212 protein-coding genes, 1 tRNA gene and 1 other RNA gene (1 of these 214 running past the window's edge) are annotated in these 230,686 nt (G+C 56.8%); 94 read left to right on the top strand and 120 right to left on the bottom strand.

Annotated elements, in window-relative coordinates:
- Positions 1-325, bottom strand: the 5' portion of a protein-coding gene (locus SHM7688_RS15350) for a glutathione S-transferase family protein (RefSeq protein ID WP_058240802.1). The gene continues 290 nt to the left of window position 1, outside the view; 325 of the gene's 615 nt are visible here — the first part of the coding sequence; its start codon is at positions 323-325; its stop codon lies off the left edge, out of view.
- 336 nt (positions 326-661) lie between these two features.
- Between SHM7688_RS15350 and rpsB the strand changes: the two genes are divergently transcribed.
- A complete protein-coding gene (rpsB, locus tag SHM7688_RS15345; protein ID WP_058240801.1) occupies positions 662-1,432 on the top strand; it encodes a 30S ribosomal protein S2 in 771 nt (256 codons plus the stop codon).
- Positions 1,433-1,507: 75 nt separating this feature from the next.
- Positions 1,508-2,383, top strand: a complete 876-nt coding sequence (gene tsf / locus SHM7688_RS15340; RefSeq protein ID WP_058240800.1) for a translation elongation factor Ts — start codon at positions 1,508-1,510, stop codon at positions 2,381-2,383.
- 960 nt (positions 2,384-3,343) lie between these two features.
- Here the strand turns inward: tsf and SHM7688_RS15335 are convergent.
- The 11 genes from SHM7688_RS15335 to SHM7688_RS15285 all read right to left on the bottom strand — a co-directional run bounded on the left by SHM7688_RS15335 (position 3,344) and on the right by SHM7688_RS15285 (position 14,147).
- The gene (locus SHM7688_RS15335) at positions 3,344-4,108 is read right to left on the bottom strand and encodes a LuxR family transcriptional regulator (RefSeq protein WP_058240799.1); all 765 of its coding nucleotides are present in this window, start codon (positions 4,106-4,108) and stop codon (positions 3,344-3,346) included.
- Between the two features lie 470 nt (positions 4,109-4,578).
- On the bottom strand, positions 4,579-5,268 hold the full coding sequence (gene phoB / locus SHM7688_RS15330; protein ID WP_058240798.1) for a phosphate regulon transcriptional regulator PhoB: 690 nt from the start codon (positions 5,266-5,268) through the stop codon (positions 4,579-4,581).
- 21 nt (positions 5,269-5,289) lie between these two features.
- Positions 5,290-5,985, bottom strand: a complete 696-nt coding sequence (phoU, locus tag SHM7688_RS15325; RefSeq protein WP_058240797.1) for a phosphate signaling complex protein PhoU — start codon at positions 5,983-5,985, stop codon at positions 5,290-5,292.
- A gap of 14 nt (positions 5,986-5,999) precedes the next feature.
- Positions 6,000-6,797 (bottom strand): phosphate ABC transporter ATP-binding protein PstB, encoded by a 798-nt coding sequence (gene pstB / locus SHM7688_RS15320; RefSeq protein WP_058240796.1) that lies wholly within the window; start codon positions 6,795-6,797, stop codon positions 6,000-6,002.
- Positions 6,798-6,814: 17 nt separating this feature from the next.
- On the bottom strand, positions 6,815-8,164 hold the full coding sequence (pstA, locus tag SHM7688_RS15315) for a phosphate ABC transporter permease PstA (RefSeq protein ID WP_058240795.1): 1,350 nt from the start codon (positions 8,162-8,164) through the stop codon (positions 6,815-6,817).
- On the bottom strand, positions 8,161-9,630 hold the full coding sequence (pstC, locus tag SHM7688_RS15310) for a phosphate ABC transporter permease subunit PstC (protein ID WP_058240794.1): 1,470 nt from the start codon (positions 9,628-9,630) through the stop codon (positions 8,161-8,163). Before pstC ends, pstA begins: the two co-directional genes overlap by 4 nt.
- A gap of 67 nt (positions 9,631-9,697) precedes the next feature.
- Positions 9,698-10,750: a substrate-binding domain-containing protein gene (locus tag SHM7688_RS15305; protein ID WP_058240793.1), complete on the bottom strand. Its 1,053-nt coding sequence runs from the start codon at positions 10,748-10,750 to the stop codon at positions 9,698-9,700.
- Between the two features lie 152 nt (positions 10,751-10,902).
- The gene (locus SHM7688_RS15300) at positions 10,903-11,988 is read right to left on the bottom strand and encodes a sensor histidine kinase (RefSeq protein WP_058240792.1); all 1,086 of its coding nucleotides are present in this window, start codon (positions 11,986-11,988) and stop codon (positions 10,903-10,905) included.
- Between the two features lie 107 nt (positions 11,989-12,095).
- Positions 12,096-12,623, bottom strand: coding sequence for a gamma carbonic anhydrase family protein (locus tag SHM7688_RS15295; protein ID WP_058240791.1), 528 nt, complete (start codon positions 12,621-12,623; stop codon positions 12,096-12,098).
- On the bottom strand, positions 12,623-13,264 hold the full coding sequence (gene gmk / locus SHM7688_RS15290) for a guanylate kinase (RefSeq protein WP_058240790.1): 642 nt from the start codon (positions 13,262-13,264) through the stop codon (positions 12,623-12,625). The genes SHM7688_RS15295 and gmk overlap by 1 nt, the downstream gene beginning before the upstream one ends.
- Positions 13,265-13,268: 4 nt before the next feature.
- Positions 13,269-14,147, bottom strand: coding sequence for a YicC/YloC family endoribonuclease (locus tag SHM7688_RS15285; protein WP_058240789.1), 879 nt, complete (start codon positions 14,145-14,147; stop codon positions 13,269-13,271).
- 276 nt (positions 14,148-14,423) lie between these two features.
- Between SHM7688_RS15285 and SHM7688_RS15280 the strand changes: the two genes are divergently transcribed.
- A complete protein-coding gene (locus SHM7688_RS15280) occupies positions 14,424-15,125 on the top strand; it encodes a PAS domain-containing protein (RefSeq protein WP_058240788.1) in 702 nt (233 codons plus the stop codon).
- A gap of 104 nt (positions 15,126-15,229) precedes the next feature.
- Here the strand turns inward: SHM7688_RS15280 and SHM7688_RS15275 are convergent, their stop codons facing one another.
- The 15 genes from SHM7688_RS15275 to SHM7688_RS15205 form a co-directional block, all read right to left on the bottom strand.
- The gene (locus tag SHM7688_RS15275) at positions 15,230-15,946 is read right to left on the bottom strand and encodes an alanyl-tRNA editing protein (RefSeq protein WP_058240787.1); all 717 of its coding nucleotides are present in this window, start codon (positions 15,944-15,946) and stop codon (positions 15,230-15,232) included.
- On the bottom strand, positions 15,943-18,384 hold the full coding sequence (locus SHM7688_RS15270) for a DUF3772 domain-containing protein (RefSeq protein WP_058240786.1): 2,442 nt from the start codon (positions 18,382-18,384) through the stop codon (positions 15,943-15,945). Before SHM7688_RS15270 ends, SHM7688_RS15275 begins: the two co-directional genes overlap by 4 nt.
- Positions 18,385-18,397: 13 nt before the next feature.
- Positions 18,398-19,435, bottom strand: a complete 1,038-nt coding sequence (locus SHM7688_RS15265) for a cysteine synthase A (protein WP_058240785.1) — start codon at positions 19,433-19,435, stop codon at positions 18,398-18,400.
- A gap of 56 nt (positions 19,436-19,491) precedes the next feature.
- Complete coding sequence (locus SHM7688_RS15260) at positions 19,492-20,613, bottom strand: NUDIX domain-containing protein (protein WP_058240784.1); 1,122 nt, start codon at positions 20,611-20,613, stop codon at positions 19,492-19,494.
- 2 nt (positions 20,614-20,615) lie between these two features.
- Positions 20,616-21,050, bottom strand: a complete 435-nt coding sequence (locus SHM7688_RS15255; RefSeq protein WP_058240783.1) for a TrgA family protein — start codon at positions 21,048-21,050, stop codon at positions 20,616-20,618.
- Entirely contained in the window at positions 21,047-22,258 is a 1,212-nt protein-coding gene (locus tag SHM7688_RS15250; protein ID WP_058240782.1) for an SAM-dependent methyltransferase, read from the bottom strand. The genes SHM7688_RS15255 and SHM7688_RS15250 overlap by 4 nt, the downstream gene beginning before the upstream one ends.
- A 65-nt stretch (positions 22,259-22,323) precedes the next feature.
- Positions 22,324-23,748, bottom strand: coding sequence for a cryptochrome/photolyase family protein (locus SHM7688_RS15245; protein WP_058240781.1), 1,425 nt, complete (start codon positions 23,746-23,748; stop codon positions 22,324-22,326).
- Between the two features lie 70 nt (positions 23,749-23,818).
- Positions 23,819-25,039 carry an aminotransferase class V-fold PLP-dependent enzyme gene (locus SHM7688_RS15240; protein ID WP_058240780.1) on the bottom strand — a complete coding sequence of 407 codons (1,221 nt, stop codon included), beginning with the start codon at positions 25,037-25,039 and terminating at the stop codon, positions 23,819-23,821.
- 80 nt (positions 25,040-25,119) lie between these two features.
- Positions 25,120-25,536: an HIT family protein gene (locus SHM7688_RS15235; RefSeq protein ID WP_058240779.1), complete on the bottom strand. Its 417-nt coding sequence runs from the start codon at positions 25,534-25,536 to the stop codon at positions 25,120-25,122.
- 113 nt (positions 25,537-25,649) lie between these two features.
- The gene (locus SHM7688_RS15230; RefSeq protein ID WP_223229183.1) at positions 25,650-26,090 is read right to left on the bottom strand and encodes a hypothetical protein; all 441 of its coding nucleotides are present in this window, start codon (positions 26,088-26,090) and stop codon (positions 25,650-25,652) included.
- A 203-nt stretch (positions 26,091-26,293) separates the two neighbouring features.
- Positions 26,294-27,286, bottom strand: a complete 993-nt coding sequence (gene acuI, locus SHM7688_RS15225) for an acryloyl-CoA reductase (protein WP_058240778.1) — start codon at positions 27,284-27,286, stop codon at positions 26,294-26,296.
- Positions 27,287-27,373: 87 nt separating this feature from the next.
- Positions 27,374-28,477 (bottom strand): dimethylsulfoniopropionate demethylase, encoded by a 1,104-nt coding sequence (locus SHM7688_RS15220; RefSeq protein WP_058240777.1) that lies wholly within the window; start codon positions 28,475-28,477, stop codon positions 27,374-27,376.
- Positions 28,468-28,983: a DinB family protein gene (locus tag SHM7688_RS15215; RefSeq protein WP_058240776.1), complete on the bottom strand. Its 516-nt coding sequence runs from the start codon at positions 28,981-28,983 to the stop codon at positions 28,468-28,470. Before SHM7688_RS15215 ends, SHM7688_RS15220 begins: the two co-directional genes overlap by 10 nt.
- Before the next feature lie 11 nt (positions 28,984-28,994).
- Positions 28,995-29,624 carry a DUF1326 domain-containing protein gene (locus tag SHM7688_RS15210; RefSeq protein ID WP_058240775.1) on the bottom strand — a complete coding sequence of 210 codons (630 nt, stop codon included), beginning with the start codon at positions 29,622-29,624 and terminating at the stop codon, positions 28,995-28,997.
- A gap of 25 nt (positions 29,625-29,649) precedes the next feature.
- On the bottom strand, positions 29,650-30,411 hold the full coding sequence (locus tag SHM7688_RS15205; RefSeq protein ID WP_223229184.1) for a DUF2182 domain-containing protein: 762 nt from the start codon (positions 30,409-30,411) through the stop codon (positions 29,650-29,652).
- 88 nt (positions 30,412-30,499) lie between these two features.
- Between SHM7688_RS15205 and SHM7688_RS15200 the strand changes: the two genes are divergently transcribed.
- The 3 genes from SHM7688_RS15200 to SHM7688_RS15190 all read left to right on the top strand — a co-directional run bounded on the left by SHM7688_RS15200 (position 30,500) and on the right by SHM7688_RS15190 (position 32,278).
- Positions 30,500-31,228 carry a FadR/GntR family transcriptional regulator gene (locus SHM7688_RS15200; RefSeq protein ID WP_058240774.1) on the top strand — a complete coding sequence of 243 codons (729 nt, stop codon included), beginning with the start codon at positions 30,500-30,502 and terminating at the stop codon, positions 31,226-31,228.
- A 94-nt stretch (positions 31,229-31,322) separates the two neighbouring features.
- Positions 31,323-31,970 (top strand): TenA family protein, encoded by a 648-nt coding sequence (locus SHM7688_RS15195; RefSeq protein ID WP_058240961.1) that lies wholly within the window; start codon positions 31,323-31,325, stop codon positions 31,968-31,970.
- A 47-nt stretch (positions 31,971-32,017) separates the two neighbouring features.
- Positions 32,018-32,278 carry a hypothetical protein gene (locus SHM7688_RS15190; protein WP_058240773.1) on the top strand — a complete coding sequence of 87 codons (261 nt, stop codon included), beginning with the start codon at positions 32,018-32,020 and terminating at the stop codon, positions 32,276-32,278.
- Positions 32,279-32,386: 108 nt separating this feature from the next.
- On the opposite strand, the gene SHM7688_RS15185 is transcribed toward SHM7688_RS15190, so the two are convergent.
- Positions 32,387-33,490: a tRNA-dihydrouridine synthase gene (locus SHM7688_RS15185; protein ID WP_058240772.1), complete on the bottom strand. Its 1,104-nt coding sequence runs from the start codon at positions 33,488-33,490 to the stop codon at positions 32,387-32,389.
- A 288-nt stretch (positions 33,491-33,778) separates the two neighbouring features.
- On the opposite strand from SHM7688_RS15185, the gene SHM7688_RS15180 reads away from it, so the two are divergent.
- The 8 genes from SHM7688_RS15180 (at position 33,779) to SHM7688_RS15150 (ending at position 39,535) form a co-directional block, all read left to right on the top strand.
- Positions 33,779-34,474, top strand: a complete 696-nt coding sequence (locus SHM7688_RS15180; protein ID WP_199556625.1) for a DUF1287 domain-containing protein — start codon at positions 33,779-33,781, stop codon at positions 34,472-34,474.
- Positions 34,475-34,593: 119 nt separating this feature from the next.
- Positions 34,594-34,943: a transfer-messenger RNA gene (gene ssrA, locus SHM7688_RS19460) on the top strand.
- Between the two features lie 227 nt (positions 34,944-35,170).
- Positions 35,171-35,602: an ester cyclase gene (locus tag SHM7688_RS15175; RefSeq protein ID WP_058240771.1), complete on the top strand. Its 432-nt coding sequence runs from the start codon at positions 35,171-35,173 to the stop codon at positions 35,600-35,602.
- A 49-nt stretch (positions 35,603-35,651) separates the two neighbouring features.
- Positions 35,652-36,908 (top strand): chromate efflux transporter, encoded by a 1,257-nt coding sequence (gene chrA, locus SHM7688_RS15170; RefSeq protein ID WP_058240770.1) that lies wholly within the window; start codon positions 35,652-35,654, stop codon positions 36,906-36,908.
- A gap of 78 nt (positions 36,909-36,986) precedes the next feature.
- Positions 36,987-37,457: an SspB family protein gene (locus SHM7688_RS15165; protein ID WP_058240769.1), complete on the top strand. Its 471-nt coding sequence runs from the start codon at positions 36,987-36,989 to the stop codon at positions 37,455-37,457.
- A 184-nt stretch (positions 37,458-37,641) separates the two neighbouring features.
- Positions 37,642-39,036 (top strand): class II fumarate hydratase, encoded by a 1,395-nt coding sequence (fumC, locus tag SHM7688_RS15160; protein ID WP_058240768.1) that lies wholly within the window; start codon positions 37,642-37,644, stop codon positions 39,034-39,036.
- A gap of 83 nt (positions 39,037-39,119) precedes the next feature.
- Entirely contained in the window at positions 39,120-39,305 is a 186-nt protein-coding gene (locus SHM7688_RS15155) for a DUF4169 family protein (RefSeq protein WP_058240767.1), read from the top strand.
- Entirely contained in the window at positions 39,302-39,535 is a 234-nt protein-coding gene (locus tag SHM7688_RS15150) for a ribbon-helix-helix domain-containing protein (protein ID WP_058240766.1), read from the top strand. The genes SHM7688_RS15155 and SHM7688_RS15150 overlap by 4 nt, the downstream gene beginning before the upstream one ends.
- 59 nt (positions 39,536-39,594) lie before the next feature.
- Here SHM7688_RS15150 and SHM7688_RS15145 read toward each other — a convergent pair whose 3' ends face one another.
- Complete coding sequence (locus SHM7688_RS15145; protein WP_058240765.1) at positions 39,595-40,005, bottom strand: SufE family protein; 411 nt, start codon at positions 40,003-40,005, stop codon at positions 39,595-39,597.
- Positions 40,006-40,144: 139 nt separating this feature from the next.
- Here SHM7688_RS15145 and SHM7688_RS15140 point away from each other — a divergent pair, with 139 nt between their 5' ends.
- Positions 40,145-40,651 (top strand): hypothetical protein, encoded by a 507-nt coding sequence (locus SHM7688_RS15140; RefSeq protein WP_144432600.1) that lies wholly within the window; start codon positions 40,145-40,147, stop codon positions 40,649-40,651.
- Between the two features lie 50 nt (positions 40,652-40,701).
- Here SHM7688_RS15140 and SHM7688_RS15135 read toward each other — a convergent pair.
- Positions 40,702-40,778, bottom strand: a tRNA-Ile gene (locus SHM7688_RS15135).
- Positions 40,779-40,813: 35 nt separating this feature from the next.
- Positions 40,814-41,746 (bottom strand): LysR family transcriptional regulator, encoded by a 933-nt coding sequence (locus tag SHM7688_RS15130; RefSeq protein ID WP_058240763.1) that lies wholly within the window; start codon positions 41,744-41,746, stop codon positions 40,814-40,816.
- Positions 41,747-42,052: 306 nt separating this feature from the next.
- Between SHM7688_RS15130 and SHM7688_RS15125 the strand changes: the two genes are divergently transcribed.
- The 4 genes from SHM7688_RS15125 (at position 42,053) to rnd (ending at position 45,827) form a co-directional block, all read left to right on the top strand.
- Positions 42,053-42,835: an MBL fold metallo-hydrolase gene (locus SHM7688_RS15125; protein WP_233486619.1), complete on the top strand. Its 783-nt coding sequence runs from the start codon at positions 42,053-42,055 to the stop codon at positions 42,833-42,835.
- A 109-nt stretch (positions 42,836-42,944) separates the two neighbouring features.
- Positions 42,945-43,994: a phosphoribosylformylglycinamidine cyclo-ligase gene (gene purM / locus SHM7688_RS15120; RefSeq protein WP_058240761.1), complete on the top strand. Its 1,050-nt coding sequence runs from the start codon at positions 42,945-42,947 to the stop codon at positions 43,992-43,994.
- Positions 43,991-44,584, top strand: a complete 594-nt coding sequence (gene purN, locus SHM7688_RS15115; RefSeq protein WP_083499069.1) for a phosphoribosylglycinamide formyltransferase — start codon at positions 43,991-43,993, stop codon at positions 44,582-44,584. The genes purM and purN overlap by 4 nt, the downstream gene beginning before the upstream one ends.
- Before the next feature lie 85 nt (positions 44,585-44,669).
- Entirely contained in the window at positions 44,670-45,827 is a 1,158-nt protein-coding gene (rnd, locus tag SHM7688_RS15110) for a ribonuclease D (RefSeq protein ID WP_058240760.1), read from the top strand.
- Positions 45,828-45,869: 42 nt separating this feature from the next.
- Here rnd and cls read toward each other — a convergent pair whose 3' ends face one another.
- A complete protein-coding gene (gene cls / locus SHM7688_RS15105) occupies positions 45,870-47,279 on the bottom strand; it encodes a cardiolipin synthase (RefSeq protein ID WP_058240759.1) in 1,410 nt (469 codons plus the stop codon).
- Positions 47,280-47,712: 433 nt separating this feature from the next.
- Between cls and SHM7688_RS15100 the strand changes: the two genes are divergently transcribed.
- Entirely contained in the window at positions 47,713-48,057 is a 345-nt protein-coding gene (locus SHM7688_RS15100; protein ID WP_058240758.1) for a TfoX/Sxy family protein, read from the top strand.
- A 151-nt stretch (positions 48,058-48,208) separates the two neighbouring features.
- Here the strand turns inward: SHM7688_RS15100 and ndk are convergent, their stop codons facing one another.
- A complete protein-coding gene (gene ndk, locus SHM7688_RS15095; RefSeq protein ID WP_058240757.1) occupies positions 48,209-48,631 on the bottom strand; it encodes a nucleoside-diphosphate kinase in 423 nt (140 codons plus the stop codon).
- Between the two features lie 133 nt (positions 48,632-48,764).
- Here ndk and SHM7688_RS15090 point away from each other — a divergent pair, with 133 nt between their 5' ends.
- Genes SHM7688_RS15090 through SHM7688_RS15080 form a run of 3 tightly spaced genes read left to right on the top strand, consistent with a single transcriptional unit; the run spans position 48,765 to position 51,885 of the window.
- Positions 48,765-50,615: an ABC-F family ATP-binding cassette domain-containing protein gene (locus tag SHM7688_RS15090; protein ID WP_058240958.1), complete on the top strand. Its 1,851-nt coding sequence runs from the start codon at positions 48,765-48,767 to the stop codon at positions 50,613-50,615.
- Between the two features lie 42 nt (positions 50,616-50,657).
- A complete protein-coding gene (locus tag SHM7688_RS15085) occupies positions 50,658-51,284 on the top strand; it encodes a MarC family protein (RefSeq protein WP_058240756.1) in 627 nt (208 codons plus the stop codon).
- Between the two features lie 19 nt (positions 51,285-51,303).
- On the top strand, positions 51,304-51,885 hold the full coding sequence (locus tag SHM7688_RS15080) for a retropepsin-like aspartic protease family protein (RefSeq protein WP_058240755.1): 582 nt from the start codon (positions 51,304-51,306) through the stop codon (positions 51,883-51,885).
- A 14-nt stretch (positions 51,886-51,899) separates the two neighbouring features.
- Here SHM7688_RS15080 and SHM7688_RS15075 read toward each other — a convergent pair whose 3' ends face one another.
- Together SHM7688_RS15075 and SHM7688_RS15070 are read right to left on the bottom strand one after the other, a co-directional pair.
- On the bottom strand, positions 51,900-52,367 hold the full coding sequence (locus SHM7688_RS15075; RefSeq protein WP_058240957.1) for a DNA polymerase III subunit chi: 468 nt from the start codon (positions 52,365-52,367) through the stop codon (positions 51,900-51,902).
- A gap of 5 nt (positions 52,368-52,372) precedes the next feature.
- Complete coding sequence (locus tag SHM7688_RS15070) at positions 52,373-53,839, bottom strand: leucyl aminopeptidase (RefSeq protein ID WP_058240956.1); 1,467 nt, start codon at positions 53,837-53,839, stop codon at positions 52,373-52,375.
- Positions 53,840-53,997: 158 nt separating this feature from the next.
- Between SHM7688_RS15070 and lptF the strand changes: the two genes are divergently transcribed.
- The 6 genes from lptF to rsmA all read left to right on the top strand — a co-directional run bounded on the left by lptF (position 53,998) and on the right by rsmA (position 61,516).
- Positions 53,998-55,116, top strand: a complete 1,119-nt coding sequence (lptF, locus tag SHM7688_RS15065; protein WP_058240955.1) for an LPS export ABC transporter permease LptF — start codon at positions 53,998-54,000, stop codon at positions 55,114-55,116.
- Positions 55,113-56,210, top strand: coding sequence for an LPS export ABC transporter permease LptG (lptG, locus tag SHM7688_RS15060; protein WP_058240754.1), 1,098 nt, complete (start codon positions 55,113-55,115; stop codon positions 56,208-56,210). The genes lptF and lptG overlap by 4 nt, the downstream gene beginning before the upstream one ends.
- On the top strand, positions 56,207-58,366 hold the full coding sequence (locus tag SHM7688_RS15055) for an LPS-assembly protein LptD (RefSeq protein ID WP_058240753.1): 2,160 nt from the start codon (positions 56,207-56,209) through the stop codon (positions 58,364-58,366). Before lptG ends, SHM7688_RS15055 begins: the two co-directional genes overlap by 4 nt.
- Before the next feature lie 22 nt (positions 58,367-58,388).
- Complete coding sequence (locus SHM7688_RS15050) at positions 58,389-59,633, top strand: peptidylprolyl isomerase (RefSeq protein ID WP_083499087.1); 1,245 nt, start codon at positions 58,389-58,391, stop codon at positions 59,631-59,633.
- Positions 59,630-60,598: a 4-hydroxythreonine-4-phosphate dehydrogenase PdxA gene (gene pdxA / locus SHM7688_RS15045; RefSeq protein WP_058240752.1), complete on the top strand. Its 969-nt coding sequence runs from the start codon at positions 59,630-59,632 to the stop codon at positions 60,596-60,598. Before SHM7688_RS15050 ends, pdxA begins: the two co-directional genes overlap by 4 nt.
- A gap of 75 nt (positions 60,599-60,673) precedes the next feature.
- A complete protein-coding gene (rsmA, locus tag SHM7688_RS15040) occupies positions 60,674-61,516 on the top strand; it encodes a 16S rRNA (adenine(1518)-N(6)/adenine(1519)-N(6))-dimethyltransferase RsmA (RefSeq protein ID WP_058240751.1) in 843 nt (280 codons plus the stop codon).
- Here the strand turns inward: rsmA and SHM7688_RS15035 are convergent, their stop codons facing one another.
- Both SHM7688_RS15035 and SHM7688_RS15030 read right to left on the bottom strand, forming a co-directional pair.
- Positions 61,517-64,240 (bottom strand): molybdopterin-dependent oxidoreductase, encoded by a 2,724-nt coding sequence (locus tag SHM7688_RS15035; RefSeq protein WP_058240750.1) that lies wholly within the window; start codon positions 64,238-64,240, stop codon positions 61,517-61,519.
- Complete coding sequence (locus SHM7688_RS15030; RefSeq protein WP_058240749.1) at positions 64,237-65,088, bottom strand: FAD binding domain-containing protein; 852 nt, start codon at positions 65,086-65,088, stop codon at positions 64,237-64,239. The genes SHM7688_RS15035 and SHM7688_RS15030 overlap by 4 nt, the downstream gene beginning before the upstream one ends.
- A 131-nt stretch (positions 65,089-65,219) precedes the next feature.
- Here SHM7688_RS15030 and SHM7688_RS15025 point away from each other — a divergent pair, with 131 nt between their 5' ends.
- Complete coding sequence (locus SHM7688_RS15025) at positions 65,220-65,678, top strand: MarR family winged helix-turn-helix transcriptional regulator (protein ID WP_058240748.1); 459 nt, start codon at positions 65,220-65,222, stop codon at positions 65,676-65,678.
- A gap of 21 nt (positions 65,679-65,699) precedes the next feature.
- Here the strand turns inward: SHM7688_RS15025 and SHM7688_RS15020 are convergent, their stop codons facing one another.
- The 6 genes from SHM7688_RS15020 to SHM7688_RS14995 all read right to left on the bottom strand — a co-directional run bounded on the left by SHM7688_RS15020 (position 65,700) and on the right by SHM7688_RS14995 (position 71,872).
- A complete protein-coding gene (locus tag SHM7688_RS15020; RefSeq protein ID WP_058240747.1) occupies positions 65,700-66,395 on the bottom strand; it encodes an ABC transporter ATP-binding protein in 696 nt (231 codons plus the stop codon).
- Positions 66,382-67,104 (bottom strand): ABC transporter ATP-binding protein, encoded by a 723-nt coding sequence (locus SHM7688_RS15015; protein WP_058240746.1) that lies wholly within the window; start codon positions 67,102-67,104, stop codon positions 66,382-66,384. The genes SHM7688_RS15020 and SHM7688_RS15015 overlap by 14 nt, the downstream gene beginning before the upstream one ends.
- Complete coding sequence (locus SHM7688_RS15010; RefSeq protein WP_058240745.1) at positions 67,101-68,048, bottom strand: branched-chain amino acid ABC transporter permease; 948 nt, start codon at positions 68,046-68,048, stop codon at positions 67,101-67,103. The genes SHM7688_RS15015 and SHM7688_RS15010 overlap by 4 nt, the downstream gene beginning before the upstream one ends.
- A complete protein-coding gene (locus SHM7688_RS15005) occupies positions 68,045-68,971 on the bottom strand; it encodes a branched-chain amino acid ABC transporter permease (RefSeq protein WP_058240744.1) in 927 nt (308 codons plus the stop codon). The genes SHM7688_RS15010 and SHM7688_RS15005 overlap by 4 nt, the downstream gene beginning before the upstream one ends.
- A gap of 73 nt (positions 68,972-69,044) precedes the next feature.
- On the bottom strand, positions 69,045-70,334 hold the full coding sequence (locus tag SHM7688_RS15000; protein ID WP_058240743.1) for an ABC transporter substrate-binding protein: 1,290 nt from the start codon (positions 70,332-70,334) through the stop codon (positions 69,045-69,047).
- Between the two features lie 107 nt (positions 70,335-70,441).
- Positions 70,442-71,872, bottom strand: a complete 1,431-nt coding sequence (locus SHM7688_RS14995; protein ID WP_223229185.1) for a hypothetical protein — start codon at positions 71,870-71,872, stop codon at positions 70,442-70,444.
- Between the two features lie 40 nt (positions 71,873-71,912).
- Between SHM7688_RS14995 and SHM7688_RS14990 the strand changes: the two genes are divergently transcribed.
- Positions 71,913-72,698 (top strand): copper chaperone PCu(A)C domain-containing protein, encoded by a 786-nt coding sequence (locus SHM7688_RS14990; RefSeq protein WP_083499068.1) that lies wholly within the window; start codon positions 71,913-71,915, stop codon positions 72,696-72,698.
- A 140-nt stretch (positions 72,699-72,838) separates the two neighbouring features.
- On the opposite strand, the gene SHM7688_RS14985 is transcribed toward SHM7688_RS14990, so the two are convergent.
- The gene (locus SHM7688_RS14985; RefSeq protein ID WP_058240741.1) at positions 72,839-74,053 is read right to left on the bottom strand and encodes an acyl-CoA dehydrogenase; all 1,215 of its coding nucleotides are present in this window, start codon (positions 74,051-74,053) and stop codon (positions 72,839-72,841) included.
- A 239-nt stretch (positions 74,054-74,292) separates the two neighbouring features.
- On the opposite strand from SHM7688_RS14985, the gene SHM7688_RS14980 reads away from it, so the two are divergent.
- Both SHM7688_RS14980 and SHM7688_RS14975 read left to right on the top strand, forming a co-directional pair.
- Positions 74,293-74,862 carry a cupin domain-containing protein gene (locus tag SHM7688_RS14980; RefSeq protein WP_058240740.1) on the top strand — a complete coding sequence of 190 codons (570 nt, stop codon included), beginning with the start codon at positions 74,293-74,295 and terminating at the stop codon, positions 74,860-74,862.
- Positions 74,863-74,871: 9 nt separating this feature from the next.
- Positions 74,872-75,984 (top strand): CaiB/BaiF CoA transferase family protein, encoded by a 1,113-nt coding sequence (locus SHM7688_RS14975; RefSeq protein ID WP_058240739.1) that lies wholly within the window; start codon positions 74,872-74,874, stop codon positions 75,982-75,984.
- Here SHM7688_RS14975 and SHM7688_RS14970 read toward each other — a convergent pair.
- From SHM7688_RS14970 to purC, 12 genes are all read right to left on the bottom strand, one after another.
- Positions 75,981-76,670, bottom strand: a complete 690-nt coding sequence (locus SHM7688_RS14970; protein WP_058240738.1) for an ABC transporter ATP-binding protein — start codon at positions 76,668-76,670, stop codon at positions 75,981-75,983. The genes SHM7688_RS14975 and SHM7688_RS14970 overlap by 4 nt on opposite strands.
- Entirely contained in the window at positions 76,667-77,422 is a 756-nt protein-coding gene (locus SHM7688_RS14965) for an ABC transporter ATP-binding protein (protein WP_058240737.1), read from the bottom strand. The genes SHM7688_RS14970 and SHM7688_RS14965 overlap by 4 nt, the downstream gene beginning before the upstream one ends.
- Positions 77,415-78,398 carry a branched-chain amino acid ABC transporter permease gene (locus SHM7688_RS14960; RefSeq protein WP_058240736.1) on the bottom strand — a complete coding sequence of 328 codons (984 nt, stop codon included), beginning with the start codon at positions 78,396-78,398 and terminating at the stop codon, positions 77,415-77,417. Before SHM7688_RS14960 ends, SHM7688_RS14965 begins: the two co-directional genes overlap by 8 nt.
- 1 nt (position 78,399) lies before the next feature.
- Complete coding sequence (locus SHM7688_RS14955; RefSeq protein WP_058240735.1) at positions 78,400-79,317, bottom strand: branched-chain amino acid ABC transporter permease; 918 nt, start codon at positions 79,315-79,317, stop codon at positions 78,400-78,402.
- Positions 79,318-79,454: 137 nt separating this feature from the next.
- On the bottom strand, positions 79,455-80,588 hold the full coding sequence (locus SHM7688_RS14950) for an ABC transporter substrate-binding protein (protein WP_058240734.1): 1,134 nt from the start codon (positions 80,586-80,588) through the stop codon (positions 79,455-79,457).
- 196 nt (positions 80,589-80,784) lie between these two features.
- Positions 80,785-84,180 carry an Rne/Rng family ribonuclease gene (locus tag SHM7688_RS14945; protein WP_223229186.1) on the bottom strand — a complete coding sequence of 1,132 codons (3,396 nt, stop codon included), beginning with the start codon at positions 84,178-84,180 and terminating at the stop codon, positions 80,785-80,787.
- Positions 84,181-84,774: 594 nt separating this feature from the next.
- Positions 84,775-85,467: an HAD family hydrolase gene (locus tag SHM7688_RS14940; protein WP_058240732.1), complete on the bottom strand. Its 693-nt coding sequence runs from the start codon at positions 85,465-85,467 to the stop codon at positions 84,775-84,777.
- A 116-nt stretch (positions 85,468-85,583) separates the two neighbouring features.
- On the bottom strand, positions 85,584-86,918 hold the full coding sequence (locus SHM7688_RS14935; protein WP_058240731.1) for a sigma-54-dependent transcriptional regulator: 1,335 nt from the start codon (positions 86,916-86,918) through the stop codon (positions 85,584-85,586).
- A gap of 4 nt (positions 86,919-86,922) precedes the next feature.
- Positions 86,923-88,686, bottom strand: a complete 1,764-nt coding sequence (locus SHM7688_RS14930; RefSeq protein WP_058240730.1) for a sensor histidine kinase — start codon at positions 88,684-88,686, stop codon at positions 86,923-86,925.
- A gap of 36 nt (positions 88,687-88,722) precedes the next feature.
- On the bottom strand, positions 88,723-89,391 hold the full coding sequence (gene purQ, locus SHM7688_RS14925) for a phosphoribosylformylglycinamidine synthase subunit PurQ (RefSeq protein ID WP_058240729.1): 669 nt from the start codon (positions 89,389-89,391) through the stop codon (positions 88,723-88,725).
- Positions 89,391-89,621: a phosphoribosylformylglycinamidine synthase subunit PurS gene (gene purS / locus SHM7688_RS14920; protein WP_058240728.1), complete on the bottom strand. Its 231-nt coding sequence runs from the start codon at positions 89,619-89,621 to the stop codon at positions 89,391-89,393. Before purS ends, purQ begins: the two co-directional genes overlap by 1 nt.
- 106 nt (positions 89,622-89,727) lie before the next feature.
- A complete protein-coding gene (gene purC / locus SHM7688_RS14915; RefSeq protein WP_058240727.1) occupies positions 89,728-90,483 on the bottom strand; it encodes a phosphoribosylaminoimidazolesuccinocarboxamide synthase in 756 nt (251 codons plus the stop codon).
- 155 nt (positions 90,484-90,638) lie between these two features.
- Between purC and SHM7688_RS14910 the strand changes: the two genes are divergently transcribed.
- The 3 genes from SHM7688_RS14910 (at position 90,639) to bmt (ending at position 94,108) form a co-directional block, all read left to right on the top strand.
- Positions 90,639-90,947: a DUF1476 domain-containing protein gene (locus SHM7688_RS14910; protein ID WP_058240726.1), complete on the top strand. Its 309-nt coding sequence runs from the start codon at positions 90,639-90,641 to the stop codon at positions 90,945-90,947.
- A 247-nt stretch (positions 90,948-91,194) separates the two neighbouring features.
- On the top strand, positions 91,195-93,000 hold the full coding sequence (locus SHM7688_RS14905; RefSeq protein ID WP_158500704.1) for a phosphatidylglycerol lysyltransferase domain-containing protein: 1,806 nt from the start codon (positions 91,195-91,197) through the stop codon (positions 92,998-93,000).
- 94 nt (positions 93,001-93,094) lie between these two features.
- On the top strand, positions 93,095-94,108 hold the full coding sequence (gene bmt / locus SHM7688_RS14900; protein WP_058240724.1) for a betaine--homocysteine S-methyltransferase: 1,014 nt from the start codon (positions 93,095-93,097) through the stop codon (positions 94,106-94,108).
- Between the two features lie 64 nt (positions 94,109-94,172).
- On the opposite strand, the gene SHM7688_RS14895 is transcribed toward bmt, so the two are convergent.
- The gene (locus tag SHM7688_RS14895; protein ID WP_058240723.1) at positions 94,173-94,559 is read right to left on the bottom strand and encodes a thermonuclease family protein; all 387 of its coding nucleotides are present in this window, start codon (positions 94,557-94,559) and stop codon (positions 94,173-94,175) included.
- A gap of 149 nt (positions 94,560-94,708) precedes the next feature.
- On the opposite strand from SHM7688_RS14895, the gene SHM7688_RS14890 reads away from it, so the two are divergent.
- Positions 94,709-95,470, top strand: coding sequence for a VOC family protein (locus SHM7688_RS14890; protein ID WP_058240722.1), 762 nt, complete (start codon positions 94,709-94,711; stop codon positions 95,468-95,470).
- On the opposite strand, the gene SHM7688_RS14885 is transcribed toward SHM7688_RS14890, so the two are convergent.
- Positions 95,467-96,570, bottom strand: coding sequence for a PA0069 family radical SAM protein (locus SHM7688_RS14885; RefSeq protein WP_223229187.1), 1,104 nt, complete (start codon positions 96,568-96,570; stop codon positions 95,467-95,469). The genes SHM7688_RS14890 and SHM7688_RS14885 overlap by 4 nt on opposite strands.
- A gap of 221 nt (positions 96,571-96,791) precedes the next feature.
- On the opposite strand from SHM7688_RS14885, the gene SHM7688_RS14880 reads away from it, so the two are divergent.
- Both SHM7688_RS14880 and SHM7688_RS14875 read left to right on the top strand, forming a co-directional pair.
- Entirely contained in the window at positions 96,792-97,490 is a 699-nt protein-coding gene (locus tag SHM7688_RS14880; protein ID WP_058240720.1) for a cobalamin B12-binding domain-containing protein, read from the top strand.
- A 112-nt stretch (positions 97,491-97,602) separates the two neighbouring features.
- On the top strand, positions 97,603-98,253 hold the full coding sequence (locus SHM7688_RS14875; RefSeq protein WP_058240952.1) for a DUF1638 domain-containing protein: 651 nt from the start codon (positions 97,603-97,605) through the stop codon (positions 98,251-98,253).
- A gap of 104 nt (positions 98,254-98,357) precedes the next feature.
- Here SHM7688_RS14875 and SHM7688_RS14870 read toward each other — a convergent pair whose 3' ends face one another.
- On the bottom strand, positions 98,358-98,981 hold the full coding sequence (locus SHM7688_RS14870; protein WP_058240719.1) for a helix-turn-helix domain-containing protein: 624 nt from the start codon (positions 98,979-98,981) through the stop codon (positions 98,358-98,360).
- A gap of 86 nt (positions 98,982-99,067) precedes the next feature.
- Between SHM7688_RS14870 and SHM7688_RS14865 the strand changes: the two genes are divergently transcribed.
- From SHM7688_RS14865 to SHM7688_RS14855, 3 genes are all read left to right on the top strand, one after another.
- On the top strand, positions 99,068-100,588 hold the full coding sequence (locus SHM7688_RS14865; RefSeq protein WP_058240718.1) for a class I adenylate-forming enzyme family protein: 1,521 nt from the start codon (positions 99,068-99,070) through the stop codon (positions 100,586-100,588).
- Positions 100,585-101,238, top strand: a complete 654-nt coding sequence (locus tag SHM7688_RS14860; protein ID WP_058240717.1) for a DsbA family oxidoreductase — start codon at positions 100,585-100,587, stop codon at positions 101,236-101,238. The genes SHM7688_RS14865 and SHM7688_RS14860 overlap by 4 nt, the downstream gene beginning before the upstream one ends.
- A gap of 212 nt (positions 101,239-101,450) precedes the next feature.
- On the top strand, positions 101,451-102,662 hold the full coding sequence (locus SHM7688_RS14855; RefSeq protein WP_058240716.1) for a multidrug effflux MFS transporter: 1,212 nt from the start codon (positions 101,451-101,453) through the stop codon (positions 102,660-102,662).
- Positions 102,663-102,749: 87 nt separating this feature from the next.
- On the opposite strand, the gene mfd is transcribed toward SHM7688_RS14855, so the two are convergent.
- Both mfd and SHM7688_RS14845 read right to left on the bottom strand, forming a co-directional pair.
- A complete protein-coding gene (gene mfd, locus SHM7688_RS14850) occupies positions 102,750-106,217 on the bottom strand; it encodes a transcription-repair coupling factor (protein WP_058240715.1) in 3,468 nt (1,155 codons plus the stop codon).
- 39 nt (positions 106,218-106,256) lie between these two features.
- On the bottom strand, positions 106,257-106,781 hold the full coding sequence (locus tag SHM7688_RS14845; protein ID WP_058240714.1) for a hypothetical protein: 525 nt from the start codon (positions 106,779-106,781) through the stop codon (positions 106,257-106,259).
- Between the two features lie 118 nt (positions 106,782-106,899).
- Between SHM7688_RS14845 and hemB the strand changes: the two genes are divergently transcribed.
- Both hemB and SHM7688_RS14835 read left to right on the top strand, forming a co-directional pair.
- A complete protein-coding gene (hemB, locus tag SHM7688_RS14840; protein ID WP_058240713.1) occupies positions 106,900-107,895 on the top strand; it encodes a porphobilinogen synthase in 996 nt (331 codons plus the stop codon).
- Positions 107,896-107,993: 98 nt separating this feature from the next.
- Positions 107,994-108,554, top strand: coding sequence for a lipid-binding SYLF domain-containing protein (locus SHM7688_RS14835; RefSeq protein WP_058240951.1), 561 nt, complete (start codon positions 107,994-107,996; stop codon positions 108,552-108,554).
- Positions 108,555-108,635: 81 nt separating this feature from the next.
- Here SHM7688_RS14835 and SHM7688_RS14830 read toward each other — a convergent pair whose 3' ends face one another.
- Positions 108,636-109,508: an NAD(P)-dependent oxidoreductase gene (locus tag SHM7688_RS14830; protein ID WP_058240712.1), complete on the bottom strand. Its 873-nt coding sequence runs from the start codon at positions 109,506-109,508 to the stop codon at positions 108,636-108,638.
- An 81-nt stretch (positions 109,509-109,589) separates the two neighbouring features.
- Between SHM7688_RS14830 and SHM7688_RS14825 the strand changes: the two genes are divergently transcribed.
- Positions 109,590-112,055 carry a penicillin acylase family protein gene (locus SHM7688_RS14825; RefSeq protein ID WP_058240711.1) on the top strand — a complete coding sequence of 822 codons (2,466 nt, stop codon included), beginning with the start codon at positions 109,590-109,592 and terminating at the stop codon, positions 112,053-112,055.
- Between the two features lie 29 nt (positions 112,056-112,084).
- Here SHM7688_RS14825 and hflX read toward each other — a convergent pair whose 3' ends face one another.
- The 4 genes from hflX to trkA all read right to left on the bottom strand — a co-directional run bounded on the left by hflX (position 112,085) and on the right by trkA (position 116,622).
- A complete protein-coding gene (gene hflX / locus SHM7688_RS14820; RefSeq protein WP_058240710.1) occupies positions 112,085-113,359 on the bottom strand; it encodes a GTPase HflX in 1,275 nt (424 codons plus the stop codon).
- The gene (gene hfq, locus SHM7688_RS14815) at positions 113,359-113,598 is read right to left on the bottom strand and encodes an RNA chaperone Hfq (protein WP_008204623.1); all 240 of its coding nucleotides are present in this window, start codon (positions 113,596-113,598) and stop codon (positions 113,359-113,361) included. Before hfq ends, hflX begins: the two co-directional genes overlap by 1 nt.
- A gap of 122 nt (positions 113,599-113,720) precedes the next feature.
- On the bottom strand, positions 113,721-115,241 hold the full coding sequence (locus SHM7688_RS14810) for a TrkH family potassium uptake protein (RefSeq protein WP_058240709.1): 1,521 nt from the start codon (positions 115,239-115,241) through the stop codon (positions 113,721-113,723).
- A gap of 4 nt (positions 115,242-115,245) precedes the next feature.
- Positions 115,246-116,622, bottom strand: coding sequence for a Trk system potassium transporter TrkA (gene trkA / locus SHM7688_RS14805; RefSeq protein ID WP_058240708.1), 1,377 nt, complete (start codon positions 116,620-116,622; stop codon positions 115,246-115,248).
- A 130-nt stretch (positions 116,623-116,752) separates the two neighbouring features.
- Here trkA and SHM7688_RS14800 point away from each other — a divergent pair, with 130 nt between their 5' ends.
- Positions 116,753-117,238, top strand: a complete 486-nt coding sequence (locus SHM7688_RS14800) for a hypothetical protein (protein ID WP_058240707.1) — start codon at positions 116,753-116,755, stop codon at positions 117,236-117,238.
- Between the two features lie 17 nt (positions 117,239-117,255).
- Complete coding sequence (locus SHM7688_RS14795) at positions 117,256-117,690, top strand: hypothetical protein (RefSeq protein WP_058240706.1); 435 nt, start codon at positions 117,256-117,258, stop codon at positions 117,688-117,690.
- A 47-nt stretch (positions 117,691-117,737) separates the two neighbouring features.
- Here the strand turns inward: SHM7688_RS14795 and ntrX are convergent, their stop codons facing one another.
- The 5 genes from ntrX to dusB all read right to left on the bottom strand — a co-directional run bounded on the left by ntrX (position 117,738) and on the right by dusB (position 125,011).
- Positions 117,738-119,162 carry a nitrogen assimilation response regulator NtrX gene (gene ntrX, locus SHM7688_RS14790; protein ID WP_058240705.1) on the bottom strand — a complete coding sequence of 475 codons (1,425 nt, stop codon included), beginning with the start codon at positions 119,160-119,162 and terminating at the stop codon, positions 117,738-117,740.
- Positions 119,163-119,178: 16 nt separating this feature from the next.
- Positions 119,179-121,419 carry a sensor histidine kinase NtrY-like gene (locus tag SHM7688_RS14785; protein ID WP_058240704.1) on the bottom strand — a complete coding sequence of 747 codons (2,241 nt, stop codon included), beginning with the start codon at positions 121,417-121,419 and terminating at the stop codon, positions 119,179-119,181.
- Positions 121,420-121,539: 120 nt separating this feature from the next.
- Positions 121,540-122,904, bottom strand: a complete 1,365-nt coding sequence (locus SHM7688_RS14780; RefSeq protein WP_058240703.1) for a response regulator — start codon at positions 122,902-122,904, stop codon at positions 121,540-121,542.
- Positions 122,904-123,989 carry a two-component system sensor histidine kinase NtrB gene (locus SHM7688_RS14775; RefSeq protein WP_058240702.1) on the bottom strand — a complete coding sequence of 362 codons (1,086 nt, stop codon included), beginning with the start codon at positions 123,987-123,989 and terminating at the stop codon, positions 122,904-122,906. Before SHM7688_RS14775 ends, SHM7688_RS14780 begins: the two co-directional genes overlap by 1 nt.
- The gene (gene dusB / locus SHM7688_RS14770; RefSeq protein ID WP_058240701.1) at positions 123,986-125,011 is read right to left on the bottom strand and encodes a tRNA dihydrouridine synthase DusB; all 1,026 of its coding nucleotides are present in this window, start codon (positions 125,009-125,011) and stop codon (positions 123,986-123,988) included. The genes SHM7688_RS14775 and dusB overlap by 4 nt, the downstream gene beginning before the upstream one ends.
- A 520-nt stretch (positions 125,012-125,531) precedes the next feature.
- Here dusB and SHM7688_RS14765 point away from each other — a divergent pair.
- From SHM7688_RS14765 to SHM7688_RS14755, 3 genes are all read left to right on the top strand, one after another.
- Positions 125,532-126,014: a phosphatidylglycerophosphatase A family protein gene (locus tag SHM7688_RS14765; protein WP_058240700.1), complete on the top strand. Its 483-nt coding sequence runs from the start codon at positions 125,532-125,534 to the stop codon at positions 126,012-126,014.
- Positions 126,014-126,487, top strand: coding sequence for a CinA family protein (locus tag SHM7688_RS14760; protein ID WP_058240699.1), 474 nt, complete (start codon positions 126,014-126,016; stop codon positions 126,485-126,487). The genes SHM7688_RS14765 and SHM7688_RS14760 overlap by 1 nt, the downstream gene beginning before the upstream one ends.
- Positions 126,488-126,647: 160 nt before the next feature.
- Positions 126,648-127,835 (top strand): ammonium transporter, encoded by a 1,188-nt coding sequence (locus SHM7688_RS14755; RefSeq protein ID WP_058240698.1) that lies wholly within the window; start codon positions 126,648-126,650, stop codon positions 127,833-127,835.
- 78 nt (positions 127,836-127,913) lie between these two features.
- Here the strand turns inward: SHM7688_RS14755 and SHM7688_RS14750 are convergent, their stop codons facing one another.
- Positions 127,914-128,552: a class I SAM-dependent methyltransferase gene (locus SHM7688_RS14750; protein WP_058240697.1), complete on the bottom strand. Its 639-nt coding sequence runs from the start codon at positions 128,550-128,552 to the stop codon at positions 127,914-127,916.
- Positions 128,553-128,617: 65 nt separating this feature from the next.
- On the opposite strand from SHM7688_RS14750, the gene SHM7688_RS14745 reads away from it, so the two are divergent.
- The gene (locus tag SHM7688_RS14745) at positions 128,618-129,037 is read left to right on the top strand and encodes a helix-turn-helix domain-containing protein (protein WP_199556624.1); all 420 of its coding nucleotides are present in this window, start codon (positions 128,618-128,620) and stop codon (positions 129,035-129,037) included.
- Here SHM7688_RS14745 and SHM7688_RS14740 read toward each other — a convergent pair.
- Complete coding sequence (locus SHM7688_RS14740; protein WP_058240696.1) at positions 129,028-129,483, bottom strand: type II toxin-antitoxin system RatA family toxin; 456 nt, start codon at positions 129,481-129,483, stop codon at positions 129,028-129,030. The genes SHM7688_RS14745 and SHM7688_RS14740 overlap by 10 nt on opposite strands.
- A gap of 113 nt (positions 129,484-129,596) precedes the next feature.
- On the opposite strand from SHM7688_RS14740, the gene hpt reads away from it, so the two are divergent.
- A complete protein-coding gene (gene hpt / locus SHM7688_RS14735; RefSeq protein WP_058240695.1) occupies positions 129,597-130,142 on the top strand; it encodes a hypoxanthine phosphoribosyltransferase in 546 nt (181 codons plus the stop codon).
- A gap of 70 nt (positions 130,143-130,212) precedes the next feature.
- Positions 130,213-130,395, top strand: a complete 183-nt coding sequence (locus SHM7688_RS14730; protein WP_058240694.1) for a hypothetical protein — start codon at positions 130,213-130,215, stop codon at positions 130,393-130,395.
- Positions 130,396-130,465: 70 nt separating this feature from the next.
- Here the strand turns inward: SHM7688_RS14730 and SHM7688_RS14725 are convergent, their stop codons facing one another.
- A complete protein-coding gene (locus SHM7688_RS14725) occupies positions 130,466-131,935 on the bottom strand; it encodes a divergent polysaccharide deacetylase family protein (protein WP_158500703.1) in 1,470 nt (489 codons plus the stop codon).
- A gap of 164 nt (positions 131,936-132,099) precedes the next feature.
- Here SHM7688_RS14725 and SHM7688_RS14720 point away from each other — a divergent pair, with 164 nt between their 5' ends.
- The 7 genes from SHM7688_RS14720 to lexA all read left to right on the top strand — a co-directional run bounded on the left by SHM7688_RS14720 (position 132,100) and on the right by lexA (position 137,690).
- A complete protein-coding gene (locus SHM7688_RS14720; protein ID WP_058240692.1) occupies positions 132,100-132,693 on the top strand; it encodes an anthranilate synthase component II in 594 nt (197 codons plus the stop codon).
- Positions 132,690-133,712, top strand: coding sequence for an anthranilate phosphoribosyltransferase (gene trpD / locus SHM7688_RS14715; protein ID WP_058240691.1), 1,023 nt, complete (start codon positions 132,690-132,692; stop codon positions 133,710-133,712). Before SHM7688_RS14720 ends, trpD begins: the two co-directional genes overlap by 4 nt.
- A 5-nt stretch (positions 133,713-133,717) precedes the next feature.
- On the top strand, positions 133,718-134,377 hold the full coding sequence (locus SHM7688_RS14710) for a uracil-DNA glycosylase (protein WP_058240690.1): 660 nt from the start codon (positions 133,718-133,720) through the stop codon (positions 134,375-134,377).
- Positions 134,374-135,189 (top strand): indole-3-glycerol phosphate synthase TrpC, encoded by an 816-nt coding sequence (trpC, locus tag SHM7688_RS14705; protein WP_058240689.1) that lies wholly within the window; start codon positions 134,374-134,376, stop codon positions 135,187-135,189. The genes SHM7688_RS14710 and trpC overlap by 4 nt, the downstream gene beginning before the upstream one ends.
- Positions 135,189-135,677: a cyclic pyranopterin monophosphate synthase MoaC gene (gene moaC, locus SHM7688_RS14700; protein WP_058240688.1), complete on the top strand. Its 489-nt coding sequence runs from the start codon at positions 135,189-135,191 to the stop codon at positions 135,675-135,677. Before trpC ends, moaC begins: the two co-directional genes overlap by 1 nt.
- Positions 135,674-136,849, top strand: coding sequence for a molybdopterin molybdotransferase MoeA (locus SHM7688_RS14695; RefSeq protein ID WP_058240687.1), 1,176 nt, complete (start codon positions 135,674-135,676; stop codon positions 136,847-136,849). Before moaC ends, SHM7688_RS14695 begins: the two co-directional genes overlap by 4 nt.
- 124 nt (positions 136,850-136,973) lie before the next feature.
- Positions 136,974-137,690 (top strand): transcriptional repressor LexA, encoded by a 717-nt coding sequence (lexA, locus tag SHM7688_RS14690; protein WP_058240686.1) that lies wholly within the window; start codon positions 136,974-136,976, stop codon positions 137,688-137,690.
- On the opposite strand, the gene SHM7688_RS14685 is transcribed toward lexA, so the two are convergent.
- Positions 137,684-139,723, bottom strand: coding sequence for a ComEC/Rec2 family competence protein (locus tag SHM7688_RS14685; RefSeq protein ID WP_058240685.1), 2,040 nt, complete (start codon positions 139,721-139,723; stop codon positions 137,684-137,686). The two genes, lexA and SHM7688_RS14685, sit on opposite strands and share 7 nt — an antisense overlap.
- 79 nt (positions 139,724-139,802) lie before the next feature.
- On the opposite strand from SHM7688_RS14685, the gene gltX reads away from it, so the two are divergent.
- From gltX to SHM7688_RS14665, 4 genes are all read left to right on the top strand, one after another.
- Positions 139,803-141,218 carry a glutamate--tRNA ligase gene (gene gltX / locus SHM7688_RS14680; protein ID WP_058240684.1) on the top strand — a complete coding sequence of 472 codons (1,416 nt, stop codon included), beginning with the start codon at positions 139,803-139,805 and terminating at the stop codon, positions 141,216-141,218.
- A gap of 85 nt (positions 141,219-141,303) precedes the next feature.
- A complete protein-coding gene (gene gltA, locus SHM7688_RS14675) occupies positions 141,304-142,599 on the top strand; it encodes a citrate synthase (RefSeq protein ID WP_058240683.1) in 1,296 nt (431 codons plus the stop codon).
- A gap of 325 nt (positions 142,600-142,924) precedes the next feature.
- Entirely contained in the window at positions 142,925-143,779 is an 855-nt protein-coding gene (locus SHM7688_RS14670; protein ID WP_058240682.1) for a calcium-binding protein, read from the top strand.
- A 233-nt stretch (positions 143,780-144,012) separates the two neighbouring features.
- Complete coding sequence (locus SHM7688_RS14665) at positions 144,013-144,522, top strand: DUF2087 domain-containing protein (RefSeq protein ID WP_058240681.1); 510 nt, start codon at positions 144,013-144,015, stop codon at positions 144,520-144,522.
- Between the two features lie 2 nt (positions 144,523-144,524).
- On the opposite strand, the gene SHM7688_RS14660 is transcribed toward SHM7688_RS14665, so the two are convergent.
- From SHM7688_RS14660 to SHM7688_RS14615, 10 genes are all read right to left on the bottom strand, one after another.
- Positions 144,525-145,301 (bottom strand): enoyl-CoA hydratase-related protein, encoded by a 777-nt coding sequence (locus SHM7688_RS14660; RefSeq protein WP_058240680.1) that lies wholly within the window; start codon positions 145,299-145,301, stop codon positions 144,525-144,527.
- Positions 145,302-145,366: 65 nt separating this feature from the next.
- Entirely contained in the window at positions 145,367-145,837 is a 471-nt protein-coding gene (locus tag SHM7688_RS14655; RefSeq protein ID WP_223229188.1) for a cytochrome c-type biogenesis protein, read from the bottom strand.
- An 8-nt stretch (positions 145,838-145,845) separates the two neighbouring features.
- Positions 145,846-147,819, bottom strand: a complete 1,974-nt coding sequence (locus tag SHM7688_RS14650) for a heme lyase CcmF/NrfE family subunit (protein ID WP_058240678.1) — start codon at positions 147,817-147,819, stop codon at positions 145,846-145,848.
- Positions 147,820-147,906: 87 nt separating this feature from the next.
- Positions 147,907-148,431, bottom strand: coding sequence for a holin family protein (locus SHM7688_RS14645; protein WP_058240677.1), 525 nt, complete (start codon positions 148,429-148,431; stop codon positions 147,907-147,909).
- Positions 148,422-149,033, bottom strand: a complete 612-nt coding sequence (locus SHM7688_RS14640; protein WP_058240676.1) for a holin-associated N-acetylmuramidase — start codon at positions 149,031-149,033, stop codon at positions 148,422-148,424. Before SHM7688_RS14640 ends, SHM7688_RS14645 begins: the two co-directional genes overlap by 10 nt.
- 142 nt (positions 149,034-149,175) lie before the next feature.
- Positions 149,176-149,628 (bottom strand): cytochrome c maturation protein CcmE, encoded by a 453-nt coding sequence (gene ccmE / locus SHM7688_RS14635; protein ID WP_058240675.1) that lies wholly within the window; start codon positions 149,626-149,628, stop codon positions 149,176-149,178.
- Between the two features lie 27 nt (positions 149,629-149,655).
- Positions 149,656-150,684 carry an N-acetyl-gamma-glutamyl-phosphate reductase gene (gene argC, locus SHM7688_RS14630; RefSeq protein WP_058240674.1) on the bottom strand — a complete coding sequence of 343 codons (1,029 nt, stop codon included), beginning with the start codon at positions 150,682-150,684 and terminating at the stop codon, positions 149,656-149,658.
- Positions 150,685-150,822: 138 nt separating this feature from the next.
- The gene (locus SHM7688_RS14625; RefSeq protein WP_058240673.1) at positions 150,823-151,635 is read right to left on the bottom strand and encodes a glutamate racemase; all 813 of its coding nucleotides are present in this window, start codon (positions 151,633-151,635) and stop codon (positions 150,823-150,825) included.
- Positions 151,636-151,673: 38 nt separating this feature from the next.
- Positions 151,674-152,552: a lysophospholipid acyltransferase family protein gene (locus tag SHM7688_RS14620; protein WP_058240672.1), complete on the bottom strand. Its 879-nt coding sequence runs from the start codon at positions 152,550-152,552 to the stop codon at positions 151,674-151,676.
- Between the two features lie 178 nt (positions 152,553-152,730).
- A complete protein-coding gene (locus SHM7688_RS14615; RefSeq protein ID WP_058240671.1) occupies positions 152,731-156,147 on the bottom strand; it encodes an indolepyruvate ferredoxin oxidoreductase family protein in 3,417 nt (1,138 codons plus the stop codon).
- A 500-nt stretch (positions 156,148-156,647) separates the two neighbouring features.
- On the opposite strand from SHM7688_RS14615, the gene SHM7688_RS14610 reads away from it, so the two are divergent.
- The 8 genes from SHM7688_RS14610 to grxD all read left to right on the top strand — a co-directional run bounded on the left by SHM7688_RS14610 (position 156,648) and on the right by grxD (position 165,204).
- On the top strand, positions 156,648-157,553 hold the full coding sequence (locus SHM7688_RS14610; RefSeq protein ID WP_058240670.1) for a LysR family transcriptional regulator: 906 nt from the start codon (positions 156,648-156,650) through the stop codon (positions 157,551-157,553).
- Between the two features lie 308 nt (positions 157,554-157,861).
- Positions 157,862-160,147: a mechanosensitive ion channel family protein gene (locus tag SHM7688_RS14605; protein ID WP_144432598.1), complete on the top strand. Its 2,286-nt coding sequence runs from the start codon at positions 157,862-157,864 to the stop codon at positions 160,145-160,147.
- A 19-nt stretch (positions 160,148-160,166) separates the two neighbouring features.
- On the top strand, positions 160,167-161,315 hold the full coding sequence (locus SHM7688_RS14600) for a BamA/TamA family outer membrane protein (RefSeq protein ID WP_058240668.1): 1,149 nt from the start codon (positions 160,167-160,169) through the stop codon (positions 161,313-161,315).
- Positions 161,316-161,488: 173 nt separating this feature from the next.
- Entirely contained in the window at positions 161,489-163,648 is a 2,160-nt protein-coding gene (gene purL, locus SHM7688_RS14595; protein WP_058240667.1) for a phosphoribosylformylglycinamidine synthase subunit PurL, read from the top strand.
- A 4-nt stretch (positions 163,649-163,652) separates the two neighbouring features.
- Positions 163,653-164,177, top strand: coding sequence for a hypothetical protein (locus SHM7688_RS14590; protein ID WP_223229189.1), 525 nt, complete (start codon positions 163,653-163,655; stop codon positions 164,175-164,177).
- Between the two features lie 76 nt (positions 164,178-164,253).
- Complete coding sequence (locus tag SHM7688_RS14585; RefSeq protein ID WP_058240666.1) at positions 164,254-164,490, top strand: BolA/IbaG family iron-sulfur metabolism protein; 237 nt, start codon at positions 164,254-164,256, stop codon at positions 164,488-164,490.
- A gap of 9 nt (positions 164,491-164,499) precedes the next feature.
- Positions 164,500-164,730, top strand: a complete 231-nt coding sequence (locus tag SHM7688_RS14580) for a hypothetical protein (protein ID WP_058240665.1) — start codon at positions 164,500-164,502, stop codon at positions 164,728-164,730.
- Positions 164,731-164,841: 111 nt separating this feature from the next.
- Positions 164,842-165,204, top strand: coding sequence for a Grx4 family monothiol glutaredoxin (gene grxD / locus SHM7688_RS14575; protein WP_058240664.1), 363 nt, complete (start codon positions 164,842-164,844; stop codon positions 165,202-165,204).
- 68 nt (positions 165,205-165,272) lie between these two features.
- On the opposite strand, the gene SHM7688_RS14570 is transcribed toward grxD, so the two are convergent.
- From SHM7688_RS14570 to SHM7688_RS14555, 4 genes are all read right to left on the bottom strand, one after another.
- Positions 165,273-165,806, bottom strand: coding sequence for a cytochrome b (locus SHM7688_RS14570; RefSeq protein WP_144432597.1), 534 nt, complete (start codon positions 165,804-165,806; stop codon positions 165,273-165,275).
- Between the two features lie 114 nt (positions 165,807-165,920).
- A complete protein-coding gene (locus SHM7688_RS14565; protein WP_058240662.1) occupies positions 165,921-166,532 on the bottom strand; it encodes a YiiX/YebB-like N1pC/P60 family cysteine hydrolase in 612 nt (203 codons plus the stop codon).
- Complete coding sequence (locus SHM7688_RS14560) at positions 166,529-166,924, bottom strand: cell division protein ZapA (protein WP_058240661.1); 396 nt, start codon at positions 166,922-166,924, stop codon at positions 166,529-166,531. Before SHM7688_RS14560 ends, SHM7688_RS14565 begins: the two co-directional genes overlap by 4 nt.
- Positions 166,924-167,721, bottom strand: coding sequence for a hypothetical protein (locus SHM7688_RS14555; RefSeq protein ID WP_058240660.1), 798 nt, complete (start codon positions 167,719-167,721; stop codon positions 166,924-166,926). The genes SHM7688_RS14560 and SHM7688_RS14555 overlap by 1 nt, the downstream gene beginning before the upstream one ends.
- A 279-nt stretch (positions 167,722-168,000) precedes the next feature.
- Here SHM7688_RS14555 and tkt point away from each other — a divergent pair, with 279 nt between their 5' ends.
- Positions 168,001-170,022, top strand: a complete 2,022-nt coding sequence (tkt, locus tag SHM7688_RS14550) for a transketolase (protein WP_058240659.1) — start codon at positions 168,001-168,003, stop codon at positions 170,020-170,022.
- A gap of 137 nt (positions 170,023-170,159) precedes the next feature.
- Positions 170,160-170,570 (top strand): hypothetical protein, encoded by a 411-nt coding sequence (locus SHM7688_RS14545; RefSeq protein WP_058240658.1) that lies wholly within the window; start codon positions 170,160-170,162, stop codon positions 170,568-170,570.
- Here the strand turns inward: SHM7688_RS14545 and SHM7688_RS14540 are convergent.
- Positions 170,559-172,130 (bottom strand): right-handed parallel beta-helix repeat-containing protein, encoded by a 1,572-nt coding sequence (locus SHM7688_RS14540; protein ID WP_058240657.1) that lies wholly within the window; start codon positions 172,128-172,130, stop codon positions 170,559-170,561. The two genes, SHM7688_RS14545 and SHM7688_RS14540, sit on opposite strands and share 12 nt — an antisense overlap.
- A gap of 177 nt (positions 172,131-172,307) precedes the next feature.
- Between SHM7688_RS14540 and SHM7688_RS14535 the strand changes: the two genes are divergently transcribed.
- A complete protein-coding gene (locus tag SHM7688_RS14535) occupies positions 172,308-173,051 on the top strand; it encodes a lysophospholipid acyltransferase family protein (protein ID WP_058240656.1) in 744 nt (247 codons plus the stop codon).
- A gap of 54 nt (positions 173,052-173,105) precedes the next feature.
- Here the strand turns inward: SHM7688_RS14535 and SHM7688_RS14530 are convergent, their stop codons facing one another.
- From SHM7688_RS14530 to SHM7688_RS14505, 6 genes are all read right to left on the bottom strand, one after another.
- Entirely contained in the window at positions 173,106-175,403 is a 2,298-nt protein-coding gene (locus SHM7688_RS14530) for an inverse autotransporter beta domain-containing protein (protein WP_058240655.1), read from the bottom strand.
- A 221-nt stretch (positions 175,404-175,624) separates the two neighbouring features.
- Positions 175,625-175,927 carry a hypothetical protein gene (locus SHM7688_RS14525; RefSeq protein WP_058240654.1) on the bottom strand — a complete coding sequence of 101 codons (303 nt, stop codon included), beginning with the start codon at positions 175,925-175,927 and terminating at the stop codon, positions 175,625-175,627.
- Positions 175,928-176,045: 118 nt separating this feature from the next.
- Positions 176,046-177,032 (bottom strand): DUF808 domain-containing protein, encoded by a 987-nt coding sequence (locus SHM7688_RS14520; RefSeq protein ID WP_058240653.1) that lies wholly within the window; start codon positions 177,030-177,032, stop codon positions 176,046-176,048.
- A gap of 236 nt (positions 177,033-177,268) precedes the next feature.
- Positions 177,269-177,766 (bottom strand): pantetheine-phosphate adenylyltransferase, encoded by a 498-nt coding sequence (gene coaD, locus SHM7688_RS14515; RefSeq protein WP_058240652.1) that lies wholly within the window; start codon positions 177,764-177,766, stop codon positions 177,269-177,271.
- A 117-nt stretch (positions 177,767-177,883) separates the two neighbouring features.
- Positions 177,884-178,318: a CBS domain-containing protein gene (locus SHM7688_RS14510; RefSeq protein WP_058240651.1), complete on the bottom strand. Its 435-nt coding sequence runs from the start codon at positions 178,316-178,318 to the stop codon at positions 177,884-177,886.
- Positions 178,319-178,388: 70 nt separating this feature from the next.
- On the bottom strand, positions 178,389-179,282 hold the full coding sequence (locus tag SHM7688_RS14505) for a LysR family transcriptional regulator (protein ID WP_058240650.1): 894 nt from the start codon (positions 179,280-179,282) through the stop codon (positions 178,389-178,391).
- A 102-nt stretch (positions 179,283-179,384) separates the two neighbouring features.
- Here SHM7688_RS14505 and SHM7688_RS14500 point away from each other — a divergent pair, with 102 nt between their 5' ends.
- The 7 genes from SHM7688_RS14500 (at position 179,385) to SHM7688_RS14470 (ending at position 188,557) form a co-directional block, all read left to right on the top strand.
- Positions 179,385-180,884: a CoA-acylating methylmalonate-semialdehyde dehydrogenase gene (locus tag SHM7688_RS14500; protein WP_058240948.1), complete on the top strand. Its 1,500-nt coding sequence runs from the start codon at positions 179,385-179,387 to the stop codon at positions 180,882-180,884.
- An 81-nt stretch (positions 180,885-180,965) separates the two neighbouring features.
- Complete coding sequence (locus tag SHM7688_RS14495) at positions 180,966-181,388, top strand: hypothetical protein (protein WP_058240649.1); 423 nt, start codon at positions 180,966-180,968, stop codon at positions 181,386-181,388.
- A 504-nt stretch (positions 181,389-181,892) separates the two neighbouring features.
- A complete protein-coding gene (locus tag SHM7688_RS14490) occupies positions 181,893-183,386 on the top strand; it encodes a sensor domain-containing diguanylate cyclase (protein WP_188128097.1) in 1,494 nt (497 codons plus the stop codon).
- 250 nt (positions 183,387-183,636) lie between these two features.
- Entirely contained in the window at positions 183,637-184,776 is a 1,140-nt protein-coding gene (locus tag SHM7688_RS14485; protein WP_058240647.1) for an acyl-CoA dehydrogenase family protein, read from the top strand.
- An 86-nt stretch (positions 184,777-184,862) separates the two neighbouring features.
- Entirely contained in the window at positions 184,863-185,903 is a 1,041-nt protein-coding gene (locus tag SHM7688_RS14480) for an enoyl-CoA hydratase/isomerase family protein (protein ID WP_058240646.1), read from the top strand.
- A 4-nt stretch (positions 185,904-185,907) separates the two neighbouring features.
- On the top strand, positions 185,908-186,780 hold the full coding sequence (mmsB, locus tag SHM7688_RS14475; protein WP_058240645.1) for a 3-hydroxyisobutyrate dehydrogenase: 873 nt from the start codon (positions 185,908-185,910) through the stop codon (positions 186,778-186,780).
- Positions 186,781-186,979: 199 nt separating this feature from the next.
- Positions 186,980-188,557, top strand: a complete 1,578-nt coding sequence (locus SHM7688_RS14470) for a Hint domain-containing protein (RefSeq protein WP_058240644.1) — start codon at positions 186,980-186,982, stop codon at positions 188,555-188,557.
- A gap of 115 nt (positions 188,558-188,672) precedes the next feature.
- Here SHM7688_RS14470 and uvrA read toward each other — a convergent pair whose 3' ends face one another.
- A complete protein-coding gene (gene uvrA, locus SHM7688_RS14465) occupies positions 188,673-191,534 on the bottom strand; it encodes an excinuclease ABC subunit UvrA (RefSeq protein ID WP_058240643.1) in 2,862 nt (953 codons plus the stop codon).
- A gap of 234 nt (positions 191,535-191,768) precedes the next feature.
- Positions 191,769-193,163 (bottom strand): dihydrolipoyl dehydrogenase, encoded by a 1,395-nt coding sequence (gene lpdA / locus SHM7688_RS14460; RefSeq protein WP_058240642.1) that lies wholly within the window; start codon positions 193,161-193,163, stop codon positions 191,769-191,771.
- 160 nt (positions 193,164-193,323) lie between these two features.
- On the opposite strand from lpdA, the gene SHM7688_RS14455 reads away from it, so the two are divergent.
- Complete coding sequence (locus SHM7688_RS14455; protein ID WP_058240641.1) at positions 193,324-193,782, top strand: hypothetical protein; 459 nt, start codon at positions 193,324-193,326, stop codon at positions 193,780-193,782.
- Between the two features lie 11 nt (positions 193,783-193,793).
- On the opposite strand, the gene SHM7688_RS14450 is transcribed toward SHM7688_RS14455, so the two are convergent.
- The 4 genes from SHM7688_RS14450 to SHM7688_RS14435 form a co-directional block, all read right to left on the bottom strand.
- Positions 193,794-194,381, bottom strand: coding sequence for a DUF924 family protein (locus tag SHM7688_RS14450; RefSeq protein WP_058240640.1), 588 nt, complete (start codon positions 194,379-194,381; stop codon positions 193,794-193,796).
- Between the two features lie 223 nt (positions 194,382-194,604).
- Complete coding sequence (locus SHM7688_RS14445; protein WP_058240639.1) at positions 194,605-195,876, bottom strand: MFS transporter; 1,272 nt, start codon at positions 195,874-195,876, stop codon at positions 194,605-194,607.
- Between the two features lie 135 nt (positions 195,877-196,011).
- Positions 196,012-197,067 carry a tRNA preQ1(34) S-adenosylmethionine ribosyltransferase-isomerase QueA gene (queA, locus tag SHM7688_RS14440; protein ID WP_058240638.1) on the bottom strand — a complete coding sequence of 352 codons (1,056 nt, stop codon included), beginning with the start codon at positions 197,065-197,067 and terminating at the stop codon, positions 196,012-196,014.
- Between the two features lie 14 nt (positions 197,068-197,081).
- Positions 197,082-200,324, bottom strand: a complete 3,243-nt coding sequence (locus SHM7688_RS14435; protein WP_149687239.1) for a YhdP family protein — start codon at positions 200,322-200,324, stop codon at positions 197,082-197,084.
- A 297-nt stretch (positions 200,325-200,621) separates the two neighbouring features.
- Between SHM7688_RS14435 and SHM7688_RS14430 the strand changes: the two genes are divergently transcribed.
- The 4 genes from SHM7688_RS14430 to SHM7688_RS14415 all read left to right on the top strand — a co-directional run bounded on the left by SHM7688_RS14430 (position 200,622) and on the right by SHM7688_RS14415 (position 203,945).
- The gene (locus tag SHM7688_RS14430; RefSeq protein ID WP_058240636.1) at positions 200,622-201,083 is read left to right on the top strand and encodes a peroxiredoxin; all 462 of its coding nucleotides are present in this window, start codon (positions 200,622-200,624) and stop codon (positions 201,081-201,083) included.
- A 13-nt stretch (positions 201,084-201,096) separates the two neighbouring features.
- Positions 201,097-201,927 carry a ferritin-like domain-containing protein gene (locus tag SHM7688_RS14425; protein ID WP_058240635.1) on the top strand — a complete coding sequence of 277 codons (831 nt, stop codon included), beginning with the start codon at positions 201,097-201,099 and terminating at the stop codon, positions 201,925-201,927.
- A 205-nt stretch (positions 201,928-202,132) separates the two neighbouring features.
- Positions 202,133-203,446 carry a M23 family metallopeptidase gene (locus SHM7688_RS14420; RefSeq protein ID WP_058240634.1) on the top strand — a complete coding sequence of 438 codons (1,314 nt, stop codon included), beginning with the start codon at positions 202,133-202,135 and terminating at the stop codon, positions 203,444-203,446.
- Complete coding sequence (locus SHM7688_RS14415) at positions 203,436-203,945, top strand: bactofilin family protein (protein WP_058240633.1); 510 nt, start codon at positions 203,436-203,438, stop codon at positions 203,943-203,945. Before SHM7688_RS14420 ends, SHM7688_RS14415 begins: the two co-directional genes overlap by 11 nt.
- A 130-nt stretch (positions 203,946-204,075) precedes the next feature.
- Here the strand turns inward: SHM7688_RS14415 and SHM7688_RS14410 are convergent, their stop codons facing one another.
- On the bottom strand, positions 204,076-206,397 hold the full coding sequence (locus SHM7688_RS14410; RefSeq protein WP_058240632.1) for a methyl-accepting chemotaxis protein: 2,322 nt from the start codon (positions 206,395-206,397) through the stop codon (positions 204,076-204,078).
- Between the two features lie 612 nt (positions 206,398-207,009).
- Between SHM7688_RS14410 and SHM7688_RS14405 the strand changes: the two genes are divergently transcribed.
- Complete coding sequence (locus SHM7688_RS14405) at positions 207,010-208,116, top strand: class I SAM-dependent methyltransferase (RefSeq protein ID WP_058240631.1); 1,107 nt, start codon at positions 207,010-207,012, stop codon at positions 208,114-208,116.
- A 65-nt stretch (positions 208,117-208,181) separates the two neighbouring features.
- Here the strand turns inward: SHM7688_RS14405 and SHM7688_RS14400 are convergent, their stop codons facing one another.
- The 3 genes from SHM7688_RS14400 to SHM7688_RS14390 form a co-directional block, all read right to left on the bottom strand.
- Positions 208,182-210,530 carry a PAS domain S-box protein gene (locus SHM7688_RS14400; protein ID WP_058240630.1) on the bottom strand — a complete coding sequence of 783 codons (2,349 nt, stop codon included), beginning with the start codon at positions 210,528-210,530 and terminating at the stop codon, positions 208,182-208,184.
- A 308-nt stretch (positions 210,531-210,838) separates the two neighbouring features.
- Positions 210,839-211,393 (bottom strand): peptidylprolyl isomerase, encoded by a 555-nt coding sequence (locus tag SHM7688_RS14395; RefSeq protein ID WP_058240629.1) that lies wholly within the window; start codon positions 211,391-211,393, stop codon positions 210,839-210,841.
- Positions 211,380-211,892: a peptidylprolyl isomerase gene (locus tag SHM7688_RS14390; protein WP_058240628.1), complete on the bottom strand. Its 513-nt coding sequence runs from the start codon at positions 211,890-211,892 to the stop codon at positions 211,380-211,382. The genes SHM7688_RS14395 and SHM7688_RS14390 overlap by 14 nt, the downstream gene beginning before the upstream one ends.
- A 128-nt stretch (positions 211,893-212,020) precedes the next feature.
- On the opposite strand from SHM7688_RS14390, the gene SHM7688_RS14385 reads away from it, so the two are divergent.
- Both SHM7688_RS14385 and SHM7688_RS14380 read left to right on the top strand, forming a co-directional pair.
- Positions 212,021-213,211: a phosphoglycerate kinase gene (locus tag SHM7688_RS14385; protein WP_058240627.1), complete on the top strand. Its 1,191-nt coding sequence runs from the start codon at positions 212,021-212,023 to the stop codon at positions 213,209-213,211.
- A gap of 157 nt (positions 213,212-213,368) precedes the next feature.
- Positions 213,369-214,262: a fructose bisphosphate aldolase gene (locus tag SHM7688_RS14380; RefSeq protein ID WP_058240626.1), complete on the top strand. Its 894-nt coding sequence runs from the start codon at positions 213,369-213,371 to the stop codon at positions 214,260-214,262.
- 91 nt (positions 214,263-214,353) lie between these two features.
- On the opposite strand, the gene SHM7688_RS14375 is transcribed toward SHM7688_RS14380, so the two are convergent.
- Both SHM7688_RS14375 and SHM7688_RS14370 read right to left on the bottom strand, forming a co-directional pair.
- Positions 214,354-215,256 (bottom strand): hypothetical protein, encoded by a 903-nt coding sequence (locus tag SHM7688_RS14375; protein WP_058240625.1) that lies wholly within the window; start codon positions 215,254-215,256, stop codon positions 214,354-214,356.
- A 47-nt stretch (positions 215,257-215,303) separates the two neighbouring features.
- Positions 215,304-216,188 (bottom strand): hypothetical protein, encoded by an 885-nt coding sequence (locus SHM7688_RS14370; protein WP_058240624.1) that lies wholly within the window; start codon positions 216,186-216,188, stop codon positions 215,304-215,306.
- 390 nt (positions 216,189-216,578) lie between these two features.
- Between SHM7688_RS14370 and SHM7688_RS14365 the strand changes: the two genes are divergently transcribed.
- The 4 genes from SHM7688_RS14365 to SHM7688_RS14350 all read left to right on the top strand — a co-directional run bounded on the left by SHM7688_RS14365 (position 216,579) and on the right by SHM7688_RS14350 (position 220,701).
- On the top strand, positions 216,579-216,881 hold the full coding sequence (locus SHM7688_RS14365) for an FtsB family cell division protein (RefSeq protein ID WP_058240623.1): 303 nt from the start codon (positions 216,579-216,581) through the stop codon (positions 216,879-216,881).
- A gap of 118 nt (positions 216,882-216,999) precedes the next feature.
- Positions 217,000-217,989 carry a pyruvate dehydrogenase (acetyl-transferring) E1 component subunit alpha gene (gene pdhA, locus SHM7688_RS14360; RefSeq protein WP_058240622.1) on the top strand — a complete coding sequence of 330 codons (990 nt, stop codon included), beginning with the start codon at positions 217,000-217,002 and terminating at the stop codon, positions 217,987-217,989.
- 24 nt (positions 217,990-218,013) lie between these two features.
- A complete protein-coding gene (locus SHM7688_RS14355; RefSeq protein ID WP_058240621.1) occupies positions 218,014-219,393 on the top strand; it encodes a pyruvate dehydrogenase complex E1 component subunit beta in 1,380 nt (459 codons plus the stop codon).
- 12 nt (positions 219,394-219,405) lie between these two features.
- Positions 219,406-220,701: a pyruvate dehydrogenase complex dihydrolipoamide acetyltransferase gene (locus SHM7688_RS14350; RefSeq protein ID WP_058240620.1), complete on the top strand. Its 1,296-nt coding sequence runs from the start codon at positions 219,406-219,408 to the stop codon at positions 220,699-220,701.
- Positions 220,702-220,780: 79 nt separating this feature from the next.
- Here the strand turns inward: SHM7688_RS14350 and cysE are convergent, their stop codons facing one another.
- From cysE to SHM7688_RS19775, 12 genes are all read right to left on the bottom strand, one after another.
- Positions 220,781-221,596, bottom strand: a complete 816-nt coding sequence (gene cysE, locus SHM7688_RS14345) for a serine O-acetyltransferase (protein ID WP_058240619.1) — start codon at positions 221,594-221,596, stop codon at positions 220,781-220,783.
- Positions 221,597-221,721: 125 nt separating this feature from the next.
- On the bottom strand, positions 221,722-225,648 hold the full coding sequence (locus SHM7688_RS14340) for a baseplate multidomain protein megatron (RefSeq protein ID WP_058240618.1): 3,927 nt from the start codon (positions 225,646-225,648) through the stop codon (positions 221,722-221,724).
- Entirely contained in the window at positions 225,636-226,115 is a 480-nt protein-coding gene (locus tag SHM7688_RS14335) for an NlpC/P60 family protein (protein WP_058240617.1), read from the bottom strand. Before SHM7688_RS14335 ends, SHM7688_RS14340 begins: the two co-directional genes overlap by 13 nt.
- Positions 226,112-227,008 carry a phage/gene transfer agent baseplate hub protein gene (locus SHM7688_RS14330; protein WP_058240616.1) on the bottom strand — a complete coding sequence of 299 codons (897 nt, stop codon included), beginning with the start codon at positions 227,006-227,008 and terminating at the stop codon, positions 226,112-226,114. Before SHM7688_RS14330 ends, SHM7688_RS14335 begins: the two co-directional genes overlap by 4 nt.
- Positions 227,008-227,640 (bottom strand): DUF2460 domain-containing protein, encoded by a 633-nt coding sequence (locus SHM7688_RS14325; RefSeq protein ID WP_058240615.1) that lies wholly within the window; start codon positions 227,638-227,640, stop codon positions 227,008-227,010. The genes SHM7688_RS14330 and SHM7688_RS14325 overlap by 1 nt, the downstream gene beginning before the upstream one ends.
- A gap of 28 nt (positions 227,641-227,668) precedes the next feature.
- A complete protein-coding gene (locus SHM7688_RS14320) occupies positions 227,669-228,328 on the bottom strand; it encodes an RcGTA-type gene transfer agent tail tape measure protein (protein ID WP_058240614.1) in 660 nt (219 codons plus the stop codon).
- Entirely contained in the window at positions 228,318-228,545 is a 228-nt protein-coding gene (locus SHM7688_RS14315) for a rcc01693 family protein (protein ID WP_058240613.1), read from the bottom strand. Before SHM7688_RS14315 ends, SHM7688_RS14320 begins: the two co-directional genes overlap by 11 nt.
- Positions 228,532-228,867 carry a gene transfer agent family protein gene (locus SHM7688_RS14310; RefSeq protein WP_058240612.1) on the bottom strand — a complete coding sequence of 112 codons (336 nt, stop codon included), beginning with the start codon at positions 228,865-228,867 and terminating at the stop codon, positions 228,532-228,534. The genes SHM7688_RS14315 and SHM7688_RS14310 overlap by 14 nt, the downstream gene beginning before the upstream one ends.
- 3 nt (positions 228,868-228,870) lie before the next feature.
- Positions 228,871-229,284, bottom strand: a complete 414-nt coding sequence (locus SHM7688_RS14305) for a phage major tail protein, TP901-1 family (RefSeq protein WP_058240611.1) — start codon at positions 229,282-229,284, stop codon at positions 228,871-228,873.
- Positions 229,285-229,299: 15 nt separating this feature from the next.
- On the bottom strand, positions 229,300-229,716 hold the full coding sequence (locus tag SHM7688_RS14300) for a DUF3168 domain-containing protein (RefSeq protein ID WP_058240610.1): 417 nt from the start codon (positions 229,714-229,716) through the stop codon (positions 229,300-229,302).
- Entirely contained in the window at positions 229,713-230,054 is a 342-nt protein-coding gene (locus tag SHM7688_RS14295; RefSeq protein WP_058240609.1) for a head-tail adaptor protein, read from the bottom strand. Before SHM7688_RS14295 ends, SHM7688_RS14300 begins: the two co-directional genes overlap by 4 nt.
- Positions 230,051-230,650 carry a head-tail connector protein gene (locus SHM7688_RS19775; RefSeq protein WP_058240608.1) on the bottom strand — a complete coding sequence of 200 codons (600 nt, stop codon included), beginning with the start codon at positions 230,648-230,650 and terminating at the stop codon, positions 230,051-230,053. Before SHM7688_RS19775 ends, SHM7688_RS14295 begins: the two co-directional genes overlap by 4 nt.
- Positions 230,651-230,686 lie beyond the last annotated feature (36 nt).

Genomic DNA, 230,686 nt, shown 5'->3' with positions numbered 1-230,686 from the left:
GCGGCGTCATGGCGGAGCCTTCGGCAAAATGCATCAGTTGAAGATGCGCCAGACTGGCTGCTTCATCACTGGCATCGGGCAGCATATGGGGCGCGAATCTCTGACAAAGCACTTCCACAATGGCGGCAGATTCCGTGATCAGATGGCCGTCAATCTCCAGCATGGGCGCTTTCCCAAGCGGATGGATATCTTTCAGTGCATCAGGTGCCAGAAATGTCTCCCTGTTCCGATGATAGGCGCAGAGCTCATAGGGCTGTCCAATTTCTTCCAGAAGCCACATAATCCGGAGCGAGCGCGATTTGTTGAGGTGGTAGAGTTTAATCATGAAAACAGATCCTTAGTCCGTGCTTGCTGCGCATGGCATGCGTTGGTATCACGCCCCCGCAGCCGATATGGCGCCGTTGAAATGGCCATGCCTCTGCCTCAACCTGATCCCTTGTAGGCTGAGGTCAACCCCGGTCCCGACGGAAATGCGTCGGATTGCCCCAAAACGCCGTCACTCAGGGCTTGCAAGCTTGGGGAAGCTGCTGTAAACGCGCGGCATTCAAACCCGCAGGCGGGGTTTGGGCTTGGACAGGGGAGACATCCCTGTCGGTCCGCCGGTTGGAGCATCTGCTCTCACTTCTCCCCGCCAAGGCGTAAACCGGAAAAGGAAAATAGCATGGCTCTTCCCGAGTTCTCCATGCGTCAGCTGCTCGAAGCTGGCGTTCACTTTGGTCACCAAACACAGCGCTGGAACCCACGCATGGGCCCGTTCATCTACGGCTCTCGCAACGGCATCCACATCATGGACCTGACCCAGACCGTTCCTATGCTGGACCAGGCTCTGACAGCCGTACGTGACACTGTTGCCAAAGGCGGCCGCGTCCTCTTCGTTGGCACCAAGCGTCAGGCCGCAGCGCCGATCGCAGATGCAGCAGAGAAATCCGCTCAGTACTTCATGAACCACCGCTGGCTCGGCGGCACGCTGACCAACTGGAAAACCGTTTCCCAGTCCATCAACCGTCTGAAAGAGATCGACGAGAAACTGGCATCCGGCGCAGAAGGCCTGACCAAGAAAGAGCGTCTGGGCATCGAGCGCGACCAGGAGAAGCTGCAAGCCTCTCTCGGCGGTATCCGCGACATGGGCGGCGTTCCTGACCTGCTGTTCGTCATCGACGTGAAAAAAGAAGCACTGGCCATCGCCGAAGCCAACAAACTGGGCATCCCAGTTGTGGCCGTGGTTGACACCAACTGCTCCCCAGACGGCGTTGACTACATCATCCCAGGCAACGACGACGCATCCCGCGCGATCTCCCTGTACTGTGACCTCGCAGCCCGCGCAGCGCTGGACGGCATGACCGCACAGCTGGGCGCCGCAGGCGTGGATCTGGGCGAATTCGAAGCTCCGGTTGAAGAAGCCGTGGCCGAAGAAGCCGCAGCAGACGCGTAAGCGACGTTACAAATCTGACATGGGGGCAGGGTAGACCCGCCCCCACATTCCCAATTCTGACGAGGAGAGCCTAAGATGGCGATCACAGCAGCAATGGTTAAAGAACTGCGCGAGATGACCGGCGCAGGCATGATGGACGCGAAAAAAGCGTTGACCGAAACTGACGGCGACCAGGAAGCAGCAATCGATTGGCTGCGCACCAAAGGTCTGGCGAAAGCGGCCAAGAAATCCGGCCGTACCGCTGCCGAAGGTCTGGTGGCAGTCACTGTTGAAGGTGGCAAAGGTGTTGCCGTTGAGGTGAACTCCGAAACCGACTTCGTTGGCAAAAACGCGGACTTCCAGTCCATGGTTGCCAAAATCGCTGGCGCCGCCGTAAACGTTTCTGACGTTGACGCGCTGAAAGCAGCGGATCTGGGCGGCAAAACCGTTGAAGAAACCGTGACTGACGCGGTTGCCACCATCGGTGAGAACATGTCCGTGCGCCGCATGGCCTCCGTTGAAGGCGACGTTGTGACCTCCTACGTGCACAACCCAGCCACCGACGGCATGGGCAAAATCGGTGTTCTCGTGGCGCTGAAAGGCGGCGATGAGGCATTTGGTAAGCAGGTTGCCATGCACATCGCAGCGGCCAACCCGCAGGCTCTGGGCGAAGCAGACCTCGACCCAGCCATCGTTGAAAAAGAGAAAAACGTTCAGATCGAGATCGCACGTGAATCCGGCAAGCCGGAGCAGGTGATCGAGAAGATGATCGTGGGCCGCATGAAGAAATTCATGTCCGAAGTGACCCTGCTGGGTCAGGACTTCGTGATCAACCCAGATCTGACCGTTGAAGCAGCGGCCAAAGAAGCTGGTGCGGAAATCGTTGGCTACGTCCGCATGGAAGTGGGCGAAGGCATCGAGAAAAAAGAAGAAGATTTCGCAGCAGAAGTGGCCAAAGCCGCTCAGGGCTAAGTCCCGCTCAAATCACACGATCTTCAAACGCCGTTCAACATGTGTTGGGCGGCGTTTTGCTTGCGTGTGGTTCTTCGGTGTTCAAGGTAGAACAAGAAGGTCGCGCCGGTTAAGCGTTGTCAGCGCAAAGAACAGCTACCAGAAGACCGGACGCCGCCCGTCAGGGCGACCTTCAAAGATGGAAGCCTGCTATGAACAGCGGCGGTCAGAATGGGCAGCTCAAGCCAGACAGGGTTGAACGACCCAAACCGCGACACCAATCGGTAGCAAGATGGTCAAAGCGTGTAGGACATTGATCGCAAGCGTTCTGTCGAACTCTTCATACCTACCGCCGCCAAGAGCGCGTCTTTTAGGCCGAAACTATTGTGACGGGCGATGACGACCGTCAGCACGACCAGCATAGGCCAAAATGCTAGATGCACCAAAATCAGACTATCACCACAAGGCAAATTCGCTTTCCTCGCTCAAATTCATCGCCATAGAGTTTATGATTGAGCTGGCCCCAGAAAGGCCTTTCAACCCTTCGATATATCATGTCTACCGGCTTAAAAACCTTGCTTGCGTTGCATCCAGGGTGACACTTCTGCTTTGCAAACCCAGTGACATTTCTACCGGGTATGCAACATACCAACGTCGTTCTGATCTTTGCTTGTGCTCAGTGCAAAAGCCATTTCACAAATAAAAACGGCGCCACCTGAAAAAGGTGACGCCGCTCTTTCCAAAGGGCCTCCAAAACATGGGGATGGGGAGGCCACCGAAAAATGTCAGCATGGGTATGAAAATACATCCCATGCCAACGTCCGGGTTGATTACCGGTCGACCAAGAGAGCTTCGAAATTGCGAAGTTCGTAGCCGATTTGTTCCAAAGGCCAAAGCCACCACTCACGGAACAATCCAATTTTGCCACTCTAACACAAGATCCACAAGTCAGGGTAACCTTACTATTGACGCTATTATGCGTCAGTTTCGCCCCTCTAGCAAGTAAATTTGGTGCATGAAGGACGCCTTCAAAAGTGCCTGCGCTGTGGTCTCTACGTTCATAGCGTCACGCGCCAAACGCAAGTGTTTCTCGACAGTTGCAGGCGTACGTTCAATCAAAAGCGCGATGTCCTGAATGGTTTTTCCGTCGCCAACCCACTCCAGAACCTCGCGCTGTCGCTTGGTCAATTCGCGCTCTGGGTTATTGTAGGGCAGGGACTGGATTTTCAGATGTGTCACATTATTGATCAGCGTTATTTCGCGGCCAGATTTCTCCCACATGGCATCGATGGCCTCTTGGCTGTAATTCTCATGAGCGCCGAGAGAAATGGCACCTTTGGTGCGCGACGAAACGGTTGGGAAGCTCACAGTGTAGCCGGCATGCAGGCCATATTCCTGGTTCACCTGAAACACCCGCAGCTGTTTTGGCGTGAGTTTTCCGGCCTTGTAGGCTTGTTTCACGATGCTCCAGCTTTGCGCACCGGAGTTTTCAAGCGACCATTTCATCATCGGCCCGTCAAAGTACAGACCATCGCCGATGAAGCGATCCAGATAATCACGTTGGTGATTGGAGAGGACAAAGAAATCATCCGCATCACCGAGCGAGGCGCCGTTGCGGTAATTGGTGTAGCCGTACATGATCTTGTCAAAGCCAAACGATGCCATCTTTTCGCAATGCATCTCCCAAAGCGCCTCAAGGCTGATCTGGTTCAACACTTCTTCGATGTAATCCATTGTGGAATCCATAACTTGTCTCAATCACTCAAGCGCAGATTATATCCGCGCAGCCCGTGGGGCACGTTGTCTTACAGGGTGAATTCACTGCTAAATTGTTGTCATTCATCCCCATGAACTGCGTAAAAAGGTATAGTAAGCCTTACCTGACTGTCCAGATGGTCAGGAAGGGATTCACGATTGGCTCACGATGGTAGTGTAATTACCATAATACCAATTATGCGAATTATGTAGTCAGCGATTTAGCGTGACGTAGCCCACCTAAAAGCGGTGACGATAATGAAATTGCGGGATCCCTATCGGAGATCTCACAACCTCGTCCTGACCTGAGTGACCTTTTTCTAACAAAGACTTAATGGGTGATCTTCACTTATGGCGTTTCGGGCTTAGCTTGGGACATAAATACCCTGTAGTGCCAACGGCATTCTCGGGACACTCGTGTCACTAGATGTTTCAGTCAAAACCCGAAACGCTTCAGGAACTCATCCGAGCGCGTAGCCCGCGCCACGCACTGTGCGCAGAGGATCATCGCCGCCATGCACGCAGAGCGCCTTACGCAGGCGTCCGATGTGGACGTCAACGGTCCGGCTGTCGACATAGATGTCCCTGCCCCAGACACGGTCCAGCAACTGTTCTCTGCTCCAGACGCGACCAGGCTTTTCCATAAATGTTGCCAATAAGCGGAACTCCGTTGGCCCAAGCCGCAGCGCCGCATCGGCGCGGGTCACGCGATGGGTTTCGGCATCAAGAACAATGTCTTCATAACTCAAGGTCTGCCCAACCGAGGATGGTCGTACACGGCGCAGCTGATTGCGCACCCGCGCCATGAGTTCCATTACCGAATATGGTTTCACCACATAGTCGTCGGCACCGGTTTCCAACCCGCGCACGCGGTCCACTTCCTCAGAACGCGCAGAGAGCATGATCACTGGAATATTCTTGGTTTCTGACCGGGTTTTCAGGCGGCGGCAGATTTCAATGCCAGAGGTTCCTGGCAGCATCCAGTCCAGCACGATGATGTCCGGCATGACTTCCTGTACCATCATAAGCGCCGTGTCGCCATCGGCGGCGGCCTCTACGTCGAAACCCTCCGCCTGAAGGTTGTAGCTCAGAACTTCGCGCTGTGCGGGTTCATCCTCGACCACAAGCACGGTGGGGTGATCTTTTGCCATCTTTTTGGTCTCTCAAAATTCTTATGCGTCCAGGCGTGTGGCCTTCGGACGCGCTTCTTCCGGCATGGAGCCGGTCACCAGATAGATCACCTGCTCGGCAATCGCGGTCACGTGGTCGCCCATGCGCTCGGTGTTTTTCGCCATGAAATGCAAATGCATACAGGGGGTGATGTAGCGTGGATCTTCCATCATGAAGGTCAGGAATTCCCGGAACAAGGCATTGTACATCTGATCAACATTATGATCGCGTTCCAGCACGTCCTTGGCGCGCTCCACATCACGCTGAATAAAGGCATCCAGCACATCCGTCAGCATGTGTTGCACTTCCTGCGCCATACGGCGCAGCGAACTGTGTGCGCCCTCGACGCGTTCCATATGCACCAGCACCGACGTGCGTTTCGCCATGTTTTTGGCATAGTCGCCAATACGCTCCAGGTTGCCCGCAATCTTCATCACAGAGAGCACCACGCGCAGATCCACCGCCGCAGGCGCACGCAGCGCAATCAGGTTGGCGCATTGTTCGTTGATCATATCTTCAAGACCGTCCACGGCCTTGTCGCCTTTGATCACATGCGCCGCCAGTTCCTCGTCGCGGTTCTGCATCGACATGGCCGCCTCACCGATGGCCTCCTCAACCAGTCCGCCCATTTTCATGACGTTGGCCTGAATGCCCTCCAGATCGCGGTCAAAGGCAGAGAGAATGTGTTGATCGTTCATGGTCCAGGGTCTCCTTAGCCGATCCGGCCGGTGATGTAGCTTTCGGTGCGTTCGTCTTGCGGGTTGGTGAAAATCTGCGAGGTGTCACCATATTCCACCAGATTGCCGAGGTGGAAGAACGCGGTCTTCTGGCTCACGCGGGCGGCCTGCTGCATGGAGTGCGTCACGATCACCACAGAAAACTGATTGCGCAATTCATCAATCAGCTCTTCCACCTGCGCGGTTGCGATTGGGTCAAGCGCGGAACACGGCTCGTCCATCAAAAGCACTTCTGGCTCTGTCGCAATGGCCCGTGCAATGCACAGACGCTGTTGCTGACCGCCGGACAGGCCGGTGCCCGGCGCATGCAGACGGTCTTTCACCTCATTCCAGATCGCACCACGGCGCAGGGATTTTTCGACGATTTCATCCAGATCCGCCTTGTTCTTGGCAAGGCCATGGATGCGTGGCCCATAGGCGATGTTGTCATAGATCGACTTGGGAAACGGGTTGGGCTTCTGAAACACCATACCCACTTTGGCGCGCAGCTGAACAGGGTCAACGCGTTTGTCATAGATGTCCTCACCATCAATCAGAATGTCGCCGTCCACGCGGCACACATCAATGGTGTCATTCATCCGGTTGATGCAGCGCAGGAAGGTAGATTTGCCACAACCGGAGGGGCCGATGAAGGCCGTCACAGAGCGTGCGCCAATCTCGACGTTCACGTCTTTGATGGCATGTGTGTCACCGTAGTACACCTGTACATTTCGGGCCGAAATTTTGGTCGTATTCTGGTCCACGTCGGTCCCCATTTTTGCGATATCATACATGGATTTCTGTCCTTGGCTTACCAGCGGCGTTCGAACCGGCGGCGCAGGATGACTGCGAGAGTGTTCATAGAGATCAGGAAGATCAAGAGAATGATGATTCCCCCCCAGGCACGTTCGTAAAACGCTGGATCCGCCCGCTTGGCCCATTCGTAAATCTGCGCTGGCATGGCAGAGTTCGGTGACAACAGCCCCTCGCCGATGGTTTCGGGCATGTTGGAGGCGATAAAGCCGATCATCCCAATCAGCAGCAATGGCGCCGTTTCCCCCAGGGCCTGTGCCAGACCGATGATGGTGCCCGTCAGGATGCCCGGCGCCGCCAGTGGCAGCACGTGATGGAACACTGCCTGCATTTTGGAGGCCCCTACCCCCAGCGCTGCGTCGCGGATACTGGGCGGAACGGCCTTCAGGGCGGCGCGTGTCGAGATGATGATTGTCGGCAAGGTCATCAGCGTCAGAACCAACCCGCCAACCAATGGCGCGGACTGCGGCAGATGCATATAGTTGATGAAGACTGCCAGACCCAAAATGCCAAAGACGATCGAAGGAACCGCGGCGAGGTTTGAAATATTCACCTCAATGATGTCGGTGATCCAGTTCTTGGGGGCAAATTCTTCGAGATAGATCGAAGCCGCAACCCCGATTGGCAGCGCCAGTGCAAGCACCACAAGCATCATGAACAGACTGCCCACCATGGCCACGCCAATGCCCGCAGCCTCAGGGCGCTGATCAGAGGCATCTGCACCGATGATGAAGTCGATGTTGAAGGTTTTCTCAAGCACACCCGCTGCGATCAGTTGATCGACAAAATCAAGCTGCGCTGCGGTGATATTCTTGTCATTGGCAATGCTCTCACGGCTCACGCGGCCTTTCAGGTAGCCATCCACGCGGCTGTTGGCAAGAAACCGGAACTCGATGGTTTCGCCGATCTTATCCGGATTTGCGATCACATAGCCGCGCAGCTGGCTTGCTGCGGACTTTGACAGGATTTTGGCCATGTCCTTGGTTTTCAGATCTGTATCAATCCCATGTTCCAGAACGGATTTTTCAAACGCCCCTTTGATCAAAGGCGCATAGCCAAAGGTTGTCACCTTTTTGATCTTCTCCAGATCACGGGTGCCGGATTTGTCCAGCTTGCTCTCCAAAAGTTCCACCTGCATGGTCACAAAGGTTTGTGAAAACGCTCCGGTGCCCTTGGACAGAATGGTATACAACAAAGTCACCAGCATCAGCAGGCCAATCAGAATGGCCACAATGCCATAGAACTTGAACCGGCTCTCTGCGGCGTTGCGGCGCTTGGTGCGAGCATCCAGCCTGTGCAGCGAGCTCTGGGGCGTTCCAGCGGAGTTGGGCTGAGAAACGTCGGTCATTCGTATTGCTCCCGATATTTGCGCACGATGTAAAGCGCCAGCACATTAAGGCCGAGGGTCAGAACAAAGAGGGTCAGCCCAAGGGCAAAAGCCACAAGCGTTTCCGGGCTGGAAAAATCGCCATCACCGGTCAATTGGCTGACAATCCGGGTGGTGATTGTGGTCATGCTCTCAAAGGGGTTGAGGCTGAACTTGGCAATCGCCCCTGCCCCCATCACCACAATCATGGTCTCGCCAATCGCGCGGCTTGCCGCCAGAAGAATGGCACCAACGATACCGGGCAAGGCGGCGGGGATCACAACCTGGCGAATGGTCTCGCTTTGCGTCGCCCCCAAGCCCAGAGATCCGTCGCGCATGGCCTGTGGCACCGCGTTGATAATGTCATCAGACAGTGAGCTTACAAATGGGATCAGCATGATGCCCATCACCACACCTGCCGTCAGAACCGACGTGGCGCCGCTCATCCAATTCACGCCCAGAGCGCCCGTCTGACCAAACAGGTTGATCAACATTGGACCTACTGTCAGCAGCGCAAACAAACCATAAACAATGGTTGGAATGCCTGCGAGGATTTCCAGCAGTGGTTTTGCGAAAGCGCGGGTCTTGGGGCCAGCATATTCAGACAGGTAGATCGCTGCAAACAGTCCAATGGGTACAGCCACCAACAGCGCGATAAAGGAAATATAGAGCGTTCCCCACAACAGCGGCAGGATTGACAGTTCGCTGTCACCACGGAAATTCGGTGCCCAGATGGTGCCAAAGAAAAAGTCTTTCCAACTGTGCAGACCAAAGAAATTGATGGTCTCAAACAACATCGACAAAACAATGCCCACGGTGGTCAGGATTGCCAGAGAGGCCGCCGCCATCAAAAGCGCAAGAACCGCTCGTTCAACCACATTCCGGGCACGGTAATCCGGCTTGGTACGGATCATGGACAAGACAAGCCCCGTCAAGGACAGCGCCAGGACCACCACCATACGGGCCGTGTTTCCGGTGCCAGAGGCAACAAGATAGGATTTGGCCGCCGCCAAGACTTCTGGGCGCACATCCTGTCCAAGGGCCACACCCAGTTCACCAAGCGTGGCACGCACATCCGCACTGGCCTGCAGCGCGTCGACTTGCGCCATATTCATCGCGCCGGTTTCAACAGCCGTATACAGACCATCCGCCACCCGGCGCACATCCGCCATAACCAGATTGAGGTTGGAGCCCTCCGGAATCATCTCCGGGGCAATCATCGCGGACACCGTATTTTCAATCAGGCTTGGCTGGATCAACAGCCACAGAAGCAAAACGCCCAACGCAGGCACAGCTGCGCTCAGAGCAACATTCGCGCCATAGTAGACAGGCAGACTGTGCAGCGCGCGCACATCGCCCCCTGCGAGTTTCAATACACGGATCCGTCCAACAAAATACCCCGCCGCAGCGAGGGCGAGGACAATCAGGACAAGCCAGGAAAGTGGCATCTCAGGGCGCCTTTGTTTAGTGGAAAACCGGGCGGCACACATCTGCGCATCGCCCGATCAGAAGGGTTTACATGTTGGAGCCGAGCACGGCTTCGTCTGCAACAGCGTTCTGCGTGTCTGCCAGCTCAGGATCCGCAACCAGACCATATTCCGCCAGCGGGCCATCTGGGCCAGCAATTTCATCAGCGACGAAGAACTCAGCGTATTCTTTCAGGCCAGGGATCACGCCGATGTGCGCTTTCTTCACGTAGAAGTACAGCGGGCGGGACACTGGATACTCGCCGGTTGCGATGCTTTCGGTGGACGGCACGATGCCGGACATGGTCGCAACCTGAAGCTTGTCTGTGTTGTTTTCATAAAACGCCAGACCAAACACGCCGATGCCGTCTTTGTTGCTCTCGATACGTGCGAGGGTCTCAGTGTAATCGCCATCGATGTCCACGGACACGCCATCTGTGCGCAGTGAGATACACGCCTTCTCAGCGGCTTTGTGCTTGGCTTTGTCGGTGTCACCTTCGGCCGAGGCCAGCAGCACGTCAAAGGCGCCTGTCGCTTCACAGCCTGCCAGGATCACCTTGTCTTCAAACACTTCACGTGTGCCGTGTTTGGTGCCGGGGATGAATGCCTGCAGCGCCTGCGCCGGGAAATTGGCATTCACGTCAGCCCAAGTCTTATTCGGGTTGGCCACCATCTGACCATCCACGAGGATTTCGTTGGACAGCGCAAGGAACCAGTCGGATGGGGTGTATTCAAAGCCGTTGCCGTTGATGTCAGAGGCAAAAACGATGCCATCATAGCCAATGCGCACTTCGATGATGTCGGTCACACCGGCTTCTGCACAGGCTTTGATTTCTTTGTCTTTGATTTTGCGGGACGCGTTTGCCACGTCGATGGTGTTTTCGCCAACACCTTCACAAAAGCGCTTCAAACCTGCGGAGGATCCACCAGATTCAACAACCGGGGTTGGGAAGTCAAAGTTTTCGCCAAAAGCTTCGGCCACGATGGAAGCATAAGGCAGAACGGTGGAAGAACCGGCGACCTGAACCTGGTCACGTGCGGCAGCGGATGTGGCAGCAACGGCCGCGATGGCCAGAGCAGAGGCAGACAGTTTGACGGACATAAGTGTAACTCCATTTGATCCAGACTGTTCGTTGGCAGTCTCCTGCCGGGGTCTAAACAGCCTGTTCGAAGCTTTTGTGACACGTATGTAACAGCTATATGACAGTCACCCCAAAACTGTGTCAGACTGACAAAAAATGTCTGAACAACAGGTTAATCAGCGGGTATCAAGACTCTGAAAACACTCCCTTTTCCAAAAACACTGTCGATCTGCATCCGGCCGCGGTGACGGTTTACAATATGTTTCACAATTGCCAGCCCAAGCCCGGTTCCGCCCATTTCACGCGACCTGTGGGAATCGATGCGATAGAATCGCTCGGTCAGTCGTGCGATATGCGAATTGTCGATGCCCGGCCCATCATCACTCACCGCCAGCGCGTAGCCACGCTTGCGCACACCTACCCCTTCATCAGTATCCTCAAGCGTCACGGTCACAGTTGTGCCAGCGCCCCCATATTTGACCGCATTCTCCACGAGGTTGGTTATCACCTGCAAAAGCTGGTCCGCATCGCCCGGCACTGTCGCCTCTGCCCGCGCGCGTTCGTAAACCAATGCACAGCCCGCTTCTGATGCCACGGTTGAGAGGTTCTGAAGAACGGAGCGGATGACCTGATCCAAATCCACCGGATCCATAGGCCGCATACGGGAGACTTCCTCAACTCGGCTCAAGGACAAAAGGTCGCCAACCAGACGGTTCATGCGGCTGGCTTCCGTGGCCATGATCGACAGAAATCGGTCACTGGCGGCTGGATCCCCCCGCGCAGGGCCCTGAAGGGTTTCCACAAAGCCCAGAATCGCGGTCAAAGGGGTACGCAGCTCATGGCTGACATTGGCCACAAAATCACGCCGCATCTGATCCAGCTGCTGCACCTCTGTGACATCCTGAAAACAGATCAGCACCCCGGTCACGCTCACTCCGCCGCCTGAGAGGCGCAGGCCGCGATCATTGGCCTGTGCAGGCAGGCTCACCGGGGCACAGTTCACATCATAACGGTGCTCCTGCGGCCCATCGCTGTGCATATAAATCGCCCGATGCGCCTTGCCGTCGCGCAGGCAGGCAGCCACAGCGTCATTGAGGCTTGGCTGGCGAAACACCAAGACCAGCGGGCGATCCTGGTCGGCATGCGGATTGAGAGAGACCGCCTGCGCATTACCGGCCACAATGCGCGCCCGGCTGTCCACCAGCATCGCAGGCAGCGGAATGCCTTCCAGATAGTTTTTGTAGAAATCGCGCTGCATGTGATGTTCTCCAAATGCCCTTTTCGCACCGTCAAACCGGCACCCATCCATGCCTCAAACCGCTTAAACGTAACGGTTTTATGACGCTCAACTGGGCGCGCGCGACATTATTCGTCGATCTGTCGCAGTCCAGCGCGGAAACGGCGGGCATTGGCCTGATAATGCTTTGCAGATTGCGTCAGCCCCGTGATCGCCGCGTCATCAAGCTGACGCACAATTTTACCCGGCGCCCCCATCACAAGACTGCCATCCGGGATCTCTTTGCCCTCGGTGATCAGAGCCCCTGCCCCAATCAGACAGTTCTTGCCAATCTTTGCACCATTGAGCACGGTCGCCCCCATGCCGATCAGGCTGTTGTCGCCAATGGTGCAGCCATGCAGCATCGCCTTATGGCCGATGGTGCAATTCTGCCCAATGGTGAGCCCAAATCCCGGATCAGTGTGCATGACACAGTTTTCCTGCACGTTAGACCCTGCCCCAATGCGGATCTCTTCATTGTCACCGCGCAGCGTACAGCCGAACCAGACAGAACTCTCCGCCTCAAGCACCACATTGCCAATCACATTGGCATCGGGCGCAACCCAGCTGCTGTCGTCACATCGTGGTGCAATATCCTCTAACGCATAGAGCGGCATTAAGACATCTCCTCAAACTGCGCCTGCAGATCACGCACATGATTTTGCAACATCGGCTGCTGAATGCGGCGCATGCGCTCCGCTTCCACAATGGTTTTCAGCTTGGCCTCGGTCTCGTCCAGATCATCATTGACCAGCACATAATCATAATAGCCCCAGTGGCTGATCTCATCCCAGCTCTTGAGCATACGTTTGGCAATCACATCCGCACTGTCCTGTGCGCGGGTTTCCAGACGGCGACGCAGCTCCACAATGGAGGGCGGCAGAATGAAGATCGACAGCGCATGTTTGCCCAGATCGGAATTGCGGATCTGAATTTCGCCCTGCCAGTCCACATCAAACAACACGTCCTGACCGCTCTCAATGGTCTCGCGCACAGGGCCCGCTGGCGAGCCGTAAAAGTTGCCAAAGACGTGGGCATGCTCCAGCATTTCGCCCTCGGTCACCTGCCCTTTGAAGTCTTCTTCGGACATGAAGTAATACTCCCGCCCATGCTCTTCGCCGGGGCGCGGATCGCGGGTCGTGGCGGAGACCGAAAACGCCAGCCCGGGATCCCAGGCCATCAGCCGCTTTGCCAGAGTGGATTTGCCTGCGCCCGAAGGGCTGGACAGGATGATGAGAAGGCCGCGTCTGTCAGTCATTGTCTTATTCCACGTTTTGAACTTGTTCGCGCATCTGGTCGATCACGGCTTTAAGGTCCAGGCCGACCCGCGTCAAATCCACAGATTGCGCTTTGGAGCAGAGCGTATTGGCCTCCCGGTTGAATTCCTGCATCAGAAAATCAAGCTTGCGCCCGATGGGGCTGCCATTGGCAATCAAACTGCGCGCGGCGGCGACATGGGCCTTCAGACGGTCAATCTCTTCCATGACGTCCGCTTTGACCGCCAGCAGGGCAAGTTCTTGGGCCAGGCGCGCTTCATCAACAGCGTCGGCATTTTCCAGCACCCGTTCCATATTGCTGCGCAGCGCAGCTGCACTTTCGGCCCGGCGCGCCTCTGCAACTTCCGCCGCCTGCGCCGTCAAAGCCTCAATCTGCGCCAATTGATCCAAAAGCACAGTCTCCAGCGCCTGCCCCTCAGCCTGTCGCATATCCTTAAAGCTCTGAAGCAAGGCGGGCAGTTGCACCGTGATCTGCGCCATCAACGCCTTGCTGTCGGTGTCTTCCACCGCCGTTTCCAACACGCCGCGCAACGCCAGAAGGTCACTGCCGCGTGTGGGCGCCAGTGCCACCTCCGCCTCTGCGGCGGCGTCCTCTGCGGCCTTCAGCGCATTGAGAACGGCGGCAAGTTGCACCTTGTTGAGCGCCAGCGCGCCCTGCTCTTCGTCCTTTTGAACACGCAGCGACAGGTTCACACTGCCCCGCACAAGCGCTTTGGACAGCGCCGCACGCACCGCAGGCTCCAGCCCTTCAATCCAATCCGGCACCCGCAGCCGCAAATCCAGCCCCTTGGCGTTCACACTGCGCATGTCCCATGTCCAGCTGTGCCCAAGGGCGTCTCCCTTCAGCGTGGCGTATCCAGTCATTGACTCCAGCAAAGGCACCTCCTGCCATTTTATGTCTGCGCAGCTAAATCTATTCTGGCGCGAAGAGCAATGTTAACGGATCAAGCGGTTAACCATTCAAATCATTTTTTATCGCAAATCCTCTAAAATATGACATAACTGTTTTACGAGTTGTAAACGACTTTCTGAACCGACACGCCAGCGGGCCAGCACATAAGGCGCCTGACTGACACACACCGGTCGAAGGTCACCGCGCAAAACAGCGCACCAAGAGATATTTTTCCGGGGGGAAAAGTTGTGAGAATTTTTGGAGACGGTAAATCCAGCGCAGCCAAGGTGCACAGCATCGCGGTCATGCAAGATGTCAAAAGCTACTGGGAAGGTCTGCGTAACGGGCATCCCATCCCATACCGTAGCGAAGTGGATCCACGCAGCATTCAAAAGGTTCTCAAGCACGCTTTCATTCTGGAGCGCATCGCACCCGGCATGGCCCGTCTTCGGGTCTCCTGCAACACGCTGACCGATGTGATGGGCATGGACATGCGCGGCATGCCTATGTCCTCTCTGATCAACGGCGAGTCCCGTGAGAATTTCTCCGAAGCTCTGGAAAAAGTCTTTGCGGCTCCGGCCATTGGCCGCCTGGAACTCTCCACCTCTCGCCCCTTTGGGCGCAGCGGTCTGCAGGCAGAAATGATGCTTCTGCCTCTGCGCAGCGACAATGGCGAAGTCAACCGCATTCTGGGGGCCATCACCTGTGAAGGGGACCGTGGTCGTACGCCGCAGCGTTTTGATCTGGAAGGCAGCTTCCTGCGTCGCATTGACGTTCCCGGCAGTGCCAAACGCCTCATCAGCAGCGATGCGGTGCAACACAACAAAATCACTTTGCCAGCGCCAAGCTTGAAGGCACCGCTGCGCAAGACAGCTGCGGCAGCTGATGACATGCCACGCCTCATTCCGACAAAGCACCCACACCTGCGTGTGGTGGCAACCGACGCCTAGGAGAACCTGGGACAACCGAAAAAAGGCGGGGTCATTTGGTCATGGCACCCCGCCTTTTTTTGTGTCTGGTCTTATGTCTGGCGCATCTAATTAGAGTTCACAGCCTACTCGAGGTGCAAATAAACCCGCCGGTTTTGGCGACCTTTCTTTTCGATTTTCCCAATGCGCACAGGTCCAATTTCCCCAATGCTGGCCACATGGGTGCCACCGCAGGGTTGCAGATCCACCTGATGGTCCCCTGAGCCGATCCGCACCAGTCGCACTTTCCCGGCACCTTTTGGCGGCGCGACGGACATGGTTTTCACCAATCCAGGGTTGGCTTCAAGCTCGGCATCGGTAATCCACTGCTCACTCACAGCATGATCTTCTGCGATCAACGCGTTAAGCGCCTCTGTCAGGGCTGCCTTGTCCTCTGGCGCCTCGGGCATGTCGAAATCCAAACGGCCTTTTTCGGTGCCAATGGAGCCGCCCGTGACAGGCAGAGGGATCACCACAGACAGCAGATGCAGTGCCGTATGCACCCGCATGTGCCGATGGCGGCGCGCCCAATTGAGAACCTGCATCACCTCCGTGCCCACCGCTGGCAGCTCTGCTGGCTCTGAGGGAACCAATGCGATGCCCCCTTCAGCGGTTTTCACAGTTGTCGCGATTTCAAGCTGCTGTCCGTTCCAGCTCAGATGTCCGCTGTCGCCCGGCTGTCCGCCACTGGTGGCATAAAACAGTGTTGCGTCCAGCAAAATACCGCCCTCAGGCGTGTGCCCCACCACTGTTGCAATGGCTTCTTTCATGTAGGCATCTTTCAAAAACAGCAGTTCCGTCATCGTCCGTCCCCCTCTCCAGCACCGTCTCCATCCGCGTCCGCGGCATCCAAATCTTCCAAATCCGGTGGCGTGTGCACCACAGACGCCGTGCTGGCCTTTGCCACAGGCTGGTTTTGCTCTGGGGCGGCCCCTCCCTTCAAAACCTCCGGGTTGCGCAGCCAGATGTCACGCTGGGCAAAGGGTATCTCAATGCCCTCTTCCACAAACCGGCGTGCGATTTCATGGTTCAGATCGCTCTTGGCGGTCAGCACCCAGTTCACATCCCGCAGGATCGCGCGAATTTCAAACTCCAGCGCATCCGCGCCAAAGCCCTGAAACACCACCGATGGCCCCGGATTGGCCAGAACCATGGGATGGGCATTGGCAATTTCCATCAAAATCCGCTCGACCACACGCGTGTCCGTTCCATAGGCCACCCCAACGGGCACAATCACCCGGCCCACCGTATTTCCATGGGTGTAATTGGTCACCGTGCCAGACACGAGGTCGGAGTTTGGCACCACAACATCGGTACGATCGAAGGTCTCAATCCGGGTGGAGCGCACCGAAATATCGCGCACATAGCCCATCTGACCACCCACTTCGATCCAATCGCCCTCACTCACGGGCCGCTCAATCAAGAGAATGATGCCGCTGACGAAGTTGGAGACAATGTTCTGCAGACCAAAACCAATCCCAACCGACAGCGCGCCTGCAAACAGCGCAATGTTGCTCATGTTGATGCCCGCCACCGTCAGCGCCACAAGCGCAGCCAGGAAAATCCCCACATAGCCGGCACCTGACACAACCGCTGTCTGCCCGCCGGGATCCAATTTGGTTTTTGGCAGAATGTTATCGCGCAGAAAGCTCTGCGACAGCCGCGTCACCCCATGCCCCACTGCATACACAGCAATCAGCAGGAAAATGGTCTGAGGCGACAACACAAGATCGCCGATTTTCAGCCCCTCAAGCAGTTTCTGCCAGGCAAGCTTCAAGCTGCTGATCTGCGCGCCCCAACACAGGGCAAAAATCGGAAGCGACATGACAAAGAGCATAAGCCCAGCCAACACCGCTCCGAGCGTGCCTTCATCATCATCACGGCGATTGAGGGCGGAGAAAATCTTCTGAATGAGCCGCTGAAGCACCAGAAGAAAGGCCACAAGGAACACCGTGCGCGTACTGGATAAGACCAGATAGCTCGCCCCGCGCGTCAACCCAAGCACAGCAAGCACCGCCACAACCACCGTTACGATCATCGTGTAGCGGCCCAGCATGGAAATAAGCTGTCCAATGGCGGACAAAGGCCCATCCGGCTCCACACGCATGGTTTTGGCGTGGCGGATCACCAATTGGCCAAGGCGGCGCAGGAAATAGGCCGCAGCGACACTCAGAACGAAGAAGATCACCGCTTCGGTGCCTTCGCTCCAGTTTTCATAGCGGACAAGCTCAACAAACAGCGTACTCAGCGCCAGCACCGCGCCCAGCGAGACGCTTGCCCGACGCCCTTTGCGCTTCTCGACTTCTGACAGGTTCACCTGAAGCAAGGGTTGGCTGCGACGCGAGAAAATCCGTTCGCCCAGCCATCTCGCAGTGAGCAGCTCAAAGGTCATGATCGGCAGAATGGCGAGGATCACATCCCCCCGAAACCCTGGTAGATCAGAGGCATAGACCGCCTTTGAAAAGGCAAATACGCCGAGCATCGGCAACACAACCTGCCCATAGGACAGCGCGAAAACAACCACCCAACGCACGGCTGAAAGCCGTTCACGCCGCCACACCATAGAGGTCAGTAGATTGTCGATCCAACGGGTGCCCCGCGTCAGCAACATGATACTGATCGCCAGATAGAACAGCATGATGGGCAAAGTATCGCGCAGCTCGTTGCGCTGTTTTTCATGTACCCAACCGGTTTGAAACTCCAGCGCAACCAGCTTGAAGGTCTCAAGCACCTGATCCAGCGCCGGCCACCAAAGCGCGGGCGACAATGGGAACGGCCCCGGCGTCAGCAACCTTTCCGCCTGCCGATCCCGCAAAAGCGAGTCAATGGAGCGGATCAGTTCCTCCGCCTCCGTCTGCGCCAGTTCCGCCCGCCTTACAGGGGCCAGCGCCTCGGACAGTTGCAGTTGCAGTTGCCGACGTTCTTCGGCCACATCCTCCGCTTCGCCGCCCTCCGGCACCGGGCCCAGCCGATCCAGCTGGGCCTCCAACGTGCTGACAGAGATCCGGGTGCGCGAACTGTCTCCGGAAAACGCATTGCGCCAGTCAATCAACTGATTGCGCAAAGAATCCATCGCCGCCTCAGAGGCACGATTGTTGTCGATGGCTTCCGTGGCGCGCACTGCCGTGCGCCGCCAATCGCCATAATCAGGGTCCTCAGAGGACTGCGCCCCGACAGAAGTGAAGGAAACGGCCAGTAAGATGGCCGTCATCGCGAAAAGTCGGGTCAGGGCGCGCCACATGTCGCAGATGTCCTCAGACGTCTTCGAAGACACCCGGGATGCTGGACGGGCCCGTGTTGCCCAACCACTCCGGGCTTGGCAGACCTTTTTCTTTCAGGAACGCCGGGTTGAACAGTTTGGACTGATAGCGCGTGCCATAGTCGCAAAGAATGGTCACAATTGTGTGCCCCGGCCCCATTTCTTTGGCCATGCGCACAGCCCCGGCGATATTCACACCAGAAGACCCACCAAGGCACAGCCCCTCTTCAGCAAGCAGATCAAACACATAGGGCAGCGCTTCGTCATCGGGGATCTGATAGCTCATATCCGGCTTGAAGCCTTCAAGGTTGGCGGTGATCCGCCCCTGCCCAATCCCCTCAGTGATGGAGCCACCCTCAGATTTCAGTTCGCCATCGGTGTAGTAACTATGCAGCGCTGCACCCATCGGATCGGCCAGACCGATTTTCACGCCTTTGCCCTGAATGGCCTCTGCTACACCAGCCAACGTCCCACCGGAGCCAACAGCACAGATGAAACCATCCACTTTGCCCTCGGTTTGCTCCCAGATTTCCGGACCAGTGGTTTCCACATGCGCCTGACGGTTGGCCACATTGTCAAACTGGTTGGCCCAGATCGCGCCGTTGGGTTCGGTCTTGGCCAGCTCCGCAGCCAAACGGCCAGAATAGCGCACATAGTTGTTGGGGTTGCGATACGGCGCCGCAGGCACCTGCACCAGCTCCGCTCCGGCAAGGCGCAACATGTCTTTCTTTTCCTGAGACTGGGTCTCGGGGATCACGATCACGGTTTTAAAGCCCATGGAGGCCCCGACCAGCGCAAGACCGATGCCGGTGTTGCCTGCGGTGCCTTCCACAATGGTGCCCCCGGGCTTCAGATCCCCACGCGCCAGCGCATCTTTGATGATATACAATGCGGCACGGTCCTTGACCGACTGGCCGGGATTCATGAACTCCGCCTTGCCGTAAATGTCACAGCCGGTCGCCTCACTCACCTTGTTGAGACGGATCAAAGGGGTGTTGCCGATGGCTTGGGCCAGATCACGGGCAATATGCATGTTGCGCGGTCCTTTTTGAATGTTTGAAACCTGTGTAGGCAAGCCGTGAGCGGAACTCAAGCACTCGCGCGCAACCTGTCGCGGTGTCGTGCCAGCCAGAGCGACGCAAGAACCAGTGGCGCATTCACCAGTTTCATCTCATCGGTCATCTGCATCAGATCCTCAAAGGAATAGAGGAACGAGCGAATGTCTTCCGCTTCCTGCTCAAGCCCTGACACGCCAACCACCTCATCCGGCAGATCTGCAATCGCGATGTAAATATGGTAAAACTCGGTGCTGCATCCCGGCGAAGCATAGCTTTTGGAGACCTCATGCAGCGCCCCAAGCGCAAGGCCTGCCTCTTCCTGCGCCTCGCGGCGCGCTGTCTCCTGCGGCGCTTCGTTGGCATCAATCCGCCCTGCAATCGGCTCCAACTGCCACGGCAGGTCGTCGCCCCGCGCAAAGGGACCGGGGCGGAATTGCTCAATCAACAAAACGCGATCACGCACAGGATCATAAGGCAACACGATCACCGCATCCGTTGCCACAAAAACCGCGCGCTGCACCGCAACGCTCTGTGTGCCGTCATAGCGCCGGAAGCTCATTTCATAATCATCCAGCGTGAAATACTTCGCATAGGCACGCGTCACAGAAACGTCGCGCACATCCGCGCGTATCATCCCTCCGGGGCTCTCGCCGAGACTGCCCTGCGCTGCCAATTGCTGCGCGATCGCGCGCGCCTTGATCATTGGCAACATCCCATCCACCTCACCACGTGGCTTGACGCCAAAGTAGCTCATCTCTTCCGTGGCGCTGCAAACGGTCAACGCACCATAGATCTGCGCCCAGTTTTCAAGAGACCATGGGCCATCGGGCTGCCATCCTGCGTCGCTCTTAAACACTTGCGCCGGACGGTTTGCACCCTCAACACTGACCTCCACTGGCGCCAGATCATAGTCAAACCCACCTTCATAGAATTCCAGCCGCGCCACATCGGTCGCACTCAGATTGCCCAGCCATAACCCCTGCGCGGCACCCTCACGCTCTTTGATGATCGGGAAATCCTGATCTTTCACGGCAAAAACGCTGTGGCCCTCCAATGTGGCAGGTGCCATTTCGATCTCAGCTGCGGCTTTCCCCAGCACAGCCTCAAGCAAAGGCACGTGGCGCAACGTGCCATAAACAAATAGATTTTTCATGATCATCCCCAGCGTCGATGCGCAAAATTGGTCACGGTCCCACTCACGACAACACCTGCCAAAAGTGTGATCAAAATCGGCGTCGCGCTCAGATACAGGCTGTACTCCAAGGCAATGCGCACAAGGTTTTCCAAGGCTTCCACCGGTTCATCAAACCGACGGCGCAAGGCAAGGCGCAGCATTTCGATGGTTCCAAAGGTTGCCAGCCCCCAGAACACAAGCCAGAAAACTCCAATCAACCCAAGCTCAATGGGCCCGCTGCGTCCCGCCCGCGGCCCCATCACGCGCCAGCCCACAACCAAGCCAACGGCGGCAGAAATCAATGTCATCTGTCCGGGATCAGAGCCCTCAGGCATCTGCGGTTTTACAAATTCCGCCACCAGCCCGCCAATAAAGGCGAGACAGATGGCGGCAATCAGCTTGTTGGATGTGGTCATGTGCTCGGTTTTGAAATCGTGATCTGTGTCACGTCACAGCTTCCACTGTGAAAGGCCGCTGCACAAGAGGTCAGATAGAAATTCCACATCCGACGGAACCGTTCATCAAACCCCATGGGCTGAATGCTCTCCCAACGGGCATTAAACGTATCATACCACCGCCGCAGCGTCTGGCTGTAGCTCTCGCCAAATTCAATAGACCCGTTCACTTTCAAACCGGCCTGTTGCACCTGCTGGCGCAGTACAGTCGGACTGGGAAGCATCCCACCGGGGAAGATATATTTTTGAATGAAATCAACACCCTTGCGATATTGATCAAAGCGTTTCTCGGTGATTGTAATGATCTGAAGCGTGGCGCGCGCACCGGGTTTCAGACGCTCACGCACCGTTTCAAAATAAACCGGCCAGTATTTCTCACCCACCGCCTCAAACATCTCGATGCTGGCAATGCCATCATAGGTCGCCGTCTCGTCGCGATAATCTTGCAACTTGAAATCCACCAGATGGGAAAGTCCTGCCTTTTCAATGCGATCCTGCGCAAACTTCAGTTGCTCTTCAGAGATTGTTAACCCTGTAACCCGCAGGCCGCGCTCCTTGGCGGCATATTCCGCAAACCCGCCCCAGCCACAGCCGATTTCCAACACATGATCCCCTGCTTTGACGCCCATCTGATCCACCATGGAGGCATATTTCGCAGTTTGCGCCGCTTCCATGCTCTCCTGTCCGGTCTCAAACAGCGCGGAGGAATAGGTCATCGTGTCATCCAGCCAGAGCCCGTAAAACTCATTGCCCAGATCATAGTGGTAGCTGATGTTCTTCTTGGCCTGCGCTTTGGAGTTGTTGTTCATCCAATGACGCAGCCGCTCAAACGCGCGCACGAAGAACATACCCGGAAAACCATCATAAAGGTCGTCATTGTCGGCGCGCAGGAAATCACAGAAGGCCTGCAAATCCGGCGTGCTCCACCATCCTTCCAGATAGGCCTCACAGAATCCAAGCTCCCCTTCGCGCATCAATCGGCCAAAGGTATCGCCATTATGCACATGCATCTCACAGACCGGTCCGGGCTTGGGCCCCTCCGCGCGAAATTTGCGCCCATCTTCCAGCACAAAATCAATCCGCCCGTGGTTGATCTTTTTAGCGGTGTCAAACACAGCCGGAAAATACCGTGGCAAGTTGTTCTCGCCTTTTGTCGAAGTCAGGAACATCTTACTCTCCCTCCCCATGTTGTTGTAAATGCTAGGCGCAGAGCACGCCCTCCGGCAAGGATTTATTAGGCTTTAAAGGCCTCATAGGCCGCCAGCGCCCGTTGTCTGCCCGTCGCAAGAGACACAATGGCCTCCCGCTGCGGCTGTTCAAATTGCGCCTGCCACGACAGGGGCATGGCCGCAAAGAACAAGGCGGCGGTGTCACTGCCCATCTCAGGGGCATGGCTCAGCCACTGCTTGCGATAGCGCCCGTCTGCGTCAAATTTCTCGGCCTGTGTGTCAGGATTGAAAATGCGAAAATACGGTGCCGCATCCGGGCCAGATCCCGCAACCCATTGCCATCCCATGGCATTGGATGCCGGATCCCAATCCACCAGACAGTCTTCAAACCACTTAAGCCCCAGCTTCCAATGGATGTTCAGATGTTTGGTCAGATAGCTCGCGGTCAGCATGCGCGCCCGGTTGTGCATCTTACCGGTCACATAAAGCTCCCGCATAGCCGCATCCACCAGCGCCACGCCCGTGCGCCCCTGACACCAGGCTTGGAAATGCGGATGATCTGCGTCTTCAATCCACTCAAACGCGTCCCAGGCCTCCCGCCAGTTGCCTTCCGCAATGGTCGGGAAAAACCACATCAAATGCCAGGCAAACTCACGCCAGACCACCTCTTTGAGGAAATGCTCTGCCCCGGCGGCCCCCTCCTGCATTGCGCGCTGCCCGGCATGCCACATCTGCGCCGGGCTGATTTCGCCATAACTCAACGCATCTGACAGCTCAGAGGTGGCCGCACGATCAAGAAAATCCCGCTCCGCTTTATAGCCCTCAATGCGTTCCTCCAGAAAAACCGCCAGCCGCCGCTGTGCCGCCTGCTCTCCTGCCGCCACAAAGCGGGACACCACGGCGGCGCCGCGGCGCATTTCACGGTCCAGATGCCACGTCTCAAGACTGTCGCTTGCAGGCCACTGTGTGGGGCCATGCAGCTCCGGAACATCGAGGCAAGGCGCAACCGAACGTGTCCGCACGGCCCGCCAGAAGGGCGAGTAGACCCGAAACGGCGCGCCTTGCTGTGTCTCTACGGTCCAGGGTTCAAACAATAGCGTCCCGGTGAAACTCTGCGCCGCCAGCCCGCGATCTTTCAGCGCAGTCTTGATTTCACTGTCTCGCGCCACAACGTCTGGCGCATAGCCACGACTCCAGTAAACGGCATTTGCGCCGGTAGCAGCCACCAGCTCTTCCAGCGCGCCCCGCGCCGGCCCGCGACGCAGGATCAAACGCAAGCCGCGCGCCTCCAGATCCTGCGCCAGCGCCTGCAAAGAAAGCATCATGCGCAGTTTCGGGGCCGCGCCCATCTGCTCAAACAGCTCATCAAGCACAAACACAGGCACAACCGCGCCCCGTTCTGCCGCCGCTACAAGCGCCCTGTTGTCACTCAGGCGCAGATCACGCCGCAGCCAGACCAATGTGAGGTTTTCGGAAGTCTCTTGCGCCAAGTTATTGTTTTCCCATCCTGTATTGAACCTACAATACGGGAGAAATCCGGCCATGGATCATAAAATCAGATCACAAAACCGCATCCAGCGCGGTCAGCAGCTTGTCGATCTCTTCCTGCGTTGTGTAGTGCACAAAGCTGAGCCGCAAAACACCTTTGTCAGGATCCACATTCATCCCCTTCAAGGCGCGGATTGCATAAAAATCCCCGCCCCCGGCCATAATCCCATGGCTGGAGAGTTTTTCGGCCAAAGCCGCACCGGGCACATTTGTCGCCAAGGCCACCGTTGGCGCACGTTCAGAGGCGTCTGAGGGCCCCAGCAAGCGCACAGAATTACGTGTGCGCGCAAAATCCAGCACCGGTTGCAGCAGCTCCGTTTCATGCGCGCGCATCAGATCATGCACCGCCGTGCCCATGCCCACTGGATCATTTGACGCAAGACCATGGCGCCGGGCCAAGTCCTCAATATAGTCGGCCATCCCCGCACAGGCGGCCACCTGCGCATGATCTGGCCCTGCGGGTGTAAACCGTTTGAATGGCGTACCGGCATTAAAATAATGCCCCTGATTGGGCAAAAGCTCTGCCAGATTGCGCCGCATCACCATGATGCCCTGATGGGGGCCATAGGTTTTATAGGCAGAAAACAAATAAATATCCGCGCCAAGCGCCCCCACATCTGGAAAGCCATGTGGCGCATAGCTGACCCCGTCAACACAGACAAACGCCCCGGCGGCATGCGCCGCAGCCGTGATCTTCGCCACCGGATTGATTTCACCTACCACGTTGGAGCAATGCGGAAAACAGACCAGCCGCACGCGATCATCCAGCAGCGTGTTGAGCGCCTCGACGTCCAGATGTCCGGTCTCCGGATCAATCTGCCACTCGCGCACTTCAATGCCGTCCTCGGCCAGACGTCGCCACGGGCCGCTGTTGGCCTCATGGTCCTGATTGGTCACGATAATGGCATCGCCCGGATCCATCCACTGGCGAAACGCCTGCGCAAGCACATAGGTGTTTTGCGTGGTGGAGGGCCCGAAGGAGACATCCTGAGGGGCCACGCCCATCAGGGCCGCCAGCCGCGCACGCGCCTCATCCATTTCCGCACCGGCCAGCTGGGAAGCGGCATAAGGCGCATAGGGCTGTACCTTGCGCTCTTTGTAGTAGCGCGTCAGGCGGTCAATCACCGGCGCGCAAGTATAGCTGCCGCCGGCATTCTCAAAAAAGGCCTGCCCCTCAAGTGATGGTTCGGAAAACGCCGGGAACATCCCCCGCACAAAATCCATATCCAGCATGTTGCGTCTCCCTCTCAACTAAGCCGAGAAAACCGCTGATTGCTGAGAGGGTCAAGACGGTAAATATCACCTGTTAAGGATCAGGCCAGAGCAGCGCGGATTTTCTCCGCCTGCGCCTTGAGCACATCAAAATCCGCCATCTGCCCGGGGGCGCGCAGTCCAACACCTTCATGGCGTGGCAGCACGTGATAGTGCAGATGGAACACCTCTTGGCCGCCTGCAGCTTCGTTGAACTGCTGTACGGTAACCCCTTTGGCATCAAAGGCTTTCATCACCGCGTGGCCCATCTTCTGAACCGTCCTCAAACAAGCGGAAAGCTGCTCAGGCGTGGCGTCCAGCATATTGCGGCAGGGTGTTTTGGGGATGATCAGACAATGTCCATCGGCTCGTGGCATGATGTCCATGAACACATAGGTGTCCGCATCTTCATAAAGTTTCTCGCTGGGGATTTCTCCGCGCAGGATCTTTGCGAAAATATTGTCGTTGTCATAGGCCATAGCTCAGGCTGCTCCGCTCTCAGATAGATCGATTTGGCGTCACGTTGCCCAAGCCAGCGCCCATGTGCAAGCCGTTTCCCAACGCCTTGCACTGTCTCACTCTTCCAAAGGCTTCAGAAGCTCATAGAGGCGTCAGCCGCCATCATGGCTTTGGCCATTTCCCCCGGCTTGGCGACACCGACCCCGTCCAACAAGACATCCGGCCCCTGCCCCAGCGCTGGCAGATAGATCGCGCAGACCTCCACCTTGGCGCCAGGCAGCGTCATGATTTTCTGCATCAAACCCTGTGGGCTCATATCCTTGGGCGGCTGGCCTGCCGTCGCGCTTTCCGGAGCGTCTTTCAAAGCCAGATCGCCCGCCGCGCCACACAGCAAAATATGGGGGGCTGCCCCCTGTTGTGCCGCCTGCATGGTCAGCACCATCGCCATCAATTGGGTCTGTGGCTGATCTTCGGTCAGAATGGTGACAAGCGATGGGGCCTCTTCGGCCTGCGCGACGAGACCTGTACAGGTCAAAGTGGCCGCAGCAGCAAGGGTGGTCAGAACGCGTTTCACAGCGATGTCCTTTCTCAATAAAAAACAATCAGATGCGCCAAAACCTGAGTTTTTGATGCACCTAATATCCACATCCAATCACGCCGCGTTATTGGGGCCTTTGATCCAAATCAAACACATTCATATTTTTGAATTCAATGGTCTTCTCGTAAAAAAGGCGCCCCCGCAGGAGCGCCTTCCGTGTTGTCGCATATGTGAAATGATCAGGCGTTCACATCCACAACAACGCGGCCCTGCACCTGTCCTTTCAGGATGTCTGCACCCAGCTGCGGCAGATCAGAAAGCGTGGCTGGTTTCACCATCGCTTCCAGCTTGTCCATAGGCAGATCTTTTGCAATCCGCTCCCAAGCGCGCAGGCGGTCTTCATAGGGGCGCATGACGGAATCGATGCCCAGCAGATTCACCCCCCGCAGCAGGAACGGGATCACCGTGGCGGGCAGCCCGGCCCCACCGGCCAGACCAACAGCGGCAACAGAGCCACCATATTTCATCTGTCCCAGCACACGTGCCAGCATCTCGCCGCCCACCGCATCAATACAGCCTGCCCAGGTCTCGCTTTCCAGCGGGCGTTTGACGGTCTCATTGAGATCTTCACGGGGCACAATCTGGCTCACACCAAGGGATTTCAGGTACCCCTCCGTTTCCGGACGCCCGGTCACACCGGCCACCTCATAGCCAAGATTGGCCAGAATGCCGACTGCCACCGACCCAACGCCCCCAGCGGCACCGGTCACCAGAACCGGGCCTTTGTCCGGGCTGACGCCATGATCTTCCAGCGCCATCACCGACAGCATGGAGGTAAAGCCCGCCGTCCCCACGGCCATCGCCTGCTTTGTGCTCAGACCCTCAGGCAACGGCACCAGCCAATCGGCTTTCACGCGGGCCTTCTGGCCATAGCCGCCCCAATGCACCTCACCAACACGCCAGCCGGTCAGCACGACCTTGTCGCCGGGCTTGTAGCGCGCGTCCTCAGAGCTCTCCACCGTCCCGGCAAAGTCGATCCCCGGCACATGCGGATAGTTGCGCACCAATCCGCCACCTTTGGGTGACAGGCACAACCCGTCTTTGTAGTTCACCGTGGAGTACTCCACCGCGACGGTCACGTCGCCCTGCGGCAGATCCGCCTCTGACAGCTCTTTGATTGCGCTGCTTGCGAGGCCGTCTTCGCCCTGCTCCATCACCAGTGCTTTGAACATGTTTACTCCTAACTCTCGTTGTCTTTATCAAGTTGTCTCCGCACAGCCTCTGCGCGGGGCATTTCCAAAGGCGTCGCTTCGGGCGCGTTACTGCCAAAACGCCTCATAAACCGTGGCCGGGCGCACCCCGTCGGGTGTCAGCACATCCACCTCGCTGCCGGAGGTCCAATGCGTCATGCGCACCATGCCGATGGCCACATTTGTATTGAAGTCCGGCGACCATGCGGCGCTGCTGATATTGCCGACATGCGCTTCCCCATCCATGATCGGCCAGAGCTGATCACAGGGCGGCACCCCAGCACCGTGAATTTCAATCGGGCGGATCTGGCGCACCGGCCCTTCCTGCGCCACCCGCAACAGCGCATCGCGCCCGACACAGCCAATCGCCGTGTTGGTGTTGCAGAACCGGCCCAGCCCACATTCATGTGGCGTGTTGTCATCGGTCATGTCGTTGCCATAGCTCAGCAAGCCGCCTTCGATGCGTTCAATCAGGTTGGGGCATCCCGCATGCACATCCAGATCCTTGCCAGCCTCCATCAGCGCATTCCAGAGCGGCATGCCAATGTCACCGCCTTCGACGTAGATCTCAAAGCCGCCCTGCTTGGAGTAGCCAGAGCGCGCAATCACAAGGTTGCGCCCCTGAAACTCAAACCAGCCAAACCGGAAGAAGCGCAGATCCCGGATCTTGTCGCCAAACACCCGCGCCATCAGATCATCCGATTTCGGCCCCTGCACCGCCAGCGGGCTCACATCCGGCTCATCCACCAGCACATCCAGCCGATAGCCATAGGCAATGCCCTTCACCCACAGCAGCAGATCACTGTCGGCAATGGAAATCCACCAGCGGTCTTCGGCCAGTTTCACCGCCACCGGATCATTCAGCATGCCGCCGGTCTCATCCACGATGGGCACATAGTAACATTGCCCCGGCAGCATCCCGCGCAGATCGCGCGGCGTGAGCATCTGCATCAGACGCCCCGCATCAGGTCCGCGGATTTCCACCTGCCGCTCGACCGCCACATCCCAGATCTGCACAGCCGTTTTCAGATGGCGGTAATCCTCTTCCACTGAGCGAAATACCGTGGGCAAGAGCATCCGGTTGTAAACCGTATAAGCTTTCACACCTGCGGCCTCGACCCCTTCTGAAAACGGGGTGCGCCGCAAACGACGAGAGGGAGAAATCAGAGCCATTGTGCCTCCTCTGGCATCAAAACAAGATCGGTGTCTTCCGGGGTCTTGCCGAACCCGGTCAAAAGCGCGTGCACCTGCCCGCGATGATGTGTCTGGTGGTTGAACATATGCACCACACAAAGCCCCATGGGCTTGCGCATATCCGCATTGAGCATCTGCGCATGCCAGTGCAGATCCCCCTGCAATTGCGGCTCCGTCACCGTGTTGGCCCAGTGCAGAATGCGCTGATCCATCACGCGGCGCTCTGTGGCCCATTGCGCAAAGCTGTCGCAGAGGTCTTTGTGATCTTTTGCCGCGACTTTTGGGCCTGCGCCGCCATCCAACCGGCTCATCCAAAGGCTGTCACCCCAAAGGATGTGATTGATCGTGGCCATGACCGAGCCAAAGAACGCGCCGCGATCGGCGCGGCGGTCTTCGTCGGTCAGGGTTTCACACGCCGCACGCATGTTATGGTTCTGCCACGCGTTGTAGCGCGCCATCATCTGACAATATTGCGGCGTGATCATCGTGCTGTTCCTTACCGGGGGCCGTGCCAGTCAATCTGGCAGATTTCAGCAGAGCGCCCATCAAAATCCCAGACCCGGCCAAAGGCGCGCACACGCCCTTTGGTGGCGGTGCCCACGGTGATGTCAGGCCCCATCCAGTATTCGGTGTTGGTGACAACCATGTCCTTGCCGTCTTTACCGGCCACCGGCACAACCGCGCCTTGGATTTTCTTGCCCACCATCAGGCGACGTTCATTGCCTTCGGTTTCGAAGATCACCTGCTCGCGCGAGGCGCCAAGGAATTCACCCACCAACATGCCAAACAGACCCGTTGTGCCCCGCGCGGCGCCACTGAAAATATTGACCAAACCGTTGTAGGCTTCTTCAGAGGCGCGATCATCAATGAACACCGCCGCTTTCCAGTTGCCGCGCCCCATGTTGCCGGGGATCTCAAGGAACAGGCCGATGTTCAGACCAGACAGGTCTTCCTCACCATATTGGCCTTCGTCAATACGCACCCCGGCCCAGGCCTGACAATGCCCTTCCGTGGGCGGGTGTTTGCCAAGGCTCACCACACAGGGGCAAAACACTGTGCAGTTACAGTTCAGGATCAACTCCCCTTTGATGGTCCAGGGCACCGTGCCCACTTCATCCAACGCCATCTTTATGTCCTCCACTACAAAACGGTCAAATTGCGCCAAACCCGATCCAGAGGGATGCCAGAAGCAACACCACCCCAAGAGGTTTGGTCACCCAGCGCCCGATCTCAGGCAGTTTCTCAAAAATCATGATCACGGTTGCGAGCCCCATGAAGGCGATGTTCATCACTCCGCCCACAAAGGCCAAAAGCATCAGCGCCCAGCAACATCCCAAGCAGGTCAATCCAAGCCGCAGCCCATTTCTCCAAGGCCCTTCCTCAAAATGCTGAAGAAAAAAGGACATCGGCATCCGGCATTTGCTCAAGCAGGCTTCTTTAAGAGCAGAGAACTGATACATGCCCGCAATCCAAAGCAATCCAGCCGACAAAAGCGCGGAACGGCTCTCGCCAAGCGCCCCGATCAACCCCGCCTGAAACAGCCCCATCTGCACCGCAGCGGCCATCACGGAAAACCCAATCCAGATCACCAGATACCCGCTCACCAAAACGCCAAACCGCGCCGTCTCAAATTGCTGAGACAAATCCTCATAAGTGGCAAAGGCGGGCAATGCGGTGGGCGCCATCATTGCCGCTGACATCACAACCCACATCAGCAAGACCCGCAGAAACCCGGCGGCATCGGGCGTTATGGTGCAAAGACTCTCCCAGAAATCCGCGCCGTAAACCGCGCTCATTGCGCGCATCTCGGCGGGCACCGCCATCAGAAACAGAACAATCCAAGCTGCGAAAATGCCGCCAAACAGTGTCAGCCAGTGCCAACCGGTCATGGAACGGATGCGATCTGCGACCATCTCGGCATTCCTCCTCTTGCCGCGACTCGTTTCTTGGATTTAAAATGTCAGACAATTAAACACACAGCAAACACTAAATGTCAGACAATTGAAAATCGATCCTCAAAACCCCGCCGACCTCTCCGCTCAGATCGCCAAAGCCATCCGCGATGCCATCATCTCCGGCGACATGATCGTGGATGAACGCCTGCCCTCTGAAGCGGAGCTGGCCGATCAGTTTGATGTCTCCCGCCCCACCGTGCGCGAAGCGCTTAAACGGCTGGCGGCGCAAAACCTTATCCGCACCCGCCGCGGGGCCTCCGGCGGGGCCTTTGTGCGGCGTCTGTCTTATGATGAGGCCTATGCGCAGCATATCACCACCAGCACGCTTTTGCTTTCCATGAACGCAGTGGATTTTGAGACCGCCTGTGAGGCCCGCTTCGCGCTGGAGCGCGCCTGTGCCCCGCTCTCCGCCGCGCGCTGCACCCCTGATCACCTCGCCACCATGCGCGCAGAAATTCACCGTCAGGCACAGCCGGGTCTTTCCGATGAACGCTTCTGTGACAGCGATGTCGCCTTTCACCGCGCCTTGGTGGATGGTGCGGGCAACCCGGTGTTGTCCTACCAACTCGCCGGTGCGGTGGAGGCCATGCAGCCCTTGATGAATATGATCACCTTCACCCAGCGCAATCGCGATGTGATCATCGGGCTGCACACCCGCATCGCCGACGCGCTGGAGCACAACAACGGAGCCGCCGCCGACACAGCTCTGGCCGAGCTCACCGCCTATACGCTCACGCTTGGCGAAGAGGCCATGGCCGCCCGCGCAAAACGCTGAAGCAAAGCGCACTATCGCCTTGCACCCGCGCGAAAATCTGCGTTTTCTGCCCATGAAAGCGGCCCGCACCGCCGAGCAACAGGAGACAGACTTCATGCGCCCTACCGATCACCTGCGCAGCCTTGCTGGCGATGACTGGATCGCCGCCACAACCCACCCGTTCTGCACTGAGCTTGCCGACGGCACGCTGCCACTTGATAAGATGCGCTGGTATCTGGCGCAGGATTACCAGTTTGTCGGAAATTTCGTGCGCCTACTGGCCAGTGCCATCGCCCATGCGCCCACCTTAGCGGACAGCGTGCCTGCCGCACAGTTCCTCGCACTGGTCACTGGCCCGGAAAACACCTACTTCCTGCGCTCCTTTGAGGCGCTTGGCATGGATGAGGCCGCGCAAAATGCGCCGCCCGCCCCGCCAACCGAAGGCTTCAATGCGCTGATGGCCGAAGCCGCCGCCTCTGGACGGTATGAATTGATGCTGGCGGTGCTGGTCGTGGCCGAATGGGTCTATCTGAGCTGGGCCACCCCCGTGAACCCTCCCAAAGAAGAGCTGCCATTCTATTTCGCTGAATGGATCACTCTGCATGCCGGAGAGGGCTTTGAAGGCGTGGTGGAATACCTGCGCGGCCAGTTGGACATCACATGGGACAGCCTCAGCGACACCGCCCGATCCGAGGTCGAAACCATGTTCCTGCGCGCTGCCAAACTGGAACGCGCCTTCTGGGATGCCTCTTACGCCGCCTGATTGGGCCTTGATAAAACCTCACAAACATAACGGCAGAGCACATTAGAATGTTGGAAAAACTACGCTTCACTTTGCCAACCATCATCGCAAGTTCCCTTCTGTTTGGTTTCTTTTTCTCTGTGGGCCGCAAAATGGCGCAGGGAGAAACCATGAAGGGAAAACGCGGGATCATGAATTACATCGCCGAAGCTCTGAACTATGCGTCAGACAGTTTTGGCGCGGCGCAGGCCGGATATGCGATCATGGCACTGTCCCTTTTTGCCGGGGTGTTTGCCGCTGTCTGGATCTGGCGCAATCCAATGCTGTAGACTTGGCCTCACAAACACAAATCGGGCGCTTGCAATATCGCAAAGCGCCCGATTTCTTTGAGATCCAGCGCGATCACCACAGCCCCGCCATACGGATCGCGGCGAACTTTACTCCGCCGCTGTTGGTTCCAAATAGCCACCATTGTAGTCGTCGCTTTTGCGACGCACCTGTGAGTGCTCTACGATCCTCTCGCGCGCAATCCCACGAAACGCTTCGATGGAGTCATGGCCATGGCGCTCAAGATACTCCACCAGATCGGTCTTCAATTCCTCAATCAGCTTGACACCCACGCCGCCACTGCCTTTCTCTTCCATCGCCGCCGTGCAGATCTGCAGATTGCCCGCCCCATGCACGATGAAGTTAAACGCCTCACGAAAGCCGCGAATGCCGCCGATGCCAGAGATTTCCTTGTCAGGAAAGGCCTTTGAAATATCAGAAACACGCAACAAAGCCTGATGCAGGATCGCCAGCCCACCCTGCCCGCCAGAGGTCACAAGCCCATCCACTTCCGCTTCAAACTTCAGGGTTTCCGGATCCATCAGTGGCAATGATGGAAAGGTGTTGCACAGCGAAATACAGGAGCCCCCCGCCTCGTAGGCCGCGCGCGCCGCATCCACCAAAGTCGATGTCGCCGGGGTCAGCTTGACCCAGATCGGCACATCCACCACTTCCGTCACAGCTTTCAGAATGGAGCGAATGATCTCTTGATCATTGGCCACATGCGCGCCCATGTCTTTACGATCCATATGCGGACAAGACAGGTTCAGTTCCAGCGCGTCACAGCCCACCTCCACGCAAGAGGTCGCCAGCTTGCGCCAGTTGTCCATCTCCTCTTCACTGCCCGCCCCCGCCATGATGGAGGCAATCACCATTCTGTCGGGATAGGCCTCTTTGATGTCCTTCAGGTCGGGCAGCCATTGCTCCAGCGGCTGATCCGAAATCAATTCCCAGTTCCACGAAGAATGTGACACCGTATCAGGCCGCTTCATGCGTGAGACATAGGGCTTCTCCTCACTGGTGCGCTGATAGATGGTTTTGGGGCCAGCGACATTTTCAACAGGATGCAGCCCAATCGTCTTGGTCACGACCCCCCCCCAGCCAGCATCAAAGGCTTTCAGGATTTTGCGCTTGCTTTCCGTGGGCGGCGCAGAGGCCAGAATAAAAGGATTGACGAATTCAAGGCCCGTAAACTTTGTGGCGAGTGAGGTCATTGCTGCATCCCTGTTTTTTACCTTATGGTAAAATTTGACAAGAGGATGGCGTGCAAAGTCAACAATTTTTCGAAGAGATACCCAAATTCGAGCGAAATAGTCGATTTGAGCGCCCAAAACGCCCAAATAATCCTCGTGTCTATAAAAGCACAGGTCACGCAAAGCATCTCTTGATGCAAAGGCACGTGTCGCAGAAAGCGGATCTTTGCTCAATTAAGCCCAATGATTTCATTGGAATTGTTGCCCATCTACAGATCCCCCAGAGTGGCGAAAAACTGAGGTTGCATTGTGAGTTGGAAAGTTCTCACCGCTATGGTCGTCAGCGCCTTACTGGCATCCACCGCCATCATCTGGAGCCAGCCGAAATGGCGCTACCTCCTGCAAAGTCAGGCTGTGTTCACCGTTGAGCGTCTGACAGGTCTGCCCCTACATCCCGCCCCTAGCCTATCCAGCACACCTTGGGCCACAGATATCATCAACAGCGCCGCATCGCAAATCGGCGTCACCGTGAATTATGATCCTGCCTATGTTGCGCTCTCCTATCCCAACGGGGACATCCCGCGTCGTGATGGCGTCTGCACAGATGTGGTGATCCGCGCCCTGCGCGACGCACATCAGATAGATCTGCAAGAACAGGTTCATCAAGACATGCGCAATCGGTTCGCCAGCTATCCCAATCACTGGGGTCTCACACGCCCCGATAGCAATATTGACCATCGCCGAGTCCCAAACCTGCGCCGCTACTTCGAACATATCGGAGCCGCCCTGCCTGCGCCGACGCTGCAATCTGATTTCCAACCCGGCGATATCATCACCTGGAAAATCGCCCCCGGCAGGCCGCACATTGGCATTGTGTCGGATCGCACCTCGCGCGATGGCAGCCGCCCGTTGATCTTACACAATGCAGGTTTGGGCACACGCCTCGATGATTTTTTGCCGCTTTACCCAATGACCGGCCATTATCGTCTCGAAGGCCATCTCTAAAAGCACCGGTAAAACACGCAACGTGCGCTGCGTTTAGGTTTCGAATTGGTCGAATTTGGCGCCGCCGCGATACGGTTGGGATACCGACGCGATACTGACGCGCCAAAATCAGGTTAACGGCGCTTGCACCCCGCGCGCAACACCACTATCTAGAACATGTTCCCTCGGGAACTATGGACATAAACGCGCTTGTAATAAACGGATCGGACCCGGGGGCGGTACCCGGCGTCTCCACCAAACATCCTTCATTTGGGGATCATGGGGACGAAACAGGATCGACGGACGTCTAAAGAAGTTAGCTTTGTCTCGGCTGTCTGCCACCGTTATCGGCGAAAACTGTACAATTGCAAATGACAATCGTGCTCCGGTAGCAGTCGCTGCGTAAGCAGTGCCTAACACCGAAATCTAAGTCCTGACGCTAGCTGCCTCAGGCGGGGTCCGCAGGAACCTGGCAACAGAATCCTGCACCTCACGCCAGAGAATCATCGACCAAATCACATCTTCATCACGATCAAAAAACGTGTGTTTTAAGGCGCTTTTGCTGTTGACTTTTTCGTAACAGCAATTGCGAAATGCCTAATTTTCAACTTTCTTCACAAAACCATAATTTTGCCTGCATTGAACCGTATTTCTTAACTATTCGCTTACTTTTGGGGTTTTAGCGTCGTTGTGGGGATAACACAGGAAGGCACTATTATGACTGTGGACAAGCAGCAAATCATAGAGGACTGGTTCCGCCGCGTCTGGATCGAACAGGATATGGACGCAATTGACGAAATGTTCCGCCCGGACAGCACCGCCGAGGGCGTGCTGCCAGGTTTTGGCGTAGGTCCAGAAGACTTCCGCGAGATGGCAACCATGTATCTTGCATTGGTCGAAGATCCGATCGTCTGCGTAGAAAAAGTCATGGTTGATGGGGATTGGGCCGCAGCGCTCTGGACCATGAGCATCATGAATCCGGTATCAGGTGAAAGGATCACCGGGTTTGGTCAACTCTTCGTCCGTTTTGAAGGCGCGATTATGGTAGAAGCCTATAACAACTTCGATCTCGTCGCGTTTTTTGAAAAACTCGGCTTCTTGCCGGAGCAAACCATGGCAATGTGTCTGACCGGCCAAAAGGTCGCCTGACACAAATAAAGCGCTTGCAACATTCACTCGTGTCGCTAGCGATAGGCGCATGTCACATGCGCCTCATATCACGCAGATTCTTAGGGTATTTGCCCGGATCGGGTTCCTCTCTTTCGGAGGGCCCGCCGCTCAAATCGGGCTGATGCATCAGGAATTGGTTGAAAGGACCGGCTGGCTCAAAGAGAAAGAATTTCTCGGCGCACTGTCGTTCTGCATGCTCCTGCCAGGGCCCGAGGCCATGCAGCTTGCAACCTTTTGCGGTTGGAAACTGCGTGGGACCTTAGGAGGTTTGATCGCAGGTGCACTGTTCGTGTTGCCTGGCGCCGTATTGATTTTTGGGCTCGCGATTAGCTACGCCCTGTATGGTGCAATGCCATTGGTCGCGGCGGCCTTCGTTGGTGTGAAGGCTGCCGTGGTGGCAATTGTGTTGCAAGCGCTATTAAATTTGTCGCGCAAAGTACTGACAAAAAAGATTAATGTGGCAGTTGCGCTTCTAAGCTTCGTAAGCCTCTATGCCGGATTAATGCCATTTCCTGCCGTGATTTTTCTTGCCGCAGCGATTGGATTTTTATGGCCCTCTGATGACCCCATACAAGTCCCAGCAAGCCCTGCTCAATCTGGCGCCTCGGCGATGCAAGAAAGCCTTAAGGCCATCTTGGTGTGGGGAAGCCTTTGGGCCATCCCCGTCTTTCTGCTATTTTTGCAAGGCGGATTTTTAAAAGAGGTTGCCCTGTTTTTCTCGCAGCTGGCAATTGTCAGTTTTGGGGGCGCGTACGCTTTACTTGCCTATATGGTGCAAACCGTTGTGCAAGACTATGGCTGGCTCACCACCGATCAAATGATGGACGCCTTGGGTCTCGCCGAAACAACCCCTGGCCCCCTGATCCTTGTAACACAGTTTGTCGCCACACTTTCTGGGCATGGACAAGGTGGCGTTGCTTTGGCTTTGGCAGCAGGTGCAGTGGCGCTTTGGTGCACCTTTATACCCTGTTTCCTTTGGATATTCGCCGGTGCCCCGCATGTTGCACGGATCCTCTCCGAGCCACGCCTCAGTCACGCACTCGCGCTCATCTCCGCAGCTGTTTTGGGTGTCATTGCAAACCTAAGCCTCTGGTTCACAATAAATCTTTTGTTTGCACAGCTTAAGCCAAGCATAGCCGGCCCCCTCCCCATTCTCAGCAGCTTCGATGTCACCGCAGGTGCCCTTTCCGCGCTCGCACTGCTGGTGCTTCTCATCTTGAGGTTGCCTCTTCTGGTAACACTCAGCCTTTGCACCGCTGCTTCAACATTTTTGGCACTGCTCTGAGTGTTTTTTCGACTGGATCACCTTTCGTTTCCCGTACAATAAGTTATTGTCGAAACAGGAGACCAACGGAGCCCTTTCATGTCCGAAAACATCGACTATGGAAACCTCATGCACCGCGCCATGCGCAGCCTGATTCAGACTGTCCTCGAAGACGTGCAAACGAAGGGTCTCCCCGGGGAACACCATTTCTTCATCACTTTTGACACTCAACATCCTGATGTCGAAATTGCCGAATGGCTGGCGGATCGCTATCCCGGCGAAATGACCGTTGTGATGCAGCATTGGTACGATAATCTGACCGTCACGGACGAAGGCTTCGCTGTCACACTGAATTTTGGCGATTCACCAGAACCGCTTTACATCCCCTACAATGCAATCAAGACGTTTGTAGATCCCTCCGTTGAGTTTGGCCTGCGTTTTGAGACGCAAGATGATGAAGCAGAGGAAGAATTGCTCGATGAGTTGCCCGAAGAGATCAATCTAGAAGAGATCGTAGAAGAACCACGTAAAGACGCTGAAGTTGTGTCGCTGGATAGCTTCCGAAAGTAAGTCGCCACGTTAAAGGCCGCGGCCTGCTTCTGGATGGATCTGATAAGCAACCTTACGGTTCATTTCTGTATTGAGCAGCTGCTATCAGCGAAGATGGGCTGTTAGCGGTATCCCACGGTATACAGTGTTGCACTTTGCCCCCATTGCGCTATGACACTCCTGACATATTTTACCGGAGGTCATGATGGCAGATACCCGCACCGAAACCGACAGCTTTGGCCCGCTTGAGGTTCCTTCCGAAAAGTATTGGGGCGCACAGACCCAGCGTTCGATCATGAACTTCCCAATCGGTTGGGAAAAGCAACCAGTCGCTATCGTGCGCGCACTTGGTGTGATCAAACAGGCCTGCGCCATGCAGAACAAAGCTACTGGCAAGATGGACGCAAAAATTGCAGACGCTGTCATTCAGGCAGCGTCTGAAGTGGTTGCAGGCAAGTTTGACGACAACTTCCCTCTGGTTGTCTGGCAGACCGGTTCCGGCACCCAGTCCAACATGAACTCCAACGAGGTGATTGCAAATCGCGCAATCGAAATTCTTGGCGGCGTGATTGGCTCTAAAGACCCAGTGCACCCCAACGATCACTGCAACATGGGTCAGTCTTCCAACGACACTTTCCCAACCGCGATGCACATCGCGGCTGCAATGACTGTGCGTGACGTGCTGCTGCCCGGCCTGACCAAACTCGCCGAAGGTCTTGAAGCAAAATCCGAAGCATTCAAAGATATCATCAAGATCGGTCGCACCCATACTCAAGATGCGACACCGCTAACGCTTGGGCAGGAATTTGGCGGCTACGCCCACCAAATCCGTCAGGGCATTGCCCGCGTTGAAGCGGCCCTTCCCGGCATCTACGAGTTGGCGCAGGGCGGCACCGCCGTTGGCACTGGACTGAACACCCAGAAAGGATGGGGCGAGGCTGTAGCAGCCAATATGGCTGAAATCACCGGCTTGCCGTTTGTGACTGCGCCAAACAAATTTGAAGCACTAGCGGCCCATGACGCGATGGTCTTCATGTCCGGCGCTCTCGCAACTGTTGCTGGCGCAATGTACAAAATCGCCAACGACATCCGTTTCCTCGGCTCCGGCCCACGTTCCGGTCTCGGAGAGCTGATCCTGCCAGAAAACGAGCCAGGCTCTTCCATCATGCCGGGCAAAGTGAACCCAACACAAGCCGAAGCGATGACACAGGTTGCCGCGCACGTGATGGGCAACAACGCCGCCATGACTTTTGCCGGCTCTCAGGGCCACTTTGAGCTCAACGTCTACAACCCGATGATGAGCTACAACCTGCTGCAATCCATGCAACTTCTGGGTGACGTGGCCGATAGCTTCACCGAGCGTATGCTCAACGGCATCAAGGCCAACGAACCACGCATCGACAAGCTGATGAAAGAAAGCCTCATGTTGGTGACAGCCCTTGCGCCAACCATCGGCTATGACAACGCCACCACCGTTGCCAAGACCGCGCACAAGAACGGCACCACCCTCAAAGAAGAAGCCATCGCGCTTGGATTCGTGAATGAGGCAACCTTTGATGCAGTTGTGCGTCCAGAGCAGATGATTGGCCCCAAAGACTGATCCTCGGTAAAATAGCTATAAATCAGAGGCGGCCCCCAAGCCGCCTCTTTTCTTTTGTGCCACATCGTTCCAATATTAAGGACATGGCTGATATCATCAATCTCAACACGTTTCGCAAATCCAAAGCCCGCGCGACCCAAAAAGCGCAGGCCGATGAAAACGCGGTGAAATTCGGGCGCACCAAGGCGCAAAAGCAAAAAGAAGCGAAAGAGGCTGCAAAGGCCAAACACATATTGGATGGCAAAGAGCGGGACACGCCTCCTACATGAGCCGTCCCATTAAGCGCTCGTTGACCTTGCGCGGCCATCGCACAAGTGTGTCTCTCGAAGATGATTTCTGGCGGGCCTTTCGTGATATCGCAGCGGAAACAGACACGCCAATCAACGAACTCGCCGCGCAAATTGATGCCAACCGCAACCTAGATACCGGCCTCGCAACCGCGATACGTCTCTTCGTGCTCAACCACTATCGCGACCGCGCCAGCAAAGCCTCACCTTAAGTTTTTTGAGTTTCACACATCCCTGTCGAGACAATGCCCGCAAGGGCATGAAAACAGTGCTAAACCGCTTCGCTCGCCACCAGACGGATGCGCTCGATCATTGCCCGTAGCCCATTGGAACGCTGAGAGGACAGATGTTCGTTCAACCCCAGGCGCTCCATTTCTGCACGCGCGTCCACGCTCAAAACATCGGCCACAGGCAACCCGTTATAGAGTTTGCGCAAAACTGCAATCAATCCGCTCACAATCATCGCGTCACTGGCGCCCTCAAAGGAAAACACACCGGCCTCAATCTTGGGGTGCAACCAAACCTGACTGGCACATCCATCCACTTTGGTGGCAGGCACGCGCAGCGCTTCTTCCAACACGGGCATGTCTTTGCCCTGTTCAATCACATAGCGATAGCGATCTTCCCAGTCCTCAATGAACTCGAAGTCCTCCACAATGTCTTCAAAAGCTTGCGTCGCCATGTCAGCCGGTCTCCAGATTGGTTTCTTTCACCTAATATTCCAAACCCCAAAGGTCTACCTCAAAACTGATACACCTCTAAGGCGCTTTTCAAAGGCCGATGAATAGGCTAACCCATGGGGCAAAGAATGAGGCTGATCAATGCGCGCACCTGTCCTGTTTTTGCTGACTGCAACTCTTACACTCTCTGCATGTCAGTCCCGGTGGAACCCGGCAAATTGGTGGGGTGCTGACAGGGAAAGCACAGTTCAAACAGATGTGAATCCCTTGATTCCTGAGCAAACCTCCGATGGGCAGTCATTTTCCGTCAGTCAAGAACAGGCGCAATACATCGGCGTCCCAGTACAGCGCATCAGCCGTGTCGAAACACACCGTGTCCCAGAAGGTCAACTTATCTTGGTGGTTGGTGTCGCCTCAACGCACGGCATGCATGATGTGCGACTTATCGCACGGGATGGCGGCTCCGTTGAAAGCGGTGTGCTGACACTTGACCTTATGGCATTACCGCCAAGTAAACCGATCATTGGTGGCTCCGATATCACACGCCAACTTACCTCCGCAACGGTCCTGACAGATCAACAGCTTGCTGGCGCGCGCAGCATTCGCATCAAAGGTGTTGAGAACAGCATCGACCAGCGAATTCGTTAAGCGCTATATCCCGCATACGAAGCCAGTGTTGCTCAGAGTTTGACGGTTTTTGGTAGGCCCGGCAGGACTTGAACCCGCAACCAAAGCGTTATGAGCGCTCTGCTCTAACCAATTGAGCTACAGGCCCGTCATGTGAGTGGTTATGAGATGGTGCGAAGGGCGTCAAGCCGTCATTTTTGCATTTGCTTCAATCTCTTCAAGCCCTGCGCTCAACGTGGCAAGCTTGTCGACAAATGCGTTGATCACCAGATCAACCTTGGATCCAGGAACAGTCTTTGTTGGCGAAAGCGCAAACACGTCTTTCCTCGGCGCGATGAATCTGGGCAAGATTTCTTCATAGATCCCGACCTCCAGTTCCTTTTGTATCAGAAGTCGCGCCGCGCGCGTGTATCCCATACCGGTGCGGACCGCGTTTAGGATGATTTCCGGATCATCGGCGGTGAATCCAATGCGCACAGGCACCTCATGTGCCACCCCACTTTTATGAAGTATAAACTGTCCCCCTGATTTTTCTTCACGATGCTGAATAAACTTCAAATGCATTAGGTCTTCGGGGGATTCTGGCCTGCCGTGTGCCTCAAGATACGTCGGGCTGGCGAAGAAAACAGTTTCAAGGGACGCTATTTTGCGCCCAAAGCCAGCGGTGTCCCCGAGCTTACCTGCGCGGATCGCCAGATCATATCCTTCGCGAACGACATCTACCATCCTGTCGTCCAGTCGGAGAATGATATCCAAATCTGGATGCACTTTGCCCAACTCGAGCAAAACAGGCCCAAAAACAACGCGCCCAAGGAAATTTCCAGCACTGATCCGTATTTTCCCACTCACATCCTGATCAAGCGCCTCCAGCTCAGCCAGCATCAACTCATAGCGTTCCAAAAGTTTCTGCGCATGCTCTTGCACAAGGATGCCCGCACGTGTCCCCGTTACACCTTGAGAAGAGCGATGCAGGAGCTGCTGTCCGAGGTGGGTTTCCAGTTGACGCAACTGTTGGCTAACGGCTGATTGAGATATACCGCGTCGCAGGCCTGCGCCGGAGAGGCTACCTGCGCTTAAGGCGCTGATCAAAGTTTCAAGCAGTCCCAAGCGATCCATGATATTAGATTTCCTTATGGTCGATATTAGCGATCCAGCGGTACGAAACTGAATTTACGCGCATTAATTGAGTTCAGCCAGATATTTTCTGGACAACACTCTCTTTTGATAACGGAGCTCCTAATGTCTATTACCCGCAGATCTCTCTTGGCCTTCGCAGCGACAACCCCTGCTGCACTTGCTGCGCCTTCACTTTCATTTGCTAGCTCGGCAGCCGATACCCCCTTTCAGGGGACTTATCGGTTTACGGTTGGTGATGCGACCGTAACGGCACTTCTGGACGGCTACATCGACATTGCGCCAGATTTGATCACTGGCTTTGAGCAAAACCGCGCTAAGGCCTCTCTGAAAAAAGCGCAGCAATCACTATACGCTGGCGGCGTACGGATCCCTGTGAACGCCTTCCTCATTGAGATGCACGGAAGGCGTATTTTGATTGATGCCGGTACGTCCAATTTATTGGGAGACACGCTTGGAGATCTGCAGGCAGCACTGAACGCACTCAACGTGCGGCCAGATACAATTGAAATGATCGCTCTCACACATATCCATCCAGACCATGCGGGCGGCTTGATTGATGCTCAAGGCGCCGCGGTCTTTGCCAATGCACAAATTTCCATCGCCGATGAGGAATACCGTTTCTGGCATGATGACTCGATTATGGCGAGCGTGCCGGAAAGCGCCCGAGGTTTTTTCCAAATCGCAAGGAACTCGGTAGCGCCATATAAAGATCGGTTGATCCTCCACACGGGTGAGGAAGAAGTGGTTTCGGGTCTCACCTCCCTGCCCCTTCCGGGCCATACACCAGGTCACTCTGGCTACATCCTGAAATCTGCGGACAAGCAGCTACTGTTCTGGGGGGATGTTATCCACCTGACTGCACTGCAATTTGAAACCCCTGGCATGACAGTCGCCTTTGATACGGATGCGCAACAAACCGTGCAAACCCGCCTGAAATTGCTTGATCGTGCGGTCGCGGATGATCTCTTATTGACGGGCGCACACATCGACTTCCCAGGATTGGGCAAGGTGCGACGCGCGCAAGACGGCTACGCCTTCCAAGCGACACCCTGGCAATACGGCGCATGAGGCGTGGATTGCACCGTCTGTTAGCGCAGACGGTGCAATCCTTGGTTTCCTTTGGCCAAGTGATGCAGTAAGCAGCACGCCAAGCAACGGTTTCTAAGGACGTATCCCCATGAGCGACGGCAAAAACGGCATCACCTACGCAGATGCAGGTGTGGACATTGACGCAGGCAACGAGTTGGTGGAGCGCATCAAGCCAGCCGCAAAACGCACAACGCGTTCGGGCGTGATGGCTGGATTGGGCGGATTTGGCGCGCTGTTTGACCTCAAAGACGCAGGTTACTCCGACCCAATCCTCGTCGCCGCAACCGATGGTGTGGGCACAAAGCTTCGGATTGCGATCGACACCGGAAACGTTGACGGTGTTGGCATTGATCTGGTGGCGATGTGCGTCAATGATCTGGTCTGTCAGGGCGCAGAACCACTATTTTTCCTAGACTATTTTGCCACAGGGAAGCTGGAAACCGAAACCGCAGCGCGCATCATCGAAGGCATCGCGGAAGGATGCTATCAATCGGGGTGCGCTTTGATTGGGGGCGAAACTGCGGAAATGCCCGGTATGTATGAAGCGGGCGACTTTGATCTTGCCGGTTTCTCGGTGGGTGCGATGGAGCGCGGCTCGGATCTGCCCGCAGGCGTAAAAGAAGGCGATGTGCTGATTGGTCTTGGCTCCAATGGCGTTCACTCCAATGGGTATAGCCTGGTCCGCAAGTTGGTCGAAGTTTCTGGATTGTCCTGGGATGACACTTGCCCTTGGGACGAAACCCAAACTCTGGGCGCGGCCCTGCTCACGCCAACACGGCTCTATGTGAAACAGGCTCTGGCTGCAGTGCGCGCTGGTGGCGTACATGCATTGGCGCATATCACCGGTGGTGGCCTGACTGAAAACCTGCCACGTGTCTTGCCCGAAGGTTTGGCTGGTGACATTGATCTCGCTGCATGGGAACTGCCCTCAGTCTTCAAATGGCTCGCCAAAACCGGCGGAATAGATGAGGCGGAGCTGTTGAAAACCTTCAACTGCGGGGTCGGCATGATCCTCGCAGTGGAGGCGGATCAGGCCGAATCTTTGGCAGCGTTGCTGAAAGATCAGGGCGAAATGGTGTATACGCTTGGCCGCGTGACGGCAGGTGAAGGTGTCACCTATACAGGATCGCTTCTGTGAAGAAACGCGTCGCGATTTTCATTTCTGGCGGCGGATCCAACATGGTCCGCCTGCTGGAGGATATGAACAAAGACGACCATCCGGCAGAACCTGTGCTCGTACTCGCCAATAGTGCAGATGCTGGCGGGCTGGCCAAAGCCGCTCAGATGGGCGTCAAAACCGTCGCGGTGGACCATCGTCCTTTCAAAGGGGATCGCGCCGCTTTCGAGGCCGCGCTACAGGCAGAACTGGATACGGTGCAGCCCGACATCCTGTGCCTCGCAGGCTTCATGCGCGTTCTCACGGAAGGCTTTGTCGCCACATGGGAAGGGCGCATGTTGAACATCCACCCGTCGCTTTTGCCAAAATACAAAGGTTTGCACACCCACGCGCGCGCAATAGATGCAGGTGACGAAGAACATGGATGCACGGTCCATCTGGTGACGCCCGCCCTTGATGATGGCCCTATCCTTGGGCAGGCCACGGTTCCCATTGAAGATGGCGATACCCCCGAAACGCTCGCTGCGCGCGTATTGAAACAAGAGCACGAGCTCTATCCAGCCGTTTTGCGCCGTTTTGCAGCCGGAAATACCACACCCATCACTCTTTAAGCCTTGGTCAATTGCTTTCCGCTAAAATTGTCCTTAGTCCTGATGACAATATCAAGGCACAGTAGAGCTAGAAGAAAAGCCGCACATGAAAACTCTCACAACAACTGAAGAGCTCGCGCAGTTTTGCAACATGGCGCGCCAAGAGCCCTATGTGACAATCGACACCGAATTTCTGCGCGAACGTACTTACTATTCCAAGCTCTGTCTGATCCAACTCGCCATTCCTGGCGATACCGATGATACTGCGGTTTTGGTGGACCCGCTGGTAGACGGCTTGTCGCTTGAGCCGCTTTACGAACTGTTCCGGGACACCTCTGTTGTCAAAGTATTTCACGCCGCGCGTCAGGATCTCGAAATTTTCTTTGTGGAAGCTGGTGTTTTCCCGGATCCGCTCTTTGACACACAGGTCGCCGCAATGGTGTGCGGCTTTGGCGAACAGGTCGGCTATGAAACACTGGTGCGTAAAATTGCCAAGCAGGGACTGGATAAAAGCTCCCGTTTTACCGACTGGTCGCGCCGTCCCCTGACCGAAGCACAGAAAACATACGCTTTGGCCGATGTGACGCATCTGCGCAAGATATATGAGTTTTTGGCCGCAAAGTTGGCTGAGACGGGACGTGCGCATTGGGTTCAGGAAGAACTCCAGATGCTGACACGGCCTGAGACCTATGTCATCGATCCGGAGAATGCTTGGAAACGGGTGAAAACCCGCACCACCTCGCCAAAGTTTCTCGCAATCGTGCGTGAGCTGGCAAAGTTTCGCGAAGCCTATGCTCAGAGCCGCAATGTGCCGCGCAACCGCGTGTTCAAAGATGACGCATTAGTGGAGCTGGCCTCCACCAAGCCCGGTAATATGAACGATCTTGGTCGGTCGCGTCTTCTCCTTCGTGAGGCACGCAAGGGCGAGATTGCGGATGGCATTCTGACCTCTGTGAAGACAGGTCTGGAATGCCCCGCCTCCGACATGCCCCGCGTGCCCAAAAAGGATGACAAGCAGCAGGTCAACCCGGCGCTGGCGGATTTGCTGCGCGTGCTGCTGAAGGCCAAGACCGAAAGTTCTGGCGTGGCCCCAAAGCTGATCGCGACCTCTGCGGATCTGGACGCTTTAGCCTCTGGCAGCCGCGATGTGGCTGCATTGCACGGCTGGCGGCATGAGGTTTTTGGCGCGGATGCGCTGCGGCTTTGTGAGGGGAAGGTGGCACTGGCGGCAAAAGGCACTGCGGTAAAGATCGTTTCCCTCTGACATCAAGTCGGACACCCCCTTAAAGATGTCTGCGCTACCGATCTATAGGATCGGAGCAAACAGACGTGCGATCGGTGCCCCATAACGGACGTGCCAGGGATGCTCTGAAAGTGGCATCTCAAGCAATTCGGCTTGTTCAAAGTCCGTTTCAAGCATCTGCGCCACGTCTTGCGCAGCGCGCGGATCAAAAAACATCGCCATCGCTTCAAAGTTCAACCGGAATGAGCGATTGTCGAGATTGGTCGTGCCAACGCCCGCCAAAATATCATCCACCAAAATCACCTTTTGATGCATAAAGCCCGGCTGATAGCCATAAATTTTAACGCCGGCCAAACGCACTTCATCAAAGAAGGCAAAGCGCGCCAACCAGACGATACGATGGTCAATTGTACTTGGCAGCAAAAGACGCACATCCACGCCACGCATGGCGGCGACTTTTAGGGCGCTCAGAATATCACGATCAGGCACAAAATAGGGTGAGGCAATCCAAACACGCTCTTTGGCTGCGCAAATGGCAGCGAAGAACATCAAGGCTCCGGTTTCAAGCCGGTCAGCCGGCCCCGTGGGCACCAGTAGCGCGTTCATATCCTCATGCACCGTTTCCGGAGCCCAATTTAGCGCATCGCCCAAAACCTCATCTGTCACCCAATGCCAGTCTTCGGCAAAAACGAGCTGCAACTGCATCACCACAGGCCCCAGAAGTTTGATATGCGTGTCCCGCCAGGTGCCCAATGCAGGGTCTTTGCCAAGATACTCGTCCCCCACATTATGCCCGCCGATGAAACCAACGCGACCATCAACCACCACGGTCTTCCGGTGATTTCGGAAATTGATTTGGAAACGCGTCTTAGGTCCACGCATTTCGGCATTTGTCGGTACTTTCACCCCCGCGGCGCTTAACTCATCCAAATAAGCTTGAGAAAGGCGGAGGCTGCCAACTTGATCATACAGGAAGGCAACAGAGACACCGCGCTTGGCGGCGGCGATCAAATGGTCCTTAAGTTGCCCACCCAATGCATCATCGCGAAAAATATAGAACTGCACCAAGACATAGTGTTCGGCTGCATCAATGGCTGAAAAAATCGCTTCAAAAGTGGCTTCGCCATTTTTCAGAAGCGACATACTGTTGCCGCGCATGGTGTCCAGATCCGCTACTTTTTCTAAAGCATACGCCACCTGTGGCAAAGGCGTGACGGGTCGGTGTGTCTCGTGAAAAGAACTTAATCCCGCATGAATAAGGGCAGAGTTCCTTCGTGCAACTGTATAGTGTGAAAATCGGTGATGACCGAAAAACAAATACAAAGGCACCGCAAAAACTGGCGCAAATATCAGGAACAACACCCAGCCCATGGCCCCCTGCGCAGTCCGCGCCGAAGAAATAGCCCGCCATCCACAATAAGCGGCACTCAACTCCAGCAGCAGGATGCCGGCAGCGATCAAGCTCGTCCACATGTGCAAATTCCCCTCTAAGCCGGCTTAGCGTATCGATCGTCTCGTTTATGGCAAGTAGGTTTGAACCGCGCCAGACTGCCACGCAAAAGAATAGAATTGAGCCTTTAGTGCAAAAAAATGCCCTAATTTGAGCACTCCGCAATCAAAACAACCGGGCAAGCTGACGTCATAGTTTAACACGCAGTCTTCTAAGACGGTCTGCACAACTTTGAACGAAAGGCTCAGTTATGGCTCATTCCGCAAAAGATCTCGCCGCACAACCGGCAAAACCTGCGCGTCAGGACAAACCCGCCAAAACCAATGGGTCTGCTCCCAAACCGGTATTTTCCGACTGGGCGATGATTTGACCAACAGTCTCTAGAGAAACGCGATTAAAAACAGCTAACCGCCAATTGGCTTGAAATCAAATTTGCCCCATGTCACCAAATAGGGCATGAGCACACCGGTTTCTTCCATTCGCAATCTTGGTCCCGCGGTCGAGGCTGCCTGCCACAAAGCGGGTATTCACTCAGCGGAAGAACTCCGCGCCTTGGGAGCCGACGAAACCTACACAAGACTGCTCAGATCGGGCACACGCCCCCATTTCATTGGCTACTACGTACTCGTTATGGGGCTCCAAGGGCGCCCCTGGAACGATTGCAAAGGTAAGGAAAAAGCAGAGCTGCGCGCACGTTTTGATGCGCTCAAAGCCAAAACACTTACCCCAAAAGTCAATGCCACAAATGAGCTTGAGGCATGGCTCGACAAGATCGGCGTGATTGAAAAATCCGCGCTCTGATCCACGTTCCCTGTTTCATTTGCCCCCAAAAGTCCCCGGGGAACCAGAGGGGCTGGCCCCTTTGCACCTCCTCACCATAGGCACATCAAACGAAAAGCGCGGAAGGTTGCCCTCCCGCGCTCAAAAATCGTCATCCGTGAAACGGTCAGGCTTAGCCCACCAGCTCTAGGCCGGAGAAGAAGTATGCGATTTCTACCGCTGCTGTTTCAGGCGCGTCGGAACCGTGCACGGAGTTTTCGCCAACGGATTCAGCGAACTCGGCGCGGATCGTGCCTGGTGCTGCATCTGCTGGGTTGGTTGCGCCCATGACTTCGCGGTTTTTCGCGATCGCGCCTTCACCTTCCAGAACCTGTGCAACGATTGGTGCGGAGGCCATGAATTCGCACAGTTCGTCGTAGAAAGGACGCTCTGCGTGAACCGCGTAAAACACACCTGCCTGCGCTTTGGTCAGGTGGATGCGCTTTTGTGCAACGATACGCAGGCCAGCTTCTTCGAACTTGGCGTTGATTGCGCCGGTCAGGTTGCGGCGGGTGGCATCGGGTTTGATGATCGAGAAGGTGCGTTCCAGAGCCATGTCTGTATCTCCATTAAACTGAGGGCCATACACCGTGTCTGGCCAGCATTCGAATTGGCGCTCCGATAGCATGGGTTTGGACACTTGAAAAGCGATGATTGACGCCGCTGCAATACTGCGCCAAACCCGCATCATGCTTAAGATCTCAGACATCGCCTATTCCGTCGAAGGCCGCCCTCTGTTTGAAGGCGCCTCAGCGACCATTCCCACCGGCCACAAAGTGGGTCTGATCGGCCGCAACGGGGCCGGAAAAACCACTCTGTTCCGCTTGATCCGCGGAGAGTTGTCACTCGAAGGCGGCAGCATTACCCTGCCCCACCGCGCGCGCATCGGCGGAGTCGCACAGGAAGTGCCCTCTAACGAAGTGTCTCTGATCGACACTGTTTTGGCCGCTGACAAAGAACGCGCGGCCTTGCTCGCTGAAGCGGAAACCGCCACCGACTCAGACCGCATCGCCGAAATTCAAACCCGCCTGAGCGACATTGACGCCTGGAGTGCAGAGGCCCGCGCCGCCTCTATCCTGAAAGGGCTGGGCTTTGATCATGAGGATCAACTGCGTCCCTGCTCCGACTATTCCGGAGGTTGGCGCATGCGCGTCGCCTTGGCCGCTGTATTGTTCTCTCAGCCGGACTACCTGCTGTTGGATGAGCCGACCAACTATCTCGATCTCGAAGGCGCGCTGTGGCTTGAGAACTATCTGGTCAAATATCCGCATACTGTTCTCATCATTTCGCACGACCGTGAGCTTCTCAATCGCTCTGTTGGCGCGATCCTTCATTTGGATGAACGAAAGCTGGCTTATTATACCGGCCCATATGATCAATTTGCCCGCCAGCGTGCCGAGCAGCGCGCGGTTCAGGCCGCAGCCGCCAAGAAACAACAAGCGCAGCGTGAACATCTGCAAGCCTTTGTCGATCGCTTCAAAGCCAAAGCGTCAAAAGCCAAACAGGCGCAAAGCCGTGTGAAAATGCTGGAGAAGATGACGCCCATCACCGCGCCCGAAGATGCGGCGCGTGTTGTGTTCACCTTCCCCAAACCCGAAGAGCTTTCGCCGCCCATCATTGCGATTGAAGGTGGATCCACCGGCTATGACGACAAGGTGGTGCTAAAAAACCTGAACCTGCGTATTGATCAGGATGATCGCATCGCGCTTCTGGGCAAAAACGGTCAGGGTAAATCCACGCTTGCAAAACTTCTGTCCAGCCGTCTTGATCCCATGGGCGGCAAATTCACCACATCCTCCAAACTGCGCATCGGCTTTTTTGCGCAGCATCAGGTGGATGAGCTTTATGTCGATGAAACCCCAATTCAGCACCTGATGCGCGAGCGCCCCGCAGAAGGTCAAGCGCGCCTGCGTGCACGGCTTGCTGGCTTTGGCCTCGCAGCTGCGCAAGCGGAGACCGAAGTAGGACGCCTGTCAGGTGGGCAAAAAGCACGCCTGTCGCTCTTGCTGGCCACCTTGGATGCGCCGCACCTGCTTATCCTTGACGAACCGACCAACCACCTTGATATCGAGAGCCGCGAGGCCTTGGTGGAGGCGCTCACCGCCTACACCGGTGCGGTTATTCTGGTCAGCCACGACATGCATCTGCTCACTTTGGTGGCCGATCGACTTTGGTTGGTAAAAGACGGAACAGTGAAACCCTATGAGGATGACCTGCAAGCCTATCGCAAACTTTTGCTGACAGCTGAGAAACCTGCAGGCTCCAAACCCAAGCCCAAACCCGTCGCCAAGAAAGCAAGCCGTGATGAAATCTTGGCTCTGCGCGCAGACGTCAGGAAATCAGAACAACGGATCGAGAAGCTTAATGAGATGGCAGACAAACTTGCCACCAAACTTGCCGATCCGTCATTTTATGAGGGTGACAAACTTGGCGAAATGGAAATCTGGCAGAAGAAATACGCCGAAGTCCGAGATGCCCAAGACCGCGCCGAAGATCTTTGGATGAAGGCGCTGGAAAAGCTGGAAAAGGCCGAGAGCTGACCGTAGCCTCAACGTCACTCTAAGAGGGAGCACCCAAACACTATGGACAGCGCCGCCTTTATCACGGCCTTTGTGACGCTCTTCGTCATCATAGACCCAATCGGGCTCTTCCCGATCTATGTGTCCTTGACACAGGGCGTGCCTGCGCAGCAACGACGCATGATTGCCATTCGCGCATGTGTCACCGCTTTCATCATTTTGTCTGTCTTCGCATTTTTGGGCGAGGCAGTATTGAATGGCATTGGCATCTCCATGCCAGCCTTCCGCATTGCGGGTGGGATCCTCCTATTTCTGACGGCCCTGGACATGCTATTTGAACGCCGTACCAAACGGCGCGAAGATCAAGCCGAAGAAGCAGAGGAGGACTACCCCGATCCCTCCATCTTCCCTCTGGCCATACCGCTCTTGGCGGGGCCAGGTGCAATCACATCTGTGATCCTTTTGGCAGGTCAGGAAAGCGGCGTGCAGACCACCGTTGCGGTCCTTGGCGTCGCACTTCTCGTGTTAAGTATTGTATTTTGCCTATTTCTGACCGCAGGGTTTCTCGAGCGCCTTCTCGGCCGTACCGGCATTACCGTCATCACACGCCTGCTTGGCATGTTGTTGGCGGCATTGGCGGTGCAATTCATATTGGATGGATTGAAAGACTTTGGCCTGATGGCCGGCTAGACCAAAGAAAGACACCGCCATGAGCGAATTTGATGTTGGCCACCTTATCTATATGGCACTTCTGTTGATCATGGTCCTGATCTGGTTTCTTTCTTCGGGCCGCATCAACCTCGGACAAACCCTCCGCCACGCGGCGATCTGGGCGCTTATCTTTTTAGGGGCCATCGCTCTTGTTGGGCTTTGGGAAGACATTCAACATTCGGTGCGCCCAATGCAGTCCGTGCTTGCCGAGGATGGCCGGATCGAGATTCCACGCAACGCGGATGGGCATTTTTACGCAAATCTCGACATCAATGGCGCGTCTATTCGATTTGTTGTCGACACGGGGGCCACAGATCTTGTTTTGACACAGGCGGATGCCCGCCGCGCCGGACTGGACCCTGACAATCTACCTTACTTCGGGCGCGCCATGACCGCCAATGGCGAAGTGCGCACCGCCCCTGTTTGGCTGGAAGATGTCTCTTTCAGCGGCATTGAAGACCACGATGTGCGTGCCAGCGTGAATGAAGGCGAGATGTCACAATCCCTGCTGGGCATGAGCTATCTGGAACGTTTCGAACAGATCACCATCGCAGGAAACAGGCTGATCCTGATCCGCTAAGCGACCGTTTCATGTCAGGCAGCACCGCTTTCGGCCTTCTTCTGCCAGTTGCCACTTTCCTCAGACCAATATTGCGCGGCACAGCCCCCATCGGTCAGCGCTTTCCACTGTCCGCGCGCGTGCTGCACTGCCTCCGGGTCATGACCATCAAATAAGATACAGACCCGATCCGAGGCCTGAACTTCTTCTGCGCTGACCTGTGCGCCATCCACCGACATCACACATGTTGCTCCATTGGCCAACATCGTCTCAGTGGTCAGAAGAATGGGTTGCATGGCATCATGTGCGCCACCAGCAAGGCCATGGGCAAGAAAACTCTCCTCGCCCAAAAGCCATAGTTTCTGATCAAGCCACTCCATGCGGCCGGGATCAACACCGCGCACGGCAATTCTCCACCCTGCCCCGCGCGCCTTTTCTAAAAGCCGCGGCAAGGTCACATCCATGGATGCCTGGGTCAGGTGGTAGAAATAAGCCGCACCCACGCGCATTACTCCTCGAAATGGTCTGCCACAAGGCGGCTCAGGGCGCTCACACCCCAGCCCGTGGCGCCCGCTGGCGCAAGCGCGGTCTCAGATTTCACACTGGCCACACCGGCAATATCGAGGTGAATCCAAGGCGTTCCGTCCTGCACAAACCTCTGCAGAAACTCCGCAGCCGTAATGGATCCTGCAGGTCGCCCGCCGACGTTTTTGACATCCGCAATGCGCGATTTCAGCTGTTTGGCATAGCCGCTGCCCAAGGGCATGCGCCACGCACCTTCACCTTCAGCACCTGCTGCCTTCAAAAAGGCATTACACAGCGTGTCATCATTGGAAAACACACCGGCATTGTCATGCCCCAAACCAATGATGATCGCCCCCGTCAGGGTTGCCAAATCAATCATGCCAGCGGGTTTGAAACGATCTTGGGCATAATGCATCACGTCACACAGCACCAAACGGCCTTCTGCATCGGTGTTGATCACTTCGATGGTGTCACCTTTCATCGATGTCACAACATCACCTGGGCGGGTCGCACGCCCAGACGGCATGTTCTCAACCAGCCCCACAAGCCCAACCACATTGGCTTTTGCCTTGCGAAGTGCCAGAGCCTTCATCGCCCCTGCGACCACGCCGGCACCGCCCATGTCCATGGTCATGTCTTCCATACCCGCCGCAGGTTTGAGAGAAATACCCCCGGTGTCAAAAACAACACCTTTACCAACCAACGCCAGCGGCGCGGCGTCTTTTTCCCCACCGTTCCACTGCATGACAACCACTTTCGAAGGGCTTTCGGAACCCTCACCAACCGACAAAAGCGCGCCCATTCCCAGATCTTTGAGTGCGGCTTCGTTCAGGACCTCAACCTCAACACCAAGATCTTTCAAAGCAACAAGACGATCGGCAAACTCTGTTGTGGCCAATACATTGGCAGGCTCATTGACAAGATCGCGCGTGAAAAACGTTCCCTCCGCAACTGCCAGCAAAGGTGCTGCTGCTGCTTCAACATCGTCGGGCTTGCTCACCATCATGCACACTGCACGTGCATCATCTTTGGCCTCTGCGGTTTTGTGATCCGCAAACCCATAGTCGCGCATCGCAATGCCAAAAGCGATCTGTGCGGCTTTGGGATGTGTGCCCGCCAGCACGGTCAGTTCCGAGCCGTTGCGCGCCTTGCCAAGTGCAGCGCCAGCTTTGCGCGCATCTTCCACCGAGCAGCGGCGCGGCAGAACCACCACGTCCACGGCCTCTGCCTTCAAACCAGCCGGAAAGGCCAAGGCGATATGAGTCCCGGCCGCAATGTCCGCGCCTTTTTGCTCACGCAGTTTTTCAATGGCCCCTCTGGTCAGCCGATTGATGCGCCGCGCCCCCTGATCAAGGTTGCCTTCTGACGGCACAAAGACAGCAATCCGTCCTTCTACGTCGGCAATCGTGTCCAACTGTGTCTCTTCAAAAGCAAACTGCACAGGGCGCATCATCTGTTCTCCGTGTTGATGGTACAAAACACCTAACCCGCGACTTCCCGCTTGACCAGAGTGATCCCAATGACATCCGCCAGTTAGCAGTTTCACCACCTAAGCAATTCCTCTAAACTGCACGCAAACAAAGAACGGCACTTGGGGGATTTTTGGGCGTGAGCAGATTCGACAGATATATCTTGTCGCAGCTCTTGACCCTGTTTGGCTTTTTTGCGCTGATCCTCGTGTCGGTCTATTGGGTCAATCGGGCTGTGTCGCTGTTTGATACGCTGATCGCCAGCGGGCACAACGTGTCTGTGTTCCTTGAATTGTCTATTCTAACCTTACCCAATGTCATCCGTTTGGTGTTGCCTATGGCGGTGTTCGCGGGGACTCTTTACGTAACAAACCGCCTGTCCAGTGAAAGCGAACTCACGGTCATGCAGGCCACAGGTTTCAGCCCTTGGAGGTTGGCACGCCCTGTCGCTGTATTCGGGATCATTTCAGGTTTGATGCTCTCGGTTTTGACACATTATCTGGTGCCTGCCAGCAACGCGACTTTGAGCGAGCGGCAAAAGGAAATTACTGAAAACATCACGGCACGCCTTTTGACGGATGGTACTTTTCTTCATCCTTCAAGTGGCGTGACATTCTACATCCGAGAAATCACATCCGATGGCGTACTACGTGACGTTTTCCTGTCAGATAATCGTACGCCAGGTCGTGCAACGACGTACACAGCATCAGAGGCCTATCTCGTTCAAGATGAATCCGGACCTAAACTGGTAATGGTCGATGGGCTTGCCCAGTTTTTTAGCGCAGATACCAATCAGTTGATGACAACCAACTTTGCTGATTTCTCTTATGACGTGGGCGTAATGATTGACCCGCAATCTGCTCCGAAGAAGTCAGCGCGCCATTACCCGAGTTGGGAAATTGCGGGTAAAATTCCTCAGGTCGCTGAAGAAACTGGTGATAGTATTGGCCGCATCACGCAAGAGTTTCACGAACGGTTCTCCCAACCGATCATGTGTGTTGTTTTCGCATTGATCGGATTTGCAATGCTGATCTCAGGAAGCTTCAGTCGATTCGGTGTTTGGCGCCAAGTTCTGATTGCCTTTGTCATTTTGGTGCTGTTGGAAACGCTGAAAAATGCCATGGACTCCCCAGTGCGCGCTGCGCCTGAGACTTGGCCTTTGGTCTATTTGCCAGCGTTTCTGGGACTCGCCATTGCCGCAGGACTATTGAACTTGTCTGCCAATCCGATCCATCTGCGACGGAGGATGGCGAAGTGACCGTACATTTCTATTTCGCCAGAAAGTTCGTTTGGATCTTTCTTGGTATTGTTGCCGTGTTCTTCATCCTGACTGTTCTGGTGGACATGATGGAACAATTGCGACGTTACGACGTAAACGAGGTCGGCTTTGCGAAGGTCGTGGCTCTCACTTTGTTGCGCACCCCCGAAAGCATCTACCAACTTCTTCCATTAATCGTGATCTTGGCAACAATTGCTCTTTTCATTGCTTTGTCGCGCAGCTCGGAGCTCGTGGTCGTGCGTGCAGCAGGTCGATCAGGCATCATCTCTGTGCTGTCCCCTGCAATCATGACACTGATCATCGGCGTGGTTGCTATTACCATGTTCAACCCAATCGTAGCGTCGACCTCGGTTCAATATCAGGTGCAGAGCGATGCGCTGCGATCCAATGGTTCCAACGCACTGTCCTTTTCCAAAGAAGGGATTTGGTTGCGTCAAGGCGGCAGCACAGGCCATGCAGTTATTCATGCGGCCCGTACAAATGCAGATGCCACCGAATTTGTTGATTTGAGCATCATTGCCTATTCTGAAAACAACGGTCCCGAACGACGCATTGAGGCTGTGTCCGCCCGCTTGATTGAGGACGGGTGGGAGCTTAGCAATGCGCAGGTTTGGGATCTTAATGGTGGCATCAGTCAGAGTGCTGACGCATCTTTCCACGAAACTCTATTGGTGGGGAGCAGCCTTACACCTGATCGTATTCGGGATCGATTTGGGACCCCATCTTCGGTTCCCATTTGGCAACTGCCAGGCTTTATTCGCGAATTGAACGACGCAGGTTTCTCAGCGCGGCGCCATACGGTCTGGCTTCACATGGAGCTGGCGCAACCCCTGTTTCTCATGGCAATGGTACTGATCGCATCCGCATTCACAATGCGCCATACTCGTTTTGGCAACACTGGGATCGCGGTTCTCACGGCTGTATTGATTGGCTTTAGCCTGTACTTTGTACGTAACTTTGCTCAAATACTTGGTGAGAATGGTCAGATTCCAGTCTTACTGGCAGCTTGGGCCCCTCCTACTGCAAGCGTGATGTTGGCACTCGGGTTGTTGTTGCATATGGAGGACGGATGACAAACGTACTTTCCCGTCTGCTCGCAGCCACAGCACTTACCTGTGCTCTGTCAAACCAGGCGTTTGCACAGGGTACAACGCAATCGAACACGACCAATCCCCCGCCGAAGAAAGTTGTCCTTGTTGCGGATACTGTTCATATATCCGCAGAAGGCTTGCTGGTTGCTGAAGGGAATGTCGAGGCACTGGCAGATGGCATCCGGTTGCAGGCCACACAAGTCACCTACGACAATCAGACTGGCCAAATCAATTTCGAAGGTCCTATTCGCATCACACAGGGTGAAGATGTGTCAATCATCGCGGATGCCGCAGAGCTCGACAACGAACTGCGCTCTGGTCTGATCAGAAGTGCGCGCGTGGTGCTCGCTGGCCAGATGCAGATGGCATCTGCTGAGATGAAGCGGCTTGATGCACGGTTCAATGTTTTGAACCAGACAACCGTCTCGTCTTGTAGAGTCTGTCAGACTGGTGAGCCCCCACTATGGCGTATCCGTGCAAAACGTGTTGTTCATGATCAGCAAGAGCGGCAGATCTACTTTGATCACGCCAGCCTATTGATCCGAGACGTGCCTGTTTTTTACTTTCCGCATCTGCGGATGCCAGATCCAACTCTTGATCGCACCCAGGGATTCTTAATTCCTACAATTGAAAGCACCAGCCTATTGGGCTACGGCGTCAAAGTTCCGTACTTTATTCCTCTCGGAGACACCCGAGATCTGACACTCACGCCATATCTGGCTTCTGAGACTCGCACGATGGAATTCCGGTATCGTCAGGGTTTTGAAAAAGGCGGCATCGAGTTCAACGGCGCGCTCTCTGATGATACCATTCGCCCTGACATCACGCGTGGCTATGTGTTTGCAAACGGCCTCTTTGACTTAGGACGCGACTATAAGCTGACCTTCAATCTGCGCGCTGTGAGCGACGACAGCTATCTGTCCGACTACGATTATTCCGATCTGGATCGCCTGAACAGCAATATCAAAATTTCACGCGCAAACCGCGATGAGAGCACTGAGTTTGCATTCCATCATTTCAAGTCGCTACGGGCAGAGGAAGACAATGACACGCTGCCGTCTCTCGTGCTGCAGGCGCAAACAGAGCGCCGCTACTTTCCAACATCAATAGGCGGTGAAATACGCACGCGCGTCGAAGCACACGGCCATCAACGCCGTTCCAGTGTCGATGGCGATGCTGGACGTGACGTGGGCCGTGCAAATGCATCTTTGCAATGGTTGCGCAACTGGACACTACGTGGCGGTCTGAGAGCTGGCGTCACTGGCGAGTTGGCTTTCGACGCTTATCGCACTCTGAACGACAGTAGCTTTTCCTCCTTTGACAGTGCCATAACGCCTTCCATCGCTGTGGACTTCCGGTATCCCTTGGCGAAGATAGCTGCAGACGGCGCAACCTACCTGCTTGAGCCGGTGGCTCAAATTGGCTGGACTGGTGGCAACAATCTCGACGTGGCCAATGACGAAAGCACGCGCAATGAATTTGACGAGGGCAATTTACTCTCGCTGTCGCGCTTTACATCTTATGATCGCAGAGAGAGAGGCGCGCAAACCGCTGTTGGCCTAAACTGGTCACGCCTCAATACCAAAGGCTGGCAGAGCCATGTATCTTTGGGGCAAATTTTTCGCTCCGAGGCGCAAGGCGACTTTACCCAGACTTCTGGCCTGTCTGGGACAACTTCTGACTTCTTGATCGCAGGACAATTGAAAAACCAAACGGGTCTCCTCCTCAACGCCCGTGGTCTCATTGATCCCAACGGCACCTTGGACAAAGCCTCCGCTCGGGTCGGCTGGAGCAACAGCACTCTCTGGTTGGATGCCAGCTACATCTGGCTGAATGAAGACTTACAAGAAAACCGCGATCAGGAAATTTCTGAGCTCGCGCTCGACAGCCGCTACCGCTTGGCACGCCATTGGACCGGCCTGCTGGATTGGCGGTTTGACGCGGTTTCAGGACGTGCTTCAGAAGCAGGTCTCGGCCTTGAATACAGAAACGAATGCGTGAAGGTGGAACTTTCACTCTCGCGCCGCTTCTCGACTTCTTCTACCGTACAATCCAGCACAAGCGTTGGCCTGAGCGTGGCTCTGCTTGGCTTTTCGGTGAATTCTAACAATAAGAGTTATGACCGCACTTGCGGCTGATTTGCAGGAAGACAAGACACAAATGACGCAACGCCCCGTGATCCGCTCCTTTTTCCGCGCTTTGACTGGCACGGTCGGTACTTTGGCTCTCAGCGCATTTCTAACTGGTACCGCCTTCGCCCAAAACGCGTTCAGCCCGGCTATCCTGGTCAATGACGCGGCCATCACCTATTTTGAATTGGATCAACGAGCCCGTTTGCTCGCCATCATGAGCGCACCAGGCAACCCCGAGGAACTCGCGCGCGAACAGTTGATCGAAGACCGTCTCAAAGCACAAGCCGCGCGCCAAATTGGAATTGAACCGTCAGAGGAAGGCATCCAATCGGGCATCGAAAACTTCGCAGCCCGTGTAAACATGAATCCGGAAGACCTGATCAAAGCCTTGTCCGGCGAAGGCGTCGACGCAGAAACACTCCGTGATTTTCTCGCATCTCAAATCACCTGGGGTGCCGTCGTCCAAACCCGCTTTGGCCGCAATGCCGAAATTAGCGAAGATGAAATTGATCGGGCCATTGCGCAAAACAGCGGTGCAGGAGGTGTACGCGTTCTACTGTCTGAAATCATCATCCCCGTCACGCCTCAGAATGCACGACAGGTCAACAGTCTTGCAGCACAAATCTCCGAAATCTCAAGCTTTGAGGAGTTCGAAGCTGCTGCGCGTACTTATTCCGCTGCGGGCACCAAAGAAGATGGTGGACGAGTTGATTGGATGAATGTCACAAAATTGCCACCCGCCCTACGGCCAGTCCTCAGTGCAATGCGGCCAGGTGACGTTAGCCCTCCGCTGCAACTTCCCAACGCCGTTGCGATCTTCCAGATGCGCAGCGTTGCCGAAACTGGACGCGCTGCGCCGAACTACGCGGCCATTGATTATATCACCTACCTGCTGCCTGGTGGACGCACCGAAGAAAACCTACAGGAAGCTGCCCGCATTCGCGCTACGGTAGATCGCTGTGATGACCTGTTTGGTGTGGCTTTTGACAAGCCAGAAGAGCTTCTTACTCGTGAAAATAAAGCGCCCAATGAAATCCCCAAGGACGTTGGGTTGGAGTTGGCAAAGCTGGACGACAATGAAATTTCCACCAATCTGACCACAGCAAATGGCCAATCTATGATTGTCCTAATGCTGTGTGGTCGCACAGCCACTTTGGATGAGGAAATTTCGCGCGAGGATGTGGCTCAATCCCTACGCAACACACGTTTGGAAAGCTACGCAAACAGCTATCTCAGCCAGCTGCGCGCGCAGGCCCGGATTTCCGAAAAATGACAGACCGCCCCATCGCGCTGACCTGTGGAGAGCCTGCTGGCGTTGGCCTGGAAATAGCGGAAAAAGCCTGGAGCGCTTTGCGCTCTGAGCTGACATTTTTTTTAATAGCAGATCCCGATCATTTGCCAGGCTCGGTGCCCGTTCAATTGATTGACGACCCCGCTGATGCGATTGCCGTGATGGCGCAAGCCCTACCGATCATGGCCCATCCCTTTGCTGCGCCACGCACCCCGGGACGGGCAGCGCCACAGAATGCTGAAGGCGTAATTGACGTCATTGCTCAGGCTGTCGATCTTGCTATGTCTGAGCAAGTCTGCGCCATCTGCACCCTCCCAATCCATAAAAAGGCACTCAAGGACGGTGCCGATTTTGCCTATCCCGGCCACACAGAGTACTTAGCTGACCTCGGCAATGTCGAGCGCGTGGTCATGATGCTGGCCTCAGACCAGTTGCGCGTCGTGCCTGCAACCATTCACATTCCCCTCTCAGAGGTGCCATCGGCGTTCACACAAGAGGTGTTGGAAGACACCATCCGCATCACGGCAAAGGGCCTGCAGGACCAATGTGGTGTGGCCGCGCCACGGATCGCAATCGCTGGCCTCAACCCACACGCTGGTGAAGGCGGTGCCATGGGCCATGAAGATGCGACTGTTATTGCACCTGTGATCACAAAATTGCGTGCCGAAGGCTTTGATCTCGCAAGCCCACTTCCGGCGGACACCATGTTTCATGCAGCCGCCCGCGCGCGCTATGATGTGGCGATCTGCGCTTATCACGATCAGGCGCTTATCCCAATCAAGACCCTGGACTTTGACGGGGGCGTCAATGTCACCTTAGGTCTCCCGTTCATTCGTACCTCCCCGGATCATGGCACCGCATTTGACATTGCAGGCACAGGTCAGGCCAATCCTTCCAGTACGATCGCGGCACTGCGCATGGCGCGGCAGATGGCACAAAGCGCTTGACGCTTCATTTGGCTGCAAATATCCCCGCCGGAGGCAGAAATCGCGGCACAGCCGCCAAACCACAGGGCTGACCCAATGAGCGCCATAGACGATCTTCCCCCACTGCGCGAAGTGATCGATACACATGGCCTCTCAGCGCGGAAATCGCTGGGGCAAAATTTCCTGCTGGACCTCAATTTGACGGCAAAAATTGCCCGCCGCGCAGGCGACCTGACAGACTGTGACGTGCTGGAAATCGGCCCAGGGCCTGGTGGTTTGACACGAGGTCTGTTGGCCGAAGGTGCCCGTCGCGTGCTTGCCATCGAAAAAGATGAGCGCTGCATGTCCGCCCTGGCAGAAATCGAAGCGGCTTACCCGGGACAGCTGAAAGTGATCAATGGCGATGCGCTTGAAGTCGACCCGCTCAGCCATCTGACGCCCCCCATCCGTGTGGCCGCCAACTTGCCTTATAACGTGGGCACAGAGCTTCTGGTGCGCTGGCTCACCCCGAAAGAATGGCCGCCCTTCTGGCAGAGCCTCACCCTCATGTTTCAGCGTGAAGTGGCGGAACGTATTACAGCGACGCCCGGATCCAAGGCCTATGGCCGTCTGGCCATACTGTCTCAATGGCGTGCCAACGCAAATATTGTGATGTCCCTGCCCCCCGGCGCCTTCTCGCCTCCGCCCAAAGTACATTCCGCGGTTGTGCACCTCACAGCCCTACCAGAGCCGCGTTACCCTGCAGATGCTGACACATTGTCACGCCTCGTTGCTGCAGCTTTCAATCAACGTCGTAAAATGCTGCGCGCCGCCCTCAAGGGTCAGGCGCCCGATATCGAAGACCGGCTCTTGGCGGCAGGCATTCAGCCAACAGAGCGTGCTGAGCGCGTTTCACTGGAACAATTCTGCGCTCTCGCCCGCATTTTCAAAGAGAGCTGATCACGCCGTTTCTGCTTTCAGTGCTGCAGCTTTGATGGCCGCTAAAACGCGATCAGGGCGCGCAGGCAGTTGTGTGAGCTGCGCGCCACAGGCGTGTGTAATGGCATTCAAAATCGCGGGCGCGGTTGGAATAAGCGCGTGTTCGCCCAGACCTTTCGCCCCCAACGGGCCTTCCGGATCGGGCACCTCGATGAGGTGGCTGACCACTTCAGGCATATCGCCCACCGTTGGGATCAGATAGTCATGCAGATTACAAGTCTGCCCCGGCACATATTCTTCCATGAGGGCCATACCCAAGCCCTGCGCGATACCGCCCTCAATTTGCCCTTCTGCCAGCGTCGGGTTGATCACACGACCCAGATCATGCGCCGCGCTCACCCGCAGCGTCTTAACGGTACCGAGATCAAGATCAACCTCCACCTCTGCAAGTTGCGCACCATATCCATAGACCGCATAGGGCGCGCCCTGCCCTTGCGCATCAAGCGCCTCGGTCGGTGGATCATACCGCGCCTCTGCCATCAGCACGTAACCTTCCGCCCCCAAGGGCAAATCTCTCAGAGCAACGTCACGTCGCTGCGCCCCTTGCGAAACTGTCACGTGTTTGGGCCCAATCTCTATCTTCGCGCCTTGCCCCATGTTCACAAGCTGCAAAATCTGTTGCCGCAGCGCCTGAGCGGCGCGCAAAACGGCTTGGCCGCTCACCACCGTTTGCCGACTTGCGGAGGTCTTGCCAGCATCAGGCGTGATCGCTGTATCTGCATCGATCAGTGTGAACTGATCCACCGTCACGCCCAAGCCATCCGCCGCGATCTGCGCCATCACGGTATTTGCGCCCTGACCAATGTCCATGGCCCCTTGATGGAGGCACAAAACCCCTTCAGCCGTCAGGCCCATGCGCATGGTTGAAGGATTTGGCAAAGCGGTGTTGCCGCAACCATACCAGCAACTTGCGAGCCCGATCCCGCGCCGCAGACGTCCTGATTGCCCATTAAATGCGGCAACTTCTTCATTCGCCTGCGCCCAACGCGCAGCCAGGGCATCCAGACAGGCCCCGATGCCAACGGTCTGTAGCCGCTGCCCACAGACCGTTTGCTGCCCATCTTGCAGCGCATTAAGCTGGCGAAAAACCAGCCGATCCATTCCAAGCTTGACGGCCAACTGATCCATCAGGGTTTCCTGCAAAACCGTTGCTTGCGGCACGCCAAATCCTCGAAAGGCGCCTGCCACCGGACCGTTTGTATGGATGGCACGCGCCTCGGCCTGATAGTTTGGGATCTGATAAGGGCCGCTCGCATGCACAGGCACACGCACGGCTACCGTAGGCCCCCAGCTGGCGTAGGCACCTGTGTCAAAATCCCCATCAAAGCACATGCCAGTCAGCTTGCCCTGCGCATCAGCGGCCAGACGTGCCGTCATCTGGGCCGGATGGCGCTTTGTGCTGGCCTGCATGCTCTCGGCACGGGAGAAGACCATAACGCTTGGACGCCCGGTCAGACGTGTAACCAGCCCTAGCAAAGGCTGAACGGACATATCAAGCTTGCCGCCAAATCCTCCACCTGTGGCCGCTGGACGGATACGAACTTTCTCTTGAGGCATCCCAAGAAAAAGTGCCGTATCGTCCCGATCCATAACAGGGGCCTGCGTGGCGGCGCGGATATTAAGTACATCCCCTTCCATCCAGGCTGTTCCTGCTTCTGGCTCAATATAGGCATGTTCTACATGCGTGGTCTCAAACATCCCGTGCACCTGGTGGAACGCCTGTTCAAAAGCCGCCTGCGCATCACCACGAGATACCACACCAGCAATCAAAATATTATCGGGGCGCGTGTCATGCAGAGGTTTTACGCCATTGGTTTTGGCGTCTTGCAAATCCACAGACTGTTCCTGAAACCAGTTGATTGGCGCGGTGGTGAGATCAAGCGCCTGCACAACCTCCCTTGGCCCAGCAACAAGCGCCACTGCTTCCCCCACCATGCGCACATGACGTTCCGCCAAGACCGGCTGATCCGCAAACCTTGGGATCACACCAATGCAATTGCGTCCGGGCACATCTTCTGCTGTGAAGACTTGCACCCCAAGCCGCGCAGCCCACGCGCTCAGCTCAGAAAAGGCAAACCGCGCCGCTGCATAGGGGCTGCGGATGGCCCGCACCCAAAGCGCGTTATCAGGAACAAAATCCGCACCAAAGGCCTCCTCACCACAGAGTTTGGCCGCGCCGTCCAGCCTTTCAACTCTTGCACCGACTGCTTTACCAGATTTTGGTGAAGTCTCTTCCTCAGATCCGGCCACATCCAAAACAGCAGCAATGATCTTCTGGTAGCCTGTGCATCTGCACAGAACACCCGATAGCGCAGTTTCCACCTGCGATCTGTCTGGCTTTGGCGTGTCACGCAAAAGTGCTTCCGCTGCCATCACCATACCCGGAGAGCATATCCCACATTGTGCCGCCCCATGCCGCAGGAACGCCCGTTGCAAAGCGCCGGGTCCGCGCGGATGCAGCCCTTCAATGGTCTCAACCCGGCGCTCGGAAACCTGTGCGATGGGGGTCAGGCAAGCGCAGACAGCCGCACCGTCCACCAACACGGTACAAGCACCACAATCACCTGCATCACAGCCCACTTTTGTTCCGGTCAGCCTATAGTTGTGGCGCAATACATCCGACAGTCTCCGTCGAGGATCCCCCTCATAATTTAGCGCGCGCCCATTAATCTGAAGCCTGATCATTCTAACGCCTTTCCGCGCCCTGACGCGAGGATCAGCGCATTGCGGACCAGGCTTGGAACACCGTCCAGACGATAGGCTGAGGTGGCCCGAATGTCTGAGATCGGCGCAAGAGCCGCTCGCACATCTGCCTCCATCACATGCTGCTCGACCGTATCGACCCTCACCCCCGACAAGGCAGCTTCCACCGCACCAAGTCGGCAAGCAACTGGGCTGCAAGCCCCCACAGCCAGCGCCGCCTCTGCCACGCGATCTCCGTTAAGCCGCAAACGCACCGCCACCGAGGCAATAGAAATCACAAGATGCTTGCGCGTACCCAACTTCAGAAAGGCACTGCTGCCTTGTGCCTTACCTTCATCAACCAAAATCGCGGTCATGATCTCATCTCTACGCCGGGTGGTCTGACGTGGGCCTGTGATAAATGCAGATAAAGGGACGTATCGCATGCCTGAAACACTCTGCAATTCCACCCGCGCATCAAGCGCCAGCAACGGTGGAACACCATCAGCGGCTGGTGAGGCGTTGCAAATATTACCACCAAGAGTTCCGGCATTCTGAACCTGCACGCCACCAACTTGGCGCGCAGCAGCTTTCAGCATGTCAAAAGCTGGCGGCAAAGCAGCCCCCACAATAGAAGACCACGACACAGCGGCGCCGAAACGCCAATGACCATGGCAATTTTCTATGGTTTTCAATGGCGCGATATTGGTGAGATCCAATATTTGCCCTTCCAAAGCAGCGGCCTCGGTTGCTGCAAAGAGATCGGTGCAGCCAGACGCCAAGGTCACAGGCGCACTTGCAAGCAGGTGCAGCGCGTCTTTCAACTTGTCGGGACGGTGATAAATACCCATTCTGATCTCTCACCCCATTGATGGACGACATTTGTTTGCATGGCGTCACATCTGAGACAGAAGATCCCAAAGGGACGCATATGCCCCTGCCCCCGAAGCCATTTAAAAGCATGTAGAGCACAGAGCCCGGTATGACTCAAAACAAAGCGACACCCAAGACGCAAGCGCCCGACGAAACCGCCCTTGATTATCGTCTTGATGCGCAGGTCGGTTTCCTGATGCGGCGTGCCAATCAACGCCACCTTGCTATTTTTGCCGAAGGAATTTCTGATCTCACCCCCACGCAATTCGCGGCACTGGCCAAACTCTGTGAAGTTGGTGCCTTGCCTCAAAACGCATTGGGGCGTGCAACGGCAATGGACGCTGCGACGATAAAGGGCGTGGTAGACAGGCTGCGCGCACGCAACCTCGTTGAAAGCATGCCTGATCCAAAAGATCAGCGCCGCGTGCTTGTCAAAGCCACCTCTGAGGGCTGGTCCTTGTTTGAAACCCGCACTCAGGCCGCGCGCCAGATCACAAAAGACACGCTCTCGCCCCTAAATGAGACAGAACAGACCATCTTTCTCCTCCTGCTTCAAAAGCTGCTTTGAACAAGCCTGTTACGAGGAAGGCTACACCCCCAAATGGCGTGCCAAAATCTGAGGCGTATCACGCAGAGCCTCCCCTGGCACGGTCTCCACCACCTGTCCGTTCTCCAAGAAAACTGCATGATCTGCCAAGTCCAGAATGGCTTCAATACGTTGCTCCACCAAAACCACAGCAACCCCGCGTTCTCTTAAAGTCCGGGTGACATTGCGGATCGCCTCCATCATTGATGGCTGCAAACCCTCCGTAGGTTCATCCAAAAGCACCACCTTTGGGCGCAAACAAAGAGCACGCGCCATGGCCAGCATCTGTTGCTCTCCGCCACTCAACGTATTGGCGCGCTGCTGAGATCTTTCCCGCAGCCGCGGAAAAAGTTCAAAAACCTCCTCCAGAACCATGCTGTCTTGCGGTCGTGTAAAGCGGCCAACATCCAGATTTTCAGCAACCGTCAAAGCGCCAAACAACCGACGTCCCTGAGGCACATAGCCAACACCACTGCGCGCCACATCCTGCGCTGCCCGTTCTGACAAAGAGCTGCTCTCTAAATACACGGCACCACTCATCAAAGGTATCACCTGCATGATCGCCTTAAGTGTCGTGGTCTTCCCGGCACCATTACGTCCCAACAAGCATGTGATTTCGCCGGCTTTCGCTTCCAGAGACACAGACCGCAAAACCTGCGCACGCCCGTAACCTGCATCGACTTGATCAAGCTTTAACATGCGCGCCCCCAAGATAGGCCGTCTGGACCTCAATGTTGGCTTGCACATCTGCAGGCGTGCCTTCGAACAAAACCTGACCGTGATTCAAAACCGTCACAACATCAGCCACTTGCATGACAACATCCATATTGTGCTCGATTAAGAGAACCGTCGTGTTCTGCCGTATATCATGTATCAGCTTGATAAATTCGGCCACTTCCCCTTCTGCCAATCCCTGCGTCGGTTCATCAAGGATCAACAAACGGGGTGACTGTGACAGGCCCATTGCGATCTCCAGAAGGCGCTGATGTCCATAGCTCAGATCTGCGGCATCCGTGTTTGCCACATGTGCCAAAGAGACACGCTTGAGTGCATCCGCCACAACAGCCCTTGTGTCCTTCTCATTCCGACACAGCCGGCGCGCGGCGATCGCTACGTTCTCATGAACCGAAAGACTGGGGAAAATCGATGTAATTTGAAATGTATAGGCCATCCCCATGGCGATACGCTTATGCGGTGGGACCTTCGTGATGTCCCGTCCTAGAAAATCAATCCTGCCGTTTGAGCACGCTAAGCGACCAGAAAGCAGGCCCACCAAAGTTGTCTTTCCCGCGCCATTTGGGCCTATTAAAGCCCGAACCTGCTGCTCAGGGATCTCCAGGGTCACATTATCAACCGCGCGCAAGCCGTTGAATTGCCTTATTAACCCTTTAGCAACCAAAACGCTCATGGCAGCCACCTCCAAAAACGACGCCGGATTTCCCCCATCAATCCCTGAGGCGCAAACAGCGTGAGCCCCACCAAAACCACCCCAGCGACCAACATATAGGCGGTCGTCATGCCGGAACTTATGTCGATGAGGTAAAACATAAAAAACACACCAACCAAGGGCCCCAAAGCGGTGCCTGCGCCCCCTAAAAGCACCCAAAGCAATGGAAAAATTGAGTATTGCACCGAGGCAAAACTCGCACCGACATAACCGAACAAAAGCCCATAAGTGGCTCCTGCCAAAGCCGAAAGAGCAGCAGAGAAAATCACAGCAAGCAGCTTGAAGCGCATCACATTATACCCCAGCATCACCGCGCGCTCTTGATTTTCCCGAATGGCAATCAGGGTTTTACCAAAGGGGGAATGCAACAGAGCCAAAATACTTAAGAAAGAGATACAGAATACTGTAAACGCAGCATAATATCTGATGAATGGATCGCTCAGATCCCCCCCAAAGAACAAGCGATCCACCTGTTGGATCACAAACCCTTCGTCCCCGCGGGTAATCTCCCCAAAATAGAGAATGATCAGGTATCCAGCCTGCGCAAACATCAATGTGACGATCATGAAAGCCACGCCTTCTGTGCGCAATGCCAGCGCGCCGATGATGGCCCCAACCACGCCGCCTGCCAGCACGCCAATCATGAGCCCAAGGGGCGCAGACACTCCCAAATGGCTCACCGCGATCCCCATCCCGTAAAGACCCGCGGCAAAGAAAACCGCATGACCAAGGCTCAGTAAGTCCACGTAACCAAATAATAAATTATATCCCATGGCATAGGTCGCCAGAACCATAATCCGCGCCACATTGCCATGATGATAGGCTGGTAAAACAAATTGCAGCGCAAAGAGCGCAACAAGAACGCCGCCGTGCAACAGCAGGTTTTTTTGCACATCGCGTCTCATAATCGGCGCTCCCCAAACATTCCCTGTGGGCGGAACACCAGCAACATCGCCACAAGCAGCGTTGCCAAGATTTTGGCCAGCGTGGGTGAGAAGAAGACCGAAATGATCCCGTCTGACAATCCAATCAAAAGCGCGGCGAGAACTGTTCCGGGCAGGCTCCCCAAACCGCCAATGATGACCACAATAAAGCTCAGCAACAAAGGATCGCCACCCATTAAATAATGCGCCTGCTGAATCGGAACCACCAGTACAGCGGCAAGGGCCGCAAGCCCCGCGCCCATTCCAAAGACAAGCGCATATATGCGCTCAACCGGGATACCAAAAGCCAGCGCCATCTCGCGGTCTTGCTCGGTCGCGCGCATCATCAGGCCAAGCCGACTTCGTTTCATAACGGCCCAAAGCCCAAGGAGCACACCACCTGCCGCCCCAATCACCGCCAGTTTGTAGCTCGTAATACTTAGGCCCCAAGGCCAATAAAGGCTGATGCCATCCTCGGTCCTCTCAAACCATGGCAAGGCAAGACGTGTGTTAAATGGTGCGGTCACAGGGCGGGCGTCAGGCCCGTAAGTCATGAGCGTAACTTGCTGTAAGATATATAAAATACCAATCGTCGCGACAATCGTGCGCTCCGGATCATAGTTGATCCGTTTCAAGATGGTCATATCCGCAAAGGTCGCGAGCGCCGCGACCATGAGAGGCACCACCACGAGTGCGATGGCAAAACCAAGCACCGGAGTGGCCCCCATGAGGTCGGTCACCCACCAGGCCAGAACCGCCCCAAGCATGAAGAATTCGCCATGTGCCACATTTACCACACGCATGATACCAAACACCAAAGCCAACCCGCTGGCCGTCAGGGCCAATACCGCCGCTGTCACGGCGCCTTCCAGCGTCGCGAGCATCAAATAAGGTCCAAAATCCATCTTTACTCTTACCCAGATGTGTCGCCCAGATGTATCAAAGGTGCGCCACCTGCAGCAGCGCACCAAACAGCTCTCAGAGCGGTTGCGTGGTATAGTCCACTTCATCCGGATAGAGCGTGTCTTCAATGGAAGTTGTGTGCACGAGGAGCAGCTTTCCGTCGACCACCTTTGAAATATACTGGTGTCCAAACACCTGGTGGGTCTTGCCGTTGAAGATTTTGGCGCCTTGCGGATAGGCATTGGAATGCGGCATCTCTTCAATCGCTTCCACAGCCTCAATCAGCTTGCCACGATCCGCAGCGGATTGATATCCGGCCGCCTCCATCCCGGCTTTGATCACATGCAGCGTTTCCCAGCATCCAAACATATGCGCATAGGTGGAGACATCTTTGGGATCACTGATGGAAGCCCCATTAGCATCAACCCCCACGCGCGCGCGGAAAAACGCATCATAGTCTGATTGATTGTCCTGCGCGTAACGCGGGTTGCCTTCCCAGAAATACGTGCCATCCAGAAACTCAAGGCCCGGGCTGGCAATATCTACGGCTTCAAGACTGTCGATAAACCCAAAGATTTCCGGGCGGCTTGGGCCGAAAAACTCCCCAAGCTCTTTCACAAATGTCAAAACCGCAGGGCCAACCATGACGTGATAAATCACTTCCGTGTCCCGCGGGATTTTGGGGAAATACTTGGTGAATGAGGTTTCGGTTGGCGGGATGGCAATATGCTCAAGCACCTCACCGCCCTGCGCCTCAATCGCTGCTGTAAAGAAATCGCGGTGATCATGGCCAAAGGCGAAATCCGGAAAGATCATCGTGACCTTCTTGCCGAGGTTTTCCGCCACAAAGGGAGCCATGGCTTGCACCTGACTTTTCACATCGGTGATACCGGGCTGCAATGTATAGCGGTTGAGCATGCCACTGGCGACATGATGCCCCTCACTCACCACGAAATATGGTAGCTTCAATTCTCCGGCACGGGGCGCGGAACCGATGACAACATGGGAAAACAGCGTGCCAAAGCCCACATCACATTGGTGCTGACTTACAAATTTCTCGACAACTTCCGCGCCACGCTTGGGATCTGTCCCATCGTCTTCCGCAACGATCTCAATCGGCCGTCCATTGATACCGCCCTGCTCGTTGATCAAGGCGGCCGCAGCTGTGGTCGTGCGATCATACCACCGCCCATATGCCGCACCAATCCCCGTGCGGTGTACCTGAAACCCCACCTTGACCGGCGCTGCTGTTTGAGCGCTGGTATACCGTGCCCAGAGCGGCAATGTGGCCGCAGCCCCGCCGCCAAGTGCCAGTGTTTTCAATGCGCCCCGGCGCGTGGTCTGTGTCGTCTTTGGCTTGGTCATCTTCTGTCCCCCTGTGTTCACATGGTTTTGTGACCGAAATCTCCGAACTCACCACACTTGTTAGAGCGCAAATGAACTCAGCTTCTGCTTTGAGGGACAGGTTTGTGTCAAAATCCGCGCGGCGATGCAAGCAGCCAAAGCCCAATGAAAGTACAACCAATCATAAAGGCCACCAAAGGCAGCTGAGACAGCATGGCACGTGCGCCAAAATGGCGAACCGCAACGGCGTGGGAGAGCATCAACGCCACAACATGGCCACTCACCACGCCACCCGCCTGACAGAGCCACAGGATGCGCACACTGTCTTGTGTGTTAAAGAAACCGGTCGACACATAAAACGTGCCAAGCCCCAGATAATCACGCCCAGTGGCCCAGGGATCCGTGGCCGCTGCCAGCGCATATTGAGCCTCTACCAGAAAGCTCGTGAAATAATGTGCAAAATGGTAGCCAAGCGCGATTGGCAAGACGGTCGGGGCAAAAAGTCCAACAGCGCGCGTTAGCGGCATCTCAATGCGACCAATCTTCAACCCAGCCCAGAGCGCGGCGACAAATAGGCCAATCAGCACAATATTTGAGATCGCCAACCCAACCAGCGTTTCACCAATCACCGCAGATCTGCCCGGAAAGGCCAGCGGGTTGATCCCAATTTGAGCCAGCCACCAGAAGGTCTCATTCAACCCATCAAAAATGCCACTGCCCAATATCAAAAGGCAAAACACGGCGAGCCCCAATGGCAAGGCACGCCCCTTTAGGATTCTCCATCCGAAGAGTCCCATAACAAGATGGTCCCGTCTTCCGCCAAACACACCAATACGTCCGTAAAGAGAAAGCATCATTGTCAGACCATCTGCGCGTTGCGCCCAACATCTCCCAAAGGCCACGCGCCCGACAAAGTTGATCAACCAATACAAGGCAACGATTTTCGCAAGTCGGGCCGGATCTGATGGGGCCGGGTCTGCGAGCAGGAACCCCATAAATGCCAAGAAACTGACAACGCCAAGCCAATGCCCGATCCAAACCGGATAGCGCAAAGGCCTGCGCAAGCCGGCACACCAATGCGTGATGGCCACGGGGATCCGCCAAGGGTCTATCCAGCGCCAAAGATCCCCCAACACCCCCTGCAGGAAAAGAAAAGCGCCCCAGCCCAACGTCCAGATTGTCAGAGGCAACGGGTTTGCCAACGGGTCACGGGGCCCTGTCAGACCGATGTAAGTCAACCACACCAAGGCGACAAAGGAGAGCGTTTGCAGAACGAGAAGCGCCCATCGCGCTATGCGTTTAAACAATTTTCTCCTGAGCACAAAACGGCCCGGTTCAAACGCTCGCACCGCCACGTCATCAGGAAGCACAACCAAGAGTATAACGGTCAAAGCCACCGCGAGAATACCCGCCGCAATGTACATATCGGTGGGCAGCAACAATACAAAACCGCCCTCAGACGTATGTGCATGGGCCTCAGTGGAAATTACGCAGCCTACAAACAAGATCAACGCAGCGATCTGCAGGAGAACCTTGATCCGCGGAATTGGGTGAGACATCCTTTTGCACATGGGCGGACTATAGCGAGGAGCCATTTAGATGAAAGCGCGAAAAATGATCGGAGTTTTACTCGCGATCTCTGCCATTTCATTTACGCTCTGGGTGCTCATGACCCGCGTGCCGAATACGGATATTCTCCTGACCAATGCCATTGCTTCGCCACTTGAAAACGACACGAGCAACCTAGCCGTTTTTGTCGATATCACCAACAGCGGCCCCCCGGACCGGCTGGTCTCTGTGAGTTCTCCCAGCGCGGTCTCCGCCACACTCAGCGGTTCTGACAGCCGCCGCATTATTCCGGCCAATACAGAGGTCTCTCTGGCTGCCGATGGGATGTACATTATCCTGTCCGTAACCAACGGCGAGCTTCAGGATGGTCGCACCTTGCCGCTTTCCCTTACCTTTGAGAAGGCCGGCACCTTGACCACGCGCGCGCGCCTCGTGGCACCGACACAAACAGGGGCTGCGCCTGATTTTGGCCTTTTTGGCATCGGGGATGTCTGTCAGGTTGGCGAAGGTGAACCTGCACCTGCTATTGAGGTGGTCGCCATGCGCCAAGGTCTGAAATGGAAGATTGAAGTCCTATCAGAAGACTTCGAGTTTACGCCACATCTTGCAGACGGCCCCCATGTTCCCGGCACAGGCCACGGCCATCTGTATCTCAATGGGATGAAGCTTGGTCGGCTGTACACGCCCTCCACAACAATCGGGAAATTGCCTCCCGGTGTGCACGACATTCGTGTCACTTTGTCCACCAATGACCACCGCGCCTATGTGGTCGGCGACCAACCAATTACTGCGGCGATTCGAATTCTGGTGGATTAAGGTCTCACTACGTGATCTAATTTCATTGGCACACAAACGATGTTTCGCACGCCATTGGCGCCAGTCACCTTCAATTATGCAAAAATGCGCATCTCCGATAGGAAATGCGCATTTCGCAATGTGATCACTGAAGAGCTAGATCAAAAGAAAGCCTGCAGGCCGGTTTGCGCACGCCCCAAAATCAGCGCATGCACATCATGAGTGCCCTCATAAGTGTTGACCGTTTCAAGGTTCACCATATGGCGGATCACGCCAAACTCGAGACTGATCCCGTTTCCGCCATGCATATCACGCGACAAGCGCGCGATATCCAATGCCTTGCCGCAGTTGTTGCGCTTGATGATCGACACCATTTCTGGTGCGGCCTTGGCCTCATCCATCAGGCGACCAACCCGCAGCGCAGCCTGCAAACCAAGCGAAATCTCAGTCTGCATATTGGCAAGCTTCAATTGAAACAGCTGTGTCTGTGCCAGAGGTTTGTTGAACTGCTTGCGGTCCAAACCATACTGACGTGCCGCATGCCAGCAGTATTCCGCGGCCCCCATGGCGCCCCATGCGATGCCATAGCGCGCGCGGTTCAAACAGCCAAACGGCCCTTTAAGACCTTCGATATTCGGCAAAAGCGCATCTTCAGAAACCTCGACATTGTCCAAAACAATCTCACCGGTGATAGAAGCGCGCAGCGAAGCCTTATGCATAATTTTGGGTGCGGACAGGCCCTTCATCCCCTTCTCAAGCACAAAACCCCGGATTTTGCCACCATGCGCTTCAGACTTAGCCCAAACCACAAAAACATCCGCAATTGGAGAGTTCGAAATCCACATCTTTGAGCCATGCAGCACATAGCCGCCATCCACTTTTTTAGCGGTGGTTTTCATGCCTGCAGGATCCGATCCAGCATCTGGTTCGGTTAGACCAAAACAGCCGATCCACTCACCAGAAGCCAGTTTTGGCAGATATTTCTTGCGCTGCTCTTCAGAGCCGTAAGCATAAATTGGGTACATCACCAAAGAGCTCTGCACGGACATCATCGAACGATAGCCGCTATCCACCCGCTCCACTTCGCGTGCAACCAGACCATAGGTTACATAGCCCGCGCCGATCCCGCCATATTCCTCAGGAATGGTCGTGCCCAGCAAACCCATCTCGCCCATTTCGGCAAAAATAGCAGGATCGGTTTCTTCATTTTCAAACGCAGCGGTCACGCGCGGGGCGAGTTTTTCATCACAATAAGCGCGCGCGGAGTCCCGAACCAAACGCTCATCTTCTTCCAGCTGGTTCTCGATCAGAAAAGGATCTTCCCAGTTGAATGAACCCAGGTCAGGTTTTGATTGCGGTGCCAGATCTTTGGCCATGTGGTCTCCTTCCTCACGCCTTTTCATCAAGACGCACAGACAGTGATTTTCGTTGCCGCCAATGTGAACCTAAGTGCCCAAGGGTCAAGGACATGAGGTCCAAAAGTCGTAACGTCGCAAAAAGATTTTCTCCTTCTATTGCGCAAAATATTGAGCATTGCTACGAGAAAATGACAAGTGTTGCACGACGTCACGAAGAGCAAGAATACCACAGTTTGGCTGGCAGGGATGGGTACGCCATGGAAAACGTATTTGACGTAGGGGATCGCCTTAAAAAATTAAGAATATCTGCGGGTTTGAGCCAACGTCAGCTGGCGGTTTCAGCAGACGTTCCGCATGGACAGATCTCTATGATCGAAACCAACCGTTCAAGCCCCTCTGTTGCCAGCCTGCGCAAAATACTGGGCGGCATGAACATGTCCATGGCCGAATTCTTTGAACCAGAGGCCGTTTTGCCCGGCCAGGTCTTTTTTGGCCCGGATGATCTGACGGATCTGTCATCTGCGCTGCCAACTGACGCAGGTCAGCTCACCCTCAAACAGATAGGGGATGCACGCGCACATGGCCTCCAGATCCTCAAAGAGCGGTATGAACCTGGTGCCGATACCGGTGAAACCATGCTCAGCCACCCCGCGCATGAGGGCGGCATCGTGATCAGCGGCGAAGTGGAAGTCACCGTCGGCACACAAAGCCGCATACTGCGGGCCGGAGACAGCTACCTGTTTGACAGTCAGCATCCTCATCGTTTTCGAAACCTGTCTGAAAAACCGGCTGAGGTGATATCTGCCTGCACGCCGCCTTACCTGTGAAAGCCCACCATGACCCCACTACACGGTCTCAAAGTTGTTGAACTCGCCCGCATTCTCGCTGGCCCCTGGATTGGCCAGTCTCTTGCGGATCTGGGCGCTGAAGTGATCAAAGTCGAAGCGCCCCAAGGCGATGACACCCGCACCTGGGGGCCTCCCTTTATCGAACGTGAAGAGGACAAGACAGCGGCCTATTTCTATGCGGCCAATCGGGGCAAAACATCTGTGGTGGCGGATTTTCGGACCGATGAAGGGCGCGAAAAGGTTCTCACACTGATCAAGGACGCGGACATTCTGATTGAGAACTTCAAGGTCGGCGGACTTGCAAAATATGGGCTGGATTATGACAGCCTGTCCAAACTCAATCCGCGGCTGATCTATTGTTCCATCACTGGGTTTGGCCAAACCGGGCCTTACGCAACACGCGCCGGATATGATTTTATGATTCAGGGCATGTCTGGCCTGATGTCGATCACCGGCGAACCTGACCGGCAGCCTCAGAAAGTTGGCGTCGCCGTCACGGATGTCGTAACCGGCCTCTATGGCACCATCGGCGTCTTGGCCGCGGTCGAGCAACGCCACAGGACCGGTAGAGGTCAACATATCGACATGTCTTTGCTGGATTGTGCAACCGCCCTTCTGGCCAACCAAGCCATGAATTATCTTGCCACCGGAGACAGCCCCACCCGCAAAGGCAATGCGCACCCCAACATCGCGCCTTACCAAGTGGTGCCAACCTCTGATGGTCACATTATCATCGCCGTGGGTAATGACGGGCAGTTTCAACGCTTGTGTGGGGTGTTGTCGTGCGGCGACCTCGAAGATTGCCCAGACTATGCAACAAATCAGTTGCGCGTTGCCCATCGCGACGCCCTGACGGCTGCAATTGAAGCTGAGACGATAAAATGGACTGCGCTGGATTTGCTCGCCGCATTGGAAGCCGCAACCGTCCCCGCAGGACCGATCAACGCCATCGCAGATACGCTCAATGATCCTCAAATTCAGGCGCGTGGCATGGTGATTGAAGCGGAGGGCATCAAAGGTGTGCGCGGGCCTTGGCACTTCTCAGACGCAAAACTGGCCACCGATCGCAGTGCGCCCAAACTGCCTCAAAGCGGCACCTAGACACCCAGATACCGGTCTGTTTCCGCTGCACCCAAAGCCGCAAATGGCCCGTGCCAGACCGTGCGCCCCTTTTCAAGGATCACCGCACGGTCTGCCACCTGCCCCAGTTCCTTCAAGCTTTTGTCGATGGCAATGATCGCCATGCCCGTTTCCGATTTTAGCTTGGCAACGGCCTCCCAAATTTCCTGCCGGATCACAGGCGCCAACCCTTCGGTGGCTTCATCCAGAATAAGCAAACGCGGATTGGTCATCAGCGCACGCCCAATCGCTAGCATTTGCTGCTCCCCGCCAGATAGCGAAGCAGCAGACTGCGCGTGGCGTTCTTCAAGCCGCGGAAACAGGCGACAGACAGCATTAAAATCCCATGCCCCTTTGCGCGCCGCGGCAATCAGGTTTTCATAAACCGTCAAATTTGCAAAACACCTGCGCCCTTCTGGTACAAGACCAATCCCAAGTCGCGCAGCCCTATGGGAAGGCATGCCCCCAATGTCGCGCCCAGCGAAAGACACTTCACCTGCAGCATGGCCTAACATTCGACACATGACTTTTACGGTGCTGGTCTTGCCCATACCGTTGCGTCCCATCAGCGCAAGCACCTCACCTTCATCCACCGACAAAGACACATCAAACAGCGCTTGGCTTGATCCATAAAAAGCTTCGATATGCGTGAGTGACATTAGGCTCATAGCGGCACATCATCCCCCAAGTAGGCGCGTCGTATTTCTGGATTAACACGGATCTCATCCGGCGTTCCCGTGGCAATCACCTCACCATAGACCAGCACGCTGATACGATCCGCCAAGGCAAAGACCGCATCCATATCATGCTCAATCAAAAGAATTGGCGCTGAATTCCGAAGCTCTGTGAGAAGCCCAATCATCTGCTGTGCGCCCTCTAGCCCGAGACCCGCCATAGGCTCATCCATCAAAAACACTTTGGGACGAAGCGTAAGGGCCACAGCCACCTCAAGCTGACGCCTCTGCCCATGGCTCAAATCCGCCGTCCGAACCGCCCCATGCTGCGCTAAGCCAACCTGATCCAATGCGCTGTGAGCAGCTTCCAACAAGGCCACATCTTTCATGACCGGCTTGAAGAACGACATCGCATGCCCGCGTCTCCCCAAGGCGCCAAGGACTGCGTTCTGTAAAACCGTATGCTCCATCGCCAATGACGAAATCTGAAATGTCCGCCCCAGCCCTCTGCGCGCGCGCCCTGCCGGCCCAATACCAGCGAGGTCTTCCTCCATCAAAAACACGCGACCGCTATCTGAGGCAAGATGCCCGGTGATCTGCTGAATCAGCGTCGACTTCCCTGCCCCATTGGGCCCAATGAGCGCATGAATTTCACCCGCTCGCAGATCTAGCGAGACATCATTTGTCGCCCTCAGGGCGCCGAAGCTCTTGAACAGGTTCTCAACGCGCAAAACAGTATCAGTCATGGGCCTTCTCCCGACCGGCAAGCGCGCCAATCACGCCCCCTTTGGCAAAAAGAACGATGCCCAACAGCAATGCACCAAGATAGACGTGCCAAAATTCGGACAAGCCCCCCAATACATGTTCCAGCAGAATGAATATCATTGCACCAATGACCGGACCAAACAGCCGCCCTACGCCACCAATGATAATGAAAATCATGATTTCTCCCGACATTTGCCAGCTCAACATGGTTGGGCTCACAAATCGGTTGAGATCCGCGAACAAAGCACCAGCCAATCCAGTGATGGCTCCTGAAATCACAAAAGCCACCAGTCGAAGCTTATAAGGTTCCATGCCCACCGAAAGAACACGTGTCTCATTCTGTCGTGCGGCGCTCAAAGCCAGACCAAAAGCCGATTTTTGAAGCAGGTTCATTCCCACAAGCACCAGACAGAGAATAGCAAAACACAATCCGAAGAACTGCATCGGCATCAGCGTGTTCACTCCCGGAAAGTCATTGCGCAGATAGATCGACAACCCATCCTCGCCGCCATAGGCAGGCCAGCTGATCGCGAAATAATAAATCATCTGCCCGAAGGCCAAGGTGATCATGATGAAATATACACCCGAAGTGCGCAGACTCAGAACACCTATCGCCAAAGCCGCCAAAGCGCTTGCCAAGATCGCCACCAGCCAGATCACAATCATGGATTTCGTGCCCTCAATCACAAAGGGCACCTCTATCAAGGGCGTGTAAGACTGCGCATGGCTGGCAAGGATCCCCATGGCATAGCCGCCAATGCCAAAAAACGCGGCGTGCCCAAGGCTCACCAAGCCCCCCAATCCAAGGGCTAGGTTCAAACCAACACCAGCCAGCGCAAAAATAACCGCACGCGTGGCCAATGTGATGGTGAATGGCTCATCTGCCATCCAAGCCCATAAAGGCACTCCGGCCAGCACAGCCAGCGTTGCAATATTGAGATAGGTTTCGCGGCTCATGTCAGCTCACCCCATAAAGTCCGCGCGGACGCATCACCAGCACGCCAGCCATAAGGATGTAGATCAGCATTGATGCCAAAGCTGATCCAATGGAAACCGCCGCCGACGGCTCCATAAACAGCGCAAAAACCTGCGGCAGCAAAAAACGCCCCATCGTATCTGTAAGCCCAACCAAAAGCGCGCCGACAAAGGCCCCTTTGATGCTGCCAATGCCGCCAATCACAATCACCACAAAAGCAAGGATCAGCACAGGCTCCCCCATGCCCACCTGCACCGATTGAATCGCGCCAACCAAAGCGCCCGCAAAGCCAGCCAAAGCTGCGCCAAGCGCAAAGACAAATGTGTAAAGCTTGGCAATATCCACGCCAAGCGCGGCGATCATCTCCCGATCTGCTTCCCCAGCACGAATGCGAATGCCAATACGCGTGCGGTTGATCAGAGCAAACATCCCCGCCGCGACCAGAAAGCCAATCACAATGATGGTGAGCCGATAGGTCGGATACTCAATGCCGCCGGGCAAGGTCACCGGCCCTGCCAAAGCGGCTGGTACATCCAGAAACAGTGGAAACGATCCAAACAACCAGCGCGTGCCTTCCGAGAAAATCAGGATCAGCGCGAAGGTCGCCAGCACTTGATCCAAATGATCCCGATCATATAGCCGCCGAATGATCGTCAGTTCAATCAGGGCCCCCGCCAGCGCCGCCGCCGCCAGGGACGCCATCAAGGCCAAAATAAAGGACCCTGTCGCAGCCGCCACAGCGGCGGCGGCAAAGGCCCCGATCATATAAAGCGAACCATGTGCCAGATTGATCAGCCCCATAACGCCAAATACCAGCGTCAGCCCGGCACTCATCAAAAACAACATCACGCCAAACTGAAGCCCGTTTAGCAATTGCTCAATGAAAAGAAGAGGTGTCATCGCCCTGCCCAACGCCACAACAGGTGGCGCATCGCCGCGCTAGTGCGGCGGTATTCTTGTCGTTTTATCTACGAAATGCCCGCCAAGACCTCTGGTCAAAGGCGGTAAAATGGGGAGCCCCCCCTCCCCATTTCCCATTACATCTTGCACTCAGCACCATACGCATCCACATGGTCACTCAGACCCGTGGCGATGATCTTGTTGGTGAACACATCCCCTTCTTTGATCACTTCACGCACATAGATGGTCTGGATTGGATGGTGGTTATCCCCGAATGAGAAATCCCCACGCACAGAGTCAAACTCCGCTGCCTTCAGAGCTGCACGGAACGCATCCGCATCCGCCACATCCGCTTTATCCATCGCCGAGATCAATAGGTTCGCAGTATCAAAGCCTTGGGACGCATACAGCGAAGGCAAACGACCATATTCGGCCTGAAAACTCTCCACAAAAGCCGCATTGGCTGCGTTGTCGATGTCTTTGTTCCACTGGCTGGTGTTTTTTACGCCCATGGCCGCATCCCCAACCGCTTGCAGAACGCCCTGATCAAAGCTGAATGCAGGCCCCACCAATGGCAGATCCACACCGCTTGCGGCGTATTGCTTCAGGAAAGAAATCCCCATGCCGCCGGGCAGGAAGAAGAACACGCTATCTGCACCAGATGCACGGATTTGGGCGATCTCTGCCGCATAATCAGTTTGACCCAACTTGGTGTAAAGCTCCCCGGCCAACTCTCCTTTGAAGAAGCGTTTGTAGCCGGTCAGCGCATCCTTGCCCGCGGGATAATTCGGCGCGAGGACAAAGCTGTTTTTGAAGCCGCTGTCAGTTGCATAGGCACCCGCAGCTTCATGCAGGTTGTCATTCTGCCAAGCCACATTGAAATAGTTCGGATGACACCCTTTGCCCGCCAATGGCGAAGGTCCAGCATTGGGCGACAGATAGAATTTGCCCTGTGCCGTGGCCGCAGGCACCACAGCCATCGCGAGATTAGACCAAATGATACCGGTCAGAACGTCAACCTTTTCTGATTGGATCATCTTGTCTGCCAGTTGCACCGCCACGTCCGGCTTGCGCTGATCATCCTCAATCACAACCTCCAGATCGTCGCGCCCGGCCTGTTTGACGGCCAGCATAAAGCCGTCACGCACATCAATTCCAAGACCTGCACCGCCACCGGACAAGGTGGTGATCATACCCACTTTGACATCCGCCTGCGCTGTCGCAGCGATCAACGCCATCGAAGCGGCCAAAGCCGCATTCCGCAAATTCATTTTTTTGCTCCCTGATCCTTTTTGATCTTATGAAGCGTACCTTGTGCGCGGAGAGATCATGCCGTCAATAACGTCTGAGAAATATTCTTAAGCTTAAAGCACCTTTCGATCTAAAAGGTACTTTTTCGTAACTTTTCATATTGCTAGTGCCTAAGCACAAACGAAAGCGCCGGGACTTGCCCGGCGCTTCTAAAATTTATCCGCGAGACCACCAGCCACGCCGTTTCGGCTTAGGTGGCGCAGCAGGCTCAGCGGAGACAACAACCTCAGCCGGCTCCTTCGCCATCTCAGGCTCTGCTTCCGATTCAAGTGCAACCTCTTCCACGGTTTCCTTCGCGAGGCTCGATGTGGCGGTGTCCTCCACAACCTCATCCGCCTTTATAGCCTCAGGCTGAGACGTACCCGCTGCAGCACCAGCAACCGTATCGGATGCAGCCTCTGCTTCTGGTGCTGCGGAAGCCACTTCCGCTTCGCCTTTCTCGTGCTCGACCGCTGTGGAGGCTACCTCTTCTGTCGTATTTGCATCCGTACCAGACGTCGCCTCATCAGAACCCGCCTCAACGCCAGCGCTCTCCTCATCCTTCTTCGATTTGGAAGACCGGCTACGTGATCGACTGCGGCTCCGGCTGCGAGAAGAACTTTTCTTTGGCTTCTCTGCCTCATCCTCTTCGGCACCAGCGTCAGACTTGTCCGCCTCAGGCTCGTGTGACTCCGCCCCGCCATCAGATGCGTCTTCTGATCCGGTCTCGCCATCTCCAGAAGCGTCGCCTGCCTCAGAGCCACCCCGGCGACGACGACGGCGACGACGGCGCTTCTTGGGCTTGACTTCCCCTTCTTCCGCAGCGGGAGTATCGGTTGTTTCAACAACCTCCTCTTCCCCATCCGCCTCATCGATCGCATCCATAATGGCGATGTCGCCGGAGACAACGGGCGCTTCAGGCTCAGGCACAGAACGCGTCGCTGTTTTGAATTTCTCAATCGTGAAGTCAGGCGACACGAGGTGCGGATCCCCTTCGACACGCACAGACAGGCCATAGCGCGCCTCAATCTGTGCAATATGCTCCCGCTTCTGGTTCATAAGATAGTTGGCAATCGCCACCGGCGCTTTCACCAGAACCTCACGAGACCGACCACGGGTCCCTTCTTCCTCGATCTGTCGCAGAATAGACAGTGCAAGATTGTCGTCAGAGCGGATCAGACCGGTGCCATGACAATGCGGACAGGGCTGTGTTGTGGCCTCAATCATACCCGGACGCAAACGCTGACGGGACATTTCCAACAGGCCAAAGCCTGAGATACGGCCCACCTGAATACGCGCACGATCGGTTTTGAGCTTATCTTTCAGACGTTTCTCAACCGCTGTGTTGTTCTTGCGCTCATCCATATCGATGAAGTCGATCACAATCAGACCAGCCAGATCGCGCAGGCGCAGCTGACGTGCCACTTCTTCCGCGGCCTCAAGGTTGGTCTTCAGCGCGGTCTCTTCAATCGAGCCCTCTTTGGTGGCCCGGCCGGAGTTCACGTCAATCGCCACTAGAGCTTCCGTGACACCAATCACGATATAACCGCCAGATTTCAGCTGCACCGTCGGGTTGAACATGCCCGACAGGTAGCTTTCCACCTGATAGCGCGCAAACAGCGGCAGGCTGTCCTGATACTGCTTAACGTTCTTTGCGTGGGACGGCATGATCATTTTCATGAAGTCCTTGGCGATGCGATAGCCGCGCTCACCTTCAACCAGAACCTCATCAATCTCACGCGAATAGAGATCACGGATCGAACGCTTGATCAGGTCGCCTTCTTCATAGATCTTAGCAGGGGCGATGGATTTCAGCGTCAGTTCGCGGATCTGCTCCCACAGGCGTTGCAGATATTCATAGTCCCGCTTGATCTCGCTCTTGGTGCGTTTTGCACCCGCCGTGCGCACAATAAGCCCTGCGCCGGTTGGCACGTCAATTTCATTGGCGATTTCTTTGAGCTTCTTGCGATCTGCAGCATTTGTGATCTTACGCGAAATGCCACCGCCGCGTGCTGTGTTTGGCATCAAAACGCAATAGCGGCCTGCCAGGGACAAATAGGTTGTCAGTGCAGCACCTTTGTTGCCGCGCTCTTCTTTCACCACCTGCACCAGCATGATCTGGCGCACTTTGATCACTTCCTGGATTTTATAGCGGCGCGGCCGAGGCTTCCGAGGGGGGCGAATGTCTTCGCTGTCATCTTCATCCGCAACGGACTCGATGCTCTCATCCTTCTCAGAGGCGTCAGAACGTTTTGAACGGCTGCGCGAGCGACGGCTGCGCGAGTTGCGACGACCGCCTTTGCCAGTGTCTTCCTCTGCGTCTTCCGCATCGCCATCTTCATCTGCGTCAGCGTCGCTCTCTTCAGAAGCTTCCACTGCTGTGTCTGCTGGCGTATCCGTTTCAGCGACGTCAGTTTCAGGCGCTACTGCTGCCGCTTCTTGACCCTCAGCTGAAACGCCTTCGGTTTCAGCAGTGCCTCCGGACGCTTCTTCCACAGCACCCTGCTCTGCGCCCTCTACACTTTCACTGACTTCTTCAACAACCGGTGCGTCTGCAGTGGCGGCCTCAGCCGTGTCATTTGCTTCCGCAGTAACGTTTTCTGTCTCTGCAGTGTCATCGGCAATATCTGCGGTAGCGTCCGCTTCAGCCGGCTCAGGTTGTGCACCATCCTCTAGAGAAGTTTCAGTGGCTTCCGTTTCCACTTCTTCGCCCGTCTCCGGGTCTTTACTGACAACGGCATCGCCACCTTCGGTGTTAGCCGCAATTGTTTTGCTCCCACCATCGTCTTTTTTGTCTTCGTCTTGAGCCGCGACTTCTTCAGTAGCACTCTCTCCAGCGCCCTCCTCAGAAGAAACATCTGCCTCTTCCGCTACGCCCTCAGGTGCGCTTGCGTCCTCAGAAACAACCGTTTCTTCAGCAGACACGTCATTCGTGTCCTCCGCAATGGGTGCATCGGCGACAGCGTCCGCCTCTGGCTGTGCCTCATCAGACGCGCTTTCAACCGCATCAACGGGTTCTTCAACCGGCGTCTCATCCACCAATTCCATTGGCGAAAGGCCTTCACCGGCGTCTTCGCCTGCGTCTTCCACCAAATCAATGGTTTCCATGCCGGAGATCTCAGCCAACGGTGCAGAGGTCTCTACCGACTCTACGGGCGACGTGTCATCAGTCTTGTTTTCAGAAACCTGATCATCCGTTTTTGATTTACGGGAGCGAGACCGGGATCGAGAGCGCGAGGACTTTGGCTTTTCCTCGTCTTCATCACGTGCCTTCAAAGACTCCGCATAAGCGCGTTCTTCTTCAAGAAGTGCTTCACGATCCGCCACTGGGATCTGATAATAATCCGGGTGAATCTCTGAAAAAGCGAGGAATCCATGACGGTTTCCACCATAGTCGACAAAGGCCGCCTGAAGCGACGGCTCAACCCGTGTTACTTTTGCAAGATAGATGTTGCCAGCAAGCTGGCGTTTGTTTTCGGATTCAAAGTCAAATTCCTCAACCTTGTTTCCGTCAACCACCACGACGCGGGTTTCCTCCGCGTGGGTGGCATCGATGAGCATTTTCTTAGCCATGTTGTCCGTTTGCACCCGCGCAAGCGCCGCGCCCCTCCCGGGGGATCGGGTCGTTGAACTTGAGTGGGGTGTCTTGTCTGAGCGAGGAGATGCGCGCCGCCGTCAGGGCCGCTTACGGCCTCTGCTCGGTCTCTCATGTCAATCGCGCGCTTCATCGCGTTTCTTCTCCGACACCGCGGGCGGATTGCGCCACGTCAGTGCCTGTTCTAAGCCCTCCGCGTACGGTGCGGGCGTCTCTATCGATCCGCTATGCGGACCCAATCGGTCTATTTGGTGCGCCGACCCGATGCCTCTTGGGCTGAGCGGATCAATTCGGAACACACCAAACAGCGAAACTCATGCGGCGGAACACATCCTGCCGTTAGACTACATAAGACCAAGCCCGTCCGGATTACAATGGGCAATCAACGCATGCGGCTCAGATGCCCCTGCTTTACAACGAAAACCTTTATTTTTCGTGCATTTCACAAACTGAAATCAATGAAACCAAGAGCCGTTTAGACGCCGCCATGGCCAAGTACACCCTTCACAGGTGAAACAAGTTATCCACAGGCCGACGAGCTCCGACTCATCCGTTCTCATCACGCTGAGAACTCAAAACCCTTCTTCCAAAACACCTATATGACGGGCGGCTTCCCCAAGATGCGTCACCACTTTCTGGCCAATGTCTGGAACCGGCACCTCAGTTGGACGCAGATCAGGAATCTGAAAGGTCGCGCATCCCGCCGCAATAGCCGCACGCGTGCCCAAATCACTGTCTTCAAATGCTACACAACGTGCCGCATCCACACCAAGTAGCGCAGCGCCAGTCAGATACGGCTCCGGGTGTGGCTTGTTTGCCCGCACCTCGTCCCCCGCACACACGGCATCAAAAAACCGAAGCAAACCTGCATGTTTGAGATGTTTACGTGCAAAACAGCCCGCCGTGGATGTCACAACCGCCATTGGGATATTTCGCACATGCAGCGCAGACAGCACCTCCAAAACATAGGGCTTAAGCGCAATTCCCTGAGCCGCATTGGCCGCATGATTTTCACGCCAGACCAAATCGAACCCCGCTATATCGACACCAGACGGTAGAAACGCCCCCAGTCGCCGGGTTGTCTCGGCAGCGGATGTACCGACCAAAGTAATGAAAAAAGCCTCTGCCTCGGAAGGCGCAATATCAAGATCTGAAGTCAGCGCCACAAAGGAGCGCATAAACATGCGCTCCGTATCCAAGAGCAATCCATCCATATCAAACAGACAGGCATCAAACGCCTCAGGAGACGTTGGAAAATCACGCATTTTTCAAATCGTCCAAAACCAATGATTTTACATTCCATGCCAAGAAAGTCTGAACGCCACAATCCCTTAGAAGGACCATGGCGTTCACTTAACCCATCACAATGAAATATGGCGTATCAGAGGTAATCCGCACGTTGCAAACCATACTTGGCCATCTTCTCGTTCAAGGTGCGACGCGGCAGACAGAGCTCCTCCATCACACCCGCAATCGAACCGCGATGGCGTCGCATGGTGTTGTCGATCAACATGCGCTCAAAAGCCTCCACATATTCCTTCAGCGGCTTGCCTTCCGTGGTCACAACAGGCTGCATTTCTTCGTGATCATTCATCAGAAGTGACGCTATCGTGCCTCCGCCACGGCGGCTCTGCAACACCGCGCGCTCCGCCAGATTGATGAGCTGGCGCACATTGCCAGGCCATGGTGCCTGCAACAATTGCGCGGCCTCCTGAGCGCTGACCTTTGGGGCTTCACAGCCATATTCTTCGCTGAATTGCTCAGAAAGCCGAGTGAACAGCGTCAGGATGTCTTCGCCACGCTGGCGCAGAGGGGGCACCGTGATCCGCAAAGCGGCCAATCGGTAAAACAGGTCAGAGCGCAGCGCGTCCTCGCAAGTGCGATCCTGTTCCTGCATGTTCGAAATTGCAATGATACGGGTTTCCGCAGGCGTGCCCTGCTCGTTGATCACATTGAGCAGCTTGGCTTGCAGCGTGTCGCTCAGGCTTTCGATATCTTCCAGCACCAAAGTGCCCCCACGGGCCTCTTCGATGGCGGGCAGCTGGCTGTCTTCCGGGTTCATAGGCCCAAACAACCGCTTGGCCAGCGCCTCTTCTTCAAAAGCCGCGCAGCTCACAAGAACAAACTTTTTGCCCCCACGGCTGCCAACCGCATGCAGCGCATGTGCGACGAGTGTTTTGCCGGTCCCGGTTTCCCCATCGATCAACACATGACCATCTGCCTGACCAAGATCCAGAATATCTTCTTTCAGGCGCACCATTGTTGGGCTGGCACCAATCAGTTTGTTCATGATCTGATCGCCATCTGACAGCTCACGCCGCAGCGCACGCGCATCCAAGGTCAACCGCCGCGCATTGGTGGCTTTTTTGGCCAGTTGCGTCATGCGGTCGGGATTGAACGGCTTTTCCAGAAAATCAAACGCCCCAACACGCATGGCCTCCACTGCCATAGGCACGTCGCCGTGGCCAGTGATCATGATCACTGGCAGGGCACTGTCAGCCCCCATCAGTTTTTTCAAAAACTGCATGCCATCCATGCCGGGCATCTTGATGTCGCTAATGACAATACCCGGGAAATCCGGCCCAAGTGATTTGAGCGCATCTTCCGCACTGCCATAGGTTTCCGTGTCATATCCTGACAGGGCCAGCCATTGGCTGATGGATTGCCGCATATCCTGCTCGTCATCGACGATTGCAATTTTCATGCTCTGGGCCACGAATTCACTCCGCTGCTTCTATGTCTTCATTCAAGATAGGCAGCTGCACCTCAAATACAGCCCCCCGTCCCTGCCCGTTGCGCGCGGTCAGCCGCCCGCCAAGGTCATTCACGATGCCCGATGAAATCGCAAGGCCAAGCCCCACGCCCTCACCCGGCTGTTTGGTGGTGAAAAATGGCTCAAACAGATTGTCCAGATCGTCGATGCCCGGACCATTGTCGCGCACCGTCAACGTCGCCGTCTCACCTGCTGCCAAAAGAATCTCAATTTCAGGATCACTGACCGGCTCCGTGGCATCCAATGCGTTGCGCAGCAAGTTGATCATCACCTGTTCAATGCGCACCCGATCGCCCATCACCCGCACTTGTTCGGTGGGCACAATCTTACTGATGCGCACCTGTCGCTGGCGCAACTGCGGCTCCATCATCGACAGGGCCGAGGCCACCGCATCTCCCATATCGACGGGATGGAATTCATCGCCCCCTTTGCGCGCATAGGATTTCAACTGTTTGGTGATCGCTCCCATTCGCTCAATCAGATCATCAATGCGCTGAAAGGAGGTCAACGCCTCATCTGGCCGATTGCGGCTCACCAGCAGGCGCGCACCTGCAAGGTAGGTCTTCATTGCGGCCAGAGGCTGATTGAGCTCATGGCTCACCGCCGCCGACATCTCCCCCAAAGCCGCCAGTTTGGAACTTTGCGCCAGACTCTGCTCCGCCACTTCAAGGCTCAACTGCATCCGCTCCCGTTCGGCGATCTCCCGCTGCAGCCGCAGGTTCAAACCGCGCAGCTCCACACTTTCACGCTGGAAAAACACCATGCGCGATGCGCTCTTGCGGCCCAGCACATAAAACCCGAGCGCCAGCAGGATCGCAAACCCCATGATTTCCAACGCCAATACCGCGTTCACCCGCTCGCGGACGCTGGCATAGGTCGTGAAGCTTGTCATCTGCCACCCCCGGAAGGGAATACGGGCACCGATGCGCATCACGGCTTCACCGCTGAGATAGGCATCTGCTGGGTCCTGGGCCCAATCCGAAGTCACTTTGATTGCGCGCTCAATCGCCCCAAGCGCAGGTTGCCGCGCCAAGGCCTCTGCCTCGGTCAATCCCCGCCATCGTGGTTCACTAGACAGGATGATCACGCCTTCGCTATTGGTCACAAGAATCGCATCAGAAATCCCAGCCCAGGCATGTTCAAATTTGTGCAGATCCACCTCAACTGCGATCACACCCAACGTGCTGCCGCCGCTTTCAAGACGGCGCGAATACATAAAACGGTAGGCGCCTGTCTCATTCTGAGACACGGTAAACAGCGTCAGATTAGAGCGCAGTGCATCAATAAAGAACGCTTGATCACGATAGTTGGTGCCCAGCCGTGTACGGTCTGTCGCAGCCACCGTTCGGCCGCTTTCATCCAGCAAAAGAAGAGAGGCCGCACCAATTTCATCAACAAATGAAATCAAGCGTTGGGTGGAGGTGGTGAAGTCCTGAGAGTTCAGCGCACCAATCAGCGCCGGGTCTTTTGCCAGAAGCTGTGGCACAATTGCGTTACGCCGCAACTCACTGATCAAGTTTCCGGAATAAAGCGCCAACCGAAGCTCCGCACGATTGCGGGTGTTTTCAGTAAAACGTGCTGTCAGATAGCTGTTTGTGACCCATATGGTTACCCCGGCGACAACCGCAATCAGCGCCAATACCACACGGGCGCGCCAACTGGCCGTGGCCGAAGGCACCATATCGTCAGGGGGAGCGGCGTTTTGCGTCATGAAACGACACTACGCCGCTCCGCCCAAAGCCTCAAGTCACGCTGCGGCAAACTGATCCATCAACGCGCGGAACATTGCCACCCCATCGGTGCCACCGTGGCCGATATCCGCCGCCCGCTCCGGGTGAGGCATCATGCCAAGCACGCGACGGTTCTTGCTGACCACGCCCGCAATATCCGCCACGGACCCATTTGGATTGTCTGTGTAGGTGAAGGCAATGCGGTCTTCATCGCGCAGCTCTGCCAGCTTATCCTCTGTTACAAAGTAGTTGCCATCATGGTGCGCAATCGGAACGTTCACCACGTCGCCTTTGTTATAACCATAAGTGAAGGCGGTGTTGGCCGATGCCACTTCAAGCCCCACAGTGCGGCAAATGTATTTCAAACCCGCATTGCGGCGCAGCGCCCCCGGCAACAGCCCGGTTTCGGTCAAAATCTGAAATCCATTGCAAACCCCAAGCGCATAACCGCCGCGCTCAGCGTGCTGAATCAAAGACTGACAAATCGGAGAGTTCGCCGCAATCGCACCACAGCGCAGATAATCACCAAAGCTGAACCCACCTGGCACGCCCACAATGTCGATGCCTTCTGGCAACGCGGTGTCCTTGTGCCACACCATGGTGACATCCGCCCCGGCCTGCTCAAAAGCAACCGCCAGATCGCGGTCACAGTTGGAACCCGGGAAAACAATGACCGCTGCTTTCATCAGCCCATCTCCACCCGGTAGCTTTCGATCACGGTGTTTGCCAGCAACTTCTCGCACATCTCGGTTACGGTCGCCTCGGTGGTGCCTTCAGCGAGATCCAGCTCTATCACCTTACCCTGACGTACGCCTTCCACGCCGTCAAAACCAAGGCTGCCAAGCGCATGGCGCACGGCCTCACCTTGCGGATCCAAAACGCCGTTCTTCAGCATGACATAAACGCGGGCTTTCATGTGGTCTCTCTCCGGTTGGGCGGAGGCGGGCCAGTCCCTTTGCCTCCTGCCAAAAAATAGTCTAACCCCGGCGCCCGCCACCGGGCACTGGAGCCTCAGATTGGGGTCAGTTTACCAAGGTCGGCTTTGGGCCGGTGCCTTTGGGCAGCACACCCAGACGGCGCGCCACTTCGGCATAAGCGTCCGTCAAGCTGCCAAGATCACGGCGGAACACATCTTTGTCGAGCTTCTGACCACTCTCAATGTCCCACAGGCGGCAGCTGTCCGGGCTGATCTCGTCCGCCACAACCAGACGCTGGAAATCCCCTTCGTAGACGCGGCCAATTTCGATTTTGAAATCGATCAGGCGAATACCAACGCCATACATGACGCCGCTCAGATAGTCGTTCACACGCAGCGCAAGACCAAGAATGTCATCCATGTCCTGCTGGCTCGCCCAACCAAAGGCGGCAATGTGTTCTTCGGACACAAGCGGATCGCCAAGGCTGTCGTCTTTGTAGCAATATTCAACGATCGGGCGCGGCAGCTGTGTGCCTTCTTCAATGCCCAGACGTTTGCTCATGGATCCTGCCGCAAAGTTACGCACGATCACTTCCAGAGGAATGATCTCACAGTTGCGCACCAGCTGCTCACGCATGTTCAGGCGTTTCAAAAAGTGTGTCGGCACGCCAATCTGCGTCAGACCCGTCATGAAATACTCGCTCAGGCGGTTGTTCAGCACACCTTTGCCATCAATCACGTCTTTCTTCTCCGCGTTGAATGCGGTGGCATCATCCTTGAAATACTGAACGATTGTGCCTGGCTCAGGCCCTTCAAACAGAATCTTGGCTTTGCCTTCATAGATTTTTTTGCCGCGGGCCATGGCTGTATCCTCTTTTTCCGGCGATGAGTCCCGGATTCAGCCGCCCTCTTAAATGATGGGCAGCTTTGTCGCAAGCTTGCCGCGCCCTCTTGCGTCGAATGCCGCAAGTTGCCATATCTCTCAGAGAAGTTTGAGGGCCAAGAGGACCAAGTGACATGAGCACCTTTGACGAACGCGAAGCAGCATTTGAAGCCAAATTCGCACATGATGAAGAAATGACTTTCAAAGCGGACGCACGGGCGAACAAATTGCTTGGCCTCTGGGCCGCTGAATTGCTCGGAAAGTCTGGCGATGATGCCGAAGACTACGCCAAATCTGTTATCCGCGCAGATTTCGAAGAAGCAGGTCATGATGATGTGATCCGCAAGGTTGTCGCCGACCTTGAAGGCAAATCCGACGAAAGCAGCATTCGCGCCAAACGTCGGGAATGCCTTGCACAAGCGAAAGAGGAATTGGCAGCCTGATCAGGCCCACCAAATGCTCAATTCAGAAAGCGCGCCTCATCCGCGCGCTTTTTTTCTCTCTAATTGAATATGTTAAGCCAGCGGAAACCCTGCGCCAGATAGCATTTTTGCATCACTTTGAAGAACATTTTGGGCGGGAACCTGGGGAATGTTGATTATTAAAAAGGCAAAATCAGTGCTTCGGCACATCTGGCCGCTGGCGCTTGGCACTCTTTGCTGTGTCATTTTAGCGAGGCAATTGGAGGGCATGGATCTTTCCGCCCTCTGGAGCGCCGTGATGGATGTGACGCCATTGCAATGGTCCCTCGCCATTGGCGCGACCCTCGTCAGCTTTCTTGCTGTGGCCCGTTATGACGTCATTGCACAGCGACATTTCCAAATGGATCGCGCCCCTTCTGAGGCCATGTGGGTGGGCGCATCCGCCATCGGCCTTGGGCAAACCCTTGGCGCGGGTGCCATTGTCGGCACTTTTGTGCGCTGGCGCATGACGCCAGATCTTTCACTCAAAGACGCCGCGCGCATAACTGCGTTTGTCACCGTCACCTTCCTTGCCGCACTGGCTGTGACCATCGCGCTGGCTGCGCTGGCCCTCCCGACGCCACATATTCCTGGCTACCTGCCCTATCTGATTCTCGCGGTCGCCCTTGGATTAGCAATTGTGGCCTTCATGTTTCCGGTCCTTTCCCGTCAAGGTCGCCGCTTCACGCTGCCCACCCTGCCTGCCATGGCCGCTCTGTTGAGCCTGTGCCTGATCGACACTGTGTTTGCCGCACTTGCGCTCTATGTACTGCTCCCGCCTGACATGTCCCTCAGCTTCGCCACGCTGCTGCCTGTCTTTCTAATTGCACTGGGAGCCGCTATTTTCTCCGGCACCCCCGGCGGCGTGGGACCTTTCGAACTGACCCTTCTTGCGCTTCTACCGCATCAGCCAGAGCCCATCCTGCTTGCCGGTGTTCTGGCCTTCCGCGCGATCTACTATGCGCTGCCAGCCTTGTTGTCTGGCGCCGCTCTGTTGCGATGTCTGCTGCGCCCCTCTCTTGCGCGCCAACCGCGCCACGCACGCGCGTTTGAGGCCTTTGGTGAAACCCCTCTTTCCTCGGTCAGCCGCGCAGAACTGGGCGTTATTCGTCAAAATGGCGGCGCGCTCTTGTCTTGCGATGCTGGCCGCTGTGGCATTGTGCGCATTGGCCAAACGCTGGTGGCGCTGTTTGACCCGATCGAAGGCGATGCCAACAGTATGGCCCGTCCTCTTAAACATGCCGCCCGCGCGCAAAACCGTATTGCCTGCAAATATAAAATATCTGCGCGTCAAGCTGTGAGCGCGCGCAAGGCTGGCTGGGCTGTGTTGCATATTTCGGATGAGGCACTCATCCACCCAGCCATGCACAGCACCGATGGCGCCTCCTATCGCCAATTGCGTCGCAAGCTGCGTCATGCCGAAAAGGCAGATATCTCAGTCTTGCGCCCTGAAGGCACATTGCCCTTAGGCGACATGGCTCGTGTGTCCTCCGCTTGGGAAGCGCGCCACGGCGTCCCGCGCGGGCTGACCATGGGACGGTTTGACGATCTCTACGTCGGCCACCAGCAGGTTTTTCTTGCCTATCAGGGCGCACGGCTTGTTGGCTTTGTAAGCTTTCATGCTACCGCACATGAGTGGTGTCTGGATCTGATGCGTGTGCTTCCGGATGCGCCAGATGGCACCATGCATCTCCTTGTGCAGCGTGCCATCGAAGCGGCTGCAGATCTCGACGTGCAGTGCCTGTCCTTGGCTGCAGCCCCCGCATTGCCCACCGGACGCACCCGACTAGAGCAGTTTTTGCGCACACAGCACTTCAAACACGGCGGTGGCGCGGGATTGCGGCAATTCAAGGCGTGTTTCGCCCCGCGCTGGCAGCCTCTGTTCATGGCGGCTCCGGGGCCTGCCCAACTGAGCTTGGCAACATTAGATCTGATCCGTGCCGTCAACCTGCGCAGCGCACCGGCGACCCCCATTGACTGCGCCCCTGTGGTCCAGATGGCAACGATCAAAGGTCACATGCGATCTGACTCATAATTGTCATGCATCAAATGAATTTGAGCCTTCGCGGCCTTCGTGGCACACGGCGAAGATAAACTACGCGGCCCGTCCGCGCCGAAAGGAGTCTCAGATGACGAACGCCCTCTCCAAACTCTTGGAAACCCGTGACTGGCTGATGGCAGATGGCGCCACTGGCACCAATCTGTTCAATATGGGGCTCACCTCCGGCGATGCGCCTGAAATCTGGAACGACACGCATCCGGAAAACATCAAGAAACTCTACAGCCTCGCTGTAGAGAGCGGGTCCGATATCTTTCTGACCAACTCTTTTGGCGGGAATGCGTCGCGTTTGAAACTGCATGACGCACAGGGCCGTGTCCGTGAGCTCAACCGTCTGGCTGCCGAAATTGGCCGGGACGTGGCAGATGCCGCCGGTCGTCCCGTTGTGGTTGCTGGCTCTGTCGGGCCAACCGGAGACATCATGGAGCCGGTCGGCACTCTGAGCCACGCTGGTGCCGTCGAAATGTTTCATGAGCAAGCCGAAGGCCTGAAAGAAGGCGGCGCTGACGTGCTCTGGCTTGAAACCATTTCTGCGCCCGAAGAATACAAAGCCGCCGCCGAAGCCTTTGCTTTGGCAGATATGCCATGGGTCGGCACTATGAGTTTTGACACCGCCGGACGCACCATGATGGGCGTGACCTCTGCTGATATGGCCCAGATGGTCGAAGCCCTTCCCAATCCGCCACTCGGCTTTGGCGCAAACTGCGGCGTAGGGGCCGCCGACCTGCTGCGCACCGTGCTTGGCTTTTCTGCCCAGGGAATTGAGCGCCCGATCGTGGCCAAAGGGAATGCCGGCATTCCCAAATACCATGACGGTCACATCCACTACGATGGCACGCCGGAACTGATGGCCGAATATGCGGTTATGGCGCGTGATTGCGGAGCCACCATCATTGGCGGATGCTGCGGCACAATGGCGGAGCACCTGAAAGCCATGCGTCACGCTCTGGAAACACGCCCCCGTGGCGAGCGGCCCACACTGGAGCAGATCACAGAAAAACTCGGCGGGTTTTCTTCGACCTCGGACGGTACGGGTGAGGCGGAAGCGCCAAAACGCGAACGCCGTGGGCGCCGTCGCGCCTAAGTTCAATCACAATCACACATTTGGCAAACAGCCCGGCCACGTGCCGGGCTGTTTGTCTATACGATCAACAATAGCGTGCCCGCGCAATCCGGCTTTTGGCGGAGGGTCGCTCCAGATGGCGATAACGCCCACCCGAATAGCGGGCGCAATCAAGCGCGTGTCCCGCCGCAATCACGGCAGCTCCAATGTCTTCGCCATCTGCATAACAAACCCCGATGTGGCGATCATAAGAGCGTTCTCCCGTCAAATCACATTTCACGGATTTGCCCCGTAAGTAATTGACAGTCCACCGTTTCGCATCTTTTCCCGCACGCGTTTTAAGCTCCGGCGCGTCGACACCCTGAAATCTCACCGGCGTGCCATCCACCACTATGGTGTCCGCATCCCGCACCCTCACTTCTGCCCCAACAGGCGTGGCTGCCAATACCGCAGCCAGTACTAGTCTTTTCATTATTGGTCTTCATCAGTTAAGTTCCGCCCTCCACCTACCCTGATCTTCAACGCCTGTCATCCGCTCAGAGACCGATCACGACCGTTTCGTTGCGAGCAAAACTCCGATACAAAAATCACGAACACTCACACCACTTGAGAGGCCGAATTTTGGCACATCTGGACACGCTCACCCTCCGCGTCAGCAACCCTGATGCACAGCGCTGCTTTTACCGCGATGTTTTCGGCATGTCGGAAAGCGATAACGGTACACTGAGCTACAGCGCTCAAGACGTCTCTCTAAGTTTTGAGCAGGCCCAGCACCCCTATGCCCCACAAGACAGCGATCTCTTCTGGAAAATTGCCATCGCCGTGCCAAATATCGATTTGGCCGTCAGCCAACTGCGCGCGGCAGGAGTGGAGTGCACCACACCGAAACAGTTTCGCGATGTAGGATACCTCGCCAAAGCGATGGATCCTGAAGGCTTTCCAGTCGAACTGATAGATCATCATTTCAAAGGCAACCGCCCAACACGCCCCTATGACGAGAGCCTGCTTGGCGGCGGGCCGCATATCAATCTCGTGACCCTGCGCACCTCCGATATCACCGCCATTCAGCCAGACATCCTGTCATGGGGCCTCCCGCTGCTCTCCATTCAAGACGTAACGCCCTTTGGCTTCACGCTTTATTTCTATGGCAGCACTCAGGCATCGCCGCCCAACGCGGATCCAACCGCGGTGGAAAACCGCCCTTGGCTTTATCAACGTCCCGAGACTTTGTTGGAAATTCAACATGTACCCGCTTTGGAAAGGGAAACTGTGCCCCAGGTTGGTGCAGCCGGCTACGCGGGCCTGACAATAGCAACATCACAGCCGTTCACGTCCTGTCAGCGGCTGAAAATCACGTCCGTGCCGCGCATTCAGATCCGCTAAAAAAGCGCCATTTGCCCGTCCCGATCCAGAGGCACTTCAAACAAATCCCGGCGCAACTCCGGGAGGGTCTTCAAAAGGCCCAGCCGCTTACGTGCCGCCTCAAAGCGCTGGGCAATCATTTCCGCAAAAATGCCCTCGCCCCGCATGCGCTTCCCCCAAGCGGCCTGATAGAGGTCGCCGCCATGCATCTCGCGCAGGCGCGCCATCACTTTGCCCGCTCTTGCAGGGTAGGCATCCTCCAACCACTCCTCAAAGAGCGGCGCGACCTCTCCGGGCAAACGCAGCATGATCCAGCTTGCCGCCCTCGCACCGGCCTGCGCCCCGGCAGCCAACAAGCGTTCAACTTCGTGATCACTCAAACCCGGCACCACCGGCGCCAACATCACACGCACGGGAATATCTGCCGCACTCAAACGTCTGATCATCTCAACCCGGCGCGCAGGCAAGGGCACACGTGGCTCCATCGCTCTGGAAAGATTCTCATCAAGCGTCGTGAGTGAAACGCCAACCTGCGCCAGCCCCCGCTGCGCCAAACGCTGCAATATGTCGATATCCCGCTCAATCAGCGTCCCTTTGGTCACAATCGCCACCGGATGCTGAAACCGCTCCAGAACCTCCAAAATCCTCCGCATAATCCGATATCGACGCTCAATGGGTTGATAAGGGTCCGTATTGGTGCCTAGTGCCAGCACATCCGGCACATAGGATTTTGAGCGCAACTGACGCTCCAGCACTTGCGCCGCATTAGGCCGTGCCACGAGCTTGCTTTCAAAATCCAATCCGGGTGACAATCCGAGGTAGGCATGTGTTGGGCGCGCAAAACAATAGATACACCCATGTTCACACCCCCGGTAAGGATTAAGGGATTGATCAAAAGGTACATCGGGCGATTGATTGCGCACGATCACAGAGCGCGGCGCCTCTTCACGCACTTCTGTAGCAAAGTCTGCACGCTCTTCGACCATATCCCAGCCATCCCAAACCTCTTCACGCGAAGTCTCAAACCGGCCGCTTGCATTGCTGCGTGCCCCCCGGGCACGACGACGTCTGGGATCTATGCGCTCCAAATAGGCTGCCAGCTCATGTCGTTTTTCATCCACCATACGTCAAAGATAGAACAAAAGTAGAACGCACACAATAAAACCCATAATCTGAATGAAAAACTTTCATCAGAAACGCCATTTTTGCCCCTACACGTCGCACGCGACCTTGGCTATGTCGCTATTCAGACAGTTTGCCGCGTCAAAAAGACCGACATCTGGGACAACAGAGAGCGAGCGACGCCACGTAACCGGCGAAGCCATGATATGGGAACATGCACATGTCAGAAGAAGAAGACATCATCCTGTCCGAGCTGGACGACGAGGAACTTGTCCAACAGATGTTTGACGACCTCTACGATGGCCTCAAAGAGGAAATCGAAGAGGCTGTGAACATCCTGTTGGAACGGGGTTGGGCGCCTTACAACATCCTGACCGACGCGCTTGTTGGCGGCATGACCATCGTTGGCGCCGACTTCCGCGATGGAATCCTCTTCGTGCCTGAAGTGCTTCTGGCTGCAAACGCCATGAAAGGCGGCATGGCCATCCTCAAGCCGCTGCTCGCCGAAACTGGCGCACCGCGCATGGGGTCCATGGTGATCGGCACGGTGAAAGGTGACATTCACGACATCGGTAAAAACCTCGTGTCCATGATGATGGAAGGCGCAGGCTTCGAAGTTGTGGACATCGGCATCAACAACCCAGTCGAAAACTACCTGGAAGCGCTCGAAGAGCACAAGCCAGACATTCTGGGCATGTCTGCTCTGCTGACCACGACCATGCCTTACATGAAAGTCGTGATTGACACGATGGTCGAGAGCGGTGTCCGTGAGGACTACATCGTTCTGGTCGGGGGCGCGCCGCTGAACGAAGAGTTCGGCAAAGCGATCGGCGCAGACGGCTATTGCCGCGATGCGGCTGTCGCTGTTGAGATGGCCAAAGACTACGTTGCGCGCAAGCACAACCAAATGAACGCCTAAGGGCCTTTGTTTCACTCCCCCGCACTTGCGGGTCTGGCCCGCCCTCCCCGGCGGGCCATTTTTGTTTAAACGCTCCCAGCGCTTGGAGGCGCCAGCCAACGTGACCGACAAGATCACCCAGCTCAACGACGCCAAATTGACGGAAAATGGCCTGTCTCCAACAGGCGAAACCGGCCGTGTGCTCCTCTTGGCCTGCGGCGCCTTGGCCCGTGAAATTCTTGCCCTCATCGAGATCAACAGTTGGTCCCACATGGACCTTACCTGCCTCCCGGCGATCTACCACAATCATCCGGAACGCATTGCTCCGGCCATCGCCGAGGCTGTTGCGAAACACCGCGGCAGTTATGAGCAGATTTTTGTCGTTTATGCGGATTGTGGCACCGGAGGCGCACTTGCAAAGACCTGCAAGGACCTCGGCGTCGAAATGATCCCCGGTCCACATTGCTACAGTTTCTTTGAGGGCAACGACCGGTTCGCAAAAATCGCAGAGGAGGAATTCACAGCCTTCTATCTGACCGATTTTCTGGTCCGTCAGTTCGATGCCTTTGTCATCAAACCCATGGGGCTGGATCGCCATCCAGAACTCAAAGACATGTATTTCGGAAACTACGAGAAACTTGTGTATCAGGCCCAAACAGAGGATCCCACCCTTACCGCCAAGGCTCAAGACTGCGCAGAGCGTCTGGGGCTGGCATTTGAGCGCCGCTTCACAGGGTATGGCGATCTGGAAACAGCTCTTAAACCTCTGAAAGCACGCAACTGAGCGTCGCTCACCTGCACACCAAAAGTCGCCTTAAAAGAGCCAAAAAACTAAACGTTAACAAAATTTTAAACTTCTGATCTAACGTTAACTTTAACAGATCCACCTTAAGTCAGCGATGTCACCCAGAGGATAGTGGCATCCTCATCGCTGACCGAGATCACATTGTGCCCCATGGAGCCGTCATAATAGGCGCTGTCGCCGCGCCGCATTTCAACTGGTTCATAAAATTCCGTGTAAAGCTGCACCACGCCCGTGAGCACATAGAGAAACTCTTCCCCGTCATGGCGCACCCAGCCATCAAACTCATCCATGCTGCGCGCTCGAACCCGCGCGCGATACGGCAACATGGCTTTCTTGCGCAATCCTTCCGCCAATAATTCATGCTCATAGGTCGTGGTGACCTGATGCGCACCCTCACCGGATTTCACAACGGCCATACGGCCATTGATCTGATCCTTCTGGGGCGCCGTGAAGAGCTGTGGGACAGAAATTTCTAATCCAACGGCCAGTTTTTTCACCGCATCATATGTTGGCGACATCTGTCCATTCTCGATCTTGGACAAGGTGGACCGTGCCAGCCCCGCCTGTGACGCGGCCTGTTCCAAGGTCCATTTGCGCGCCTTGCGCAATTCCCGCACGCGCTCGCCAAGGTCAAGGGGTTCAACGTGATCTTCGCCACCGCCCTCGCGCGCGATACGGATCAGAGATTTTGGATCTATGTCACTCATGACAGGCTTCTATCCTGCCCAGAGCCCCTCCTGCAACCGCAACGTCGCACTTGCTCCCGCGCCACCAACCACTTACCCACCCCCCCATGACGTCCCTGTTTGATCAAGGCCCGCCACCGCCCTGCCCCAAGCGCTTCAACATGGCTGCACATGTGCTCGGCCATGCCAACGCGCTGTCAGAGAAAATCGCTTTGTCCGTGCTATCTGAGCCGACACCGCAGCATTATTCCTACGCCAAACTCCAAGCGGCCATCCTCGGCACCGGCACAGGGCTGCTCCGCACCGGGCTGATACCGGGTGACCGCGTGCTCATGCGTCTTGGAAATACGGTTGAGTTTCCGATTGCCTATCTTGCTTGCATTGCCGTGGGGCTGGTCCCTGTGCCCACATCTGCGCAGCTGACAGCGCCGGAAGTGGCAAAGATGCTCCCCACGCTGCAACCAGCGGCGATTTTACATGATGTCACAGTACCTCTACCTGACACCCCGACCATAGCCGTTCTGACGACGGAAGATCTTGCTGCCATGCATGATCTTCCGGCCGCATCATTTCATATGGGCGATCCAAATCGACCTGCCTATATCATCTATACATCTGGCACCTCTGGCACACCGCGCGCGGTGATGCACGCCCACCGGGCCATCTGGGCGCGCCAGATGATGTTTGAGGGCTGGTATGGGCTCACAAAACAGGACCGCCTGCTGCACGCCGGGGCCTTCAATTGGACATTCACTTTGGGCACCGGCCTCATGGATCCCTGGACCATCGGAGCCACCGCGCTGATCCCTGCGCCAAACACAGATCCTCAAGAGCTGCCAACCTTGCTGCGCCAGCACCGTGCGACTCTTTTTGCCGCCGCGCCGGGGGTGTACCGAAAGATGCTGGAGACACAGCCAGACCCGGCGCTTCCCGATCTGCGCCACGGGCTTTGCGCCGGTGAAAAACTTTCCGAGCCTCTGCGCACGCGCTGGAACGCGGCCACCGGCACAAAGCTCTACGAAGCCTTTGGCATGTCCGAATGCTCCACCTTTATTTCCGCGAACCCCGATCACCCCGCACCCGCTGGCACGCTGGGTCGCCCACAAAAAGGCCGTCGCGTCGCCATTTTGGCTGACCAAAACCCGACACCTCTCAATACGCCCGGCACCATTGCCATTCACCGCTCCGATCCGGGTCTCATGTTGGAGTACTTAAATGCGCCGGAGGCCACTGACGCACGTTTTTGTGGGGAGTGGTTTCTCACCGGCGACCTGGGCCAAATGGACGCGCAGGGCCATATCACCTATATGGGGCGGGCCGATGACATGATGAACGCAGGCGGCTTTCGCGTCTCCCCGCTGGAGGTCGAAGCCACCCTGATCGCACATCCAGAAATCACGTCTCTCGCAGTGACGGATGTGGAGATCAAAGCCGACACCTATGTCATCGCCGCCTTTTATACCGCAGATCACGATATCGTGGAGACAGACCTCAAAGCCTTTGCAGCCACGCATCTGGCACGCTACAAGCAGCCTCGGCTCTTCCGGCGGCTGCCCAGCCTGCCAACCAATGCCAATGGCAAACTCAACCGCCGCGCCCTGCGCGCCCTTTTTAAGGCTTCGTCATGATCAAGCTCGACATCATTTCTGACCCGATCTGCCCATGGTGCTTCATCGGCAAGACCCGCCTTGAAAAAGCCCTCGCACAGGAACCGGACCACCCGTTTGTGATCGAATGGCACCCGTTTCAGCTCAACCCGGACATGCCCGCGGATGGCATGGACCGCCGGGACTATCTGGAAACCAAATTTGGCGGCAAGGAAAACGCGGTGCGTGTCTATGGAGAGATCGAAAAACATGCGCTTGAGGAAGGGCTCAATATTGATTTTGCCGCCATCAAACGCACACCCAACACCATCAACGCCCACCGCCTGATCCACTGGGCAGGCATTGAGCAAAAGCAAAATGCCGTGGTCGACGCGCTCTTTGCGGCCTATTTCACTGAAGGGCGGGACATCGGCGACACCGATGTCTTGGCCGATATTGCCGACAGCGCTGGCATGGATGCCGCGGTGGTGCGCAAATTACTCGTCTCTAACTCCGATGTGGAAGACATCCGAAACCGCGATGCCCACAGCCGCCAGATGGGTGTAAACTCCGTGCCGACCTTCATTGTGGCCAATCAACACGCCGTCCCCGGCGCACAGCCCGCTGATCTCTGGCTGCGCGTGATCGCAGATCTGCGTGCGCAGCAGGCCGCCGGAGACGCAGCCGAATAGGTCACTGCAAACTGAACAGCCATTCATTTTCCCGCTTGTGACAGACAAACGCCCAAGCTAAGGTCGCGTTATACCACAGGACCATTCAGTACCTCTGGTATGCCCAAGCACCATCACCAAACGGGTGTAGGCCAGAGCCTTTCCGGAATGCTGTGTCGCCTTCTGACAGAACCTCTGTGCCCGCATCGCAGCCATTGCCACTGGAGCTCGTCATGACCAGAGACAACCTGCCCATGTCGCAGGTAGAATTCATTTCACTTTGCGCCATGATGTTTGCCACCATTGCATTCTCGATTGATGCTATGCTGCCGGCTCTGCCGGAAATTGCCAATGAACTCAGCCCCGGAAACCTGAATCGCGCCACGCTGATTATCACCTCTTTTGTCATGGGGATGGGCTTTGGTACATTTTTCACCGGCCCCCTTTCTGATGCCTTTGGACGCAAACCTGTCCTCATCAGCGGGGCACTTCTGTACTCGCTCTGCGCCTTTGTTGGCTGGAAATCGCAAAGCCTTGAATGGGTTCTTGCAGCACGTTTTGTGCAGGGCGTCGGTGCCGCAGGTCCGCGCATTGTGACGTTGGCGATTGTTCGGGACCTCTATTCAGGGCGCGAGATGGCGCGCATCATGTCCTTTGCCATGATGATCTTCACGCTCGTGCCGGCCATAGCACCCCTTTTGGGCAGTCTCATAATAGATCTGTCGTCATGGCGCGGCATCTTTGCCGCCTTCATCCTATTCTCTATCGCATCCGTGCTCTGGGTGGGTATTCGTCTGCCAGAACCACTCGCCAAAGAGAACCGCCGCGCTTTCAGCATGGGCAAGCTTTTGTCTGGCGTAAAAGAGATGTGGGCGATCCCCGCCGTGCGCACCTCCATGCTGGTGCAATCGCTCATCTTTGCCGGGCTCTTTGCCATGATCAGCTCCGTGCAACCCATCTATGCCCAGACCTTTGATCGCGCGGATGAATTTCCACTCTGGTTTGCTGGCATCGCATTGATTTCAGGCACCGCAAGCCTGCTCAACGCCCGCTTGGTGATGGTGTTTGGCATGCGCAGCCTCGTTACCATCGCCGTCAGCACACAGATCTTTTTTGCCATCGCCATTCTGGCGGCATACGCCTCTTCCAACACCTCCGTGCATTTTGCCGCCTTTGTCATCTGGCAGACAGCCACCTTCTTCTCCATCGGCTTCACAATCGGCAACCTCAACGCCTTGGCGATGGAACCACTGGGCCATATGGCGGGCACTGCGGCCTCTGTGATGGGCGCCTTCGCCACCATTCTAGGTGGTCTTCTGGCGACACCAATCGGGCTGGCTTTTGACGGCACCCCTCTGCCCATGGCGATGGCGCTTGGCATTTTCGCAGTGATCAGCTTTGGCCTGATGCTGCACATGCGCCGTCTGGAAGCACTCGCGGCATGAACGCCCGAGTTGCACTCCGCGCTGCTCTTAACACTCCTTGAAAAACAAGCATCCTGCCCCACGCACGACCGTCGGCATTGATGCAGGTTACGTGCTCGCTTTCGCCTTAGCCTTCTTCCGCTCGTTGACCACCTTCTGCGCAAGGTCCCGCGCAATTGCAAAGGCACCTTTGATCTTGTCAGACGATTTCCCCCAATCGCGCCGCACAACAATCTTGTTGTCTTTGACCTTGGCCAGCCCCTTTTGCTCGGTGATGAATTCCACCAGCCCCTGTGGCGAAGCGAATTTATCATTGTGGAACTGGATGGTCGCCCCCTTCGGCCCGCCGTCCAGCTTCGCAATACCGGCTTTCTTACACATCTCTTTGATACGCACGATCAGCAGCAAGGTGTTGACCTCTTTGGGCAGTTTACCAAAGCGGTCAATCAGTTCGGCAGCAAAGCCTTCGAGTTCCACCTTGCCCTGCAACCCGCTCAAACGGCGATAAAGGCCCAGCCGCACATCCAGATCCGGCACATAGGTTTCCGGGATCAAAACAGGCACACCCAGATTGATCTGCGGTGCCCATTGATCATCCCCATCTGACAGACCTTCCAACTCGCCAGCCTTGATCTTGGCAATGGCCTCCTCAAGCATGGATTGATAGAGTTCATAGCCCACATCCCGCATCTGACCAGATTGTTCTTCGCCCAGAAGGTTACCGGCCCCGCGAATATCGAGATCCTGAGAGGCAAGCGTAAAACCGGCCCCAAGCGTGTCCAGAGATCCCAGAACCCGCAGCCGCTTTTCCGCCGCGGGTGTCAGCTTCACACGTGGCTTGGTAGTTAGATAGGCATAGGCACGGGTCTTGGAGCGACCCACACGCCCCCGGATTTGGTAAAGCTGCGCCAATCCAAACATATCCGCGCGATGTACAATCATTGTGTTGGCGGTTGGAATGTCCAATCCACTTTCAACAATCGTGGTCGCCAACAGAACATCGTATTTACCGTCATAGAAGGCGTTCATCCGGTCATCCAGATCACCTGCCGCCAGTTGGCCATGCGCCGTGATGAAACTCACCTCAGGGACGTGATCACGCAAAAACTCTTCAATCTCAGGAAGGTCGCTCACACGCGGCACAACATAGAAGCTCTGCCCACCGCGGTAATGCTCCCGCAAAAGCGCCTCACGCACGGTCACAGCATCAAAGCTGCTCACATAGGTGCGGATCGCCAGACGGTCCACCGGCGGCGTGCCAATGATAGACAGATCGCGCACACCCGAAAGGCTCAACTGCAGCGTGCGCGGGATCGGCGTCGCAGTCAACGTCAGAACATGCACATCACTGCGCATCTGTTTCAGCCGCTCCTTATGGGCAACCCCAAAATGCTGTTCTTCATCGATGATCAGCAATCCTAGGTTTTTAAAGCGGGTGTTTTTGGCCAAAAGCGCATGTGTGCCGACCACGATATCCACCGTGCCCCGCGCCATGCCGTCGCGAGTTTTCTCAGCCTCTTTCGCAGAGACAAAACGCGACAACGATCTGACTTCTAAGGGGAATCCTCTAAATCGCTCTTGGAAACCCTTCGCATGCTGACGCGCCAGAAGTGTGGTCGGCGCAATCACCGCCACCTGCTGCCCGGACATCGCCGCCACAAAGGCCGCGCGCATCGCCACTTCGGTTTTGCCAAAGCCAACATCGCCGCAGACCAACCGGTCCATCGGGCGTCCCGATGCCAGATCGTCAATCACATCGCCGATCGCGCGCAACTGATCATCGGTCTCCTGATAGGGGAAACGTGCGGAAAACTCTTCCCAGGCGTGATGCTGCGCTTCGAGCACAGGGGCGGAGCGCAATTCCCGCTCCGCTGCCACCCGGATGAGACGATCCGCCATCTCTCGAATACGTTCTTTGAGTTTGGCCTTTTTGGCCTGCCACGCCCCACCGCCAAGCCGATCCAGCAAACCCTCATCATGGCCATATTTGGAGAGCAGCTCGATATTCTCTACCGGCAGGTAAAGCTTTGCATTTTCGGCATATTCCAGAGAAATCGTCTCATGCGCGGCCCCAGCCGCCGTGACCACTTCAAGCCCAAGATAGCGCCCGATGCCATGGTCTACATGCACCACCAGATCACCCGGGCTCAAAGATTGTGTTTCCGTCAGGAAATTCTCTGCCCGCTTCTTCTTACGCGGCGCCCGGATCAACCGATCCCCTAAAACATCCTGCTCTGAAATCACCGTCATATGCGGCGTTTCAAACCCATGTTCCAAAGCCCAGACCGCCAGATACAACCCGCTCGTGCCAATCCGGCTGGCATCTTTGACATGAATGGTTTCAGCCAAACCTTCATCTTCGATAAGCCCGCTCAAACGCTCACGTGCCCCCTCGGAGTAGCTGGCAACAACAACCGGACCATCTGGTAATTTCTTGTTAATATGTTCCGCCAAAGCCCCGAAAAGGCTCAGACTTTCTTGTTGCCTCTCAGGAGCGAAATTGCGCCCAATCCGCCCACCAGCGTCAATCGTTCCGGGGCCTGAGGCCTGCGGCAAAGCCGAAAAATGCAACATCCGCCGCCCTGCAACGGCCTGATCCCACGCGGCTTCATCCAAATACAACAGACCCGGCGGCACAGGCTTATAGACCGTATCCATCCGCGCCTTCTGGCTCATCGCATGTTTGCGGGTTTCATATTGATCGTCAACGGCATCCCAACGCGCAATGCGCGCCACATCCATCTGATCATCAACAGAAATGGAGGCATCCGGCAGGTAGTCAAACAAGGTTTCCAGACGCTCGTGAAAAAACGGCATCCAGTGTTCAACACCCTGATGTTTGCGTCCGGCGCTGATCGCTTCATAGAGCGGATCGTCCGTGCCCGCCGCGCCAAATTCAATGCGGTAGTTCTGTCGGAATCGCGTAATCGCCGCTTCATCCAGAATGACTTCACTGACCGGTGCCAACTCAATGTTGTCGAGCTTTTCCGTCGTGCGTTGGGTCGCGGGATCAAAGCGGCGCGCTCCGTCCAGAACATCCCCAAAGAAATCCAACCGAACCGGACCGGTGTCACCGGGAGGAAAAATATCAATGATGCCGCCTCGAATGGCATAATCGCCGGGTTCCATCACAGTCGGCGCTTGAGAAAACCCCATACGTACCAGAAACTTACGCAATGCTCCTTCATCTACGCGCCCATCAACATGGGCACGGAAGGCGGCCTCTTTGAGCACATCGCGCGCCGGCACACGTTGTGTCGCAGCATTCAGCGTTGTCAGCAAAACAAACTGCTGAGGCATCCCATGTACCAACCCCGCCAGGGTCGCCATCCGCGTGGCGGAAATATCGGCATTGGGGGACACTCGATCATATGGCAGACAATCCCACCCCGGAAAGACAATCACGGGCATGTCTGGCCGGAAAAACTCCAGCGCCGCCCGCGTCGCCACCATCCGCTTGTCATCACGGGCCACATGCATGACCGGGCCACCGCTCTTTTCTACCTCATTGAGAATAAGCTGTGCGTCAAAGCCTTCCGGCGCCCCGCCAACAGAGATGTGCTGCGCGTCTTTCATCACTCTTATCTTTCAATTTCAGTAACTTGCACCACGGGTTTATCCCAAAGGTGAGACCAGAAGATTTTGGTACATACCCCACAATGAGGTCACAAAAATAGAGATCATGCCAACAAACTGCACCCAAAAGCGATGTCGCGCCAAACGCTTTCGCAAGGCGTCGCTCTGCAAGCTCTCCATGTGAATATGCCTTGCAGCACGTATGCTCATGGCCCCTACGAGGCTCATTGGCAGAAAGATCAAAAATACCGCCTGCGCAAATTCGATCTGATATTGCCAGCCCAGCACGGCAAGGCCGGTGAGGATGAAGCAGGTGATGCCAATCAGCCAAAGGCCAGAAACCGTCGCGATATGCAGGATCCTATTGATGTTGATGCGCACCAGATCATGAAAATCTGCCTCTGCCTGCCCGCCATTGCGCTTGGCCCGCAACACAAGATCCCACGGCACCCCGAGCACCCAATGGCTGGCAGATGACCAGAAAACAGCCAGAGCGATCCAAAACCACAGGTTTGAAAAGCTTCGGAAGTCGATGAGTTCAAGTACGGTTTGGCTCAGGTCCAAGGTGTTTACTGCCCATAAGATTTTCCATTCCACATACCCTGCCCATGCGGCAATTCCTAGCCTTGAGATGTGGGAAATTCCATGGCACCTGTGGGCACGGAATGTAACGGAGCCCGCAATGACCCTCACGCCTGCCAATTTCCCAACCGCGCGCCTGCGTCGCACACGTCAATCCAGCGCAATCCGCGGTCTTGTGCGCGAAAACACGCTGACCGTGGATGATTTGATCTGGCCTGTGTTTGTGCGTGACGGCGACGGCGTTGAGGAGCCCGTGCCCTCTATGCCCGGCGTCTTTCGCCGCTCGGTCGACAAAATTGTTGAGGCCGCGCGCGAAGCTGCAGATTTGGGCATCCCTGTAATCTGTCTCTTTCCCTACACCGATCCCGCTCTGAAGACCGAAGACTGTGCAGAGGCTTGGAACCCCGACAACCTCTCCAACAGAGCCACACGCGCCATCAAGGCGGCCGTGCCCGAAATCGCCGTTATGACCGACATCGCATTGGATCCCTACAACATCCACGGCCACGATGGATTTGTTGAAAACGGTCATATTATCAATGATCGCACTGTCGAGGCTCTGGTCAAACAGGCGCTCTCGCAAGCAGAGGCAGGCGCCGACATTCTTGGCCCGTCTGACATGATGGATGGGCGGATTGGCGCCATTCGCATTGCCCTTGAAGCCAAAAACCATCAAAACGTGACCATCATGAGCTACGCGGCCAAATATGCCTCTGCCTTTTATGGGCCCTTCCGCGATGCGGTTGGGGCGTCCGGTGCTCTAAAGGGGGACAAAACCACCTATCAGATGGATCCCGCCAACTCCGACGAAGCCCTGCGCCTTGTCGCCCGTGATCTTTCTGAAGGCGCGGATATGGTTATGGTCAAACCCGGCATGCCCTATCTGGACATCTGCCGCCGTGTAAAAGACGAATTTGGCGTGCCGACCTTTGCCTATCAGGTGTCCGGTGAATACGCGATGATCAAAGCCGCCGCGCAGAATGGCTGGATTGATGGCGATCGCGCGATGGTCGAAAGCCTAATGGCCTTCAAACGCGCCGGATGTGACGGGATTTTGAGCTATTTTGCGCCGGAAGTTGCCCGCAAAATGGGCTGAACAGGCGCACATCTAGTGACAGGTTGTTCGGGGCTGACTATACTGCGGTCAATCCCGGACCCAACCGGACCACGAGCAAACAGAATACAGGCAACATCATGAACAATCTCACTCGTCGCGGCTTTGCGCTGACCGGCCTCGCAGCTGCAGGCATGACCGCCGCATGCGGCAATGGCATCGGCTCTAATGGCGCCAATGAAATCGACGCACGCGTCGATACCACGCTGAATTATCTCTACAACGAATACCCCAACACCCGCGATCTGCGCGACAAATCCACCGGCATTTTGGTGATGCCGCTGATCACAGAAGCAGGTCTGGGCTTTGGCGGCGGATATGGCCGCGGTGCGCTGCGGGTCAACGACGTGACCGTCGATTACTACTCCGCGACCAAAGGCAGCGTTGGCCTGCAATTTGGGGCACAACAACACGCACATGTTCTGTTCTTCATGACCGAAGGTGCCCTGTCTGAATTCCGCCGTTCCAATGGCTGGGCTGCCGGCGCGGGCGTTGAGTATGTTGTGGCCAATGAAGGCGGCGATCTCAGCGCAGAGACCACCAACTTGCTGGCCCCGGTGATTGCCGTGGTGTTTGGTCAAGCAGGCCTCAAGATTGGCGCAACGCTCGAAGGCATCAAATATACGCGCATCATCCCATAAGTAACGGCCCTGCCCGTTCATTTTCCAAAGATAAAGCGCGGGGCATCCCGCGCTTTATTTGTTTCTAAAAGCTTGAAAAAATCAATCCAGCGCGCGCAGGCGTTTGATCAGACTGGATGTATCCCAACGCCCACCGCCGAGCTTCTGCACATCTTTGTAGAATTGATCCACCAGCGCCGTCACCGGCAAGCTCGCCCCAATCTCATCGCCAGTGGACAACACAATGCCGAGATCTTTGCGCATCCAGTCCACGGCAAACCCGTGCTCAAACTGATCCTCAATCATGGTTTCATACCGGTTCTGCATCTGCCAGCTGCCTGCGGCCCCCCCGGCAATCACCTCAACAACCGCGCGCCCATCCAGCCCGGCTTTCTCAGCAAAATTCAGCCCCTCTGAAAGGCCCTGTACCAGACCAGCAATGCAAATCTGATTGACCATCTTGGTCAGCTGACCAGCACCACTTTCTCCCAAACGTTTGATTGAGCGCCCATAGGCCTGCATGATCGGCTCTGCCTTGTCGTAGGCGGCTTGGTCACCACCGCACATGATCGACAAAATACCGTTTTCAGCACCGGCCTGACCGCCTGAGACAGGCGCATCCACAAAGGCGACGCTTTTTTCCGCGGCCGCACTGTAAAGCTCAGAGGTCACTTTTGCAGACACCGTCGTATGATCAACAAATGTGGCCCCCGAATGCATGCCCGCAAAGGCACCATCCTCGCCCAGACAGACAGAGCGAAGATCATCATCATTGCCCACACAGCACATGACAAACTCAGCCTCCAAAGCCGCTTCACGCGGCGTGGCAGCAAACGCTCCGCCATGTTCATTGGCCCAGGCCTCCGCTTTGGCGGTCGTGCGGTTATAAACCGTGACCTCATGCCCCTCTTTCAAAAGATATCCGGCCATCGGATAGCCCATCACTCCCAAGCCCAAAAACGCAACTTTTGCCATTGGCTTTCCCCTGTCTGTCATTCGTCGTAATACTTGTCTCGCCTGCACCCGCAGAAGGCAAGAACAATCAGGGACAGAGACATGGCGACCTTTTTTCAATGGCTGATGCGCATCGCCAGCGGCTTGGTGATTCTCGTCGTGCTTGCAGTGGCGATGATCTATTTCCTCGCCTCGCGCAGCCTCCCGACCTATGATAAAACCTTCACCGCAAGCGGTATTTCGCAACCTGTCGAAATCATCCGCAACAACGCCAATGTCCCGCATATTTTTGGGAACAATGACGAGGATGTTTTCTTTGGCCTCGGTTATGCCCATGCACAGGACCGGCTCTGGCAAATGATCACAATGCGGCGCACTGTACAGGGCCGCCTCTCCGAAGTGTTTGGGCAACAAACGCTGGAAATCGACACCCTGATGCGCCGGCTCGATTTGGCCACGGCGGCCCGCATGTCCGTATCCGCACAGGATCCCGACATACTGATCGCGCTTCAAGCCTATGCACGCGGCGTGAATGCCCGCATTGAGGAGGTCAACCAAGAAGCATTGGGGCGCGGCGCACCCGAGTTATTCTTGTTCCAGCAGACCTTCGCGCCCTGGCAACCCGCAGATTCCATTGCGCTTCAGAAGCTTATGGCGCTTCAGCTCACGGGTCACCTGCAATCAGAGGTGCTGCGCGCGCGCACATCTCTTGCCCTCCCCGATGCAGATCGTCTGCGTGACATCCTGCCTGATGCCCCCGGTAAAGGCATCGCAACCCTGCCCAAATACGCCAATCTGGTGCCGGGCACGCCTGTATTTGCGCAGTCCCAACCTTTGCCTGCACATCCACTGTCTCCATTTACGCCGCTCCCTCTGTCTGGGGCCTCCAATGCATGGGCTGCGGCCCCTTCGCGCAGCGCCGCCGGCGGCACCTTGCTGGCAAATGACCCGCACCTCGGTCTGTCTGCACCCGCAATCTGGTATCTGGCCCGCCTAGAGCTGCAAAGCGGTGGTGTGATCGGTGCCACCATTCCCGGCATTCCAGCCATTCTGGCAGGGCGCAGTGATCAGCTGGGCTGGGGGGTGACAGCGGCCTATGTCGATGACCAGGACATCTTCATCGAAGAACTAGATGCGTCAAACCCAGAGTCCTATCGCACATCCACAGGTTTCAAGCCTTTCAAAACACGCAAGTCGATCATCAACATCAAGGATGCCAAGCCCGTCACGCTCACCCTGCGCTGGACAGACAATGGCCCCGTTCTTCCCGGCTCTGCGTTCAATCTCGCGGCAGTGACGCCCCCCGGCCACGTAGCGTCCCTTGGCTGGACCGCGCTCAGCCCACAAGATCGCTCAACCACAGCGCTCATGGGGCTCATGCGCGCGACAGATATTTCAGCGGCGCTGGCCACCGGCAAAGACCATACTGCCCCCGGTTTGACCCTGACTTTGGCCGACCAAAATGATGTGGCCATGGCTTTGATCGGCGCTCTGCCGCGTCGCGACGCAATCCATCAAAGTCAAGGACGCCTGCCTTCCCTTGGATGGCGGCCGGAAAACCAGTGGCAGGGCCTGCTCCCAGCCACAGATACCCCCACCTTCGAGAAACCCTCCGGCGGCATTCTCGGCAATACCAACAATAAAATTGTAGAGCGCCCCTTCCCCCGCCATATCTCGTTCTTGTGGGGGGACAGCCAACGCATCCAGCGCTGGCAACGCCTGATGCAGAACCGCCGCGTCCACACCCGCGATAGTTTTATCGAAGCACAGTTGGATACCGTCAGCTTTTCGGCTCGGGCGCTCCTGCCTCTAATCGCCGCAGATCTTTGGTACACAAGCGAAGCAGCGCCAGATGGTTCTCGCGCACGCCAACGTCAACGCGCATTGGCGCTTCTGTCTGAGTGGAATGGCGAGATGAACGAACATATGCCCGAACCCCTGATCTATGCGGCGTGGATGCGCAGCCTGCAAAGCCGCCTCATCCGCGACGATCTTGGCCCGCTGGCCGAGGAGTTCACCCATGTGGAACCTCTCTTCATCGAACGGGTGTTCCGGGATGTGGAGGGCGCCGCCGCCTGGTGTGACGTCCGTCAAAGCGCGCGTATGGAAACATGTTCCGAAATGGCACAGCTCGCATTGGATGATGCGCTTCTGGCAATTGAAGAGCGCTACGGCCAACAGCTAGAGGCACTGCGTTGGGGAGATGCTCATCAGGCAACCCATGATCACCCGACACTCGGCAAGGTTCCGCTCCTGCGCTATTTCGTCAACATCCGCCAATCCACCTCTGGCGGCGACAACACCCTTCAGCGCGGCAAAACTGCCGGTGTAGGAGACAATCCATTCCTGAATGTTCACGCCGCAGGCTATCGTGGCGTCTACGATTTTGCCGATCCCGACAGCTCTGTCTTTGTGATCTCAACCGGGCAATCTGGCCATTTCCTATCGCGCTTTTATGACGATATGGCACAGCTTTGGAGGCGTGGTGAATACATCCCAATGTCCTTGGACAAAGAGCTCGCGCGCGCCGCAGCTGTGGGCGTTACAATCATAACGCCCACACCTTAGGTCTCTAAGAATTTCTGAAAATCAGACGCCTACAGCGTCTGATACTGCGCGCGCTGCTTGGCACTCCAAAGCACTTCGATTTCAAAGCCTTCGTCGGTCTGCGTTTCCGCTTCAACCACGCCTTCCTTAAACAGCCAAGCCCGCGCTTTGCCTTCCGAAAAGCTCAGGGAGAGCACTTCACGGGTCTTCTCACTGGCCAAGGCCTTGGCAATGGCCGCAAACATGTCATCCAGACCCTGACCACTGACAGCAGAAACCGCAAAGATACCCTCTTCACGCTCCGCCCGAGCCACAACAGCCTCTCTGTCATCGGCGTCCAACAGATCAATCTTGTTCCAGACCTCAATCTGCGGCGTTTCCTCGCTCATGCCAAGCGTTTCAAGAATGCTGCGCACGTCCTCAGCCTGATGTTCTGTTTCAGGATGTGCAATGTCGCGCACATGCAGCACCAGATCCGCCGCCAGCACCTCTTCCAGTGTCGCCCGAAACGCCGCCACAAGCTGTGTTGGCAGATCACTGATGAACCCCACCGTATCCGACAGGATCACCTCAGGTCCGTTGTTGGGAAGCTCCACCGCCCGCATGGTTGGATCGAGCGTGGCAAAAAGCATATCTTTCGCCATCACATCCGCACCGGTGACACGGTTGAAAAGCGTCGATTTTCCGGCGTTGGTATAGCCCACCAGAGCAACAATCGGAAACGGCACTTTCGCGCGCGCTTTGCGATGCAATTCACGGGTTTTCACCACCTTCGCCAATTGCCGCCGCAACCGCACCAGTTGATCGTCAATCGCACGACGATCCGCCTCGATCTGGGTCTCGCCGGGACCACCAACAAAACCAAGGCCGCCGCGCTGACGCTCAAGGTGGGTCCAAGCCCGCACCAAGCGTGTACGTTGGTAGGACAAGGCCGCCATTTCAACCTGCAGCACACCTTCCCGCGTGCGCGCCCGATCAGAGAAAATCTCAAGGATCAATCCGGTCCGGTCCAGAAGTTTGACCTTCCATTCCTTTTCCAGATTGCGCTGCTGCACCGGCGTCACCGGTCCATCAATCAGGACCAGCTCCACCTCATTGGCCTTAAAAAGCGCCTTGAGCTCTTCGATCTTGCCCGATCCAAACAGCTTACCGGGCTGCGCTTTTGACAAACGCACAACATTTGAGCCTACAACTTCAAGCTCAGGAAGCGCGGCTGCAAGCGATATGGCCTCTTCCAATGCGAAAGAGGCCTCGCGCCGCTGCTCAGCGCTAGTGATATCGGGATGCAGGACCCAAGCGCGGGTAACCTGCGTGTCATGCTCCATCAAGAGGCGTCTTCGCCTTCATAAAGAGAGATCGGCTGGGCCGGCATGATGGTAGAAATCGCGTGCTTATATACCAGCTGACTCTGGCCATCGCGGCGCAGCAACACACAAAAATTGTCAAACCAGGTGATCACACCCTGCAATTTCACACCGTTAATCAAAAAGATAGTCACCGGAACTTTGGTTTTCCGGACGTGATTCAAAAAAGCGTCTTGGAGATTCTGTCGATCCGAAGCCATGTCGCGTTTGCCTTTGTTCTTGTTCGTGCATCGGGTAGTCGTGCGAGGCGAGTATGGAACGCGTTTTTGAGACTTACCAGCCTAAAAAGTTAAGTTTTTTGCCTGCCTTATCACCAAACGCATCATTTCTGCCACAAATCAGGGGACATCAACGCAATGATCGCCAAGGCTTCCAAGCGGCCAACGATCATTGCTGCACAAATAATAAGCTTTTCCGGCGCACCAAGTGAGGAAATCGCAATCGGAAACTCACCCGCCACCTGCGTCAGAGGCCCCGTCGTGGTCAGTGCGGAGATGGCGAGGATCAAGGCCTCCTGAAAGCTATTGCCCAACACAGCAAGCACCATTGTGACCGCCGCCAAAGACAGCGCAAAAAGCATGAAAAACACCCAGGCAATCACTGCGCCCCGGCGCCGGATACCCTGCGCTGCCGCACGTCGGCGCCCCAGCACCACATTTGGATGCACAAGGCGTTCCATTTCACCCAACCCCTGCAGGTAAAGCGCATACACCCGGAGCAGTTTCACCCCGCCCGCAGTGGTCGCCACGCCACCACCCACCATCGCCAAGGCCAAGAGGATCAAACCGGGCGTCTGAAGACCGCTCCACTCTCGTGCCACGCTCCATTCGGAACTTTCAAAACCGGTTGTGCTCAGGAAGCTCAGCACTGTGAACACCCCACCCCAAGCCGCTTTTATCGCCGCCGCACTGTCGTTGATGGCCTCTTCTTCCAGAGCTCCAAACCAATGGCGCATAAAAAGCATCGCTGGCACAGCCACGACAATCAAAAAGCCAAGACGCAGTTCAGGATCATCCCAAAGGTTGCTGCGCTTCACAGCCCCCGTGTCCGAACTGAACGTACCGCGCGACAACGCAAAGAGCAGAAAGAGAAAAATAACCAATTCTCCCGCCACCCCAGAAGCTGCATCAGCAACACCACCAATGCCAGAAATACCACTGGTTGAGAGGGTGGCCATGGCATGCATCAAAGCCGTGATCGGACGATCCCCAAGGATCAGCAGCATCACCCAAAGTGCAAATGTCAGCCCCACATAAATGGGCACCAAGGCCCGCGCGGCTCGGCTCCATCGTTTCATTGGGCGCGCGCGCTGCATCTGACCATGATTGTTACTGTTTTGCCCCGCATCCCCCAAAGCGGTAACCTCAAAGCCCCCCAGGCTCAACGGCGCAAGCACAGCCGCCGCCGCCACCCACATCAACAATCCCCCCATCCAGCCGACCATCCCGCGCCAAAGGTGCAGGGCCTCTGTCAACATGCTTGCCGGTTCAAAGGTGGTCATTCCAGTTGTGGTCAAACTGCTGACCATTTCAAAGTAGACCGTGACAAAAGGCACAATATCCAGGGATTCATAAACCGGTATGGCCAGAACAGCGGGCAACACCAACATCGCAAGAAACATGGCCTTCAGGTTGTCGATGATACGCAAGTTGCGACGTGTGCCTTGCACCGCCAAAGCAATCAGCGCACAGGCAAACATTACCAGCAGACCAGAGTAGAAAAACATCTGCGCCACGTGGTCATCGTTCTGCCGGTTGGCCACCACCGCGGGCACAAACATCATGCCCCCAGACATCAGGGCCATCTGCACAAGCAGAGGAATACGTGACAGGCTCAGCTTCATCTGATCAGAAGAAGTCGATAGAGACCTGCAACAGCTGCTCCACTGCGGGCACATCCGCAGTCAAAACAAACAGCGCGATCACATCGCCTTCGTCAATACGCGTACCACCTTTTGGCTTCACGACCTCTTTGCCTTTTTGAATGGCACCGATCAGCACACCTTCGGGAAAGTCTACATCCCGTACCATCTGCCCGGCAATGGGCGAGGTAGAGAGCACTTCGGCCTCGATGATCTCCGCTTCCGCATCACCAATGGAATACACGGCACGCACACGTCCATGACGGATGTGGCGCAGGATCGAACTCACCGTAGTGGCGCGCGGGTTGATAAAGGCATCAATACCCAAAGGTTTCATCAGCGGTGCCAAGGTGGGGTCATTGATCAGCGCAATCGCCAGCGGACAACCATTTGCCTTTGACCGCACAGAGGCCAGCATATTGGTCTTGTCATCATCCGTCACCGCCAGGATCGCGTCCGCGCGGTCCACGCCCGCTTCGGTCAAAAGCGCGGCATCCAATCCATCCCCATTCAAAACAATGGTCCGTTCCAACGCCTCTGCTGCACGCTCAGCAACTTTGCGATCGCGCTCAATGATTTTCACGCGGATACGGTTGGCACTTTGCTCCAGCCGCTGGGCCACCATCAGGCCAACATTCCCGCCGCCCATGATAATGGCGCGTTCCTGCTTGTTTTGAGGTTTTCCAAAAACCTCCATGGTGCGGTTCACGTCCGCCGCAAATGTGAACACATAGATTTCGTCGCCAACAAACAGCTGGTCTCCCGGCTCAGGCGCAAAAAGCGTGCCACCACGCCGCACGCCAACTACGACCGCACTCAATGTCGAAAAAAGATCCGTCAACTGCCGCAGAGGGGTGTTCACCACCGGACACTCCTCGTCCAACAACAGCCCCAGCATCTGCACCTTGCCCTTCAAAAAAGTCTCGGCATCAAATGCGCGCGGCGCGGTAAGTCGTTTTAACGCGGCATCGGCAACTTCGCGCTCAGGCGAAATCACAACGTCAATCGGCATATGATCGCGCCGATAGAGATCCGAATATAACACATCCAGATAAGACTGGCTGCGCAGGCGGGCAATCTTGCGCGGCACCGCAAACACCGAATGTGCCACCTGGCAGGTCACCATATTCACTTCATCTGAATAAGTCGCCGCGATCAGCATATCCGCATCCCGCGCTCCGGCCCGATCCAGCACATCGGGGTAGCTCGCAAAACCAGAAATCCCTTGAACATCAAGGGTATCCGTGGCGCGACGCACGAGATCAGGGTTGTTGTCGACAACGGTGACGTCGTTGTTTTCACCGGACAAATGGCGCGCAATTTGCCATCCGACCTGACCGGCCCCGCAGATAATGACCTTCATGTGCTTCCCTCATGGGTTTCAAAAAAGCCATGCCAGAAGGGGGAACGGAGGTCAATTGTTACCATTGACCTCGCCCCCCAATCGCGCTTTGATTGTATGCAATTTCAGTTGGTTGAGGCGAGAGTTCGCAATGAAAAAAATAACATATGCCATGGCTGCCGCAGCAATCGCTGTCGCCGGGTGTAGCCCCACCACCTATTCCGGGTTTTCTCATCCTTCCGCGTCGCGCGAAACAGCCTCACGTGACGATACCGCCTGTTCTGTCGAAGCCAACCAGCTTTTCCCTGCTGCCAATTTCACCACAACAGTCTATGGGGGGTTCCACGGTGGGTACGGTGGCTATGCAGGCGGTTATTGGGGCGGTTATCCGGGGTATTGGGGCGGTTCTCATGTTCAGATGCGCGACGCCAACGCCTCCATGCGCGCGGAACATCGGCAAGACTGCATGACGCTCAAAGGCTACACGCCCGTCACGCACCCTATCTGCACAGAAGCACAGCTTAACGGCCAAAACTATCGCCCGATTTCTGGCGCGCCCAAGCCTGCACCAAATATCTGCGCCATTCGCGCTCAAAGCGGCGGCGTTGCTTTGGTTGATCTAAACGCCCCCGTGTAAGAGAGAAGGACAAAACCATGAAACATGCTTTCGTAACAGGTCTTGCCGTACTCGCACTCAGCGGCTGCACCGAATTCAAAACCTTCTACAAAGTGGGTCAGACCAAGACAGACTTGAACGTCGATCAGGCGCAATGCAATCGCGCCGCCGCTGACGCATACCCACCGCGCATCGTCACGGATTGGTGGCCGATCTATGATTCCAAAGGCCGCGTCGTCAGCCAGCGCATGGAGCAATATGACATCAACGAGGGCCCGCGCTACACTGCCGCGCGCAACTGTATGGTGGAAAAAGGCTATGAACGCGTGACCATCCCCTATTGTAAGGATGAACAGCTCGCTGGCCGCAATTATGCCAAGATCGAAGTGGCCCCAGAACTTACGCCCAGTATCTGTGGTCTGCGCACCGAAGGTGGCGGACGCGTCTTGATCGATCTGAGCAAACCAATCTGATCAGGTTTTGATAAAGGGGGCCATGCGCCCCCAGAAAGAGGCAAGCGTCAGCTTGCCTCTTTTTCTGTGCCATCCTCTGTCTCGTTGACATGTGCCACGCGTGCACCCGCCTTGTTCGACGTCACGACGCCCAGAGATTTCAGCTTGCGATGCAAGGCACTGCGTTCCATCCCAACAAAACTGGCGGTCCGGCTGATATTACCCCCGAAACGGTTGATCTGGGTCAGAAGGTATTCACGCTCAAACGCCTCTCGCGCTTCTCTCAAGGGAAGTGTCGCCAAAGTGCCAGACAAGACGACCCGCCCGTCATCAGAAGGCGCCTCACTTTCTCCGGGCAACTCGCGGCTCTCAATCGGGCCTTGACCGTCGCCCAGAATAAGCACGCGCTCAATCAGATTCTTGAGCTGGCGCACATTGCCCGGCCAAACCATGGTCTGCATCAGCGCCACAGCCTCCGTGCTCAGCTCACGCAGTGGCAGGCCCTGCCCTTCATGTAGTTGCTGAAGGAAGTACCCGGCGAGCGCAGGAATATCTTCGCGACGCTCCTCCAGAGAAGGCACAGCAATCGGCACAACGTTGAGCCGGTGATAAAGCTCTTCCCGGAAGCTCCCATCCGCAATGGCCTGCCCCAAATCCCGGTTTGTCGAGGAAATGACACGTAAATCCACACGCACCTTCTTGGAGCCACCCACACGCGTGAATTGCTGATCGACCAGCACACGCAGGATCTTGCTCTGAGCGGCCAATGGCATGTCAGCCACTTCGTCAAAATAGACAACACCGCCACTGGCCTGCTCCAACAGACCTGTTTCAATGCCCCGCTCAACGCTCTCACGACCAAACAGGATTTCTTCCACACGGTCCGGATCCATACCCGCACAGGACACTGTTACAAAGGGCGCCGCCGCACGATTGGAATTGGCGTGAATATAGCGTGCTGCCACATCCTTGCCGACGCCTGCCGGTCCAGTCAGCATCACCCGCCCGTTGGATCGCGTCACCTTGTCCAACTGAGAAATCATCCCGCGATAGGCTGCACTTTCCCCAATCAAATCGGTAGGCTTACTGTCCTGACGTTTCAGCTCCGTATTTTCCCGCCGCAACCGGCTGGTTTCCATCGCGCGTTTGATCACGACCAAAAGCTGATCGATGTTGAAGGGCTTCTCGATAAAATCATAGGCCCCCTGCTTGATCGCCGCGACCGCGATCTCAATGTTGCCATGTCCGGAAATAATCACCACCGGCACCTCTGGATAATCGGTCTTCACAGCTTTCAGGATGTCGATGCCATCCATATTGCTATCCTTCAGCCAGATATCGAGGATCATCAGGGCGGGCTGTTCCCGCGTCACCTGCTCCATGGCCTCGTCGGAATTGCCTGCCAACCGTGTGCTATATCCCTCATCCTTGAGGATATCGGAAATCAGTTCGCGAATGTCGCGTTCATCGTCAACAATCAGAATGTCACTCATAATACTCGCTCTCTTTCTATTCCGCCGAGGAGACCGCTGACTCTGTCAGCGGCAGGCGCATCTGCGCCATGGCTCCAAAGTGGGCATTGTTTTCAAACACCGGAGCATCCAGCAAAGAGAGCTGGCCCCCGTGTTCTTCGATGATCTTTTTCACGATGGGCAGACCAAGCCCGGTGCCCTTGTCACGTGTTGTCACATAGGGCTCAAAAAGTTTGGCACGATCTTCAGGCAGGCCAATACCATTGTCTGCAATACAGACAATCGCATCGCGCCCTTCCACAGAAAGATCAATGTGTATTTCCGGGACAAACCCATCCGGAGCAGATTTTTCCATCAAAGTTTCAATGGCTTCTCCGGCATTTTTGATAAGGTTTGTCAAAGCCTGCGAAATCATTGTCGCGTCCAGTTCAGCCGCCAATGGCCCTGAACAAATATCGCGCACAAACCGCACGTCCGGCTGACCAGCCTCCTGCAACAACACCGCCCCAGACACCAGTTCCACCACATCAACCGGTCTGCGCTCCGGCTCGGGCATCCGTGCAAATTTTGAGAATTCATCGACAATGCGGCGCAAATCATTTGTCTGGCGCACGATCACATCTGTCATCTGCTCCAATTGATCACTCTCCTCCCCCACACGGCTGGCAAACTTCCGGCGAATACGCTCCGCACTCAACTGGATCGGTGTCAGCGGGTTTTTGATTTCATGCGCGATACGGCGCGCCACATCGCCCCAAGCCGCCATACGCTGCGCGGTCACAAGCGATGTGACGTCATCAAAGGCGACAACATAGCCTTCAAGCGATCCGTCATCGCGGCGACGCGTGGACATGCGCACAAGTAGGTTTTCCAGCCGTCCGGAGCGCGAGACTTTGATCTCTTCCTGAGACACTTCCTTGCCGCTGTCACATAGGTTTTCAAACATCAGACCAAATTCAGGCACAGCCAAAGTAAGCGGCATATCCTGCCGATCATCAGCCCACTCCAACAGGCTTTCCGCCGATTTATTGACAAAGGCCACCTTGCCTTCGGCATCCAGCCCAACAACACCTGAGGTCACAGAGCTCAAAACGGAATCAAACATGCGGCGGCGGCGATCAATCTGGCGTGTATTGTCCAACAGCGTTTGACGCTGCACCTTCAATTGCCGCGTCATTTGGTTGAAGTAACGGCTGAGCATGGCGATTTCATCGTCGCCTTCCTCCTCCACAACGCGCACATCAAGATCTCCTCCCCCAACGCGCTGCGCCGCGCTGGTCAAACGTCCAACAGGTCGTGAAAGACGCTCGGCAAACCACATGCCCATCCAGATCGCTGCCAACACGAGAATAAGCGCAAAGCCGAGGTAGATCAGGCCAAATTCAAACAACCGCCGTCCACGTTCGCTCTCCAATTGCGAATACAGCATGGCACTGGCCTGCGTGTCGTCCAGCAGTTGAAAGATCTCTGCATCAACTTCGCGACTGATGTAGAGGAACCGGTCCACAAAAGCGTCCAGCCGCACCAGTGCGCGCATCTCGTTGTTTTCAAGATCACGAATAATGGCATAACCCTGCTCAAGGGCTTCCGCCATTTGCGCTTCGCTGGGCTGTTCAAAATCAAACAAATAGGACCGCTCGCCACGCGCACGGATTTCCCCCGTTCCGTCAATGACAAAGGCTTCCTTCAATCCGCGTTGAATTTGCACCTGCCCCGCCGCCAGCAGAACGCGCAACTCCCCGGAATCCATAAAATAGGTCGCGCGCCGCTGTGCATTCAGGAAATCTGCAAGCGCCGCAGCATCTTCCTTAAGCGCTTCGATGTGCTCTTCTTCATAGGCCTGCGCAGCAGAAAGAGAGTTGCCAACCACCTGGCGCACCCGCTCGCTAAACCACCCTTCCAGACCGATATTCAACGTCAGCCCGGCAAAAACCGCCACTGTAACGGCTGGCACAATCGCCAGCACCGTAAAGGCCCCTGTCAGTCGCAGATGCAGCCTTGATCCGGCAGACCGCGCGCGCCGTGACGCAATTGCACGCACCACGTTCTGCAGAACCAACGCAGCCACGGACAAAACATAGACAAAATCCACAAGCAGAATCGCACGCAGCGCGCTTGACGAAGCCCCAAGATCAAAAGGCCCCAGAACAAGAAACGTGGCCAATGCCAGCACAGGCCCCAACACAACGAGGCCCAAAGTTGCGGCATTCTGAACACGCCTCTGTCGTCGCAGGCGCTGAAAACGCGCCCAATGACTGGTCACTGTCCGGCTAGACACCCGACTACCTCAATTGATTTGGTACCGCTTTCGCGGCCCACCGCCATATCCAGTGGCATCTTCAAGGTCACAGAGCTTTTCTAAGAACTGCGGCCCTCGCGCCACGCTTATGTGGCGTTTTTACATCAATTTGCGACGGCGTGTCACGTGAATATCCAAATCAGTGATCTTTTTACGAAGCGTATTCCGGTTGATCCCCAAAAGATCAGCGCATTTTGCCTGATTTCCACCCGTCGCATCCAAAGCGATTTCTATCAGAGGCAGCTCTATTTCGCGCAGAATCCGCGCGTATAGCCCCGCAGGTGGCAGCATATTGCCATGCAGATCAAAATACCGGCGCAGATGGCGCGCCACACTTGCAGAGAGCTTCTCGCTGTCTTCACCGCCCAGCAATGGCCCGGCCTGAGGCTGCGCTCCCAAAACCATTTCCGCTTCAGACAAGGTGACTTCTTCCGCCTGAGCCGTCAACACAAGCCGCCGCACAGCGTTTTCCAACTGGCGCACATTGCCCGGCCAGCTATAGGCGCGAAACAGCTCCATCGCATCTTCGGAGAAAACCCGCATGGGCGCCCCTTCGCGCTCAGAGCGGTGCAGAAAATGCTCCACCAGCAACGGAATATCATCCACGCGCTCACGTAAGGCAGGCACATGTAGCGCCGCACCGTTCAGGCGATAGTAGAGATCCTGACGCACCGAGCCATTTTCCATGGCCGTATTGAGATTAACTTGGCTGGTGGCCATGAAGCGCGGGTTCTGATCGCCCGGCGCGTCAATCATGCGCACAATCCGCGCCTGCATTTCATCATCAATATCACCAATCTCATCAAACAGAATTGTGCCGCCCTTGGCCTTGGCCAACACCCGCGCCGGACCTTCAAGGTCGCTCAACTCAGACGCATTCACCACCACAAAGGGCAGATTACGCCGGTCCGAGAAATCATGCACTTCTTTGGCAATCAGCGATTTCCCCGTACCGCTTTCGCCCGAAATCAAGACCGGCAGATCGGTGTTCATCACACGGGCCACCAAACGATAAAGCGCCTGCATCGCCGGTGTGCGCCCCACAAGCGGCAACTCATCAGGGCGTTCATCCTCCGCCACCGGGGCAGCCGGTGCGCGCCGTTTCTGCTCGAGCGCTTTGCCGGTGCGCTTCATCAGATCAGGCAGGTCAAACGGCTTGGGCAGATAGTCATAAGCCTCTGCTTCTGCGGCCTGAATCGCGGTCATGATGGTGTTTTGCGCAGAAATCACAATCACCGGCAATCCGGGGCGATCCTCTGAGATTTTTGGCAACATCTCCAAACCGTTCCCGTCTGGCATCATCACATCTGTGATCACCACATCGCCTTTGCCTTCCCCGACCCAACGCATCAGAGTTGTGAGCGAGGACGTTGCATGCACTTTGCACCCTGCGCGCGTCAGCGCCTGGGTCAAAACCGTGCGGATTGTGCGATCGTCATCTGCGACAAGAACAGTGCCATCCATCAGAGGCTCTCCTCATATTTCAAAAGGGTTTCTTTACTGGCGCGAGGCAGCGACAGTTTGAACACCGTGCGCCCGGGCACGCTGTTCACCGAGATCAGACCGCCATGGTCTGAGATAATTTTGCTGACCAGAGCAAGCCCAAGCCCGGTGCCATTTTCACGCCCGGACACGAAGGGATCAAAAACGTCCCCTTCCAGATCACGAGGCAGACCGGGACCATCATCAATGATCTCAATCTGCAGCGGCAATGGCTGGCCACTGCCATCAGAGCGGCGCAACCTGAAAGAATGCTCATAGTAAGTCCGAATGCGGATCTCACCCATTTTTTCGGCGGCCTCTGACGCATTCTTCAGCAGGTTCAGGATCACCTGTAAAAGCTGATCCGCATCCCCCTCGGCGGGCGGCAATGAGGGATCATAGTCCTCAATGATCGACATATGTGCACCATAGCTGACCAAAGCCGACCGCCGCGCCCGATCCAGAACATCGTGAATGTTGACCGGCTTGCGCTGTGGCAAGGACAGATTGCCAAATTGTTCCACCTGCTCCAGCAACTTCACGATCCGGCGGCTCTCCGCCACGATCAGATCCGTCAGTTGCAAATCATCGGGGCTTAGGTTCATGGACAGAAGCTGCGCCGCACCGGTGATCCCAGCAAGCGGGTTCTTGATCTCATGGGCAAGCATTTCCGCCATGCCTATGGCGGATTTTGCCGAGGATTTGACCCCTTGGCTGCGCGTCATACGCCCCGCGAGTTCCCGGCTGGAAATCAAAAACAGCATCTCCCCCGGCGCATCGGCCAGCGGGGCGATCTGAAGATTGCATTGCACGGGCGGGCCATCGCCCGTGCCAACATCTGCGTCATTGACGAATAAGGGCGTGCCATGTTCACGCGCCCGGTGAAACGCCTCTTCCAAAGGCGCATCAATCATCACCTTGTCCCAGATTGGCTGCCCAACCATCGCTTTGGCAGAGGCATTAAGAAAGGTCTCAGCAGCAGGATTGATCCGCAAAATCTGATCCGTGTCATCCACCACCAGTGCCGGCACCGGCAAGGAATTCCATATGGGGTTTTGCGCGTTCATGCCGCCTCTTTATTTCCTGAAGTTGTTGTGTCGGGCGCTCCGTCAGTCGGCATCAATGCCTCTTGCAAAAGTGCAAGAACCTCCTGCGGATCACGGCTTGTCTGTACGCGGCGGCGCAATCCCGCTTCTGTGCCGACACCATCCATGTACCAACCCAGATGCTTACGTGCGACGCGCAACCCCAAATCTGTGCCATAGAAAGACAACATGGCCTCATAGTGCCCCTGCACCATTGCAACCAATGCAGCACCTTCTGGCGTAACAGGCGCATCGCCCCCGAAAAGCGCTGCAGCAAGCTGCGCCAGAATCCAGGGTTTGCCCTGCGCACCGCGCCCCACCATCACGCCATCTGCACCCGAAGCGGCAAGCGCCGCTTTGGCCGACGCCAGATCAACGATATCGCCGTTGGCAATCACCGGGATCGACACAGCATGTTTGACACCCTTGATGGCCGCCCAGTCGGCCGCCCCTTTATAAAACTGACACCGCGTGCGCCCGTGTATCGTCAGCATTTGCACGCCGGCATCCTCTGCGCGGCGGGCAAGCTCAGGAGCATTCAGCATCGTATCATCCCAGCCCAGCCGGGTTTTCAGCGTCACAGGAATATCAACGGCTCCCACCACGGCCTCAATCAGCGTCAGCGCATGATCCAGATCTTTCATCAGGGCTGACCCGCTGGCCCCCGCACCGCTCGCACTGGTCACCTTCTTTGCAGGGCATCCCATATTGATATCAATCAGCGTCGCCCCATTGGCTTCGACCTGACGGGCGGCTTCCGCCATCCAATGGGCCTCACGCCCTGCCAACTGCACGGATGTGGTCGCATTCCCAAACCCCAGCTCCGCACGTTCCCGAACCCCTGGCTTCGCCTGAACCATCTCCTGGCTGGCGACCATTTCACTCACCACAAGCCCGGCCCCAAAGCGGCTCACCAGATCGCGGAAAGGGCGATCCGTGATGCCTGCCAATGGCGCCAGGAAAACTGGAGGTGTTAGCGTTAGATGTGCGACTTGAACGGTCACGTGCTTAATCCTTGTGCAGCACCTCCGGCGTAGCTGACCCCTAGATCGAACTCAATGAAGGCGTGGTGATAATTTTGGCAATAACTCGCATATGCTCATTATTTAAGCAAACACATAGGGGCAATTGCCACTCAGACTTGCAGCTTCTACACGGCAGACCTCTAAATTGCCTCATTCATCGGCGTCTCAGAGATTCTCGCTATAGGTGTTTTTGGTATCCAAGAGACTCAATCTCCCCCGCGCCAGACAAATAGTGAAATGCACCGCTTTAAAAAGCGTCGCTGAACGGATGCTCATCACCTTGCAGCCAGCCCCCAAGTTAACGCACATTGCCCGCAACACTGAATCGATCCGATGTGCAGATAAGAACCCACTTTGGGATCAGCGCTGCAAATTGTGATAGGCAGCAAAAGAGATATAAGTACCCCTCTCCGGGAAACCAGATTCCGGAAAGACACATAGCGGCCTCAGTGGCCACAAAGGAAGGATTGCCGCGCCCAGTGGCAAATTGAGTGAACGCATGAGCAATTTGATTGCAACTTTCTTTGGCGTCGGCCGACTGCCCTTTGCGCCCGGCACCTGGGGATCGCTGGCCGCGCTGATCATCGGTTGGGCCGCTGAACGCTATGTCGGCGTCTGGCTTCTGATCGTGCTCACAGGTTTGGCCATTCTCGCAGGCTTTTGGTCCTGTAATCGGGAGCTCTCTGACAAACCCGGCGAGGACCCCTCTGAAATCGTCATCGACGAAGTGGCGGGCATGTGGATTGCGCTTTTGTTCCCGGCCATCGCATTTGCGATGCGCGATATGTCCATGGTCTGGCCCGGCCCCGTGGCCGCCTTCCTGTTTTTCCGCCTGTTTGACATCCGCAAGCCATGGCTTGTGGGACGTGCGGACCGACGCCATGATCCCATCGGTGTGATGCTGGATGACATCTGGGCAGGGATCTTTGCAGGCTTCGCCACCATGGCAGCCGCGGCGCTCTATCATATGGTGCTGATCTGATGGTGGATGTCACTGCACTCCTCGCGGCCTGTCGCGCCGCTGATCTGCGCATTGCCACCGCCGAAAGCTGCACAGGAGGCATGGTGGCCGCTGCGCTCACCGATATCCCCGGCAGCTCCGCTTCTTTTGAACGCGGTTTTGTGACATACACCAATCAGGCCAAAGTCGAGATGCTGGGCGTCCAGCAGGCAACGCTCGACGCGGTCGGAGCCGTCTCAGAGGAGGTGGCACACGAAATGGCTCTTGGGGCGCTTGCACATTCTGAGGCTGATATCGCTGTCTCCATCACTGGCATCGCAGGCCCCGGCGGTTCTGAGTTCAAACCGGAAGGGCGCGTCTGTTTTGGCCTCGCCACCCACGCGGCCTGTCGCACGGAGACAATTGAGTTTGGTGCGTTGGGACGGGACAAGGTCCGTATCGCCGCGCGGAATCACGCATTGACGCTCATTCTGGCGGGCACATCCACTGCTTGATGTAAATTTAAACACCACACCACTTTAAGAGCCTTATTTTTAATCATGTTGCAAAATGCATGATTTTAAGGCGCTCTCCGCACAGGCTTTCCTTTGTCCTGCATGGTTTTTCGTCTCTTTGACCAAAAAACCATCACTCACGAGACAAAAGGGAAGAGAAATGAACGGAGCGGACACCGCATGGATCATCGTGGCCACGGCCTTGGTGCTCTTCATGACACTACCGGGACTGGCACTTTTCTACGGCGGGCTTGTCCGCGCCAGAAATGTGCTCAGCGTCTTTATGCAAACCTATGCCATCGCCTGTTTGATGAGCGTTTTGTGGCTCGTATTCGGCTACACAATCGCCTTCGGCAATGAGGGTGGCGCAACATCCCCCTGGGGCGGCCTGAGCAAAATGGCCCTCTCCGGCGTCACAACAGAAAGCCTCTCCGGCACCCTGCCCGAAATCCTGTTCTTCGCCTTTCAGATGACCTTCGCCATCATCACCCCCGCGCTGATTGTTGGCGCCTATGTCGAGCGGATCGGCTTTGGCTTTGTCCTGCTGTTCTCCGGACTTTGGATGCTGCTGTGCTATGCCCCCGTTGTGCATTGGATCTGGGGCGGCGGCATGATGGCGGATGGCGGGATCTTTGGCGAGATCGGCGTGCGCGACTTTGCCGGTGGCATCGTGGTGCATGAAACCGCTGGCATTGCCGCTCTGGTGATCGCCGTCATGCTCGGCGCGCGCAAACACCGCACCACGCCACCACATGCCCCATGGATGGTCATGATCGGCGCCGCAATGCTTTGGGTGGGCTGGTTTGGCTTCAACGGCGGCTCCCAGCTCGCCGCTGATGGCGGCGCTGCCATGGCTCTGACCGTAACCCATATCTCCGCCGCCACCGCCTCGCTGACTTGGGCGCTTTGGGAACGCATCAAATACGGCAAAGCCTCCCTTGTGGGCCTCGTGACCGGCACCATCGCAGGTCTTGCCTCCATCACACCTGCGTCGGGTTTTGTGGGTCCCATCGAAGCGTTGATCATTGGTGCAATCGCAGGCGTGCTCTGTCAGGAAGCGGTCAATGTTGTGCGCAATGGATTGAAGATTGACGACACCTTGGATGTCTTCGCCGTACACGGTGTGGGCGGTATCTTTGGCACCATCATGATTGCTGTCTTTGGTGAAGGCACATGGCTGGCGCAGCTGGGCGCTTTGGCTGTTGTCGGCATCTTCACCTTTGTGGTGACGGTTGTGCTCGTCAAACTGGTTGGCTTGGTCACCCCGCTTCGGGTGGATGAAGAAAGCGAAGTCAATGGGCTGGATCTCTCTGCCCACGGCGAACGCGCCTACGACATCGCCTCCTAAAGCGCGCCTTACCCATAACAATCAAACACAACAGAAAAAGGGCGGCTCACACACGAGTCGCCCTTTTTCTCTCAAAAATCACTGCCTGCGCAGCAGATGAACTTCCTCAACCCCATGCCCAACCGCCTTTGGTGGGCTGGTAATCGGGGTACTCTGCAACACACCTCGCGTCATGATGCCCCGCATCAACCGATCAATTTCCGCCCCTGAAACGCTAAAGGGAGGCCCGGCCTTCAAAGAAGGGTCATAATCAAACGACACCAGCAGGATAGGCGCCTCATCGCTCAGCAGGCGGATATGATCCACATAGGCCTGCCGCTGCGCAGGCGCCACGGCCACCAAGGCAGCTCGATCAAACACCGCCCCAACGCTCGGCAGATGGCCGCGGCGCAGCGAGAAAAAATCTCCGCAATAGAGTGTCAGATCCCCGGCGTGATATCGCGTCAGCCCCGCAACCTCAGAAATCTCAGGCACCAGTTCCAGCCGGGCAAACACCTCCTGAATGGCCGCTTCATGAAACTCGACACCCACCACCGGGTGCCCGCACGCCAAGAGCCAGTCGATGTCGAGCGTCTTGCCACAAAGCGGCACAAAGACCGCCGCATGTGCGAAAATATCCAGCGCTTTAAAATGCGCTGTCAAAAGCGGATTTGGAGCCGCCTCATGAAATCCGATCTGCTGTTTTTTCCAGCGGTCCTGCCAAAACGCTTCTTCCATTGACGCCTCCTGATTCACATGCGTCTGATGACCATGCAACTTGAAGTGCAGTTTAGGTCAAGATCGTGAAAGCCAAAATACTCGACATCGCTGAGGTCGCCGAAAAAACCGGTCTGCCCCCTTCCACACTACGCTACTATGAAAAACGCGGGCTGATCCGCCCTGCAGGCAAAAACGGGCTGCGTCGCCAATATGATCCAGAGGTGCTCGAGAGGCTGGCCTTCATCACAATGGCACAAAACGCACAGTTTTCGCTCAAGGACGTGTCGTCCATGATGCCGACAGTTAAATCTATAGCGCTGGATCGTGCCGCGTTCTCAGCAAAGGCACGTCACGTGGATCAGCAGATTGCTGAGTTGCAAGCCCTGTCCAAAGTGCTGCACCACATCGCCCACTGCCCCCATGACGACCACTTTGAATGCCCCAAATTCCGCAAGCTGCTCGACAACACGCGCCGCGGAACAGGCGCTAAAGCTCAGGCGTAAAGCGCCTCAGCACGCTGTTCAAAAGCGGCAACGATACGGTTCATGGCCTCAAAAAACACAAGCCCAATAGCCTTTTGCAAAATGATGTTCTTGAATTCAAAATCCACAAAGAACTTCACTTCAACACCATCGTCAACATCGGCAAAATCCCAGGTGGATTTCATATATTTGAACGGACCATCCAGGTATTCGGTATCAATATGCTTGGCGTCCGGGCATAAAATCACGCGGCTGCCAAACCGCTCGCGGAACACTTTGAAAGAGATCACCAGATCCGCCAGCATCTCCTCAGAGGCGCCCCAATCGGTCTCAATCGGACGACAGGATCGGATCCGCGCAGCGGCGCACCACGGCAGAAACTTCGGATATGACGCCACATCCGCCACCAAATCGTACATCTGTTGGGCGCTATATGGCAGTGTGCGTGTCTCTGAATGCGTCGGCATAATGTCTTGCTCTCGCGGGCCTGTTTTTGCGTGACAGGCCGCAGCGTCCCCGCTAAGAACGGCCCCGTTTGCCGCACATAGCGGCGCATGATGGTGAAAATCAAGAGGGTCTCATGTCAGAGCGTCCATATGTCATCGATGAAATGATCTCCGCAAAGTCGATTGCTGCCCGTATCGAAGAGCTCTGCAAAGAGATCACAGCCGAATATCGGGACACCGACAAACTGATCGTCGTCGGTCTTCTGCGCGGCTCTTTTGTCTTTATCGCCGATCTCGTGCGAGAGCTGAACCTGCCCGTTGAGGTCGACTTTCTGGAGGCATCCTCTTACGGAAACGCCATGGAAAGCAGCCGTGAGGTTCGTATTTTCAAAGACTTACGAGGTGAAATTGAAGGGCGCGATGTTTTGGTTGTCGAAGATATTGTCGACACCGGCCATACGCTGACCCATGTGTTGCACCTGCTGAAAGCGCGCAACCCTCGCAAGATCAAAACCATCGCCCTGCTTGATAAACCCAGCCGCCGTGAAGCTGATATCGCTGCGGATTGGATCGGCTTTTCAATTCCCGATGAATTTGTCGTGGGCTATGGGATCGACTACGCCCAACGCAACCGTAACCTGCCTTTCATCGGCAAAGTGCGCTTCGTCGAAGGCAGCTGATCATCGCGCAGTTTGCATCAACCGGGCAGATCTCCTAGATTTTGCCCAACCTCCCCCATGAGGACGCGCCATGAATTTCAGACATCTCATTCGCATGAGCCGCTGGGCACGCAACCCACCGTCTGAAACACGCGTCAAACTCGTCTTTGGCGTCATTCTGGCCTGCCTTGCGCTTGTCGCTATAGAGCGTTTCATCGGCTGGCCAGACGCGCTCACCACAAAGCCCATCCCGCGCGTCAAGATCTCTCAATAAAGGCGCTGAAGACATACAAAAGCCGGTACAGATCTGTACCGGCTTTTTCATTTCAACGGGTTCGTTCTGGTCAATTGATGGTATCAAACAGCGCAGACACCGGGCCCAGAGCAACGGTGTTGATCCGATCCTGCAACGCCCACAAAAGCAGCGCCGAAAGCGTCTCATCCCGCAGACGCCCCACCATGACAACACCATCCTCCTGCGCGGCCTTGAACGCCGCCTGATCCAGAAAACGCCGCATCACAGCGGATGTCTGCCCTTTGTCATCGAAATCACGGAACACGCTGGCGGAAGGCACCCCTTCTTTGGCCGCAAGCTTTTGTGCGGTATTAAGCCCGTTTGTGAACATCAAAAGCCCATGGCCACTGCCCATCAAAGCTTCCGTGACCTGATCACTGATCACCTTGCTGCTTTGCAGCCCTTCTTCCAGACCTTCGACCACCCCTACAAACTGGTCAGAAACCGACAAATGCGCCTGCATGGCCTGCTCGACATCCGCCGCCTCTGCTTCCGCAGGCAGATCAATCATCGCAAGTACCTCCAGCCCTTGGGACCGATAGGTTTCCACCTTTTGTCCGACCTGCGGATCCAGCGTACTGACAGCGATGCTGACCGGATACGGAAAGCTGGTGAGAGCTTCCATGTCAAACTCCTGTGCTCCGGCATCCACCAGCACAATCGCCATCAACGGCTTTTGATCGGGGTTTTCAAAAGCTTCTGCATTGGCCTCTACCGGGCGCGACGCCCTCGGTGCCGGGGCCTCTGCGTTCTCTGCCGCCACCCCAACGGTTGGCAAGCGTGTGGATTTATGCTGCGGGAAAGCCTCATTCAGATCGCCTGCAGGTTTGATCATGGTTTCCGCAGTCTCAGCGGGTGCAGGCGCCTCCTCAGCCTCAGCGCGCGGCGTCACATCTTCGGCCTCAGGACTCGGCACCGCCTCTGAAACAAGCGCGTCACCACCGTCAGCGCCGCTGTCATCTGCGCTGCCCTCTGTCGCGGTCTCAAGCGGTGCGTCCTCCGCCTGCGCTGGCACTTCAGGCGCGGCCTCAGGCGTCACAAAAGCTTCGCTGGCTGCAACCTCTGGCGCAGAAGGCTGCGCGGGATTTGTAGAAATCGACAACTCAGTTTCCACATCAGGCGCTTCCGGGTTTTGCGCCTGTGGGTTTGGCAACACAGGGCTCTCTGCCTCAACAGCCACGGCACCGCCACCCTGCGGTGCCACTGGGGCCGCCAAAGCCGCCTCAACACCACCGGTTTCCGGTTTGGGCGCAGACTCAGTATCACTCAAAGGGGGCTGATCTCCACCAGCCTGGCTTGGCGCATCCGCAGCGGGCGCAGCTTCGACCGTGGTGTCCGCCTCCGACGTGTCCTGCAAAGCACCGCTCACAGGGGCCACTTGTGACCGATCTTTGGGAGCCTCAGCCGATGTCTGCGGCGTGACCGTCGCTGGCAGTGGCAACAACAATGACACCGCCGACAACACACCGCCCACCAAGATGACGCCCCAGAACGCCCCCGCCAATACTCCGCGCAACATCATCCACTGCCCTTCTTTGTTCCCAGTTTGGGAGTTTGTTCCCAATTTACGGGGCGAACCTGCCTGTGCCCCTCTTGACCCTCCGGGCCAAGCCTGAGCATGTATACCGCGAGCAGGCCCTCGGCCTCCACCCCTTTCGCATCTTTAGGACAAGAACCCACAAAATGCTGCTTCTGATCGATAATTACGACAGTTTCACCTACAACCTTGTGCATTATCTTGGCGAGATGGGCGCCGATGTGCAGGTCTGGCGAAATGACGCGCTGACTGTTCAGGATGCAATGGGCATGAACCCATCGGGAATTTTGCTCTCACCCGGTCCATGCGACCCGGATCAGGCTGGTATCTGTCTGGCGTTGACTGAGGCCGCCGCAGAAACGCGCATTCCGCTGATGGGTGTCTGTCTCGGTCATCAGACAATCGGTCAGGCCTTTGGCGGCGATGTGGTCCGGTGTCATGAAATCGTACACGGCAAAATGGGCACCATGCATCACACCAACAAAGGTCTGTTTGCCGGCCTGCCTTCCCCGTTTGAGGCCACGCGCTACCACTCTCTGGTGGTGGATCGCGCCACCCTGCCCGACAGTCTGGAAATCACCGCCGAACTTGAAGATGGCACCATCATGGGCCTGCAGCACAAAGAGCTGCCCATTCACGGCGTACAATTCCATCCCGAATCCATCGCCTCTGAACACGGCCACGCGCTGCTGAAGAACTTTCTGGACATGATGCCTAGCAAAAAAGGCGCGGCGGCATGAGCGCAGATATCAAGTTTCTGATCGGCGCCGCCGCAGAGCGCCCGCTCACCCGCGCCGAAGCCGAAGACGCCTTTACTCTGCTGTTTGAAGGCGAAGCCACCCCAAGTCAGATGGGCGGTCTGCTCATGGCCATGCGCACACGCGGGGAAACTGTCGATGAATACGCCGCAGCTGCTGCTGTTATGCGCGCAAAATGCAACGCCGTAACCGCACCAGAGGGCGCAATCGACATCGTCGGCACCGGCGGTGATGGCAAGCACACACTTAACATCTCCACCGCTACAGCTTTTGTCACGGCAGGCGCAGGCGTGCCTGTGGCCAAACACGGCAACCGCAACCTCAGCTCCAAATCCGGCACCGCAGATGTGCAGACACAGATGGGCATCAATGTAATGGTTGGCCCTGAGGTGGTTGAAAAAGCCCTCGCACAATGTGGCATCGCCTTCATGATGGCCCCCATGCACCATCCGGCCATTGCCCATGTGATGCCCACACGGGCCGAGCTGGGCACCCGCACCATTTTCAACATTCTGGGCCCGCTGACCAACCCGGCAGGCGTGAAACGCCAGCTGACAGGCGCTTTCACCCGCGACCTGATCCGTCCGATGGCGGAAACACTGGGCCAATTGGGCAGCAAGCGCGCCTGGCTTGTGCATGGATCTGACGGCACCGATGAATTGACCATCACGGGTGTCAGCTGGGTCAGCGCGCTTGAAGCGGATGGCCAGATCAAAGACGTGGAGCTGCACCCCGAAGACGCAGGCCTGCCGGTGCATCCTTTTGAAGCCATTGTCGGCGGCACGCCAGAGGACAATGCCAATGCCTTTCGCGCGCTGCTTGATGGGGCCGCAGGCGCCTATCGCGATGCGGTTCTGCTCAACAGCGCTGCCGCGCTTGTGGTGGCCGATGCCGCAACGGACCTGCGCGAAGGCGTTGAAAAAGCCCGCGAGAGCATCGACAGCGGGGCCGCCAAAGCCAAGGTTGCCGCCTTGGCCAAAATCACTTCAACCGCCGCGTGAGCGCCATGACACCGCCTGCCAATTGGGCCCATCTGGCGTTTTTTGAGACCCGCTGGCCCAAGCTTCAGGCCCAGATCCTGGCTGACAGGCGTGACATTCTGCCCCCCGCAGAACAGCGTTTCGCCGCGCTGGAGCGGGTGGCTCCACAGGATGTGCGCGTGGTGATCTTGGGGCAAGATCCCTACCCAACCCCGGGTCACGCCCATGGGCTGTCGTTTTCTGTGGAACCGGATGTGCGCCCTCTGCCGCGCTCGCTCAACAACATCTTTAAGGAACTGCGCGAAGATCTCGGCACCGCGCCCGAGACAGGCGATCTGCGATTCTGGGCGGATCAGGGGGTTCTGTTGCTCAACACGGTGTTAACCGTGCCCGCCGGTGAGGCCAATGGCCACAAGGCGCTGGGTTGGCAAGACCTCACCCATGAGGTGCTTGCAGAGGTCTCACGCCAAAGGCCCTGTGCCTTCCTTCTCTGGGGAAAACAGGCACAAACGCTTGCACCACACATTCAAGCGCCTAAAGATGGCGCTGAACATCTGATGATTGAAACGGCGCACCCCTCTCCGCTCTCCGCAAGGCGCGGGTTTTTCGGGTCCCGCCCGTTTTCCAAAATCAACACCTGGCTTGCTGATCGCGGCGAGCGGCAAATAAACTGGACGCACCCATGACCGAAACCGTTCTGGACAAGATCAAGGCTTACAAACTTGAAGAGGTCGCTGCTGACAAAGCAGCCAAACCGCTGGAAGCGGTCGAAGCCGAGGCCCGCGAAGCTGGCCCCACGCGCGGCTTTTCCGATGCGCTGCACAAAGCCAGCCGTTCCGGCTATGGTCTCATTGCCGAAGTCAAAAAAGCCTCCCCCTCAAAAGGGCTGATCCGCGAAGATTTCAATCCGCCTGTCTTGGCCAAAGCCTATGAAGAGGGCGGCGCAACCTGCCTTTCGGTTCTGACGGACACACCAAGCTTTCAGGGGCAGAAATCTTTTCTCACCGAAGCACGCAACGCTACCACCCTGCCCGCCCTGCGCAAAGACTTCATGTATGACACCTATCAGGTCGCCGAGGCCCGTGCGCTGGGTGCGGACTGTATCCTGATCATTCTGGCCTCTGTCAGCGATGCACAGGCCCAAGAGCTCGAAGATGCTGCCTTCAGCTGGGACATGGATGTGCTTCTGGAAGTCCACGATCAACAAGAGCTGGAGCGCGCTAGCCTGTTGAAATCCCCTCTGATGGGCATCAACAACCGCAACCTCAAAACCTTTGAAACCACGCTGGACACCACGCGCACCCTCTCCAAACTGGTGCCCGAAGACCGGCTGATTGTCTGTGAAAGCGGCCTGAACACACCTGCGGAACTGGCCGATATGGCCCGCTACGGCGCGCGCACCTTCCTGATTGGGGAAAGTCTCATGCGACAGGAAGATGTCACAGCCGCCACCCGCAGCATTCTCGCCAACCCGCTCAATGCCATGGGGGGCATGTGATGGCCGCGCAGAGCTCAGGCCTCACCCATTTTGACGGCAAAGGCGACGCCCATATGGTCGACGTCTCAGAAAAAGCGGTCACATCTCGCATTGCCACCGCCGAAGGCTGGGTCAAAATGGCGCCAGAAACTCATGAAATCATCGCTGCTGGGCGCGCCAAAAAAGGCGACGTTCTGGGCGTTGCCCGCCTCGCGGGTATTATGGGTGCCAAGAAATGCTCTGACCTGATCCCGCTGTGCCATCCCCTGCCGATCACCAAAGTGGCGGTAGAGCTGACCCCGGATGCCGATCTTCCGGGCGTGCGCATTGAAGCCACCGTAAAAACCACTGGCCAGACCGGTGTTGAGATGGAAGCGCTCACAGCGGTCAATGTTGCCGCCCTGACGGTCTATGACATGTCCAAAGCGGTCGACAAAGATATGGAAATCGGCGGCATCCGCGTCATTCTGAAAGACGGCGGAAAATCAGGACGTTACGAAGCAAAATGATCTCCGTACCTGAGGCCCTCGCACATCTGTTCTCTCTGACATCCTCGTTGGAAACGGAAACCGTCCCGCTGGGTCTGGCCAACGGGCGCGTGCTGGCCTCTGCTGTGACCGCGCGCCGCGATCAGCCGCCTTTTGCCGCCTCTGCCATGGATGGCTACGGCGTTGGCGCTGCTGGTGTCGTCCCCGGCGCGCGCTACAAGGTGATTGGCGAGGCAGCCGCAGGTCATTCTTACGCAGGCACAGCCAAACCGGGCGAGGCCGTGCGCATTTTCACCGGCGCGCCTGTGCCCGATGGGGTTGATCGTGTGATCATCCAAGAAGATGTTACCCGCAAAGGCGATGTCATCACCCTGTCCGACAGGCTCAACAAAGGCACCCATATCCGCCCTGCGGGGGGCGATTTTAAGACCGGTCAAACCATTGAAGGCCCGCGCCTTCTGCGCCCCTCTGATGTGGCGCTTATGGCGGCCATGAACATCGCCGAGGTGCCCGTCACGCGCCGCCCGAAGGTGGCCATTCTGTCGACCGGCGACGAATTGGTCATGCCCGGTGAAACGCCAAACCCGGATCAAATCATTGCCTCCAACAGCTTCGGGCTACAGGCCATGTTGCGCAACGCCGGTGCTGAGGCCCGGCTGCTGCCGATTGCCAAAGACACCAAGGCCTCACTCCGCATGGCGTTTGAGCTGATTGATGACGCAGACCTGCTGATCACCATTGGCGGGGCCTCTGTGGGGGATCACGATCTGGTGGGGGATGTGGCGCAAGAGCTCGGTATGGGTCGGCGCTTTTACAAAATCGCCATGCGCCCCGGCAAGCCGCTGATGGCGGGCAGCATGGCCAATGGCGCGATGATGATCGGCCTGCCGGGCAACCCGGTGTCCGCCATGGTCTGCGGCCATGTTTTTGTGCTGCCGGTGATCCGTGCCATGCTTGGCCTCGGCGAAGCCCCAAGCCCACGCCTGACCGCCCCCCTTGCCACAGCCCTGCCCGCCAATGGCCCCCGCGAACACTACATGCGCGCCCGCCTGCAAGACGGTCAGCTGCACAGTTTCGGCAATCAGGACAGCTCCCTTCTCACCATCCTGTCAGAGGCAAATGCGCTGATCGTCTGCCCCCCAAATGCCGCAAAGCAGCCTGCAGGCACCCCCGCGGAATTTATTCAAATTTGATTTAATTCATTGAATTCAAACGTATTTTCATGCATTGTTTCCGCAATGTTCTCAAAATGTTTTGACACAAAACGAGAACATGCGTAGAACAAGGTTAATACGTTTAATAAAGGGGTCGTCGAGCATGTTGACCAAGAAGCAACTGGACCTGCTGGAATTCATTCACACCCGCCTGCAACGTGATGGTGTGCCGCCCAGCTTTGATGAGATGAAAGACGCGCTGGATCTGCGCTCAAAATCCGGCATCCACCGGCTGATCACTGCGCTGGAGGAGCGTGGCTTCATTCGCCGTCTGGCCCATCGTGCCCGCGCAATTGAGATCGTGAAACTGCCGGAAAGCATGGGTGGTGTCCCATCTGCGCCCACAGCGGCGGGCTTCACACCCAAAGTCATCGACGGGCCGCATCCCTCTCCGGCCAAACCGGCCAATATCACCCCAGATGAGGTACAGCTCTTTGCCCGCGAACTGCCGGTGATGGGCAAGATTGCTGCGGGTGTCCCGATTGAGGCGATCAGCCATGTGGACCATCACGTGGCCGTGCCCGGACAAATGCTCTCTGTGGGGCAAAATCACTACGCGCTGGAGGTCAAAGGCGACTCCATGATCGACGCCGGCATCAACAATGGCGATGTGGTGATCATTTCCGAAACCAACGCCGCTGACAACGGTGACATCGTGGTCGCGCTGGTCGAAGATCAGGAAGCGACACTGAAAACCTACCATCGCAAAGGGGCCTCAATTGCTTTGGAGGCGGCCAACCCCGCCTATGAAACCCGCGTCTATCCCGAAGATAAGGTCAAGGTTCAGGGCAAACTTGTCGGGCTGATCCGCACCTATTGATGCCCCCACTCTGCGCGGATCTCTGCATCATTCCAAAGGCGACGGCCTGCCACCTGGCGGGCCGTTTTTAGTGTGACACCCGTTTCTGTGAGAAACACCGCAATCGCACCACTGTCCTTCAAATCCTCTACATCCAACACCTGACAGGGCACAGGCGCGTCAAACGGCACTGACGAAATCACCAGAGCCTCCGGCGCACAGCCCGAAAACTGCGCCAATCCACGTTTCCCCACCACATGCTGAACCGCGCCCAGATGGGGCAAGGGCTGCACATCCTCCCAAAGCTTGGCCGCCCCCTCCTGCGCCAGAAGCACCCCGTCATTTTCCAACCAATTGCGCGCCACAAACCCCTGCCCGCTGGGTTTTGACAAGGCCCGCCCCTTGTCTGTCAGAACCCCAACAAGCCCGGCCGTATCCGAAATCAGCACATCCGGCCGAGGGGTCAACACCCAGACCAAAGCCGCCGCCAGCATAAGCGGCACGCCACCCCATCGCCCCCGCCCCTGCCACAGCAATACAATGACGCCGCCCATCGCCAGCAGCGGCAAGGCCCATCGACCGCCGCCTTTCACCATGCCCTGCGCCCCCTCAAGCCCACTGACAAAAGCGGCCACCGACAAGATCCAGCGTAATCCCTGCGTCATCACCCACAGGGGCAGCGATTCAAGCCCCAGCGGAGCCAGCACAGCCGCCATCACCGCGCTTGGCATCACCAAAAGCCCCATCACCGGCACGGAAATCACATTGGCCAGCAGACCATAATGCGCCACCAGATTGAAATGCATGGCCGCAATCGGCGCAGTGGCCAATCCTGCCACCAGAGAGGAGATCATCACCGCCAAAATCGGGCGCAGCCACCACGGCCCAAGACGCCAGCCGCTGTCGCGAATCCAGCCAAATATTCCCACCAAAGCCGCGGTCGCCGCAAAGGACATCTGAAATCCCGGCCCCAGCAACGCCTCTGGCCGCATCAACAGCACCAGCACCGCCGCCAGCGCCACCGCCCGCAGGGTCAAGGCCCGTCGATCCAGCAGCACCGCAAGCAAAACCACTGCCGTCATCACAAAGGCGCGCTCCGTGGACACGCTGCTGCCGGACAGCAACAAATAGGCCCCCGCCGCCATCATCGCCACACCAGCAGCAATTTTCTTGCCATTCACCCGCAGCCCCAGCCAGGGAAACAGCGCCACAGTGAACCGCACCGCGCCAAAAACAAACCCGGCCAACAGCCCCATATGCAGCCCAGAAATGGCGAGCAAATGCGCCAGATTGGCCCCGCGCAGCGCCTCGGTCACCGCCTTGGGAATGGCAGATCGATCCCCCGTGGTGATCGCCGCCGCAACCCCGGCCACATCCTGTGGCATGCGCGCCTGCACCTCTGCGGAAATCCACATGCGCAGCCCATAAATACTGCCCCGGATCGGCGTAGGATCCAGACGCACCACTGGGCTGCGCGTATAGCCGACCGCCCCAATCTTCTGAAACCAGGCATGACGCTGAAAATCGAAGCCACCGGGCTCCACCGGCCCGGACGGCGGTGCCAGATGCCCGGTCAGCCCCACCAGCATGCCCGCCGCTGGCACGACGCCACTCTGCTCCCCATGTAAGGCCACCCGCACATGCCGGGGCGTCTCATCCGGGGGCACTTCGCCAAGCCGCACCTGCGCCAATGTAAGCCTCAACGCCTCCGAGGCGGAGCGGTCAATTTTCACGACCCGTCCTTCAATTGGCCCATAATACCGCCACTGCAAAACCGGCCCCGCAACGCCATGTGCGCGCGCTCCAGCCAGAGCAAATCCCCCTGCAATCAGCGCAAGCGCCCAGATCGCCGCCGCCAGATCCGCCTCCCGGCGCCATTTGAAAATCGCTAAAAAGAGAAAGACTGCGCCCGCACTGATCAACAGGGTGCCGCTTGGCTCCACGGGCACCACAAAATAAAGCCCAATCCCCATTGCCAGACAGACCGGCACCCAACAAAACAGATGCCCGCGCTGTGCCAACAGGGACAGACGCAGGGATGCGACGATGCGCAAGCCTTGTCCTCTCCCGACCGTGTCGCTAGACAGTGCTCAACGCTAAATCACCCATGGTTACTGAAAGGTTAAGCCCGCTATGACAGGCCAGGTCGTCACCCGTTTCGCCCCTTCGCCCACCGGCTATCTGCATATTGGTGGCGCGCGCACGGCGCTGTTCAACTGGCTTTATGCCCGTGGCCGCGGCGGCAAGTTCCTCCTGCGCATCGAAGACACCGATCGCGAACGCTCCACGCCAGAGGCCACGGATGCCATTTTGCAAGGCATGCAATGGCTTGGTCTGGATCATGACGGCGAGGTCGTCAGCCAGTTTAACGGCGCCGCCCGCCACGCCGAAGTGGCACAGCAACTTCTCTCCGAAGGCAAGGCTTACAAGTGTTTCGCCACACAGGAAGAAATCGCCGCCTTCCGTGATCAGGCCCGCGCCGAAGGCAAATCAACGCTCTATCACAGCCCCTGGCGCGATGCCGATCCAGCCACACATCCCGACGCACCCTATGTGATCCGCATCAAGGCCCCGCGTGAGGGCAACACCGTGATCCGCGATCAGGTTCAGGGCGATGTGACCATTCGTAACGATCAACTGGATGACATGATCCTGTTACGTTCCGATGGCACGCCCGTTTACATGCTGGCGGTAGTTGTTGATGACCATGATATGGGCGTGACCCATGTGATCCGGGGCGATGATCACCTCAACAATGCCGCACGTCAGATGATGATCTACACCGCCATGGGCTGGGATCTGCCGGTCTATGCGCATATTCCTCTGATCCACGGCGCAGACGGCAAAAAGCTCTCCAAACGCCATGGCGCACTGGGAGCACAGGAATATCAAGCCATGGGCTACCCAGCGGCAGGCATGCGCAACTACCTCGCCCGACTGGGATGGAGTCACGGAGATGACGAATTCTTTACTGACGCTCAGGCCAAGGAATGGTTTGATCTGAACGGCATCGGCAAAAGCCCCGCCCGCTTTGACACCAAAAAGCTGGAAAACATCTGCGGTCAGCACATGGCCGTGGCCGACGATGCTGCGTTGCTGCAAGAAACCCTTGAATATATGGCTGCAGCCGGTCTGCCTGCCCTGAACGACGCGCAGACCGTATTACTACGGGAGGCGCTCTACTGCCTCAAAGACCGCGCCAAGACTTTCCCCGATCTCCTTGAAAAAGCTCACTTTGCCGTGACCAGCCGCCCAATTGACGTAGAGGCAAAAGCGGCCAAAAACCTTGATTCAGTATCCCGTGGTATACTGACTGAATTGACGCCGCAGCTGCAAAATGCTAGCTGGACCCGTGAAGGGCTTGAGGCTGTGATGAACAGCTTTGCAGAAGCCAAGGAAATCAAGTTCGGCAAGATGGCAGGCCCGCTCCGGGCTGCGCTGGCGGGCCGAGCCGCAACCCCCAGCGTCTTTGACATGATGCTTGTGTTGGGTCGCGATGAAACGCTCGCACGTCTGACAGACGCTGCTGACAACGACACTGGGGAGTGAGGGCGCGTAACGTATCCTTAATCCGCAGCATAGAAAAAACGCCGGGGCGATCCGCGACCCCGGCTTGAGAAGAAGGGAAAGAGCCATGTCCGAGACTCAGAAAACAGCCACCCTCACAATTGATGGTGCGACTTACGACTTGCCGGTCTACTCGCCGACATCCGGTCCGGATGTGTTGGATATCCGCAAACTCTACGGTCAGGCGGGCGTCTTTACCTATGATCCCGGCTTCACCTCCACCGCCTCCTGTGAATCCACCATCACCTATATCGACGGTGAAGAAGGTATCCTGACCCACCGTGGCTACCCAATCGGAGATCTGGCGGGCAAATCCCACTATCTCGAAGTCTGCTACCTGCTGCTTTACGGTGCCCTGCCAACCGCCGCAGAACTGGAAGATTTCGAAAGCACCATCACCCGTCACACAATGCTGCACGAGCAGATGGTGAACTTCTTCCGCGGTTTCCGTCGCGATGCACACCCAATGGCCATCATGGTCGGTGTTGTGGGTGCCATGTCCGCCTTCTATCATGACAGCACCGACATCAATGACCCACGTCAGCGTGAGATCGCCTCTCATCGTCTGATCGCAAAGATGCCAACCATCGCGGCCATGGCCTATAAATACACCATCGGTCAGCCGTTTGTGTCCCCACGCAACGATCTGGACTACGCTTCAAACTTCCTGCGCATGTGCTTTGCAGTGCCAGCCGAAGACTATGAGGTGAACCCGATCCTGTCCCGCGCGATGGACCGTATCTTCACCCTGCACGCGGATCACGAACAGAACGCATCGACTTCCACCGTACGTCTGGCCTCTTCTTCCGGCGCAAACCCATTTGCCTGTATCGCAGCGGGCATCGCTTGCCTCTGGGGTCCGGCACATGGTGGCGCAAACCAAGCCTGCCTGGAAATGCTCAAAGAGATCGGTTCCGTGGATCGCATCCCTGAGTATATCGCCCGCGCCAAAGACAAGAACGATCCGTTCCGCCTGATGGGCTTTGGCCACCGTGTTTACAAAAACATGGACCCACGCGCGACCGTGATGAAAGAAAGCGCCGACGAAGTGCTGGAACTGCTGGGTGTCGAAGACAACCCGCTGCTGCAGGTCGCCAAAGAGCTGGAGCACATCGCGCTCAACGATCCTTACTTCAAGGACAAGAAGCTCTTCCCGAATGTGGACTTCTACTCCGGCATCATTCTGGAAGCGATGGGCTTCCCAACGTCGATGTTCACACCGATCTTCGCGCTGTCCCGCACCGTGGGCTGGATTTCTCAGTGGAAAGAACAGCTTTCCGATCCGGCGCATAAAATCGGTCGCCCACGTCAGCTTTATCTCGGCGAAGACGTGCGCTCCTATGCGGACATCGAAAACCGCTGATCACGCGCTGACATGCAAAACACCAAACGCGCCGGATTTCGGCGCGTTTTTTTATGGCCACCGTTTGTGAGAAACAATCCGTTTGATCCTGGGCCATTGATCCCGATTTTTGGCGAATTTCCCTCAAAGTCTTGACACCTTTAGCGTGTTTTTGCAGGTTTCCACCCAATCAAGACCGCCGAAGCGGTCCATCACACATACGCATTATTTTGAACAGAATGTTTGACTGTGCACCCAAACGCGTCTGCCTCATTTTCAGCAAGACGCTTCAGACCCAAATTCAAGACGTGGCGCTGAGGCGTTGCGACGTGCAAGGACGAAGACCATGCTGATGTTAAGCCTCCTTTTGACCGGTGTTGCCGTGGGTGCAATGGTGGGTGCATTTGACAGTGACGATTCTGATGAGAGCACCGGAAGCCCGGAGCCAAGCGATGAACGGACCCCAATTCAGCGCGATGGTGAAGTTGGTGAACTGATCTCCGGCAATGACAGTGATGAGCAGATCTTTGGCACAAACGGCCCCGATATTCTGTCTGGCCAAGACGGCGATGACAGCCTGCGTGGCCGGGATGGTATCGACTTCCTGCTGGGGGGCGATGGCGAAGATTCCCTCTATGGCCAAACCGGCACAGATGAGCTGTTCGGCGGCAACGGCGATGACGAACTCCATGGCGGGCGTGGCGACGATGTTCTCTATGGTGCCGCAGGCAATGACACGCTTTATGGCGGCCCTGGTGATGACGATCTGGTGGGCGCAGATATCACCAACCGCGATCTGGAAATCGCCGACCGTCACGATGATCGCACCCCCTCCAGCCCGCTGAGATTTGAAGTGCCCACAACGGCCGAAGCCAATGTGCTTGATGGCGGTGAAGGTGATGACACCCTGCTCTTGGGCGAAGGCGACGTCGCAACAGGCGGCGAAGGCGACGACGATTTTGACGTGGGCCATTGGGTCGATGACGAAGACAACGTGCCTCTGGTGACAGACTTTAACGAAGAAGATGACACCATCTCCGTACTCTATCCGGCGGGCGAAACCCCACCAACCATCACGCTGGGCAGTGAAAACAATGAAACGCTTGTTTATGCGGATGGTCAGCTTGTGCTGCGCGTACAAGGCGACGGCGGCCCCTTCTTTGCCAGTGACGTTGTGCTGAGCGCCGTCACCCTGACCTGATCTCTATAGCGCCATGGCCGCACAACACGTCGGCCATGGCCCCTCTTGCGTTTTCACCGGCTTGCGCGTACCTCTTGTCTCAGGGTCCGCAGTTCACCCAGGCGCCGCCGGTCATATGACTTCGCTAAACCTGCCAGACACATCATCGACAGCATACTTTTGCACGTGCCGTCGACAAGGGCGGCCATCGACCCCGGCCTTATCGGGATGCACGATTTCAAAAGGATGCCCTCATGTCTAAAGACGTGACCCCTCTTTATGTGGCGGATGTTTCCGCCTTCACCAAAACCCTGCGCGCTGCTTTGTCAGATCGGGACAGCCTGCCCGGACATGCCACCATGTTAACGCTGGTGGCCAAAGCCGCAGGATTTCAGAACCATCAACATCTCAAAGCAGACACAAACGCCACTGCGCCCACCTTGGATGAGCTCGCCCTCAAACGGGCGCTGCGTGTGTTTGATGAAAACGGCCGCATGAATCGCTGGCCCAAATGGACCAAAGTGCAAGGGCTGTGTCTCTGGCCTTTCTGGGCACGCCTGCCTGCGCATCAGGATCTCACCGAAAAGCAGGTCAATGAGGTGCTCAAAGCTGGCCTTGGCTTTGACGATCATGTACTTTTGCGGCGCTCTCTGATCGACCATAAGCTGGCCACACGCACGATTGATGGGCGCGTCTATCGTCGCACAGAACAAAGGCCAACGCCCGAAGCGCTGGCCCTTATGAAACGCCTGAAAGAACGCTAAGCTCAGCGCCCCTCGTATTTCGCGGGGCGTTTGTCCAGAAAGGCCACTACGCCTTCCTTGAAGTCACGCGTCTTGCCCAATTTGCCCTGACGCTTGGCTTCCTGAGCCATCTGCGCCCCCCAGTCATTGCCATAGCTTTCCTGAATGGTGCGTTTGATTTCCTTAAAGGCCAGCGTCGGACCATTCGCCAGATAGGTCGCCCGCGCCTCTACCTGAGCACTATACGCCTCATCGGCAACCGCTTCCCAGATCATACCCCAGTCATCTGCCTGACGGGCCGTGATTTTATCTGCAAACAGCGCAGCTCCCATGGCCTTGGCCGCGCCCATGGATCGCGGCAACTCATAGGTGCCCCCAGCATCCGGCATCAGGCCAATACGCGAAAACGCCTGCATAAAATAGGCGCTTTCCTTGGCGATCACCACATCCGCTGACAGAGCAAGGTTCGCGCCCGCTCCGGCTGCTGGTCCATTCACGGCACAAATGGTGGGGACGGGGCACTCCCGAATGGCCCTGATCATCGGCAGGTACTCATCACGCAGCGTGCGCTCCAGATCGAGATTGGCCGCGCTGGAGCCATCCCCCAGATCCTGACCAGAGCAAAACGCCTTGCCCGCACCGGTCAAGACCACAACACGCGCCTCTTTGCCCGCCACACCCAATGCATGGGTGATCTCTGCGCGCATCTGCTGGGTCAGAGCATTCAAAGTCTCTGGCCGGTTCAATGTCACTGTCGCGACATTGTCCGCAAGCTCATACAAAATGGTTTGGTATTCCATAAATCCCCTCCGCCCGCTGCCTTATTCCGACAGCCCGCTCTTATATGCGCGTCATGAACCCCAAATCACTCCTTCAGGATTTCACTCAGGCGCGCCTGCTCCTCGGCACTTAAGCCCCGTTCGGTTGCGCTGCGCGCCTGTGAGCGGCGGCGTGTATAGGCAAATCCCATACCCAACGCCAAAAGCAACATCACCGGCCCGGCAGCATACAGCAGGATATTCGTCCCACTTGTGCGTGGGCGCAACAGCACATATTCGCCATAGCGATCCACAACAAAATCAACGACCTGCACATTGCTGTCCCCGGCCACAAGGCGCTCGCGCACCAATATGCGCAAATCCCGCGCCAACTGGGCGTTGGATTCATCAATGCTCTCATTGCGACACACCAGACAGCGCAGATCTTTGGAAATCACCCGCGCCCGTTCTTCCAGCGCAGGATCAGCCAGAACCTCATCCGGTTGAACCGCCAAAGCTGGCGCAGCCGCGCCCAGAACACATGCCCCGGCCAGCACAAGGGCTTTCAAAGTTTGCATTCCCCGCATCATTCTGCCGGCACTCCCGCTTTTGGCGCCTTACGCGCGCCGGCGGCCACCCGATAGCGGCGGTCTGTCAGGCTCAGGCAGCCCCCCAGCGCCATCAGAGCGGAGCCGAGCCAGATCCAGTTGGTCAGAGGTTTGATGTAGGTCCGCACAGTATAGGCCCCGCCTGCCTGCGCATCCCCAATCGCCAGATAGACGTCGCGCATGGGGCGATAGTCAATCGCCGCTTCGGTGGTGGGCATGCCTGCCACCGGATAGACCCGCTTTTCAGGATGCAACAGCGCGATCTCCCGACCATCTTGGCGCACACGGATATCCGCCATGGTGCTCAGATAGTTTGGTCCTTCCACCTCGCGCACCTGCTCCAATGTGATTTCATATTTGCCAACCACATAAGGTTCATTCAGCTGCGCCACGCGGATGTCTTCCTGCTCCCAGGCCATCAACCCGGCTACGCCCAGCATGGTGATGCCAAAGCCCGCATGCGCCACCGCCTTGCCCCAGTCGGCCCGTGGCAAACGGCCCAGTCGCGCAAGCCGTTCCGTCACCGCTCCGCGTCCGGTACGCGACATCAGGTCCACGCCCGCACCAAAGACCAGCCAGGCCCCAAGAAACAGACCAATCGGCCCCAGCAAAGAGCGCCCACTTTGCATCGCCCAAGCCAGCCCACCAATGGCCAGCGCCAGCACCAGAGCCGGGATCAGCGGCTTCACAACCCGATCCAACTTGGCGCGCTTCCACGGCAGCATCGCCCCGATCGGCAAAATCGCTCCCAAAAGCACCATAAACGGCGTGAAGGCCATATTGAAGAAAGGCGGCCCCACGCTCAGCTTACGATCAAAGAACATCTCGCTCACCAACGGCCAGATGGTGCCAATGAAGACCACAAAACAGCTCACCGCCAGCAGGATATTGTTCAGCACCAGCGCGCTTTCGCGGCTGACCACGCCAAACACACCTTTGGCTTCCATCGCACTTGCCCGCGCAGCAAAAAGCGTCAGCCCGCCGCCCGTGAACAACGCCAGAATGGCCAGAATAAATACCCCCCGCTCAGGATCATTGGCAAAGGCATGCACCGAGGTGATCACACCAGAGCGCACAATAAAGGTCCCGATCAGAGAGAAACTAAAGGCCATGATCGCCAGCAGGATGGTCCAGCTTTTAAGCGCCTCGCGCTTCTCCACCACAATGGCTGAATGCAACAGCGCCGCTGCCAGAAGCCATGGCATAAAAGAGGCATTCTCCACCGGATCCCAGAACCAGAAACCACCCCAGCCCAGCTCATAATAAGCCCACCACGAACCAAGCGCGATGCCGATGGTCAGAAACACCCAGGCCGCCAATGTCCACGGGCGCACCCACCGTCCCCAGGCCGCATCCACGCGGCCCTCAATCAGCGCGGCAATGGCAAAGGAGAAGGCCATCGAAAGCCCAACATAGCCCAGATAGAGAAACGGCGGATGCAAAGCGAGGCCCACATCCTGCAACAGCGGGTTCAGGTCACGCCCATCAAACGGCACCACCTCCATGCGCTCAAACGGGTTGGAGGTGAACAGGATAAAGGCAAAAAACGCCACCGCCACAGAGCCCTGCACCGCAAGCGCACGGGCGCGGATGCCGGGGGGCAGATTGCCTCCAAACCATGCCAGACAGGCCCCAAACAATGTCAGGATCAGCACCCAGAGCAGCATGGAACCTTCATGATTTCCCCAGACCCCGCTGATTTTATAGAGCATCGGCTTCAACGTATGTGAGTTGGCCGTGACAAGATTCAGCGAGAAATCAGAGGTGACAAAGGCGTAGGTCAGCGCGGCAAAGCTGAACAGAGTGAAGACAAACTGCACCCCCGCCGCAGGTTCAGCCACGGCCATCCAGCCGGGCCAGCGCATTTGCGCGCCAATAAGAGGAACAATCGCCTGCACCAAAGCGGTGACGGCGGCTAGGATCAGTGCAAAATGGCCGAGCTCGATTATCATGACGCCAATATAGAGTGCGGCTCAGGCGGGGCCAATGCCATTTGCGTCAATCAGACGATCACTTTGTTGCGGCCCCGCGCCGCACCCTCAACGCTCACGCACGCGATCCTGTCTCTCCTGCCACGCCCGCAGTGCCGGATTGTCACCGCCATCGCTCGCCTCAAGTGACTGACGACCAGCATCGGCACTGGAGCGCATGACGTAGTGCGACATAACACGCTGAAATTCCTGTCCCTTTGCCTGATGGCGCGCACCAAAGTAGAAACTCACCACCACACCCAAAAGCCACCACAAGGGCTCAGGCACCAAGGCTATCCCCTGCATGCGTGCTGCAAACCAATCCGGGTTGACCATAGCCGCCCCAAACAGCCCAAGACATCCCAGCGCCATCGCTGGGCGTGGCAACCGGTTGATCCCATCCATGATCCGGTCAAATCGTCCACGTTCACCCTGCGCAAACTCCGCCGCATGGGCCTGCATTGCCGCTACCTGAACACTCTGCGCGCGCTGTGCTCCAGCGTCGGCATTTTCCCGAAACACCTCAGCCGTTTCTGCAATCACATTGCGCCCGCCGCCGAACACAAAAGACAAAAGCCGCTCGATCATCCCCATGCCGCCACCCGCTGCTGAAATTCACGTGCATTAAGATGATAGCGCGGCGAAATGAAACTCTCCGCCCGTTTGATCCAGCCCCCTTTGTTGCCTGCACGCGTACGCGCAAACTTGCGCAACTTGGGGCGCTTGTCGGCCAGACGAAAATAGTAATTACGCCGCGCAATCCCATAGGCATCGGCCAGATGATGGGGCGCCGCAGCTGCCGCCGCCTGCGCCGCGCCTATGGTTTGTGGGCCAATCTGCCCATCCACAGCCACTTTCTGCCCCATCTGTCCCAAGAGCCGCTGCAATATTCTCACCGCATGCGCCCCGGCATTGACATACATGTCAAACACCGACGCCTGTAGCACCTCCGGAAGTTGGTCGATCTTGGGTCTGTGATAGTAGTGCCGCAAAAACACCTGCTCTGCGTCCTGCGGCGTCAACCGGCGCACATCATCAATGTCCACATCTCCGTCTGCGTCTTTGTCCAGCCCCAAACGACGCGCTGTCGCCAAGGTCACCCCATGCTTGGTCGCCCCGCCCGGATCATCCGGGTCATTCACAAATCCACCTTCCCGCGCCACGATCTCTTTTGCAATTTGCCGCACGTCCACCATGCCGACCTCCTGAATGCGATACCCATTCAGTCTCCTGGTCTGGCCTTAAATCCCCCCAAGCGCGGCGCGCGCTGCTGTTGCAACAAAAACCCCCGCAGGCGTGGCCGGCGGGGGTTAAATTCATGGAAACAAACAAAAATGATCAGCCATCACCCTCTTCATAGTGTTGATAGACACCCTGCTCCTTGAGCGCATCCACCACCTCTTTGGGCATGTAGGTCTCATCATGTTTGGCGAGGATTTCGGTCGCTACAAACACCCCATCCACATAGGATCCCGTACCCACCATGCCTTCGTTTTCCTTGAACAGATCCGGCAGGATGCCGGTAAAGGTCACTGGCACCGAGGCACCGCCATCTGTCACAGAAAACCGCACAGTTTCACCTTCTTCACGCACAAGAGAGCCATCCTCCACAAGGCCGCCAATGCGAAACACCTCATTGGCCGCAGGTGGCTCAGCCACCACCTGCGACGGAGAGCGGAAGAAATTGATGCCATCGCGCATCGCATAGCCAATCAGGGCCGTGGATACGATCAGGGCTACGAAGGTCAGGATAATCACCTGCACCCGGCGTTGCTTTTTGAGGCTCTTCATCTTTCCTCTCTGGCGCGTACGCGCAATTTACGGGAAGCAAGGGGCCAGCATCAGGCCAGCCGTCTCTTCCTCACCCAACATCAGATTGGCGTTCTGCAACGCCTGCCCGCTGGAGCCTTTGGTCAGGTTGTCCAGCGCCGCAATCACAATGGCGCGCCCTTCGATCCGGTCCCCACTCACACCGATATGGCAGAAGTTAGAGCCACGCACATGGCGCGTGCTTGGCGCTTCGCCAAAGGGCAGCACCTCAATGAACGGTTCCTCCCCATATGCCGCCACAAGAGTCGCATGGATCTCTGCCGCATCGCCCTGCACATAGACCGTCGCCAGAATGCCCCGGTTTGCAGGCACCAGATGGGGCGTAAATTGCACCTTCACCTCACGGCCTGCGATCTTGGAAAACTCCTGATCAAACTCGCCCAGATGCCGATGCGTGCCGCCCACGGCATAGGCATGATAACCTTCGCTCAACTCCGCATGCAGCAGGTTCTCTTTCAAGGACCGCCCTGCGCCAGAGACTGCACATTTCAGATCCAGAATGATCTGATCAAGATCAATCACACCCGCTTCAATCAGCGGACGCAACGCAAACTGACCTGTGGCCGCGTTGCAGCCTGTGCCCGCCACAACCCGCGCCGCTTTGATCTCGTCGCGGTAAAATTCCGTCAGGCCATAGACAGCCTCTTTCTGAATTTCGAGCGCATCATGCTGACCGCCATACCATTTCGCGTATTCCTCAGGGTCGCGCAGCCGGAAATCAGCACTCAGATCCACAACTTTCACATCCGACGGTAAAGCTTTGATAACCTTTTGAGATGTGGCATGGGGCAAGGCACAGAAACACAGATCAACATCGGCAAAATCAATCTCATCAATCTTGCAAAGTGTTGGCAGTGACAGGTGGCGCAAATGCGGAAACACCGCCGCCATTTCCATGCCTGCTTTACGATCGGCGGACAAAGCCACAATTTCCATGGATGGGTGGGTGGCAATCAACCGGACAAGCTCTGCCCCGGTGTAGCCACTGGCGCCAAGAATAGCGATTTTATGGGTCATCTCTTCGACCTCTTCCCTTCATCAGACCGCAGCTTCCACGCGGTCGCCCCGTCATCTACGGGGTAAATAATCCGAAATACATGTGATTGCGAGGGCCTGCGCCCGCAGGTCGCAGCCCTTTGTGTGCATCAGCGGTGTTCAGGCCGCCTGAAAGCTGATTTGTCGTCGCAAAAACTGGGTGGCGCGATCACTCACCTTGCGGGGATCGCCTGTTGTCAGAAACAGATTGTCTTTGCCTTCACCGATCATTTTCGGATGCCGCTCCAGATAGTCCGCCAGCGAATCTGCCACCAGATTGGCCTGACTATACACTTTTACGTCCGCCCCCAAAGCATCTTGAAACGTGTCATGCATCAGAGGGTAATGGGTACAGCCCAAAATCGCTGCCTGCGGCTCAGGCATCTTGCGTTGCAACGCGTCCACATGGCTGCGCACCAAAGCTTCGGCAAGGATCAGATCCCCGTCTTCAATGGCGTCCACTACGCCCCCACAGGCCTGCGCCTCTACATCCACGCCAATTGCGCGAAACGCCAACTCGCGCTGAAACGCACGGCTGGCCACCGTGGCCGGCGTTGCAAACAGCGCCACATGTTTCACTTCCACTTCACGCGGCGGGCTGTTGTCGCCCCAGCTGCGTTCCGTCAGCGCCTCAATCAGCGGCACAAACACCCCCAACACACGTTTGTCACTGGGGATCCAGCTTTCCTGCATCCGGCGCAGGGCGGCCGCGCTTGCGGTGTTACAGGCCAGAATGACCAGATCACAGCCCGCATCCCACATGCGCTCCACCGCCGAGGTGGTCAGGTTGTACACATCATCCGCATCGCGCACCCCATAAGGCGCATGGGCATTGTCGCCAAAATACACCAAGGGCACATCCGGCAAACGTTTACTCACCGCGTCATAAACGGTCAGCCCACCAAGCCCACTGTCAAAAAGTCCAACTGCCACGACACACCTCAATCCGCCTCTTGGGCCTAATGTCTATGTCAGGCCCGATATTTTTCTTCAAACTCATAGCCGTAGCCCAAATTGGCAATCGGCTTTGGCGACAAAGAATAGGTGCTGTGTCGCAGAAAGTCCATGAGCGCCTTAGTGTCTTGCGCGCGGCGCTTAAGCGCATCGGCATCAAGTGGCTCACCAATCACCACCCGCACCGGCGTGTCCACGCGTTTTTTGAACTCCCGGATCAAAAATCCCATGCGCAACGTATAATGCAGGTGGCTTGCAATCTGAAACAAACGGCTGGTGTGGCCGTCAAAATACACCGGCACCACCGTCGCCTCAGATTTCGCCACCATCCGCGCCGTGAACCCGCGCCAGCCCGGATCAAGCGGCGTGCCAAAAGGCCGCTCTGCGGTCGAGACGGTGCCCCCCGGAAAGATGCCCATCGCACCGCCCTGCGCCAGATAGTCCAACGCGGTCTTGCGGGTTTGCAGATTGAGCTTCACCGCCTCTTTGGTGTCATCAAAGCTGATCGGCAAAATGATACGGTTGAGATCTTCAGCCTTGCGAAACACCTGATGTGCCAGAATGCGAAAATCTCCGCGTGTCTCACTCAGGATATGCCCCATCATCAACCCATCCAGAATACCATAAGGATGGTTTGCAATCATGATCAGCGGGCCGGTCTTTGGAATATTGCTGAGCGATCCACCAATCACATCCAGCGTCAGCCCATACCGCTCACGCATGACTTCCCAAAAGTCACGTCCGGCGGCCACTTCATCCTCATAGCCACGCGCACGTTTGATCAGCCTCAAACGTCCCGTGGAGTTTTCCATCATACGGATCATCGCCCGCCCACTGCGGGTCTGGGCGGAATAGGCATAGCTGATGTCGCGGGCAGATTTGAGGGCGGAAGGCATGGCAGGTCTCAGATGTCGTTACTGCGCGCACCCTATGACAGAAATGCGAAAGTTTTTTAACCTTCCTGCGGATCGCAAGCAAAATTCGCCCATATTCTGCAAACAGACCTTATAAAAAGCCCGCCGCAAAAACGGCAGGCTTCCAATGCATAGCCGGCGCAATCAAAGCTTACTCGACTTACTCCGCAGCGGCCTTAATCTGATCCCCTTGCTGCAAAGCCGCCAGAAGCTCCTCGCGTCGCTTGGCAGCTTTGGCTTGATTGGCCATTTTCACCGGCCCAAACCCTTTGATCTGCAATGGCAGCTCTGCCAGCGCCACAGCCGCATCAGGCGCATCCGCACCATGCTCGGATATGATCTCAGCCAGATCAGCCTCATATTGCGCAATCAGGGCGCGTTCCATTTTCCGTTCCGGGTGGCGCGCAAACACATCAAGCGGCGTGCCCCGCAGGCGCTTTAATCTGGCAAGCAGCGGAAACAGCCGCATCATGCCCGCACCATACTCCGACTTAAGCGGGCGCCCATTTGGCCCCTCCTTCGCCACAAGCGGCGGCGAGAGGTGGAACTTCACGGAGAAATCTCCCTCAAAGACCTCTTCCGCCTTAGCGCGTGTCTCCAGATGTAGCCGCGCGACTTCATACTCATCTTTATACGCCAGCAGTTTGTGATAGCCCAAAGCCACGGCCTGCTTCAGACGCGGGTCGGAAATGCTCTCCACCAGCTTGCGATACTTCTTGGCCAACCCCTTGCCCTGATATTTGACAAGATGATCGGCTCGAAAAGCGATCTTTTCCTCCAGTGACTTTGGCATCTGCACCACTTTGGGAGACAGCATGCCAGCCGCCTCTTCCGGATAGAGCACCGCCCAGCGACCAATCTCAAAAGCGCGCAGGTTTTTCTCAACCGCCGCGCCATTCAGCTCAATCGCGCTGACAATCGCCGCGTGGCTCACCGGCACCAGCCCATTCTGCCAGGCCGCGCCAAACACCATCATATTGGAGAAGATCGCATCGCCCATCACCACGCGTGCCAGCTCAGAGGCATCAAACAGCGCCAGCTTGTCTCGTAGCCGCGCCTGCAACGCCACTTCCAGACGCCCAGTCGGCAGCCTGAAATCCGTATCCCGCGTGAAATCACCGGTGATAATCTCATGGCTGTTCACCACAGCGCCCGTGCGCCCTTCTGACGTCAGCCCGAGCGTTTTTGCGCCCGCACTCACCACCAGATCACCGCCAATGAGCGCGTCACATTCGCCCGTGGCAACCCGCACCGCGCTGATGGCCTCCGGCGTCTCCGCAAGACGGCAGTGGATGTGCACCGCGCCGCCCTTCTGCGCCAACCCGGCCATTTCCATCATGCCAGCGGCCTTGCCATCAATCTGCGCCGCCTGACTGAGGATCGCACCAATGGTCACAACACCGGTGCCACCCACGCCGGTGATCACCACATTATGTGTGCCTGCAATCGGCGCAATCTCGGGCATCGGCATCTGCGGCAAATCAAGCGATGCGGTCGCAGCCTTTTTGATCTTGGCCCCTTCGACGGTCACAAAACTGGGGCAAAACCCGTTGAGACAACTGAAATCCTTGTTGCAGCTGGATTGATTGATCTTCCGTTTGCGCCCCAGCTCGGTCTCCACCGGTTCAATCGAAATACAGTTGGACTGCACCCCGCAGTCGCCACAGCCCTCACAAATATCCGTATTTATGAATACCCGCCGATCCGGATCCGGGAACTGCCCCCGCTTGCGGCGGCGACGCTTCTCGCTGGCACAGGTCTGCACATAGACAATGGCGCTCACACCACTGATATCTCGAAACTTTTCTTCAACACTTTTTAGTGCGGCACGTTCTTTGAAAAGGATCCCGGACGGAAACAGACTGGGGTCCACCTCTTCCTTTTCATCATAGACCACCGCAAGCGCCTCCACCCCCATGGCATGAAGCTCATGCGCGATCTTCTGTGGGCTCAGATTGCCGTCATTAGACTGCCCGCCGGTCATCGCAACCGCATCGTTGAACAGAATTTTATATGTGATGTTGGTCCCCGCGGCGAGCGCCGCCCGGATCGCCTGCACACCTGAGTGATTGTAGGTGCCATCGCCAAGGTTCTGGAACACATGTTTGGTTTTGGAAAACGGCGCCTCACCAATCCAATTGGCCCCCTCGCCGCCCATATGGGTAAAGCCGGTGGTCTCCCGATCCATCCACTGCACCATATAGTGGCAACCAATCCCCGCATAGGCGCGGCTGCCTTCGAGCACTTTGGTGGAGGTGTTGTGTGGGCATCCCGAACAGAACCAAGGCGTGCGCGTGGCAATGTCTTCGGCATTGTCCGCCCGCTGCGCCTCTTTCAACGTGGTCATACCGGCCTTCACCGCATCGGTGCCCCGCCCTTCCTCGATCAGAATATCGCCGAGCTTTTCAGCAATCATAATCGGGTCCAGCGCACCACGCGTCGGAAAGAGCTCTTCGCGCCCCATCAAGCCTGCGCCGCCCTTATACCAGCCATAGACCCGACGCCCGCGCCGATCATCAAAGATCGCTTCTTTGATTTGCACCTCAATCAGCTTACGCTTCTCTTCCACCACCACAATCAGATCAAGCCCCTCGGCCCATTCCGTGAAGGTGATCATATCCATCGGGAAAGTCTGCCCCACCTTATAGGTGGTGATCCCCAGCCGCTCCGCCTCTTGCTCATCAATCCCAAGAAGCTGCAGCGCATGCACCAGATCCAACCAGTTCTTACCTGCGGCCACAAACCCAATCTTGGCCCCCGGCTTGCCCCAGACCCGTTTGTCCATCTTGTTGGCCCGGCTGAAGGCTTCTGCGGCAAAGCGTTTGTGATCAATCATCCGCGCTTCCTGCGCATGCGGCGTATCGGTGAGCCGGATGTTTAGCCCGCCTTCCGGCATATCAAACGCGGGGGTCACAAAAGACAGCCGATGTGGATCACCATTCACCACCGCGGTTGCTTCAATTGTGTCCTTCATGGTCTTGAGCCCAACCCAGACACCCGCAAACCGGCTCAGCGCCAGACCATAGAGCCCATAGTCCATGATCTCCTGCACGCCTGCAGGTGAGACCACCGGCATATAAGCATCCACCAGCGCCCATTCGGATTGATGCAGCACGGTCGAGCTTTCGCCGGTGTGATCATCCCCCATGGCCATCAGCACACCGCCATTGGGGCTGGTGCCTGCCATATTGGCATGACGCATCACATCTCCGGTGCGATCCACTCCGGGCCCCTTGCCATACCACAGCCCAAAGACACCATCGAATTTGCCCTCGCCCCGCAGCTCTGCCTGCTGGCTCCCCCAAAGCTGTGTGGCCGCCAAATCTTCGTTCAGACCGGATTGAAACAGCACGTCATGGGCTTCGAGCTCGGCTTTGGCGCGCATCATCTGACTGTCCACCGCGCCCAATGGCGACCCGCGATAGCCGGTGACATATCCTGCCGTGTTCAAGCCTGCCTCGCTGTCTCGCGCCTTCTGCATCAACATCAGCCGCACCAACGCCTGCGTCCCATTTAGCAGAACAAATTCTTTGCTCAGATCCAGTCTGTCATTCAAAGATACCTTTTGGATACTCATCTTGCGCTCCCCTCGCTGGACGGTGTCTTCCAATATAGTGCCTATATTAGGTCGCAATTCCTGACCTATGTAAACATTTTTTTGAACACTTGTTCACTTATCCTTATACGGACGCCGCGCGTTTCCGGATTGCCTTCGGACAAGCATCTGAATTCAATGTATTTTCCAAAAATCCCAAAATAACAAAAATTCAACCACCCAAACACCCCTGCCCCTTTCACTCAAACGTGCAATGCAACCGCCACCGTCATCACGCAAAGCCTTGGATCGCATTTCTCACAGCGCAGGCAGATGCCCTTTTCTTGATCACAGACCAAGGGAAGTGGCGACCTGCCTGTCAATGTCCACCAAGCCAACACAAGACTTTGAAACTTCGTACAAACTTCACTTTTCTTCCGAAGAAATAAGGCCTATTCGGTGCGCCTCTAATTCGAGCATTGGTCAAATAATCTTTGACTGACAACTAACCACATGACACAAAACAACAAAATGGAGCCGTCATGGATTGGGACAAACTCAGAATTTTTCATGCCGTCGCGGATGCGGGCAGCCTGACACATGCAGGCGATGTTTTGCACCTGTCCCAGTCGGCGGTGTCGCGCCAAATTCGCGCCCTGGAAGAATCTTTGAACACCACGCTGTTTCACCGCCATGCCCGCGGCCTGATCCTCACCGAGCAGGGTGAATTGCTGTTTGATGCGACCACCGCCATGAATAAACGTCTGGATGCCGCCTCCGCGCGCATCCGCGACAGCGAAGAAGAAGTGTTTGGCGAGTTACGCGTCACCACCACCATCGGCTTTGGCACTCTCTGGCTCGCCCCGCGTCTGACCAAACTCTATGAACAATACCCTGACCTCAACATCGACCTGATGCTGGAGGAAAAAGTGCTCGACCTTCCAATGCGCGAAGCCGATGTGGCGATCCGCATGAAAGAGCCAAGTCAGGCAGATCTGGTCCGCAAGCGCCTGATGAGCGTGCGCATGCGCCTTTACGCCACACAGAGCTATCTTGAGCAGCACGGGGAACCTGAAAATCTCGCCGATCTGCACGACCATCGCCTGATCTGCCAAAACGTCAATTCCGAACAGATCGGCGCAGGCGCCAGCTTTGTCACCAGCCTGCTCGCCAATGACGTCACCAAGATGCTCTACGTGAACAACTACTTTGGCGTGCTGCAGGCCGTCACACATGATCTCGGCATTGGCGTTCTACCCGATTACCTGATCCAAGATTTCCCGGATCTGGTGCGCGTGGGCGAACACATCGAATCTGCGGAAGTCCCAGTATACTTGGCCTTTCCAGAAGAATTGCGCCAATCCAAGCGCATTGCAGCCTTCCGTGATTTTGTTCAGGAAGAGATCATTCTGCACCGCAAGCAATTGCGCGACAAAGAGATTTCCTAAGCTATGCGATAACCGCATAGCAGGCATGCCGACCCTCCGGCAGAAAATCTCTTGAAGGTTTATAAACTGACTACTAATTGATCTCTCGAAGACGATGATTGCTTAGAAGCGCATCATCTTCACCTCCCTGTTGGACTAAGGCCGAGCTTATTGCTCGGCCCTTTTTTTTGCCCGAAGGACGGGGAAATCGGCTGTATCATTTCGATTTCACTTTCTGAAATTCCGATAGACGCCCGGGGTTGGAGCCTTGACCTGATCACACAAAAGTCATCTCATTGATGGGATTTTTTTTCAGCATAGAGTCCCTCATGAGACAGATCGTATCGTCCATATTGCTGACACTTCTTCTAAGTGTTGGCGGTATCACGGCGGCAGAGGCCCAAGGCCTCCCAACCACCACAGCATCCTCGGCCCCTGCCGAAGACGTGGTCGACATTAACCCATCAGAAATGACGTCCGAGGCCATCAACGCCATGGTCGCCCGCATGTCCGACGATCAGGTGCGTTCAGTTTTGCTGGACCGGCTGGATGCCGTGGCTGCAGATGGCACAGCGCCTGAGGCTCCCAAAACGCTGGTAGAGCGGGTCGCCGCGCTTTGGACAGCCTTCTCTCAGCCGCTGCTGGACGCGGTGCGCAAGCTGCCTGCCGTCATCCCCGCTCAGATCGAGGCCTTTGGAAACTTTTCCGCTGCACATGGCGGCTTTGGTGGGGTCCTGTCGCTCTTTGGCGTGACGGCCTTGTTGCTCGTCGTGGGTCTCGGTGTCGAATATGCTGTGCGCACCTGGCTTATCAAAGTGCGCAATCCTCAGGTTGCAGAGGGGGATACGACCCTGAGGGAAGCCCTGACTTTCCTGTTCAAACGCTTCCTGCGCGAAATTTTTGGTCTGGTGATTTTCTATGTCACCGTGCGCGCACTTGGCCGCACCATTCTGGATCCACATCAAGCCACCTTCGTAGCACCTTTCATTGGCTACATGATCTGGATGCCCCGTATCGCGGCGGCCTTCTCCCGCTTCCTGATGGCGCCAAAGCGCCCGGATCTGCGTCTGGTCAATGTCAATGACCGCTGGGCCAGCTTCATCCACCGCCACATCATCGGCATCGTTGTCTTGGGCGGCGCAACCATTTTTGTGGTGCAGTTCAACGTCATCAATGGCGTGCCTGCCGGGGAAACCCGCATCGGCTTCTGGATCGACTCCATGGTCTATCTCTATATCGCCTATGTCGCATGGACAGCCCGTGAAGGCTTTGCGGACATGATGCGCGGCGATGATCCGGACCGCACCGAGTTTGACGAAGCCATGGCACGAGCCTACCCATATTTCGCGCTGATCGTTGCGGGCGGCACTTGGGTGCTGGTCTCCATCATCATCGGTCTGGGCAAGGTTCAGCTTCTGCTGAATGGTGCGCATTACACCACCATGTTCTGGCTGCTGATCGCCCCCGTGATCGATACCGGCATTCGCGGCCTTGTCCGCCATCTGGTGCCCCCGATGCAAGGCGAAGGTGCCGTCGCACAGGAAGCCTATGTGGCCACCAAACGCAGCTATGTGCGCATCGGTCGTGTGATCGCCGTTGGTGCCGTGCTGGCGCTGATTGCGCGCGCATGGAATGTCGCCCTGTTTGATCTCTTCCAGGATCGCGCAGGCATCGGCGACAACCTCTTCAGCTTCGCCATGACCGTGATCGTGGGCTATGTGGTCTATGAGGGTGTCAGCCTCTATATCAACCGCCGTCTGGCGGCGGAGATGACCGCATTGGGCATGAGCCAGGAAGATGCCGACAATGAAATGGGAGGCGGCGGCGCATCGCGTCTCTCCACTGTGCTGCCCCTTCTGCTGGTGACCGCACAGGGCGTGATCATTGTGATCTTCGGCCTGCTTTCGATCGGCAACCTTGGCATCGACATCACGCCGCTTCTGGCCGGCGCGGGTATTGCAGGTCTCGCCATCGGTTTTGGCGCGCAAAAACTGGTGACCGATGTGGTCTCAGGCGTGTTTTTCCTCGTGGATGATGCTTTCCGCGTGGGTGAATATGTGGAGATTGACGGCACCATGGGCGCGGTTGAGAAAATCTCGATCCGCTCCATGCAGCTGCGCCACCACCTTGGCCCCGTGCACACCATCCCCTACGGCGAAATCCCCAAACTCACCAACTACTCGCGTGACTGGGTGATCATGAAGCTCAAATTCACCGTGCCGTTTGATACCGATCCCAACAAGGTCAAAAAGATCTTCAAAAAGATCGGTCAGGAAATGCTGGTGGAAGAGCTCTACAAAGATGACTTCCTGCAGCCGTTCAAATCGCAGGGTGTGTTTGACATCGATGATGTCGGCATGATCATCCGCGGTAAGTTCATGGCCAAACCGGGCAAGCAGTTCATGATCCGCAAAGAGATCTACAACCGCGTCAAAGCTGCCTTTGCAGAAAATGGCATCGACTTTGCCCGCCGCGAAGTGCGCGTGGCCTTGCCAGAAGCGGCCAAAGACCTGCCAGAGGCGGACAAGGCTGCCCTCACCGCTGCCGCTGCTGCCGCCGCTCAGCAGCAACAAGAAGGCGAAGGTGCCGCAGCCCCCTCCAAAGGGCCGGATTGATCTTCAAAGGAAGCATAAGATGGCACTTCCCCTCTTAGGCAAAACACAGAAACGGCAGGCGCATTTTGCGCCTGCCGTCTTGTTCTGTGCCAGCCTGATTTCCCTTATGGCATTGAGCCCCGCAGCCTTTGCCGATCCCGTCGAAAACAACCCGCTGGGGCAACCGCTGGAAACCGCAGCCTCAGATGAGGGCTACGGTTTGCGCGAAGGCTCCTTTGTGGTGGCCCCCATTCCCTTCAAAAACGTGTTGATCGGTGCTGGCCTGGTGCTCGGTGGCGGCTACCTGTTTCAAATGGATGCGGAAAGCGACACCTCCTATCTGGGTGTGGCCGCCATGCGCAGCGAAAACGGCTCGCACGCCGTTGGCCTTGGCGGCAACTTCGCCTTTGACAACAACCAATGGCAAATGGGCGTCACGCTGGCCGATGCGGAGGCCAAATATGATCTCTACCTTGGCAACCTTCCCGTTCCTGTGCGCCAGACTGGTCAGATTTTTGACAGCAAACTCTTTTACGGACTCACGCCAGAACTGCTGATCGGCGGTGGTCTGCGCTATGTCACCACCTCACTGGGATATGACAGCGCCGCAGGCGGCCCGCCCCTGCCCGAAGCCGAGCTGGATCTCGCCCATTTCAGCCTGCTGGGCAAATGGGACACCCGCGATGACAGCTTTTCGGCCCGCACGGGCCACCTGCTTGAGGCCGACATCAGCTACGGCAATGTCGTCAGCGCCAGCAGCCGCGACTATGTCAAAGCCTCCCTCTCCTTCACCTACCACCAGCCCATTGGGGCTCAGGACAGCCTTGCTCTGCATCTGGTTGGCTGCACGGTCTCTGATGCCGCACCTTTCTTTGACAAGTGTTCTCTGGGGGGCACCGACAATTTTCGTGGCTACAGCCCGGCGGAATTTCTGGACAACGATCTGCTCTCCGCTCAGATCGAATACCGCCACCAATTGTTCTCCCGCCTTGGGCTCGTCGCCTTTGCCGGCGTCGGCGACACAGGCAGCGCGCTTTCTGACATCAACGACGATGGCCTGAAATACGCAGGCGGCCTTGGCCTGCGCGTCCAACTCTCCAAGAAGTTCAAAGCCATGCTCTCTGTGGACGCTTCTGTCAATGAGCGCAGCGAAGACCTGCTTTATGTCTATGTCGGACAGCGCTTCTGACATCTGATAGACCCTGATCATTGCCCGGAGCACCCCGCGCATTGCACCACGCTTCGGGCATATTTACAGCATCAAAAGCAGGCGCAGCCTGACGTGGCGCTTTAATCTCTTCCCCTTTTGTCTCTCCTGCCCTAAAAGCCCCTCAAACGCTATTTATTGGGGACTCTCGCCACATGCAGGAACCGGCCATCACCACCGATCTCATCGAAGCTCATGGACTGAAGCCTGACGAATACGAATTGATCCTTGAGATCATCGGACGCGAGCCCACCTTCACTGAGCTGGGCATTTTCTCGGCCATGTGGAATGAGCACTGCTCTTACAAATCTTCGAAAAAATGGCTGCGCACCCTGCCCACCGAAGGCCCACAGGTGATCTGTGGCCCCGGTGAAAACGCTGGCATCGTGGACATTGGCGATGGCGATGCGGTTGTTTTCAAAATGGAAAGCCACAACCACCCGTCCTACATTGAACCCTATCAAGGTGCCGCCACCGGTGTTGGCGGCATTTTGCGTGATGTCTTCACCATGGGCGCACGCCCCGTGGCCGCCATGAACTCGCTCTCCTTTGGCGAAACCTCCCACCATAAAACCCGCCAGCTTGTAAACGGTGTGGTCGAAGGTGTCGGCGGCTATGGCAACTGCTTTGGCGTGCCAACCGTGGGCGGCGAAGTCCGCTTTCATGCGGCCTACAATGGCAACTGTCTTGTGAATGCCTTTGCCGCAGGCCTTGCGAAGACCGACAGCATCTTCTACTCCGCCGCCTCTGGCGTCGGCATGCCTGTGGTCTATCTGGGGGCCAAAACCGGCCGTGATGGTGTCGGCGGCGCAACCATGGCCTCTGCCGAATTTGACGACACCATCGAGGAAAAACGCCCCACCGTTCAGGTCGGCGATCCCTTCACCGAAAAGCGCCTGATGGAAGCCACGCTGGAGCTGATGCAGACCGGTGCCGTGATCTCCATTCAGGATATGGGCGCAGCCGGTCTGACCTGTTCCGCCGTGGAAATGGGCGACAAAGGCAAACTGGGTGTCAAACTCAACCTCGAAGACGTGCCACAGCGCGAAGAAAACATGACAGCCTATGAAATGATGCTGTCTGAGTCGCAGGAACGCATGTTGATGGTGCTCAAACCAGAGCTTGAGGCCGAGGCCCGCGCCGTCTTTGAAAAATGGGATCTGGATTTCGCCATCGTCGGTGAAACCATCGCCGAAGACCGCTTCCTGATCATGCACAACGGCGAAGTCAAAGCCGACCTGCCGCTCTCCCCGCTCTCTGGCCGCGCACCGGAATATGACCGCCCATGGGTGGAAACCCCGGCCGCCGAAGAGCTGGGCGACGTGCCCTCCATTGATGCCATCGACGGCCTCAAGGCGCTGATCTCCACGCCAAACTATGGCGGCAAACAGTGGGTCTATGAGCAATATGACACCACCGTCATGGGCGACACGGCCCAACGTCCTGGCATGGGCTCCGGCGTGATCCGCGTGCATGGCACCGACAAGAAACTGGCCTTCACCTCGGACGTGACCCCACGCTACGTGAAAGCCAACCCAACCGAGGGCGGCAAACAGGCCGTGGCCGAAGCCTACCGCAACCTGACCGCCGTGGGCGCCAAACCACTGGCCACCACCGACAACCTGAACTTCGGCAACCCGGAAAAGCCTGAGATCATGGGGCAGTTTGTGGGCGCAATCAAAGGCATCGGCGAAGCCGTCGCAGCGCTGGACATGCCGATCGTCTCCGGCAACGTGTCGCTTTATAATGAAACCGACGGATCTGCGATCCTGCCAACGCCAACCATCGGCGCGGTAGGTCTGATTGCTGCGGGCGAAGAGCCTATCTTGGGCGACGTGCGCGACGGCCATGTGGCGCTTGTGGTGGGCGACACCACCGGCCATCTGGGCCAGTCCGCCCTGCTGACCGAAGTCTTCAACCGCGAAGACGGCGACGCACCCCATGTGGATCTGGAGGCAGAGCGCAAAAACGGTGAGTTCATCCGCGAAAACCGCGACTGGATCAAAGCCTGTACCGATCTGGCCGATGGCGGCCTTGCGCTGGCAGCCTTTGAAATGGCCGAAGCCGCAAGCGTGGGCGTCCAACTGGATATGGACGACACCCCAACGCTGTTTGGCGAAGATCAGGCCCGCTATCTGGTGGCTTGCAACTTTGATCAGGCCGAAGCGCTGATGATCAACGCGGCCAAAGCCGGTGTCACCATCACCTCCGTGGGTCGCTTCAGCGGCGATACCGTGAAATTCGGCGGCGCAGAAGCCTCGCTGGCAGAGCTTTCGGACATCTTCCGGGGCAGCTTTGCAGCGGCGGTGGCCTGAGAAAATGCAACGGAGGGCGCCGGAGCTCCCGGCGCTCTCTGACGACTGCGCCAACTGTGCAGCCCTCTGCTGTGTGGCCTATCCCTTTGACGCAGACGAAGACTTTGGCCTGCTCAAACGCGCCGACACCCCCTGCCCCAATCTCTCTGACAGCTGCTTTGACTGCACCATTCACAAGGACCTGATCCCGCGCGGCTTTGCCGGCTGCGTGGCCTATTCCTGTGCCGGGGCCGGGCAACGAGTCACCCAGCAACTGTTTGAAGGTGAGGACTGGCGTGAAGATCCCGATCTGCTGGAACATATGGCCTATGCGCTGCGCGTGCTGCGCCCCATCCATGAAGCCCTTCTGCTGCTCAAACAGGCGCAGCAAATCCGAGTGCCACAAAGCGTCGCAGCCCAGGGCGCGGTCCTGATGGCGGCGCTGTGTCCGCAAGACGCCAAATCCATCTATGATTTTGAGGATTATGAAGTGCAGGATGCTTTGGCAGATGTGCCTGCCTACCTTCAATCGCTTGCGCCTTTCGTATGAACCTCCGGAAACCGGCTTGCAGAGCGGCGCAGCGCCACTTACATTTTTTCTGAACGACACAAAGGAATAGCCAATCATGCCGATGAGCGCCCATCAAATCGAGGAACTTCTGCGCGAGACTTTCCCGGACGCCGATATTCAGGTCGGCGGTACCGACGGTGTGCATATGTCCGCCATGGTGATTGACGAAAGCTTTCGCGGCAAAAACCGCGTCCAGCAACAGCGTGCCGTCTACGCCGCCCTTAAAGGGAAGATGGATGGCCCCTCAGGTGAGTTGCACGCGCTCGCATTGACCACCAAAGCACCGGAATAAGCGCAGGACATGGATGGGCTCTTACCTTTTCTGATCCCTGCCGTGGTCGCCCTTGTCGCATTGAATGCTTGGGTCGGCCGCAATCGCAGCGGTTTGGTGGAGGAAGAAGATGATCCAGAAAACCACGTGCTGCGCTCCGATTATCAGTCCGGCATGGGCGGCGGCGCACAGCGGACTTGGAAAGTGCCCAAAGACCCGGATGCCTACGCCCGCCTCTTTGTGCCCAAGGACAAAGACTGACTGAGAGAGATCAGGCGCTGCGCGAACCTGCGCTTGATCATTGGCAAGCCCCGCCTGCTCTCCTATATGACATGCAACTGACACGGCCCAGCCCGCCGAAAGGAAACGCAAATGACCGACGTTAAAGACCGCATCGACGAAATCGTCAAAAATAATAACATGGTGCTCTTCATGAAAGGCACCAAAGATATGCCCCAATGCGGTTTCTCCTCCCGCGTGGCTGGCGTGCTGAACTACATGGCCGTGGACTATGCGGATGTGAACGTGCTTGCGGACGAAGAAATCCGTCAGGGCATCAAAGATTACTCCGACTGGCCCACCATCCCTCAGCTTTATATCAAAGGCGAGTTTGTGGGTGGCTGTGACATCATCACAGAGATGACCCTGTCGGGTGAGCTGGACACGATGTTTGATGACAACGGCGTCGCCTATGACAAAGACGCCGCAGATAAGATCCGCGAAGCCAACGCGTAAAACGTTCCGAAAAATTGCCAAAGCCCCGTCATAACAGACGGGGCTTTTTGCTTATGCGCGGCTTTTGCTCAAGCGCGTCCTGCCATTCGCGCCAAAGTGCCGTCTCGATCCAGAAACTGGTGTTTCAAAGCCCCCGCAATATGCAAAGCCACTGCTGCCACCATGGCCAAAGCCGTGATCTCATGCACAGCATAGGCCGCATCTGACACCCAGTCGATTTCTGGCCCGGCTGGTACGGTGAACAGTCCGAAAAATCCAATGCCACGCCCGCCAAACAGGGATCCAAGCACACCAGACAAGGGAAGGACGACAATCCCGGCCAACAGCACCCAATGGGCCAGACCGGCCATGACGTGCTGCCAACCGCGATGCAAAGGTTCAATAAATCCCTGGCGCAGACGCCATCCCACGCGCCACACGCCCAACATCAGGATCAGCAAGCCAAGCGCCTTGTGAAAACCGATCAGCTCGCCTTTGCCGGGGCCTCTGGGAACCACCCGAAACACGTAAAATCCAAACGCCAGCGCCCCAATCATCAAAATCGCGACAATCCAATGATTCCAACGCGATACCCGATCATAAATAGCTCGTACCTGCGACACGACACACTCTCCTGCAAGATAACATTTCCAAGGTCCAAAGACCTTCTGTCTCTTGCACGCACCGCGTGCTCCTTTCCGTCGCACAGAAGCAACCTTTTTTCGCTTTGCTTGTGCCTAGCGGTTAAAGCCCGGAATATTCCCTTCCACACGATAAACCTGCAAACGCCCATCCCGGCTCAACCCGCCCGGATGAGAGCCCGGTGCCCCTTCGGGCACCTCCTGTCCCACCTCCGCATAATGCGCCACCCACTCCGGCATCAGCTCCCCGCTTTGCGTGTCCCGAAAACTCAGTGGCGTATTGGGAAACAACGCCGCGCCCCCATTGGCATGGCAGAACATCTCAAGGATCAGTTCACTGCAATAAAGCGCCTCAGAGCTGCTGCTGTAGTAAGGATCATAAGGCAGCCCAAGGCGCCCGAGACCAAATTCCAGCGCAGCTGGGATCAACACCTGATAAGGCGCGCTCAGCCGCGCAAACAACAATCTGGGCCGGGCATGCGCGCAATGGCTGCGCGCGGCGTACTCCTCCAGAGATGTCAGCCGTACAACCGGATCAATCGCCTCCAACACACAGAGCGCGTCGTCCTGATCTATGACAATGCCAACATGGTTGAGTCTGGCTCCGCGATGGCCTTCGACCACCGCAGAAATCAGGTTATCATCTTCCCCAATCGCCGCAAAAATAAGATCCCCTGCGGCCAATTGCGGCAACGCACTTCCGCTCACCCGGCAGCCTTTTCCTCAACCAGATCCGCGAGCGATTCTGCCCGCGCCGCCATCTCTGCCAGCGTCTGTGTGACCGTTTCGGGAATGGTGGGCACCTCAATCTTCTCAGGCTCCGGCAAAGGTGCATCGCGCAGTTCTTTGATCTCTGCCTCTCGCGTGGCGATCTTGGCCTGCGCATCCCGCAGCTGATCTTCCAGCCCAGCGGTCTTATCCGCCAGCATCAACCCTGCCATCAACAACATACGTGCCTCAGGGATCCGACCGGCCTGCGCAATCAGAACTTTCGCCTGATCATCCAGCATCTGCGCCGCAGCACGCAGAAAGTGCTGTTCACCATCCTGACAGGCCACTTCAAACACCCGTCCGCCAATTTCAATCTGAACCTCAGGCATTATACGTCTCCTGCCTCTTCACGGGCCTCGGTCATCACCTCTTCCTCAGGGGTATCCTCTGCGGGTGCCGCCACCTCAACAACTTCCGCGACACCGCCCTGCACAAGCGGGCGCAGCTCAGCCAGAATCAAAGCCGTCTCTGTGATTTCCGCTTCGCGCAGCGCCGTCAGCGTTGCCAGATCCGCTTGCAGCGCCTGGGTCACAGTGGACAGCTCTACCATCTCACCTTTTTCAACCTGATCGCGCAATTGCTGATTGGCTCCCCGTTCCCGGCGTACCATCTGACGCAGACGCCGCAGACGCTTGGCCAGTTCATCCAAAAGCGCACGGTTCTCCGCCACCGCAGCGGTCTCTGCCGCATCGGTTTCAGTCGGCGCTTCTGCCTCCGCCTCCTGAAGCTCTTCCAGCTTATCCGCCGCTGCCGCTGCCGCTGTCTCCGCCGCCTCCGCGCGGGCTTCTGCGGCCATCAAGGCCTGCGAATGCTCTTCTGCTGCCTTGCTCAACGCAGCTTCAACTGCGGCCTCGCCCGCGGTTTCCGAGGCTGTCTCTGCCGCCGCACGCGCCTCTTTCTCCGCGGTCAATTCTTCTTCGAGTTCGTCTTGCCGCGCCGTCAGCGCACGCACGCGTTCTTCCATCTGCGCGGTGACCAGCGCTTCGTTTTCCAACGCCCGGCGCAACGCCTGAACGTCATCGCCCTCATCCGGCTCAGCAACCACGGCCTGCATCGCATCCACGCCACGCGCAATGCGCTCCAGCGCCGAGCTCAGCCTGCCTTCAAGTTCGCTGATGTCACTCATGTGCCTCGTCCTTTCCGGTCGGGTTCTTGTTGACCCGCGTTTTGACCCACGTTCTGTCGCGTGTCCGTCTGCTTATGACGTCGTCTTAACGAATCGCGCCAGCACGCTCAATGGGGTGAGTGTATCCAATGGCTTGCGAAATTGCGCCCCCCTCTCCGCAGGAAAACCACCCGCATTTGCCGCGTAAATTAACACCTCAAAGCCCTTGTTAGGTTGCTATTAAGCATAAAACTGCTATTGACCCGACAACCTAACCCCTAGACCCAGAGGAGCGCATCCGTGGATATCGCCGCACTGCGTGAAAAGAACCCTGAACATTGGATGAAAGCTGCTGCCATCCGTGCCCTGACACTGGATGCGGTTGCTGCCGCCAATTCCGGTCACTCCGGCATGCCTATGGGCATGGCCGATGTGGCGACCGTGCTGTTTGAGAAGCACATGAAATTTGACGTGGCCGCGCCAAACTGGCCGGATCGCGATCGTTTCATCCTCTCCGCTGGCCACGGCTCCATGCTGATCTACTCCCTGCTCTACCTCATGGGCGACAAGCAACTGACCCATGAGCAGCTGGTGAACTTCCGTCAGATGGGCGCCCTCACCGCGGGTCACCCGGAAAACTTCCTGCTCGACGCCGTGGAAACCACCACCGGCCCATTGGGTCAGGGCATTTCCAACGCCGTTGGCTTTGCCATGGCCGAAGAGATCCAGCGCGCGCAGTACGGCCGCAAGCTGGTGGATCACTACACCTATGTCATCGCCGGTGACGGCTGCCTGATGGAAGGCATCTCTCAGGAGGCCATCGGCCTTGCTGGTCGCCACAGCCTCGGTCATCTGATCGTGCTCTGGGACAACAACAACATCACCATCGACGGCACTGTTGAGCTCTCTGATCGCACCGATCAGGTCAAACGCTTCAAAGCCTCCGGCTGGCATGTGCTGGAAATTGACGGCCACGATCCAGAAGCGATCGATGCCGCCATTGAGGCCGCCAAGAAAACCAAAAAACCGTCGATGATTGCCTGTAAAACGCACATCGCCATCGGCCACGCGGCACAGGACACCTCCAAGGGCCATGGCGCTCTGACCGATGCCGACCAACTGGCCGCAGCCAAAGACGTCTACGGCTGGACCGACGGTGCCTTCGAAGTGCCTGCCGAGATCAAAGCCCAGTGGGAAGCCATCGGCGCCCGTGGTGCGGCTGATCGCGAAGCCTGGGAAGCGCGCTTTGCCGAGGCCTCCAAGCAGAAACAGGATCGCTTCAACCGCGCCTATGCTCTGGATGTTCCCAAGAAGCTCTCTGCAACCGTGAAAGCGCTGAAAAAGCAGATTTCCGAAGACAAACCTTCCGTGGCCACTCGGAAATCGTCTGAGATGGCACTGGCCGCGATCAACCCGATCATGCCGGAAACCGTGGGCGGCTCTGCGGACCTGACCGGTTCCAACAACACCAAGACCGGCGATCTCGGCGTGTTTGACACCGACAACCGCAAAGGTCGCTATGTCTATTGGGGCATCCGTGAGCACGGCATGGCCGCCGCAATGAACGGCATGGCGCTGCACGGCGGTATCCGCCCCTACGGCGGCACCTTCTTCTGCTTCACCGACTATGCACGCCCCTCCATGCGTCTGGCCGCGCTGAGCAAAATCCCCACCGTGTTCGTGATGACCCACGATTCCATCGGTGTGGGCGAAGATGGCCCAACCCACCAGCCGGTCGAACACCTCGCAATCTGTCGCGCGACCCCGAACACTTATGTGTTCCGTCCAGCAGACTCCGTGGAAACTGCCGAAGCCTGGGAAATCGCGCTGACCAGCAAAGAGACCCCTTCCGTGATGGCGCTGACCCGTCAGAACCTGCCAACCCTGCGCACCGAGCACAAACTGGCAAACCTGACCGAGAAAGGCGCGTATGTGCTGGCCGAGGCTGAGGGCAAACGTCAGGTGATCTTGATCGCCACCGGCTCTGAGGTCTCCACCGCGATGGAAGCCAAAGCGCTTCTGGAAGCGGAAGGCATCGGCACCCGCGTGGTGTCCATGCCCTGCATGGAGCTCTTTGCGCAGCAGGATGAAGCCTACCGCCGCAAGGTTCTGCCAGCCGGCGCAGCCGTGCGCGTTGGCGTAGAGGCGGCTGTGCGCGCCGGTGGCTGGGATCAGTGGCTGCTGGGGGAACGCGCCCGTCCAGGCAAATCCGACTTTGTCGGCATGTCGAGCTTCGGGGCCTCCGCTCCAGCGGGTGAGCTGTTTGAAAAGTTCGGCATCACCGCAGCCAATGTGGCCCAAAAGGCCAAAGACTTGCTGTAAGTCACTCACGCAGATGACCTTCGAAAAGCGCCCTTTCTTTGGGCGCTTTTTTCATTTAAATCATCCCAAGGTTGAAACAACTCCTCCCCTTTTGATAAACGCTGCATACACAAGATATCAGAGGATCACTCAAAAACATGCGCCAACCGTTGCCTCTTGCTCTGGTCCTCTGTCTTGGAACAATTCTGCCTCCCACCCCAGTCACCTCTCAATCTATTCCTCTCCACGAGATGAATGTGGCCAACCCTGACGATGCACAGCTGTCCCGCGAAATTCACGCGCGGCTGAATAGCCTGCCGGGTGAAGCCTACGGCTGCCGAAACATACGAAAAGAAATGCGTAAACTGCGTGAGAGTGAGCGCTACTCAAAGTTCTTCTTTGCTTTTGCCAAACGTAATACCTCTGCCCTGTTTGGCGCACGCGGCTGTGGATATGCTTGGAATATTGATCCACAGGTCGCACAGGACCAAGCTATGGCGCATTGCAAGAACATTGAAAAAGAACTGACTGACGGCAAGGGCCCAAGCACATGTGAATTAGCGAACTAACCAAATTCCCCCCCCCATCTGCGCATTCTGTGGGGCAGACGCCATCATCTCTTCGAACGGCCAACCTTTCAGCCGAAACGCATCACAGCCATGCGCGCCCACCTCAAAGCCCTCAGAAAACACCAAAGCCGCACCCGCCAACCTTTCTATCGTCAGTGCTTCAGACCTCAGATCCGGCACCTCTTTTGCTTGGGGCAACATGCCATCCCAGCCCCCTAAAGCCGCATGGGGAACCGGGTCAAATGGCGTAATATCAAATGCCCTTAGAAAACCTCCCTGACAGTTGTGGCGGTTCTTGGCCGGCAACTGCTTGTCATCAGGAAACCCTGTCTGCGTGCAGGCCATCCCCTGAACAAACATGCCGCTGTGCCAGTCCACACCATGAAAGGCATTGCGTTCAGCGCTCCGATCCTCGGGATAATCTTTTTCAAACAGCCCCAGCAGCGTATAATAGTCTTTCCAGAACGTCGTCGTGACCTTCTTGACGTAAGCGGTTCGGGTCTGAACAGAATTAAACAGCGACCATAGATTGTGGCGTGGCTTTGCCACCTTGCCCGTGCCTGGCTCTGGCTCTGGCTTGAAAAATTTGAATATCTTACCGCCTTGATTGATCTGCTGCCCCGGTTTTCCCGGACGGCGGTCGTTCAGCACCCGATTGCCAATGATGAACATATCCCTGATGCTCACCTGATCTGTCGAATAGACCGCATGCAGATTGTAAAACGCATTATTGAGAACATACCAGTTCTGCGCCCCAGTTTCCGGCTCAATGGCATTGTCACGAATGAAGGAAAACATGTTACGATAAATCGCCACATCTTTGTTGCGGGCCACCACGGGACGACCTTCATCATCCAGTTTCAGCAGCGCACTGTCCCTGTCATCCATATCCATACGAATGCCATTAAACGCATGGCGGATATCGCAGTCGCGAATGGTAACGCCACCTTCAATATTGTAGCTGCCAAAAAAAGCCCCATTGAGGTGGCTATGGTCCCGATATCCCGGCGATGCCTTCACCTGCCCCCAATCCACGCGCCCTTCCCACATGTCGTAGTCCGGATCCTGTATCCACTGACACTTTTCAATCAGCAGGTCCCGACAGGGTACATCGGCCAATTGGCGGGCATAAATGAAAAACCGCCCACGCTCCGCCTGACACGACCGCACGGTTATATTTCGCACCGCCCGCAAAAACAGAACCGAAGGCCAGCACCGGTCAAACTTCAGGCGCTCAATGACAATGTGGCTTACCTGAAAAAGCTTGATAAAAGCAAAATCACCATCCAGTGGCTCCATGCCCGCATGGCGACCCTCTGCTGTCGCACGTTGCCCATCAAGCAATGGCGGCTGATTAGGGTCATGTGCGGTGATGGTAATCGGGGCGCCCTCTTCTCCCGATGCCTGTAAGACAACAGGTTCACAATACGTGCCAGGCAGAAGTCGAACCTGATCGCCCGCGCGCGCACGGTTAAGTGCCGTCTGTAATTCATCAACCCAGATTTGTTGCTGGTCAACCGCATAGTATCCCGGTTGCGGCGCTGCCAAAATGTGAACCATATCAATCCTCAATACTTAACTTACCAAAACATGCGCCCATTCAGACGCGATCACATCGAAAAATCAACGCTCCCCTGCACACCCGCGCGCCACATTCCCCCTATCCTTACGCTTCGTAACTCTCTATCAGCCTAACAACTTCCATGGGGCCTGCGCCCCCCGTTTTAGGATCCCGACATGCTCGCCACTCTTGCCAAGCGGACCCTTCTGGTCCTTGTCGGCCCCGCCATCTTTCTGTTTGTGGCAAGCGCCCCAACCTTCTGTGGCGGCAAACGTGGCTTCCGTGGCTGGTACTGGCGGCGTGTGTCACGCGCCTGTTCCTGGCTTTTGTGGTTTCTCGATGTGACGGTAGAGATTTCTGATGCCGCCCGCGAAGCGCTGCGCACCGATGAGAACTCAATCATTGCCGTCAACCACCGCAGCCATCTGGATGGGTTCAGCATGCTGCATGTGATCCCGGATGAGAAATGGGTGACCTTTGGTGCCAAAAAAGAGCTCTGTGAAGCGGCGTTGCTCAAACGTGGATTTGAGGGCGCAGGTCTGCTCAAAATCGACCGTCAGAAAGGTCGTGATGCCCTGAGCTCTCTCACAGATGCCATCAAAGAGATGCCCAAGCGCCGCTCCCCCATCCTCTTTGTGGAAGGCACCCGCGCCGCCAAACCCGGTCTTGCGCCTTTCAAGGCGGGCGCCGTCCTGATCGCCCAAGAAACCGGCCGCGCTGTGCGCCCTTTTGTCATCAGCCATTCCGACAGGCTCCTGCCGCGCGGCAAAGTGTTCCCCTTCAAAGGCACCATTCACATCGACGTTCTGGACCAGATGCTGTTTGCGTCTGACGAAAACACAGACGCCGCCGTCGCCCGCCTGCGCGGTGCCATGGCCGCCGCCTATGACAGACAAACCGGCGAGACGACCCCACAGTAAAAAAGGCGCCTCACCGGGCGCCTTTTTCCTTGATACACTCTGTCCCCGACGGGATCAGAACGGAGATCCTGTGCAGTCACTCAACGCCGCCGTGGTCATGGTGGTGCCATTGATCGTCAGACTTTCTCCCGGCTGATTGGTCAGCTCCGTCCCATAGAACGGCCCCACCAAAGCGGCACAATCGCCCGCCGTATTGGTCACGGTGATGTCCCCGGTGGCGTCCACAGTCGGCCCGAAGAAATACGCCCCAGAGAGCGCGGCATTGTCCACCGACACCCCATCAAAGTCGATATTGGTCACCGGCCCCCCATTAAAGCCAAAGCTGTCGCCCTGAAAATGCACACCATGGGTGCCAGCATTGCGGATCGCGACGTTTTCAAAGCTGACATTGTGCACCGGATTGAGGAAGATCCCTGCCCGGGATGTGCCATCAATCGTGACGGTGCTGAACTGCATATCCGGATCAATCGCATTCGCATCCAGCCCAAGACCATTCACAAACATCAATCCGTTGATGCCACCGCGCAAAGTACCATTGTTCAGTCGGGTCTCCCCGCCAGATTGGATCACGATCAAATCCATGTCCTGCGCCTGCGCGCTATTGTCGATGGTGATATTCTCCATCTGCAGCCCCTCCACCGCGACCGCCAGAATACCTTCGCGGCGGCTGTTGGTGATGGAAACATCTTCCAGCGTGATGTTGCTCGAAGCGTCCTGAATGCTGTTGGAGAAATTGGCCGTGTCAATCCGCGAGCCCAGGAAGAACCCATAGGTCACATCCGTCATCTCAATGTCAGCAAACCGCGCGTTCGTCACACCCACCGCATTGACCGCAGAGTTGGGCACATTGTTGGGCGAAAATATCGAGAACTCACAAAGCGAGTTGTTTTCACAGATCGGCATCTCCGTGAAGCTGGCATCCGTCAGACTGAAGTCCGAACTGTCCCGCAGCAGCACGCCGTTGTCGGTCGCCCGCGCCAGCGAGAAACCCTTGATGGACACATTGGTGCTGTTGGCAATCGACACGCCATTGCCTCCAACGTCCGCCACCGAAACATTGGTCAGACGGCCGTTCGTTACCTGATTAAAGTAAACCCCGTCAGAGGTGGTGTTGCTGACCGAGACGCCGCTGGCCCACACGTCAGAGACATTCTGACCAACCAGCGCACGCTCCCCGCCAGAAAGTGCAAACCCGGACACACCACTGTTGTCAGACAGGGTCACCACGTCATTGCCCGCCGAAGCCGACAGCTGCGCAGCCGTGCCGCTGTTATAAAGCGGCATATCCACCCCACTCTCAGAGCGCACCATGACTGCGCCGCCGCCACCGATCAACATCTGGCCCTCTGCCAGCGTCAGACCAGAGGCTTCTGTAAAGCTGCCTGAGGCAAAGACCACAGAGTTTTCACCGGCATCACTCAGAACTGTCGCAAGATCATCTTCGGCCCGCGCAGCACCGGCATTCTGCACCGCCGCTGCGCTGCCCCCCTCAACACGACGGAAGGTGCTGATGTCACGGCCGCCAATCTGAACACCTTCCTGCGCGCCATAGGCGCCACGTTGCAGCGTCACATACTCACGGCGGATCACGTCCCGCAGCAGGTCGCGCTGCGCCTTGTGCTTCTTCCCTCCCAGAGGAATGGTCAGGCTCAGATAGGCGCTGCCTTCGGTCTCGCCATCGCTGTTTTCCCCATAAAGCCCGGCACGAATTGTAGTGCCTTCAAAACCAAGCAGAATGTCATCAAAACGCACCTCGGCGCGCGCGGTGGCGCCGTGGTAGCTGTCACTGTCATCGTGATCAAACAGGAAGCCCCCTGCAAACAGCCCCAAAGAACCGCCGCCAAGCGCAGCAAAATCAAACCGAGGGCCAAATTCAAAATCGACCCCGCGCATGGCGTGGCTTTCGCCGCCGCGAAACCGAATGGTTCCATCCGCTTCGACAAGTGCGTTGTAGTTTGCATTGGCCTTCGTGCGGTCCCCAATAGGCACGTAGCCGTTGAGCCGCGACTCAAAGCCGTTGCGCATGAGTTCAGCCGCCACAGACACCTGCGTGAACCCATTGTTCACCTCATCCTCAGTGTGATCCGCAAAACCGCCAAGGCCCATAATCCAGTCACCGGACAGTTTCCGACGATGCATCAATCCTGCACTCCAGGTCAGATCATCCCGCTTGTTGCGCTGCCACTGCAACTGCGCAAAAGTGGCCTGCTGATCTTCAACCGTGATGGGCAGACGCAGGGTCACGCCCAGCCGATCCTGATCGCCGGCATCAATCCGGATATCGGCTGCATGGAGACAGGTCGTGCCCAACAGCATACACAGCCCCGAGGCTGCAATCTTATTCATTTTCATAGTGGTAATCCGTCAAAGCGTCCCCGGCTGGCACGGCTGGCGAGGGCTTTCTAACCCACGGATTACGCTTTGCACCCTGACCACATCAAGGCATAGACGATATGCGCCACGCGCATAAATGATTATTCATTCATATGTTTACTTTTTGATAAAATTTGGTAACCGATCCCGAAATGGTTGTGTGCCACACTGACCTTTCTGATCGTATAAACTGCAAAAAACTATGTTTGTGACAGCAGTTCCATAGCTTCCTGCGCCACATCAATCCGCAAATCATAGCGCGAAGTCATATCAATAATATCACCGACGTCTGCGCCAATCACGCGCAGAACATCACACAAAACAAGGCCTTCCAGCCGGATATATTGCGAATCCTCTCCTGAGAGCCAGTTGTAAAATCGCCCCAACACACGCCGCTCTCGGCGCTCCGCCAGGGAGGCAATTGTCACCCGAGTCTGCAGTACAGTGCGCAGCTCCGCGTCGGGAAACCGCGCCGTCTCCAAGTCGCGTTTAAATTGCAACATCGACGAGAGCAATTCAAACCTCTGCTCCCGCTGTCGGATCAACGCGGCATACCAAGCCCAATGAGCACGCACCACCGGGCGCGTACTCTGGTCTTGCAGAACAGGCAACGGAGCTACCTCAATGCGCGCTTTTCTTACCACTTACTGCCTGCACAAGCGGCCCAATCACTTTGGTCGCAACCGGGATCAGCGCGGTGCCAAGCAGCACACCAAACACACCATCCAATGCGGCCTTGGTCGTCCATTCGACAAATCCCTCATAGGCAGCGGGAACAACGTGTCCTGCGGCATAGGCAATATCGTGGATGTGGTGTCCAAGCCAGCCAAAGCCGAGTTCCTCAAGACCATGGATCACGATCGAGCCGCCAACCCACAGCATCGCGGCGGTGCCAACAAGGGTAAGCAGCTTCATGAAATAGGGCATCCCCCGCACCAGCCACCGGCCCAAAGTACGTGTCAATGACAGGCGGCCACCCGCATACATCGCAAGCCCAAGATCATCCATTTTCACAATCAATGCCACAGAGCCATAAACCGCAACGGTGATGCCCACGCCCGCCACCGCCAGCGTAGAGGCCTCCAGCCAGAAATTGCTCTCAGGAATGCCTGAAAGGATAATCGTCATGATCTCTGCGGAGAGAATAAAATCAGTCTTAATTGCGCCGGCGGCCTTTTTTTCCTCCAGGTGCGCAGGATCATCGGCTTCTCCAAATGCCTCCTCCGCATGTCCCGTCTCATGGGGGACATGCGGAACAAAGGCATGCACCACCTTCTCCGCCCCCTCAAAGCACAGATACGCGCCGCCCAGCATCAGCAAAGGAGAAATCGCCCAGGGCGCAAAATTGGCCAGCAGCAAAGCCGCAGGCAACAGGATCAGCAACTTGTTCCTGATCGAGCCTTTGGCAATCTTCCAGATGATCGGCAGCTCGCGCTTGGCTTCAAACCCATGCAGATATTTTGGCGTCACCGCCGCATCGTCAATCACCGCACCAGCTGCCTTGGCGCTGGCCTTGGCCGCACCCGCCGCCACATCGTCAATCGAGGCCGCCGCCACTTTGGCAATGCCCGCCACATCATCCAACAACGCCAGCAAACCGCCTGCCATTTGCACCACTCCTCTTTGGCCCATAGGGGCCATCTGTCCGTTAAGTGCTTCATGCCTGATCGCAGCGGATTTGCAAAGAGTCGTTGCGCCACAACCCGTTGCGCGCACGCCTGCTTCAGCTTTGGCAGTGCGGCGCATCGCAAACAATGCACCGCCGCAAAACCGACGTGTTACAGACGCGATACCAACACGCCATTTTACAGGTTTTTTTGGTTAACGGAGCGACGACAAAGCCATCACTTTTTGCCAAGCCGCTCCAAAAGCGCCTCATTGACCGCAGAGGGCACAAATTTGGACACATCCCCATCCAGCCGTGCAATCTCTTTCACCAGTTTAGAGGCAATGGCCTGATGTTTCAGATCCGCCATCAGAAACACTGTCTCAATACTGCTGTCCAACGCGCGGTTCATGCCAACCATCTGATATTCATACTCAAAGTCGGTCACAGCGCGCAGTCCACGCACAATGATCTGTGCGCCCACGTCCTTGGCACAGTCGATGAGAAGGTTCTCAAAAGGATGGGCCACAATCTCCGTGCCGGTCTCTTCTGAAAGCTTGGCGCATTCCCCTTCGATCATCGCCACCCGCTCTTCCAAGGTGAACAAAGGTCCCTTGTCGCGGTTGATCGCCACACCAATCACAAGCCGGTCCACTAAGACCGCTGCCCGGCGAATAATATCTATATGTCCCAACGTGATAGGATCAAACGTGCCTGGATAAAGTGCGGTGCGCATCTGGGCCTCCCCCGGTTAGCTACCCTGGTCCTGGCGGCACGCAACATTATTGCGTGCCCGATTGCAAGGTCTGTTTACCGTATAGGTAGTTTTGCGGGACAAAGACGTCACGGCACATCAGTGCCCCATGATCATCCCCTGCAGCGCATCCTTTTCCATGGCCAGTTCAGACAGCCGCGCCTTGACCGTATCTCCCAATGAAATCAGGCCGACAACGGCCCCGTCTTCCATTACAGGCATATGGCGAAAATGGCCTTTGGTCATCTTCTCCAGCACCGTCACAGCATCGTCATTGCGACCACAGGTCACCAGCTCGGTGGTCATATAATCCTCGACCTTGTCTGACATGCAACCAACACCACGCTTCGCAAGCTCCCGAACGATATCGCGCTCCGAAAGGATACCAAGCGGCGTCGACCCATCTTCAGACACAAGCACCGTACCGATCCGCTTTTCCGCCAAAATCTTGGCGGCCTCCGACACTAAGGTGTTTGGTTTCACAGTCAGGACGCCTTCGGATCCCTTAGACTTGAGAATCTGATGTACGAGCATGGCAACCTCCGCTTTGCATTTCCGTAGTGTCACTCCCCAATTTGGAGCGTCGCCCGTCCGCAACCACTTGTCAAGCTTGGCTTTCCAGACGCGCAACCTCCTGACGCATCCCCTCACAAAGCGCTTCAGAGAAACGATTGAGCCGCTCCAAACGTCGGTCATCGGCATGCCTGATCAAGTAGAAACTCCGCGTTAAAGAGACGTCTTCTTCAAGGATCTTCACCACCCGGCGTGCCGAGGGAATGGCAAAGTCATGCACCACACCAATCCCTGATCCGGTCCGCACCCAATTGAATTGCACGGCCGCAGAATTCGAAGCCAGCCGCACACGCTCCACGCCCACCTCATTGAGATAGTCCAGCTCTTTGTCAAAAATCATGTCCGGAATATAGCCCGTCACCAAATGATCCTTGAGGTCCGCCACAGTCTCAATCTTAGGATGTGTACGCAGGTATCGGCGCGACGCGGCCAGATGCAATTTATAGTCCGTGATCTTCTGGACAGTCAGCCTTCCGGCGCTTGGCACCGAAACAGCAACCACCAGATCCGCTTCCCTCCGCGACAGGCTCACAATCCGGGGCAAAGCCACAATCTGGATGTCGAGATCCGGGTTTTCTTCGGCAATACGCGCGCAAACCTGTGGTAACAAATAGTTCGCCACCCCGTCAGGCGCCCCAATCCGGATCTGCCCGGACAATCCACTGCTTTGCCCGACCATCTCCTCTGTGGCCTCCTGCAGGCTTTGCTCCACGCGAAGCGCATGGTTCATCAAGCGCTGCCCCGCATCGGTAAGCGCATAGCCCGTTGGCGACTTTACGAATAAAGGCGCCTCAAATGCGGTCTCTAAACGCCCAACACGGCGACCAACCGTGGCAGGGTCCACATTGAGCCGACGCCCGGCCGCAGACAGGCTTTCCTCCCTGGCCACCGCCAAGAAAACCCGTAGATCATCCCATTGAACCATCGCCCAACCTCTTGCAATTATGCAAAGCCATTTTGAACAGTTGTCCCTTTTCGAGGTATTTTTGCAAGCCTATTGTGACGCCAAAGGTTTATGGAGGATGCCATGAAAGAGCTCACACACTATATTAACGGGGAACACGTCAAAGGCACATCCGGCCGTTTTGCCGATGTTTACAACCCTGCGACAGGCGAAGTTCAGGCCAAGGTTCCGCTGGCCAGCAAAGCTGAGATGGATGCTGCCGTGGCCGCCGCAGCCGCCGCACAACCCGCTTGGGGTGCGGTCAACCCACAGCGCCGCGCCCGTGTGCTGATGAAATTTGTCGATCTGCTGCAACGCGATATGGACAAGCTGGCCGAAGCGCTTTCCTCTGAGCACGGCAAAACCTTCCCAGACGCCAAAGGCGACATTCAGCGTGGTCTGGAAGTGGCAGAATACTGCATTGCTGCCCCTCAGATGCTCAAAGGCGAGTACACCGACGGCGCAGGCCCCGGCATTGACATCTACTCCATGCGTCAGCCACTGGGCGTGACTGCAGGCATCACCCCATTCAACTTCCCGGCCATGATCCCAATGTGGATGTTTGCCCCAGCGATTGCCTGTGGCAACGCCTTTATCCTGAAACCATCTGAGCGCGACCCATCCGTGCCTCTGATGCTCGCGGAACTGCTCGAAGAAGCGGGCCTGCCAAAAGGCATCATTCAGGTTGTGAACGGCGACAAAGAAGCCGTGGACGCGATCCTTTATGATGACGTGATCCAATCCGTTGGCTTCGTCGGCTCCACCCCGATTGCTGAATACATCTACGGCACCGGCTGCGCACAGGGCAAACGGGTCCAGTGCTTCGGTGGCGCGAAAAACCACATGATCATCATGCCGGACGCTGATATGGATCAGGCCGCAGACGCTCTGGTGGGCGCTGGCTATGGTGCTGCTGGCGAACGCTGCATGGCGATCTCTGTTGCTGTGCCTGTGGGCGAAGAAACCGCAGACAAGCTGCGCGACAAACTGATCCCTCGCATCGAAAAGCTGAAAATCGCGCCTTACACCGCCGGTGACGATGTGGATTACGGTCCGGTTGTGACCGCTGCTGCCAAAGAGAATATCCTGCGTCTGGTGCAATCAGGCGTGGATCAAGGCGCGGATCTGGTGGTTGATGGCCGCGACTTCAGCCTGCAAGGCTACGAGGAAGGCTTTTTCGTTGGTCCGCATCTCTTTGACAATGTCACCAAAGACATGGACATCTACAAAACCGAAATTTTTGGCCCTGTCCTGTCCATGGTGCGTGCAAAATCCTATGAGGAAGCGCTGGGTCTGGCGATGGATCATGAATACGGCAACGGCACCGCGATCTTCACCCGTGATGGCGACGCCGCGCGTGATTTCGCAAGCCGTGTCAACATCGGCATGGTTGGTGTGAACGTTCCGATCCCTGTACCGCTGGCCTATCACACCTTTGGTGGCTGGAAGAAATCTGCCTTTGGTGATCTCAACCAGCACGGTCCAGACGCGTTCAAGTTCTACACACGCACAAAAACTGTGACCTCCCGCTGGCCTTCGGGCATCAAGGAAGGCGGAGAGTTCCACTTCAAGCAGATGGATTGATCTGCCTTCAAAACTGTGTTCATCTACGGGAAGGGGCGGTAAAGTCGCCCCTTTTTTCAGTGTTCATGGTTGGGACAAGGCATGTCGGTATCCTTTCGGATCCTAAAATCGCTCGGGCTGGTGTATGTCCGCTACGAAGGGGAAGCCCGCACGGCTGACACCCTTTCCGCCTTTGGCACCTACGCAACACATCCGGATTTTCGCCCTGGCCAGAAACAGTTCGTCGACCTTAGCGCCCTGACGGGATGGGATGACGACTACCTTTCATTGATGAAAGCACAGGCAAAGAAAGCCGAGGCTTTCACTGGCAACAACGCGCAGACGCTGATCGTCTATTACGCGCCAAACCCTATTGGTCAGAAATTGGCGCAATTGGCTATGCACAGCTGGGAGCCCTTCCCTGCGGTTGTCCCAATCATTCAAGACAATGAAAGTCAGGCCCTCTCAATTCTGGGGCTTCCCTTTGAGAACCTCCAAGCAATGCTGACGCGCGCGGCAGAGTGACAATTATGCGCATATACATTACCGTTCGAGCACACTCGCATGTAAACGACGCCGCCTGTTACATGTTTACGCGTTCGTAAGGTCCTAAACTTTAGGCTGATCGCATACAGACATCTGCAGCGGGTCCGCCGAACCACAATGACACAGACTGTCAGATCCGTGTTTTTTCTCACTTGCGCCGCACTATGCGTCGTGAGCCTTGTGGTGCTTTTGTTTCTTCCTCAAGTGCTGAGCTTAGAAGACGATACACCACCGCCCTCGGGGCCTATTTACAACTTTGAACACGCTATCTTTGAAACTGGAAAGCGCGCCTCTTTGCAGGGATTGTGGTGGTTCAAATTCGGAACACATCTCCCTCCAGATGACGCGCTCGACGCGTTTCAAAATGACACCCTTCAAAAACTTGAAGTGCCTCATGACTGGGCTAATGACGTACCCAAGACGAACACAAATCCGTTTGCAGACGGAATCGCAACCTACGCCGCCTTACTCAATCTCCCTCCCTTGCATCAACAACAGCTCGTTGTCGCGCTGCCACGCGTCCATGATGCCTATCGCATCTTCTGGGTACCTCTGGATGCACCAGAAGACAGCTTGGAAATTGGTGCCGATGGCACAATGTCAGGGCCAATCGTAGCCTCCCATGGGACCCGCGCTTACGCGCTTGAAGGCGTGCGCGAAGGGCTTCTGGTGATCCATGTCAGAAAATCCCTCTCCAGTTTTGGTGGCATCCTAAGCGCGCCGTTCATCGCAGAAGCAGGTTCTTATCAGGATCGCCTGCAAGTGCGTCGCGTCATGGAAGGCGCCATCATGGGTACAACATTGCTGGTGGCCCTCTTCAATCTGTTCCTGTTTCTGGCCTATCGCAAGGATCCCGCCAGCCTGCTCCTTGCTCTGACTGCAGCCGCGCTCTTGCTACGAGCAGTCATTTTATCTGGCACGCTTGAGATTCTCTTTGGTGGAGACATTCGCCCCCTTCGCGTACGGCTAGAGTATAGCAGCGTGTTGATTTTGGCATGGGCTGCTTACGCAATGCACCAAACTTTGATCTGGCAGAAATTCGGAGAGCTGCGCGGCCCGCTTCTGTTTGCCATGGTCGGCATGCTCGGCGTGGCACTGATATTTGTGGCACCTCTCCCCGTTGTCACGGCAGATCTGATCTTCTTGCAGATCTATTGCGTGGTGGTGATCGGCCTTATGCTGATGACAAGTGCTCGCGCCATTGCGCAACGCCAAAAAGACGCGTGGTTTTACACGCTGGGCTGGCTCGTCCCCCTGAGTGCCGGCATTCACGACGTGCACATCAGCCAGGCCTACGATGGAGTGTATCTGCTCAATCTTGCCTTTGTCATTTTTGTTTGCGTCTATAGTCTAAAACTTGGTCGTCGCGTCGCCGCCGGGATCACCCGCGCCGACATCGTCGAGGAGGAACGGGGCTTACGCGCACAGTTGGCACGCCGCGCCAACGCAATGGAAGGACACGACCCCCTGACAGGCCTCCCAAATCGCGCCCATTTTGAAGACGAACTGGCACTGGCTTGGCATCAAAAAGATCGCTCTCGCGATGGGCTGACGCTGCTCCTTCTGGAGATTGACAACTATTCCGCTCTGCGTGATTGCCTTGGGGCAAACGCCGCCCAATCCTTGTTACGACAGGTCGCAAATGCCCTCCGCACAAACGGCCTGCGCCGACTTGATGTTTTGGCCCGGATCAATGAAGCAGAGTTTGCCGTGCTTCTATCGGACACGAATATCGACAATGCACGACTTGTTGCTGATCGACTCCGGCACGGAATTGAGGCACTTAGCACCCTCTGTGACGGCGACAACCTGCTTTGCGTGACTGCGAGCGGCGGTCTGACACAGGCAAAGCCCTGCGACACGCGCTATCCAACCGCTTTCGCTATGATGGACAGCGCCCGACATGCACTTCAGCAGGCGAAAGCAGCCGGAAAAAACCGGGTGATTTCAGCTGATAACCCAGCAGAGCCCAGTTAAGCCCCCAAGCGCTGGCAAGAAACACGCGGGCATAATACCTCGGTATTTTTGCAAAACAATTCTGCAAATACGCGGTATGATAGCGCCATTTTTGCGCCCCGTGCCCTTTGCAATCATTCTGCAAGGATGGTAATTTAACATATGTTCAATTCGTGGTGGGGAGGCCGCGACCTGAGCGCGTCAGCACTCTGGTGTTTCCTGTCCCCTGCCCGCACTGGCCCATGCGTGCCGCGATCTTGAAGGATGAGACATGGATTTTGCACTGACCGAAGAACAGACCCTGATCTTTGATATGGCCAAAGGCTTTGGCGAAGAACATATCGCGCCTTTTGCCCAGGACTGGGAAGCCGCAGGCACAATCCCCAAAACGCTCTGGCCCAAAATCGCAGAACTGGGTCTGGGAGGCATCTATGTCTCTGAGGAAAACGGCGGATCAGGGCTGTCTCGTCTGGATGCGACGCTCGTCTTTGAAGCGCTGGCCATGTCCTGCCCCTCCGTGGGCTCTTTTCTGTCGATTCACAATATGTGCGGCGGCATGATCGATAAGTTTGGTTCTGAGGAAACCAAACAGAAGTGGCTGCCGGACCTCTGTTCCATGAACAAAGTCTTTTCCTACTGCCTGACCGAACCGGGTTCCGGCTCCGACGCCTCTGCCCTCAAAACCCGCGCCGAGCGCAGCAACGATGGATATGTACTCAACGGCACCAAGGCCTTTATTTCCGGTGGTTCCTATTCAGATGCCTACATCTGTATGGTGCGCACCGGCGAGGATGGCCCAAAAGGCATCTCCACTGTGGTGGTGGAAGACGGCACCGAAGGCCTGTCATTTGGGGCGCTGGAGAAGAAAATGGGCTGGCTTGCTCAGCCGACATCCCAGGTGCAGTTTGACGACTGCAAGGTTCCTGCCGGCAACCTGATCGGCGAAGAAGGCAAAGGCTTCAGCTACGCCATGAACGGTCTGGACGGCGGGCGCCTCAACATTTCTGCTGGCGCACTTGGCGGCGCCCAGAAGGCGCTGGATTTGACCGTGCAATACATGTCCGAACGCAAAGCTTTCGGCAAATCCATCAACCAGTTTCAAGCCCTGCAATTCCGGCTTGCGGAGTATGAAACCAAGCTACAGGCCGCGCGCACCTTCCTGCGTCAGGCGGCGTGGAAGCTGGACAATGGCGACCATGATGCGACCAAATTCTGCGCCATGGCCAAGCTGATGGTGACGGATGTGGCCTTTGACGTGGCCAACGGCTGTTTGCAACTGCACGGCGGCTATGGCTATCTCGCAGACTACGGTATCGAGAAAATTGTCCGCGACCTGCGCGTGCATCAGATCCTCGAAGGCACCAATGAAATCATGCGCTTGATCATCTCCCGTCAGATGATCGCCGCCTAAACAAGGCCGCTCCGCCCCAGCCTTCGAGGCTGCAGCTGAGCGGTCTGGACTACGCCAGACGGACAGACACAAACCGGAGCGTTCACGTGGACGATATTTCCATCCGAATCTCAGGCCAGACAGGCCGCATCACACTCACGCGCCCAAAGGCACTCAACGCCCTGTCTTATGACATGTGCCTCGCCATCGAAGCCGCTTTAGACAGTTGGGCCACCGATGACACCGTCAAAATGATCGTGATTGATGCAGAAGGTGACAAAGCCTTTTGCGCAGGGGGCGACATTGCGGAGCTCTATGACACCGGCACCGCCGGGGACTATGCTTACGGGCAGCGGTTCTGGGCCGACGAATATCGCATGAACGCCAAGCTGTTTGAGTTCCCCAAACCGGTTGTAAGCTTCATGCAGGGCTTCACCATGGGCGGTGGTGTGGGCGTTGGGTGTCATGGCAGCCACCGCATTGTCGGAGAAAGCAGTCAGATCGCCATGCCCGAGGTGGGTATTGGCCTTGTGCCAGACGTGGGTGGCTCACTGATCTTGGCGCGCGCGCCTGGACGTCTGGGGGAGTACCTCGGCATGACCGCCGCACGCCTGAACGCGGCAGATGCGATTTATGCGGGATTTGCCGATTTTTTCATACCTCAGGACCACTGGCCCACCCTGATAGAACAGCTGGAAGAGACCGGCGACTGGACCTTGATTGACGCGGCCGCAACGCCGCCAGAAGAAAGCACGCTTGCGGCACAACAGAAAGACATTGACGCAAACTTCGGTGGAGAGACGCTCAATGACGTCCTCAACGCCCTGCATCATGCGCATGATGATCTGGCCCCTGCCGCGCTCAAAAAACTCGGGCGCAATTCCCCTCTGGCGATGGGCGCGGCGCTTGAAATCATCCATCGTGTCCGCACAGGTGATGACATTCGTTTTGCATTGGATCAGGAGTATCGCTTCACCTTCCGCGCCATGGAACATGGCGATTTTCTGGAAGGCATTCGCGCGCAAATCATCGACAAAGACCGCAATCCGCAGTGGAAATACACCTTGGAGGAGGTGCCCGCCGGCGTCATAACCAAAATGGTATTGCCGCTGGGATCGGATGCGCTGACATTTGAAAAGGGAGAGTAGAACCATGAAAATCGGGTTCATCGGATTGGGCAACATGGGGGGGCCAATGGCCGCCAATCTGGCCAAGGCGGGCCATGACGTTATAGGATTTGACATGGCCGATGTTGCCATCGAGGGCGTGTCAATGGCCGAAAGCGGGGTCGCTGCTGCTGCACAGGCTGATGTGGTGATCACCATGCTGCCCAATGGCCAGATCCTGCGCGCGGTCGCAGAGGATATCATCCCGGTCATGGCTCAGGGCGCTGCGCTGGTGGATTGTTCAACCGTAGACGTCGACAGCGCGCGTGCCGTTGCTACACAGGCCGCAGAGGCAGGTCTGCTCGCTGTGGATGCGCCGGTCTCCGGCGGCGTTGGCGGGGCCGCAGGTGGCACCTTGACCTTTATGGCCGGTGGGAGCACCGAGGCCTTCGCCAAAGCTGCGCCTCTGTTTGACATCATGGGCCAGAAAGCCGTGCATTGCGGCGAGGCGGGTGCAGGTCAGGCCGCCAAGATCTGCAACAACATGATCCTCGGCGTGACCATGATTGCCACCTGCGAAGCCTTTGCACTCGCCGACAAACTTGGATTGGACCGGCAATCCATGTTTGACGTTGTCTCCACCTCGTCAGGCTACAGCTGGACCATGAATGCCTACTGCCCGGCACCCGGCGTTGGCCCGCAATCTCCCGCAGACAATGGCTATCAGCCTGGCTTCGCCTCAGAACTGATGCTCAAAGATCTGCGCCTGTCACAACAGGCCGCCCAAAGCGCAGATGCAGATACACCGATGGGCCAAGCCGCTGCGGCACTCTATGAGCAGTTTGTCGAAAGCGAAGGTGGCCTTGGTACGGATTTTTCCGCCATGCTGCCCCGATTTGAAAAACGCGGGCGGGGCTGACATAGCCCCTAAAAGCTGAAAATACGCACGACAAAAAGGGCCCGCTGAATGGCGCGGCCCTTTTTCAATGCCTGCATCACGCGCCGCTAATTTTGGTTAAATTTTCCTTACCCCAGCCCTGATCCCGCCACGATTGACCGCCAGCCTGCTGTGAACGAGCGCAGAAGCGCCTGATCATCGCGCAGCAGGGGGCAGCCAAATGCCGACAGCCACAGAACTCAACATCAACACATCTGCGACGGCACAGCAGATGGCCAATGAAATCTTCGGCGACCCCAGCCGTATCGTTTCTGCCGACTACACTGGGGACCCTCTCAGCTCTGGTATCTATACCGGCGCCGACAGCACAAGCCCCGGTGTTGCCCCTGCGGACAGCGGAGTCATCCTATCTACCGGGCATGTGTCTGATTTCACGAACAACAGCGGTACGAGCAACACCAACGAACGCAGCAATACCTCCACCGACACTGCCGGGCAGGACAACAATGCGCTGTTCAACGCCGCCGCCGGAGCGACAACCTTTGACGCCTCCTATCTGACCGTAGATTTCAACGGAACTGCGGGCGAATTGCTAACCATTGATTTTGTGCTGTCCTCGGAAGAATATCCAGAATTCCTGAGTTTTAACGATGCGATTGGCGTCTGGGTAAATGGCGTTGAAGCCCAGATATCCATTGGGGATGGCTCAGCCAGCATCGGCAACATCAATGATGCCAACCAAAACATCTACAACGACAACAGCAACGATCAGTTCAACACAGAGATGGACGGCTTCACTGTCACCCTCACATTTGTGGTGCCACTTCAGGATGGGGTGAACGAATTGGTCATCGGCATCGCAGACGCCTCAGATGCGCGGTTTGACTCCAACCTCCTGATCGCCGGAGGCTCCGTACAAAGTGCGATAGTGGCGCAAGACGACGCGCTGTCCGTCAAATTTGGAGGCACACGTGTCCTGAACGTCCTGGACAATGACAGCTCAAGCGCTGGCCCCACGCTCGCCATCACACATATCAATGGGATCGCCGTCAGCGCCACAGGCGCAGGTGGGCTGCCAAACAGCGTCACCCTCTCAACAGGACAGGTCGTGACATTGAATACCAATGGCACCCTGACCGTAGATGCCGATACCGACAATGAAACGGTCTATTTCAATTACACGATTGAGGACTCAAGCGGTGCAAGCGACACTGCGCTTGTGGAAATTGAGCAACGCGCGCCCTGCTTCGCCGCAGGCACTTTGATCCAAACCTCAGATGGTCATCTGCCAGTCGAGGAGCTTCGCGCAGGTATGCTGCTCAGAACTCTGGATTCCGGGTATCAGCCCATCCGCTGGATCGGGCGCTCGCACATCACGCCCCGTTTTGAAACGCTGCCGATCCGCATCAAAGCCGGTGTTCTGGACAACAAAACCGATTTTGTTGTCTCTCCACAACATCGCGTCCTTTTGCGAGGTGCTTGGGCAGAATTATTGTTTGGATGTGAAGAGGTTCTGGTAAAGGCCAAAGATCTGGTCAACGACAAGGATGTCCTGCGCGAGCACACAGACCAGACCATCACCTATTTCCACATTCTCATGCCCCAACATGAGCTTTTGTTTTCAAAGGGCCAATGGTCTGAAAGTTTCCTACCCGGCCCGATGACGCTGAACAGCTTTGACCCTTTCGCCAATCGCTCGCTGCGCCAAGTCATCGCGCAACAAGCACATGACTGGCAAGATACAGCCGCCCGCCCAAGCCTGCGAAGCTTTGAGGCACAGGCGCTTCTGGCGGCATAGGCGCTTGAAAAACCAGCTATGAAACCGATCACTCACAAAGATGGCGCAGCTGATCGGGCCGCGCCATATATGTGTGTCAACACATGCAGCTACGCACACCGATGGGCCGCCTGCCCTACTCTGCGGCCACTTTTTTCTTCGGCGCAAGCATGTCCTTGAGATAGCGCCCGGTGTGGCTCGCGGCCACTTTCGCCACTTTCTCCGGCGTGCCTTTGGCGACAATCTTGCCGCCGCCATCGCCGCCTTCCGGACCAATATCAATGATGTGGTCCGCGGTCTTCACCACATCCAGATTGTGCTCAATCACCACAACCGTATTGCCTTGATCCACCAATTCATGCAGCACTTCCAAGAGCTTGCGCACATCCTCAAAATGCAGACCCGTGGTGGGCTCATCCAAAATATAGAGCGTGCGGCCTGTTGATCGCTTCGCCAACTCTTTGGAGAGCTTCACCCGCTGCGCCTCCCCGCCTGACAGGGTGGTCGCCTGCTGACCCACCTTGATGTAGCCCAACCCAACCCGCATCAGCGCATCCATCTTGTCACGAATGCTTGGCACCGCTTTGAAGAAGTCCTGCGCCTCTTCCACGGTCATGTCCAGCACATCGGCAATGCTCTTGCCTTTGAAGCGGATCTCCAGCGTCTCGCGGTTGTAGCGCGCGCCTTTGCAGGTCTCACATTCCACATAGACATCGGGCAGGAAGTGCATCTCGATCTTGATGACCCCGTCGCCCTGGCAAGCCTCGCAGCGCCCGCCTTTCACGTTGAAACTGAACCGCCCCGGCTTATAGCCGCGCGCCTTGGCCTCCGGCAGCCCGGCAAACCAGTCGCGGATCGGCGTAAACGCCCCGGTGTACGTCGCCGGGTTTGACCGTGGCGTGCGCCCAATCGGCCGCTGGTCAATGTCGATCACCTTGTCCAGATGCTCGAGCCCCTTGATGGTTTCACAGGGCGCAGGCGTCTGGCGCGCGCCGTTGAGGCGCATGGAGGCGGTTTTGAACAGCGTCTCAATGGTAAGCGTAGATTTGCCACCCCCAGACACCCCTGTCACACAGACAAACTTGCCCAGCGGGAAATCTGCGGTGACTTTCTTCAGGTTATTGCCCGTGGCCTTCACAACGGTGATCTGTTTGCCATTGCCCTCACGCCTCTCTGTCGGCACCGCAATTTCCCGCGCACCCGACAGATACTGGCCAGTCAAAGATGCAGGATCTGCGGCAATATCCGCAGGCGTGCCTTTGGAGACGACCTGACCGCCGTGCACCCCGGCCCCCGGACCAATGTCGAACACATAGTCCGCCTCGCGCACCGCCTCTTCGTCATGCTCCACCACAATCACGGTGTTGCCCTGATCGCGCAGGTTCTTCAGCGTTGTCAGCAAGCGGTCGTTGTCACGCTGATGCAATCCGATGGAGGGCTCATCCAGCACATAGAGAACACCGGTCAGACCCGAGCCAATCTGGCTTGCCAGACGGATGCGCTGGCTCTCGCCCCCCGACAAGGTGCCGCTGTTGCGCGACAGTGTCAGATATTCCAATCCCACATTGTTCAGGAATCCAAGCCGCTCTTGAATTTCTTTCACAATCGCCCGCGCGATCTCCTGCTTCTGTTTGGTCAGGCTCGCCGGAACACTCTCAATCCAAGCAAGCGCCTCGCGGATCGACAACTGCACCACATGTCCCACATGTTTTTCAGCGATCCGCACCGCCAGCGCTTCTTCGCGCAAACGATGCCCACGACACGCGCCGCAAGGCCGGTTGTTCTGATAGTTCTCAAACTCTTCGCGGATCCAGTTGCTGTCGGTCTCCCGATAGCGGCGCTCCATATTGGGGATCACGCCTTCAAAAACGCGGGTCACATTGTAAACGCGCCCACCTTCGTCATAGCGGAATTCGATCTCCTCATCGCCCGATCCATAGAGGAAGACCTGCTGCACATGTTTGGGCAAATCTTTCCATGGCGTGTTCTTGTCAAACTCATAGTGTTTGGCAATCGCTTCGATGGTCTGCAGAAAATAGGGCGACTTTCCCTTCCGCCACGGCGCCAGCGCCCCGTCATAGATCTTCAGCGTGACATCCGGCACCACAAGCCGCTCATCAAAGAACAGCTCCTTGCCCAACCCGTCACACTCCGGGCAGGCCCCAAAAGGCGCGTTAAACGAAAACAGTCGTGGCTCAATCTCCGGAATGGTGAACCCACTGACCGGACAGGCAAATTTCTCACTAAACGTGATCCGCTCCGGATCGCCCTCTTTCGGCGCGGTCTCCAGCACGGCAATGCCATCGGCCAGATCCAGCGCGGTGCGAAGGCTGTCCGCCAGCCGGGTCTCCATGCCTTCACGCACCACCAGGCGATCCACCACCACATCGATGTCATGGCGGAATTTTTTATCCAGCGTCGGCGGCGTGTCGAGCTCATAGAACTCCCCATCCACCTTCACCCGCTGAAAGCCCTGCTTGCGCAGCTCAAGGAACTCCTTGCGGTATTCGCCTTTGCGGTCCCGCACAATTGGCGCCAAAAGATAGCCGCGTGTGCCGTCCTCAAGCCCCATGATGCGATCCACCATATCCTGCACCTGCTGCGCCTCAATCGGCAGGCCAGTGGCAGGCGAATAGGGCGTGCCCACACGGGCAAACAACAGACGCAGATAGTCATAGATCTCCGTCACCGTGCCCACGGTGGAACGCGGGTTTTTGGAAGTGGTCTTCTGCTCAATGGAAATCGCCGGGGACAGCCCGCTGATGTGATCCACATCCGGCTTTTCCATCATATCAAGGAACTGACGCGCATAGGCGCTTAGGCTCTCGACATAGCGCCGCTGCCCTTCCGCATAGATTGTGTCAAAAGCCAGCGAGGATTTGCCGGAACCCGACAGGCCGGTGATCACCACCAGCTGATCGCGCGGAATATCCACGTCGATGGATTTCAGATTGTGCTCGCGCGCCCCGCGCACCTCGATATTTTTCAGCTCGGCCATCAATACCCCCAACGGCTGCGGCAGCAGGCAGCGCCCGCACGGACTCGCCCCCAACAGTTATCGCGAACATACAGAGAACAAAACCATTCGCCAAGCCCGTTCGCAAGGCTCACACATAATCTGCACTGTCTACGATTTGAAGGCCCCAACGGATGACGAAGCACCGCACAAGTGCTTTGCGAAATGGAAAAAGACTCCACCTTGGCGGAGCCTCCAGAGTAGAGCCTTCAAAACTCAGATATGGATCACCCGATCAAAGGCATCCAGCACGCTCTCATGCATCATCTCGCTCAGCGTCGGATGCGGGAACACGGTCTCCATCAAATCGGCTTCTGTGGTCTCAAGTTGGCGCCCCACAACATAGCCTTGGATCAGCTCCGTGACTTCCGCGCCCACCATATGCGCGCCCAACAGCTCGCCAGTCTTGGCATCAAACACCGTCTTCACCATGCCTTCAGGCTCGCCCAACGCAATCGCCTTGCCGTTGCCGATAAAGGGGAAGCGCCCCACCTTAACGTCATAGCCCAGCTCTTTTGCCTTGGCCTCGGTATAGCCCACGCTGGCCACCTGCGGATGACAATAGGTACATCCCGCAATGCTTTCGGGTTTCACCGGATGCGGTTTCCCACCCGCGATCAGCTCCGCCACCAACACGCCTTCGTGGCTCGCCTTATGCGCCAGCCACGGCGCGCCAGCGATATCGCCAATCGCGTAAAGCCCCTCCACACCGGTGGAACAATACTGATCGGTCACCACATGGGTCCGGTCAATCTTCACCCCCAGCGCTTCCAGCCCGAGATTTTCCACGTTGCCCACGATCCCCACAGCAGAGATCACCGTGTCAAACTCCTGCGTTGTGACCTTGCCACCGGTCTCGATATGCGCGGTCACCTTATCCTTGGCACGATCCAGTTTCTTGACCATGGATTTTTCAAGGATCTTCATACCCTGTTTGACAAATTGCTTTTTGGCAAAAGCACTTATCTCCGCGTCTTCAACCGGTAAAACGCGGTCCATGACTTCGACAACCGTGGTTTCCGCCCCCAGCGTGTTGTAAAAACTGGCAAACTCGATGCCAATCGCACCGGAGCCAATCACCAGCAGTTTCTTGGGCATATGCGTCGGCACCAGCGCATCTTTATAGGTCCAGACCCGCTTGCCATCCCCTTCAAGCCCCGGCAACTCCCGCGCCCGCGCTCCGGTGGCCAGCACAATGTTCTTCGCGCTCAACTCTTGGAAACCTTTGTCACTTTTCACAGAGACCTTGCCGTTGGCGGGAAGCGTCGCCTCGCCCATAAAAACTTCAACCTTGTTCTTCTTCATCAGGAAGGCCACGCCCGAGCTCAGCTGTTTCGCCACCCCGCGAGAACGTTTCACAACCGCGTCGATGTCATACCCAATGCCGTCCGCTTTGAGGCCAAATTCCTGTGCCCGCTCCATCAGGTGAAACACTTCTGCTGAGCGCAACATGGCCTTGGTGGGAATACAGCCCCAGTTCAAACAGATGCCGCCCATATGCTCGCGTTCAACAATCGCCACTTTCAGCCCAAGCTGTGCCCCGCGAATGGCGGCCACATAGCCTCCTGGCCCCGCGCCAATGACGATCATGTCGAAGTTCTTGCTGGCCATGCTGTGTCCTTTGCCTTCCGCTGCGTCGTGTGGCGAGCCTAGTGCAGTTTCAGACCGGCTTCAACAAAGGGAAACGCTCGTTTAACGCGCATTATTCACTGGCGAACACGCGGCAAAAGCGTCACACTGCGCGCGCCATCCATCATCAGGGAACCCACCGATGAAAACCGTGAAAGACCTTCTGGTCGCCATGATCAATGCCACGCTTATTCTTGTCGCACTCTGCCTGTTTCTGCTCTGGCAGCTTTCCGGCACCGCAGAACGCGTCGTATCCAGTTTTGCTCAGAACCTTCAGATCGTGAAACCGCTTGAGGAAAAGGTCACAGGACTGCAGAGTGAGATCACAGATTTGCGCAGCGATCTGGCCTCCATCTCTCTGGAAAACGCCGCGCTGAATGCACCGGCAACACAGCGCCTACAGGCACGTGCCGACGCGTTGGATGTGCAAATGGCTGAAATCAATGCAAGCCTCGCCAGCCTTGCCGCTGCTCCAGATCGCCTGATGGGCACCGCTATTGATGAAGCGAGCACGCGCATTTCTGCACGGCTGGGCGATCTGGCCAGTTGTCATCTGCCGGATCAAAGTGCTGCGATCGACACTGCAGCACCCAACCAGTAAAACAGGTAAAATCAGGCCGCCTGACCTGTGGCGGCCTGCAGTTCCCGAACAGTGCGCCCGTAACCGCCCTGAGAAACATAAAGCGTTTCCACTTCTGATGAAGGCCGTGCCAAAGCATCGTTGCGATACGGGAAACGCCCAAACTTCCGGATCACTTCACGATGCGCCTTGGCATGCAAAAGGTTGCTGCCTGCATCATCCATACGATCAAGGAACATTCGGACACAGCGCTCCTGATCACAGAGATTTTCCGAATGCATCAGCGGCAAAAAGAAAAACTGCCGCGCAGCACCATCAATCTTCTGATCCCACTTCTTATGCAGCGCCGCTTTGGCCGCGGCCAGTGCCTTGCGATCCGTGGCGAAGGCCTTGCCGGTTCCCCGGAACATGTTGCGCGAAAACTGATCCGTCACGATCAGATAGGCCAATGTGCCGCTGGGGTATGTCAGCCATTGCCCCAAGCCCCCGGCCTGCGCCTTTTCCCACACGGCCAGAAACCGCTGACGAATGGTTTCATCCAGCTCGTCTGACACCGCGTACCACCCCTGTGGACCGATCTCATCGAGCCAAAATGCGAGCACTTCCTCGGGACCAATCATGCCCCTCTCCTCCTGCCTTTTTCTCCCTCACGGGAGGTCCTGTCATGAAAACGTTACACAGAAGCCGCCGCCAATGAACAGTCACAAAATGCAACATTGAGACATACCGCGCGACTATCGGCGCTAACAGGAAACTTAACTGATTTGACGCGTTGCACCCTGATGCAGCAGGTCTTTGCAAGCGGGCCAAACTGCTCAATGCTCGGCCCGCGCGCCACGCCGGTCACCCGGCCGCAGCTTCCTGTTCTTCTTCCAATTCCATCGCGGTTTCGATGGCGACTTCTTGGGCGACCTCCACGGCCACAACAGATGCTGTCGGCATCACGGCAGTATAGCTGCCGGTTTCTTCCACCGGAGCCGCCGGACGACGTGTGGTGCGATAACCGGCATAGATGCCCGTGGCCGCAAGCAGGAAGATCAGATAGGTGAAAAAGCCGCTTGGCCCCATCACATCCATCGCCCAACCTGTGATCATCGGACCCGCAATCGCGCCCACGCCATTCACAAACACAAGCCCGCCAGAGGCCGCTGCCATATCCTCATAGTCAAGGAAGTCATTGGCATGCGCGATCAGCATGGAATAGAGCGGATTGGAGAACCCGCCAATAAACAGCGCCGCGACAAGCAGCATCGGATAGTTGTCGCCCGCAAAAAAGCCAAGCGTTCCGCCCGCCGTACCAATCGCGGCCACGATCATGATCAGCACACGCCGATCCATCCGGTCACTCAACCAGCCCAGCGGATACTGAAAGATCGTCGCGCCAATATAAAAGGTCGCGATGAACAAACTCAGCTCACTCAGGTTCAGCCCAGCACGGGTCGCAAACACCGCCGACATGCCAAACTGCGCCGAGAACACACCGCCCAGTAGGAACATGCCCACCACACCCAAGGGAGAGTTGTTGAACAGCTCTTTCAGGCTCATCGGTTTGGTGGTGTCAAACGCAGGTGTCGGAGAAATCGACAGCAGAATAGGCGCAAAAGAAATCGAAACCAGCACCGAGGGGATCACAAACAGCAGGAATCCCGTGGCGTCCGGCACAGTCATCATCCCCTGCGCGCTCACGATACCGATCATCTGCACGATCATATAAAGTGACAGCGCCTTGCCACGTGTCTCATTGCTCGCGGCATTGTTGAGCCAGCTTTCCGCCGTGACATACACGCCCGAAAAGCAGAACCCCATCAGCGCACGGCCCAAGATCCAGGCAATCGGATGTTCCAAGGTTGGAAACAGGATCAAAACCGCAGAAATCATTGAGGCCAAGGCCGCAAACACCCGCACATGCCCCACCCGTCGGATCATCTCCGGCGTCACGCGACTGCCTCCAAGGAAGCCGACAAAATAGGCCGACATCACCATCGACATCTCAAATGTCGAAAAGCCAGCCCCTTCGCCACGGATCCCCAACAGGGTCCCATGCATCCCGTTGCCCACCATCAGCAGCAACATTCCAAGCAGAAGCGGCCAAGCGCCTTTAATAAATTGAACCATAATGCGCCCCTTTGCGCGATCGTCTCATATTTGCGCCCATATGCAAAACGCCCTCTGCGCCATCGCATTCATTCGCGACAGCGGCATGTCGTTTTGTCTACCTCAGCGGATTAAACGCGGAATTTTCGCAACGGACTATTCTGCCGGGATCAACAGAGAAGCGTCCCCATACGAAAAGAAGCGATAGCCCTCCTGAATGGCATGGGCATAGACCTGACGAATCTCTTCTTGGCCCAGAAGCGCGCTCACCAGCATCATCAAGGTGGATTTGGGCAGATGGAAATTGGTCATCAGGGCATCAGCCACCTGAAAGGCAAAGCCGGGATAGATGAAAATATCCGTCTCCCCTTCCCACGGCGCAATCTCTCCTGTGGCACGGGCCGCGCTTTCAATCAGACGCAGCGCCGTTGTGCCCACCGGGATCACCCGGCCTCCCGAAGCTTTGGTGCCTTTGATCTCTGCGGCGGCCTCTGCACTCACACGCCCCCATTCCGCGTGCATCTTGTGCTCTTTGACATCCTCCACCTTCACCGGCAGAAAGGTGCCCGCCCCGACATGCAGGGTCACATGGGTGAAAGAGATTCCGCGCGCGGCCAATGCCGCCAACAAAGCCTCATCAAAGTGCAGAGATGCGGTTGGCGCAGCCACCGCGCCGGAATTCTTTGCCCAAACCGTCTGATAGTCGGTCTTGTCCTTTTCATCCGCTGCGCGTTTGGCCGCAATATAGGGCGGCAAGGGCATATTCCCGGCCGCTTCCAGCGCCGCATCAAAATCCGGACCCTCCAGATCAAACTGAACCAGTCCTTGTCCCTCATCCTTGGAGAGCAGACGCCCTTTCAGACCGGCCGCAAAAATAATCTCTTCGCCTTCACGGATCTTTTTGAGCGGTTTTATCAGCGCCGCCCATGCGCCACCCGCGCGCGGCTCAAGCAGAGTCACTTCCATACGCGCCTGCGTTTCGCCTTCCGGACCGCTGCGCACACGATACCCCGACAGACGCGCGGGGATCACCTTTGTATCATTGAGCACAAGACGGTCGCCGGGCTTTAACCATTGCACCAGATCGGTGACCACACCATCCGTGATGTCAGCCCCCTGCGCCACCAGTAATCTGGCAGAGCTGCGCGGGTCTGCGGGCCGGGTCGCAATCAGGGACTCGGGAAGATCAAAATCAAAATCAGAAAGCTGCATTGTGGCTCGTGTCACTAGTTGGAGAGATCAGGCGGTGGACGGCGGAAAATCTCTCTAAAGAAGCCCGGCGTCAAGACCGAGAGTGGATTGACGGATATCTCCGGATCCTGCGATGGCCCGCGAAGTGTGTAGTTGAAGCCAATCAACCCTTCTCCTCTGCGCGACACAGGGCGCCCCAGAACATTCACCGCATAGAGTGGCGACAACGTGCCCTGCAAATCAAACCAGCTTTGCACAAAGCTATAGCTGCCATTGGCTGAAATCCCCATGGAGGGTCCCACCGCGCTGGCCTCCCCCACAATCAGCCGCTCTGGCGTAATGCGGAACCGCGCAAAAACTTCACTGAACAGCAAACCAGGGCCACTGAGCTGTTCGATCAGGCCCACCACGCTGATCGCGTTGAGCAACTCCGCAATGAGCGGCACTTTCTGAACTTTCAGCTCCCGCATCGTGAGCGTACCATCATACTCCCCATCCGCAGCACGGGGGACCAGATCGAGCGACAAACGTCCTTTGGTTGCGGATTTCACCACCCCCATAGCAACGGCGATTTTCCCGCCCTGCTCAGATTGCGCCTGCACTCTGAGCCCGTTCTGATGCGGGGTTAGCGTCCCCTGCACAAACGGCCCGCCATTGAGATTGCCGTTAAAGCTGCCAGATAGGCCACCTCTCTGCGGTGTTAACTCTGCCACAGCCGGTGCAAGGCGTATGCCATCCGTCACAATGATTTCATTCATCTGCGCCGAAAGCGGCCCCATATCCGTGCTCGACGTCCCACTGCTGGTGGATTTCGGCATCCGCCGCATGTCCAGTCGCCCACCCGTCACCACAATGGCCGGCGGCACGCCAAGGCCACGACCGCGCAACTGTCCCTGCCCCTGCAACCAATTTCCAACCCGGAAACTGTCAAGTTCGGCAACATCCAGCCCGCCGCCCTCTGCGATCGAAATACGCCCCGTGGCCGACAGCCCTGCTGCCTCCAGCGTAATCGCATCCACAGACGGTCGCTTGCCAAGCGTCATTTCAACGGCAAGCAGCCCCGTGCCCTGTGCCCCTTTACGCCAGCCCAGCGGGGGGGCTGACAGAACAACCCCTTTCAGGTCTGATGTCAGCGTCAGCTTAGGTGGCTGATCTTTCACGATCTCCATATCATAGGTCAGCAGCCCCTGCTCGCGCACAGTGCCCTTAGGCAAGCCCACATCAAAGGTCTCAAGCGCCGCCGCACTCAGCTCCGCAGTGCCACTCAGCCAGCTGCGGCCCTCGTTTTCCTTGCCGCCAAACATATGCCAATGCGCCTGCACCGGGATGCCAGCCAAATCACCGCTCCCCTTCACATCGACACGCTCTGGCGTCGCATGCACGGTCAAATCCCCACGCATCACTTTGCCCGGCAAAAAATGATCGCTCACCACATTGCTCAGGGTTCCGCGAATGTCATAGACCACTTCCTCAACCGGCAATTTGTCCTTGAGGATCAGATCAATGGTCCCTTCAAGCGCCGCCTCACCGGGCGCAAAATCAACCGGCAATTTGGCTTTGGTGAAAAGCTTCAGCGGCTCCCGATCCAGCAAAGACATCACCGCCGTTGTTGAGCCAGTGGCCTGCGCGCGCACCAACCCCGGAGATTTCTTGATCCGCGTGTCCAGCACAACAAAGCTTGAGCCGCTCACATCCAGAAACCCGCCCTGATCCGCCTGAACATATCCCTCTTCCACAGCGATATGCAGCTGGTGATCCTGAAGCACACCAAAACCACTGCCATTCACAATTGGCGGCATGGTTTTGACTGCGCGCACGCGCCCATCCTCAAACACAAAGTCTAAAAACACATCCGGCATATCACTGCCATTGGAGCGCACCGCCAGATCCACATCCCGCACGGTGCCTCCCAAGATATTCTCAGACACCCATTTGCGCGGCTTGGGCTTGAAACTGTTGGGCCAGACTGCAAGCACATCGTCGGCCTGCACGCGGTCCATATGCCCGTTGAGCGCATAGGCCCAATCCGCTCCCTCTGTGCCCAGCGTACCATTCAGAACAATTTCGTTTTCAGACTGGCGGACAACCATCTGCCCCAGATCCAGTTCAAACGGATCCAGACGCAACCGGAAATCCGCATAACTGCGCTCCAGGCGGACCGGATCATCCTCCAGCGCGCGCGGATTTGCGCGAAACTCATTCAGTGTCAACTGTGCCAGAAATTCCTGCGGCAAACCTTGCCGAAAATCTCTTAGAAAGGCCTCACCAAAAGCGGAGACCCGCATCAGATCGCTGTCGATAAACAGCTCATCAAACCGGATCGCGCGCCGCTCGGGACTATAGGTCAAGTAGCTGCGCATGCCCTGAAAGGGGATCGGCTGCACCTCCCCCCCCGGCTGCACCACACCATCACTGATCTGAAGGGTCGCATTCACATTGCCAAGCGCGCCCTCCTCATCAATCCGCCCTCGCAGCGCGCCTGAAATCGGCGCGCGTATGATCTCCAGCCAGCTCAGCGCAGCCCCCTGAGAGGCGATGTCCTGACTGGGCAAATCTTCAAAATTCAATCCGAATTCAGTTTCGCGCGTGCCATAATATGTCGTCAGCGAGGCTTCGATGGTACTGGCATAGCTGCGCCCCCCCAGCAAAGTCAGCTGCGAAGAGACATCCACCCGCTCGGCATCACGCCTCAGCGAAATATGACCGCCGTCCACAGTCCAGGCCCGCCGCTCACGCAAGTCTTCAAAGCGCAGGGTGACGTCTTCCACGCGAAAGGCATTCAGCGCGGCCAGCACCGGCACGTCCAGAAACTCCTCCAACTGATCCCCGAGCGTCGTGATATCTGTATCTGTCTGAAGCGCCCCCCCGCCCACTGCTGGCCCCAGAGCAATCCGCACACTGCCGTCTTCAAGACGCAGCGCCGTCAGCGATACGCCCGCAACCAGCACCTCTCGAAAGGCAATCTGACGTTCCAGAAGAGGCGCAAAAGCCAAGCGCGCATCCACTTGCGTGACATTCACCGCCCCGCCCCCTTCGGGTGGCAAAATACGGACACCACGCAGTTGAATGCTGGGATCCCAGTCATCCTCAACCATCACCGCGATGGTCTCAATCGCCACATCGAAATTCTGCATCTGAGCATTCAGAACAACTTCAACGCGGCTGCGCATCCAGTCGGGCAACACAAAGGGTTTGCCACTCAGAACAAACACAAATCCCGCCAGCGCAATCAACGGCACAAGCAGGCTGAAGAGTGCGATCACACCATAGCGTCGCACCCGCCTTGGCGGGCGTGATCTGCCGCCTGCGGTGACGTCAGACTCTCCTTTGCTGATCTCGGCGCCCTCTGTCTGCGTATCATCCGTGTTACATGAGGATTCGGAGATATCAGAAGGTGCACCTTTTCCCTTGGGCGCGGAGCTATGATCGCCGTTCTCTGTCAGGGTTGATGCCTCTGTGTGTTCTGCTATGCCGGTGCTCGTGGACAAAACTATACCCGCAAGCCAAGCCCGACCCAAGGCCGGATCAACGTCAACGCAGCGTCCGCGCGGAAAAGGGCCCAACAGGAGCAGACCATGATCGCAACCGACACAAATGCCCCCGATTTCACCCTCCCGTCCACCGACGGCGCAGAGATCACCCTTTCCGCGCAACAACCTGCACCGGTGGTGCTGTTTTTCTATCCTCGCGACAACACGCCGGGCTGCACCAAGGAGGCCATCGGCTTTTCGCTGCTGGCGCAGGAGTTTGCCGATGCAGGCGTGAAAGTCTTCGGCATTTCCAAAGACAGCATGGCAAGCCACGACAAATTTGTGGCTAAGAAAGAGCTGACCATCCCTCTGCTCTCTGACGAACACGGCTCCGTCTGCGAAGACTATGGCGTCTGGGCAGAGAAAAAAATGTACGGCAAAACCTTCATGGGGATCGTGCGCGCCACGGTTCTGATTGATGGCACTGGAAAAATCCTGCGCACCTGGCCAAAGGTCAAAGTGGACGGCCATGCCGAAGAGGTTCTGGACGCAGCAAAAGCCCTCTAAGAAAGACCCTTTGATGACGCAAAGTCTTGCAGAAATGGCGGTGGAGGTACTCACCACCGCCGATGGCCGCGCTAAGACGGCCATTTCCAAACAACATGCGGCCACCTGGTTTGCCGCACGTGAAGCGGGCACGCCGCTGCCTATCGGCACCGCACAGCCTCCGCTGCTTCCGGCCCGCCCAGAGCAGCCGGAACTGCTGGATCCGCGGGATGTGCCGCGCCGCAAACCCGGCAGCCCGCAAGGCCGCATCGCCATGCTGCACGCGGTGGCCCATATCGAACTGAACGCGGTGGACCTGCACTGGGATATCATCGCCCGGTTCACCGATGTGGAGATGCCACTTGGTTTTTATGACGACTGGGTAAAATCCGCCGCCGAAGAATCAAATCATTTCAATTTGATATGTGACAGCCTTGAAGCCAAGGACAGCTTTTATGGCGCCTTGCCGGCCCATGCAGGGATGTGGCGCGCCGCCGAGGATACGGTGGACGATCTGATGGGGCGGCTTGCGGTGGTGCCCATGGTGCTTGAGGCCCGCGGTCTGGATGTGACACCGGGTATGATCCGCATCTTTGAAAACGCCAAGGACACCCAGACACTGGAGGCCCTGCGCATCATCTACGCCGAAGAGGTCGGCCATGTGGCCTATGGCTCCAAATGGTTCAATTTCCTCTGCGGTCGGCATGGGCTAGATCCCAAGGCGGAATTTCACGGGCTGGTGCAAAAGTACTTTCACGGCGCACTCAAGCCACCGTTCAATGAGGAAAAACGCGCAGACGCAGGTCTGCCACCGGATTTCTACTGGCCTCTCGCCGATGAAGAGCCCCCCGCCTACGCGCGCTGAAGCCATGTTGGCCTGCCATAAGCGGGTTATCGCCGGTATGCGGGCATTTTTTTGCCCGCTTATCGACCATTAGGTCAAACATCTTGCCCGACCTGCCGCAGACCGCTAAAACCTCGCCCCAAGATGCTGGTTAACAGGCGTTGCCAATAATGCGGCCCCGGGGGACTGGGCCACATCGGGATGGGACAAGACAAGGAATACGTCCGTGAGAACACGACTCGCGATACGGCTGCACGCGCTGCTCGAACGCTTTTTTCCGGAAAGACGGCTTTTCTTACGATCAGATACCGACACGCGGTTCATCCGTCTGCGTCCCGGCACACAGCTCTTTGCTTTTGCTGGTGCTTCCGCCGTGGTCGCTTGGGCGATCATAGCAACAGCAATTCTGTTGATGGACAGTATTGGCTCCGGCAATTTTCGCGAACAGGCAAAACGCGATCAAGTGACCTACGAACAGCGCCTCAATGACCTCTCCGCACAGCGGGATGCGCGCACCACAGAGGCACTTGCTGCACAGGCTCGCTTTAACTCTGCTCTGACGCAAGTGTCAGCGATGCAGTCTCAGCTTCTTGAGTCCGAAACACGCCGCCGAGAACTGGAAACAGGAATTGAGGTCATTCAGTCCACCCTGCGCAGGACCATGAAGGAGCGGGAAGAGGCCCGTGCTGAACTCATCGCACGCGATCAGGCACAAGCCGAAACCCAAACTGCCCTCATTGGCAGCTCGCCTCTGGGCAATGACATGCTAGACGTGCTTTCCACCGCACTGAATGAAACTGCCGCCGAACGGGATCAGGTCTACGCCGACGCACAGGAAGCTCTCAAAGCCGCCGATGAAATGGAACGCGAGCTTCTGCTGATGGAAGAGAAAAACGATCAAATCTTCCGCCAACTCGAAGATGCCATGACAGTCTCTGTGGAACCGCTGACCAAAATGTTCACCGCCGCCGGGCTGAATGTGGACAGCCTTATGAATGAGGTGCGTCGCGGCTATCAAGGTCAGGGCGGCCCGATGATGCCACTCAACTTCTCCACCAAAGGTGGGGAACTGACCGCGGAAACCCTGCGCACCAATCGTCTGCTCGAACAGCTTGATCAGCTCAACACCTATCGCATCGCAGCGGAAACCGTGCCCTTTGACAACCCGCTCAAGTCTGCGTTCCGCTACACCTCGGGTTTCGGAATGCGCTGGGGCCGGATGCACAAGGGCACCGATTTCGCCGCCCGCTACGGCACGCCGATCCACGCCACAGCCGAAGGCGTGGTGATCCACGCGGGCTGGCTCTCTGGCTATGGGCGTCTTGTAAAAATCCAACATGAACATGGGATCGAGACCCGTTACGCGCATCTGGCAAAAATCCGCGTAAAAGTCGGTCAAAGAGTCTCGCGCGGAGATCGTATTGGTGATATGGGCAATTCTGGACGGTCGACCGGCACCCACCTTCACTACGAAGTGCGTGTGAACGGTCGCGCAGTGAACCCGATGACATTTATCAAGGCTGGAAGAGATGTTTTCTAAAAGCAAAATCAACGAACCCGCACCGAAGTCTGACGCGCCGGCCAAACCTGCCGCTGCTGAAGCTGCCCCAATTCCGGCCGCGCCCGCCAAAGCGAGCGAGTTCAAATCCGCGCCAAAGGCAAAACCACCGGCCTCTGTGCTCTCCTCTGATCTGCACATCACGGGCAATCTGAAAACCTCCGGTGACATCCAAGTGGAAGGCACTGTTGAGGGCGACATCCGCGCCCACCTGCTGACGGTGGGTGAAACCGCCACCATCAAAGGGGAAATCATCGCAGATGATGTTGTGATCAACGGCCGTATCATTGGTCGTGTGCGTGGCCTTAAAGTCCGCCTGACCTCTACCGCACGCGTCGAAGGTGATATCATCCACAAGACCATTGCAATCGAAAGCGGCGCGCATTTCGAAGGCTCCGTGCAGCGTCAGGACGATCCGCTGAACCCTGGTAAAGCCGCTCCGGCCCCTGCCGCCGCAGCAGCAGCGCCCGCAGGCAAGTAACCCGTTTCACATGACATAAAAGCCGCCGTGTTAAGCATACCACGGCGGCTTTTTGTTGCGCAGATCATTTCGGTGCTCATAAAAACGGCCCCTGAAGGGGCCGCCTGTTGCTCCAAATGATCACATGGACCTAGAAATCCGCCCATTGTTCATTGGCGACCTGTTTTTTCTGAGGCACATAGGCAACCTCGACGCTCTCTTCCTCTTCTGCGTCTTCTGAGATCTCTTGAACGCCAACTTCGGTCGCATGCGGCTTGACCTCATTGATCTTGAACTGCCGCACATGCTCAATCAACTTATCCGCATCGGAACGCAGCATATGTGAGGCCGCGTTGTTTTCTTCCACCATCGCGGCATTGCCCTGTGTCACTTGATCAAGCTGGGTCATGCCAGTGTTGATTTCTGTCAACGCCACCGATTGTTCGCGCGAGGATTTGGAGATTTCCGCAACCAGATCGGAGATTTCCTGTACCTGCCCCACAATAGAGGTCAGCGCGTCGCCGGTACGCCCGACCATGGCAACGCCTCGCTCCACCTGCTGCCCACTGGACTCAATCAGGGATTTGATCTCCATAGCGGATTCCGCCGAACGCCGCGCCAGGCTGCGCACCTCAGAAGCCACAACGGCAAACCCCTGCCCGGCTTCTCCGGCCCGCGCGGCTTCAACGCCAGCATTCAGCGCCAGCAGGTTTGTCTGGAAGGCGATATCATCAATCACGCTCACAGTCTGCTTGATCTGGTTTGACGACTTCTCAATCGCGGTCATTGCAGCAATCGCTTCGGTCACAACCTCACCGCTTTCTTCGGCCCGTCCACGGGCGTGACGCACAGTGGTCTCAACATTTTCCACGGTCTTCACCGAAGACTGAACCCCATCTGTCACTTCGGTCAAAGCCTGTGCCGTCTGCTCAAGTGTCGCCGCCTGTGCTTCTGTACGATGCGCCAGCTCATCCGCAGATCCGGCAATCTCCTGTGCCCCGTGATTGATGCTCTCCGCCGTGTCACGTACCGAGTATACCAGCGCACTCAGCCCATCGACGGCCTGATTGAGGCTCGTGCTTAGCACCTGATGCTCTTGTGGGAAGTCATCCTTCAGATGCGCACGGAAATCGCCCTGTGCCAGGCTGATCAACTCCGCGCTCAGTTCATCCACCACACGCTGATTGGTCTGCTGAACCTCCTGCTCCCGCGCCTGCGCCTCAGCGCCTTCCCGGAGACGCACCTGCAGCTTGGCCAGTGTTTTTGAAATGAAGCCCACTTCATCCCCGCGGTCCTGACCGGCAATGACCTGATCATAGTTTTGCGCGCCAACCTCTTCCATCTCACCCGCCAGATGTTCGATGCGTTTGATCACGCCACGCAGCACAAACCACACCAGCAAACACAACAATACACCCGTGATCGCCAGCTCAATGATGCCAACAAAGATCGACTTGTTGATGAACTGCATGGCCTCAGCCCGATCAATTTCCAGCACCATCCCCCAATGTTTTCCATTGGGGATCGTGACATCTGCTGTCTCCGCAACAACATCATGACCATTCAATCCGGTGGTATGTTCAAAATGAGCCTCACTCCCACTCAGGGCGAGCTGAATTTGCTCAAGCTCTGGCAGGGTTTCCAAGGCATCATGACCACCGTCATGGCGTGATGCCGTCAAAGCGCGCCCGAAGTTATCGACCAGATAAACCTCCCCGGTCTCTCCAAGAAGCTCAGACTCTGCAACCAGATGCTCAATCTCATCCATAGGCACTTGAATCGCGACCACGCCAAGCTTGCTCGCGCCGTCAAACACAGGCGCCGCCATAAACAGCGCTGGCGCCGCACTCGGCGCATAGGTGGAGATATCCGTCATGGCGAACTCGCCCGCAGGCATGTTCAGCGCGGTCCGATAAACTTCACCCAGACCACTATCGGCATATTTGCCCGCTTTAAAGTCACGTGCGAAGTCATCTTCCTTGCGCACGGAGTAGATCAGACTGCCTGCGGTATCAAAGAGGAACATATCGTAAAAATGCTGCGCCTCGATATACGAACGCAGACCCACATGATGTCTTTGATGGGCCTCTGTCCACTCTGATGGCTGGCTGGAGGCCACCAACGCCGAACGCGCATCTGCGCCATGGGGGTTGCCAGTAATGTACTGCGCGCGCAGTGTCTTCTCTGCGCTGCCACCCAAGGCGCTCCAGCCGTCCGTAAACTCCGCCACCGCAGCCCGCACACCAAAGCTTTCTGCAAGAGCCCCAACGCCTTTACGGCTGTCCTGAAGCCATTCTTCTACGATATCGCGTTTCTCATGTATGAAGCTCTCGTAAGCGAATCTGTGGTCCTTCTCAATCGCACTCGCTGCCTGTTTAAGTTGTAGAGCGCTGCTAAGAGACACCAGAACCACAGCCGGCACAGCAATCGCCAACGGCAATTTCCATGCGAGCTTTACATCACGAAACTTCATCGTCTTCACCTTCCAATTCGAAGCTCTCAAGTGGCTTCAAACCGATGATTTGTGATCAAAACATTGAATTACAGTTAAATAAGGTATGGTTTTCCGTTCCATATCGCGGGTTTATGCGGAAACTGAGAGGAGGTTGCCACAGACCATCAAGCCAAGATCGTCACAGAAAAATCACTCTCACTGGCCCAAGACGCCCAGAGAACACCTAATCTACGTATTTATACCTATGGTTGTATTTTCTCGACATGCACCACACATTTCTCCGACAAAGCAGAACGCGAAAGCCTTGGAAGGTCCGGAGCAAGTTCGCGACCGAGGCTCACCTCGCAGTTTCAAAAACGCCCAACAAACATGCATTTACACTGCATTTTTTAAAGAGCCTTTCAAAGTCCGCCATCCGCTTCGATCAAAATACTTCTTTTCGTCCGTAAGACGAACAGACCTTGGACGCGCCTCCAGTCCTATTCACATGATTTTTCACCGTCACTTTCCTGCATAAACGCACCCGCAAAACTGTGTCTGTGTTTTTACCAAACTTTAAACGCGCGCCCTCAATAAAGAGGTCAACGGGATTTACCTAAAAAGGAAGACAAGTTGTTAGAAAGACAACCCGTGCTGTTTCATGGCACAAACCACCCGCTCTCGGCGACCGCTCCAAACACTGCAGATGCTGATGCGCTTGTAGCGCAGGCGGAAACCACCCCTCTCAGCGATGGTGGTATTGCCGCCGCCGCCCTTCTAACAGAAACGCTTGCCAAGACGCCCGACCATCATGCGGCACAGCTGCTGCTAAATCAGTTGCACCATATGTTTGTGCCACGTTGGCATTTTCCAATGATGGCAGATGCCTCACGCAATCGCGCCTATGCCGAGGCCATCAACGCCAAAGTGCAACCGGGTGACATTGTATTGGATATCGGCGCGGGTGCTGGCCTGACCGCCATGTTGGCCGCGCGCGCCGGTGCGGGACATGTCTATGCAGTGGAACAACAGCCGATGATCGCTGAGGCCGCCCAACAGGTCATTGCGGACAACAACCTGTCTGACAAAATTACTGTCATCTCCAAGTGGTCTCATGACATCATCATTGGCAAAGACATGCCCGAACGCGCCGATGTTGTGCTTTCCGAAATTGTCGACAGCAACCTGCTGGGAGAAGGGGCACTGGCCACGCTCAAACATGCCATGATACATTTGGCCAAACCCGGCGCGCGCTGCATCCCGGAAAGCGGGATCTTAATGGCGCAACCTGTGCAAAGCGACGCGCTGACAGAAACCATGCGCCCGCGATCTGCTGAAGGGTTTGATCTGTCAAGCTTTCACAAATTCTCTCGCATGGCGCAGATCACACCCAATGATGCCGCCGCGCTGCCGCTGTTCCCTCTTGGGCCAACCGTGCCCCTCTTCTACTTTGATTTCACCAATCCAGACATCGCCCCTGCGAGATCCGAGCAAACCCTGACCTGCGACACAGAGGGCACAGTGCATGCCGTGGTCGTGAGCTTTCAAATGCAACTGGCGCCGGGCATCCTTGTCTCCAATGATCTGAGGTCTGATGGTCATTGGGGGCGCACGGCCTATCTCCCAGAGGTGCCCATGCCGGTCACACCGGGCACCGGCTTGCCTGTTATTGCGCAGCATGACGCCACCAAATTGTCACTCTCATTCAATTGCGACGGCGAAGACAGCGGTGCCCACACAACCTTGACACTGCAATAGGGCCCACAAATCAAAAGGGCCACGTATCGGTGGCCCTTTCTACAGGCAGTATTCCTGCCATTGATCTATTCTGCGGCCACCATCTCTGCATCCAGCGCAGACAGGATCGTCGTGATCAGGGCCTTCTTGTTCACAGGTTTGGAGATATGTGTATCACATCCCGCATCCCGCGCTTGTTTAACATGATCTCGCATCGCATTGGCAGACAGCATGATCACCGGCACATGGCGCAGAGCTTTCCGTTCTTCCAAAATACGGATTTCACGTGTGGCTTCCAATCCGTTCATCTCGGGCATCATCATATCCATCAGAACAACATCGGGTCGCCACGATCGATAGGACTGCAGCGCTTCGACACCATTTCCCGCAAAGGCGATCTCACAGCCCGTCCGCTTCAGTAATAGCGCTACAACCTTTTGATTTGCCTTGATATCCTCTGCAATCAGCACCCGGCGGCCTTGTAGACACCCTTCAAAACCCGCATGAGCAGGCGACTTTTGCGCCGAAGTGTGTGGCACAGGGGCTTTGCGCAATGCCAACTCTACCACAAAAGTGCTGCCCGCACCTGGATGGGACTCAACGGACAGGCGTCCGCCCATCTGTCGGGCCAATGACGAACTGATGGCCAGACCCAGACCAGTGCCTGTCACCTCGCCCTGCCCGCTGCCACCCTTCTGGTCAAACCTGTCAAACTTGTCGGTCTTAGTATACTCAGGGAAGCCCACGCCAGTGTCACACACCTCTATATTCAGAGCCACAACATCCCCGTTACACACACAGGACAGACATGTCTTGATATGACCGTTTGAGGTGAATTTCACCGCGTTGGACGCCAGATTAGACACAATCTGACGCACGCGCATATCGTCACCCATGACTAGGTCTTCGGCGGCGGGAGCCACCTCAATGTCAAACGCCACTCCTTTCTGCTGCGCCGTCTGCACATGCGGTGCCAGAGCCCGCTGCAACATGAGCGCAGGTGAAAACGGCTGACACAACAGCTCAACCTTGCCCGCCTCAACTTTTGAGAAGTCCAGAATATCAGACATCTGCCGCTCAAGCAGCCGACCGCTCTCAAAGATCATCTGCACCAAACCGCGATACTCTTCAGACAGGTCCTCACGATCTCTCAAAGCATCTGCGACGCCGACAATCGCATTCAGAGGCGTTCTGATTTCATGGCTGATATTGGCAAGAAAGGTCGATTTGGACAGGCTGGCCTCTTCAGCGGTCCGCTTCGCAGCGGCCAAAGCATCTCGGCGCTCAATCTCAGCTGTGATGTCATGCCCGGATGCAAATACCAACGAGCCAAAAACACGCGCCTGCCAGTCTGTGTGCCTCACGTTACCCTGCGCATCACTGAGCCGCAGCCGCACCGTGCGCCCCATGTGCGCCTCATCTCTAGGCTGCCAGAAGGCACCAAGATTGGGCATATCTTCTTCAACCACAAAATCCTGAATGGACTTGCCAACCAAATCCGCCTCGCGCCCCTGTACCAGCGCACAGCAAGCGTCATTGGCCTGTTGAATGCGCCCTTTGCGGTCGAAAATACAATGGGGCGCCATCGACATTTCGAAGAAATTGGAGACAAGTTTTGACGCTTCTACCCGTTCGGTCACATCAAAGCGGATTGATAGAAACTTCTCAACTTTTCCCTCGTCATTGAGCACCGGGTAAATCAACGTGTCGACCCAATAAAGGCGACCATTCTTGCGTCGGTTACAGATTTCGCCGCGCCAGACTTTTCCTTCGCAGATCGTCGACCAGAGATCGCCAAAGAACTCACGACTGTGCTGCCCAGAATTGAGGATATTGTGATTGGCTCCAATGAGCTCTTCTTCGCGATACCCAGAAATATCAAGCAGCTTCTGATTGACGCTGGTAATTTTCCCATCAAGCCCAGCTGTGGTCACAATCGCAGCCTCACTGAGTGCGTTGGTCACATGGGTCAATTCAAAAACCGCTTCATCCTTTTGTGCCTGAAGCTTCTGAGACGTTTCATCAGTGGTTTTACTCTGCGAGATATCTCGAAACGAGCCAGCAAGCGCGATAACTTCGCTTTCTGAAAACACCGGCTCCCCAACCGCATGCACCCAGATCCGCTCATTGTCAGCGGTCAGAATCTGAAACTCATGGCTCCACCCTGCCCCTTCTGACATCGCCGTCTCGACGGCCGCACCAACCGCCTTACGGTGTTCCTGTACGTAAAAATTAAGCGCCGCCTCCAGGTCTGGGCGGAAGTTGCTGTTGACCCCATGAATCTGTTTGGTCTTGTCGCTCCACCAAAGATCCCCACTCCGAACATTCAAGCACCAATACCCTGCACCCGTGGCCTTTTCTAACGCCTGCATCTGAACCTTTTGCAGTTCCACAACGGTTGCAGCATCAACATCCAGTATGGCTTTTTGTCCCATAAACTTACTCTGTTGTCTGTCACGTTCTTTACGGGCAACTCGCACCCGAGGCGCGCTCTCTAACGCAAAAGATCACTCTGGAAAATATGTTACAGACAACTTTTATCGGATTTAGTCACACACCAGTAATATCAATATATTTTCCATACTTATCAGATCAGTAACCAGATATATAGAGATCAGTTTTTTCAAAAACCCTCTTATTCCCACGCACCTGCGGCGTGATGCCCCACCATAAAAAAACCCCACCGCAGACTGCTCTGCGATGGGGTGTTCTATAGGCAAAATTACAGGTTGCGCCGCGCCGATCACTCAGTCGCTGTGACAGTCTTCATAACATCAGGCTGTCCAATAACGGCCCCATTGCGCCCTTTGCCGAGCTTGATCTGATCGACCACATCCATGCCCTCGGTCACTTCACCCACAATGGTGTATTGACCGTTCAGGAAGGTGCCCGCATCAAACATGATGAAAAACTGGCTGTTGGCACTGTCAAGATCGGGGCCGCGTGCCATGCCGACAACGCCCCGCTCAAAGCTACGCTCAGAGATTTCCGCAGGCAGATCCGGTTGATCCGAACCGCCACGGCCCGCCATGCGCATATCGCCACCAATCTTGCCAAACTGGACATCGCCGGTCTGCGCCATAAAGCCGTCAATCACACGGTGGAACACCACCCCATCATAGGCGCCTTCTGTGGCCAGCGCGGCAATGCGCGCGGCATGCTGCGGTGCCACATCCTCATACAGGTCGATCTTGATGGTGCCATTGGCGCCCTCGCCCTCAACCTCGATCTCAATACCGGTGGCCAGCACAGGGCTGGCCAGCACGGCAAAGGCGGCTGCGAGCTTAAGCTTCAACATCAGCAGCCACTTTCACGCTCACCATGCGATCAGGATACATCGGCGGCTCACCGCGCACGATTGCGTCCACATGCTCCATGCCGGAGGTCACACGGCCATAAACGGTGTACTGACCGTTCAGGAAGTGGTTGTCCTTGAAGTTGATGAAGAACTGGCTGTTGGCAGAATCCGGCATCTGGCTGCGCGCTGCGCCGATGGTGCCGCGGTCATGCGGCAGCTTGGAGAATTCCGCCTTCAGGTTTGGCAGGTCAGAGCCACCCGTGCCCGCCATACGGATGTTGAAGTCTTTTTCCATGTTGCCGTTGGCCACATCACCGGTCTGCGCCATGAAACCGTCAATCACGCGGTGGAACGCAACGTTGTCATACTGACCAGACCGCGCCAGCTCTTTCATGCGCTCACAATGGCCCGGGGCCACATCCGGCAGCAGTTCAATCACAACAGTGCCGTCTTTCAGTTCCAACAGGATGGTGTTCTCGGGATCTTTATACTCGGCCATAGTGGCACTCCTCATGTGAAATCTTGAGCGCTAGTTAATCATCTGAGCCGCGAATGCCAAGAGAACGTTGACCCAGCCCACCAGTGCGCTAGGAAGACGGCAACATATTTTCTTTGGAGATTTCGGTCATGGCGTGGAAAACCCTCGATCAAATGGACCTCACCGGCAAACGGGTGCTGACCCGCGTCGACATCAATGTGCCCGTCGCAGACGGTGTGGTCACCGACACCACACGGATTGACCGCATTGTCCCGACGGTCAAAGACATCCTTGCCGCAGGTGGTAAACCGATCCTGATGGCGCATTTTGGCCGCCCCAAAGGAGAGCGCGTGCCGGAAATGAGCCTGCAGCAACTTGTGCCCGCACTTGAAACAGCCTTCGGCACCTCCGTGCTCTTCGCTGCCGATTGTATTGGCCCCGCCGCGCAGGCCGCCGTGGATGCCATGGGCGAGGGTCAGGTGCTGCTGCTCGAAAACACCCGTTACCACGCCGGTGAAACCAAGAATGACGCGGAGCTGACCGCCGCCATGGCCGCGCTTGGGGATGTCTTCTGCAACGATGCGTTTTCCGCCGCGCACCGCGCGCACAGTTCCACCTGCGGTCTGGCCCACGCCCTGCCCGCCTGTGCCGGTCGCTTGATGCAGGCGGAACTTTCGGCACTTGAAGGCGCGCTCGCAAAGCCGGTGCGCCCGGTGACTGCTGTGGTTGGTGGCGCCAAAGTCTCCACCAAGCTGGAACTACTGGGCAATCTCGTCTCCAAAGTCGATCATCTGGTGATCGGTGGCGGCATGGCCAACACGTTCCTGGCGGCTCAAGGCATCGACGTCGGCAAATCTCTGGCCGAACACGACATGACCGACACCGCGTCCGAGATCCTCGCCAAGGCCAAAGCGGCAGGCTGCAACATTGTGCTGCCAAGCGACGTTGTGGTCGCGCGCGAATTTGCCGCCAATGCTGCCAATGAAACCGTTGCTTCTGACGCTTGTCCGACAGATGCGATGATCCTTGATGCAGGCCCGGCCACCGTCGCCAAAGTGGCGGAAGTGTTCGAAGCCTCCAAAACCCTGATCTGGAACGGCCCCATGGGTGCGTTTGAGATCGAACCCTTCAATGCCGCCACCGATGCCGCCGCCCTTCAGGCCGCCGCGCTCACCAAATCCGGCGCGCTGGTCTCTGTGGCTGGCGGTGGCGACACGGTTGCCGCGCTCAACGCCTCAGGGGCGGCTGAAGACTTCAGCTATATCTCCACCGCAGGCGGCGCTTTCCTGGAATGGATGGAAGGCAAAGAACTGCCCGGCGTTGCGGCTCTGAGCCAATAATCGCCAAAAACTGCGTCCTGTGGTGGCGCAAAACCCTATCGCGGCCGAATTTTATGCGGCGATAGCGCCACCACAATTGAAGTCGCTGGCGGGCTCCTCTATGAGCTTCGCCAACGGGAAAAACCCTTTTTAACAACCATTTTGACTGGGGACAGATATGTCAAACCACGCTCAAGCCGAAAAAATCACCGCAGGCCAAGGCTTCATCGCCGCTCTGGACCAATCCGGCGGCTCCACTCCCAAAGCGCTGCGCCTCTATGGCGTCGAAGAATCCGCCTACAGCACTGATGCGGAAATGTTTGACCTGATCCACGGCATGCGCTCCCGTATTGCACAGGCGCCTGCCTTCACCGGCGACAAGGTTGTTGGCGCAATCCTCTTTGAAATGACTATGGACCGCGACATCGACGGCCAGCCTTCTCCGACCTTCCTCTGGGAACAGCGCGGCGTGGTGCCTTTCCTGAAAGTCGACAAAGGCCTCGCAGATGAGGAAAACGGCTGTCAGGTGATGAAGCCCATGCCAGAGCTTGACGCGCTGTGTGAACGCGCTGTGGGCAAAGGCGTGTTTGGCACCAAAATGCGCTCCGTGATCTCCGCCGCCAATGCCGACGGCATCAAGGCTGTTGTCGCCCAGCAGTTTGAAGTGGGCAAACAGATCATCGGCCATGGACTAATGCCAATCATCGAGCCAGAGGTGACCATCACCATCGCCGACAAAGCCGAAGCAGAAGACCTGCTGCTGGCCGAGCTCACCGGAGAGCTCGACGCCCTGCCAGAAGATCAGCAGGTCATGCTGAAACTGTCTCTGCCAAACAAAGCCAACCAATATCAGTCTCTGGTGAACCACCCGCGCGTGATGAAGGTTGTGGCGCTTTCTGGCGGCTACTCTCGTGAAGAGGCCAACGCCAAACTGGCAGAAAACACTGGCATGATCGCCAGCTTCTCCCGTGCGCTGACCGAAGGTCTCTCTGCACAGCAAAGCGATGATGAATTTGCCGCCACCATCGCGGACAGCATCGAAGGCATCTATCAGGCCTCCATCGCGGGCTAATCCGGCCACTCACCTGACACAACACCGTAGGGTGCGCAGTTCCTGCGCACCTTTTTTAAATTCACCTTACGGTAATCCTTTTTGCAGGCCCCTAATGCGTCTGCGGCTCCGGCAACGTGCTGATCTGCTCAAAGATCGCCGAACAGATATTGCCCATCTCAAGCGCAAAGAAATTCTCTGCCGCCGCCTGATTGGGGTGATAAGGATCTTTGACGCGGCCTTTCTTATTCAGACGAAAGAACTCCATATTGCCTTGATAGGCTTCCACCGTTTCCTCTGTGGCACCGCGCACAAAAGAACATCGGTTGCCCGTTTCCTCAAAGGCCGCCTGGATGTTCTCCTGTGCCTTCAAACGCAGATCGACAATCTTCTTGGAATAGGCCGGGGCCGTGGTCATGAAGATGCAGGGCACATCCTCAGGAATGTGGCGCATCATCTCCTCCACATCTGCTTTGGCTTGTTCTTTGCTTTCCGCCCAACGCCGGGCCGAATTGCCAAGGAATGACATCAAGAACAGTTTTGGTGCATAATACCCGTCCCGAAACATCGCCTCAAAGGGTGACTGGCCCGGCTCGCAAAACTGATAGGCCTTGCCCTTACCAATCTGCACGTATTTGTTGCCTGTGGTGTTCACATAGCCATAGGTGCCAGCGTTCACCTTCCACTTGGGATCCACCTTGCAGACCGCCTCCTTGGCCTTGCCGGATCGCGCGGTCCAGGAATGAATGGAGGTTGACCGCACCCCAATCACCGCCACCCGCTTTGCACCCAACCGCTCCAGATAGGCCTCCTGCTCCTGATTGGGCGCACAATGGCTTTTGAGATCGGTGAAAAACTCCAGAAACGCGGGGCCAGAGCCAAAGGGAATTTGACTGTCCCCCAAAATCACAATTTCCGGGGAGTCAAACCCCGCCACCTCTGTCTCTCCAGCTGCTGCGCCCAAAGCCCAGCTTCCTAAAACAACACCCAACACAACACGTTTCAACTTCCTCATGTCTTGTCTCCCCACGTGACATGCGCTGGCCCCCGCCTGCGTCTCGGTCAGTTCAGTACATCGCGTACCGCATCGCATATTTCAGGCGTGTTAAGATCCAGAAACAGCCGCATAGCCGCAGCATTCGGATGCAGCGGATCCTTCACACTGCCATCTGTGCGACGTCGAAAATACTTGGCCTTGCCTTCGATCACCGCCCGCGTTTCCTCCGAGAACCCCGCGACATAGACACAGCGCCCGTTCTTCGGAAATGCCGCCTGAAAATTTTCTTGCGCCAGCGCGCGCAGATCATTGGTCTTTTTAGAGAAAACAGGCGCGGTGGAAAGAAAGATGCAGCCAACCCCTTTGGGCACCTGTTTCATCAACGCACGGGCATCCTCTCGCGCCGCCTCCCGGCTGTTCGCCCAGCGATCCGCGCCATTGCCCAGAACCGCCATCACCATGAGATCAGGGTCATAATACCCTGCGCGCAAGGCGCTCTCCAATGGAGAGCGGTTTGCCTCACAAAACTGATAATCCGGCCCCTTGCCAATCTGCACAAAAGCCCGTTTGGGATTTCCCGCGATGCCAAATGCACCGGCATTCACCCCATATTTCTTATCCACGGCGCAAATCGTATCTTTGCGCCCCCCTTTGCGAGCCACCCATGAATGGACAGATGTGGACCGCACCCCAATCGCCGCCGTCCTGCGCGCACCGAGCTTTTCAACCGCCGCCTTCGCCCGCCCCTTGGGCGCGCAATGTGCGGTCAGGTTTTCAAAAAACTCCAGATACGGTGGCCCCGCACTGAAAGAGATCTGGCTGTCCCCAAGGACAAGCACATCCACCCGCCCCTTTTCTTTGGCCCCAGCGGAGACCGTGGTTACAAACACCGCCAGTGCGGCACAGAAAACAGTCAAAATCGGGGAGGTTTTTCGGCGTGGCATCATCATCAGTCAGGTCGTGAAAGTGTATCTTTGCTAAAGAGCGCAGCGGACCCTGTCCAATCAACTTTCCACCAGCACGCTACAATATCACGCCTCAACTTCCCTTGATCGGATGCCAGCGCTGTCTCGAAACCCATTAAGTTCATATGAATGTCCCGCGCGTTACAGTCACGGATTGCGCGTGCCTGACATAGGGAAGTGGCACCTCCGCAAAACCAACAGGATACCGACGCATTACAGCACCTCTTTATCCCCTAGAGTCGAAGGTTAACGCCCCACTCCAAAACGCCGCATTTTTCAAAAAATATAAAAAAACATTGCGTTAAGGGATTCACACAGCGAATCACCTAAGGTATAAAGAAGACAGACGCCGAAAAGGCGCGACATGAGGCAAATATGACGAGCAACTCCCCCCGCCCAGCCCTAGGTGCTGTAGCTTTTTTTGGACTGGCCTTTGCGCTTGCCATCTATTTCACCTTTGCCGCTGTGCAGGGGGATTATGGTCTGTTTCGTCGTGTAGAAATTCTCGCTGAAAAGCAGCAACTGGAAGCTGAACTCGCTTTGGCGCAGGCAGAGGTCGTCCATATGGAGAACCTCACACGCCGCCTGTCTGACAGCTATCTCGATCTTGATCTGCTCGACCAGCAGGTGCGCGATGTCCTCGGCATGATCCGTGCTGACGAAGTTGTCATCCGCTGATCTTTCAATACCCTGACAAAACAACATTTTTTCCTCTCGCCAGCCAAGAGGCAATCCGATACCATCCTTGAAACTATGGTTTAACGTTAAACCATCCAGCCTTTCGGGAGGGACTGCCATGGCGGCCAAACGCGCTGCAAAAAAGCCGAATGTTTCCGGCGAAGAACTCACGCAATACTACAAGGATATGTTGCTGATCCGGCGCTTTGAGGAGAAAGCCGGCCAACTCTATGGCATGGGGCTGATCGGCGGGTTCTGCCACCTCTATATCGGTCAGGAAGCCGTTGTGGTCGGGCTTGAAGCCGCAACAGAAGAAGGCGATAAGCGCATCACCTCCTACCGAGATCACGGCCACATGCTCGCCTGCGGAATGGATGCCAATGGCGTGATGGCGGAACTCACCGGACGTGAGGGCGGCTATTCCAAAGGCAAAGGCGGCTCCATGCATATGTTCTCCAAGGAAAAACACTTCTATGGCGGCCATGGTATCGTCGGCGCACAGGTGCCCCTGGGCGCAGGTCTCGCCTTTGCCGACAAATACAAAGACAACGGCCGCGTGACCTTCACCTACTTTGGCGATGGTGCCGCCAATCAGGGACAGGTCTATGAAACTTTCAACATGGCCGCCCTCTGGGATCTGCCGGTGATCTTCGTGATCGAAAACAACCAATACGCGATGGGCACCGCTCAGGCACGCTCCACCTCCTCACAAGATATCTACAAGCGCGGCGAGGCCTTCGGCATCCCTGGTGAGATGGTTGATGGCATGGATGTGCTGGCGGTGAAGGACGCCGGCGAACGTGCTGTCAAACACTGCCGCGCGGGCAAAGGCCCCTATATTCTCGAAGTGAAAACCTACCGCTATCGCGGACACTCCATGTCGGACCCTGCCAAATACCGCACCCGCGAAGAAGTGCAGAAGATGCGCGAAGAGCGTGATCCTATTGAAAACGTGCGTCAAATGCTGCTCACAGGCAAACATGCCAGCGAGGAGGATCTGAAGGCGATCGACAAAGAGATCAAAGCCATCGTGAACGCCTCCGCTGATTTTGCCAAAGAGAGCCCCCTGCCCGACGAGGCGGAGCTCTGGACAGATATTTACGCCTAAACCCCGGACGAGAGGATAGAAATCATGGCTACGAAAATTCTCATGCCTGCCCTGTCGCCCACCATGGAAGAGGGCACTTTGGCCAAATGGCTGGTCAAAGAAGGCGACACCGTACAATCCGGCGATATCATTGCCGAAATCGAAACCGACAAAGCCACAATGGAATTTGAGGCCGTGGATGAAGGCGTCATCGGAAAAATTCTGGTGGCAGAAGGCAGCGAAGGTGTCGCGGTCAATACCGCCATCGCCATCCTTGCGGAAGACGGCGAAGATGTCAGCGCAGTGGACGCCAGCGCGGACCCTGCTGAGGCCAGCGCGCCAGCAGCAGAAGCCTCAGACACCGCAAGTGCCGCGCCAGCCACAGCCGCTGTACCAAAGGCTCCCACACCGGATCTCAGCCCCGATTGGCCCGAAGGCACGCCGATGAAGACACAGACCGTGCGCGAAGCTCTGCGTGACGCAATGGCCGAGGAAATGCGTGCGGACCCAGATGTTTACCTCATGGGCGAAGAAGTCGCAGAATATCAGGGCGCTTACAAAGTCAGCCAGGGCCTGCTGGATGAATTTGGCAGCAAACGGGTGATCGACACGCCCATTACCGAACACGGTTTTGCCGGTATCGCCGTGGGCGCGAGCTTTGGCGGGTTGAAGCCCATTGTGGAGTTCATGACCTTCAACTTCGCCATGCAGGCGATTGACCAGATCATCAACTCAGCGGCCAAAACCCTCTATATGTCCGGTGGCCAGATGGGCGCTCCAATGGTGTTCCGTGGCCCCAATGGCGCCGCCGCCCGCGTGGGTGCGCAGCACAGTCAGGATTACGCCGCATGGTACGCGCAAATCCCAGGCTTGAAGGTGGCCATGCCCTATTCGGCCTCTGATGCCAAAGGGCTTTTAAAATCAGCCATTCGCGATCCAAATCCGGTGATTTTCCTCGAAAACGAAATCATGTACGGGCGCAGCTTTGAAGTTCCGGCACTTGATGACTTCACCATCCCATTCGGCAAAGCCCGGATCTGGCGCGAAGGCACAGATGTGACCATTGTGAGCTTTGGCATCGGCATGCAATATGCGCTCGAAGCCGCAGAGAAGCTTGCCGAGGATGGCATTTCCGCCGAAGTCATCGATCTGCGCACCCTGCGCCCGATTGACTATGACACGGTGATTGCCTCTGTCATGAAAACCAACCGCTGCGTCACCGTGGAGGAAGGCTTCCCGGTCGGCTCAATTGGCAACCATTTGTCGGCCACCATTATGGAACGTGCCTTTGATTATCTGGACGCCCCGGTGATCAACTGTGCCGGCAAAGACGTGCCCATGCCCTATGCTGCCAACCTTGAAAAGCTTGCGCTGGTGACCACGGATGAGGTCATCGCGGCGGTGAAACAAGTGACCTATCGCTGAGGAGACACGGACATGCCCATAGAAATCCTCATGCCCGCGCTTTCCCCCACAATGGAGGAAGGCACTTTGGCCAAATGGCTGGTCAAGGAAGGGGACGAAGTCTCCTCCGGAGACCTGCTCGCAGAGATTGAAACCGACAAAGCCACCATGGAGTTTGAAGCCGTCGAAGACGGTGTCATTGGAAAAATTCTGGTCCCGGAAGGTTCCGAAGGCGTTCAGGTCAACGCAGTGATTGCCATTCTGCTCGAAGATGGCGAAAGCGCAGAAGACATTGGCTCCGCCCCCGCAGCGGCCCCTGCACCGTCGGCGGCCCCAACTTCAGAGGCGAACGAGGCCTCCGCTGTCACGGCACCTGCGCCATCTGCACCCGTCAGCAACGATGGCACACGTCTCTTTGCCTCTCCTCTCGCGCGCAGAATAGCTGCTGACAAAGGCATTGATCTGGCAACGCTCACAGGGTCCGGCCCGCGCGGACGCATCGTGAAAGCTGACGTGGAGAGCGCAAGCGCGGCCCCCGCTGCGCCCAAAGCACCTGCCGCACCAGAGCCCGCTGCAAAATCCACCCCAATGGCCAGTGGACCTGAGGCTGACACCATTCTACGCATGTATGCAGACCGCGATTTTGAGGAGGTCAATCTGGATGGCATGCGCAAAACCATCGCGGCACGTCTGACTGAAGCCAAACAATCCATTCCGCATTTCTATCTGCGGCGTGATATCAAACTGGATGCGCTTCTGGCCTTCCGCAGCCAGCTCAACGCGCAATTGGAAAAACGCGGCGCCAAACTTTCGGTCAATGATTTCATCATCAAGGCCTGCGCGCTTGCGTTGCAAGAGGTGCCAGATGCCAATGCTGTCTGGGCAAATGACCGTATTCTCAAGCTGGCCCCTTCCGATGTTGCAGTGGCAGTGGCCATCGAAGGCGGTCTTTTCACCCCGGTGCTCAAAGATGCGGAGATGAAATCACTGTCCGCTTTGTCTGCTGAAATGAAAGACCTTGCCACCCGTGCACGCGACCGCAAACTTGCGCCGCATGAATATCAAGGGGGCAGTTTCGCCATCTCCAATCTCGGCATGTTTGGCATTGATAACTTCGACGCGGTGATCAATCCGCCACATGGGGCCATTCTGGCGGTCGGCGCGGGCACCAAAAAGCCTGTGGTCACAGCCTCAGGCGACCTGGAAGTTGCCACAGTGATGTCTGTGACCCTCTCGGTGGATCACCGGGTGATCGACGGCGCACTTGGCGCGCAACTGCTGCAAGCCATTGTCGACAATCTGGAAAACCCTATGGCAATGCTCGCATAAGTCGCGCAATGGCCCGCTAAAATACAAAAAGGACCGGTACTCCGGTCCTTTTTCTTCTTTTCGGCTTTGGTTGTTAGTCTCAGCCTTGATCACTCTCAGGCAGCTCCTGCACCATGCTCACCGATGGCTGATCACAGCCCGCTTCTCCGACCACCTTCGCAGGCACACCTGCAACAGTTGTGCAGGGCGGCACCTCCTGAAGCACCACAGATCCCGCAGCAACGCGGCTGCAATGGCCCACTTTGATGTTGCCCAGCACCTTGGCACCGGCCCCAATCAGCACGCCATCGCCAATTTTTGGATGACGATCTTCTTCTTCTTTGCCGGTCCCCCCAAGGGTCACGGAATGCAGCATCGACACATTGTCACCAACCACGGCTGTCTCGCCAATCACAATGGAATGGGCGTGATCAATCATGATCCCTTTGCCGATCGTGGCAGCGGGGTGAATGTCGATGCCAAAAATCTCGCTGGTGCGCATCTGGATAAAATAGGCCAGATCTGTGCGCCCCTGCTGCCACAGCCAATGGCCAATCCGATAGGCCTGAACCGCCTGAAACCCTTTGAAATACAAGATCGGCTGCAAGAGGCGATGACAGGCCGGATCACGTTCATAGATCGCCATCAAATCCGCACGCGCCGCCTCTGAAATCTCTGGCGCGGCCGCATAGGCCTCATCGGCAATCTCCCGCAGGATCACCATGGACATTTCATTGGAGGAGAGCTTAGCGGCAAAGCGATAGCTCAACGCGCGCTCAATCGAACGGTGGTGCAACACACAGGCGTGCACCAATCCTCCCATCAACGGCTCTTCCTGAACCGCTTCCTCCGCCTCGCGGGTGATTTGACGCCAAACTGGGTCCAGCTCGGTCACATTGGTCTGTGTCTTGGCCATGGAAAATCCCTCTCTAAGGCACCCATCTTACACTAGGTAATCAGAGGGTCGCAAATTCAAACCTGTGAACACACCCAAAACCAATGGAAATGGAACACAAAAAAGTGAGCGCGTTGCATGTCCGGCTACAGATCCAACGTCGCGGTCAAACCAGCGCCAAAAACCGCAGAGATCTGCGCAACCTCAACAGTCAGATTGTCGTTTCCGCCATCTGCCTGTTGTTCGGATGACGGATACAGCCATTGCGCCATGTCCACCTGTACCTCACGCACGATTTGCGCGCCCCGACGCAGCCGGATCAGATAGGCCTCCCGCTCTTCGCCCAGCGGCACATCAAACCCCTCCCAACTGTCGCCTCCAACTCGGGTTTGGCGCATCCAATGAAACCGCAGATCCCCTCCTTCCAACCGCTCAAAGCGCAGATGCACAGGTGCAAAGGGCCGCAGCCCCACACCCACAAAGGTCTGTTCGTGGTGCGTATAAGACGGCGCATCATATCCTTTATCCGCCGGACCAATGCGATAATGTCGCCGCGTACCTCGGTGCAAAGGCGAGAGGGGCATCTGCGCCAAAGCACTGGTCAACGCCACCACCCAACTGCCCGCAGGCCAGACATCGGGCATCAGGGGGGCCGTGCCCAACTGGCCACGCAGCCGATCCGAAAGCTGATAGTGGTTGGTCCCAATCAAATCTGCCTGACGAAACTGCATCGCCTCCCATCGATCCGGCGTACCATCCCCGATGAACAGCAGGTTCTTTCCATTGAGGACCTCCGCCTGTGAGACGCTATGCAATTCGCCGTTCAACATGCGCACTGTCAGTGGCGCGCCGCGGTCCCACCGTCCCACAGCCCCCCGCATAAGAGGCGTTTGGGTGATGCCCACATGCGCAGGCGCTTCCAGCAGCTGGTTCAACTGATAGCCATCGTCCATGTCACTGTCATAGATCGCCACACTGCCGGGCCAGGGCCGCGCCGTCACCGCAATATGGGGCGCATGGGGCGCTTCATCCCCCCGCAACAGCGGCAGATCCAAAAACAGACTTTGCACCGGCACAGCGGGCACAAAACCGCTGCCCCTTGGGGCCTCATCCGCCAAATCCGACGGCGCATAGATCGCCGCCTCCACACGCCCGCCTTCGAGAAGATGGACAGCTTGCTGTGTCACCCGATCCAATCGATATTTGGTGTCCAGGTCCTCTCCCGCCGGATCTGAGGTGATCGCAATCACCTCACCTGCCCCGATATCAAGGCGACTTGGCGGCAGAGCAAATTTGATCCGATCGCGCGCCACACGCGCCTCGGCCAGCCAGCGCTCCGCGGTCTGCCGCCCCTCCACCCGCGTCAAAACTTCGGCGCTGTCGCTCTGTGCCACGGCCTCTGTCCGCTCTCCCGGCAAAATTGCTTCTTCTGCGGCGGCCTCAAAATCGCGCTCTGCCAGTGAAAAATTCAGGCGCACACGCCCGGCCACTTCGGCCTCCGGCGCGCGATTTCGCTCCAGATCGCCCTTTAGGTCTTCTGAGACTGCCAATTGGGAGCTGTCTAGCGGGACAGCCGCTTGCCCAGCGCGCATGACAAATTTCAATGTGCCATCTCGCTCCACAGCGTCAAACCCATGCCGCAGCATCAAAGGCTGCAACGCCGCACGACCGTCAGAGACATCCGCCTGAACATAGCCACGCACCACCCCATAAAGCCCGGAGATATCATAAGACAGCACACCAGCAGCACGGCAAATCTCAGACACAACCGAGGCCAGACTGCGATTGCTGACCCGCCCATTGATCCAATGCCCCCGCGCATAATTGCCACCATCACTCCAAAGATCGCGGGCATTGGGAAAGGCCGGAAAAGGGCGCGCATCCCAGGCCCAGGCAAACATGCGCCCCGTGTCAATCATCCGCCCGCCATAGAGATCTGACTGCGGATTGTTTTCTGGTAGAGACCAAAACTGATACATCGCCTCATAATAGGCCTGCTGCATAGCATCATCGCGCAACCCATTGGAAAAATGCGGCATTGCAGATTCCGATGATTTTTCATCCAGAAACTTATTGGGCTGATTGCCCCCTTTGTCGATCGCCGCACAGCCAATCTCGGTGAACCAGATCGGCTTGGATTTTGGCACCCAGTTGGTGGCTTCAGACTGACGCGCTCCGCCAATGCGCTCATGATGGGGCTGTGCCCACCAGTTCGCAATGTCTTTGTAGCGAAACACCCAAGCTTCTCCAAAGGCGCCATCGGTGATCGGGGTCCTCGTCTGTGCCACCCTGTCGGCAGCGCTGGCATAATACCACTCATAGCCCTCTCCGCCCGCCACATTGGCCTGAAGGTAGCCCTGCGCGCGCCCGTCCGACCAGTGCTGTGCATCAAGATGGTCCGCCCCATCCCGCCAATCAGACAGCGGCATGTAGTTGTCAATTCCTATGAAATCGATGTCATCACAAGCCCAGAGCGGATCAAGATGGAAATAGACATCCCCCGATCCATCCTGCGGATGATAGCCAAAATACTCGGACCAATCCGCCGCATAGCCGATCTTGACCTCTGGCCCCATGAGATTGCGCACCTCCGCCGCAAGCGCCTTAAGCTGGGCCACCGCAGTAAAACCATCCGCGCCGCGTATCTGGGTCAGACCGCGCATTTCGGAGCCGATGCAAAAAGCCTCCACCCCGCCAGACGCCATACACAGCGCGGCATAATGCAGGATAAACCGCCGATAGGACCATTCCTGTGGCCCGGTGTAATGCACCTCGCCGTTGCCGATCTCAAAATCTGCTGCCTGCGCCGTGCCAAAAAACGCCGCCACCTCAGTGTCGGCCTGCGCTGAACCATCCGGCGTCCCATCCCGCCCGGGCGCAATGGAGAGCGTGATCCGTCCCCGCCAGGGCAGCACCGGCTGATCAGGCGCATCACTCCAAGGATCGGGCAATCCATTCTCGGCCATCTGCTGCATCAGAATAAACGGATAAAACGTCACCGCCTTGCCCCGCGCCCTCAAATCCCGCAGCGCTTGCACAACGGACACATCCGTCGGCGTACCCCCATATACCGGACGCTCCTCTTGAAAGGGCACCAACTGCGCCTGCGTGCGGCTTAGGCCACTCACCTGCCACGGCATATCACGCCCATCCACTGTGGTGCTCTCCACCATCGGGCGCAGCTGACACATCCCCGCGCGCAGATCATTGCCAAACCAACTGACCACCAGCGAAGTCGCCGCGCAATTTGGCAACTCTTCTTCCAATGCCTGCATGGATGCGCTGAAGTCGGTCACACCCGCAGGCGTGTTTTCATTGGCGACGCGCATCTCCCCCTGATCGGCTTCACAATAGACAGGCGTCGTCGCCAGCGCATATTCCCCAGTTCCCGGCATCAGCGCCGCTGCGCGCACCGTCTGTCCATAGTCAGAGGTCTGCTCCACCTGCCCCTCAGGAGTGGCGCGGATCACCTCAAAACTGAACTGCGGCACCCGGTTGCCAAAGGGGGCCAACTCCAGATCCTCAATCACCACATAGGCCGTGCCGCGATAAGCGGGCACAGCGCCTGCGCCCTCCACCGCTTCGATCTTAGGATCCGGCATCTGATCGTGGCGACCAGTGTAGACCCGCATGGTGATCTCTTCGCCAGATATTTCGATGCCATCGGCCCAGATCCGCCCCACGCGTGTGATCTCGCCCTCGCAAAGCGCAATCGCCAGCGAGACAGAATAGCTATAACTGCGCGTCTTGGGCTGTGCAGGGCGGCCTTTGCCGCCGCCACTTTCGCTCACCTGCTCCTGAAACCGGGTCGCCCAGATCACCTGCCCCGCCGCCCGCACACGTCCAAACACCCGCGCCTGCGCCGCACCTTCCGCAGAACCGGTGATACGAAACCGATCAAGCTTTCCGGTCTCCACAACATCCGCGCCGTTGCCCATCACCGCCTGATCAATCACCCGGCCCAGCGTGGCCCCCGCCAGCTGACCGATGGCCGCCGCAGACACGCCAACAAGTCCGCCCCCAACCGATCCGCCAATCGCGGCCCCCGCCGCTGCCAAAATCAATGTTGCCATAGAGCTGCCTCCTCTGTCGGCAAGAGCTTGTCGGGAAAGGCAAAGCGCGCCACGATCCGCCGCTGCCACGGGCGGCTCAACGGGCTTTCCAGAACCGCATGGCCGCCATAGGCGTGAATGACCGTTGGTGCGTGGCCAACCGCGCCACAAATCCCCAAATGTTTGGCAACCGCGGCGGACTTCATGCGAAACAATACCACATCGCCCACCGCAGCATCCGCCAGTGCCTTGCTCACCAAATGCCGTTGCGCCGCCTGCCAAAGCCGTTCCTGCAGCGCGGCCTCCGACCAATCGCGCGTATAGGGCGGCACGGCACTTGGCTCCGTCCCGTACAGTGCGCGCCACACGCCCCGGATCAATCCCAGACAATCTGTGCCTGCACCCAGACGACTGGCCTGATGCCGATAGGGCGTGCCAATCCAACGCCGCGCGATCTGCGCCGCCCTCAGGCCCATCGCGTCACTCATCGCAAACTGCCCCCGGTATTGCCGCCTTTGCGCGTTGGGTAACGGGCAATCCAATCCTCACCGGGAATGTCCGGAAACCCCTGAAAGTTAAGCGTATTCAGAAACTTGCTCTGGCAAGTTAAGAAACGCTTATCACATCCTGCCTCCATACGGAGCATATCGCCCACTGCCACCGGCGCGCCCAGCGCATCCCATAATTCCAGACAGCGCGTGCCGTCCGCTTCAGACCAATCCCGCTTGATGCTGCCCAGCAATCCTGCTGCCGCCCCGCTTTGCACCCGCAGCGTCCCCCGTGTGAACCAGCTGTTTTCAAAGCCATGCCACGCCGCGCCGCCCTGAAAGACAAACACACGCTGCGCCTCCACCTGCTCTGCGGCCCGCTCTGTCACGAACCCGGCTGTGTTCAGATCAAAGCGACAGCGCGCATCCCCCAAAACCGCCGTACACGGCCTTTGATACACGCGCCCTTGAGGCACATTGAGCTGTTCCGCCAGCCCCCGCAGCTCCGCTACAAAGGCCCCATTCTGCCGACGTATCTCCCCAATGGTGCCCCGAAACACCACGCTGCGTGCCGCCGGATTTTGCCAGTTCACCATCCAACAGGTGATATGCGCCCCATCCAGCCGCCCTGCCGCAATATCCTCTTCGCGCACGGCGGCATCAGACAACAGCCCAATGGCTTCGGCATTGTCCACCGAAAGCCCTGTGCCTTGCTCAAGCGCGCTCGCACTCAGCCCGGTGGCCGCTCTAAACACATAGTCCTCAAAACTCAGATCAGCGTCATGATCGGTAAACCCCAAGCGCTGTCCATCCCGGCGCTCAAGCCCCCAGGCGCGTGCAACCGTTGTAGCCCCGCTTTGCAAATGTTGGAGAAGTGCCTGCTGAACCGCCATCACACGCGCACCTCCACCACCGGCACATTGGGCACCTCGCCCGCCTTAAAGCCCGCCATGCTGGTCTGGATCTGGTCCGTGTCAAACCGCACAGGCACGTCAAATTCAAAGCCAGCAGTCACCTCCGTGCCAACCTCTGGCGCTTGCCTAAAAACCACCTCGCCCAAGGCTGTGTCCACGTCGTAATCCACGCCCTCCTGCAACACACCACCAGACAGAGCCACCAGAACCGTCTGTGCCACCGGCTTGCGGATTGGCCGCTGATAGCTCTGCGCGCCGGAGGCATAGGTTTTCACCAAGGGAAATCGCGTTGCCGCACCATCGCCTGTGCCGATCACCTGATCCGCATGATGGACCGCCTCAGATGGCCGTGCAGAGCGATAATCCGCCCAATCTTTCCAGCGAAAGCCATGCAGCTGACCCTGCCGCGCCTCAAAGAACGCGATCACCTCGGCAATATCATCCCAAGACCGCAATCCGAGCCCGGCATCATAGCGTCGCCGCGCATGGGCCCATGGCGTGTTGCGCTCTTCAAAGCCATTCACCAGCGTCACCACCTCTGTGCGCCGTTGCGGCCCGCCAAGAGCGCCAAAGCTCAGGCTTGTTGGAAATCTCACTTCATGAAACGCCATTGGCCGCCTCCTGTGTCCGCTGTCCTGATCATCTGTTGCGCTGCGCCCGGCTCAACGCCCGGCTCATCTGCGTGGCGACCTGCCCCTGTGAGCGCTGAAATCCCGCCACATCGGGCGTGGAGATGTTCATCACCACCCGCACCGGCCCGCCGCCGCCCCCTGTGTCACGCACACCCAGCTTGCCATCCGCCCCGCGTGACAGCGGCAATATGGCCTCCGGCCCTGCCTCCCCCATCAGCCCACGCCCACCGCGCATCGGAAAGCTCACTGGGCCGCTCACCACACCGCCCTGCGCAAAAGGCATCACACGTCCCTGTGCAAACCCCGCCCCCTGCGCAAAGGGCAGAACATCGGCAATCAACCCACCTATGCCGCCAGAAACGGCCTCGCCAATCTGATCCACCACAGGCGTGATCGCCGCGCGATACGCCGCATCAATCATCGACTGCGCCAAAGTCTGCAGCGCATCTGACAACTTCATCCCGTCAAAGGCCAATCCATCAAACGCTTTGCGCAATCCGCGTCCGATGCCCTTCTCCAGCGTCGCCATATCTTGCCCCGTCGCCCCTAAAGCCTGCTGCATCCGACGCAGCTCGCCATCAAAGCCCGCCACCATCGCGGTGGCCTGCCCAAGGCTCCCCTCAAGCGCCTCCACCTGCCCCTCAAAATCCTCCAGATCATCCATCATCGCACTCCTTAGCCTGTCCAAAGGCAGCGCTATCCTGCAGGTCTGGATAGCTTTGCATCAGCGCCTCAAAACCAGCACGGGACAGAGCCTCCGGCCCGTGGTGCGGCCTCAGCATCACCATCAATTCCACCGGGGTGAGCCCCCAGAAGACGTCAGGCGTCAGCCCCAATCCGCGCAGCCCCGCCATCCGCAGTGCGGGCCAGTCAAACGTCGCCATCGCCACCTCCTGCGGCTGTGCCAAAGGCCAACACCAATAGCTGCGCCGCCACCCGTGCCGCCTCCATCGGGCCGCCGTCAATATCAGCGCACAGCAGATCCCGCGCCTGCCCCTGCCAACCCCCACCCCGCAACCCGGCCACAATCAGCGCGAGCACATCCCGGCTGGCAAAAGCGCCGCTCTCAAACCGGCGGATCAGCGCAACAAGCGTGTCCTCGCCAAGACCCGCCTCCAGCTCCGCCAGCGCGCCCAGCGTAAGCTTGAGCACATGGCGCTGCCCATCCATGGTGAGGGCCACTTCACACGCAAAGGGATTGGCCATGGCTCACGCCGCCTCAAAACTCAGCACACCCGCACTGGCCAGAGACACCTCATAGGTCGCCTCGCCATTATGCGTGCCGGCATATTCGATGGCGGTGATCTGAAACGGACCTTCCACAGTGCCAAAATCCGGGATGATCACCTGAAACGCCGGGGTTTCCCCATCAAAGAAAATCTGCCGCGCCCGCTCATCCGTGCTGGCATCTTTGAACACACCCGATCCGCTTAGCGTCGCCGATTTCATCCCCGCACCAGCCAGCAACTCGCGCCAGCCTCCCTGGCTGTCCAGCGAGGTCACATCCACGCTTTCTGCATTGAAGCTGATCCGCGTCGCCCGCAGCCCAGCCACAGTTTCAAATTGCCCATTCCCGGTCAGATCGACCTTGATCAAAAGGTCTTTGCCGCTCTGTGCGCCCATCTCTCTCTCCACATATTAGCTGTGATTGTCTTCCACCCGCGCCACAAAGCGCAGATCAATCCGCCGCAGATTGCGGGCTGTGACCCGCCGCGCCTGCGCCCGGTCAAAATGAAGCGCCACAAGGCGTCCCCGGCTCAGGCTCATATCGGCCTCAATCAGCGCGTCACTCACCGCAACCGCCGCCGCTTTCACCTGTTTGAACCCATCGCGCGTGCCGATCACCGAGACCACAAAGCGATGCTCTGCACCCCGCCCGCTGCCATCGGAGCGATCCCGCACGGTCTCCGCCCCAAGCGCCACATAAAGCGATGGCAGTTTGCCACGCGGCATAGCGTCATAAATGGCGTCGCCCACCACCGCCGCCAGCGTGACATCCGCCGCAAGCCTTTGATAGATCGCAGTCTGCAACGCCGCGCCCACGCCATAGCTCATGTCGCCACCTCTTCGAGCACATGACAGGTCAGATAGCGCCCGAGATCATCCGCCTCGGTCACCGTCTCAATCGCGAACACCCGCGTGCCTTCTCGAAACCGGCATTCCGGCGTCGGGCGCAGGCTGCTGCCCACCGGAGCCCCGCGCAGGGTCACGCGATACCGCGCTGCGCTCAGGGTGACCGCGCCGCCATCTCTTTCGCCCCCACCGCGCGCGCGCATCTCCGCCCAGACCACGCCAAGCGCTTCCCAGTTCCGCGAGAAGCCCCCCGCACCATCCGGCGCCGCCACCGGCCGCTCCAGCAGCAGGTGGCGCGACAAAGTCACCGGCGCGCTCATGCCCCCGCTCCCAGCGTCATCCGGCGCACACGATAGCGTTCAAGCAGACTGGTCACACCAAATGGCATGCAGCCTTCACTCAGCCGCGTGTCCTGCCGAAACTCATAGAAATGCGCCGCCAGCAGAAACACCGCCTGCCTCAGATCCGCAGGCACAGAGGTCCAATCGGCCCCAAATCCCGCCGTGAACCGTATGGTAAAACTGCCCTCCGCAGGCACCTGTGGCAACGCGCCCGACGTCGCCCTTACAATGGGGCGATGGCCATCCTGCACCAACTGATAGGCGCTGGTGGCCACGGTCACTTCACCGCCCTGCGCATCGGTCAAAACCACGGCTGACACAGCCTGCACCGGTGCCACGGGCAACCCCTGCGCCTCAGTCACGTTTGGACCATAAAGCGTCCAGGCAAAATCACGCTCTAATAGGATTTTACCGGTGCGCGCCTCCACTGCGCTCAGCGCCGCCTGCAAAAAACTCTCGAGCAGCCCATCTTGCAGACTGTCCTCCGCAAAGCCGCTGCCAAGCCGCAGATGCTCTTTGAAGGCGGCCACTGGCAAAGCCGCAGAAGACACCTGAGTTTCTTCGATTAACATCATGGAAACACTCCAAAAACAGACGAAGCTCATTTTCGG

It is taken from the genome of Shimia marina, assembly GCF_001458175.1.
GTDB lineage: Bacteria > Pseudomonadota > Alphaproteobacteria > Rhodobacterales > Rhodobacteraceae > Shimia > Shimia marina.
This window is presented reverse-complemented; position numbering and strand designations above follow the sequence as displayed.

Excerpts from the sequence above, each read along its gene's own strand:
- rpsB (WP_058240801.1), top strand. The coding sequence starts at position 662 with ATGGCTCTTCCCGAGTTCTCCATGCGTCAGCTGCTCGAAGCTGGCGTT.
- tsf (WP_058240800.1), top strand. The coding sequence starts at position 1,508 with ATGGCGATCACAGCAGCAATGGTTAAAGAACTGCGCGAGATGACCGGC.
- SHM7688_RS15335 (WP_058240799.1), bottom strand. The coding sequence starts at position 4,108 with ATGGATTCCACAATGGATTACATCGAAGAAGTGTTGAACCAGATCAGC.
- phoB (WP_058240798.1), bottom strand. The coding sequence starts at position 5,268 with ATGGCAAAAGATCACCCCACCGTGCTTGTGGTCGAGGATGAACCCGCA.
- phoU (WP_058240797.1), bottom strand. The coding sequence starts at position 5,985 with ATGAACGATCAACACATTCTCTCTGCCTTTGACCGCGATCTGGAGGGC.
- pstB (WP_058240796.1), bottom strand. The coding sequence starts at position 6,797 with ATGTATGATATCGCAAAAATGGGGACCGACGTGGACCAGAATACGACC.
- pstA (WP_058240795.1), bottom strand. The coding sequence starts at position 8,164 with ATGACCGACGTTTCTCAGCCCAACTCCGCTGGAACGCCCCAGAGCTCG.
- pstC (WP_058240794.1), bottom strand. The coding sequence starts at position 9,630 with ATGCCACTTTCCTGGCTTGTCCTGATTGTCCTCGCCCTCGCTGCGGCG.
- SHM7688_RS15305 (WP_058240793.1), bottom strand. The coding sequence starts at position 10,750 with ATGTCCGTCAAACTGTCTGCCTCTGCTCTGGCCATCGCGGCCGTTGCT.
- SHM7688_RS15300 (WP_058240792.1), bottom strand. The coding sequence starts at position 11,988 with ATGCAGCGCGATTTCTACAAAAACTATCTGGAAGGCATTCCGCTGCCT.
- SHM7688_RS15295 (WP_058240791.1), bottom strand. The coding sequence starts at position 12,623 with ATGCCGCTCTATGCGTTAGAGGATATTGCACCACGATGTGACGACAGC.
- gmk (WP_058240790.1), bottom strand. The coding sequence starts at position 13,264 with ATGACTGACAGACGCGGCCTTCTCATCATCCTGTCCAGCCCTTCGGGC.
- SHM7688_RS15285 (WP_058240789.1), bottom strand. The coding sequence starts at position 14,147 with ATGACTGGATACGCCACGCTGAAGGGAGACGCCCTTGGGCACAGCTGG.
- SHM7688_RS15275 (WP_058240787.1), bottom strand. The coding sequence starts at position 15,946 with ATGACGGAACTGCTGTTTTTGAAAGATGCCTACATGAAAGAAGCCATT.
- SHM7688_RS15270 (WP_058240786.1), bottom strand. The coding sequence starts at position 18,384 with ATGTGGCGCGCCCTGACCCGACTTTTCGCGATGACGGCCATCTTACTG.
- SHM7688_RS15265 (WP_058240785.1), bottom strand. The coding sequence starts at position 19,435 with ATGCATATTGCCCGTGATCTGGCCCAAGCCATCGGCAACACCCCTTTG.
- SHM7688_RS15260 (WP_058240784.1), bottom strand. The coding sequence starts at position 20,613 with ATGAAAAATCTATTTGTTTATGGCACGTTGCGCCACGTGCCTTTGCTT.
- SHM7688_RS15255 (WP_058240783.1), bottom strand. The coding sequence starts at position 21,050 with ATGACCACATCCAACAAGCTGATTGCCGCCATCTGTCTCGCCTTTATT.
- SHM7688_RS15250 (WP_058240782.1), bottom strand. The coding sequence starts at position 22,258 with ATGTTCCTGACTTCGACAAAAGGCGAGAACAACTTGCCACGGTATTTT.
- SHM7688_RS15240 (WP_058240780.1), bottom strand. The coding sequence starts at position 25,039 with ATGCTGGATATGGATTTTGTGCGGGGGATGTTCCCGGCGTTTTCCGAA.
- SHM7688_RS15235 (WP_058240779.1), bottom strand. The coding sequence starts at position 25,536 with ATGGCCTATGACAACGACAATATTTTCGCAAAGATCCTGCGCGGAGAA.
- acuI (WP_058240778.1), bottom strand. The coding sequence starts at position 27,286 with ATGTTCAAAGCACTGGTGATGGAGCAGGGCGAAGACGGCCTCGCAAGC.
- SHM7688_RS15220 (WP_058240777.1), bottom strand. The coding sequence starts at position 28,477 with ATGGCTCTGATTTCTCCCTCTCGTCGTTTGCGGCGCACCCCGTTTTCA.
- SHM7688_RS15215 (WP_058240776.1), bottom strand. The coding sequence starts at position 28,983 with ATGATCACGCCGCAATATTGTCAGATGATGGCGCGCTACAACGCGTGG.
- SHM7688_RS15210 (WP_058240775.1), bottom strand. The coding sequence starts at position 29,624 with ATGGCGTTGGATGAAGTGGGCACGGTGCCCTGGACCATCAAAGGGGAG.
- SHM7688_RS15205 (WP_223229184.1), bottom strand. The coding sequence starts at position 30,411 with ATGGTCGCAGATCGCATCCGTTCCATGACCGGTTGGCACTGGCTGACA.
- SHM7688_RS15195 (WP_058240961.1), top strand. The coding sequence starts at position 31,323 with ATGCGCCCTACCGATCACCTGCGCAGCCTTGCTGGCGATGACTGGATC.
- SHM7688_RS15190 (WP_058240773.1), top strand. The coding sequence starts at position 32,018 with ATGTTGGAAAAACTACGCTTCACTTTGCCAACCATCATCGCAAGTTCC.
- SHM7688_RS15185 (WP_058240772.1), bottom strand. The coding sequence starts at position 33,490 with ATGACCTCACTCGCCACAAAGTTTACGGGCCTTGAATTCGTCAATCCT.
- SHM7688_RS15175 (WP_058240771.1), top strand. The coding sequence starts at position 35,171 with ATGACTGTGGACAAGCAGCAAATCATAGAGGACTGGTTCCGCCGCGTC.
- chrA (WP_058240770.1), top strand. The coding sequence starts at position 35,652 with ATGTCACATGCGCCTCATATCACGCAGATTCTTAGGGTATTTGCCCGG.
- SHM7688_RS15165 (WP_058240769.1), top strand. The coding sequence starts at position 36,987 with ATGTCCGAAAACATCGACTATGGAAACCTCATGCACCGCGCCATGCGC.
- fumC (WP_058240768.1), top strand. The coding sequence starts at position 37,642 with ATGGCAGATACCCGCACCGAAACCGACAGCTTTGGCCCGCTTGAGGTT.
- SHM7688_RS15155 (WP_058240767.1), top strand. The coding sequence starts at position 39,120 with ATGGCTGATATCATCAATCTCAACACGTTTCGCAAATCCAAAGCCCGC.
- SHM7688_RS15150 (WP_058240766.1), top strand. The coding sequence starts at position 39,302 with ATGAGCCGTCCCATTAAGCGCTCGTTGACCTTGCGCGGCCATCGCACA.
- SHM7688_RS15145 (WP_058240765.1), bottom strand. The coding sequence starts at position 40,005 with ATGGCGACGCAAGCTTTTGAAGACATTGTGGAGGACTTCGAGTTCATT.
- SHM7688_RS15140 (WP_144432600.1), top strand. The coding sequence starts at position 40,145 with ATGCGCGCACCTGTCCTGTTTTTGCTGACTGCAACTCTTACACTCTCT.
- SHM7688_RS15130 (WP_058240763.1), bottom strand. The coding sequence starts at position 41,746 with ATGGATCGCTTGGGACTGCTTGAAACTTTGATCAGCGCCTTAAGCGCA.
- purM (WP_058240761.1), top strand. The coding sequence starts at position 42,945 with ATGAGCGACGGCAAAAACGGCATCACCTACGCAGATGCAGGTGTGGAC.
- rnd (WP_058240760.1), top strand. The coding sequence starts at position 44,670 with ATGAAAACTCTCACAACAACTGAAGAGCTCGCGCAGTTTTGCAACATG.
- cls (WP_058240759.1), bottom strand. The coding sequence starts at position 47,279 with ATGTGGACGAGCTTGATCGCTGCCGGCATCCTGCTGCTGGAGTTGAGT.
- SHM7688_RS15100 (WP_058240758.1), top strand. The coding sequence starts at position 47,713 with ATGAGCACACCGGTTTCTTCCATTCGCAATCTTGGTCCCGCGGTCGAG.
- ndk (WP_058240757.1), bottom strand. The coding sequence starts at position 48,631 with ATGGCTCTGGAACGCACCTTCTCGATCATCAAACCCGATGCCACCCGC.
- SHM7688_RS15090 (WP_058240958.1), top strand. The coding sequence starts at position 48,765 with ATGCTTAAGATCTCAGACATCGCCTATTCCGTCGAAGGCCGCCCTCTG.
- SHM7688_RS15085 (WP_058240756.1), top strand. The coding sequence starts at position 50,658 with ATGGACAGCGCCGCCTTTATCACGGCCTTTGTGACGCTCTTCGTCATC.
- SHM7688_RS15080 (WP_058240755.1), top strand. The coding sequence starts at position 51,304 with ATGAGCGAATTTGATGTTGGCCACCTTATCTATATGGCACTTCTGTTG.
- SHM7688_RS15070 (WP_058240956.1), bottom strand. The coding sequence starts at position 53,839 with ATGCGCCCTGTGCAGTTTGCTTTTGAAGAGACACAGTTGGACACGATT.
- SHM7688_RS15055 (WP_058240753.1), top strand. The coding sequence starts at position 56,207 with ATGACAAACGTACTTTCCCGTCTGCTCGCAGCCACAGCACTTACCTGT.
- SHM7688_RS15050 (WP_083499087.1), top strand. The coding sequence starts at position 58,389 with ATGACGCAACGCCCCGTGATCCGCTCCTTTTTCCGCGCTTTGACTGGC.
- pdxA (WP_058240752.1), top strand. The coding sequence starts at position 59,630 with ATGACAGACCGCCCCATCGCGCTGACCTGTGGAGAGCCTGCTGGCGTT.
- rsmA (WP_058240751.1), top strand. The coding sequence starts at position 60,674 with ATGAGCGCCATAGACGATCTTCCCCCACTGCGCGAAGTGATCGATACA.
- SHM7688_RS15035 (WP_058240750.1), bottom strand. The coding sequence starts at position 64,240 with ATGATCAGGCTTCAGATTAATGGGCGCGCGCTAAATTATGAGGGGGAT.
- SHM7688_RS15030 (WP_058240749.1), bottom strand. The coding sequence starts at position 65,088 with ATGGGTATTTATCACCGTCCCGACAAGTTGAAAGACGCGCTGCACCTG.
- SHM7688_RS15025 (WP_058240748.1), top strand. The coding sequence starts at position 65,220 with ATGACTCAAAACAAAGCGACACCCAAGACGCAAGCGCCCGACGAAACC.
- SHM7688_RS15020 (WP_058240747.1), bottom strand. The coding sequence starts at position 66,395 with ATGTTAAAGCTTGATCAAGTCGATGCAGGTTACGGGCGTGCGCAGGTT.
- SHM7688_RS15015 (WP_058240746.1), bottom strand. The coding sequence starts at position 67,104 with ATGAGCGTTTTGGTTGCTAAAGGGTTAATAAGGCAATTCAACGGCTTG.
- SHM7688_RS15010 (WP_058240745.1), bottom strand. The coding sequence starts at position 68,048 with ATGAGACGCGATGTGCAAAAAAACCTGCTGTTGCACGGCGGCGTTCTT.
- SHM7688_RS15005 (WP_058240744.1), bottom strand. The coding sequence starts at position 68,971 with ATGGATTTTGGACCTTATTTGATGCTCGCGACGCTGGAAGGCGCCGTG.
- SHM7688_RS15000 (WP_058240743.1), bottom strand. The coding sequence starts at position 70,334 with ATGACCAAGCCAAAGACGACACAGACCACGCGCCGGGGCGCATTGAAA.
- SHM7688_RS14995 (WP_223229185.1), bottom strand. The coding sequence starts at position 71,872 with ATGTCTCACCCAATTCCGCGGATCAAGGTTCTCCTGCAGATCGCTGCG.
- SHM7688_RS14990 (WP_083499068.1), top strand. The coding sequence starts at position 71,913 with ATGAAAGCGCGAAAAATGATCGGAGTTTTACTCGCGATCTCTGCCATT.
- SHM7688_RS14985 (WP_058240741.1), bottom strand. The coding sequence starts at position 74,053 with ATGGCCAAAGATCTGGCACCGCAATCAAAACCTGACCTGGGTTCATTC.
- SHM7688_RS14980 (WP_058240740.1), top strand. The coding sequence starts at position 74,293 with ATGGAAAACGTATTTGACGTAGGGGATCGCCTTAAAAAATTAAGAATA.
- SHM7688_RS14975 (WP_058240739.1), top strand. The coding sequence starts at position 74,872 with ATGACCCCACTACACGGTCTCAAAGTTGTTGAACTCGCCCGCATTCTC.
- SHM7688_RS14970 (WP_058240738.1), bottom strand. The coding sequence starts at position 76,670 with ATGAGCCTAATGTCACTCACGCATATCGAAGCTTTTTATGGATCAAGC.
- SHM7688_RS14965 (WP_058240737.1), bottom strand. The coding sequence starts at position 77,422 with ATGACTGATACTGTTTTGCGCGTTGAGAACCTGTTCAAGAGCTTCGGC.
- SHM7688_RS14960 (WP_058240736.1), bottom strand. The coding sequence starts at position 78,398 with ATGAGCCGCGAAACCTATCTCAATATTGCAACGCTGGCTGTGCTGGCC.
- SHM7688_RS14955 (WP_058240735.1), bottom strand. The coding sequence starts at position 79,317 with ATGACACCTCTTCTTTTCATTGAGCAATTGCTAAACGGGCTTCAGTTT.
- SHM7688_RS14950 (WP_058240734.1), bottom strand. The coding sequence starts at position 80,588 with ATGAATTTGCGGAATGCGGCTTTGGCCGCTTCGATGGCGTTGATCGCT.
- SHM7688_RS14945 (WP_223229186.1), bottom strand. The coding sequence starts at position 84,180 with ATGGCTAAGAAAATGCTCATCGATGCCACCCACGCGGAGGAAACCCGC.
- SHM7688_RS14940 (WP_058240732.1), bottom strand. The coding sequence starts at position 85,467 with ATGCGTGATTTTCCAACGTCTCCTGAGGCGTTTGATGCCTGTCTGTTT.
- SHM7688_RS14930 (WP_058240730.1), bottom strand. The coding sequence starts at position 88,686 with ATGACGCAAAACGCCGCTCCCCCTGACGATATGGTGCCTTCGGCCACG.
- purQ (WP_058240729.1), bottom strand. The coding sequence starts at position 89,391 with ATGAAAGCAGCGGTCATTGTTTTCCCGGGTTCCAACTGTGACCGCGAT.
- purS (WP_058240728.1), bottom strand. The coding sequence starts at position 89,621 with ATGAAAGCCCGCGTTTATGTCATGCTGAAGAACGGCGTTTTGGATCCG.
- purC (WP_058240727.1), bottom strand. The coding sequence starts at position 90,483 with ATGGCCCGCGGCAAAAAAATCTATGAAGGCAAAGCCAAGATTCTGTTT.
- SHM7688_RS14910 (WP_058240726.1), top strand. The coding sequence starts at position 90,639 with ATGAGCACCTTTGACGAACGCGAAGCAGCATTTGAAGCCAAATTCGCA.
- SHM7688_RS14905 (WP_158500704.1), top strand. The coding sequence starts at position 91,195 with ATGGATCTTTCCGCCCTCTGGAGCGCCGTGATGGATGTGACGCCATTG.
- bmt (WP_058240724.1), top strand. The coding sequence starts at position 93,095 with ATGACGAACGCCCTCTCCAAACTCTTGGAAACCCGTGACTGGCTGATG.
- SHM7688_RS14895 (WP_058240723.1), bottom strand. The coding sequence starts at position 94,559 with ATGAAAAGACTAGTACTGGCTGCGGTATTGGCAGCCACGCCTGTTGGG.
- SHM7688_RS14880 (WP_058240720.1), top strand. The coding sequence starts at position 96,792 with ATGTCAGAAGAAGAAGACATCATCCTGTCCGAGCTGGACGACGAGGAA.
- SHM7688_RS14870 (WP_058240719.1), bottom strand. The coding sequence starts at position 98,981 with ATGAGTGACATAGATCCAAAATCTCTGATCCGTATCGCGCGCGAGGGC.
- SHM7688_RS14865 (WP_058240718.1), top strand. The coding sequence starts at position 99,068 with ATGACGTCCCTGTTTGATCAAGGCCCGCCACCGCCCTGCCCCAAGCGC.
- SHM7688_RS14860 (WP_058240717.1), top strand. The coding sequence starts at position 100,585 with ATGATCAAGCTCGACATCATTTCTGACCCGATCTGCCCATGGTGCTTC.
- SHM7688_RS14855 (WP_058240716.1), top strand. The coding sequence starts at position 101,451 with ATGACCAGAGACAACCTGCCCATGTCGCAGGTAGAATTCATTTCACTT.
- mfd (WP_058240715.1), bottom strand. The coding sequence starts at position 106,217 with ATGAAAGACGCGCAGCACATCTCTGTTGGCGGGGCGCCGGAAGGCTTT.
- hemB (WP_058240713.1), top strand. The coding sequence starts at position 106,900 with ATGACCCTCACGCCTGCCAATTTCCCAACCGCGCGCCTGCGTCGCACA.
- SHM7688_RS14835 (WP_058240951.1), top strand. The coding sequence starts at position 107,994 with ATGAACAATCTCACTCGTCGCGGCTTTGCGCTGACCGGCCTCGCAGCT.
- SHM7688_RS14830 (WP_058240712.1), bottom strand. The coding sequence starts at position 109,508 with ATGGCAAAAGTTGCGTTTTTGGGCTTGGGAGTGATGGGCTATCCGATG.
- SHM7688_RS14825 (WP_058240711.1), top strand. The coding sequence starts at position 109,590 with ATGGCGACCTTTTTTCAATGGCTGATGCGCATCGCCAGCGGCTTGGTG.
- hflX (WP_058240710.1), bottom strand. The coding sequence starts at position 113,359 with ATGGAGCATGACACGCAGGTTACCCGCGCTTGGGTCCTGCATCCCGAT.
- hfq (WP_008204623.1), bottom strand. The coding sequence starts at position 113,598 with ATGGCTTCGGATCGACAGAATCTCCAAGACGCTTTTTTGAATCACGTC.
- SHM7688_RS14810 (WP_058240709.1), bottom strand. The coding sequence starts at position 115,241 with ATGAAGCTGAGCCTGTCACGTATTCCTCTGCTTGTGCAGATGGCCCTG.
- trkA (WP_058240708.1), bottom strand. The coding sequence starts at position 116,622 with ATGAAGGTCATTATCTGCGGGGCCGGTCAGGTCGGATGGCAAATTGCG.
- SHM7688_RS14800 (WP_058240707.1), top strand. The coding sequence starts at position 116,753 with ATGAAAAAAATAACATATGCCATGGCTGCCGCAGCAATCGCTGTCGCC.
- SHM7688_RS14795 (WP_058240706.1), top strand. The coding sequence starts at position 117,256 with ATGAAACATGCTTTCGTAACAGGTCTTGCCGTACTCGCACTCAGCGGC.
- ntrX (WP_058240705.1), bottom strand. The coding sequence starts at position 119,162 with ATGAGTGACATTCTGATTGTTGACGATGAACGCGACATTCGCGAACTG.
- SHM7688_RS14780 (WP_058240703.1), bottom strand. The coding sequence starts at position 122,904 with ATGGATGGCACTGTTCTTGTCGCAGATGACGATCGCACAATCCGCACG.
- SHM7688_RS14775 (WP_058240702.1), bottom strand. The coding sequence starts at position 123,989 with ATGAACGCGCAAAACCCCATATGGAATTCCTTGCCGGTGCCGGCACTG.
- SHM7688_RS14765 (WP_058240700.1), top strand. The coding sequence starts at position 125,532 with ATGAGCAATTTGATTGCAACTTTCTTTGGCGTCGGCCGACTGCCCTTT.
- SHM7688_RS14760 (WP_058240699.1), top strand. The coding sequence starts at position 126,014 with ATGGTGGATGTCACTGCACTCCTCGCGGCCTGTCGCGCCGCTGATCTG.
- SHM7688_RS14755 (WP_058240698.1), top strand. The coding sequence starts at position 126,648 with ATGAACGGAGCGGACACCGCATGGATCATCGTGGCCACGGCCTTGGTG.
- SHM7688_RS14750 (WP_058240697.1), bottom strand. The coding sequence starts at position 128,552 with ATGGAAGAAGCGTTTTGGCAGGACCGCTGGAAAAAACAGCAGATCGGA.
- SHM7688_RS14740 (WP_058240696.1), bottom strand. The coding sequence starts at position 129,483 with ATGCCGACGCATTCAGAGACACGCACACTGCCATATAGCGCCCAACAG.
- hpt (WP_058240695.1), top strand. The coding sequence starts at position 129,597 with ATGTCAGAGCGTCCATATGTCATCGATGAAATGATCTCCGCAAAGTCG.
- SHM7688_RS14730 (WP_058240694.1), top strand. The coding sequence starts at position 130,213 with ATGAATTTCAGACATCTCATTCGCATGAGCCGCTGGGCACGCAACCCA.
- SHM7688_RS14725 (WP_158500703.1), bottom strand. The coding sequence starts at position 131,935 with ATGTTGCGCGGAGTATTGGCGGGGGCGTTCTGGGGCGTCATCTTGGTG.
- SHM7688_RS14720 (WP_058240692.1), top strand. The coding sequence starts at position 132,100 with ATGCTGCTTCTGATCGATAATTACGACAGTTTCACCTACAACCTTGTG.
- trpD (WP_058240691.1), top strand. The coding sequence starts at position 132,690 with ATGAGCGCAGATATCAAGTTTCTGATCGGCGCCGCCGCAGAGCGCCCG.
- SHM7688_RS14710 (WP_058240690.1), top strand. The coding sequence starts at position 133,718 with ATGACACCGCCTGCCAATTGGGCCCATCTGGCGTTTTTTGAGACCCGC.
- trpC (WP_058240689.1), top strand. The coding sequence starts at position 134,374 with ATGACCGAAACCGTTCTGGACAAGATCAAGGCTTACAAACTTGAAGAG.
- moaC (WP_058240688.1), top strand. The coding sequence starts at position 135,189 with ATGGCCGCGCAGAGCTCAGGCCTCACCCATTTTGACGGCAAAGGCGAC.
- SHM7688_RS14695 (WP_058240687.1), top strand. The coding sequence starts at position 135,674 with ATGATCTCCGTACCTGAGGCCCTCGCACATCTGTTCTCTCTGACATCC.
- lexA (WP_058240686.1), top strand. The coding sequence starts at position 136,974 with ATGTTGACCAAGAAGCAACTGGACCTGCTGGAATTCATTCACACCCGC.
- gltX (WP_058240684.1), top strand. The coding sequence starts at position 139,803 with ATGACAGGCCAGGTCGTCACCCGTTTCGCCCCTTCGCCCACCGGCTAT.
- gltA (WP_058240683.1), top strand. The coding sequence starts at position 141,304 with ATGTCCGAGACTCAGAAAACAGCCACCCTCACAATTGATGGTGCGACT.
- SHM7688_RS14670 (WP_058240682.1), top strand. The coding sequence starts at position 142,925 with ATGCTGATGTTAAGCCTCCTTTTGACCGGTGTTGCCGTGGGTGCAATG.
- SHM7688_RS14665 (WP_058240681.1), top strand. The coding sequence starts at position 144,013 with ATGTCTAAAGACGTGACCCCTCTTTATGTGGCGGATGTTTCCGCCTTC.
- SHM7688_RS14660 (WP_058240680.1), bottom strand. The coding sequence starts at position 145,301 with ATGGAATACCAAACCATTTTGTATGAGCTTGCGGACAATGTCGCGACA.
- SHM7688_RS14655 (WP_223229188.1), bottom strand. The coding sequence starts at position 145,837 with ATGCAAACTTTGAAAGCCCTTGTGCTGGCCGGGGCATGTGTTCTGGGC.
- SHM7688_RS14650 (WP_058240678.1), bottom strand. The coding sequence starts at position 147,819 with ATGATAATCGAGCTCGGCCATTTTGCACTGATCCTAGCCGCCGTCACC.
- SHM7688_RS14645 (WP_058240677.1), bottom strand. The coding sequence starts at position 148,431 with ATGGGGATGATCGAGCGGCTTTTGTCTTTTGTGTTCGGCGGCGGGCGC.
- SHM7688_RS14640 (WP_058240676.1), bottom strand. The coding sequence starts at position 149,033 with ATGGTGGACGTGCGGCAAATTGCAAAAGAGATCGTGGCGCGGGAAGGT.
- ccmE (WP_058240675.1), bottom strand. The coding sequence starts at position 149,628 with ATGAAGAGCCTCAAAAAGCAACGCCGGGTGCAGGTGATTATCCTGACC.
- argC (WP_058240674.1), bottom strand. The coding sequence starts at position 150,684 with ATGACCCATAAAATCGCTATTCTTGGCGCCAGTGGCTACACCGGGGCA.
- SHM7688_RS14620 (WP_058240672.1), bottom strand. The coding sequence starts at position 152,552 with ATGCCTTCCGCCCTCAAATCTGCCCGCGACATCAGCTATGCCTATTCC.
- SHM7688_RS14615 (WP_058240671.1), bottom strand. The coding sequence starts at position 156,147 with ATGAGTATCCAAAAGGTATCTTTGAATGACAGACTGGATCTGAGCAAA.
- SHM7688_RS14610 (WP_058240670.1), top strand. The coding sequence starts at position 156,648 with ATGGATTGGGACAAACTCAGAATTTTTCATGCCGTCGCGGATGCGGGC.
- SHM7688_RS14605 (WP_144432598.1), top strand. The coding sequence starts at position 157,862 with ATGAGACAGATCGTATCGTCCATATTGCTGACACTTCTTCTAAGTGTT.
- SHM7688_RS14600 (WP_058240668.1), top strand. The coding sequence starts at position 160,167 with ATGGCACTTCCCCTCTTAGGCAAAACACAGAAACGGCAGGCGCATTTT.
- purL (WP_058240667.1), top strand. The coding sequence starts at position 161,489 with ATGCAGGAACCGGCCATCACCACCGATCTCATCGAAGCTCATGGACTG.
- SHM7688_RS14590 (WP_223229189.1), top strand. The coding sequence starts at position 163,653 with ATGCAACGGAGGGCGCCGGAGCTCCCGGCGCTCTCTGACGACTGCGCC.
- SHM7688_RS14585 (WP_058240666.1), top strand. The coding sequence starts at position 164,254 with ATGCCGATGAGCGCCCATCAAATCGAGGAACTTCTGCGCGAGACTTTC.
- SHM7688_RS14580 (WP_058240665.1), top strand. The coding sequence starts at position 164,500 with ATGGATGGGCTCTTACCTTTTCTGATCCCTGCCGTGGTCGCCCTTGTC.
- grxD (WP_058240664.1), top strand. The coding sequence starts at position 164,842 with ATGACCGACGTTAAAGACCGCATCGACGAAATCGTCAAAAATAATAAC.
- SHM7688_RS14560 (WP_058240661.1), bottom strand. The coding sequence starts at position 166,924 with ATGCCTGAGGTTCAGATTGAAATTGGCGGACGGGTGTTTGAAGTGGCC.
- SHM7688_RS14555 (WP_058240660.1), bottom strand. The coding sequence starts at position 167,721 with ATGAGTGACATCAGCGAACTTGAAGGCAGGCTGAGCTCGGCGCTGGAG.
- SHM7688_RS14545 (WP_058240658.1), top strand. The coding sequence starts at position 170,160 with ATGCGCCAACCGTTGCCTCTTGCTCTGGTCCTCTGTCTTGGAACAATT.
- SHM7688_RS14540 (WP_058240657.1), bottom strand. The coding sequence starts at position 172,130 with ATGGTTCACATTTTGGCAGCGCCGCAACCGGGATACTATGCGGTTGAC.
- SHM7688_RS14535 (WP_058240656.1), top strand. The coding sequence starts at position 172,308 with ATGCTCGCCACTCTTGCCAAGCGGACCCTTCTGGTCCTTGTCGGCCCC.
- SHM7688_RS14530 (WP_058240655.1), bottom strand. The coding sequence starts at position 175,403 with ATGAAAATGAATAAGATTGCAGCCTCGGGGCTGTGTATGCTGTTGGGC.
- SHM7688_RS14525 (WP_058240654.1), bottom strand. The coding sequence starts at position 175,927 with ATGTTGCAATTTAAACGCGACTTGGAGACGGCGCGGTTTCCCGACGCG.
- SHM7688_RS14520 (WP_058240653.1), bottom strand. The coding sequence starts at position 177,032 with ATGGCAGGCGGTTTGCTGGCGTTGTTGGATGATGTGGCGGGCATTGCC.
- coaD (WP_058240652.1), bottom strand. The coding sequence starts at position 177,766 with ATGCGCACCGCACTTTATCCAGGCACGTTTGATCCTATCACGTTGGGA.
- SHM7688_RS14510 (WP_058240651.1), bottom strand. The coding sequence starts at position 178,318 with ATGCTCGTACATCAGATTCTCAAGTCTAAGGGATCCGAAGGCGTCCTG.
- SHM7688_RS14505 (WP_058240650.1), bottom strand. The coding sequence starts at position 179,282 with ATGGTTCAATGGGATGATCTACGGGTTTTCTTGGCGGTGGCCAGGGAG.
- SHM7688_RS14500 (WP_058240948.1), top strand. The coding sequence starts at position 179,385 with ATGAAAGAGCTCACACACTATATTAACGGGGAACACGTCAAAGGCACA.
- SHM7688_RS14495 (WP_058240649.1), top strand. The coding sequence starts at position 180,966 with ATGTCGGTATCCTTTCGGATCCTAAAATCGCTCGGGCTGGTGTATGTC.
- SHM7688_RS14485 (WP_058240647.1), top strand. The coding sequence starts at position 183,637 with ATGGATTTTGCACTGACCGAAGAACAGACCCTGATCTTTGATATGGCC.
- mmsB (WP_058240645.1), top strand. The coding sequence starts at position 185,908 with ATGAAAATCGGGTTCATCGGATTGGGCAACATGGGGGGGCCAATGGCC.
- SHM7688_RS14470 (WP_058240644.1), top strand. The coding sequence starts at position 186,980 with ATGCCGACAGCCACAGAACTCAACATCAACACATCTGCGACGGCACAG.
- uvrA (WP_058240643.1), bottom strand. The coding sequence starts at position 191,534 with ATGGCCGAGCTGAAAAATATCGAGGTGCGCGGGGCGCGCGAGCACAAT.
- lpdA (WP_058240642.1), bottom strand. The coding sequence starts at position 193,163 with ATGGCCAGCAAGAACTTCGACATGATCGTCATTGGCGCGGGGCCAGGA.
- SHM7688_RS14455 (WP_058240641.1), top strand. The coding sequence starts at position 193,324 with ATGAAAACCGTGAAAGACCTTCTGGTCGCCATGATCAATGCCACGCTT.
- SHM7688_RS14450 (WP_058240640.1), bottom strand. The coding sequence starts at position 194,381 with ATGATTGGTCCCGAGGAAGTGCTCGCATTTTGGCTCGATGAGATCGGT.
- SHM7688_RS14445 (WP_058240639.1), bottom strand. The coding sequence starts at position 195,876 with ATGGTTCAATTTATTAAAGGCGCTTGGCCGCTTCTGCTTGGAATGTTG.
- queA (WP_058240638.1), bottom strand. The coding sequence starts at position 197,067 with ATGCAGCTTTCTGATTTTGATTTTGATCTTCCCGAGTCCCTGATTGCG.
- SHM7688_RS14430 (WP_058240636.1), top strand. The coding sequence starts at position 200,622 with ATGATCGCAACCGACACAAATGCCCCCGATTTCACCCTCCCGTCCACC.
- SHM7688_RS14425 (WP_058240635.1), top strand. The coding sequence starts at position 201,097 with ATGACGCAAAGTCTTGCAGAAATGGCGGTGGAGGTACTCACCACCGCC.
- SHM7688_RS14415 (WP_058240633.1), top strand. The coding sequence starts at position 203,436 with ATGTTTTCTAAAAGCAAAATCAACGAACCCGCACCGAAGTCTGACGCG.
- SHM7688_RS14410 (WP_058240632.1), bottom strand. The coding sequence starts at position 206,397 with ATGAAGTTTCGTGATGTAAAGCTCGCATGGAAATTGCCGTTGGCGATT.
- SHM7688_RS14400 (WP_058240630.1), bottom strand. The coding sequence starts at position 210,530 with ATGGGACAAAAAGCCATACTGGATGTTGATGCTGCAACCGTTGTGGAA.
- SHM7688_RS14395 (WP_058240629.1), bottom strand. The coding sequence starts at position 211,393 with ATGTTGAAGCTTAAGCTCGCAGCCGCCTTTGCCGTGCTGGCCAGCCCT.
- SHM7688_RS14390 (WP_058240628.1), bottom strand. The coding sequence starts at position 211,892 with ATGGCCGAGTATAAAGATCCCGAGAACACCATCCTGTTGGAACTGAAA.
- SHM7688_RS14385 (WP_058240627.1), top strand. The coding sequence starts at position 212,021 with ATGGCGTGGAAAACCCTCGATCAAATGGACCTCACCGGCAAACGGGTG.
- SHM7688_RS14380 (WP_058240626.1), top strand. The coding sequence starts at position 213,369 with ATGTCAAACCACGCTCAAGCCGAAAAAATCACCGCAGGCCAAGGCTTC.
- SHM7688_RS14375 (WP_058240625.1), bottom strand. The coding sequence starts at position 215,256 with ATGAGGAAGTTGAAACGTGTTGTGTTGGGTGTTGTTTTAGGAAGCTGG.
- SHM7688_RS14370 (WP_058240624.1), bottom strand. The coding sequence starts at position 216,188 with ATGATGATGCCACGCCGAAAAACCTCCCCGATTTTGACTGTTTTCTGT.
- SHM7688_RS14365 (WP_058240623.1), top strand. The coding sequence starts at position 216,579 with ATGACGAGCAACTCCCCCCGCCCAGCCCTAGGTGCTGTAGCTTTTTTT.
- pdhA (WP_058240622.1), top strand. The coding sequence starts at position 217,000 with ATGGCGGCCAAACGCGCTGCAAAAAAGCCGAATGTTTCCGGCGAAGAA.
- SHM7688_RS14355 (WP_058240621.1), top strand. The coding sequence starts at position 218,014 with ATGGCTACGAAAATTCTCATGCCTGCCCTGTCGCCCACCATGGAAGAG.
- SHM7688_RS14350 (WP_058240620.1), top strand. The coding sequence starts at position 219,406 with ATGCCCATAGAAATCCTCATGCCCGCGCTTTCCCCCACAATGGAGGAA.
- cysE (WP_058240619.1), bottom strand. The coding sequence starts at position 221,596 with ATGGCCAAGACACAGACCAATGTGACCGAGCTGGACCCAGTTTGGCGT.
- SHM7688_RS14340 (WP_058240618.1), bottom strand. The coding sequence starts at position 225,648 with ATGGCAACATTGATTTTGGCAGCGGCGGGGGCCGCGATTGGCGGATCG.
- SHM7688_RS14335 (WP_058240617.1), bottom strand. The coding sequence starts at position 226,115 with ATGAGTGACGCGATGGGCCTGAGGGCGGCGCAGATCGCGCGGCGTTGG.
- SHM7688_RS14330 (WP_058240616.1), bottom strand. The coding sequence starts at position 227,008 with ATGGCGGTTCAGCAGGCACTTCTCCAACATTTGCAAAGCGGGGCTACA.
- SHM7688_RS14325 (WP_058240615.1), bottom strand. The coding sequence starts at position 227,640 with ATGGCGTTTCATGAAGTGAGATTTCCAACAAGCCTGAGCTTTGGCGCT.
- SHM7688_RS14320 (WP_058240614.1), bottom strand. The coding sequence starts at position 228,328 with ATGATGGATGATCTGGAGGATTTTGAGGGGCAGGTGGAGGCGCTTGAG.
- SHM7688_RS14315 (WP_058240613.1), bottom strand. The coding sequence starts at position 228,545 with ATGGCGACGTTTGACTGGCCCGCACTGCGGATGGCGGGGCTGCGCGGA.
- SHM7688_RS14310 (WP_058240612.1), bottom strand. The coding sequence starts at position 228,867 with ATGGCCAATCCCTTTGCGTGTGAAGTGGCCCTCACCATGGATGGGCAG.
- SHM7688_RS14305 (WP_058240611.1), bottom strand. The coding sequence starts at position 229,284 with ATGGGCGCACAGAGCGGCAAAGACCTTTTGATCAAGGTCGATCTGACC.
- SHM7688_RS14300 (WP_058240610.1), bottom strand. The coding sequence starts at position 229,716 with ATGAGCTATGGCGTGGGCGCGGCGTTGCAGACTGCGATCTATCAAAGG.
- SHM7688_RS14295 (WP_058240609.1), bottom strand. The coding sequence starts at position 230,054 with ATGAGCGCGCCGGTGACTTTGTCGCGCCACCTGCTGCTGGAGCGGCCG.
- SHM7688_RS19775 (WP_058240608.1), bottom strand. The coding sequence starts at position 230,650 with ATGATGTTAATCGAAGAAACTCAGGTGTCTTCTGCGGCTTTGCCAGTG.